Below are 229,635 nucleotides of genomic sequence, written 5' to 3'. Positions count from 1 at the left end.
TCAAAGCCGGCCTCTGCCAGCAGCTTCTTCGCGGCTTCATTACGCTGCGCCTGCGTCCAGGTGAACCAGGCAGGTGGAGTGAGTTTGATACCGGCGGTAAAAGGCGGCGTCAGGCTGTAAGCCGGAATCTGCCCCTGGGCCATGATCTTATTGGCAATCACCTCGCGATCGAGGGTCATCTTCAGTGCGGCACGCACCCGCGCATCGGTAAACGGCGGCTTTTTGTTATTAATCTCGTAGTAGAAGGTGCAGAGCAGCGGGCTGACCTTCACTTCATCGCCCAGCTCTTTGCGCAGCTTGCCAAACATCTCTGGTGGCACCGCACTGTTGGTAATATCTGTGCCGCCACTGCGGTAGCGATTAATATCGCTGTTTTCAGACGCGATCGGCAGGAATGTCCCCTGTTCAATCACGGTGTGCGCATTATCCCAGTAGCGAGGATTACGCTTCACGACAATTTTTTCATTCACTACCCAGTCGCTTAGCGTGTAGGCGCCGTTGCCGATGTAGTGACCCGGGCGGGTCCAGGCTTCGCCCCACTGCTTAATGGCTGGCTCATAAACCGGTTTCATCGCCGTATGCGCTAACATCGCCACCAGGTAAGGAACAGGTTCACTCAGGGTAATTTGCAGCCGATGGGCATCCAGCGCCTTCACGCCCAGCTGATCGGGTGACGCTTTACCGGCAAGGATGGCATCAATATTGGCAAAATGGGCTGCCTGCAGATAGCTGGAGTAAGGCGACGCGGTTGTCGGGTCCACCAGACGGCGCCAGCTGTAGACGAAATCAGTGGCGGTAACCGGCTCACCGTTGCTCCACTTCGCATCCTCCCGCAGATTAAAAATCCAGACGGTGGGTTGCGGGTTTTCCCAGCTTTTAGCGACGCCAGGAACGACCTGCCCGCTGTTATCGGTATTGACCAGGCCGTCCAGCAGGTTGTGAATAATATTGGATTCCGGCACGCCTTCGGTTTTATGCGGATCCAGCGAGGAGACTTCACTGCCGTTATTGATCACAATCTGTTGCTCCGCGGCCAGTGTTGTACCCGGTGCCACCGTGGCGGCATAGGCCGGCGAAAAAGCCATTAACAAAACGACTGCGAGTGTTGACCGCTGCTGCTGCAAGTTCTTCATCCCAATCATGCGAAACGCCAACCTTAAATTAAGTATCCCGACAGGCTTAAGCAAAAAGCGTTCTCACTTTGGGCTTTCGGAGAAAAAATTTTACGTTGGGCCAAAAATTATCAGAAGCCGCGAAGGCGCGCCAAAGCAAAATAGCTAAAATGTTAACTAATTCTCTTTTATCATGAGAAGTCAGGCAGCGGAAGTGTTAATTTTCGTCCTGAAAATATCATATCGATATGAAAAATAGACTATTTAGCTGGAAACCCCTCTTAAGAGCGGAAAGCAGCGACAAACAGCCTCTTTTTTGGCACTTATATTGGATAATGTGGCTTCAGCGTGATGAAATTTAAGATAGCGTGATTATTCTGGCAGTTTGTGAGGCTTACACGAAAATAGAGAGCAGAATATCGTGTGAAAATAGTGACATTATTTTGCAGAAAAAAGTCTGTGAGCCAGCGCGCAGTAATGAAATTTATAATTGCCTGATTCTGTTAAGCACAACGAATAATTGCATCGTAATGGTGCATAAAATGCCCCTACTGCACCATTACGGATCATTATTTCACTTCACTCTCTGAAATAAGTAGGCGTTTAATTGAGTAAGCCGGGAAAAATGGACTTCATGCCGGTGACAACAAATTCGATGCCCAGTGCCATCAGTAACAGACCCATAATACGCGTAATGACGTTGATACCGGTCTGGCCAAGAATACGCACCATTAACGGCGCGGCCCGAAAGAGTAACCAGCAGCAGAATGCAAAAATGGCAATCGCCAGGGTGAACCCCAGCAGATTTATCCAGCTGTGGTAGCGGGTGCTCCAGACAATGGTCGAGCTGATAGCACCCGGCCCCGCCATCAGCGGCAACGCCAGCGGCACAACCCCCACACTTTCACGAATCGCCGTTTCTGACTTCTCCTGCTTATTCTGCTTATCTTCGCCCAGCTTGCCGCTGATCATCGACATCGCAATGGTGACGACCAGGATCCCACCCGCGATGCGGAAGGAGTCAATCGAGATGCCAAACACATGCAGAATCGCATCCCCAAGGAACAGTGACGTCCAGAGGATAATAGCAACCGCCAGATTGGCAGTGAGGTTGGTTTTGTTACGCTCAGCCACCCCCTGATAACGGGTCATGCTGATGAAGACCGGAATAATTCCCACCGGATTGACCAGCGCAAAGAGCCCGACAAAAAATTTTATATAGCCTGATAAATCTAACAGCGCAGGGTTCACGACTTTACTCCGTACCACAGGGGGGAAAACGCGCCTAATGTATGTGAAAACAGGCACGGACGCCAGATGCTGACTCAGCTATTTATACTGTTGAATGACGGACCATCCAGCGCTTTACCCCAGAGATTAAAAAGTGACTGGATTTAGCCGCTACCAGGCTGATGACGTGAAGAGGTAACCAATTTGATAAACAAAGGGCGTAAAGGGGAGCTGAAAGGTGTCAGCTTGCGGTTAAATTGATCTGCATCAAAATTGCCCTACCCCAAACCAGGTAATCTTTTCGCAACGGAAGTATTAGCGGCAGCGAAGAAAACCTCACTGACTGCAACAGAAGACTAGTTCAGTAAACAGTTGAAAATCCGGGCGTTCTGACCCAGTCCAACGCCTTATGGCAACGTGACTATACTCAGGGCGCAGGATTGTTTACTAAAAAAGTTTAACTTCCTTCAGGAGAACACCATGGCCGTAACCAATGTCGCCGAACTTAATGCACTGGTTGAACGTGTAAAAAAAGCCCAGCGTGAATATGCCAACTTTTCTCAACAACAGGTCGACGCCATCTTCCGTGCCGCCGCCCTCGCCGCCGCAGACGCCCGAATCCCGCTTGCCAAGATGGCCGTTGCCGAATCAGGTATGGGCATCGTCGAAGACAAAGTGATCAAAAACCATTTTGCTTCAGAATATATCTACAACGCTTATAAAGATGAAAAAACCTGTGGTGTGTTAGCCACGGATGATACTTTCGGCACCATTACCATCGCCGAACCTATTGGCCTGATTTGCGGTATCGTCCCGACGACCAACCCCACTTCAACCGCCATCTTCAAAGCATTAATCAGCCTTAAAACCCGTAACGGCATCATTTTCTCTCCCCATCCACGCGCCAAAGATGCGACCAACAAAGCTGCAGACATCGTATTGCAGGCGGCGGTGGCTGCCGGTGCGCCAAAAGATATTATCGGCTGGATCGACGCACCTTCCGTTGAGCTGTCAAATCAACTGATGCATCACCCTGACATCAACCTGATTCTCGCCACTGGCGGTCCGGGCATGGTGAAAGCGGCTTACAGCTCCGGTAAACCTGCGATTGGTGTCGGTGCGGGTAATACGCCGGTCGTGATTGATGAAACCGCCGATCTGAAACGTGCGGTTGCGTCGATTCTGATGTCGAAAACCTTTGATAACGGGGTTATCTGCGCCTCTGAACAATCGGTGATTGTGGTTGATTCAGTCTATGACGCGGTGCGTGAACGTTTCGCCAGCCACGGCGGTTATATGCTGCAGGGTGCCGAACTGAGTGCGGTGCAGAATATTATTCTGAAAAACGGCGGCCTGAATGCGGCTATCGTTGGCCAGCCAGCGTTCAAAATTGCGGAGATGGCCGGTATCAGCGTGCCACCGAGCACTAAGATTCTGATTGGCGAAGTGAAGCTGGTGGATGAGTCTGAGCCGTTCGCCCATGAAAAACTCTCACCAACCCTTGCGATGTATCGGGCGAAAGATTTCCAGGATGCGGTCGCGAAAGCAGAAAAACTGGTCGCCATGGGCGGTATCGGCCACACCTCATGTCTCTATACCGATCAGGACAACCAGACCGAACGCGTTCACTACTTCGGCGACAAAATGAAAACCGCGCGTATTCTGATCAACACCCCCGCCTCGCAGGGTGGTATCGGCGACCTCTACAACTTTAAACTGGCGCCGTCTCTGACGCTGGGTTGTGGTTCGTGGGGCGGAAACTCTATTTCAGAGAACGTCGGTCCAAAACATCTGATCAATACCAAAACTGTCGCCAAGCGAGCTGAGAATATGTTGTGGCATAAACTTCCTAAATCCATCTACTTCCGTCGGGGTTCACTGCCAATTGCGCTGGAAGAAGTGGCAACGGATGGCGCGAAACGTGCCTTTATCGTCACTGACCGCTTCCTGTTCAATAACGGCTATGCCGACCAGGTGACCCGTGTGCTGAAATCACACGGCATTGAAACGGAAGTGTTCTTCGAAGTTGAAGCTGACCCGACGCTGAGCATCGTGCGTAAAGGTGCTGAGCAGATGAACAGCTTCAAACCGGATGTCATCATCGCGCTGGGCGGTGGCTCACCGATGGATGCCGCGAAAATCATGTGGGTGATGTACGAACATCCGGAAACTCACTTCGAGGAGCTGGCGTTACGTTTCATGGATATCCGTAAACGTATCTACAAGTTCCCGAAAATGGGTGTCAAAGCGCGCATGATTGCCATCACCACCACATCCGGTACCGGTTCTGAAGTCACGCCGTTTGCTGTAGTGACCGATGATGCGACGGGTCAGAAATATCCGCTCGCTGACTACGCACTGACGCCTGATATGGCGATTGTCGATGCCAACCTGGTGATGGATATGCCGCGTTCACTCTGCGCCTTCGGCGGCCTGGATGCCGTGACGCATGCGCTGGAAGCTTATGTTTCAGTACTGGCGAATGAATACTCTGACGGACAGGCGCTGCAGGCACTGAAACTGCTGAAAGAGAATCTGCCAGCCAGCTATGCCGAAGGCGCCAAAAATCCGGTGGCGCGTGAGCGCGTACACAATGCCGCCACTATCGCCGGTATTGCATTTGCCAACGCCTTCCTCGGGGTTTGTCACTCAATGGCGCATAAGCTGGGTTCAGAGTTCCATATCCCACACGGCCTGGCCAACGCCCTGTTAATCTCTAACGTTATTCGCTACAACGCGAATGACAACCCGACTAAACAGACCGCTTTCAGCCAGTACGATCGCCCTCAGGCGCGCCGTCGCTACGCCGAGATTGCTGACCATCTGGGGCTGAGCGCACCAGGCGACCGCACCGCGCAGAAAATTGAGAAGCTGCTCGCCTGGCTGGATGAGATCAAAACTGAACTTGGTATTCCGACCTCTATCCGTGAGGCGGGTGTGCAGGAAGCGGACTTCCTGGCGAAAGTCGATAAACTGGCCGATGATGCGTTTGATGACCAGTGTACCGGCGCTAACCCACGTTATCCGCTGATTGCTGAACTGAAACAGATTATGCTTGATACCTACTACGGTCGTGAATTTGTCGAACCGTTCTCAAGCGTAGCCGAAGCCATTGCTGAGCAGCCGGTAAAAGGTATTAAGCTTGAGAAGAAAGCCAAAAAAGTCTGATAGTGCCGTTCTGACTGTCTGATAAAAAAACCCGCCTCGGCGGGTTTTTTATTGCCTGAACAATAGGGTTAATTCAGCGGAGTCTGAGCGCCATGGATCGCCTGCAACGATCCCTGCTCTATCGCCTGTTTATAATGCTTACGGCAGACTGAGATATAACGTTCGTTACCGCCAATCACCACCTGCTCACCCTCACTGAAAGGTTTGCCCTCGCTATCCAGTCGCAGAACCATACTGGCCTTGCGCCCACAGTGACAAATAGTTTTGAGTTCAACCAGCTTATCTGCCCACGCCAGCAGATACTGACTGCCAACAAACAGTTCACCGCGAAAATCCGTTCGCAGACCATAACAGAGCACAGGAATATCAAGGTCGTCTACGACATCTGACAGCGCTTTAACCTGCTCACGGGTCAGGAACTGACTCTCATCAACCAGCACGCAATGAACAGGCTGAACGGCATGTTCAGCAGCGATGTCGCTGTAGAGTGATGTCTCTGCGTTGTATAGCAAGGCCGGTGACGATAGTCCGATACGGGAACTCACCTGCCCGGCACCAAAGCGATTATCGATTTCAGCGGTGTAAACCAGTGAACGCATGCCGCGCTCATGATAGTTATATGAGGATTGTAGCAGTGCGGTTGATTTCCCTGCATTCATGGCAGAGTAATAGAAATAGAGTTGAGCCATCGGCGCGTATCTTCATCAGGACTGAATGGAATGGCGCGCATATTACCACAAAGCGGCGGCAATACGTTGCGGTTGATGAGTGAATAAAGTGTAACGGCTGGCCGTTTATTCCTCTGCATGCCGTTTCCAGCGCCTGTTATGTGCAGTGCCGAACGGGATAAGTTTTGCTTATTTTACCCGCAACAAAATCAATGACATTTTTGTTGCTGACCTGAATACATTAAATTTATTTGATATCGGACTAAAGGAAAATATTTTTATTCTGCACAACTGTGCAATTTTCTGGTGAAAATTATTTTTAGTCACCTGGGTAATTAGTGATATACATATTTTTATGATTGCAGTTATTTTATGTCGCCACTACTATTAGCGGGCAACACAACTTTTCCCTTATTCAGAGACCAGGACAATGAGCGAAGCACTAAAAGTTCTTAATAATATCCGTACGCTGCGCGCCCAGGCCAGAGAGTATTCCGTTGAAATACTGGAAGAGATGCTGGAAAAGCTGGACGTAGTAGTAAAAGAGCGCCGTGAAGAAGAGTCTCATTTTCAGGCAGAAAATGAAGAACGCACGCGTAAACTTAATCAGTATCGTGAAATGCTACTGGCTGATGGTATTGACCCGAATGAACTGATTAACACGCTGACCGACACACGGACTGCGGCAAAAGGTAAACGCTCAGTACGTCCGGCTAAATATGGTTACACCGATGAAAAAGGCGAGTCCAGAACCTGGACCGGTCAGGGCCGCACACCGGCCGTGATTAAAAAAGCGCTGGAAGAACAGGGTAAAAAGCTGGACGATTTTTTACTGTAAAAAACCGCAGGGTGACTGCCTTCCTGGCAGCCAGATGCGCAATAAAAAAGGAAGCCGGAGCTTCCTTTTTTTCTTTTAAGCAGATACTCAGACGCGGTAAAAGTCGCGGTACCAGTCCACAAAGTTTTTAACGCCCTCTTCGACCCCGGTCTGCGGTTTGAATCCAATTGCCTTAAACAAGGCTTCGGTATCCGCACTGGTTTCCAGTACATCTCCAGGCTGCATTGGCATCAGATTTTTCTTCGCAGTAATACCCAGGGCTTTTTCAATCGCTTCGATATAGTTCATCAACGTGACAGGCTGACTGTTTCCAATATTATAAACACGATAAGGCGCTGAACTGGTTGCCGGCGATCCGGTTTCAACTGTCCAGTTGTCGTCCTGTTGTGGAATAACATCCTGCAGGCGAACAATGGCTTCAGCAATATCGTCAATATAGGTAAAGTCGCGTTTCATCTGGCCCTGGTTATAAACGTCAATCGCCTCACCGGCAATCATTGCTCGGGTGAATTTGAATAACGCCATATCCGGACGGCCCCACGGGCCATAGACCGTAAAGAAGCGCAATCCAGTGGTCGGCAGCTGATAGAGATGCGAGTAAGTGTGTGACATTAACTCGTTGGCTTTTTTGGTCGCTGCATATAAAGAAACCGGATGATCAACGCTATCTTCGGTTGAGAACGGCATCTTGCGATTCAGACCATAGACTGAACTGGATGAGGCGTAGAGCAGATGTTCAATTTTATGATGACGGCAACCTTCAAGGATATTGAGGTGACCCGTCAGATTGGAGTCTGCGTAGGCATGAGGATTTTCAATGGAATACCGGACACCAGCCTGAGCGCCAAGATGGATAACGCGCTGGAATTTTTGCTGATCGAACAGTGACGCCATTGCGTCACGGTCCGCCAGGTCCATCTCAATAAAAGTAAAACCAGGATCGGCCTTAATTAAATTGAGACGGGCATGCTTGAGATTTACGTCGTAATAATCATTCAGGTTGTCGATACCGACAACCTGGTGACCGGCGGCCAGCAGACGCTGGCTGACATGAAAACCAATAAAACCTGCGGCGCCGGTGACCAGAAAGTTCATAAATCCCTCGTTAATTATGCAGTTTGAATAGACGCTCCGCGGCCGATTGCATAATAAACGAAACCGCGTTTGCTGATACGCTCTGGATCATACAGGTTACGACCATCAAAAATCACGGCTTCTTTCAGTGCATTTTTGATGATGTCGAAGTCAGGCGCACGGAAGTTTTGCCACTCCGTACAGATGACCAGACCGTCAGCGCCCTGCAGTGCGGCTTCTTTGGTACCCATCAGCTTAAGATCGCTGCGGTGACCGTAGATACGCTGTGCTTCATCCATCGCTTCCGGGTCAAACGCCTGAACAGATGCGCCAGCTTCCCAGAGCGTTTCCATCAGCACACGGCTGGAGGCTTCACGCATGTCGTCAGTGTTCGGCTTAAATGACAGGCCCCAGAGCGCAAACGTTTTACCTTTCAGATCGTCACCAAAATGACGTTTGATAAAGGTTGGCAGTTTGTTTTTCTGGTTGTCATTCACATCTTCCACGGCCTGCAACAGACGTGGCTGATAGCCAATTGACTCAGCGGTACGGATTAACGCCTGCACATCTTTCGGGAAGCAGGAGCCGCCGTAACCACAGCCAGGATAGATAAAGTGGTAGCCAATGCGGGGATCGGAACCGATGCCCTGGCGTACTTTTTCAATATCCGCGCCTAAACGTTCAGCCAGGTTAGACATCTCATTCATAAAGCTGATTTTGGTGGCCAGCATGCAGTTTGCTGCATACTTGGTCAGCTCTGCGCTGCGGATATCCATCATGATCATACGATCGTGGTTACGGTTAAACGGCTCATAGAGCTCGCGTAACAGTTCTACCACGTCGTCGTTGTCAGTACCGACAACGATACGTTCTGGACGCATACAGTCATTAACTGCAGCACCTTCTTTGAGGAATTCCGGGTTAGATACCACATCAAAGGTGATGTTGGCGTCACGCGCTTTCAGCGCTTCCGTCATTACCGCACGAACTTTGTCTGCTGTGCCAACCGGAACGGTTGATTTGTCGATAACCACTTTGTGATCGTTCATATGCTGCGCAATGGTGCGCGCTACGGCGGTCACATATTTCAGATCGGCAGAGCCGTCTTCATCTGGTGGAGTACCAACTGCAATAAACTGCATAACACCATGGTTTACGCCCAGCTCAGCATCAGTGCTGAACTTCAGACGACCCGCTTCGTAATTGGACATTACCAGCGGCGTTAAACCTGGTTCGAAAATAGGAATGATGCCTTTTTTCAGATTTTCGACTTTGTTTTCGTCGACATCAATGCAGAGAACGTCATGTCCGACTTCGGCTAACACCGCAGCCTGAACCAGACCGACATAGCCGATACCAAATACAGTGACTTTCATCGAGTTATCCTGTGTTTATGAATTACTTTTTGTTGCCAACTGCGCCATCGAGCCATTCAGAAAAATCTTTGCCCAATACCGGATGACGAACACCGTACTCAACGAAAGCCTGCATGTAGCCCAGTTTGTTACCACAGTCATGGCTGACGCCTTTCAGGTGATATGCTTCAACTGTCTCTTTTTCCATCAGCATTGCAATGGAGTCAGTCAGCTGAACTTCGCCGCCTGCACCTGGAGGCGTTTTAGCCAGCAGTGGCCAGATCTCTGAAGAGAGAACATAACGACCTACAACGGCCAGGTTTGATGGGGATTCTGACGCTTTAGGCTTCTCAACCACACCGACCATTGGTGCGCTGTCGCCTGGGTTCAGTTCTGCGCCCTGGCAATCGACAACACCGTATGCAGTCACATCGGCAACCGGCTCAACCATGATCTGGCTGCGGCCAGACTCTTCATAACGGCTCAGCATCTCTGCCAGGTTATCTTTGGTTGGGTTAGATTCATATTCGTCGATGATGACGTCTGGCAGGATAACCGCAAACGGCTCATCACCGATCAGTGGGTGTGCACACATTACAGCGTGACCCAGACCTTTAGCGATGCCCTGACGAACCTGCATGATGGTGACGTGTGGCGGGCAAATTGACTGGATTTCATCCAGCAGCTGACGCTTAACGCGTTTTTCCAGCATTGATTCCAGTTCGAAGCTGGTATCAAAGTGGTTTTCGATGGCATTTTTTGATGAATGCGTTACCAGCACAATTTCGTTGATGCCAGCAGCGATACACTCGTTAACGACATACTGGATTAACGGCTTATCAACCAGCGGTAACATTTCTTTAGGAATCGCTTTGGTAGCCGGGAGCATACGCGTACCCAAACCCGCTACCGGGATTACCGCTTTTTTTACTTTGGTATTATTGGCAGACATTAAGATACCTCTCTTATAGGCCGTTCAAGTTAATACTTGATATGTCGGTTTAAAATCGGAAATGAGTATATCAGTTAGTATCGAACGGATTTATCCTGGAAGGCACCAAACCGTCGAAATTAAGACTATTACCCAACTGTAAAGCTAAACTCTGGCCCTGTCCTCAGCGCCAGAATTCCTCTGTTTTTACGGCTTATTCTTCCGTCGATAGCATCAGCCGAATGCGCCCGCCCGCGCCCCAGACGTGGCATTGCCAGTTTTCTGCGCGCTGACTGATCTGGTTAAGATGGGTGCTGCCCATAGTGCCAAGGGGGACACCATTGCTGAGCTGAATCTGATGGGCATGAACATGGAGTGTGGCGTTCAATCCGGCCGAAACCAGAATTAAGTTCTTTAATCCGCGATGATAGTACCCAACCAGTAACGGGAACTGGCCGCTCAGGTTCGCCTGGCGCAGTAACAGATTGACCTGTCTGAGCAGCCCATTGAGCTCGGGCAGACGCTGTTTCTGCCCGGTCAGTTGCTCCTGCAGCAGGCCATTGAACAGCGCCCGCAGCAGCAGCGCTGCCAGCACGCCATTATCACCGGCACGGGTCACGTCCAGACAGTAGAACGCCAGATCTTTATCGGAGAGCGCCGCGATATCAAGCACCAGCCCAGGCTGCTCGGCCATCGTCAGCTGACGATAGTTAACCCGGCAGTTGGCAATAGTCTGCTGCACCGGTGGCTGGAGTTGCTTGAGCAGCTTGGCAGCCGCTTTAGGATCACGAACCAGCGCATCCCAGTCCTGGAACAGTTGTTCATCCTCTTCCACTTTCGAAGTGAACATAGAGGGATAGAGACACTCATAGACCGCTTCACGGAAGCGCTCAAAGTTTTTAAGTGGTTTAAGCAGCACATCCTGCACCCCAAGACGCAATACATGCGCAATATCCGACATGTTCTCGGTTGCTGAGATGATTAAAATCGGCACGATGTTGCCGCGGGTACGAATGTGCTCAACGAACTGGATGCCGCTCATGCGGGGCATTTCCAGATCGCAGATAATCAGGTCGACAGTATGCTGTTGTAGTTGTGCAATTGCTTCCAGACCATCTTCCGCTTGTAACGTCACAGCACCCATCGATAACAAAAATTGGTCCAGCAACGAACGGAAAACAGCCTCATCTTCGACAATGAGTATCTTTTTGCCGAGTAGTGGTTTTTCCATTCTTTCCCCCTGCGTACCAGATATTTCAATAGTGGTTCATAAAACGCAGTTGCGCCTTTAAGAATTGGCTGAAGTCACCGCTTTGAATGAACAACCTGATTATCTGCCACGGACCAGTGGTAATAGTTCATCCATTTTCTTCTCTACGGCGGCCTTGCCAGCTTCAATGGCTTCCTCAGCACGATGAAAGTCCAGCGTCGAAATTTGCGGACAGACCGGCTGAATCAAAACATCGGGCGGATCGCCTGCCATGCGATTCCGCTTCAGGCGATTTTCCAGCACCTGGATAGAGGTGGACATAATCTCCATCGCGCCAGGTGACTGAGACGCACGGCGCTGACTGAAATTCACCAGACGCTGACGCAGCTTCCCACCCCAACTCAATGCCGCTGCGGCGGCTTCTTCTTCGCTATTCTGTGGTGTCACGGAAAAGAGATCCTGCTGCATTAAATGCGCGTCATGCTGCAAGTCAACGGCGATAACAATGTCTGCCCCCAGGGCACGGGTAAGTGAAATCGGCACCGGGTTGACTACGGCACCATCCACCAGCCAATACCCATTGTAGCCCACCGGCGGTAATAAACCTGGCATACTGCATGAAGCGCGTACTGCCTGATGCAGATCGCCCTCTGTCAGCCAGAGTTCACGACCGGTACTGAGGTTAGTCGCCACCACGCCAAAGGGTTTATGACAGTGCTCTATCGTGTCATTGGGGATCAGCTGACGAACATGGCTAAAGACCCGCTCACCGCGCAGCAGTCCGCCACGCTGCCAGGAGACATCCATCAGGCGAATAACATCCCAGTAGCGAAATGCACTGACCCATTTTTCCATCAGCGGCAGGCGGTTATTCACATAGGCAGATCCGACTAATGCCCCGACAGAGCAGCCTGCAACGACGTCGATCTCAATACCTGCACGCTCCAGCGCGTTGATCACGCCGATGTGCGCCCATCCTTTGGCCGCTCCAGAACCCAGAGCCAATCCAATTTTTACCTTTCTCATTTCTGTCTGGTCCTGCCGTCAATACGTAGCATCACAACACGGGGTCAGCTAACATAGCGCGCTTGTAAAACCGACCCATCATTCCCGGGAGATAATGTGTCAGAAACCTGCCCATGTTGTAGCGGAGAGCAGTATAGCGTATGTTGCGAGCCCTTTCTTCAGGGTAACCAGATTCCTGTTACAGCTGAACAACTTATGCGATCCCGTTATTGCGCTTATGTTCAGCATAATGCGGACTATCTGGTTGCGACCTGGCATCCTGAGAAGCGTCATCCGGCGCTGTCAGGGCTTTTATCTGAAAGTTTTCCAGGAACCGACTGGCTCAGCCTGAATGTAACCCGTTGTAATCATGGAAGCCATGAGAACGAAGCTTTCGTTACCTTTTTTGCGCGATACCGCGAGAAAACCAACATTCAGGCCATTCATGAATGTTCACGCTTTCTTCGCGAGGATCAACGCTGGTACTATGTTGACGGTACAGCACCGCCCGTGGGGCGTAACGATCGCTGCCCGTGCGGCAGTGAAAAAAAATACAAAAAATGTTGTGGTTAAGCTGACGGCTACCCCAGCGGTTTTACCCCTAATGCTTTGACAGGACTCTGATTGAGATGCAAGCGCAAACCATGCAAAGAAAAGTTTTACGAACCATTTGTCCCGATGCAAAAGGTCTGATCGCCAAAATCACCAATATTTGTTACAAGCACGAACTTAATATCGTGCAGAACAATGAGTTTGTTGATCATCGCACCGGGCGTTTTTTCATGCGTACCGAACTGGAAGGGATCTTCAACGACAATACCCTGCTCGCCGATCTCGACAGCGCCCTGCCCCAGGGTTCAGTCCGGGAACTGCACAGCGCCGGTCGTCGCCGCGTGGTGATTCTTGTCACTAAAGAGGCGCATTGTCTGGGCGATCTGTTAATGAAGAGCGCGTTTGGCGGCCTGGATATGGAAATTGCGGCGGTAGTGGGTAACCACGACACCCTGCGTTCGCTGGTTGAGCGTTTTGACATTCCGTTTGTGCTGGTGAGCCATGAGGGACTGACGCGGGAAGAGCACGATAACCGCATGGTGGAAGAGATTGACCGCTATCAGCCCGATTACGTGGTGCTGGCAAAATATATGCGCGTCCTGACGCCTGCTTTTGTGCAGCGTTATCCGAACCAGATTATCAATATTCACCACTCCTTCCTGCCCGCCTTTATCGGTGCCCGTCCCTATCATCAGGCTTATGAACGTGGCGTGAAGATCATCGGTGCCACCGCGCACTATGTGAACGACAATCTCGATGAAGGCCCAATCATCATGCAGGATGTGATAAACGTTGATCACAGCTACACCGCCGATGAGATGATGCGCGCCGGTCGCGACGTAGAAAAGAATGTCCTGAGCAATGCACTGTATAAAGTGCTGGGGCAACGCGTGTTTGTTTACGGCAACCGCACGATTATTCTTTAATCAGCCAGTGCGCTGAATTGTCTGCAGATTCAGCGCTACGCGTAAAAAGTGGACAAACAGTTGCGGTTTTGCCAGTGGGCGCTTTACACCCTTATCGCATTTGGTATGATGCGCCCCGCTTTAAGAGAGAAAGATTCAGGCCATGGTGGGATTCCCGAGCGGCCAAAGGGAGCAGACTGTAAATCTGCCGTCACAGACTTCGAAGGTTCGAATCCTTCTCCCACCACCATCTGAATCTGAATCATCTTAAGCCACATAACTATCCCAGGTGGGATTCCCGAGCGGCCAAAGGGAGCAGACTGTAAATCTGCCGTCACAGACTTCGAAGGTTCGAATCCTTCTCCCACCACCATCTCGCATGTTGCACATCATCCCCAAAATAATACCTAAGCTTCCTGTTCTGCGGGGAGAGGGATGAGAACCTTCGATTAAGGTTCGGGTCGAGCATCGCGAGACAACGCGCTTCAGCGCGGCCCGCAGGGTGAGGCGCAACGCGCCGAATAATCCTTCTCCCACCACCATCTCGCATGTTGCACACCATCCCAAAAATAATACCTAAGCTTCCTGTTCGCCCCCACACTCCTGCCCGCTTTCACACAATCTCAGCCTGTTCCGCCATGACTTTTTCAGCAAAAATCGCTACCATCTCCGCCTGACATTTCTGAACAACGGTCGATCTCATGAAATTTGTTTCATTTAACATCAATGGGTTGCGTGCCCGCCCGCATCAGCTTCAGGCACTTGTCGAACAGCATCAGCCCGATGTTATCGGTCTGCAGGAAACCAAGGTCCATGACGACATGTTCCCGCTGGAAGAGGTGTCAAAGCTCGGCTATCACGTCTTCTATCATGGACAGAAAGGTCACTACGGTGTTGCCCTGTTAACCAAAGCGGAGCCAGTGTCAGTGAGCCGGGGTTTCCCGGGTGATGACGAAGAATCCCAGCGCCGCCTGATCATCGCGGAACTTCCCAGCCCGATTGGCGACATCACGGTAATTAACGGCTATTTTCCGCAGGGCGAGAGCCGCGACCATCCCACCAAGTTTCCGGCTAAAGAGAAATTCTATCGCGATCTGCAACGTCTGCTGACCGAGGATCTGCCTGCTGATAAGCCGGTTCTGATTATGGGCGACATGAATATCAGCAGCACCGATCGGGATATTGGTATTGGTGAGGAGAGCCGCAAGCGCTGGCTGCGCACCGGCAAATGCTCTTTCCTGCCGGAAGAACGCGAGTGGATGGACCGCCTGCTGGGCTGGGGACTGGTTGATACCTGGCGTGAGCACAATCCGGAGGTGGCGGATCGCTTTTCCTGGTTCGATTACCGTTCGAAAGGGTTTGATGATAATCGCGGGTTACGCATCGATCTGGTGCTGGCGAGCAAAACCCTGGCGTCGCACTGCGTTGAGACCGGCATTGATTATGAGATCCGGGGCATGGAAAAACCATCTGACCACGCGCCCATCTGGTCAACCTTCCGCTTTTAACTGACGGTCGCGTGGCAGAGCGCCACGCGACGGCTATTTCACTATTTTCCAGATCAGGTTATTGGTGCCGATGGAGTGTTCATCACGGGTACATTGCAGCAACACCCCTTCTGATTTCACCACCGCGCCTTCCGTGTAGTTACGGTTTTCAAAGATACAGCAGCGGAGACAGTCTGGCTGACGTCTCTCTGCCTGTGTCCATGCCTCGGGTGGCATATCCACCACGACATCGGTGTTGCCACCGTTGCTGCCCTGCTGTGGCATCGACTGATAACGACTGTTAGCCTGCGCCACGCTGGTCGCCAGCGACAGGGCCACGACCATTAATACTGAATAACGCCTCATTCCGTCTCCTTCACTTTACGCCTGGTTTTGCGCACCGGACGTTTCTGTCCGGTGGACGGTAATCCCCGAAATGCATGCGCCGCAGGCTGCTGTCGCGCCTGCTGGATCAGACCGGTTAAGGTCTGCACCAGCGGCTGCATGAATTCATCATAACGGCAGGCCTTTTCGCTGATACGCGTCAGTGTCGATTCCCACTGCGCCGTCATATCCGGGCGTGCTGCCAGATCGGGCAGGGAGTGAATCAGGGCGCGTCCGGCATCTGTAGAATTGATATAGCGGCCCTTCTTCACCAGGAAGCCACGACGAAACAGTAATTCGATAATGCCGGCGCGTGTGGCTTCCGTTCCTAAACCATCGGTCGCACGCAGTACTTTCTTTAATTCTTTATCCTGAACGAAACGGGCAATGCCGGTCATTGCAGAAAGAATGGTGGCATCGGTAAACGGGCGTGGCGGCTGGGTTTGCTTCGCCAGCACCTCTCCGCGCTCACACAGCAGCTCATCCCCTTTCGCTACCACAGGCAACGGCATGCCGTCGTTCTCTTCATCCCGCTCTTTGTTGCCCAGCAGCGCACGCCAGCCCGCTTCCGCCAGGAAGCGTGCTTTCGCCACGAATTTTCCGCCAGCAATATCAAGATCGATGACACATTTGCGGAATACCGCATCCGGGCAGAACTGCATCAGATACTGGCGCGCCACCAGTTCATAGATATGCTGCTCGTTTTCACTGAGTTTCACCGCGCTGGCACGGGCCGTTGGAATAATGGCGTGGTGGGCATCCACTTTTTTATCATCCCAGCAGCGATTTCTGCGATCGGCATCGAAATCTGCCGGTGGGGTCAGCTGTGACTGATGCGCCTGTATCGCCTTTAACACCGCATGACGACCGGCAAAATGCTCTTCAGGCAGATAGCGGCTGTCCGAACGGGGATAGGTAATCAGTTTATGGGTTTCGTAAAGCCGCTGGCAGGTATCCAGCACCGTCTGCGCACTCAGCCCGTAACGTTTAGCGGCCTCGATCTGCAGGCTGGATAAGGAAAAGGGCAGCGGCGCCACCTCATTTTCGCGTTTGTCGCTGTAAGCGGTGACGATCGCTGGCTGGCCCGTAATACGCGCCACCACATGCTCCGCCAGGGCGCGTTTGAGCAGGCGGCCCTCTTCATCCTGCCACGGTTCACAGGCTTCACTGGGGATCCAGCTGGCGATAAATCGGGCGCCGTCAGGCGTGAGGATGTGCGCTTTCACTTCGAAGTAATCTTTCGGCACGAAGTTCTCGATCTCTTCATCGCGCCGGACCACCAGCCCAAGCACCGGCGTCTGCACCCGGCCCACCGACAGTACGCCATCATAGCCTGCATTGCGTCCCAGCAGCGTCCAGGCGCGGGTCATGTTAATGCCATAGAGCCAGTCCGCCCGGGCGCGGGCCAGCGCCGAGACGCACAACGGAATAAACTCGCGATTTTCACGCAGGCGGTTTACTGCCCGATCCACCGCCTGAGGATTGAGATCGTTAATCAGACAGCGCTGCACCTTGCTGCGTTTTTCAGCCGGCAGGTTCAGGTAGTCGAGCACCTCATCCACCAGCAACTGCCCTTCCCGATCCGGGTCACCGGCATGCACCACTTCATTCGCCTGCGCCAGCAAGCCCTCAACCACTTTCAGTTGCTTAGCGACCGAGGGACGCGGTTTTAGCTGCCATTTTTCCGGAATGATGGGTAAATCCGCCAGCGACCAGCGCGCATAACGGCTGTCATAACTGTCGGGTTGCGCCTGCTCCAGAAGATGGCCTACACACCAGGTGACGATCTGATCGTTGCCGCAGGCAATGAATCCATCACCACGTCGATGCGGTTTCGGCAGCACATCTGCGATAGCACGCCCCAGGCTCGGTTTTTCCGCAATAAACAAACGCATTGAATCAGGTAATCCTTAACATCAGGGGGAACGCAGTGATAACCGGTTGTCCGCTGTCGGTTTGAATACTGGGCTATGTTAGCCTGGCAGGCCCGCTGACGTAAGTGTGATGCGCGGCGTTAGCGATCGTTCGCACAGGAACCGTGCAAAAAGCAGGGCTGAAATGCACCCTGCCGGAACCGGACAAGCATTGTAGTCAGAAGTAACGGACGAAAGGCGCCGTGTCAGGTGGGAGCACCGTAGTGCTGGATTTCAGTTGCGGGGTGCCCAGATAGAGAAAGCCGACGATGGCATCCTGTTCGCGGCAGCCAAACCCCTGGCGTACCTGCTCGTCATCGGTCCAGGGACCACTGCGCCAGATACCGTTGTAACCCTGAGCGACGGCCGCCATCTGCATGGCCATGACTGCACAGCTTGCCGAGGCGATCTGCTCCCAGCGCGGCACTTTGTGGTGCGCTTCACAATGTGCCACCACCGTAATGATCATCGGTGCGCGAAACGGTGACTGGCTCGCTTTGTTAATCGCCTTTTCATCCAGCTGTTTATCGCGTGCTGCCTGCTCCAGCAGCTGGCTCAGCCGGTCGCGACCCTCATTTTCCACAATGATAAAGCGCCAGGGTTGCAGCGTGCCGTGATCCGGGGCGCGCATGCCAGCCCGCAGGATATTTTCCAGTGCGTCACCCGCAGGTGCCGGCTCAGTCAGGCGTGAGGCCGAACGTCGGTTGACCAGTAACTCCAGTGCGTCCATGTTTCTCTCCCGATCTCTGTAATGTTGCAGTTATCCTGGCACAGGCAGATTTTTTGTAACAGTGCGCAGTGATTTCCTGCTGACTTTTAACACGCCGCTCTTTAGGATGAGCTCGTCGGGGAAGTCTGGTCCGCGCGGCGGCCACTTCCTGCTACATATTTATGGAGAGTCTGATGCGCACATTGTGGCGAATAATTGCAGGTCTGTTCCGCTGGAGCTGGCGGGTACTGAATTTTATCAGGGAATTTATTCTGAATATTTTCCTGATTTTGTTGATTGTGGTGGGTGTAGGGATCTGGCTGCAGGTCAGCGGGTCGGGCGGCAGTTCAGCGCCGATTCAGCAAGGCGCACTGAAAGTGGATCTCAGCGGCGTGCTGGTGGATAAACCGTCGGTAAGCAATCGTCTGAGCAAAATTGGCCGCCAGCTGCTGGGTGCCAGCAGTGACCGTTTACAGGAAAATTCGCTGTTTGATGTGGTCGACGCTATTCGTCAGGCAAAAGATGACAGCAACATTAAAGGCATGGTGCTCGATTTACGCGAATTTGCCGGTGGCGATCAGCCTTCACTGCAATATGTGGGTAAAGCGCTGCGCGAATTCCGCGACAGCGGCAAGCCGATTTATGCACTCGGCGACAGCTACAGCCAGGCGCAGTATTACCTTGCCAGCTACGCCACCAAAATCTATCTGTCGCCACAGGGCACCGTAGATCTGCATGGTTTCGCCACCAACGGACTCTATTACAAAACCTTGCTGGAGAAGCTGAAAGTCACCTCACACGTCTTCCGTGTCGGGACTTACAAATCAGCGGTTGAGCCGTTCCTGCGTGACGACATGTCCCCTGCCGCACGGGATGCAGACAGCCGCTGGGTCGGTCAGCTGTGGCAGAACTACCTGAACACCGTGGCAGCGAACCGCCAGATTACGCCGGAGCAACTCTTCCCCGGTGCTGCTGCGATTATTGCCGGATTAAACGCCGTGAAAGGCGATACCGCGCAATATGCGCTGGATAACAAGCTGGTCGATGCCCTGGGTTCACGTGCGGCAGCCGATCAGGAGCTGGTAAAAACCTTTGGTCTGGATAAGCAGAGCAACGATTACCGTAGCGTCAGCATCTATGACTACAGCGTGAAAACCACCTCCACGCAGCAGGATGGCAACATCGCGGTAGTCATGGCCAGCGGTGCCATCATGGATGGTGAAGAGACGCCGGGCAACGTCGGTGGCGACACGACGGCGGCGCAGATCCGCGATGCGCGTCTCGATCCGAAAATCAAAGCGATTATTCTGCGGGTGAACAGCCCGGGTGGCAGCGTCACCGCCTCGGAAGCGATTCGTGAAGAGCTGGCGGCAGCGCAGGCGGCCGGTAAGCCGATTGTGGTCTCGATGGGAGGCATGGCGGCGTCTGGCGGTTACTGGATCTCAACCCCTGCCAGCTACATTGTGGCGAACCCCAGCACGCTGACTGGCTCGATTGGCATCTTCGGCGTGATCAATACGCTGGAGAACAGCCTGGACAGTATTGGCGTGCACACCGACGGTGTTGCGACCTCACCGCTGGCGGATATCTCAACCACCAAAGCGCTGCCAACGGAAGTTCAGCAACTGATGCAGCTGACCATCGAAAATGGCTACCGCAACTTTGTCGGTCTGGTAGCGAAATCACGTCATAAAACACCAGAGCAGATTGATGCCATTGCACAGGGCCACGTCTGGACCGGCAGCGATGCGAAAGCCAATGGTCTGGTTGATGCGCTGGGTGACTTCGATGATGCCGTGAAGAAGGCGGGCGAGCTGGCGAAAGTCAGTAATCCGCAGCTGAGCTGGTATCAGGATGACCCGAGCTTCCTGGATATGATGCTGAGCCAGATGAACGCGTCGGTGCAGGCTGTCCTGCCTGATACGCTGAAAGCCTGGCTGCCAGCACCGATGCTGGATGTGATGAGTGCTATGAAAGCCCAGCCTGGCCTGTTCGACAAGCAGAACGATCCTCAGAACCGTTATGCATTCTGCCTGAACTGCGGCGAAGTGCGATAAACCTCGCAGCCCGACCGCTGGTCGGGCTGCTTTTCCCCGCTATTCCCCTTATACTGCGCGTTTTATGGCGAGTCTGAGTTCTCTAATGCAAAAGAAAAACATCTACGTAGCCTACACTGGCGGGACGATCGGTATGCAGCGTTCGGCGCAGGGTTATATTCCCGTCTCCGGACACCTGCAGCAACAGCTGGCTAACATGCCGGAGTTCCACCGCCCTGAGATGCCTGATTTCACCATTCATGAGTATCAGCCGCTGATCGACTCTTCCGACATGACCCCGCAGGACTGGCACTCTATCGCAGAAGATATCCGTCAGAACTACGATCGCTATGATGGTTTTGTGATCCTGCATGGCACCGACACCATGGCATTTACCGCCTCAGCACTCTCCTTTATGCTGGAAAATCTGGCCAAGCCGGTTATCGTCACGGGCTCGCAGATTCCGTTAGCGGAATTACGTTCAGATGGTCAGCAGAATCTCTTAAATTCGCTCTATGTGGCGGCCAACTATCCGATCAGCGAAGTGTCGCTGTTTTTCAATAACACGCTCTATCGCGGTAACCGGACCACCAAGGCACATGCAGACGGCTTCAACGCCTTTGCTTCGCCCAACCTCTCTGCGCTGCTGGAAGCGGGCATTCATATTCGTCGCCTCAATACACCGCCAGCCCCAGCCGGTCAGGGCGAACTGAAAGTTCACACCATTACGCCTCAGCCCATTGGCGTGGTCACCATCTATCCCGGCATTTCAGCCGACGTTGTACGTAACTTTCTGCGTCAGCCAGTCAAAGCATTGATCCTGCGCTCCTATGGTGTGGGTAATGCACCGCAGAACAAGGAATTTCTGGCAGAATTGCAGCAGGCCAGCGAGCGTGGCATCGTGGTGGTAAATCTCACCCAGTGTATTTCCGGCAAAGTGAATATGGGCGGATACGCTACCGGCAATGCGCTGGAACATGCTGGTGTCATCAGCGGATTTGACCTCACCGTGGAAGCGGCGCTGACAAAGCTACACTTTTTACTCAGCCAGGATCTTTCGGCCGATCAAATCCGAGCCAGAATGCAGCAGAATTTGCGCGGCGAACTGACTGAAGACTGAAACGGAGCGATATGTAATGAAGCGGGCACTCATCATTATTGATATTCAGAACGATTTTTGCCCCGGCGGCCCGATGGCAGTCCATGAGGGCGACCATACGGTCGAGGTGGCGAATCGTTATGCGCGACTGTTCCGTGAAAACGGTGAATGCGTACTGGCGCTGCAGGACTGGCACCCGGCCGATCACGGTAGTTTTGCCTCGGTTTCCGGCGAGCCGGTCTACACGCTGGGCGAGTTAAATGGTCTGGCCCAGATCTGGTGGCCCGATCACGGCATCCAGGGCTCGACTGGCGCTGATTTTCATCCGGATCTCGATCGCTCACTGTTCGATGCGACGTTCCATAAGGGCCAGGATCAGGATGTCGACAGCTACAGCGCCTTTTTTGACAATGGCCATCGCCGTAAGACCGAGCTGGACAGCTGGCTGCGTGAGCGTGGGATCACCCATCTGGTGATGCTGGGACTGGCGACGGATTACTGCGTAAAATATAGCGTGCTGGATGCGCTGGAGCTGGGTTATCACGTTGAGGTGGTTAAAGAGGGCTGCCGGGGCGTCAATCTGAATCCCGAGGACAGCGAAATTGCCTTTGCCCAGATGACCGCTCAGGGCGCGATTCTGATTTAAAATGGAGCTGGCATGACGCCAGCTTTTTTTTAATGCAGATGGATGCGGGTCACATCAGGGTCAATTCCAAACTCTTCTTTGAGCTCTTTTTTCGACTTCATCACCATTTCGCCACCTTTGCCAATGGTCATGTGCTGCGGCGCGTCGTTGTGCCGCGCCTGCCACATCATGACCAGCTGCATGCAATTGTCGCGCTGCTCCTGGGTCAGTGCCACGCCATCCGGCCATTTACCAATCTCAACCGCCGTGGCAAGACGCTGATAGACTTCAGGCGTCATCGATGCAAGCATTGCTTCAAGCTGTTCCTTCATCGCCATTACCCTTTGGTCTGTTCGCCCTGCTCGTCGGTAAAATTCAGCGAGGCGGAGTTAACACAATAGCGTTCGCCGGTCGGCTGCGGGCCGTCAGGGAAGACATGTCCCAGGTGCGCATCGCAACTGCCACAGCGGATCTCAATACGCTGCATGCCGTGTGAATCATCTTCAATATAGCGAATCGCATCATCACTGACCGGCTGGTAGAAACTGGGCCAGCCACAGCCAGAGTCATACTTCGTCTCGGAGAGAAAAAGTGGCGCCTCACAGATCAGACAGTGGTAGATCCCTTCCTGCTTGTTGTGCAGCAGTGCGCCGCTGTAAGGCGGTTCCGTTCCGCGTTGCTGAGTGACGTAGCGTTGCATTTCGGTCAACTGTGCAATTTTTGCTTCGGGTGCGGTGTCTTTAGCCATTTTAGGATTCCGGGCAGTGCCATTCTGAAAAATTCGACTATTATTCTAACAAATGATCAACATAACCCGGGTCTTTTTTTGTGCTCACCCTTTCAGCCTGCTCTCTGCTAAGCGGATTTGTGACATCGATCACCTTTTATCCGGAGCATCCCTATATATTCGGCGATTGATTCAACGAAGCGCGATATCATTGGCGGCGCGCAAGCGGTTGCGCATCGAATAATTCCTTTCAGGCGAATTGATTTGTCGCAACAATTGACACGATTCCGCTTGACGCCTGGTAAGGTTTTTGTAATTTTACAGGCAACCTTTTATTCACTAACCAATAGCTGGTGGAATATATGACTATCAAAGTAGGTATCAACGGTTTCGGCCGTATCGGTCGCATCGTTTTCCGTGCTGCTCAAAAGCGTTCTGACATCGAAATCGTTGCTATCAACGACCTGCTGGACGCGGATTACATGGCGTACATGCTGAAGTATGACTCTACTCACGGTCGTTTCGACGGCACAGTAGAAGTTCAGGATGGCGCACTGGTGGTTAACGGTAAAAAAATCCGTGTTACCGCTGAACGTGATCCGGCCAACCTGAAGTGGGATGAAGTAGGCGTTGACGTTGTTGCTGAAGCAACCGGTATCTTCCTGACCGACGAAACCGCGCGTAAACACATCACCGCAGGTGCTAAGAAAGTCGTTCTGACCGGTCCATCTAAAGATGACACCCCAATGTTTGTTCGTGGTGCAAACTTCGACAAATATGATGGCCAGGATATCGTGTCTAACGCATCCTGTACCACTAACTGCCTGGCACCGCTGGCAAAAGTGATCAACGACAAGTTTGGCATCGTTGAAGGTCTGATGACGACCGTTCACGCCACCACTGCTACCCAGAAAACCGTTGATGGCCCGTCTCATAAAGACTGGCGCGGCGGCCGCGGCGCATCGCAGAACATCATTCCTTCATCAACTGGCGCAGCTAAAGCCGTTGGTAAAGTTCTGCCAGAGCTGAACGGCAAACTGACCGGTATGGCATTCCGCGTACCAACCCCTAACGTTTCCGTTGTTGACCTGACCGTGCGTCTGGAAAAAGCGGCTTCTTACAAAGAAATCTGTGCTGCAATTAAAGCGGCTGCAGAAGGTGAGATGAAAGACGTTCTGGGCTACGTTGAAGATGACGTGGTTTCTACCGACTTCAACGGCGAAATCCTGACTTCAGTGTTTGACGCTAAAGCCGGTATCGCGCTGAACGACAACTTTGTGAAACTGGTTTCCTGGTACGACAACGAAACTGGCTACTCAAACAAAGTTCTCGACCTGATTGCACTGGTTTCTGCTAAATAAGGCAGCCAGACATCATTGAGAATAAGGGCGACTTCGGTCGCCCTTTTTTTGATCCGCACAGGAAGGAATCGAACATGCAAGATAAACTGTTTTCTCTGCCGGTGGTCACGCAGATCTCCCCTTACCTCACCCAGCGCCAGATAGGTGAACTCCCCGCCATTGTTGTGAGTCACCCTAAAGTGCGGGCAGCCATTACGCTTCAGGGCGCGCACCTCATCGCCTGGCAACCCAGCGGCGAAAAGCCGGTACTCTGGCTGAGTGATAAGAGTCTCTTTGCACCGGGTAAGGCGATTCGTGGCGGCGTTCCGATCTGCTGGCCGTGGTTCGGCCCGGCGGGCGAACCGGCACACGGCTTTGCGCGGGTTCAGCCGTGGAAACTCACGGCGCATGATGAAAATGAAGAGGGCGTCATGCTGACGCTGGTGCTGGAGAGCAACCCTCAGACGCTGAAGCTCTGGCCGCATGAATTCACCCTGATTGCCCGCTTCCGGCTGGGCCAGCATTGTGAGATTGAGCTGGAAGCCTATGGTGACTTTGAAGCGACGGCGGCTCTGCACAGCTACTTTACCGTCAGCGACATCAACGGTGTGGAAGTCTCGGGTCTGGGCAATAGCTATATCGACAAAGTGAATAACGGCGAGGTGGCCAGCAGCGACGGCAAACAGCGTTATCCTGGACGCATCGACCGTATCTTTACCGCAGCAGAAGATTGCTCAGTGATTAATGATACTGCGGGCGAGCGGCAGATCGAGGTGTACCACCATCATCACAGTGACGTTGTCACGTGGAATCCGGGTGTGGAACTCTCCTGCAGCATGACGGATATGGCGAATGAGGGCTATAAGACCATGGTCTGTGTGGAGACGGCGCGTATCAGCAAACCGTTACGCAGCGCGGGTGAAAAGCCAGCACGACTGGCCACGACGTTCCGCCTCAAAAAGAAAGCCGCAGCCAGCGATAACGTTAACGGCTAAACAATATCCAGCGGCGACTTATGCTGTGGCGCTGGCCAGGCGCGATCGATGAGCTGCAAATCCTCATCGGTCAGTTCCACCTCCAGCGCCGCCGCATTTTCCTGAACGTGGGCCACGGAACTGGCTTTAGGAATGGCAATCACCCCTGGCTGACGAATCACCCAGGCCAGCAGTAATTGCGCCACGCTGATGCCCTTCTGCTGTGCAATCTGAGTCAGCTGCGGATCGGTAAAGAGTGAGTCACGTAGCCGTCCGGCCTGGGCCAGCGGACAGTAGGCCATGACCGGTACGCCACGCTGCTGACATGCCGGCAGCAGATCAAATTCAATGCCGCGTGAAGCCAGATGATAGAGCACCTGATTGGTCGCGCAGGCCTCGCCCTTCTCTTCATCCCACAGTTCGGCCATATCATCGGTGTCAAAATTCGATACGCCCCAGTGACGAATTTTGCCCTGCTGCTGCAGGCGTTCCATGGCGCGCAGTGTCTCTTCCAGCGGAATATTGCCGCGCCAGTGCAACAGGTAGAGATCGAGATAATCGGTTTGCAGACGGCGCAAGCTGCGCTCACAGGCTGCAATGGCATCCACTTCGCCCGCATTCCACGGATAAACTTTGGAGACCAGCAGCGCCCGGTCGCGACGGCCCAGCAGTGCCTGTCCGACCACCTCTTCAGCTCCGCCATCTGCATACATTTCTGCAGTATCGATAAGCTGTAAGCCGCACTCAAGACCCGCCTGCAATGCAGCGACTTCATCAGCCCGCTGCGCCGGGTTTTCACCCATATACCAGGTGCCCTGACCGATCACCGGCAGATCGCTAAAACCGGCAAAGTTAATCGTGTTACGCATTCTGCTCTCCCGCCCCATTCTGAGGCCCTGTAAAAGAACAGAGGGCATTAAATGCCCTCTTTTGGTGCGTTATCAGAAGGTATAGCTGACACCCGTCCAGATTAACGCCTGCCCGCTTTTATCAATCATCGGGCTGTCTTTGATTTCGCTGTCGAAGCGGACGTAACGTCCCATGACGCTGGCATTCCACTGTGGCGCAATCTGATAGCTGGCGCTCAGTTCCACATAAGGTGACCAGCTGTCATCCGGATTGTAACGGCTGATGCCGGTACGGGCGCTTTCGTGCCCGGATACCCCATAGTAATAACGGTTTTGATTGGCGCTGTTCCACGTGGCCCCGATGCCCGGCGTCAGGCTGAAGTCACCCATCTGGAAGCGATAGAGGTATGTCAGGTCCCAGATCATCCCGTTGCTGTTATTGAGCACATCCCCCAGCAATGAGGTACGGACAATCCCCCAGTCAGCGGTGTGACGATAGGTTGCACCCCCCATCAGCGTCATGCGGCGTTTATCCAGCCCTTTCATGTCGCCCAGGTCGTTGTCGCTGGGTTTGTACTCCTGTGGTGAACCCAGCAGCGTCAGTGACAGCTGGTTCTGAGGATCTTTCCACAGGTAGTAGCCGCCCTGCAGGCTACGGAACCAGAAGTCTTCACCCTCATAATTGATAACCGGAACGGGGATATACCGGTCCTGGCCGCCGCGATAAGGTGATTCGGCATAGATAACCGACGCACCAATGGAAAGCGGTGCGGCATTCGCGTGCGTGGCCAGTAAATAACAGGGCAGAAGTGCAACAAGCGTCTTAAATTTGAATTGGTTCACAATTTATTCATTCCATAAATATAACAATCAAACAGGAAGTCTAACGTTTTTTCACGGCTGGATTAACTTATATCGAAATCCTTTAAGTGACTGATCGATGAAAGTGGCATTAAAGGTTAAAAACACGTTAAGTTAAAGCATCACCCATAAGAACGCATCTCACAACAGACCCGCTGTACAGTTGATCTTCCCCTCATTAACCCAAACCCGTGGAGGAAATTTCCTAGAAGCCATCTACAGTTAGAAGTAACAGCAGACATTTTGTACGAGCAGAGTAACCACAAAAGTTGTGTATCCCGATAAGAAAGATCAGGTTGGCATAAGGGTTGCTGTACTCAACAGAGAATATCTTCCGGGAGCTGCTATAAGCCTCTAATTACGCTCCTTACCTGTGCTAAAAACGAAAGGACGGGCATCGCTATGAATATATTCGATCACTATCGTCAGCGTTATGAAGCTGCCAAGGACGAAGAGTTCACACTGCAGGAATTTCTTGCCATCTGTAAGCAGGATCGCAGTGCATACGCCAACGCTGCAGAGCGACTGTTAATGGCTATCGGAGAGCCAGTAATGGTCGATACTGCTCAGGAGCCACGCCTTTCCAGAATATTCTCCAACCGTGTGATGGGACGCTATCCGGCGTTCGAGGAGTTTTACGGCATGGAGGAAGCGATTGAACAGATCGTCTCCTACCTGAAACATGCCGCTCAGGGACTGGAAGAGAAGAAACAGATCCTCTATTTACTGGGGCCGGTAGGTGGCGGTAAATCCTCACTGGCGGAACGGCTTAAGTCGCTGATGCAGCGGGTGCCCATCTATGTACTGAGCGCCGACGGGGAACGCAGCCCGGTTAATGACCACCCTCTCTGCCTGTTTAATCCGCAGGAAGATGCGCATATTCTCGAAAAAGAGTATGGCGTGCCGCGCCGTTATCTCGGCACGATTATGTCGCCGTGGGCCGCTAAGCGACTTCACGACTTCGGCGGCGATATCTCGCGTTTCAAAGTGGTGAAAGTCTGGCCGTCAATCCTGGAACAGCTGGCGATTGCCAAAACTGAACCGGGTGATGAGAACAACCAGGATATCTCCGCGCTGGTCGGTAAAGTGGATATCCGTAAACTGGAAAACCACGCGCAAAACGATCCTGATGCTTACGGTTACTCCGGCGCACTCTGCCGTGCCAACCAGGGCATCATGGAATTCGTTGAGATGTTCAAAGCGCCTATCAAGGTCCTGCACCCGTTACTGACGGCGACGCAGGAAGGGAACTACAACGGCACCGAGGGGATTTCGGCGCTGCCGTTTAACGGCATTATTCTGGCGCACTCCAACGAATCAGAGTGGGTGACGTTCCGTAATAACAAGAATAATGAGGCGTTCCTTGACCGTGTCTATATCGTCAAGGTGCCCTACTGCCTGCGGGTCTCTGAAGAGATCAAAATCTACGACAAGTTACTTAATCACAGTGAGCTGGCGACCTCGCCCTGTGCACCGGGTACGCTGGAAACGCTGGCACGCTTCTCTATCCTGTCACGTCTCAAGGATCCGGATAACTCCAGCATCTATTCCAAAATGCGGGTCTACGATGGTGAAAGCCTGAAAGATACCGACCCTAAGGCGAAGTCCTGGCAGGAGTATCATGATTACGCCGGTGTGGATGAGGGGATGAACGGCCTTTCAACCCGCTTTGCCTTTAAGATTCTGTCGCGGGTATTTAACTTTGACCACGCCGAAGTGGCGGCCAACCCGGTGCACCTGTTCTATGTACTGGAGCAGCAGATTGAGCGCGAACAGTTCCCACAGGATCAGGCCGAGAAATACCTTGAGCACCTCAAAGGCTATCTGATCCCCAAATATGCTGAGTTTATCGGCAAAGAGATTCAGACCGCCTATCTGGAATCTTACTCTGAATATGGTCAGAACATCTTTGACCGCTATGTGACCTATGCCGACTTCTGGATTCAGGATCAGGAGTATCGCGATCCCGATACCGGACAGCTGTTTGATCGTGAATCGCTCAACGCGGAACTGGAGAAAATCGAGAAACCCGCTGGCATCAGTAACCCGAAAGATTTCCGTAATGAGATCGTCAACTTCGTGCTGCGCGCCAGGGCACACAATAACGGTCGCAACCCGAACTGGACCAGTTACGAGAAATTACGCACCGTGATCGAGAAGAAAATGTTCTCAAATACGGAAGAGTTGCTGCCGGTGATTTCGTTTAATACCAAGACCTCTACCGATGAGCAGAAAAAGCATGATGATTTTGTCGATCGCATGATGGAAAAAGGCTATACCCGCAAACAGGTTCGCCTGCTGTGTGAATGGTATTTGCGTGTGCGTAAATCGTCCTGATAAGAGTCTGTAAGCTTGCCGGTAAGTGATACCGGTCTGACAAGGTCGGGTTCGCCCGGCCTGCTTACAATGTAGTTTGGGGGAATACCATGGCCTATTTCATCGATCGCCGACTCAACGGCAAAAACAAGAGCGCGGTAAACCGCCAGCGCTTCTTGCGCCGTTATAAGTCGCAAATTAAGCAGTCGATCTCCGAGGCCATCAATAAACGCTCGGTGACCGATGTAAGCAGCGGTGAGTCTGTCTCTATCCCGATTGACGACATCAATGAGCCAATTTTCCATCAGGGACGCGGCGGCAACCGCCATCGGGTCCATCCGGGCAACGACCATTTTGTGCAGAATGACCGGGTCGAGCGACCGCAGGGTGGTGGCGGCGGCGGCAGTGGCCAGGGCAATGCCAGTCAGGATGGTGAAGGTCAGGATGAATTTGTCTTTCAGATATCGAAAGATGAGTATCTGGACCTGCTGTTTGAAGATCTCGCCCTGCCTAACCTGCGCCGGAACCAGCATCGTCAGTTGAATGAGTATAAGACCCACCGTGCCGGCTTCACCTCCAACGGTGTGCCTGCCAATATCAGCGTCGTACGTTCGCTGCAGAACTCGCTGGCGCGTCGTACGGCGATGACCGCGGGTAAACGCCGGATGCTGCACGAACTGGAAGAAACGCTGCGGGAGATTGAGAACTCAGAACCGGCTCAGCTTCTTGAAGAGGAGCGGCTGCGTAAAGAGATCGCCGAGTTGCGGGCGCGTATCGAACGGGTGCCTTTTATCGACACTTTCGACCTGCGCTACAAAAACTTTGAGAAACGGCCGGAGCCTTCCAGCCAGGCGGTGATGTTCTGTCTGATGGATGTATCCGGATCGATGGATCAGGCCACCAAGGATATGGCGAAACGCTTCTATATCCTGCTCTACCTGTTCCTGAGCCGCACCTACAAGAATGTCGATGTGGTTTATATTCGTCATCACACGCAGGCCAAAGAGGTGGATGAACAGGAGTTCTTCTACTCCCAGGAGACCGGTGGCACCATCGTTTCCAGTGCGCTGAAACTCATGGATGAGGTGGTGAAAGAGCGCTATGACCCGGCGCAGTGGAACATCTATGCTGCACAGGCGTCGGATGGCGACAACTGGGCCGACGATTCACCGCTCTGTCACGAGATCCTGGCGAAGCATATTCTGCCGGTGGTGCGTTATTACAGTTATATCGAGATTACCCGCCGTGCGCATCAGACGCTGTGGCGCGAGTATGAGCATCTGCAGTCGACGTTCGATAACTTTGCTATCGAACACATTCGTGAGCCGGAAGATATCTACCCGGTGTTCCGATCGCTGTTCCATAAACAGGCAACGGAAGCCTGATGCACTAAGCCGGCTCATCGCCGGCTTTTTTTATCTTCCGAATAACCTGCTAAAACAGTCTGTTTTCTGCCGCTTGCCTGCCAACCCCCTCATTCTTCACATTAATCTGATTCCATATGCTGTTAAGCAATTCGTATAATGATCATTTTCACAATGACAACTCCTTGATAAAACATTATCTTTCAGAGATAGCATGGATATTTGTCACCAGTCGCTGCACCGCACTGTCATATCTCAGGAGATCGGGTTTGAACCACACTATTGTCTACAGTCTGTTTATCATCGGTTCCGTGCTGGTCGCATCGAGCATTCTGCTCAGCTCTTTCTCATCCAGACTGGGTATCCCTATTCTGGTGATCTTCCTCGCTCTCGGCATGCTGACCGGAGTTGATGGTATCGGCGGCATCGCCTTTGATAACTATCCGGCGGCTTACTTAATCTCGAACCTGGCGCTGGCGATTATCCTGCTGGATGGCGGCATGCGGACCAAAGCCAGCTCATTTAAAGTTGCCCTGGGGCCAGCGCTGTCGCTGGCAACCGTCGGGGTCATGATTACCGCAGGCTTAACCGGTGTGGTCGCCGCCTGGTTGTTTAACCTGGATATGATGCAGGGCTTCCTGATTGGCGCGATTATCGGCTCCACGGATGCCGCCGCCGTCTTCTCCCTGTTGGGTGACAAAGGCCTGAATGAGCGCGTCAGCTCCACGCTGGAGATTGAATCGGGCAGTAACGATCCGATGGCGGTGTTCCTGACCATTACGCTGATTGAGATGATCGAACAGGGCCGCAGCGGCCTTGACTGGATGTTCCTGGTGCATCTGGTGCAGCAGTTTGGTCTGGGTATCGTGCTGGGCCTGGGCGGCGGCTGGGCGCTGCAGCAGCTGATTAACCGTATCAGTCTGGCCGGTGGGCTCTATCCGCTGCTGGCGTTGAGTGGCGGCATTCTGGTGTTCGCCCTGACCACGGTATTAGAGGGCAGCGGCATCCTGGCGGTCTATCTGTGCGGCTTTTTACTGGGCAACAGGCCGATTCGCAACCGTCACGGCATTCTGCAGACTTTTGACGGCATGGCGTGGCTGAGTCAGATTGGCATGTTCATCGTGCTGGGACTGCTGGTAACCCCGTCTGATTTGTGGCATATCGCGGTTCCGGCGATGATCCTCTCGCTATGGCTGATTCTGGTGGCGCGCCCACTGTCGGTGTTTATTGGTCTGCTGCCGTTTCGCAGTTTTACTACACGCGAACGCGTCTTTATCAGCTGGGTCGGTTTACGCGGCGCGGTGCCGATTATCCTTGCAGTCTTCCCGATGATGGCCGGATTAGAAAACGCGTCGCTCTATTTTAATATCGCCTTCTTTGTGGTGCTGGTCTCCCTGATGTTGCAGGGCACCTCGCTGGGCTTTGCAGCGAAAAAAGCCAAAGTGGTGGTGCCGCCTACCGCATCGCCTATCAGCCGTATCGGTCTGGATATCCACCCCGAAAATCCGTGGGAGCAGTTTGTCTACCAGCTCAGCGCTGACAAGTGGTGCATCGGTGCCGCACTGCGTGACCTGCAGATGCCGCGTGAGACCCGCATCGCCGCCCTGTTCCGTGACAATGTGCTGATGCATCCGAATGATGGGACGCGGCTCAGGGAGAACGACGTCATCTGCGTGATTGGCCGTGAGCGCGATCTGCCGGCGCTGGGTAAAATGTTCAGCCAGTCACCGCCCGTTTCCCTCGACCAGCGTTTCTTTGGTGACTTTATTCTGGATGCTGAAGCTCGCCTGCGCGATATTGCGCAGATTTACGGACTGGAACTGGATGAGAACACCAACGATCAGCAGTCGCTGGGACAACTGGTGCTGAGTATGCTGGGCGGCGCGCCAGTGGTTGGCGATCAGGTTGAGTGGAATCAGCTAACGTGGACCGTCGCGGAGAAAGAGGATAACCGTATTGTGAAGATTGGTGTCCGTCCGGCTGAAGAGAAGGAATAATCCTAATCATTCAGCCACGTTATTTTCTGTCGATACGCTAAGCTTAAATGTCTATGCCAGCAAAAACGGGAGAAATGAATGGGACACGTGGTTAAAATTGGTCGTTATGAGATTGTTGATGCCGATCTTGACAGTGAGAACCTCGACACCGTCAGCATCCCCTGTCACACCAATCCCGGCTTAATTACCCAACTTGATGGCTGGGATCGCGATACCAGCGTCCCGGCATGGATTGACGGAGAACCGGTGGATCTGCAGATTGGTCATTACGATAAACAGCAGGACCGCTGGATTTTAAAAAAACCTGCCTGAGTCTGTTATCACTACCGCCAGTCGTAAGATTTGGCGGTAATTCCTAAAAAGCGTCTTAAACAGTTTGGTTATAACCAACCCCCGCCTTATTTTATCCAGTAAAAACCAAAACTTAGCCATTTAAAACTTTAATCACTTTTGATGTTTTCAGATTTTTTCCGTATTAACTCTGTCAAATAACTCCTGCATACTCATTCTCAATGCTGCAACATTTCGTGAGTACTATCACGCTTTAGCCGTTATCTTTTTTGCAGCTGCACTGGCTTTACTGACTGCAACAGACTGAAAATTATTTTTTAATTTTTCAGAAGCCCACCCCTGAGCGCGTACATGATTCTGGTCAGGCCATCTTTTACTTGAGAAAGAGAGCAGGTTTTATGGCAAGTACATTGATAATGAATAGCCCGAGCCGCTCGTGGAGCGGCACGCGTAAAAATATCATCGTGAAATTCGCCCTGAGCTTTTCCGATCTGATTGCACTTAACCTCGCACTGTTTTTATCTGCCGCGACGATACAGGGTATTTGGGGCGAGCTGGATACCTTTATTCCACCCCATCAAATTGAATATCGTTTTGTGGCACAGTTTATTATGTCCGTCATGTGTACCGGCTGGTTCTGGGTGCGCCTGCGTCACTACACCTATCGCAAACCCTTCTGGTTTGAGCTGAAAGAGATCATTAAAACATTATTTGTTTTCTCGCTGCTCGACCTTGCGTTGATCGCCTTCTCTAAATGGGATTTCTCCCGCATGGTGTGGGTCTTCAGCTGGACATATGCCCTGCTGCTGCTGCCGCTGATGCGTGCTCTGGTTAAACGCGCCATCCACAAGGCGGGTCAGTGGCAGAAAGAGACCATCATTATTGGCTCCGGCAGAAACGCCACCGAAGCTTACGCGGCGCTGCAGAGTGAAGAGATTCTGGGCTACAACGTACAGGCCTTTATCTCGGTCGATGATGTCCCGGCTCAGCAGAGCGTGAATGGCGTGCCGGTGATCACCTGGAAAGATATCAACTGGCAGACTATTGACCGTGACAACGTGCAGTTTATTGTGGCGATGGAGTACGAGCAGCAGCCGATGCGCGATCGCTGGCTGAAATTCCTGTCCAAGATGAACTGCCGTTCAGTTTCAGTGATCCCGACGCTGCGCGGCGTGCCGCTTTACGGCACCGACATGTCCTTTATCTTCAGCCATGAAGTGATGATTCTGCGTGTCAGCAACAACCTGGCGAAACACTCCTCCCGTTTCATGAAGCGCGCCTTTGATATCGTGGTGGCGTCGATGCTGCTGCTGTTCCTCGGCCCAATCTTCGCCCTGCTCTGTTATATGGTAAAACGTGATGGCGGCAATGCCATTTATGGTCACGAGCGTGTGGGCCAGAATGGCAAAAAATTCAAATGTCTGAAATTCCGTTCCATGGTGACCAATTCCAAAGAGGTGCTGGAGAAATTACTGGCAACCAGCGAAGAGGCACGAATTGAGTGGGACAAAGATTTCAAACTGAAGAATGACCCGCGCGTGACCCGGATTGGTAGTTTCCTGCGTAAAACCAGCCTGGACGAGTTGCCGCAGCTGTGGAACGTGATTCGTGGCGAGATGAGCCTGGTTGGCCCGCGTCCGGTGATTGAAGCTGAGCTGGAGCGTTATGCCGGTGATGTCGACTACTACCTGATGGCCAAGCCGGGTATGACCGGTCTGTGGCAGGTCAGCGGACGTAACGATATCGACTACGACACCCGCGTCTATTTTGACTCCTGGTATGTCAAAAACTGGGCGCTCTGGACCGATATCGCGATCCTGTTCAAAACCGCAGGCGTGGTGTTACGCCGCGACGGCGCTTACTAATCAGACCTCTGCGATGCCTGTTTACAGCAGGCATCGCACTTTCCGCACGACTTCCTCTATCTTTTTTGCCGCTGAATCATTACCCTCTGCGATCGTTTTTAAACAGAACGCTTACCCTCTGGTTGTTATGCAAAAATTTACTCTGCTGTTATTAAGCCTGGTGCTGCTGGCACCCTTAGGCATCGATCTCTATTTGCCCACGCTGCCACAAATCGCAGAAGGGCTGGATACGCCGGTTAATCTGGTGCAGACCACCATTCCCCTGTTTCTGCTGGTCATGGGGCTGGGACAACTGGTGACCGGCCCGCTGGTGGACAACTATGGCCGTAAGCCGATCGCCCTGCTGGGCCTGGCGCTTTACATCACGGGGAGTGCCATCGCCGCCACCGCTACCTCATTCCCGCTGTTCGTCCTTGCCCGCCTGGTGCAGGGCTGTGGCGTCTGCTGCAGCGCGGTCGTGGCCTTTAGCGGCGTGCGTGATCGCCTGAGCGGTGATGATGCCGCCCGTGCATATGGCTTCCTGAATGGCGCATTAAACATCGTCCCGGCCCTGGCTCCGCTGCTGGGCGGTTTGCTGGCCAGCGCCTTTGACTGGCGCGCACCCTTCTGGTTTCTCTGCGCCTACGGCGTGCTGATTACGCTGCTGGTGATTATCTGGCTGCCAGAGACGCGCCCGGCGGATACCCTGCGGGTGAAAGGATTACCGATTAAACAGTATGTCGCGATCCTGCGTCAGCCGCGCTTTCTGGCGTTCGCGTTCGCCAATGCCGGTGCGCTGGGCATGGTGCTGACCTACGTGTCGCTGGCACCACAGGTATTAATGACCGAAGGCGGGCTGACGCCAATCCAGTTCTCTTTTGCTTTTGGCGCCAACGGTTTCTGGATCATGTTTGTCAGCATGTTCGTCAATAAAGCGATTCGCAAAGCGGGTCGCCCTTTCTGCCTGGCGATGGGATTCTTCACTATGCTGCTGGGCGCGGTGCTGCTGGTAGCGGGGATGCAGATCTTCCCGGCGGAGATGCAGACGCACTGGGCGCTTTACATGTTCCCGGTGGCCGTTTCAGTTGCCGGGCTGGCCTTTACGGTGGGACCGGCCACCAGCTATGCGCTGGAGCCCTATCAGCAACAGGCGGGCGTGGCGTCCGCCTTGCAGGGATTCATTCAGATGGCCGGTGGCGCGTCAGGCAGCCTGGTCATTGTGGCGCTGCCGGTGGCGGAGAAGCTGTCGCTGAGTCTGATGATGCTGCTGGGTGCAGCGCTGGCCTTTATCGCCTGGCGCTGCAGCAGAAAGATGCGCGGCAGCCTGACCGCGCTTAAATAACCGTGACCGGAACGCGGGGTGCCAGCGCACACATCAGCTCATACCCTACCGTTCCGGCCGCTTTTGCCACCTGATCGATTTTCACCTGCTCACCCCACAGCTCCACGGCTGAGCCAATACCGGCCTGGGGACAGGGGGTCAAGTCGACGGTGATCATATCCATCGAAACAGCACCAACCACCTGAGTCATCACGCCATCGACACAGACGGGCGTACCCGTCGGGGCATGCCGTGGATAGCCATCCGCGTAGCCACAGGCCACCACGCCAATTCGCTGCGCTGCACTGGCGTGATAGCGGTAGCCGTAACCCACGCCATCGCCCGCCTGTAGCTGCTGGACCGCAATAATCTCACTGCTTAAGGTCATCACCGGCTTCAGGCCACTGCCTGCAATGTCCTGCCAGTCACCGCTGGGCGACGCGCCATACAGAATGATGCCGGGACGGACCCAGTCAAAGTGCGCTTCAGGATGCCACAGGGTGCAGGCGGAGTTGGAGAGCGATCGCGGACAGTTCAGCCCCTCAGCCGCCTGCTCTACGCGCTGCAGTGGCGCAATCAGACCCTGCGAATTTTCCGCATCGGCAAAATGGGCCATCAGCGTCATCTCACCTACCGTACTGAGCGCCCGCAGCTTTTGCCATGCACCGTTGACCTGTTCCGGGCGAAAACCCAGCCGGTTCATCCCGCTGTTCATTTTGAGATAGATATCAACCGGTGCTGCAAGTCTGGCACTGGCCAGCGCGTTGATTTGCCAGTTACTGTGTACGCTGGTGGTGAGACGATAACGGTCAATCAGCTGCAGATCCTCTGGCTGGAAGAAACCTTCCAGCAGCAGAATCGGCTTTTTCCAGCCCTGTTCGCGCAGCTGGATCGCCTCTTCCATATTAAGAAGCGCGAAGCCGTCAGTGGCAGATAACGCCTCGCGCACGCGATCAATGCCATGGCCATAAGCATTAGCTTTCACCACTGACCAGACGCGGGAGGCGGGTGCCGCCTGGCGAACAACAGTCAGGTTATGACGTAACGCCTGCTGGTTGATGGTAGCGACAATCGGACGTGACATCCTCTCTCTCCCTGAATACTTAACGAGTTGCGTTGGCGTTACGCAGCGGCGATGAGGTCGCCGCGAAACCGGGTAAGTAGCGGAACACCGCTAAGTCATCCGCCGCAATGGCCGGCTTTTTACCGGAGATGAGATCGGCCAGCAACTGACCAGAACCACACGCCATCGTCCAGCCCAGCGTACCGTGACCGGTATTGAGCCAGAGATTAGAGATGGGTGTGGCACCCACAATCGGCGTACCGTCTGGCGTCATCGGACGCAGACCGGTCCAGAAACTCGCCTGCGCGAGATGACCGCCTTCAGGATAGAGATCACTGACCACCATCTCCAGCGTTTCCCGCCGCGCTTCGGTGAGTTTGGTGTTAAAACCAACAATTTCCGCCATCCCGCCGACACGAATACGATCGTCAAACCGCGTCACCGCCACTTTGTAGGTCTCATCCAGGATAGTTGAAACCGGTGCGGCGTCAGGATTTTTAATCGGAATAGTGAGTGAATAGCCTTTCAGCGGATAGACCGGAATATCGATGACATTTTTTAACAGCGCGGTCGAGTAGGAACCAAACGCCACCACATAGCTGTCCGCCTTGATGATCTCATCACCGCACTTCACGCCATAGATGCGATTGCCATCGCGCAGCAGGTGGTCGACCGGAGTATTAAAGCGGAAGACCACGCCCGCCTCTTCGGCCATTTTTGCCAGCCGCTGAGTAAAGAGCTGACAGTCGCCGGTTTCATCATTGGGCAGGCGTAATCCGCCGGTGAGTTTATGCTGGGTTGCCGCCAGTGCCGGTTCAACGCGAGACAGTTCATGCGCCTGCAACAGCTCATAGGGCACGCCCGCGTCGCGCAGCACCGCAATATCTTTGCTGGCGCTGTCGAACTGCTGCTGGGTACGGAACAGTTGCAGCGTCCCGCCCTGACGGCCCTCATAGGCGATGCCGGTTTCACTGCGCAACGCTTTCAGACAGTCACGGCTATATTCAGCAATCCGCACCATGCGGCTTTTGTTCTGCTGATAGTGATTGATGTCGCAGTTGCGCAGCATGTGCCACATCCACTCCAGCTGAAAACTACTGCCATCCAGCCGGATAGCCAGCGGCGCGTGGCGCTGAAACATCCACTTCACCGCTTTCAATGGCACGCCGGGCGCTGCCCAGGGTGCGGCATAACCCGGAGAGATCTGACCGGCATTCCCTGCACTGGTCTCCATCGCTGCGGCGGGCTGACGATCAATGACCGTCACCTGATGTCCGGCACGCGCCAGATACCAGGCACTTGCCACCCCGACCACACCACTTCCAAGAATTACAACGTGCATAGCTCCCCCACCCGACCTGTAAAAGCATAATTCACTGTTCAACTGATGATAGTCAGCGGATTTACACAGCAGACACCACCACAGAATTTCACCATCCATTTCACATCTTTTTTACTTTTCAGGTAACTAAAATCTTGTCGCACGGCCAATTTCAGCGCTTTATGCGTCTTAATCCTTAAACACAGAAATAAATGACAACGAAGGCAGTTAAATCTGCCTGTTGCAGGAGATTCATTCAACCCCATACATTCCGCTTATAAACAGCATTAGATACCGGCATTTATAATATAGTCAGAATTAAAGGCTGTTAAATCCCCTGCCGCACGACTCTTAATGATTTTGTGCCAAAGAATTCGTTTGAGTTCGCATTTCGGATAAGCGACAGTGGGCTATCATTGTTGTGTTCGCTCAGTTTTTTTCGGGTTCCCTTTTTCAGGATGAAGCCTTAAATAACCAGAACGGGTTGTCTTTCGGGTCAGCCGGTTTGCAAAAAAGAGGTGCGCTATGACGACAATCTTTGACGAAGCCATCAGAGACAGCAAACGACTCAATGACGGACCAGACTGGACATTCGAACTGCTTGATGTCTACTTAGCCGAGATCGACCGGGTGGCTAAACTCTACCGGCTTGATACCTACCCGCACCAAATCGAAGTGATTACCTCTGAACAGATGATGGATGCCTACTCCAGCGTCGGCATGCCAATCAACTATTCACACTGGTCATTCGGCAAAAAGTTTATCGAGACCGAACAGCGCTATAAGCATGGTCAGCAGGGTCTGGCCTATGAGATTGTCATCAACTCTAATCCCTGCATCGCCTACCTGATGGAAGAGAACACCATGACCATGCAGGCGCTGGTGATGGCGCATGCCTGCTATGGCCACAACTCTTTCTTTAAAAATAACTATCTGTTCCGCAGCTGGACGGATGCCGGGTCGATTGTCGATTACCTGTTGTTCGCCAAAAACTATATCAGTGACTGCGAAGAGCGCTATGGCGTCGAAGAGGTAGAGCGGCTGCTCGACTCCTGCCATGCCTTAATGAATTATGGCGTCGATCGCTATAAACGCCCGCAGAAGATCTCTCTGCAGGAGGAGAAGGCGCGGCAGAAAAGCCGTGAGGAGTATCTGCAAAGTCAGGTGAACACCCTGTGGCGAACGTTGCCACGGCGTGAGAAAGAGGCCGTGACCTTTGAAGCCGCGCGCTATCCCTCTGAGCCGCAGGAAAACCTGCTCTATTTTATGGAGAAAAACGCCCCGCTGCTGGAGTCATGGCAGCGTGAGATCCTGCGCATTGTGCGCAAGGTGAGCCAGTATTTCTATCCGCAGAAACAGACCCAGGTGATGAATGAAGGCTGGGCGACATTCTGGCACTACACCATCCTCAATCACCTCTATGATGAAGGCAAAGTGTCGGAACGCTTTATGATGGAGTTCCTGCACAGCCACACTAACGTTGTGTTTCAGCCGCCCTATAACAGTCAGTGGTATAACGGCATCAACCCCTATGCTTTAGGGTTCGCGATGATGCAGGATATCAAGCGTATCTGTCAGTCGCCGACCGAAGAGGATCGCTACTGGTTCCCGGATATCGCCGGTTCCGACTGGCTGGAAACGCTGCATTTTGCGATGCGCGAGTTCAAGGATGAGAGTTTTATCAGCCAGTTCCTGTCGCCGAAAGTCATGCGCGATTTCCGTCTTTTTACCGTACTGGATGATGACCGCAACAACTATCTCGAAATCGCCGCGATCCACGATGAGGCGGGCTACCGCGCAATTCGCCAGCAGCTCTCCGCGCAGTACAACCTGAGTAATCTCGAACCGAATATTCAGGTCTATAACGTCGATCTGCGCGGTGACCGTTCGCTGACTCTGCGCTATGTGCCGCAGAGCCGCACGCCGCTGGATAAGAGCCGTCGCGAGGTGCTGAAGCATGTGCATCGTCTGTGGGGATTTGATGTGATTCTGGAACAGCAGAACGAGGATGGCAGCGTAGAGTTGCTGGATCGTAATCCACCACGCGGTTCATCACTCTGATGGGTTAAAATAAAAAACCGGACGCGATGTCCGGTTTTTTTTAACGCTTACTGCCGAGATCGTCGGGCAGATTCTTCTGCATACTGTGCCAGATTTCACCGCTGCGGCGGCCGTAGTTGCGCACCACGTCCACAATCTCATCCTGTCCGGGCTCTTTGTCGCACAGTTCCAGCAGTTTGAGATAGAAATCGCGCGCGACCTGACGGGCTTCCGGATTAGAGAAGTAGTGGCGGCCAACGCGGGTATAGAGCCCTTTCAGGCCATTCAGAATCAGACCGTAAATCGGGTTACCTGACGCAAACGCCAGACCACGGAACACCCGGTAGTCAAGCTCGGTATAGGCATCAGCCTGATCGGCAGCCGCGCTGACCGTTTCCAGCACTTCGCGTGCTTTGTCCGGATGATGGCGCAGCGCACGGCTGATAAAGATCGATGAAATGTTGCTGCGTACCGACAGCAGGTTGTCGATCAGCACCGGAACGCTGTCGTGATCGAGACGGGCCAGCGTTTCCAGAATATTCAGGCCGGACGTCTCCCAGAAATCGTTCACCCGCGTCGGTTTACCGTGCTGAATAGTCAGCCAGCCATCGCGCGCCAGGCGCTGCAGCACTTCACGCAAGGTGGTGCGCGTCACCCCAATCAATTCAGAAAGCTCACGCTCAGCAGGAAGAATCGACCCTGGCGGAAAGCGACTGTTCCAGATGCTTTCAATAATATACTCTTCAGCAAATCCCGCTGGACTCTGAGCCTTTATAACCATAGCAATGTGTTCTCGTTGCTTTTCTAATCATGATGGGCACTCATCATACCAGACGCCCTATAGCGGATATAGCCTGCGTAACCATTAAAACCGGGCGCAGGCGCATATTTCAGCATGGCTGACCGCAGTATCAGCGGCTTCAGGATCACGGGCGGGCTGAACGACTTTCTGCGCTGAAATAGCGCGTGCCACAGCACCGCTGAGTGTCAGCGTTCAGCCGCCCTGAAAGCGCAGAACGCTGGCAGCATCTAACCCGCGCCTGCCGTTTCGCCTCCTGACCGCATGCGATCGTCTCTGTCGCCGCTGCGGATCTCCCCGCTCTTCACTGAGCGGCGTTCTGCAGATAAGGTCTGGCTTATCCTCATTTAACCTGCTCTGGATCAGAATCAGGTCATGTTTGCACACGATTTTTCCCTGTCCCTGGCTGGTTTGCAAACGCTTTTGGTTTACACTGCGTGGCATTAACGTTTACAGGGAATGCAATATGTTGCGATATCTGAATCAATGCTCACGTGGTCGCGGAGCCTGGTTACTACTGGCACTGACTGCACTTGCACTGGAATTAACAGCACTCTTTTTTCAGCACGTAATGGGCCTGAAGCCCTGCGTGATGTGTATTTATGAGCGCAATGCGCTGTTTGGTGTGCTGGGCGCGGGTCTGGTTGGTGCGATTGCGCCAAAATCGCCGTTGCGTCTGGCGGCGCTGGCGTTGTGGATCTACAGTGCCTGGGAAGGTCTGCGTCTCTCTTATGAACATACCATGATTCAGCTGCACCCTAACCCCTTCACCACCTGTGATTTTGCTGCTCGCTTCCCCAGCGGCTTACCGCTGGATAAGTGGCTGCCGTCGGTGTTTCTTGCCAGCGGTGACTGTGCAGAACGCAGCTGGACTTTCCTGACGCTCAGCATGCCGCAGTGGATGATTGTGGTGTTCGCCGGTTATCTGCTGGTCGCGGCGCTGGTGCTGATAGCCCAGCCGCTGAAACCTAAACGCCGCGATCTCTTTGGTCGCTGAGATCAAAAAAGGCTGCCACTGGCATAATGTCAGTCAGTTAAGCGACAGGTGATAACGCAGTCTGGTGCCGGGCTGCTCTGAAACTTCAGTGTGAATTGTTAAAAAGGGCACGAGAGTGGAGGCCTGAGCGCCTCTGCTGCTGAAAGGGCTATCCGCAGCGCTGAGGCGTGACGGTGGGCCAGAAGTCCACGCCGGGAAGCGTGGACAGGTCGGGGCCGGCCAGGGAGGGCCGATCCCCGAACGGTTCGTCGGCACGACGTCAAAGCCGAAGGTACCGCGTGAGCGGCGCGAGGACGGCCCGGCAGCAGCAGAGGTGCGCTGGCCCGCACTGCGGCTTGCTCGGCCAGAAAAAAGGCTGCCACGTTTGACCGTGACAGCCTTTACAAATCTAATCTTAACTGACCAGCATTATGCCACTGGCAGCCTTTTTTCTGTTCCGATTGATAGCGCGGCACTCAGCCGTTGCGATCGGGGCGATCAATGATGTGATCTTCCCAGTCCCGCACTTCACTCTCACGCACCGCAATATACCGCACCGAAATACGCTGCGCATGCATCGCTGTTTTCGAACCGGCCCGCAGCGGATGCCATACGGGTAAATCTTTGCCCTCACCCAGCAGCCGGTAGGCGCAGGTGCGCGGCAGCCAGTTGAAGGTCGTCAGATTTTCGCGCGTTAACTTGATGCAATCCTCTTCAAGCTCGAAGCGGCGCTCATAGTTACGGCACTGGCAGGTTTTAATATTGAGCTGATCACAGGCGACATTGGTGAAGTAGATCTCATCGGTGTCGGCGTCCTGCAATTTGTTCAGGCAACACTGTCCACAACCATCACACAAGGATTCCCATTCCTCATCGCTCATTTGTGCCAGGCGTTTTTGTTGCCAGAAAGGGGTGTCAGTCATGATGATTTGTCCGGATTGTGCCTAAACCGCACCTTATAAAGCCTATGCGACGGTGATGCAAGTTTTTAGAGTACGCGCGTGCTGATGCCGTGACCCGCCAGTGAAACTTCCAGCTGATCACCCGAGCGCATCGGGCCTACCCCTTCTGGCGTACCGGTCAGAATCACATCGCCTGCACGCAGGGTAAAGTAGTGGCTCATGTGGGCAATCAGCGGCAGGATTTTATGAATCATGTCTTCGGTATTGCCGTGCTGACGCACTTCACCGTTCACCAGCAATTTAAGCTCGACGTTCTGCGGATCGCCACTGAATTCCGTCACCGGGATAAAACCAGAGACAGGACAGGCGTTATCAAAGCCTTTGGATTTTTCCCATGGCTGGCCCGCTTTTTTCAGCCCGGCCTGCAGGTCACGCAGTGTCAGATCCAGCGCCACGCCATAACCTGCAATCGCCTTAGCCACATGCGCATCGGTCGCCTGCTTCAGTGTCGCGCCGATCAGCACCGCCAGTTCAACTTCATGATGGACCTCGCCAAACGCGTCGGGAATAGAGAGCGGCTGACGCAAATCACACAGCGCCGTTTCCGGCTTGATAAAGATCACCGGTTCGGTTGGGGTTGCGCTGCCCATCTCTTTAATGTGCTTTGCATAATTACTCCCGACGCAAACCACTTTGCTGACCGGAAAATCTAACAGAGCGCCTTGCCAGTTACGATGCTGATACATGCTCATCCCCTGTTCAGGTTAGGTGTGATGCCAGCGCTGCTGGCGGGTTGATGTTTGCTCATGCGTTGATCGAAATGCCAACCTCATAGCGTGATAATAAGATCCTTTTAACGGTCCGGGGTGCGTAATTTGTCAGAAAGCGTAAATGCAGGGGTTGAAGCGCTGAATAATCGTACAAATCGGGAGAAAAAATTGAGCAGGGAATTTAAAAAGGGGTGAAACAGATAAGCTGCACCGTTAATTTTGCGCAGCATCAGGGCAATATTATCCTGCCAGGATCGCACCGACAGGATTTATATTTACAGAAGAATCCGAGTTAAAGTTTTTTATCGGCCTGTAAATGAATGTTGAGGAGACTTTCAATCGGCGGAGGGAGCTGTAAATAATAGCCCTGCTCGCTCAATCCCTGCTTAACTTTATTGATATCCGCATTAGCCAGCCTGTCCCGCCCCGCCAGCTTAAGCACCATCGCCAGCTGCGGCTTGCCAAAGCCTTTCAGCAATTCTTCCGGAACGCGCGAGAAATCGTCCTTTTTTTCAACATAGAGATAAGTCTGGTCACGTAACGGGCTTCTGTAGATCACACAAAACATATTTTTTACTCGAATTAACCGGCGTTGAGGCTTGTCTGAATATAGCTGTAACTATAACATGCTTGCAGAACTTCGAATATTCACCGTTAGCGCTTCCACGATGATTTTATCATCGCCAGGCTTTCGGTAGTGAAAACAGGACTGAGTCGGGACAGATGTCGCAAACGCCAATCGAATTCAAAGGTAGCAGTTTCACCCTGTCTGTCGTCCATTTGCATCACCATGACCCTGCGGTGATTCGCAAGGCACTCCAGGACAAGATTGACCAGGCTCCAGATTTCCTGAAAAACGCGCCGGTGGTACTTAACGTCTCGACATTAAGTGCCGATGTTAACTGGAAACTGTTGCAACAGGCGGTTCTCGCCACCGGTTTACGCATTGTCGGCGTAAGCGGCTGCAAAGACGAAGCGCTGAAACGTATGATCGCCCGTGCCGGCCTGCCCGTGCTGGCAGAAGGTAAAGAGGCCAGACCGCAAGCCGCCGCGCCGCAGCCGATACCAGAACCACTGCCGGCTGTAACCGAAACGGTAGCAACGAAAACCCGCATCGTGAACACCCCGGTGCGCTCGGGCCAGCAGATTTATGCGCGTGACGCCGATTTGATCATCACCAGCAGCGTCAGCGCCGGCGCCGAACTGGTCGCCGATGGCAATATTCACATTTACGGCATGATGCGCGGTCGCGCCCTGGCGGGTGCCAGCGGTGACCACAACTGCCAGATTTTCTGTACCAACCTGGCTGCCGAGCTGGTCTCGATTGCCGGAGAGTACTGGATCATGGATCAGATCCCGCAAGAATTTTTTGGTAAAGCTGCGCGCCTGTGCCTGCAGGATGGCGCGCTGACTATCCAGACACTTAATTAGGCCCCTTTTCTTTTGTTAAGGAAATCAACATTTATGGCACGCATTATTGTAGTTACATCCGGTAAAGGGGGCGTTGGTAAGACCACGTCAAGCGCGGCCATCGCCACCGGTTTAGCGCAGAAAGGCAAAAAGACAGTTGTGATCGATTTTGATATCGGTCTGCGTAACCTGGATTTGATCATGGGCTGTGAGCGCCGTGTGGTCTACGACTTTGTTAATGTAATCCAGGGCGATGCCACACTGAACCAGGCGCTGATTCGCGACAAACGCACGGAGCAGCTCTACATTCTGCCTGCGTCGCAGACCCGTGATAAAGATGCGCTGACCCGTGAGGGTGTTGAAAAAGTTCTGAACGATTTGGCTAAGATGGAGTTCGATTTCATCGTCTGTGACTCACCGGCAGGGATTGAAACGGGCGCACTGATGGCGCTCTACTTTGCCGATGAAGCCATTATTACCACCAACCCGGAAGTCTCTTCTGTCCGCGACTCCGACCGCATCCTCGGCATCATCTCATCCAAATCCCGTCGCGCTGAAAACAGTCAGGACCCGGTGAAGGAGCATCTGCTGCTGACCCGCTATAACCCTGGCCGGGTGAACCGTGGCGATATGCTGAGCATGGAAGATGTGCTGGAGATCCTGCGCATTCCTCTGGTCGGCGTGATCCCTGAAGATCAATCGGTGTTACGTGCCTCTAACCAGGGCGAACCGGTGATTCTTGACGGCGAATCTGATGCTGGCAAAGCCTATGCCGATACCGTTGAACGGTTGCTCGGTGAAGTACGCCCCTTCCGCTTTATCGAAGAAGAGAAGAAGGGTTTCCTGAAACGCCTGTTCGGGGGATAAACCATGGCATTACTTGATTTCTTTTTATCCCGGAAGAAGAACACTGCCAATATAGCCAAGGAAAGGCTGCAGATTATCGTGGCAGAACGGAGAAGGGGCGACAGTGAGCCCCACTATCTTCCGCAACTTAAGCGCGACATTCTGGAAGTGATTTGCAGATATGTGAAGATCGATCCAGAAATGGTAACGGTTCAGCTCGACCAGAAAGGTGATGATATCTCGATTCTGGAGCTGAACGTGACGCTGCCGGAAACGGATGAAGTGACTAAATGACGCTGACCGTTTGCTGAATTTCCCCTGCGCTCTGGCAGGGGAAATTTAACCGGTTAACAACCCGCCAGAATCTCCTCAATGCCGGGTTTCAGCAGTTCGCCCCGCCATCCGGTGAGTAACTCCGGCTGACGTCCCTGTGGCTTCAGGCCCCAGTGCTGACTTAATACCTGATTAATCTGACGTCGTGACGCCAGCAGCTCCTGACTGAATCCACTCTGCTCACTCACCTGCTGCACCAGCGCTTTCATCGCTTTAAACACTGGCTTGTAGTGCGGATGGTCAATCAGATTGCCCAGCGGAGCCGGCAGTTCGCTCTCATCCAGCGCCTCAGCTTCTGCCACCAGCGCCACCAGCGCTTTGCCGTGGAAACGAATTTCGTGGCCTGACAGCCCCAGATGATCCAGCTCGCCCAGCGAGCCGGGCATAAAGCGCGCCACTTTCCACAGGTGCTCTTCGCGCACCACAAAGTTAACGGCCATATCTTTTTCACGCGCCAGCTTCAGACGCCAGGACGCCAGCCGCTGTAACGCCGCCAGCTGACGCGGGCGCAACTGCCAGGCATTGGTAATATCCCGCCAGGCTTCATCCGGCGACAGGCTATCCAGACGACGCTGACACAGGTTATCGCACTCACTGAGTGCCGCCGACATATTGCCGGCCTCTTCCGTATTGATCATCAGCTGACGCGCAATTGGCAACAGATAGTGAACGTCCGCCGCCGCATACTCGCACTGACGCTGGGTCAGAGGGCGCGCCAGCCAGTCCGTGCGTGATTCACTTTTATCGAGTTCGACCTGAGTGAAATGTGCCACCATTGAGGCAAAACCCCAGGAGAGCGGCTGGCCAGAAAAGGCAGCCAGAATCTGGGTATCGATCATGGGCGTCGGCAGCACGCCGAAACGGTGCAGGAAGACTTCCAGATCTTCACCCCCGGCATGCAGGAATTTGGTGACGCTGGTGTCGGTCAGCAAGGCAATAAAGGGTGACCAGTCACGGATATTCAGCGGGTCAATCAGCACCAGTTGCTGATCGTCGAACAGCTGGATCAGGCCAAGCTGAGGGTAGTAAGTGCGGGTGCGGACAAATTCGGTATCCAGGGCCACCGCCGCGTGCTGGCGCGCTTTCTGACACACGTCTGCCAGTTGATCATCCTGGTCGATAAGGGAATAGTTCACGTCTGATTTCCACCGCAGCCAACAACGCGCGGCGCTCCATGTTAAAAACAATAAAAACGCCGGACATGCCGGCGTTCAACCTCAATTTCTGCCCGGATTCAGCTCGCGCCGGGTTTCGCCTCGTCGCGCAGCTCACGCCGCAGGATCTTGCCGACGTTGGTTTTAGGCAACTCATCACGAAACTCAATGATTTTCGGCACCTTGTAACCGGTCAGCTGACGGCGACAGTGATCGAGCACCTCTTCTTTGGTGAGCGATGCATCTTTTTTCACGATGCAGACTTTTACCGCTTCGCCAGAAAGATCGCTGGGCACACCGATAGCCGCGGCTTCACGCACTTTAGGATGCTGCATCAGCACGTCTTCGATTTCATTCGGATAGACATTAAAACCTGATACCAGAATCATATCTTTTTTGCGGTCAACGATGCGAATAAAGCCTTCCTGGTCAACGGTAACAATATCACCGCTGTGGAGCCAGCCATTTTTCAGCACTTCCGCTGTCGCTTCCGGATGCTGCCAGTAGCCCAGCATCACCTGCGGGCCGCTGATGCAAAGTTCGCCCGGTTCACCCGGAGGAACTTCATTGCCGTCGTCATCCAGAATCAGCACATCGGTCGAGGGCACCGGCAGACCGATACTGCCGGTATGACAGCTGATGTCATAGGGATTGACCGACACCAGCGGAGAACACTCTGTCAGGCCATAGCCTTCCAGCAGATAGTGTCCGGTCAGTTTTTCCCAGCGCTCGGCCACCACTTTCTGCACCGCCATTCCGCCACCGGCGGAAAGACGCAGCGTTGAAAAATCGAGTTTATTAAACTGCTCATCGTTGAGTAGCGCGTTAAACAGCGTATTCACGCCAGTAATGGCGGTAAACGGAAATTTCCCCAGCTCTTTAACAAAGCCGGGAATATCGCGCGGATTGGTGATCAACAGATTCTGACCGCCCAGCTCCAGGAACAGCAGGCCATTCACCGTTAAGGCGAAGATGTGATAAAGCGGCAGCGCGGTGACGACACACTCTTTACCGTCACGCAGCACCTTGCCGTAGGTCGCGCGGGTCTGCTCAAGATTCGCCTGCATGTTGCGATGGGTCAGCATCGCCCCTTTGGCCACGCCAGTGGTGCCACCGGTGTATTGCAGGAAGGCGAGATCGTCATTGGAGACCGTCGGGCGTTGATAATTGAGCGTTTCGCCGACTTCCAGTACGTGGCGAAATGAGATTGCCCCCGGCAGATGGTATTTGGGCACCAGCTTCTTCACATACTTAACGACAAAGTTAACCAGCGTCGCTTTTATTGGCGCCAGCTGATCGCCCATCCGGGTCAGGATGACGTGCCGCACAGCGGTTTTCGCCACCACTTTTTCCAGCGTGTGCGCAAAATTCGAGACAATGACAATCGCACTGGCCCCACTGTCATTGAGCTGATGCTGCAGTTCGCGCGGCGTATAGAGCGGATTCACATTGACCACCACCATACCCGCACGCAGCACACCAAACAGGGCCACCGGATACTGCAGTAAATTCGGCATCATCAGCGCCACACGGTCACCCGCTTTCAGGCCCAGCTGTTGCTGAAGATAGGCGGCAAAAGCGCGGCTCTTCTCTTCCAGCTGACGATAACTCATCTTCTGACCCATGTTCAGGAACGCGGGTTGATCGGCGTAGCGTTTTGCGGCCTGCTCAAACAGATCCACCAGCGAGGTGTAACGATCTGCACTTATTTCGGCAGGCACATCTGCCGGGTAGCGTTTCAGCCAAACCTTATTCAAGGATCCACCCCGATAATTATGTTGTATTTCCATCGCTGCCTCAGCCAATCTGGTTTGTTAACAATATTTTAACTGATTGTACCAGTTTGCCTGTTTTGGCATGTTGAGGTTGCGAAGTGCATCACTAAATTTCGTGCTGATAAAACAGGCAAATAAAAAGCCCGGCAGCGAGCACCGCGACCGGGCTGATACTTAAATGTTTTTTGCACTTACTCAGTCAGAATGGTCTGCACCTCTGCCGGCCCACTGTTCATCATTCCCCAGTAGGGATTCGGGCCCCAGTATCCACCGCGATGGCGAGTCGGACCATACCAGATCCAGGGATCCATCGGCTGAGGTGGAGCTGTCACCTGCTGGGTAAGTCGCCAGCGCTGATAACCGCGCACATCGATGACCGCAAATTTGTAATCTGCTTCGCCAATTTTGCCCTGCTCCGTCCCCTTCAGGGTACCCAGCACCGTCACATACTGATTTCTGACATCCACCGGATCAACAAAACCTCGGATATCGGCATAAATCCGACCGACCGAGGCCGCACCCAGACGTGGTCTGGCGCTATCATCCAGCGGCTGTGCAGCAATCTCAAGCCGGGTTTTGCCGTTCAGGTTAGTGACATTCACTACCTTGCCGCCAAAGCGCGATTCCTGCCCGACAAAGAGCGAAGGATTGCTCATGACCCGCAACAGATCCTGCTGCGGCTGAGGTGAGCTGCCCTGCAGCGTGTCAGGAATTGAGACACAGCCGGTTAACGCCAGCACACAGGTCAGCAGCAGACCTGAAAGCCCTTTACCACACATTGACGACATAGACGTTCTCCCGTTAGGTAAAGAGTTAGACTGGACGCATAACAATAAGTTGCGTGCATTTTACCGGCCAGGTAATTTTTTCCAGGCGACTTCATTACGCAGATAAGTGGGCTCCGCTGTTTCCGGCAGCAGCGTCTTCCCCTGCGCCAGCGCAAGGGTTGCCAGCGGCAGCATATCTTCTGCAGCGGGCAGCGTAACGTCACTGGCTTTCAGGGTAAGTTCGTGTCCCTGCAGCAGGGCAGGATAAGCCTGCCAGCCGGTGCCTGCGGTCATCCATTCGCCAGAGAGCGCCTGCATCCGGGCCAGTGCCGCTTCGGGCGACAGCACGCTTTCGCTGGCCTCACCCTGCCAGGCACCCTGTTCATCACGCTGATATTCGGCCCAGTAGACCTCGCCCATCCGCGCATCAATAGCGGTTAATACGCGGGTAGCACCGTGCAGACGCCACGCGCCTTCCGCCAGCGTGGCCAGCGTGGAAACCGCGATCATCGGCAGTGAAGCGCCCAGTGCCAGTCCCTGCGCAATACCAATGCCAATCCGCACGCCGGTAAAACTGCCAGGGCCGCGACCAAAGGCGAGCGCGTCCAGGTCGGTCAGTTCCAGCTGCTGTGCCAGCAGTAGCTCTTCGATCAGCGGTAAAATACGCTGGGTGTGATCGCGCGGGGCAATTTCGAATCGGGCATCAATCTGTTGCTGATTCAGCAAGGCGGCTGAACAGGCTTCTGTCGCCGTATCCAGCGCTAAAATTCGGGCTGACATGACTACCTCAGAAGAAAGAAAACGGCGCGCATCTTAGCATAAAATTACGCGTCTGGTTCGGGTTGCTGGCGGATAAAGGCGATGGCGCGGGCAATGTCCCGGGTGCGCGGCGTCGGTGGCAGGCTATTGAGAAACAGCGCGCCATAAGGACGAGAAACCAGACGCTGATCGCAAATCACCAGTACGCCACGATCGTCGGTATCGCGGATTAAACGTCCCACGCCCTGCTTCAGGGTGATCACCGCATCCGGCAGCTGCACATCCGTAAAGGGATCGCCGCCACGAATCCGGCAATCTTCCATTCTGGCTTTCAGCAGCGGATCTTCCGGTGAGGTGAACGGCAGTTTATCGATGATCACCAGCGACAGCGCATCACCCCGCACATCCACGCCTTCCCAGAAACTGCTGGTCGCCACCAGCAGGGCATTGCCCTTATCGATGAACTGTTTCAGCAACTGACCCTTGCTGGTTTCACCCTGCACCAGCACGGGCAGCGTCATTGAGGCGCGAAATTCTGCGGCCAGCTCACGCATCATCAGGTGCGACGTGCAGAGAAAGAAACAGCGGCCTTTATTGGCATCAATCAGCGGCTTCATCATTGCGGCCAGCTGGCGTGCACCACCCGGACGGTTAGGCTCAGGCAGATTGCGCGGAACGCAGAGCAGCGCCTGCTTCGCAAAATCGAACGGGCTGTTCAGAATCAGGCTTTTTGCTGCATTCACACCCAGCCGTTCGGCGAAGTGTGCCATTTTCTCATCCACCGCCAGGGTGGCTGAGGTGAAGATCCATGCAGCCTTACGATTATCCATTACTTCACGGAAGCGTTCTGCCACCGAGAGCGGCGTCAGCGCCAGGATAAAGTGACGTGAGGTACATTCATACCAGTAGCTGTAGCCCGGCTCGTTAATCGCCCGCAGCCGTTTTAACCGGCCACGGTAGAGCGCGGCCCGCTCGAAGGCGGCATCCAGCAGGGCTGAACGGCCCAGTGAGAGTTTGATAACGTCGTAACAGAGCTCAAGCGCATCATCCAGCAGCGTAAACATCCGCAGGATGTTGTTATCGCTCAGCAGTTCACGCAGGTTACCGCGATAGCCGGGATCGCCTAATGACAGGCGAAAATCCTGCGCGCACTGCGCCAGGCGGTCAGCGGATTTCTGCAGCTGCTGAGCATCACGCACCTCGGTGCGGTAGGCGGTAATAATATCTTTGGCGAGATCGAGTAACTGGCGGCTGGAGAGCTGCTGACCAAAATACTGACTGGCGATATCGGGCAGCTGATGGGCTTCATCGAAGATCATCACATCAGCTTCGGGAATAAGTTCGCCAAAGCCGCCCTCTTTCACCACCAGATCGGCAAGAAAGAGATGGTGGTTCACGACCACCACATCGGCGTCCATAGCGCGCTTACGCGCTTTGACCACAAAGCACTCTTTATAGCGAGGGCAGTCAGTGCCGAGGCAGTTATCGTTGGTGCTGGTGACCAGCGGCCAGACCGGGCTGTCTTCGGTCACGCCCGCACAGCTGCTGATGTCGCCATCTTCCGTCTGCGATGACCAGCTGCGCAGCGTCACCAGATCGGTCAGCCCCTGCGCGGTGAGATCGCCGCCCGCCATCGATTGCTGTTCCATGCGTTCCAGGCAAAGGTAGTTGGAGCGTCCTTTCAGCAAGGCCGTTTTACCTTTAAAATCCAGCGCCTTGATCATCGTAGGCAGATCGCGGCCATAGAGCTGATCCTGCAGCGCCTTGGATCCGGTGGAGACAATGACTTTTTTACCGGCCCGCAGAGCGGGAGCCAGGTAGGCATAAGTTTTTCCGGTGCCGGTACCGGCCTCGACCACCAGTTCACCCTGCTGTTTTACGGCTTCAGATACCGCCTGCGCCATCTCACGCTGTGCTTCACGCGGCTTAAAGCCTGCGATCGCCAGCGCCAGCGCGCCATCCACTGCAAAATCGTCTGCCACATACCCTCACTAAGAACGGCAAAAACACTGTAATTATGTCAGTATTGGATCAACAAAGCAAAATTGATAATTATCAATAACTTATCTATTTCCGGTCGTTGGGGGCGTGGCAGCTAAAGACTCTGGATCGCGTCTGAAAGATGGGGAAAAAGGCGGCACGTGGCCGCCTGATGAGAAGCGCTCGCAGCACCGGGATGCCTGATGGAAAAGTTGCACCGCGAAAGGCAGCAGAAATCGCTGTGACTACTCTACAATCATGCGCCCATTGAGATGCTGCAACGGACGATTATTGGTGGTTTTCAGCGCCTGTTTAAAGGCGTCGAGCTGCGCCTGAGAGAGCGAAACCGGCTGTTTCAGCACCAGCCAGCGAATCCCTTCGCTGCAGGGCGGCGTCGTCAGGGAGCCACTGAAACGATAATAGTGCAGATCTTCCGGGAAGAGATCGCGTAAGTTTACCTGGCGATTAATGGTTACCTGCTGGTTTTCCTGTTTCGGCATAGCGTCGATCAACGGTGCCAGCGCCGGATTCTCTTTACCGACCTTAAACATCACCGCGACCACGGCCAGATCACCATCTTCTTTGCTGTGTACAAAGTGGGCTTCCAGGGGAAAGGTGTGCCCATTAATCTGGTTCTCACTCGGCGTATGGAAGTGATACTGACGCAGCGTGAACTTTTCACTATCCAGTACAAAATCATCTTCTTCATCAACGGTCACCTGAATCGTGTGGCCATTGTTGATCACCTTCTCAGCCGACGTATGGTAGGCCAGATCGAGTGCCTGTAAATGTCCCTCAATCGGATCTTTAATATTGATAGGCGACTGGGACTTACCTTCGTGGCAGATGTGGAAGTCGCTGGTCAGTTCGCTCCAGTGTTCCGGGCCAGCTTTGCCTTCGTACGTCCAGTGCGGTTCCGCCGCACCGGCTACGTTGAGGGTAGAAAGCGCCACAACCAGACTTAACATTTTTGGTAATTTCATTTTTATCCCTGCTTTATAAGCTTATTTGCGGCAGGGATACTATTCCGCTGACTACTGAATCAGCAAGGTGACAAAATGCGTTAAATCAAAATCAGAACGAATAAAGAGTTTATAATTACAATCAATGTTAATTTAATTAACAAACACCACGATGTGACGTTTTTAAGCACTTCAGTAAAGGGTTGATATCAATCTCTCTGAATAAAAGAGTTTCATTTTTCTGTATTTATCATTTTGATCGTCGAAACGAGCCGGGAGGGAAATTTTGCACTAAATTCAGGCGACGTAAGAAACCGCAAAACTGCACGCAGGCGGTTTTGCGGTGCAACGCGATAACGCGTCATAAAAGATTATGCAGGTGACGCTAGACATCCTTTTCTAATGGTTCATCTTCTTCATCTTCTTCCTCATCTTCAGGATAAATCTCAGCGTCATCGGGCAGCGGCTCATCGTAATCAGGGCGTTCAGACATAAATTCCTCCGGTGTCAGATAGCAATTTTGCTATGCCCTTTGAGTGTAGCTTACTCCTGCCATCTGTTTTGCAAGGCTCGCAAAAGATATCAGAAATGCGGGCGCTGCCGCAGACTCTGCTTCGCCACTGCGTGAAACAGCCTTGCGTCACAGCCGGTGCTGATAGCGTACCGGTTAATCGGATGCCCATTCGCCTCCTCCAGCCGCGTTATCATTGACGTCAGTATGATAGCGGGTTTAATAATTCGCCGTTTAAAAACCTCTGTTTTCAAAAAAACCTCTTACTCGTTTAATGAATAAAAGGCCGGAACTTAACTGTTATAATATAGGGACACGAAAAGTTAATGATGCGATTCAAAGCACAATTATGCACAAAGAAAGGTAACATTAAATAAAAACTCAACAGGAGTAGCATTAAACATCGTTATGTTGTTATAAGAAAAAATCCCTGATATAAAAGAGACAGAATTTAAACGTAACCTGTGAGCATTAGCGGATTGAATATTTCCTCTGATGCAGCCAGGCTGACTTAACAGACGATGGAGACGTAATTAAAATTCAGGAATTCTGTTATCTCTCACAGGCAATAAACTCATAGCCAGATGAGTCACATCACAATAGAAACGATGCCCACGGCATCCGTCCTCTTTAAAAGGCCGTTTAAGACTATCTCGCTAAAGATATCCGTTAATGTAAATGAAGTGGGGTTTTATATTATAAGTGAAGTGGGATGTAATCTGGCTGTTGCTGCCCTGTTGCATCCATCTGTCAGTCAGTCAGTCAGTCAGTCAGTCAGTCAGTCAGTCAGTCAGGACACCATTACATCAATAAGGAGAAATATCATTGTTCCCAAAATTACCCCGGTATAGCTTAGTGATTCTGACGCTGAGCGGTTGCGTTACCAACGATGAGGTCAAACTTAACCCAGTTGGTCAACATAGTGAACCTGTCATGCCGCATATAAACCAGGGGATCAGCCCTGCACAGCGGCGCGCGATTATGTCCGGCGAACAACCAGACTGGTCTGACGTTTATCCTCAGCGAATCTATAAAAACTCGTCAGCAGTCAGGAAATGATCTGCACGTCGTAGCGGTTAACGTCGTTACTCCACCACTCACATAGCGTAAAAAACACTGTGGAAAATAATCAACACGTCGATGATGTCTCCCTATGGGATTGGATTGTCACATTAATTTTAACCGGCATACCCGTATTAAATCTTTTCATGCTGCTTTACTGGTCCTTAAACCGAAGGACTAAACGTTCAAAGAAAAACTACGCCAGGGCGAGTTTATTATTGATATTCATCGTACTTATCTTCTATATCATCACCCTGGAAGTTACAACGGGCTATTTTCTTTTTAAACATTACTGATCCTTAAACTGACAGCGTCACACCCTTAAATGGAGTTTTTATGGTGCGTTATTTCACTTTTCTGTTATTGGGCGTCACTTCCGCTTGCTGCATAGCAAAAACGTCAGTGGTGATGAATAACACCCTGAAAGCGCTAGAGATAAAATCGGCAAAAATTGTTTACATTGGCGAGGTTAATGGCACTAAAGTGGCAGAATTGATGGCAGGCATCGATGATATTAATGCAAGTTACCCTGCTGTAAAAGAAATATCGCTTTATATAAACAGCTTTGGCGGCGACATGGAAGCTGGCTATATGGGCGGCCAGGCCGTCAGGGGGTCGAGGATTCCGATAAAAACCATCAATGCCGCAATGACGGGTTCGGCGGCTACCCTGATTTATTGCTCAGGGGCGCAAAGGGAAACATTACCCAGCGCAACGTTTTTAATCCACCCTGCAGCGAGTCAAAACATTCAGAGCAACTATCTGAAAAAAAATGAAGTCATTTTACTCAGCAGAGATATCGATAATGTCAGTAAAATATTCAGGGACACCTATGCAACCTGTTTCAAAGATGACGGGAAAGAGATAGATAAGGCCTTATTCAGTGAAGACAACCGTATTTACCTGCGTTTTCCAGAATCTGTAAAACAGGGTATTGCACAAAAACGTGTTGAAGGAATCGCCCCCGCTGATGTCGCTTATTACATTTTCACTTCAGAGGCCAGCGAATAGCAAAAATAGCGTTATCTATGGCTGCTGGACGAATACTTTTTATCAGATATGCGCCGCCTGGACAGATGGGCGTGCTGGCGGGGAGACATATCGAGCCGTTAGCGGGTAATCCAGAGAAGAACATAACGCAGACGACGTTCAGATGGGGCGCCGCAGGATGTCACCATCAATATCACTGTGAATTTTCGCAGTAAGCGCTACCCTTGTATGGTGAGTTTTTTGAGCAGCTATAGCAGGGTTGATTCAACACTGGCCAGATAAAAAGCGGCAAATAAAGCAGGCCGCTCAGCCAGATACGGCTCATTCTGGTACTGGGCGTTTATCTGTTTCTGGCTGGTGACCTGATATCACGATTATTGGCGACGCTGCTGTTGCGACCTGCTTATAAGCGGACGTACAACGCGCCCGCCAGCATAACGATGAACAGAATAGCGAAGATAATAAAGCCCTGCTTACTGCCACGGGACAATCCAACAAATGCCGAAACCACAATAAACAGCAGCGTCAGTGCGCCGACCATCACCCAAAAAAGATACTGCGTATTCGCCATGCCTGAATCCTCATCCGTAGCGCGATTTATCTGCTGTTTTATAACATTTTTATGCCGCGCGTGCCCTCACTTCTCCCGCTCTTTCGACGCTTCATGCTGCTTTAGCGCACCAGGGCTGCAACAGTGACAACGTCCGCGGCTCATGATCATGATGCAGACAGTGTGATGCAGTTAGCAAATGCAGAGGAACGCAGCGAGTAAACAAACGCGCGGATTATAATGATTAAATCAGCTTACCGTTGGGATGTGGCACCCGTAGGCTGACGTGCTGAGACTGGTTTAACATTGCCGTTCAGGCGGTGTAAAACAGATGGCCTTAACCCGACTGCCTGACTCAGGCGGAGGAATGTATGAACTGTTTCCGCATCGGCTCTCTGGCTGGCGTGCTGCTGCTCTGCGGCTGCCAGGCACCCACGCCTGATCAGGCTCGTCTGCAGCAGCCTGTTTTTCAGGGTCAAAGCACCCGCACCGTCCCTCAGCTCAGCGACTGTATTTATCGCGGCTGGTCCACCACCAGCGTCATTGCCAGAGATAACACCACCCACACCCAGCCCAACGGCAGCGAGATCAGCGTTTTTACCTGGGAAGATTCGATTTTTGCGGATGTGTCGCCCCGCCGAAAAGGGGCTGAGGTGAAATATTTCACGACTTTCCGGATGGCGCCTCAGGTGATGGCGGACAGACAGGCGATTGTTGAGCGCTGCCTGTAAGGCGTAAGGGGTGACAGCGATGTCGGGAGTGTGCCAGGCTAATGCGCAATTAACCAGGGAGAAACCGATGAGTATTACCCGCATTGACCCGGAACACCGTATGTCCGAAGCCGTGATCCACAACGACACGATCTATTACACCAGTGTGCCTGAGAATCTGGATGCCGACGCAGAAGCGCAGACAGCCAATGCGCTGGCAGTGATTGATGCGATTCTGACACGGCTCGGTAGCGATAAAAGCAAAATCCTTGATGCGACGCTGTTTCTGGTGGATAAGGCCGATTTCCCTGCGATGAACCGCGCATGGGACGCATGGGTCTCTCCAGGTAATGCGCCGGTGCGCTGCACGGTACAGGCCGGGCTGTTGAATCCGAAGTACAAAATCGAAATTAAAATTATCGCTGCACGTTAAAACGCCGGGCGTTATTCCTCTTCGTTTTCTTCATCTTCGTCTTCGAATAGCGCCCGAATCCGTTCGCCCTTGAAATTTTGTCGGATCTCCTGCGCCACCTGGGTGATCGCTTCACCGCTCGACAAACCTCCCGCCATCAATTCCTGAATACGTTCGACGGCCTGCTGCTGCTGCTCATGAGAGAGAGCCGGTATTCCTATAAACATGTTTCACTCCTGCGTTGGGGCAGACAGTATCCCACGCGGAACTAACAGGTGCCAGTCAGGAAAAAATATGGCAGTCTGACCGCCTCTTTGCTCTCTGATTTCTCTGCCCGATGATTGTTGAAACCCTCAGTCTTGATTATAACCCGGATGCGCTGACTCAGCGTTTTGCCCCGATTGCCCATCTGCCCTGGGCGATGCTGCTCTCCTCCGCGCAGGCGAACCACAGTGACAACCGCTTTGATATTCTGACCGCCGATCCCCGCGCCACCCTGGTGACCCGCGGTGCGATGACTACGCTCAGCGACCCGACCGGCACGACCGAATCAACCGCCGATCCCCTGCTGCTGGTGCAGCAGCAGTGTGATGCGCTGGGCGTGACGCCGGCTGCCAGCGATGCCCTGCCGTTTCAGGGCGGTGCGCTGGGCCTGTTTGGTTATGATCTGGGCCGCCGGTTTGAGTCCCTGCCTCAGCAGGCCGCAGCCGATCTCACCACGCCTGACATGGCGGTGGGTATCTATGACTGGGCATTGATTGCCGATCATCATCAGCAGACTCTGACGCTGGTGGCGTTAAAGAACGCGGAAGAACGCGCCGCCTGGCTGGCGCAATGGCCGGCGCGCGAGGCCGTGCCCTTTTCACTGACCAGCCGCTGGCGCTCCAACCTGAGCTATGCAGATTACGCTGCGCGTTTTGCGGCGGTTCAGGCCTATATTCAGGCGGGTGACTGTTATCAGGTTAATCTGGCGCAGCGCTTTCAGGCCGGTTACCAGGGTGATGAGTGGCAGGCGTTCAGTATACTCAATGCGGCTAACCGCGCACCGTTCAGCGCTTTTCTGCGTCTGCCGGAGAGCGCGATCCTCAGCCTGTCGCCGGAGCGCTTTCTGTCGCTGAATAATAAGCAGATCGAAACCCGACCGATCAAAGGTACCCGGCCACGCTGTGACGATCCGATTGCTGATGCGCAACAGGCTGAGTCGCTGCGCCATGCAGAAAAAGATCGGGCCGAAAACCTGATGATTGTCGATTTACTGCGCAACGATATTGGCCGGGTGGCGCTACCCGGCTCGGTCACGGTGCCGGAACTGTTTGTGGTTGAACCCTTCCCCGCCGTGCACCACCTGGTGAGCACGGTGCGGGCGCAGTTGCCTGACACCCTGCAGGCCACCGATCTGCTGCGCGCCTGTTTTCCGGGCGGCTCGATTACCGGTGCGCCCAAGATTCGGGCGATGGAGATTATTGATGAACTGGAGCCACAGCGGCGCAATGCCTGGTGCGGCAGCATCGGTTATCTCAGCCTGTGTGGCCGGATGGATACCAGCATCACCATTCGCACGCTGATCGCTGAAGATCAGCAGCTCTACTGTGCGGCGGGCGGCGGGCTTGTTGCAGACAGCGATCCCGAAGCGGAGTATCAGGAAACACTCGACAAAGTCAGCCGGATCTTACCGGCACTGGAACAAACCGGAGGTTCAGTTGGCCCTGACGCTTGATGATTTCCGCAGCCGTTTTCTGTTGCAGCAGCCTGCCCGCAGCACACAATTGCTATCCGGGCGCCATGCGGCGGTGCTGGTGCCGATTGTGGCACGGCATGAACCCGGTCTGTTGCTGACGCAGCGCTCACACGCCCTGCGCAAACATGCCGGACAGGTCGCTTTTCCCGGCGGGATGCAGGATGACACTGACGCATCGCTCATCGCCACAGCACTGCGTGAAGCACAGGAAGAGGTTGGCATTGAGCCGCATCAGGTCGAGGTATTAGGCGCACTGCCCGCCGTGACCAGCAGCACCGGCTTTCAGGTGACGCCGGTACTGGGGATCATTCCGGCCGATCTGCGGTTAACGATTAATCCGGATGAGGTGAGCAGCGCCTTTGAGATGCCGCTGGCCGAGGCTTTGCAGCTCAGCCGCTACAGCGCGCTGGAGGTGCATCGGGCTGGCGTTCGCCACCCGGTCTGGCTGTCGCGCTATCAGGATTATCTGGTGTGGGGCATGACCGCGGGTATTATCCGATCACTGAGTACTCAGATCGCATTCTGAAACCTTTCTCGTTTTTCTCTCTCCAGCCCGTCAGGTTACTGGCGCGCTGCACTATAATTTTTTCTATGAGTTTTGATAAGTTTATTTCATGCGAAAAGCTGCTCTTTCCTGGTGCATGACCATTACTATGGGCGCCATAAACTGCCCCGGCAGACTGAGAATAATTGTGAGGAGTGTCACCTGTGATTAGTGTTTTTGACATGTTCAAAGTGGGCATCGGCCCCTCAAGTTCGCATACTGTCGGCCCGATGAAAGCAGGTAAACAGTTTGTGGATTTGTTGTGCGAACAGGAAAAGCTGCAGGAGGTCACCCGGATCGCCGTGGATGTTTACGGTTCTCTCTCTCTGACCGGCAAAGGCCATCACACTGATATCGCCATTATTATGGGTCTGGCGGGTGAATCGCCGGATACGGTGGATATCGATGCGATCCCCGCCTTTATTAAAGATGTTGAGCAGCGTGAGCGACTGCTGCTGGCGAAAGGCGCACACGAAGTGGATTTCCCGCGTGAAGGCGGCATGGTATTTCGCAGTGAGAACCTCTCGCTGCATGAAAATGGCCTGCGCCTGCTCGCGTTTGCGGGCGACCTGCTGATCCTGTCAAAAACCTATTACTCCGTTGGCGGCGGTTTCATTGTTGATGAAGAGCACTTCGGGCAGTCGGCACTGGATGAAGTCTCTGTGCCCTGGCCGTTCCACTCCGCCAAAGATCTGCTGGCTCACTGTCGTGAAACCGGCATGTCACTCTCAGGTCTGGTGATGAAAAATGAGCTGGCGCTGCACAGCCGCGATGAGATCCATGCCTATTTCACTAACATCTGGCAGACGATGCAGGCCTGTATCGATCGCGGTCTGAATACCGAAGGCGTGTTGCCAGGGCCACTGCGCGTGCCGCGTCGCGCCGCCTCCCTGCGTCGTCTGCTGACCTCCTCTGACAAGCACTCAAGCGATCCGATGATTGTAATCGACTGGATCAATATGTATGCGCTGGCCGTTAACGAAGAGAACGCCGCGGGAGGCCGCGTGGTGACCGCGCCAACTAACGGTGCCTGCGGTATCGTGCCTGCGGTGCTGGCTTACTACGATCACTTCATTGAACCAGTGACACCCGACATTTTCCTGCGCTATTTCCTCGCCTCTGGCGCCATCGGCGTGCTGTACAAAATGAACGCCTCTATTTCAGGCGCGGAAGTGGGCTGTCAGGGTGAAGTGGGTGTCGCCTGTTCTATGGCGGCGGCCGGTCTGGCTGAACTGCTGGGCGGCAGTCCGGAGCAGGTCTGCGTGGCGGCTGAAATCGGCATGGAACATAACCTTGGTCTGACCTGTGACCCGGTAGCCGGTCAGGTTCAGGTGCCCTGCATTGAGCGCAATGCTATCGCCTCGGTTAAAGCGATTAACGCGGCGCGCATGGCACTTAGGCGCACCAGCGAACCCCGCGTCTCGCTGGATAAGGTTATCGAGACAATGTATGAAACCGGCAAAGATATGAACGCCAAATACCGTGAAACTTCGCGTGGCGGTCTGGCGATTAAAGTTCAGTGTGATTAAGCGAAACGATTAACTGACTAAAAAACGTGCAAACGTAATAAAATCCGCATCCTGCGCTATCTCAGCGCAGGTTAAACCGGTAGAGTGATTTCCGCGCAGCCGTCCGGCTTACGCAACTTTCCAGACCCGCTTTTCTGCATTCCGGCCTCAATGTTGATCTGACCGTGCCGATACTCACCCCGTTGTGTTTTGCTTTTTACTGGCTTTTTGGGAAGGTGAATACAGATGTTTATGGCCCAGCAATCTGTTGGAAAATTCAGACGCAAGCGTGTGCTGATAGCGCTTTCTATCGCCACCGTGGTGCTGATATTAACCCTGGCCTTTCGCTATATCGAAGAGAAGTCACGTATCGAGCAGCAGGCGATGGATTTCGCCGATAAAGCGATTATGCGGTTTGACCGGATGTTTTCACCGCTTGAGGTTTCAGCCAATAATACGCTGGGTCTGGTCGGCGTTCCCTGTCAGGATGTTCGCTTTCCACTCATCGAAAAAATCTCTTCCCTGCAGACGGTCCGGGCGATCCTGCTGGTGGATAACGACGTGCTCTACTGCTCCAGTATCTACGGGCCGCGCACCATCCCCTTTAGCCAGACTTACCCTGACTTAGCCTTTAACAGTCAGCGCATGACGCTGGCAACCGATGAGTACCTGCTGAAAGGTTCGCCCATTTTACTGCTGTGGACGCCAAAGAGCCTGGATAACCGCTCCGGGATTTTGCAGGTGATCAACATCGAAATGATGAGCAATTATCTGCTGGAGCCGCAGTTGCCCTGGGTGGAACGCGCTGTCTTTAACGTCAACGGGGAAAGCCTGGAGTATGGCAATCCACTGATCGAGCCCACGGTGCCGGCAGATGATGAAGTGAGCTATGAGCAGGGCTCGCTGCGCTATCCGTTTACGCTGACCCTCTATGGCCCCTCCCCGACCCGTCTTGCGCTGGCGACGCTTCCTTCACAGCTCCCGCTGGCGCTGCTGCTGAGCCTGCTTATGGGTTACATCGTCTGGCTGGCGACCGCAAATCGTATGAGCCTGAGCTGGCAAATCAGTTATGGCATTACGGCCCGTGAGTTTATGGTTTATTGCCAGCCGCTGATCAACACCAAAAGTGGTGAGTGCGACGGTATTGAGTTACTGCTGCGCTGGCATAATCCCCGTCAGGGCTGGATTGCACCGGATGTCTTTATTCCCCTGGCCGAGCGACAGAACCTGATCAAACCGCTGACGCGCTTTGTACTGAATGAGGTGGTGAGTCAGTTACCGCAGTTGCCCGACGATCCCGCGTTCCATATCGCCATTAACGTTGCCGCCAGCCACTTCCGCGACCACGCCATTCTGGAAGATCTGCACAACCTGTGGTGGCCTGCCAATCCGGTGCCAAAACTGGTGGTGGAGCTCACCGAGCGCGATGCCCTGCCGGTCGTGGACCAGTCGGTGATTGCGCAACTGCACGACATCGGTGTCCGGCTGGCGATTGATGATTTTGGTACCGGTCACAGCTCACTCTCCTACCTGAAAGATCTGCAGCCAGATGTGCTGAAAATCGACAAGATTTTCACCGCAGCCATCGGCACTGACGCGATTAATGCCACGGTGACGGATATGGTGATTTCGCTGGCCCAGCGCCTGAATATCAGTCTGGTGGCCGAAGGCGTGGAGACGGCTGAGCAGGCGGCCTATCTGCGCGAACGCGGCGTGGATCATTTGCAGGGCTACTATTTTGCCCGCCCGATGCCGCTGCAGGACTTCCCGGCGTGGCTGGCGCAGCATCAGGCTGATGCCCGCAGGTGACAATCGCCTGAGCCCCGTTTCGCCCTGCCTGATGACCTTACGCCACAGACAAAAAAACAGCCGCGGCAATGAGCCAGCGGCTGTCGGAGAATTCAGCGCGGCCGGTAAACCCGGCAGCGCCGCTGCATCAACGAGAACGATTAGCCCTCTTCATCCTCATCATGCGGTTTATCTTTAGTGACACGCACCAGATCGATACGGTAGTCGGTCGCTTCGATAATCTGGAAGTGCAGCGGAGTAATATCAATCACATCGCCAGGAAGCGGTAACTGCCCTTTCTGCTCAATCAGCAGGCCCGCCAGCGAGGCGTGGTCTTCTGTCGGGTCGACCAGCTCATGGAAGTCGAGCAACTGCTGCAGCGAGTGCAGATCGGTCCCCCCTTTCACTAACCAGCCATCACCATCCGCAATGATATCGGGCGTTTCATCTTCATCCGGGAATTCACCCGCAATCGCTTCCAGCACGTCCAGCGGCGTAATCAGACCCTGAACCACACCAAACTCATTGGTGACAATCACGAAGCTGCCCTTGGCACGACGTAGCACGCCAAGCAGGTTGATCGGATCCAGCGTCTCCGGCACCACGATGGTGGGTGTATTGGCCGCAAAGGTCGCCACATCCACACCGTGCTCCAGCGCCACCAGTAGCTCTTTGGCTCGCACAACGCCGACAATTTCATCCAGTTCACCCCGACAGACCGGGAACAGGCTGTGAGGCGTATCAAGCAGCTGACCGCGAATCTCATCTACCGGCCGATTCGCATCGACCCAGGAGATTTCACCGCGCGGCGTCATGATGCTGCGAATCGAGCGGGAAGCCAGCGTCAGCACGCCATTAATCATATAGCGCTCTTCATCTTTAAACGCTTCCTGCGGCATCGCTTCCGCCAGCGCTGCCTCTTCGCTGCTGCTGGTGTTGCCATTGCTGGCGGTCTGGGCACGGTTGCGGCCCCCCATCAGGCGTAAAATCGCTTCGGCGGTGCGTTCACGCATCGGGCGATTTGACTGATGGCGGATAAAGTTACGACGTGCAACCTGGTTGAACAGCTCAATCAGAATCGAGAAGCCAATCGCCGCATAGAGGTAGCCTTTAGGAATATGGAAACCAAAGCCTTCTGCCACCAGCGACAGACCGATCATCAGCAGGAAGCTCAGGCAGAGCACCACTACAGTCGGATGCGCGTTAACAAAGTTGGTTAACGGCTTAGATGCCAGCAGCATCACACCCATCGCAATCACCACGGCGGTCATCATCACCGGCAGGTGGTTCACCATACCCACGGCGGTAATCACAGCATCCAGCGAGAAGACGGCGTCCAGTACCACAATCTGCGTCACGACAGCCCAGAAACTGGCATATCCCCGATTACCGGATCCGTCGAGCTGCCGGTTCTCCAGCCGCTCGTGCAGCTCCATGGTCGCCTTAAACAACAGGAACAGACCACCCGCCAGCAGAATTAAATCACGACCGGCAAAGCTGAAACCGCCTACGCTAAAAAGAGGCGTCGTCAGCGTCACCATCCAGGAGATCAGCGACAGCAGACCCAGACGCATGACCAGCGCCAGTGACAGGCCAATCAGGCGTGCTTTATCACGCTGCTTCGGCGGCAGTTTGTCGGCCAGGATGGCAATAAACACCAGGTTATCAATGCCGAGTACGATTTCCAGCACCACGAGCGTCAGTAAACCCGCCCAGATTGAGGGGTCGAATAAAAATTCCATTATTTATGACTCCAGAACAGGGAACAGATCGCGGTGCTGCTTATCAGCGCAGCAAAGCGTGACATGCAGGTAGTCGGGAAAGCGGTGAAAACGCCGTGAGGCGAAGGGTGACGCGCCAGCAGGCGCAAAGAACAGATTAAGCGACGTCGGTGACGATCCATAAAGGTGGGCTGAAGCCCGTTACTCCTGAGTAATAAACAGAACGTTAATGTATCAGGTCGGCGAATTGCGTCAAAAAATTTTCTTATTTTTACAATCTGCCTGACGGATGATCAGGCGCATAAAAAGGGTTACTGGTCACTTCACAGGATGAATAGCTGACAGACATCACATAATTTATTTTTTCGATCACTAAAATAAATCGCGACTTTACCGCCTTGACGTAGTTAACCCATGTTTTTTCGACGCTATACCGATAATTCGAATCATCCGGTTAAACAGATCATCAAAGCAATTCAATACAGTTCATTGACTCAGATGAGCATCTCTAGCGAACGGAGGTAGCACGTGACCATTGCGATAGTAATTGGTACACACGGCTGGGCAGCGGAACAACTGCTGAAAACAGCAGAAATGCTGTTGGGCGAGCAGGACAATGTCGGCTGGATAGATTTTGTCCCCGGTGAAAATGCAGAAACGCTGATTGAAAAATATCAGGCACGACTGGCAGAACTTGATACGACGCAGGGAGTCCTGTTTTTAGTTGATACCTGGGGTGGCAGTCCGTTTAATGCGGCCAGTCGCCTCGTGGTCGACAAACCGCAGTATGAGGTCATCGCCGGGGTCAATATCCCGATGCTGGTCGAAACCCTGATGGCGCGCGATGACAATCCCGGTTTTGACGAGCTGGTCGCCGTGGCGGTGGAGACCGGCCGTGAAGGCGTCAAAGCCCTGAAAGCCAAAGAAGAAGCGCCGGCGCCAGCCGCGGTGAAACCGGCCGCTGCGGTGCAACCGGCTAAGCCGATGGCGCCCGGTGACCACATGAAAATCGGGCTGACACGCATTGATGACCGTCTGATTCATGGGCAGGTGGCAACGCGCTGGACCAAAGAGACCAACGTTCAGCGCATTATCGTCGTCAGCGATGAAGTGGCTAACGATCATGTGCGCAAGACTCTGCTGACGCAGGTCGCTCCGCCCGGCGTCACGGCCCATGTGGTGGATGTCGATAAGATGGTGCGGGTGTGGAATAACCCGAAGTATGGTCAGGATCGCGTGATGCTGCTGTTTACCAACCCCACCGATGTACTGCGCGTGGTGGAACAGGGTGTCGATATTAAAACCGTCAACATCGGCGGTATGGCGTTCCGCCAGGGGAAAACTCAGGTCAATAATGCGGTCTCGGTCGATGAAAAAGATATTGCCGCATTCCGCAAACTCAATGAACGCAATATTGAACTGGAAGTGCGTAAAGTTTCCAGTGACCAGAAACTGAAAATGATGGATCTGATCGCGAAAGTTAACGCGTAACAGAAGCACTTATGCGCCTGCGTTTCCGGGCTCCTGGTTATCCTGCTGAGGACAAGAAGTATGATGGAAATAACCTCGCTACAAATTATTTTGATTTTTATTGTCGCCTGTATTGCCGGTATGGGGTCGATTCTGGATGAGTTCCAGTTTCACCGTCCCCTGGTGGCCTGTACCCTGATTGGTATGGTGCTGGGTGATATGAAAACCGGCATTATTATCGGCGGTACGCTGGAGATGATTGCGCTGGGCTGGATGAACATCGGTGCCGCCGTTGCGCCTGATGCCGCCCTCGCCTCCATTATCTCGACCATCCTGGTTATCGCTGGCGGTCAAAGTGTGGGTGCCGGTATTGCGCTGGCGATTCCGCTGGCCGCCGCCGGACAGGTACTGACCATTATCGTGCGTACGCTGACCGTCGCCTTCCAGCATGCGGCTGACAAAGCCGCAGAGAAAGGTAACCTCACGGCCATCTCCTGGATCCACGTCTCTGCCCTGCTGTTACAGGCGATGCGTATCGCTATCCCGGCGCTGATTGTGGCGATTTCGGTCGGCACCAGTGCGGTTCACGCCTTACTCAGCTCTATTCCGGACGTGGTGACCAACGGCCTGAATATCGCCGGTGGCATGATTGTGGTGGTCGGTTATGCGATGGTCATCAACATGATGCGCGCAGGCTACCTGATGCCGTTCTTTTACCTGGGCTTCGTCACCGCCGCCTTCACCAACTTTAACCTGGTGGCGCTGGGCGTCATTGGCGTGGTTATGGCGGTGCTCTACATTCAGCTCAGCCCGAAATACAACCGTGTGGCGGGAGCACCAACAGGTGCTGCGACCGCAAACGATCTTGATAACGAACTCGATTAAGGAACAGGTGAGCACATGGTTGATATTACGAAAGTCGAAAAGAAACTGACACCCGGTGATGTTCGCGCCGTCTTTCTGCGCTCTAATCTGTTCCAGGGTTCATGGAACTTTGAACGCATGCAGGCGCTGGGCTTCTGCTTCTCAATGGTGCCGGTGATCCGCCGTCTCTATCCTGAGAACAATGATGAGCGTAAGCAGGCGATCAAGCGTCATCTGGAGTTCTTTAATACCCATCCTTATGTGGCCGCGCCGGTTCTGGGCGTGACTATGGCGATGGAAGAGCAGCGTGCTAACGGCGCACCGATCGACGATGGCGCGATTAACGGCCTTAAAGTCGGCCTGATGGGACCGCTGGCCGGTGTTGGCGACCCGATCTTCTGGGGTACGGTGCGCCCGGTGTTTGCCGCGCTGGGAGCCGGTATCGCCATGAGTGGCAGTCTGCTGGGTCCGCTGCTCTTCTTTGTGCTGTTTAACCTGGCACGTCTGCTGACCCGCTACTACGGCGTGGCCTATGGCTATCGCAAAGGGATAGATATCGTCAGTGATATGGGCGGCGGTTTCCTGCAGAAACTCACGGAGGGCGCGTCGATACTCGGCCTGTTTGTCATGGGGGCGCTGGTCAACAAGTGGACACACGTTAACATCCCGCTGGTGGTGTCACGTATTACCGACTCGACCGGTAAAACCACCGTCACCACCGTACAGTCGATCCTCGATCAGCTGATGCCGGGCGTGGTGCCGCTGCTGCTGACCTTTGGCTGTATGTGGCTGTTACGCCGTAAAGTGAACGCGCTGTGGATTATCGTTGGCTTCTTTGCTATCGGTATCTTTGGTTACTGGATCGGCCTGCTCGGTCTGTAATTTCACCCGGCCGGGAGCCTGTGCTCCCGGCTTTTAAGCGTGGTGAGCTGAGCCACAACCGGCTGAGCTCACCCTGTTTGAGGTAGATGTGATGTCATTAACCGACGCGCTGATTGCGTGTTGTATTGCCGCCCTGATGGGGTTTGCCATTTATCATGAGGCGATTCTGCCGCGTCGCCACGGCCCGACCCGCTTACGGGTTGCGCTGCGCAGGCAGCATAAGCTGGATAGCCTGATTTTCATCGGCCTGCTGCTGATCCTGCTGTGGAACAACGTCAGCCATCACGGCCCGCAGCTCACCACCTCACTGCTGATGGTGCTGAGTTTTCTGGCGTTCTGGCTATTCTGGCTGCGAAAGCCAACGCTGCTGATGAAAAGTGAGGGGTTGTTTTACGCCGGTGTCTGGATCGATTACCGGCGAATTCAGGGTATGAATCTCTCTGAGGATGGCATTCTGGTGATTCAGCTGGAACAGCGTCGGCTGCTGATCGCGGTGCAGCAACTCGACGATCTGGAGCGCATCTATAACACCCTGGTCGAGGCGCGCTAGTCGCGCTGCCACACAGTCAGGGTAAAGTCTGCGTCGCAGCTGAACTGCTCGCTCTGCTGCAGGGTCTGCCAGACCTCTTCACGCGCCCGCCAGGCGAACGGCGTCATCTGAAGCAGGGTCGTCGCGGCTGCGCCGGTTAATGCCATCGGGTAACGCAGCGCATGCTGCGCCACCTGGCGGAATCCGGGATACGCTTTCTGCTCCGGCACATGCAACTGCACTTCGCGGTAAATCAGCGCCTTGAACTGCTGCAGATGATGCGGGCCCGGTGTCACGGTCAGTACCAGGCCACCCGGCTTCAGCACGCGCGCCAGTTCCGCTTCATTGCAGGGTGCGTAGATTCGGACAACCGCATCCAGGGCGTGATCGGCAAAGGGTAAGCGCTGGCTGGAGGCGACGCAGAAGCGCACCGCCGGATAGCGCTTTGCTGCCAGCCGGATCGCCATTCTGGCGACATCCAGTCCATAGACCTGCCCGGCCTCGCCTGCTGCGTCAGCCAGTGCGGCGGTGTAGTAACCTTCGCCACAGCCGATATCCAGGATTTTGCACTCCGGCTGGCTCAGCGCGGGCGCAAGCAGGCTGACGACCCGATCACGCAGCGGCTGGTAGTAGCCTGCCTCAAGAAATTCGCGTCGTGCCTGCATCATCTCTGCACTGTCACCCGGTTCACGCGACCGTTTATGCTGAACGGGCAGCAGATTGACATACCCTTCTTTCGCCTGATCAAACTGATGGCGATTCTCGCAGCACCAGCTGCGCGCAGTAAAGGCGAGAGGAGAGTGACAAAGAGGGCAAATCAGGGACATAGGGTGCTCCGGCATCAGATAACGCGGCGCAGTGTAACCTTAACGTTTACGCATCGGAAGCATAAAGAAAGCCCCGGCTGAGAAGCCAGGGCTTTGAGATTTCATGTCAGGGTGCAATGCACCGAGGCGGAGTTGAATCAGATAGCCGTAACGTTAACGGCTGCCGGGCCTTTCTGGCCGTCCTGAATTTCGAACTCAACGCTCTGGCCTTCAGCCAGGGTTTTGAAACCATTGCCCTGAATAGCGGAGAAGTGTACGAACACATCTTTGCTACCGTCAGCAGGGGTGATAAAACCAAAACCTTTAGACTCGTTGAACCACTTAACCTGACCTTTAATCTTTGCCATTTTGCAAATTCCTTTAGATGTTTATTTAGCCCGAAGGCTGTCGTACAGAAAAACCAGAGACATTACTGCATGAGGCACTAATTAAGGTTCGGCAAGGAAGCGGTATTCAACGTCAACGTCTTTACTCGTTCTTCTTTACAGACTTCTTTACAGAAGATGCCATGCATAAACAGAACTGTACCTCGTTTAACTCAGGATTTGTTATCACATATCCTAAAAACAATGGCAAGCCATTTTTAAGGGCCTCAGCCAGCCTGCGCACATAATTGCCAGAAGGCTCACATTGCCTGTTCTGTGGCGTTTACAAATGCCGATGCAAATTAAGCCCGCTCTCTGGCCAGACCCCTCTCCGGCCTCTGTTGCCGGGTCTAACCCAATGGATACCATAAGAAATTAATATTTCACAAATATGGCAATAACAGAATGAATAAGCGAAGCGCGAAAAGTTGAAAATATCAATAATCCGGCGTCAATCCTGTACAGCGCCTTTTATTTCGTACAGATAACACTTTTTTTGCACCAAAAGCAGGAGCCAGACAGTCGTCCTGCTCCAAATAAAAGCATTGAGCCCGATTTTACTTATTAAGAATTTAACTTTTGATTTGAAAAATTGATATCAGATAATAAAAACGGGCTTTTGTTTTAACTCTGAGGTTTTAGGATAATTCCTGGGCATCCTTATTCAGCCCGCGGCTTTCGCCTATTCGCCACGGTGCGAAACCGCCCTTTTGCTCGTTTGCCCGCAGTAGCGCATCCGCCAGTTCTTTGGGTGGCGCATCCAGCGACTCATCGGCCAGTTCGAACACGCCCCAGTGGATGGGCAGCGTCAGCGGCCTGCCTGCTGCCTGCCATAGCGCCACCGCCTGATCGGGATTCATATGTTGGCCCGCCATGAACCATTCAGGTGCATAAGCGCCAATCGGCAAAGCCGCCAGGCTGAACGGGCCGAGTCGGGCCGCAATCTCCGGCAGGCTATCGCTGTAGCCGCTGTCGCCCGAGAACCAGAAGCGCACGGAGGCAGAACGCACGACCCAGCCGCACCAGAGCGAACGGTTTCGATCGCGCGGCGTTCGCATACTCCAGTGACGTGCCGGCACCGCATCAAAACAGAGGTCGCCGACAGTAAACTGTTGCCACCAGTCGAGCTGATGGACCTGTTTCACGCCCCGCGCCCTGCACCATTTTTCCAGGCCCAGCGGCACAATGAAGGTCGCCTGCGGAAAACGCCGGACGATTGCTTTAACCGTCGGCCGATCAAGATGATCGTAATGGTTATGTGAAATAAGCACGACATCCAGACGCGGCAGATCAGCGATGCTAAGCGGTGCGGGCGTTTTTCGCTGCGGCCCGGCAAAAGAGAGTGGTGAGGCGCGTGACGAGAGTGCGGGATCGATCAGGATATATTGCTGGTTCAGCCGCAGCAGCACGGCGGCATGACCCAACCACCAGATGCGATCGTCACTGCCGCGGATATCAGCGTGCTGCCACCACTGTTCGGTGAAAGCCCTGTAGCCCTGCTGCGGTGGCAGCGGCAGCCCCTGCGCTTTGCGCTCCCTGCGCCAGCGCTGCAGATCGCCCGGCTTGCGCCGTTCCGGTTCAGGATTGCAGAATCCCTCGGGCGTGTGATGCGCTTTGCTGCTGTCATACCACGGATTTTTCCAGACCATCCCGCCTCTCTGCTGTGATTATCGTTCCGGAATCAACCGGATAAAATCGCGTTTCTCGCGATCGTCATCGGTTTTTTTACTCTCTGCCCCTGGCTGCATCTCAATCAGACGGCGCAGCAGCTGATTCTGTTTCTTCTGCTCTTCCAGCAAGGATTCCAGTAAGCGGATTTGCTCACCGGCGCGCACGCTGGCGCGGTTAACAAAGAACCAGGCGATAAACGCCACAATCAAAATAATGACCAGCAGGCCATAGCTGACCAGTGGGCCCGAATTTGCGGCTAACTCATTCATAACTGCCTCGTAAAACTCAGTGGAAACGCCAGAACATGGCAACCGCCTATTCTACCTGTCGCCATCGCAAAAGATAATGGGGTTAACATCAATGCAGAATTTGCCGTTTCAGTTATCTCTGATCGATCCCACCAGAAAAGCGAGGCATGCTGATATCATCATAACCGGCGGCACCAGGTGGAGCGCTGAGTTATCTTTCACAAGGAGACATAATGAAACTGTTTATTCGTACGGTAGGCTTGCTGGCGGTGATCTGGCTGGCGATGCTGTTTACCGGCTATGGCGTATTAACCGGCAGTACTAAAAATGCCGCCGGCCTTGGCCTGCAGTGCAGCTATCTGACCGCTCGCGGTGTGATCAGTGCGCAGTATCTGCATACTGACAGTGGCGTGGTGGGCGTGACTGATTGTCCGTTGCTGAAGAAAAGCGGAGAAGTGATCGATAATTAACAAAACAGCGGGCCACATGGCCCGCTGTTTTCAGAACGGATAGTCGTGATAGCCCATCTCTGAGGAGAGCGTACGCGCCGCCCGATGCAACATGGCCACGTAATCCTGGCGGGCATCTTCTGAAAAGCGAATGGTGGGAAAAGAGATACTCAGTCCCGCAATCACCACGCCAAAACGGTCAAATACCGGCACAGCGAGGCAGCGTAAACCCTCTTCCTGCTCTTCGTTATCTTCACCATAGCCCTGCGTTCTTACCTGATCCAGCGCCGTAATCAACGCCTCCGCGCTTAACAGCGTATTGGCCGTGCTCCGTTTGAACTCGACGTCCCGCAGGATCTCCTCAACTTCGCTGCGATCGCGCCAGGCGAGCAGAACTTTTCCAATCGCGGTGGTATGCAGCGGATTACGACGGCCAATGCGCGAATACATACGCAGGTTGTAGAGGGAGTCGATTTTGTGGATGTAGACAATACTGTCCTCTTCCAGCGCCCCCAGATGAATGGTCTCTTTGGTCAGACGCGAAAGCTCACGCATCTGCACATCCGCACTGCGGATTAAATCGACGTTCTGCAGCGCTTTAGCGCCCAGTTCAAACAGCTTCAGTGTCAGTGAGTACTTCTCGCTCTCACCTTCCTGCGTGACATAACCCAGCGACTTCATGGTCTGCAGGAAACGGTAAACGGTGCTTTTTGACATCATCACGCGCTGCGCGAGCTCAGTAATACCGTGATCGCGCTCTTCACCCAGCGCCTGCAGAATGCCGAACACTTTAAGTACCGAAGAGACGGAATCGGGCTGTTTATCATTTTCAGCAGAGGACATCGCGCACCTTGTTAAACCTGTTTCAAAAAAAATGGAACGGACTGTCAGTATAGAGTGAGGCATACGAAGGCAGCAATGCTTTAACCATTACGTCATATTTAAAGACAGTTTTTTATCCATCCGATCGCTGCATTTCAGCGTTAATTTCATTAGCATGATGATATTCACCCTCTTTAGTAATTAACTTATGACACTCTCTCCTCCTCAGGATGGATTACCCGCGCGTCAGCGCTATATGGCAATCGTCACCATCGCGCTGGGTCTGACCATGGCGGTGCTGGATGGCGCGATAGCCAATGTCGCCCTGCCCACTATCTCGCGCGAACTGAATGCCAGCCCGGCGCAGTCGATCTGGATAGTGAACGCCTATCAGATTGCGATTATCGTCTCGCTGCTGTCGCTCTCCTTTCTGGGCGACATGCTGGGTTATCGCCGCGTCTATCAGGCGGGCCTGGCGCTGTTTATTGCCACTTCGCTGTTCTGCGCCTTCTCCACCACCCTGACCATGCTGACTTTCGCCCGCGTGCTGCAGGGATTAGGAGGTGCAGCGCTGATGAGTGTGAATACCGCGCTGATACGCATTATCTATCCGCAGCGTCATCTGGGACGCGGCATGGCGATCAACTCGCTGGTCGTGGCGGTTTCAACCGCGGCAGGCCCGACGGTTGCCGCAGCGATTCTTTCAGTGGCAAGCTGGAAGTGGCTGTTTCTGATTAACGTCCCGCTGGGTGCCATTGCGCTCTGGCTGGCGCTGCGCACGCTGCCTGATAATCCGCAGAAAGCGACGGCGCAGAAATTTGATGTTCCCAGCGCGATCATGAACGCCCTGTTCTTTGGTCTGATCATCTCTGCGCTGAGCGGGTTTGCACAGGGACAGAGTCATCTGCTGGTGCTGTCGGAGGTCATTGCTCTGCTGGTTGTGGGCTGGTTCTTTATTCGTCGTCAGTTAAACATGGCGGTGCCGCTGCTGCCGGTTGATCTGCTGCGTATCCCGATTTTCAGCCTGTCGATGGGAACGTCGGTCTGTTCGTTCTGCGCGCAGATGCTGGCGATGGTGTCGCTGCCCTTCTTTCTGCAAAACGTCCTGCAGCGTGATGAGGTGGCAACCGGTTTACTGCTGACGCCCTGGCCGCTGGCAACCATGGTATTTGCGCCGATTGCCGGCCGGCTGATTGAACGGGTGCATGCAGGGTTGCTGGGCGGCATCGGGCTGGCCATTTTCGCCCTGGGGTTGTTTCTGCTCGCCTGGCTGCCGGCCAACCCGGGTGATGGCGATATAATCTGGCGCATGATGCTTTGCGGTGCCGGTTTTGGGCTGTTTCAGTCACCCAACAACCACACCATTGTCACTTCCGCTCCGCGTCATCGCAGCGGCGGCGCCAGCGGCATGCTGGGCACCGCGCGCCTGCTGGGCCAGAGTATGGGTGCTGCACTGGTCGCGCTGATGTTTAATCTGTTTGATGAACGCGGGACGCACGCTTCGCTGCTGCTGGCGGGCAGCTTTGCCGCCGTGGCCGCGCTGGTCAGTGTGTCACGGATGACGCAGACCCGCGCCTGATGGCAGAAACAGAAAAGGCGACCACCTGACAGAGTGTGACCCGATTCGCTGTAAGGCCGAGCCTTCACAGGGAACCCGGTCAGATCGGAAAGACTTCTGTCATCCATGACGGTCGGCCCGCACCATCCATGGCGCGGGACGCTTTCCTCCTCTGCCCGGGTTCCCTGCATGTTGAGCTAAGATATTGCTGTCAGATTCAGTCTGATTATGGTTTCTAAACAGAAAAGGCGACCCAGGGTCGCCTTTTTTGCTCTGCTTAACGCTACTTCAGATACTGACCGCTACGCAGTGCTTCAATACGCTTATCTAACGGCGGATGCGACATAAACAGCTCGCTGAACGATTTGCCTTTACCGTTGATACAGAACGCCATCATGCTGCTCGGCTCCTGCGGTTCGTAGCTGGTTTTCAGGCGCTGTAACGCCGCAATCATCTTCTCACGACCTACCAGCTTCGCTGAACCGGCATCGGCATGGAACTCACGGTGACGCGAGAACCACATGGTGATGATGCTGGCGAGAATACCAAACACCAGTTCCAGCACCATCGACACCGCAAAGTAGACCAGCGGGTTGCCGTTGCTGCTCTCCTCACCATCGCGGTTGCCGGACATAAAGCCTGCCGCGATCTGCGCCAGAATACGTGAAACGAAAATCACAAAGGTGTTCACCACACCCTGGATCAGCGTCATGGTGATCATGTCGCCGTTGGCGATGTGTGACACTTCGTGTGCCAGCACCGCTTCCGCTTCATCACGGCTCATGTTCTGCAGCAGACCGGTTGAGACAGCAACCAGTGAGGCGTTACGCCGTGCGCCAGTCGCAAAGGCGTTGATGTCAGGTGCGTGATAGATCGCCACCTGCGGCATCGCAATACCCGCCTGTTGTGCCTGACGGCCAATTGTATCCACCAGCCAGCGCTCGGTTTCGTTGCGTGGCTGTTCAATCACTTCACCGCCAACCGATCGCAGTGCCATCCACTTCGACATCAGCAGTGAAACAAACGCACCGCCGAAGCCAAACAGGCCTGCCATGATCATCAGGCCCTGAACACTGCTTGACTGGATCCCTGTCAGGCTGAGAATCAGCCCGAATACCAACATCACAGCCAGGTTGGTCATCAGGAAAAGAGCAATACGCATCATTTTTGTTAATCTTCCTCAGTAGTTCACGCGCCTATACGCGGATCCATATCCTATGGGCATTGGGCTGCTTTTCAAGCAACCTTAACGTTTAAGTGCCTAAAAAGACATAACTTTACATTCTGACACGCCTGATGAGGAGCCCAGCCTTCAGGCACCTTCACCAGCGCTAATCATTGCTTACTGGAAACTTTTCTGAGTACAAAAAAAAGCACCGCTGAGCGGTGCTTTTTCTGGCAATAGCGGTTTATTTAGCCGCTGGCGCCTCTGGCTGGGATTTCTCCAGCTGCGCAAGATCGTTAGCGATCTTCACCGTCTCATCAAGATACGGATCCGGCTCTTTATAATCTTTCGGCAACTCATCCAGGTTTTTCAGCGGTTTTTTGCCTTCGGCCTGATAGCGCGCGTTGATCCGCTCCAGACGAGACGCATCATCTTCGTGGTTCTCTTTCTCGCGCTGAGCGAGATTAAGCGACACGATGTTGCGCTTATCTTTCAGGGCATTGTAACGGGCAATGTCCTTCATGATGTACTGGAACTCGCGATCCTGAGCGATGCGGTCAGCATGCTGCTTAGTCAGCTGCACCACCAGCGGTTTCACATCACCGGTTTTGACATAGGTCGCCGCTTTGATGCTGTCCCACGGCAGTGCGTTATCCTCAAATTTCTCACCGGTTTCAGCCGCTTCAACGCCGGTTGGCATCAGCAGATCCGGCGTGACGCCTTTACGCTGTGTACTGCCGCCGTTAATGCGATAGAACTTCTGAATGGTGTAAGAAACGGAGCCTAACGCAGGCCACTCCGGACGCAGCATCTGATCGTAAATGCGGTTCAGAGAGCGATACTGCTGAACGGTGCCTTTACCAAAGGTTGGCTCGCCAACAATCACCGCGCGACCGTAATCCTGCATCGCGGCAGCAAAGATCTCAGAAGCTGAGGCGCTGAAGCGATCGACCAGCACCACCAGCGGTCCTTTGTAGTAGACAACACCGTCGTTATCGCTGTCTTCACGAATCCGACCATTGTTGTCGCGTACCTGAACTACCGGACCACTCGGAATAAACAGACCGGAAAGCGAGACTGCTTCGGTCAGCGCGCCGCCGCCGTTGGTACGCAGATCGATCACCACACTGTCGACGTTCTGTTTCTGCAGTTTCTGCAGCTGTACTTTCACGTCGTCGGTGAGGCCGACATAGAAACCAGGAATATCGAGCACGCCCACTTTCTGCTTGCCGACATTTTTGATGGTCAATTTAACCGCGCGATCTTCCAGACGGATTTTCTCACGTGTCAGCGTCACAGTACGGGTTTTGGTGCCCTTACCGGCTGGCAGAACTTCCAGGCGCACTTTGCTGCCCTTAGGTCCTTTAATTTTTGCCACGACATCATCCAGACGCCAGCCGATCACATCTTCCATCGGCTTGCCTGGCTGACCCACACCGACGATGCGATCGCCAACGGTAATGGCTTTGCTCTTCGCGGCCGGGCCGCCTGCGACCATCGAGTTGATCACCGTATAGTCGTCATCCATCTGCAGAACCGCACCGATGCCTTCCAGTGACAGGCTCATTTCGGTGTTGAACTGCTCGGTGTTACGCGGCGACAGATAGCTGGTGTGCGGATCGATTTCGCGGGCAAAAGCGTTCATCACCAGCTGGAAAACATCTTCACCGTTGCTCTGGGCCAGACGACGGATAGCGAAGTTGTAACGCTTGGTCAGAACGTCGCGGATCTCGTTATCATCTTTGCCCGCCAGCTTCAGACTCAACTGATCATATTTGACCTTGGCATCCCACAGCGCATTCAGTTCAGACTGATCTTTCGGCCAGGGTGCTTTCGCGCGGTCAATGTCGATAGTGTCATTGCCGCTGAAATTCATCGGACGAGCCAGCACCGTCAGCGCATATTGATAGCGCTCAAAACGGCGTTTCTGCGCCAGATTATAAATATCGTAAAAGAGATCCAGCTTGCCACTGCGCAGCTCATCGCCGACGGTGGTTTTTTTGCTGGCAAACTGCGCCACATCTGACGCCAGCAGCACATTGTGGCTGTAGTCGAGCATGTTCAGATAGCGATCAAAAATTTTCGCTGAAAAGTTCTGATCCAGGTCGAACTGGCGATAGTGGGAACGGGTAAAGCGCGAGGTTACGCGCTCACTGACCGTCGGATCCTGCGGATCTTCGTGAAGCTGGGGAATCTGATCGGCGCGGGTAATGTTCTCCGCGCCGAAGGTTGGGCCTGCTAATAGCAGGCCCGCAATAAGTCCAACTTTAAAAAGGGTGTTCATGCCGGGGTTAGCCTCCGTTTCAGAACTGCAAGTGTTCTGCGCGCACAATCATTGCCATGCCGGAAGCGAGCTGGACCCGAACGCCGTCTTTTGATACTTCAAGAACGGTAGCGTCCATCGCACTTTTGCCTGCTTTAACTTTAATACTCTGGCCGGGTTGCAAAGTTGAGGTATCAGTGATGGGTCGGGCTTCCTGCTCCGGACGTGGGGCTGGCTTGCGATGCTGTGAGGCGGTCGCACGCGGTGCAGTGGTCTGCGGACGCGGTTTACGCGCGGCTTCGCCTTCTGCAGGCTTACGTGCCGCGGGCTTGCGTGGACGACGCGGTGCCGCGCCCTCTTCGCTTTCGCCTGCTTCACGACGCGCGGCGCGCTGCTGGTCACGCTGCGCCTGGACGCGTGCTTTCGCTTCTTCCAGCTGCTTACGTGCATGCTCAACGTGTTGCTCATCCAGCACGCCACAGGCATTACCGTCGAGATCGACACGGATAGCACCGGCTTTGATGCCGTACAAATAACGCCAGCTTGACGTATAGAGACGCAGCGCGGAACGCAGCTGTGTTTTGCTCAGACCCATTTCGCCCTGAACACGCTCGACCAGATCCTGAAAGATACCGATTTTGAGCGGACGCGCTTCACCTTCAGCGCTAAAGCAGTGCGGAAAGCGCTCCGCCAGAAAAGTGATGACTTCTTTACTGCTATTCAACTTAGGTTGATTTTCCATGAAATTTCCTGATTACAACGGGTTTGCCGACCAGCGCAGGCATGAACAGGCGACATTATAATGACAACATCGCTAAATGCCATGTGATCCAGTCGATTAGCTGCGCGTCAGCTGCAGATATTTTTCTAAGTCGCTGTTCGCAAGCACTTCACAAAGCCCATCAGTCAGTGTGACCAGCCCCGATTCGTCGTCGCTGTCAAAGCGATTGTACGCCACGCTGTCGATGTCCAGCACCCCAACCACAGTGCCATTCACTTTCAGAGGAATCACAATCTCAGCATTGCTGGCAGCGTCACAAGCGATGTGGCCCGGGAAGGCATGCACATCATCTACGCGTTGCACTTTTTCTTCTGCCAGCGCCGTGCCACACACACCTTTACCAACCGGAATGCGCACACAGGCGATTTTGCCCTGGAACGGGCCCAGCACCAGCGTATCCGCTTCCGTCAGCAGGTAGAAACCAGCCCAGTTCACGCCATCGAGACGTTCGTACAGCAGCGCGCTAAAGTTTCCCATCGCGGCGAGGAACGCCGTTTCTCCCGCCAGTAAGGCGCGCATATCGCGATTCAAATCGGCGTAAAAGGCAGTTTTGTTCATTATTTAACCGTTACCAATGACATCTGAACGGGGCATTAAAGACCGTTCGTTAAAAATAAGTTTTAAATATCCAGAGCCACAAGGTGAATCATAGCGTTAGTTGCTATACCCTTAGCATTCTGTGGATCGAAGCGTGATGCCCGAGACAGGCACACAGACAATGTCTTTATGACCGATATCTGTTACTTCTGAAGAGCGAAGATTGCATCACCCTATGAAAATTCACGCTATCAGCCAGACATTGCCTCACGCACGTTATCAGCGTTGCCCGCAATGCGATACCCTTTTTTCCTTACCGGATGTGAAATCTCATCAGTCGGCACATTGCCCACGCTGTAACGCCGAAATTCTCAGTGGTCGCGACTGGCCGATGACCCGTCTTATGGCGATGGCCGCCACCATGATTGTGTTAATGCCCTTTGCTTTCTCCCTGCCGCTGGTAGATATCCGGCTGCTTGGCATGCGCATCAATGCCAGCGTACTGGAAGGCATCATACAGATGACCCAGCAGGGTGATGTACTGACGGCCTCGATGGTGGCGTTCTGCACCATCGGCGCGCCGGTGACGCTGGTGGCGGGTATCTGTTATCTCGGTATCGGCCACCGGCTCGGCATGAATCTGCGTCCCGTGCTGCTGATGCTTGAGAAGCTGAAAGAGTGGGTGATGCTAGATATCTATCTGATCGGCATCGCCGTGGCGTCAATTAAAGTGCAGGACTATGCTTCGCTGGAGATTGGCTACGGGCTGGCAGCTTACATCGCCCTGACAGTGCTGAGCGTGCTGACACTGATCCATCTGAATATGGAGCAGCTGTGGGAGCATTTCTACCCACAGACGCCTGGCAATATGGCCCGTGACGATATGCAGGTCTGCCTGAACTGTCACAACACCAGCATACCCGATGAACGGGGCCGCTGCCCGCGCTGCCATACGCCGCTCGACTTCCGACGCCGCCATAGCCTGCAGAAATCCTGGGCCGCGCTCATCGCATCGATTGTGCTGTTGATCCCCGCAAATCTGATGCCGATCTCCGTGGTCTACCTTAATGGTTCACGGCGTGAGGACACCATCTTCTCCGGCATCCTGGGGCTGGGCGAAGGCAATATTCCGGTGGCGGCGATTGTTTTTATCGCCAGTATTCTGGTGCCGTTTATCAAGGTGCTGGTGATGCTGACGCTGCTGCTCAGCATTCATTTTCGCTGTGAACAGGGGCTGAGAACCCGCATCCGCTTGCTGCGGTTTGTAACCTGGGTTGGCCGCTGGTCAATGCTCGATCTGTTTGTCATTTCGTTAACCATGTCGCTGGTCAACCGTGATCAGCTGCTGGCTTTTACCATGGGACCGGCGGCGCTATTTTTTGGCGCGGCCGTCATCCTGACCATTATGTCTGTTGAGTGGCTGGACAGCCGCCTGCTCTGGGATGCACATGCAACAGGAAACGCCGACTACACCGACTAACGCAACGCTGCGTAATAAGCGCAAAATTTCGCCCTTCTGGCTGCTGCCGATTATTGCGATGCTGATCGCCTGCTGGCTGCTCTGGACCAATTATCAGGAGCGCGGCACCACCATCACCATCAATTTCCAGACGGCGGATGGTATCGTGCCGGGTCGCACCCCGATCCGCTATCAGGGCGTGGAAGTGGGCACCGTGCAGGGCATTAATCTCAGTGATGATTATCGCAGCATTCAGATTAAAGCCAGCATCAAAAGCGACATGCGCGATGCGCTGCGTGAAGATACGCAGTTCTGGCTGGTGACGCCTAAAGCCTCGCTGGCGGGTGTGTCGGGGCTGGATGCGCTGGTCGGTGGTAACTACATCGGGATGATGCCGGGTAAAGGTAAACCCAGCGAGTCGTTCACCGCGCTGGATACGCAGCCCAAGTATCGGGTGAATACCGGCGAATTGATGATCCATCTGCATGCGCCCGATCTCGGCTCGCTCAACACCGGCTCGCTGGTCTATTACCGCAAAATTCCGGTTGGCCGGGTCTATGACTACAGCATTAACAGCAAATCCGATGGCGTGTCGATTGATGTGCTGATTGACCGTCGCTTTATCAATCTGGTGAAAACCAACAGCCGTTTCTGGAATGTGTCAGGCATGAATGCTGACGTCAGCCTGAGCGGGGCTAAAGTGCAGCTGGAGAGTCTGGCGGCGCTGGTCAATGGTGCGATCGCGTTTGACTCGCCACAGGGTGCGGAAACGGCCAAAGCTGAGCAGAATTACCGGCTCTATCCCGATCTGGCGCATAGTCAGCGCGGCGTGCAGATCACGCTGGATCTGCCTAACGGCAACAATCTCAAGGCGGGCAGCACCCCGCTGATGTATCAGGGACTGGAAGTCGGCACACTGACCAAACTGAACCTGCAGGATGGCGGCAAGGTCACCGGCGAGCTGACCATCGATCCCTCTGTTGTCGGTCTGATGCGCAGCGGCACCCGCATTGAGATGCACAGCCCGAAAATCAGCCTGACGGATACCAGCCTCAGCGCGCTGCTGACCGGCAACACGCTGGAACTGGTGCCGGGCGAAGGCGAGCCGCAGCAGCACTACACCGTGCTGGCGTCCAATGAGACTCTGCTGCAGAAGCCCAATGTACTGACGGTAAAACTCAGCGCGCCAGAGAGCTATGGTATCGATCAGGGCCAGCCGCTGATGCTGCACGGCATGCAGATTGGTCAGGTGATGTCGCGTACGCTGGATGAAAATGGCGTGAATTTCGTGGTGGCGGTCAATCCTGAAAATCGCAATCTGGTGCATGGCGACAGCAAATTTATCGTTAACAGTCGGCTGGATGTGAAGTTCGGTCTTGATGGCATGCAGGTATTAGGTGCCAGCGCCCGTGAATGGGTGGATGGCGGTATCCGGCTGGATCCGGGCAAAAAGGGTGAGCCAAAAAGTGCCTATCCGCTGTTTGCCGATGCTGAAAAAGCGGAAGAAGGCATTACCGGCGATGGCCCTTCTACCACGCTGATGCTGACCGCCAACAGTCTGCCTGACGTGCAGGCCGGCTCTGTCGTGCTTTACCGCAAATTTCAGGTGGGTGAGATCGTCAAAGTCACGCCGCGCGCTGACGCGTTTGATATTGCGGTACATATTCAGCCGGAATATCGCAAGCTGCTGACCAGCGAAAGCGTGTTCTGGGCTGAGGGTGGCGCACGCGTCAGCCTTAACGGCAGCGGCCTGACGGTGCAGGCATCGCCGCTTAACCGCGCACTGAAAGGCGCGATCAGTTTCGACAATATGAGTGGTGCGCAGTCGGCCAAAGGGGCCAAACGCGTCCTCTATCCGTCTGAAACCGCCGCCCGCGCGGTGGGTAGCCAGATTACGCTGCACACCTATGATGCCAGCAAGCTCTCTGCCGGAATGCCGATTCGTTACCTGGGTATTAATGTCGGCCAGGTGGAGTCACTGTCGTTAAGCAAAGATAACAATCAGGTGGTAGCGAAAGCGGTACTCTATCCGGAGTATGTCAACGATTTCGCCCGTCTCGGCAGCCGTTTCTCGGTGGTTTCACCGGAGATTTCCGCTACCGGCGTGAATCATCTGGAAACCCTGTTGCAGCCTTACGTCAACGTGGATCCCGGTAAAGGTGGCGCCGCGCGCACGTTTGAGCTGCAGGAGAGCACCATTACCGACTCCCGCTACCTTAATGGCCTGAACATTTATGTTGATGCCACTGAGGCCGGTTCACTGTCGCTGGGTACGCCGGTGCTGTTCCGTGGTGTGGAAGTGGGTACCGTGACCGGCACCTCACTGGGTAATATGGCGGATCGTGTGCAGATCGCCCTGCGCATCAGTAAGAAGTACCAGCATCTGGTGCGTAATAACTCGGTGTTCTGGCTGGCATCCGGCTATAACCTGGACTTCGGTCTGGTGGGTGGCGTAGTGAAAACCGGGACCTTCCAGCAGTTTATTCGCGGTGGCATTCAGTTTGCGACGCCGCCGACGGTGCCGCTGGCGCCACAGGCGAATCCGGATAAACACTTCCTGCTGCAGGATGAAGCGCCGAAAGATTGGCGTAACTGGGGAACGGCGATCCCGTCTCCGCGCTAAAGGCTATCTCAAACGGGCAGCCTGGCTGCCCTTTTAGGCGTTTAAAGTCAGCACCGGCTCAGGGATCATACGCCTTATTCACTCCCTCAAACGGGCAGCCTGGCTGCCCGTTTCCTTTCCTCATGATACACTGCCGCCTTTGCCTTAACTGGAATGTGCCCGTGTCAGATGCTTCTTCGCTTTTCCCCGCCGATTTTCTCTCGTTAATGCGCCAGAGCCTGCCCGATGAGGCGAGCCTCGCGCAATTTATTGCCTACAGTCAGCAACCCCTGCGCCGCAGTATTCGCGTCAATACCCTGAAGATCAGCGTGGCTGACTTTCTGAGTCAGACCGCGCGTTATGACTGGCAGCTGACGCCGGTGCCGTGGTGCGAAGAGGGATTCTGGATCAGCCGGGAAGATGAGAGCCTGCCGCTGGGCAGCGTGGCTGAGCATCTCAGTGGCCTGTTCTACATTCAGGAGGCCAGCTCCATGCTGCCGGTGACCGCGCTGTTTGACGCCCAGCCAGAGGTCAGCGCCGTGATGGATATGGCGGCGGCACCGGGTTCTAAAACGACCCAGATTGCTGCGCGGATGGGCAATCAGGGCGTTATCCTGGCTAACGAATTCTCCTCCAGCCGGGTTAAAGTATTGCACGCCAATATCAGCCGCTGCGGCGTCAGCAACAGTGCCTTAACGCACTTTGACGCGCGGGTCTTCGGGCCAGCCCTGCCGGAACAATTCGACGCCATCCTGCTCGACGCTCCCTGCTCCGGCGAAGGGGTGATTCGCAAAGATGCTGATGCGCTGAAAAACTGGTCGCTGGCAAGTACGCATGAGATCGCCGCGACCCAGCGCGATCTGCTCGACAGTGCCTTCCACGCCCTCAAACCCGGCGGCACGCTGGTTTACTCCACCTGCACCCTGAATCAGATTGAGAATCAGCAGGTCATTGCCTGGCTGCTGGAGCGCTATCCGGACGCTGTAGAGGTTGTAGCGCTCGATGGGCTGTTTGAGGGTGCCGGACAGGCCGCGACGCCCGAGGGCTATCTGCATGTCTTCCCGCAGATGTTCGACAGCGAAGGCTTTTTCGTTGCGCGGCTGCGTAAAACCGCGTCGGTCGAGCCCTTACCGCTGCCGGGCTACAAAGTGGGTAAATTGCCCTTCTCCCACCTCAGCCGCAAGCTGGAAAGTGAGATAGCCCAGGCCGCCGCCGCTGTCTCTCTTAAATGGGATGCGTCGCTGGAGCTGTGGCAGCGTGATAAAGAGATCTGGCTGTTCCCGAAGGCCGTCACCCCGCTGCTGGGCAAAGTGCGGTTCTCGCGCATCGGCCTGAAGCTGGCAGAAACTTTTGCTAAAGGCTATCGCTGGCAGCATGAAGCGGTGATTGCGCTGGCAAAACCCGATGCGGCGCAGACTTTTGAGCTCACCGCAGCAGAGGCGGAAGAGTGGTATCGCGGCCGGGATATCTACCCGGAAACGGAACCCACCCGTAATGAGATGATTGTCACTTATCAGCAGCAGCCGCTGGGGCTGGCTAAAAAAGTCGGCAGCCGTATCAAGAACAGCTATCCGCGGGAGCTGGTGCGCGACGGACGCCTGTTCCGCTGAGTCACTTTATTTGCACCATCGTCAGATGATTGCCAAACACTGCGCCGGTATCGATGTAGTGCAGATTGGCAATCGTCAGCGACCGTTTCAGCGGCGTGTGTCCGAAGTAAAAGGCGTCTGCGCCACGGATGCCCGCCCGTTCGCCTGACTCCATCGCCTCCAGCCGCTGACGGCTCCAGACCACCTGCTGCCAGTCGAGTGGCTTATTCAACGCATATTCCCGGGCCGGATAATCAGCATGGGCAATCACAATAATTCGCTCATCGAGCTGCAGATGGAGAATCAGCGGCAGCTCACGGCAACGCTGCAACGCGTGACGCGCCGCAATCAACGCTGCACCACGCAGCCGAAAGAACCAGTCGCCACCGTTCATCTGCCAGAGCGCCATTTCCTGCCCCTGTAGTGCTGAAAGCGCCATCTCCTCATGATTCCCCCGCACGCAGCGAAACCAGAGCTCCTCCAGCAGCGCCAGACAACCCAGGCTGTCGGGACCGCGATCGATGATGTCACCCACCGAAATCAGTAAGTCCAGCTGCGGGTCAAACTGATGCTGCTGCAACAGCGCATCCAGTTCGCGGCGGCAGCCATGCAGATCGCCGACCACCCAGATCCGTCGCCACGCTGCGCCATTCAGGGATTGGTAATACATCGCTGCACCCGGCCTTTGTCTGCTGAAAACATCTTCAGAGTATAGTCAGGGCTGACCCTGTACTGGCATGACGCGCTGGAAAGCAGAATGCAAAGGAGGCTGGGTGCAAGGGGTCGGGCCAGGCGATTAAAGAGAGGTGAAAGGAGCGTCCCTCCCGGCGCTTATCTCCGGCACTCAGTAAAGGTGGTAGCTCTGTCAGGGACGAAATACATCATAATGCGATCAGGCGCGCCAGGCTATTCTGCCCCCACCATATCTGTAGTCATTTGGGATCAGCTACGCATTTTAGCCGGATATTTCTGCAGTTTCTCTGCCGGACGCACCGGGCGGCGCACCAGCTCACCGCCGCAGTTAGGGCAAAGATGAGTGAGATGCTCAGCACAGTCAGCGCAGAACGTGCATTCAAACGAGCAGATGCGTGCCGCCAGAGAAGATGGCGGCAGATCAACGTCGCAGCGTTCACAATTGGGGCGAAGTTCCAGCATGGTGTGACTCCTCAAAAAAGCGGTATGCGCCAGCTTCGCGGTTGCTGACCCGAATGTCGAGCCAGCAACCGGACAAGAGTGTGTCAGATCCGGACATCCTGCTTTAATGGTGCAGTCAGCGGTGCTTTGCCGCTGCTATTTGTGCCGCTGATCCTCAGGAAGGTCATCGGGCAAATCCTCTTCGTCAGCTGTGTCATCGAACTCAGCACTCTCCTCTTCCGGCTCCTGACCGCCCATCGACGCATGAATCACCTCCTCTTCCAGCGTCGGGATCAGCGCGGCACCCAATGGCGAGGTCGCCAGACTGTCAGGCATCACCACATGCGGCAACGGTACTTCGGTCGTCGGAAGCGGACCCGGCGCACGCACATAACTCAGTCCGCCAATCACCAGCGCACAGAGCATAAAGAAGAGATAGAGCATATTGCTGCCCAGCGGCTGCATCAGCGCACCGACCACCAGCGGGCCGATACTGGCGCCAATACCAAACGCCATCAGCAGACAGGCAGTTAACGAGACACGACGATCGGCGGCGACCTGATCGTTGGCCAGAGCCACCTGCAATGGATAGAGCGCAAACTGCATCATGCTGGCGGCAAAGGCGATGCCAATCATCCAGTGGAAGGTCAGATGCGGCAGTACCACCAGCGGCACGCAGGCCACGGCAAAGAGCATGGCAATAATGAATAACAGCCGCTGGCGGTCGTAGCGATCAGAGAGCCAGCTTAGCGGAAACTGCGACACCAGCCCGGCAAAAATCGTGAGACTCATAAAATAACCGGTCTGGCTGGTGGTGAAGCCTTTGCTGCTGCCATAAACCGGTGCCAGGCCATAGAACGCGCCAATCGCCATGCCGGTCACCAGGGTGGTGCCGAGCAGTTTGGGAATAGTGCGGATAAAATAGCCCAGCTCCATCGGCGCCGGTGTCATGGGCCGGACGTGAGTGCGGGTGGTCAGTGCAATCGGCACCAGACAGAGCGCGAAACAGAGCGCCACAATCAGCAGCGTGCTCACCCCAAACCCCGATTGCAGGCTCAGTATCACCTGTCCGCCACTGAGTCCAAGGTAGGTGGCGACCATATAGAGGCCGAAAATCATGCCGCGCTGGGAAGATTCCGCCTGATCGTTGAGCCAGCTCTCCAGCACCATGTACTGGCACATCATGCAGAGCCCGATAATCAGACGCAGAAAGACCCACAGCGGAATAAAGTCTGTCAGCCCGTGACCTACAACCGAGGCGGTAATGATCCCGGCACAGGCCACGTAGGCACGGATATGGCCGACGCGGGCAATCAGGTTGTGCCCCACCTTGCCGCCAATCACCAGCCCGATATAGTTGGCCGCAATAATCGCGCCGATCAGCGCACCATTAACCTGTTCACTGGCCAGCCGTAACGAGACGTAGGTAGTCAGTAAACCGGAACCCAGCAGCATCAGAAGCGTAGTGGTATAGAGCGGCAGAAACGTACTGAATATTTTTCCCATATGACTCCCTGTCTACGCTTTTCAGGCATCAGGCCAGCAAAGCCCTAAAGATAGTCGATTTCGGCAGGTGAAGCGGTATTGTTCATGACGACGGTAGCGAAAAAAAAGCCCGCCAGCAATTGCTCACTGACGGGCCCTGATTTAAGCGCTTGGGAAGCTGATGTTGCTGCCCGGCGCTTCACGGTTGAGATGGATGAAGTTCAGGTGTCGCTCATACTGATCCAGTATGTCGATGATCACCTGCTCTTTGCTGTAATCCATTAAGTCGTTACCCTGACTGCCCTCCATCAGGAAGGTTTCCAGCCGGTAGTAGGTCGACTTACCGCTGCGGGCGCGATAGGTAAAGCCCGGAATCGAATATTGCTGCGGCCAGACCTGATAGATAAAGTCCTGCTCCTCGCCCAGATGGACGCGCAGATCCAGATAGCCAATCGGGTTGCTTTCATCCGCCTCAACGCTCTCCAGCGTGACCCGGCCATCCCGCAGCTCCAGCTCTTTCGCCACTTCCTGCATCGCCGGATAGATGGTTTTTTCCATCATCTGCTGGGTATAACGCGAGCCTGGGTAGTTCATCAGGCGCGACAGACGCTTCTTCCAGGTCAGGCGATCGGTCGCATGAGCCAGATAGGGCGCGGTGTCGCGCGTGGCGCTGGCCCGACGGTGATCTTCAATCTTCAGGGATTTAAACAGCCCCGCCATGACAAAGAAGATAACAAAGCTGAACGGCAGCCCCATGATCACCGTAGTGTTCTGCAAGGCAGTGATACCGTTGGTCATCAGCATGCTCAGGGTCAGTACCCCAATCGCCACAGACCAGAAGATACGCAGCCAGTTCGGTGCATCACTGTTGATGTCTTTCAGGCGCGAGGTGAAGTTACCCAGCACCAGTGAGCCGGAATCCGCCGAGGTGACGTAGAACAGCATACCGGTGATCGTCGCGACCGAGGCGCTGAGTTTAAACGCCGGATACTGCGCCAGCAGGCTGTAGAAGCCGCGCTCCGCATGGTTCATCACTTCCTGCGCAAACTCCGTATTGCCGTGAATGATCTGATACAGCGCGGCATTACCGAACACTGACAGCCACAACAGCGTAAAGGTGAACGGAATAATCAGCGTGCCCAGCACGAACTCACGGATGGTACGACCACGCGAAATACGCGCCAGGAACAGGCCGACGAATGGCGACCAGGCCACCCACCACGCCCAGAAGAAGAGCGTCCAGCTGTTCATCCACTGGGTCGGACGATCAAAGGCAAAGGTATTGAGCGTCATGCCCATGAAGCGGTTGATGTAATCCCCGACGTTCAGCACCAGCGCATTCAGCAGGAACTCGGTGTTGCCGAAGAACAGCACAAACAGAATCAGTCCCAGCGCCATCACCACGTTCAGCTCAGAGAGAATACGGATCCCTTTATCGACGCCCGACGTGACAGAAATGGTGGCGATCACGACGGAGAGGACAATCAGCGCGGCCTGCGCGGTCAGGCCTTCCGGGATATCAAACAGCACTTTGAGGCCATAGTTAAGCTGCACGACCCCGATGCCGAGCGTGGTGGCGATACCAAAGATGGTGCCGACCACGGCGGCGATATCTACGGTGTGGCCAATCGGGCCATAGATGCGTTTACCAAAGATGGGATAGAGCGCGGAACGGATGGTCAGCGGCAGGTTATAGCGATAGCTGAAGTAGCCCAGCGCGATGCCCATCAACGCATACATTGACCAGCCGGTGAGTCCGTAGTGGAACAGCGTCCAGACCATCGCCTGGCGGGCCGCTTCCATCGTCTGCCCTGCCCCCTCCGGCGGCTGCATATACTGCGTCACCGGCTCGGCGACCGAGAAGAACATCAGGTCGATGCCGATCCCGGCGGCGAACAGCATGGCGGACCAGCTGAGGACGCTGAACTCGGGTTTGGAGTGCTCAGGCCCGAGCTTGATCGAACCAAAGCGTGAGCAGGCCATATACAACACAAAAACAATATAGAGCGTGGCAGCCAGCATGTAGTACCAGCCGAAGGTGGCGGAAACCCAGTTTACCGCCTTGAGGATCCAGCTCGCGGCCAGTTCACTGTAGAGAATCGTCACAAGTGAAAACGTCAGAATCAATCCGGCAGAGGTATAAAATACAACGGGATTGAGTCTGTCTTTTTCACCGGCAGGTGGATTATTCATCGGTTACCTCTGGTTAATGTCCTGAAAATACGCAATGGATAAGTCTTGCCGTCCACGGCTTTCCGGCCGTGCGGCCCTGTTTCGTTCTGTCACTTCCTGTTAATCGCTCAGGCAAACCAGCCTATTTTAGCACTCATTGCCGTTTCGCTTTCGCTACATTTAAAGAACAGCATCCTAACAAATTTTCTTTTTATATTGAACGTGCAATCAAAAAAAGTTTAAATAGGGGCTCGATTTGAGGGTGGAGCTGGAGCTATGCCAAAGGTAGGGATGCAGCCGATACGTCGTCGGCAACTGATTGATGCGACCCTGAGCACGATTAATGAAGTGGGGATTAATGATGCCACTATCGCCCAGATCGCCCGTCGGGCGGGGGTATCCACCGGCATCATCAGTCACTATTTCAAGGATAAGAACGGCTTACTGGAAGCCACGATGCGTGATGTGACGCGTCAACTGCGGGAGGCGGTACTGTCGCGGCTAGAACCGCTGGCCGGTGCCTCTGCAGAACAGCGGTTGTGTGCCATCGTTGAGGGGAATTTTGATGATACCCAGGTGCACACGGCAGTGATGAAAGCCTGGCTCGACTTCTGGTCGAGCAGCATGCATCAGCCCCAGCTTAATCGCCTGGAGCGGGTCAGCAGCCGACGGCTCTACTCAACGCTGGTGGTCGAATTCCGGCGTGAACTGCCGCTGGAGAAGGCACGTCTGGCCGCACACGGGCTGGCTGCCCTGATAGATGGTCTGTGGCTGCGCGCCGCGCTGAGCGGTAAGCCATTTAACCCGGTCATCGCCCTCACACTGACCACCCAATTCATCCGTCAGCAACTGGCTGGCGAGCACGAATAACGGAAGGAGAAAACATGTCCCGATTCACCGAGCAGAAACTCTACATCGATGGCGCTTATGTTGCCGCAGCGTCTGGCGAAACGTTCCAGACGATTAACCCGGTCAACGGCGAAGTGCTGGCAGAGGTTCATGCCGCCGGCCAGGAAGATGTCAATCGCGCCGTTGCTGCCGCCAGAAAAGGCCAGAAAGTCTGGGCCGCGATGACCGCCATGGAGCGCTCGCGCATCCTGCGTCGCGCCGTCGATATTCTGCGTGAGCGTAATGATGAGCTGGCAGAGCTGGAAATGCTCGATACCGGTAAGCCTTACAGCGAAACCTCAGCGGTCGATATCGTCACCGGCGCAGACGTACTGGAGTATTACGCCGGTCTGGTTCCGGCGCTGGAAGGTCAGCAGATCCCACTGCGCGAAACCTCCTTTGTTTACACCCGCCGCGAACCGCTGGGCGTGGTAGCCGGTATCGGTGCCTGGAACTACCCGATTCAGATCGCCCTGTGGAAATCCGCGCCCGCGCTGGCAGCGGGTAACGCGATGATTTTCAAACCGAGTGAAATGACCCCGCTCACTGCCCTGAAGCTGGCGGAAATTTACACCGAAGCGGGCCTGCCGGATGGCGTGTTCAACGTGCTGCCGGGCATCGGTTCAGTCACCGGTCAGTTGCTCACTGAGCATCCTGGCATCGACAAAGTCTCCTTTACCGGTGGCGTCGTCAGCGGCAAAAAAGTGATGGCCAATGCAGCAGGTTCAACGCTGAAAGAGGTCACCATGGAACTGGGTGGTAAATCACCGCTGATCATCTTTGATGATGCCGATCTCGATCTGGCCGCCGACATCGCCATGATGGCGAACTTCTACAGCTCCGGTCAGGTCTGCACCAACGGCACCCGCGTCTTTATTCCTGCAAAACTGCAGGCCGCATTCGAGGCGAAAATCAGCGAACGCGTTGCCCGCATTCAGGCAGGCGATCTGCGTGACCCGGCGACCAACTTTGGTCCGCTGGTCAGCTTCAGCCATCGCGACAATGTGATGCGTTATATCGAATCCGGCATCGCTGAAGGCGCACGCGTTCTGTGTGGCGGCAAACGTCTGACCGGTGGCGATTTCGACCAGGGTGCCTGGGTTGCACCAACCGTGTTCACCGACTGCCGTGATGAGATGAAGATTGTGCGTGAAGAGATCTTCGGACCGGTCATGTCGATCCTGAGCTACGAAAGTGAAGAAGAAGTGATCCGCCGCGCCAATGACACCGAATTTGGTCTGGCCGCCGGACTGGTGACGCAGGATCTCAATAAGGCGCACCGCGTGATTCATCAGATCGAAGCAGGTATCTGCTGGATTAATACCTGGGGCGAATCAGCCGCAGAGATGCCAGTGGGGGGTTACAAGCACTCCGGCATTGGCCGTGAGAATGGCCTGATGACGCTGCAGAGCTACACCCAGGTGAAGTCCGTGCAGGTTGAGCTGACGCGTTTTCAGTCAGTCTTTTAATCACTTAACCTGAGGAACGATGAATGGAATTTGATTACATTATTATTGGAGCCGGATCCGCAGGAAACGTTCTGGCTACCCGTCTGACTGAAGAGAGCAACGTGAGCGTCCTGTTGCTGGAAGCGGGCGGCCCGGATTACCGCTTTGATTTTCGCACTCAGATGCCTGCGGCCCTCGCCTTCCCGTTACAGGGCAAGCGCTATAACTGGGCTTATGAAACCGAGCCAGAGCCTTACATGAACAATCGCCGCATGGAGTGTGGTCGCGGCAAAGGTCTGGGCGGTTCATCACTGATTAACGGCATGTGTTATATCCGCGGCAACGCGATGGATCTCGATAACTGGGCCAGCGAACCTGGGCTGGAGAACTGGAGCTATCTGGACTGCCTGCCTTACTATCGTAAAGCGGAAACCCGCGATATTGGCCCGAACGATTTCCACGGCGGCGACGGCCCGGTGTGTGTTGCAACGCCTAAAGCGGGCAATAACGTGCTGTTTGAAGCGATGATTGAGGCGGGCGTGCAGGCAGGTTATCCGCGCACTGACGACCTTAATGGCTATCAGCAGGAAGGTTTCGGTCCGATGGATCGTACCGTCACACCAAACGGTCGTCGCTCCAGCACCGCGCGTGGCTATCTCGATATGGCCAAAGGCCGCGCCAACCTGAAGATCATCACGCATGCCACCACCGATCGCATCATCTTCGATGGCAAGCGTGCGGTCGGCGTGGAGTATCTGCAGGGCGACAGCAACACCATCAACAAAGTGACCGCGCGCCGTGAAGTGCTGCTGTGTGCCGGCGCTATCGCCTCGCCGCAGATCCTGCAGCGTTCTGGCGTGGGTTCTCCTGAGCTGCTGAAACAGTTCGACATCCCGCTGGTTCACGACCTGCCGGGCGTGGGTGAAAACCTGCAGGACCATCTGGAGATGTATCTGCAGTATGAGTGTAAAGAACCGGTCTCAATCTATCCGGCTCTGAAGTGGTGGAATCAGCCGAAAATCGGTGCGGAGTGGATGTTTAACGGCACCGGTATTGGCGCCAGCAACCAGTTCGAAGCGGGTGGCTTTATCCGCAGCCGCGAAGAGTTCAGCTGGCCGAACATTCAGTATCACTTCCTGCCGGTGGCGATTAACTACAACGGTTCCAACGCGGTTGATGCCCACGGCTTCCAGTGTCACGTTGGCTCGATGCGTTCTCCAAGCCGCGGTCATGTACGCCTGAAGTCACGCGATCCGCGTCGTCATCCGGCCATTCTGTTTAACTACATGTCGCATGAGCAGGACTGGCATGAGTTCCGCGATGCGATTCGCATCACGCGCCAGATCATCAATCAGCCAGCACTGGATAAGTACCGTGGCCGTGAAATCAGTCCGGGACTGGATTGCCAGACAGATGAGCAGCTGGATGAGTTCGTGCGTAACCACGGCGAAACCGCTTATCACCCGTGCGGCACCTGTAAGATGGGTAACGACCCGATGTCCGTCGTTGATGGCGAAGGTCGTGTGCATGGACTGGAAGGCTTACGCGTAGTGGATGCGTCGATTATGCCGCTGATCATCACCGGTAACCTGAACGCCACCACTATCATGATTGGCGAGAAGATTGCCGATAAGATTCGTGGTCGCGATCCATTGCCGCGCAGCACCGCCGCTTACTATGTTGCGGGTGATGCGCCCGTTCGCACGGTTCCGCAGCGCGCTGAATAATACGTGACACCGTCACTTAATAATCGTCGGGCACTTCTGTTGCCCGGCTATTTTTTTCATTATGGTTTACCACACATCCTTTTCCACACTTCATCATTCTCAAACCATCAAACCTTAACAGACATCAAACAAAGCAGCATCTGCTGTTGATTTGGTGATGTGCAGAATGCTATAAATCCAGCGTCTATTTAACCGGAGGCACTATCCGTCCACTGATGAGAAGCAACAATGTGGATGTGTTGTAAATTTTATGAGCAGAATGTTCATGTCACCCCCCCTGTATTCCCCCTCTTGCCTTTCTGGCTGGAACGCCGCCGATCAGCACTGGCGTAACGCCCTGTAGTCCCCTCACCACTTCGAACTGTTCTGAGTCTGCCCGCACGTTGTGCGTTGTTGCAGGTCGTCATTTATCGTTGCTGGAGAGCACCCATGCGCGCCTGGGTTTTATTATCACTCGCTATTGTTACTGAAATTATTGGTACCCTTTTTATGAAATGGTCCAGCATCAATGGCAGCCATTCCGGCTACCTGATGATGCTGGGCATGATTGCCTGTTCTTATATTCTGCTGAGTTTCGCCATTAAACGTATCGCCCTGGGCGTGGCTTATGCGCTGTGGGAAGGTATCGGCATCATGCTGATTACGTTATTCAGCGTGCAGCTGTTTGGTGAAACGCTGTCAGCGCTGAAAATCTGTGGGCTGGTGACGCTGATCGTCGGAATTGTGTTGATCAAAACCGGCACCCAATCATCAGCGGAGGTTAATCATGCTCATCGCTGATCTTGTTCATGCGTCCTGGCTGGCGCTGGCTATCGTGCTGGAAATTGCCGCCAACATATTCCTTAAATATTCTGATGGGTTTAAGAAACCGCTGTACGGTCTGCTTTCACTTTGCTGTGTCCTGCTCGCATTCAGCGCACTCGCTCAGGCGGTCAAAGGTATCGATCTCTCGATCGCCTATGCGGTCTGGGGCGGTTTTGGGATTATCGCTACTGTCGCGGCCGGATGGGTGTTGTTTGGCCAGCGGCTGAACCGCAAAGGCTGGGCCGGCCTGACCCTGTTGCTGGCCGGTATGATCCTGTTAAAACTGGCCTGATCGGCCCTCTCAATCAGTGATATTGATTAAGGGTGTGCCACTGCACGCCCTTAACTTCCTGTGCTTTCCCGCCCTGTTTCGGTTGATTTTTCACTCCCACCTGTGCTCGGAATCTTCTTACTTTTGTAAAGGCCCGTTTACATATCTGTTGCCTTGAGGCTTAGTGAGCGCCGAAGGTCGGATAAAAACGAGGAATAGTTATGTCTGCAACACGAGGTTGGTCTACGGAGCTGGAGGGATTACGCGGCATCGCTTCTCTCTGGGTATTAGTTGGCCATATCAGCTTACTGGTTCATTGCCACATCACGCTTATTTCATCCCCTGGCATCGGGGTCGATCTGTTTATTCTGTTATCGGGTTATCTGATGGCGAAAAACTACGTCGAGCGTCAGCAGAAAGAGCCGTGGCAGAGCACAGAGACCATCAAGAAGTTCTGGATCCGGCGCTTCTTCCGTATCGCCCCGCTCTACTATCTGCTGTTAATCATCGCCCTGATTTATGGCCCGTGGTTTGGCGAGATGCGTGACACCATTGCTCATTTCTATTCCGGCACCGCCACTGAGTCGTCGCGTTACAACGACCAGTCGCTGGCAAACATCCTGACCCACTTCAGTTTCCTGTTCGGCCTGCTGCCCGAATATGGTTTTAATACTGTGCTGCCTGACTGGAGCATCGGGCTGGAGATGCAGTTCTATCTGCTGTTCCCGTTCATCATGCTGGTGACGCTGCGCTTTGGTTATGCCGCCTCGCTGATTGGCATCATGGCGCTTTGCTGCGCTGGCCGGTATGTGCTGGCAGATTATTATGAGGCGTTTGAGATGCCTTCAATGATCCTGATAAAGCTGAATATGTTCCTGTCGGGGATGCTGCTGGCCGAGGCGATTCGCCGTAAATCCCTGCTCTACGTCGCTTTTGCGCTGCTCGGCCCGGTTGCCAGCGTGGCGATGGGCCTGGGCGCGATTAAGCTGCAGGTGATTATGGAGGCGCTGATGATCGTCGGTATGACGGCGATTCTGTGGCAATACCCGCAGGGCAGCCTGATGGCAACGCTGATTGCTCTGCCGCGTAAGCTGCTGAACAACCGTCTCAGCACCTGGCTGGGCGACGTGTCGTTTTCTGTCTACCTGCTGCATCTGCTGATTGTAATCCCGCTGATCGCACTGCTGCTCAATCACACCGACATCGAGTTTAAGAGCGACATGATGCGTTTCCTGATTGTCTGCGTCTCTGCCATCCCGGTGACCTATGCGCTGGCCTCTTTACTCTATAAGTATGTTGAGAAGCCCGGCATTCAGATTGGTAAGCGCGTGCTGAAGCCGAAGCTGGCCGATCAGACTAGCTGAGTTTTTAAGGCAGGCCCTTCTGTTTTTAAAAGCCCCGACTTCGGGGCTTTTTTTTTGCCAGGAAAAGCGCAATTGGCTGTGATAACGAGCCTGCTCAGGCATTGATTAAGCTCGTCGCCAGCACACCCGCTGAGGTGAACTACACTTTGCCGGTTAGCAATCTGACTCAGAGGAGAGAACATGAGCATTCAGCATCTGCTGCTATCCACCGACGGTGGCGCAGTGATCATTGAAGCAGAACAACTCGAAAGTGAGCTGGTTATCCCGCCCCACCTGCAGACCCTGACCGGCGGTGAAGCTGACAGCGATACCGGCCATCGGGTGGCGGTAACAAAGCACTACTGCAAGGGACGCTACTATGCGGTTGCCCTTGATCGTCATGCGGCCAGCAATGAAATTGACGACGTGATCGACCTGCTGCATCCGGCCCCGCTCGATTAGTCTTTGTCAGACCGAACCCGTACATGTTCCGCTGAACTGCTGGCGGGAAAGCTCAGTATTGCCGGTGCGCGGCATTTACCTATTCAGAAGAGGATAAGCATTATGCAAAAGAAGAAGTGGTTTGTTTCTTACGTGATTAAGCCTGAAGGTGAAAATCATGTCACGACTCACGCCTTTATCGAGGGCGACGATGTCGAGGAGGCGCTGGAAGCCTTTATGTTCGAAACCAAAAAAAGCCTGTCGCTGGAAACCGAAGAGCTGACTCTGCTTTCGGTGAGCCTGGTGTAGACTCTGATTAACCTCGCGATTGCGGGGTTTTTTATGTCCTGTATCAGGATCGGTTATCTATTTATATTATTTATAATTTCCCTGGTGCGGCACTCAATTACTTACTGGGATACGGCCAGGCGTGATCAACGCCAGTTGATGACAGCAGACCGGTAACCGCCAGATACGCCAGTATCAGGACAAACAGCACAATCGCTGCAATTTCAATGGATTTTAGTAAGTGATGCTTAGCCATAAATAACCCTCCTTCAGATGTGTGTAATCAGACTTCACCCCATAAACTATAATGTTACCGGTAAAGTTCAAGTGAAAATCACATCATGAAACATAAAGCCGCGCTTATTAATGCTTTAACCGAATGTGCTCTTACGCATTCAGAGAGAGGGAACTGGCCTTACAGACATAAAAAAGCCCGCACGGCGCGGGCTTCTGCGATTATCAGCACGGATTATTCAGCAGACTGACCGCTAAAGTCGATTACCATCCTGCCGCGGATCTTGCCCTGAATCATCTCATCGAAGATGGCATTGACCTCACCAATCTTCCTTTTGGTCACCTTCGGCACCACCTTCCCTTCTGCCGCAAACTGGAAAGCTTCCGCCAGATCGTTACGCGTCCCGACCAGCGATCCCACTACCTGGATGCCATCGAGCACCAGACGCGGAATATTCAGGCTCATCGCTTCCGGCGGCAGTCCGACAGCCACCACCCGACCACCGGCCCTGACCGCATCGACAGCAGAGTTAAACGCCGCTTTGGCAACCGCCGTTACCACAGCCGCATGCGCCCCACCGGTTTGCTCCTGAATAAAGCGAGCCGCATCTTCGCTGGCCGAGTTTACGACCAGGTCGGCACCCATCTCTTTCGCCAGTGCCAGTTGCCCATCGCTCACATCAACCGCGATCACTTTGGCGTTAAAGACGTTTTTCGCATATTGCAGAGCGAGGTTTCCCAGCCCGCCAAGACCGTAAATCGCCAGCCACTGACCCGGTTTAACCTCGGACACTTTCACCGCTTTATAGGTGGTGACACCGGCGCAGGTGACACTACTGGCGGCGTAAGGATCAAGCCCGTCGGGGACTTTGACCGAATAGTCTGCAACGACGATACACTCTTCAGCCATACCGCCATCGACGGTATAACCGGCATTAACGACCTCTCTGCAGAGCGTTTCGTTACCGGAGTTGCAGTATTGGCAGTGACCGCAGCCCTTAAAGAACCATGCCACGCTGGCACGATCGCCTGGCTTAAGTGAGGTCACATCTGGCGCGACTTCCTCAACAATACCGATACCTTCATGACCCAGCGTCACGCCGGTTTTATCACCGAAATCCCCGTTCTTCACATGCAGATCGGTATGGCATACGCCACAGCATTCCATCCTGAGCCGTGCTTCGCCCGTTTTGAGAGGACGTAGCGTCTTCTCAACCACTTCAACCTTGTGTTCACTGTTAGCAATTGCCGCTTTCATAAACGATGCTCCTTTTGATTGAAGCTTTAAGGATAAGCCAAACCGCGGTGATGACAAGATGACAGGTAAGCTTTGGGTGCGAGGCTGGCAGGGTTGTTTCTGCTGTTGCAGAGTGGAGTGGGTTTTTGGGATGGAGACCGGGCACCTTAAGCTAATAGGGTTATTTTGCGTTCGCTTTTCAACCCAAATTTTAAGCTCACTAATATGTCAGGATTTTATCAACATCATCGGTTAAATTTAATATACACATAAGAAACTACAATAACCCATGCAAAACTAAGAAGTGCTGCATACTGCGGAACAAAGCAGATGAAGATATACACGCCAGCCACAATAACTGCAGCAGGGACTAAATAGAAAAATGAATGAATCAGCCATAAAATAGCACGCTTCATTTATTCAGAATCTCATATAGAGCGTAAGCAATTTTCCCTTCGCTGTTATACATAGGCTTCACCCAATATTTTTTTTATTTTTATCCTCAATTTCAACAACCTATATGAATTAAAGATTTCATAAGTAAACATCCTGTAATTCAGCCATAGAGCACCCCATAACTTATATTTACTTTTTTCACAAATCAACCCATTGGTTTCGCAATAACTAAATATCTGTAATGAGGCGCGTTGACCTTTATATATTGACAGACTCTTTGCTTTTTCTTCTCGCTGGCAAAACCTGCCATAGTAGCAATGATGAGATGAACGTTAGTAAAACTGCATTTAAAGCATGCACCAAGTGATCCACCATTGCGATGATAGCTATTGTGGGCTGAGGGATAAGATGCATAGATCATGCAGCGTTCAACGACCCGAGCGTGGGCATCGTGATCTTTTGATACAGCGGAGCGACAACTATGGATTTGAGAGTCGCAAAATGCATCAGATAGCGCCAGCCAGCATCTGGCAGTGACCGGAATTGATGTGATACAGTTTTGACCATTACAGTACCCATTTAAGGGAATGGTATGGATACAACGGAGCAGTTAAACGGAACTTACTTCTATGGCGGGCTTACTAACCTTTCCGCAGGAGAGCTTTATTTCTGGATAATGATTGATGTGACTGCAGAGCACTTCAGCGGTACAAAGGATATCATCGCTCTGGTTGCGATTTACTCGGGACAAAATACGATTGACGTATCCGGTAAGCTAAACGGAGCATGGAAAGGCACCTCTTATGCTTCGGTCTATTCTCGAAAGCTGTTACGGGATTACCGTCTTCCATTCAGATTACCCACGTGGATACAGAACCCTAAAAACCCTCTTCAAATTAAAATGTTAATGACTCACAAGCTGGGGACGTTCGTCGGTCGTACAATCCCGGTTTTAGGCTGGGTAATTATGGCCGCTGATGTGGCAGAAATTGGCTGGAAATCTACGGCAAAATATAACCTTCTTGCTCATAAGGAAGACAAGATATGGTAAACGAGGATATAGAGAAAGCTGTATTTGCGCTGGTTGAAGATTATAACGGCAGAAGTTTGTTTACGTTCAGACGCTATAAGCTTGAACTGGATACCGATCTGAACAATGACTTTCGCATGGATCCTCTTGACGCGTATGAATTGCTAGAGCGGTATGCTGAAAGATTTGGCATTAATCCAGAAACTATCACGTTTGCCGAATATTTCCCGGAAGATTTCAACGCGCCGCACGATCCGCTGACTATTCGTCTGTTAATTGAGTCTGCACTGGCCGGACGCTGGTTGGGTAAATAATTAACGCCTGCTAATGCAGGCGCCTATCTCTTCTGTTTGTTGCGGCCTCTTCCAGAGGTCAAGGGCGGAAAACGTGCCGTTGATTTGGGTTTTGAATTTAAGGACTCGTTCGCGTCCTCTCGGAGTTTTGTCGATAACTGTACGGAGCCAGCAGGCTCTGAAGCTGCTATCGATTTCTCTAAACCACCTACTCGCGCCGAGCGTGGAAGGATTTTTAAACGCTTAAGAGGAATGTCACCGCTGCAACAGTTGGTGCAGGACAAATATCACTCTTAACTTCCAGTTAAAACTTTTCAATGGAAAAATGTTTAATTCTGCCATTGAATCATTTCATCCAGCCTCTTCAGAATGTCGGGGAAATAGCTTTCATCAAGGCCAAAGCTGCCTTTAACCTGAACGCTGTCGGCATGAGGCTCCGGGCGAAGGATAAAATCAATAGTAACGCTATCAATAGTATTTTCATTTGTCAGTATCATATCAAGCTGATGAATATCGCTCTGATATTTAAACGACTTTAACTTTTTCTGAGCAATTATCGCCTGATGAAAAGCTGAAAATTCTTTCTTCAACATTTTCAACTCTCCAACAGTGAACTTAGTCTTAAACGCCACCTTCAGGCCGCTTACCGAGAATTCTATCCAGGACTGTATCCAATCCCAGTGATGATTAACCGGATCGACTTCGTTATCGACAACCCGTTCAAAAGGCGACACCGCAAAAACGAATTCTTCATCTCTGATATCAAACATATGTACGTTCCTGTCGGTTAATCAAAAATACTTAAAATGAGTTATCGTCCAATCTGATACCCTTACCACAACCTCAAGAGTGTACTTCTTATACTCAGTGATATTTTTCTTATGGTGTAATTTATACATTTCCGTTTCATAACGATACATACCCTCTCCGTTGCGAGGATCGGCCATGCGTCTGCCATAGCGGATAGCTCTTTCCTGAATATGTAACGGAACATAGCGACCCGGCTCATACATGTGCCTCGCCGCTGTTTCGGTCATTTTCAGGTTACACGCCGATAAACCCGTTTTTAACCTGGCACGCAGGAACATTATTGTTGCCTGGCTGAGTCTGGCACTTATAGCAGCTCGTGTACCAGCCTCCAATAATGCGCGGCCAGCGCGGAAAATTCGAAATACACCAAACGCAAGAAGCGCTAGGTCTGTAGGATCAATCAGTGGCGTTTCGAGAGGTGCCTCTTCAAGTCGAACAAAATGCCCCTGCACATCGTATATCTGCCACAGACCGGGAGCCTGAGCCACAGAATAACCAATGCACATGCCGCTGGACTCATCCAGCACCGGCTGTGCGTTTCGTGGCAGCACACGTGGTCTCAATTCAAAAAATACGTTGCCCGATAGTGGTGACTGAAATGTGTAATATCTGCCAGGTTCGGTGATTGCATTCCCTGCATTCATTATCGTTCCCTCATTTTCATGTGACTTAATAGAGTGCCACAGGATAGTAGAGCGGTCATTACCGAGTACTGCAACGCCGTTCACTCAGCAAACTTCTCTCGCACGGGCTGCACAGCCTATACCTGATGCTCCTGGCAGGGCTTCAACCATGAGTAAAACAGGTGGCAGATTATCGCCACGGTGTCCCTTTCATAGAGAGGTAATAAAGCAGGGTTGTAACTTATATGAATAGGAAAAATGGCAATGACATAATGGAATGGCGTCTTGCAGAAGAGTGGAGAAGAACACAACGGAAAAAGACTAAGTTATTGATTGAAAATCATTAACTGATGGGCGGCATCTGACAAAAAAAGACCGAATACGATTCCTATATTCGGTCCAGGGAAATGGCTCTCAAGGAGCCGTGCGCTAAAAGTTGGCATTTATGAAGGCGATGTCGCCTTGCCATTTAACATTAGAACAGCGCGGTGGAATTGCCAGCAAACGGGAGGCGCAGGACCATAAACCGGATCAGTTTGTGATCGCAACGGCAAAAAAGAGGGGTTGGGCGCAGCGCGGTGCTGCACCCGACAGGTTTATTTACCGCACAGCGCCTGGGTGCGCTCAACAATCGGCTGCAGACTCATCATCTGGCCCGGGTGCGCTTTGTCTTCGGCCTGGATCACGCTGATCGGCTGCGCTTTCACCTGTTTGTTTTTGAACAGTGTGTCGGCGATATCGTTCAGGGGGTATGTCATCAGCGTGCTCGGGTTGATGGCAAACATCGCACCATCTTTCTCGCAGGTCAGCATCACCTCTTCACGGTTAAACGGCCACTTCTCTTTACCGATCTCAAAGCGGCTGACGGTAATGATTTGTGCCGCCAGCGCCTGGCCGCATACGGATAACAACAGGATTGAGGGGATCACTTTCTTCAGCAACATAACTACCCTTTTCTCTCTTAAACCACATTCAGACTGGCGACAGCGTGGCAAATACGCTGACCAGCCCAACCACTCCACACGCCAGCAGCAGTTCAAGCTGCGTCATGCGAATAAATTTTTGCTGCGTCCCGCTGCCCGCCAGGCGGAATCGCGGCACCAGCCAGTATCGGTTAATCAGCGCCACCAGCACCATCAGGGCAACCAGCAGCACCTTACACAGCAACAATACAATGTAGCGTGAATCGTGCCACGTCAGCGGCCAGCCCGCGATCATCACGCTGTTTATCAGGCCACTCAGCAGCGTTAACGCCACCGCCAGATGACCATAGCGCGAAAAGCGCATCATGGTACGGATAGCGTCGGTGCGGCGATCGATCTGGCGCGCCTCCCGCATCAACAGCAACAGAGGCAGTAATCCGCCCGTCCAGAACGCCGCGGCAATCAGATGCAGTGCATGATTGAGCTGCTGAAACAATCCCGGCCAGCCATCGCGCATCGCGGCATGACCAATCAGAGCCATGCAGGCCAGTTGCAGAACGCCCGCCAGCAGTAACACCTTCTGACGCAGCCGCCCGGTCAGTAGCAACCCGGCAACGGCCAGCAGGCTAAACAGGATTTCCCACAGCCACACGCCACCGAAGTGCGTGCCAATCACCGCCAGCCAGATATCGACATCGGCCAGATTGGCGCTGTCGCCGCTCATCAACACATTCTGGCAGGCCAGCATCGCCAGTGCACTCAGCAGCGCCAGCCAGGCGCTCCCTTTCACCAGCGGGTTTAATCTTAGCGCCAGCAGGGGTCGATAGCGTCCGGGTGCCAGCAGCGCACTGTAACAGGCGCTGCCGGTCAGCAGCATCACGGCGGCAAAATGCAGCGCGCGTAACAGGATCCAGAGGGTGGTCACCGGAGTTACTTCACGCTAAAGCGATAGCTTCCTGCGGTTTTATGCCCATCCACCGACAGCACATGCCAGTTAACCTGATAGCTGCCCGCTTGCAGCGGCTGAGACAGGCCCACAATCAGACGATTTTTCTGGCCAGATTCAACGCGGGCTTTAGCGGTGGCGACAGGCTTCTGTTCACTATCCAGCAGCGTGACGCCGCTGAATGCCGCTTCAATATCTTCACTGAAGTTCAGCGTCAGCGCATCGGTGGATGTCGTTACCTGCGCTTTGGCCGCCGGGATAGAAGACTGGAGATGCGCATGCGCCGCTGCCAGCGAACTGAATGTCATCAGTCCGGCTGCCGCCAGCGCAATAACCATGCGGGAAATCAGTTTTTTATGCATAAGATCATCCTTTTAACCGCCGCCAGGGCGATAAACGTGGCAAAAGGATACGCTGCTGTATTTGCACTGTCGAGGCCAGCGATGCGATCCTTTATCCTTGATTCAGACCGCCGAAAACATTACTTTTGCCCGCTATCGTCAGGAGAATATTATGAGCCATAACCTTGCCCTGCTGTCCCAGGAAGAGAAAGACAAGATTAATGTCGATTTGGCGGCAGCGGGTGTGGCGTTTAAAGAGCGCTATAACATGCCGATTGTCGCCGAAATGGTGGCGCAGGAGCAGCCCGAAGCACTGCGTGACTGGTTTCGTCAGCGTCTGATGCACTACCGCCAGGCGTCGCTCAGCCTGTCGCGCCTTCCTTATGAACCGAAGATTAAGCAATGATATTTCGCGTTATTGATACCGAAACCTGCGGTCTGCAGGGTGGCGTGGTCGAAGTGGCGTCCGTGGATGTGGTCAACGGCCAGATTGTGAATCCGATGAGCGATCTCACCCTGCCCGACCGCCCTATCAGCCGTCAGGCGATGGCCGTGCATCGCATCACCGAAGCGATGGTCGCCGGTAAGCCGACCATTGAAGAGGCGATCCCTCGCTATCACGGCAGTGCTTTTTACGTGGCGCACAACGCCAGTTTTGATCGCCGGATGCTGCCGGAAATGTACGGAGAGTGGATCTGCACCATGCAGCTGGCGCGTCAGCTCTGGCCGGGCATTAAATATGGCAACCAGGCACTGCGTCATTCGCTGAAGCTGGATGTCACGCCGCCCGCCGACCTGCATGCTCACCGCGCGCTCTATGACTGCTATGTTACGGCAGCACTGCTGATTCGTATTATGGAGACCTCCGGCTGGAGTGCCTCCGAGATGATTGTGCGGTCACAACCGGCGGCCCAGCGCGACGACGTTCTGCCGTTTGGCAAATACCGCGGCCAGGCGATTGCGGTGGTTGCGCGCAAGGATCCGGGCTACCTGAAGTGGATGCTGGATAACGTCAGCGATCTGCGCCCGCCATTGCGGCAGGCGCTGCGTAAGTACCTGACCGAATCTCAGTAATCCTGGGCTGGCGGTAAGGTGCCCTGCGCCAGCCACAACAGGAAGGTGTATTCCATCGCGATCCCTTCATAGGCTTTGTAGCGCCCCGACTTGCCGCCGTGACCCGCATCCATGTCGGTGCAGAGCAGCAGCAGGTTATTGTCGGTTTTCATCGTTCTCAGCTTCGCCACCCACTTGGCTGGTTCCCAGTACTGCACCTGCGAATCATGCAGGCCGGTGGTGACCAGTAGATGAGGATAGGCTTTCGCCTCAATGTTGTCATAAGGGCTGTACTGGCGGATATAGCGATAGTACTCCGGATCGTTGGGGTTGCCCCACTCGTCATACTCGCCAGTGGTCAGCGGAATCGACTCATCCAGCATCGTGGTCACCACATCCACAAACGGCACCTGGGCAACCACGCCGTGGAACCGCTGCGGTGCCAGGTTAATTACTCCGCCCATGAGCAAGCCACCCGCGCTACCGCCCATGGCATAGAGTCGTTCCGGGTGTCCGATGCCACGCGCCACCAGCGCGTTAGTGACATCGATAAAATCGGTGAAGCTGTTCATTTTGTTCAGCAGGCGACCGCCGTCATACCATTGCTGCCCCAGCTCACCGCCGCCGCGCACCTGTATCAGCGCATAGACAAAGCCGCGATCCAGCAGGCTCAGGCGGCTGACGCTGAAATCGGCATCCATACTACTGCCGTAGGCACCGTAGCCATACACCAGCATCGGATTCTGACCGGGCTGATAATGTTTGCGGTGATAGACCAGCGATACCGGCACTTCGGTGCCATCGCTGACTTTGATCCAGTGATGTTCGCTTTTGTAATCTTCCGCGTTAAAGCCTTTCACCGCGCTCTGCTTCAGGATGCGGCGTTCGCCGGTATCCATATCCAGCTCAAACAGCGTGGTCGGCGTGGTCATCGATGAATAGCCGTAGCGCAGTTTGCTGGTGCGCGGCGTCGGATTGTAGGCCAGCCAGGTCACATAGGTCGGATCGTCAAAGGCGATGCCGCTGGTTTCACCGCTGGCCCAGTTGATCTGCCGCAGGCTGGTTAAGCCGCGCTGGCGCTCCTCGACAACCAGCCAGTCCCGAAACAGCTGAAAATCTTCCATCACTACCTGTTCCCGTGCCGGGATCAGGGTTTCCCAGCGTGACTCGTCCAGATAGCGGCTGCGGTAAAGCCCGAAGTTCTCGCCTTCCCGGTTGGATCGAATGAAGAACTGATGATCGTAGTGGTCGATGCTGTACTCATGATCGCGGCGGCGTGGCAAAAACACATGCGGCTGCGCGTCGGGGAAGTTCGCATCAATCAGCTGAATTTCGCTGGTGTTGGTGCTGTAGAGGGCAATCATGATGAACTGCTTGGAGGTGGTCTTATGTACGCTGAGATGATAAGTGTCATCCTGCTCTTCATAGACCAGCTGGTCGTCGAACTGCGGCGTACCCAGCTCGTGTCGCCACACCTGATAAGAAAGCAGCGTCTGCGGGTGTTTTCGCACATAGTAAAGGGTGCGCGAGTCGTTACCCCACGCGAAGCTGGAAGAGGCGTTACTCAGCACTTCAGGGTACCAACTGCCACTTTGCAGGTTACGGAAGCGGATGCCATATTGCCGGCGAGACAGGAAATCTTCAGCCAGCGCCATGACCCGGTTATCCGGACTGATATGCAGCGCGCCCATGGTGTAGAAATCACTGTGCGAGGCGCGCTGGTTGGCATCCAGCAGCAGGCTCCATTCGCCAGACTCATCGCTCGCGGCGGGCTGGCGGTAATAGGCCGGGTATTCGTTACCGCTCTGGTAGCGGCTCTGATAACGGTAGCCATTTTTCACATAGGGCACTGAGTGATCTTCAGGCGGCAGCCGATCGATAATCTCTTTTAATACCCGGTCCTGCAGTGGCTGCTGTGACGACATGATTTTTTTGCCGTAGTTGTTTTCGGCACGCAGGTAATCAAGGACCTCGCTGTTTTCGCGCTTGTCGTCGCGCAGCCAGTAGTAGTCGTCAACGCGCGTCTCGCCGTGCAGCGTCATCTCGTGGGGTATTTTTTTTGCGATGGGTGCTTTCATCCATCCGTCTCCGTGAACGTAATGATCTGTAAGCGTAACACTTCAGCAGCGGGAAGCCAGGTATAGGTTGAGAAGCAGTCGCTGGCGGATCACATCCTGTGACCCGCCAGCGGAATATCAGAGGGATTAACTGGCGGGTAAACGGGCTTTCTCAGCCTCAAGATCCTGCTGGATGCCGTCGCGAACATCCTGGGGGATTTTCAGCGCGTCGCCCAGCGCGGAGAGATAGCTGCGCTCCATGAAGTGATCAACGTCGATGGCGGCACAGCTCAGGAAGTAGAGTTCCAGCGCCTCCTCCTCGTTCTTCACATCGGCGGCCAGCCACTGCGGATCCAGCGGGCGGTTCATCGCTTTCTGGATCAGCTGTTCCGCTTCCTGACCGTAGCCAGACTGATGAATATTCTGCTCAATCGCTGCACGTTCCTGATCGTCAATGTGCCCGTCGCTTTTGGCGGCAAACACCAGCGCCGTCACCAGACGTTCGGCCCGCAGGTTAACCGGCGTTTGCGCCACGCCAAAGTCAGGTTCATTCTGGTGCGCTTCGCTGACCCGCTGCTTGTATTTGTTCCATAACACCGCGCCCGCAGCCGCACCGCCACCGATAATCAGCGCCTTGCCGCCATATTTTGTCAGCAGTTTTCGCGACGATTTACTGGCAATCAGCATACCGGCCAGGCCGCCCAGCGCACCCGGCGCCAGCATGTCGCTTAAGCCGCCGCCCGATTTGCCCTCACCGCCCTTCTTCGTCAGTACCGACTGAATTTGTTGCAACCAGTTATTCATCATCCACTCCTTTTAAGATGTCAGTCCGCTATCCTGACGAAAAGGATGTCAGGAAACGTCAGAGCGGGAAAAGTAAGGCAAAAGGTCGTGTCAGATGGACGAAAGATGAGAACGCAAACGTTTTCGTTTATACTTGCGCGCGAATTTTGACTGCTTAGGTGAATGTATGACGACTCTCGGAACAGCGCTGCGTCCGGCAGCAACGCGTGTGATGCTATTGGGTTCAGGTGAACTGGGTAAAGAGGTGGCGCTGGAGTGTCAGCGTCTGGGTGTGGAAGTGATCGCGGTTGATCGTTACGCCGATGCCCCGGCGATGCACGTCGCCCATCGCAGCCATGTGATTAACATGCTGGATGGCGCGGCACTGGCTGCGCTGATTGCTGAAGAGAAGCCTGATTTTGTCGTACCGGAAATCGAAGCTATCGCCACGGAGACGCTGGTTGAGCTGGAGCAGCAAGGCCAGCGCGTGGTGCCGACTGCCCGTGCCGCCCGGCTGACCATGAACCGCGAAGGCATTCGTCGGCTGGCGGCTGAAGAGCTCTCTCTGCCGACCTCCCGCTATCGCTTTGCCGATAGCAAGGCACGCTTTGATGAAGCGGCTACCGAAATCGGCTTTCCCTGCATTGTGAAGCCGGTGATGAGTTCATCCGGCAAAGGTCAGAGCTTTATCCGCAACGCCAGCCAGCTCGATAACGCCTGGGACTATGCGCAACAGGGTGGCCGCGCGGGTGCCGGACGCGTCATTGTCGAAGGCGTTGTCGACTTCGATTTCGAGATCACCCTGCTCACCATCAGTGCAGTCGATGGCATTCATTTCTGTGCGCCAATTGGTCACCGTCAGGAGGATGGCGATTACCGTGAATCCTGGCAGCCGCAGCAGATGAGTGATGTGGCGCTGCAGCGGGCGCAGGATGTTGCCGCGCAGGTGGTTAAGGCGCTGGGTGGCTATGGCTTGTTTGGCGTTGAGCTGTTTGTCTGCGGTGATGAGGTGGTGTTCAGCGAAGTTTCTCCGCGTCCTCACGACACCGGCATGGTGACGCTGATTTCGCAGGATCTGTCAGAGTTTGCGCTGCACGTGCGGGCGTTTCTCGGTCTGCCGATTGGCGCGATTCGCCAGTATGGTCCGTCAGCGTCCGCCGTTATTCTGCCGCAACTGACCAGCCAGAATGTGCAGTTTGTGAATGTCGAAGCGGCGCTGGGTGCCGGTCTGCAACTGCGCCTGTTCGGCAAGCCGGAAATCAGCGGCCAGCGTCGGCTGGGCGTGGCGCTCGCCAGCGGTGACAGCACCGATCAGGCGATTGCGCGTGCCGTTGCCAGCGCAGCAGCGGTCACGGTTCAGGGATAAACGTGTGCGGTGAGCAGACGCTCACCGCCATAACTTACTTCGCGCCTTCAACAGCTTCGCGTGCCAGGCGGGTGATGCGATCCCAGTCGCCCGCTTCCAGCGCGTCGTTGGGCACCAGCCAGGAACCGCCGATGCACAGCACGCTTTTCAGCGCCAGATAGTCACGGTAGTTCGCCGGAGAGATGCCGCCGGTCGGGCAGAATCGCACCTGCGGGAAGGGTCCGCCAATCGCCTGCAGCGCTTTAACGCCGCCGTTCGCTTCTGCCGGGAAAAACTTGAACTCGCGCAGACCGTAGTCCATACCGGTCATTAGCTCAGAAACGGTGCTGATGCCGGGAATCAACGGTACCGGCCCTTCAACCGCCGCTTTCAGCAGCGACTCGGTGACGCCAGGGCTGATCACAAACTGCGCACCGGCATCGGTCACTTCCTGTAACTGCTGCGGGTTAATCACCGTTCCCGCACCGACGATCGCATCCGGTACTTCTTTAATCATCGCACGTAAGGCATCCATCGCCACTGGCGTGCGCAGCGTCACTTCCAGCACTCTGACACCGCCTGCCACCAGCGCTTTTGCCATCGGCACGGCGTGTTCCAGCTTGTTCACAACGATGACCGGCACCACAGGTCCGGTGGTCAGAATCTGTTCTGCACTCGTTTTCCAGTTTTTCATCAGTTCCCCTTGCTTGATAACACCGGGATTGCGACCCGGTCATGGAGCATCGGCTCCTGCCCTGTAAATTGCGTCACTACCATACATGATCAGCTTCCTGAGCGTCTATCATCCTGCGACCATTTTGAAACGGCAGTTCAATTTTATTCGTGTTGGCTGGCCCGGATTAAGGGCGAAAAAAAAGCCCGCGTTGCGGGCTTCATCATCACTTTCGTTATTCGAACTCGTTCCACGAGCGGCCATCGCGGGTAATCATCGCCACTGAGGCCACCGGGCCCCAGGTGCCCGCCTGATACGGCTTGGAAGAGTCGCCGTCCGCAGCCCAGGCGTCGATAATGGAATCGACATAGGTCCACGCGGCTTCCACTTCATCGCGGCGCACAAACAGCGCCTGGATACCGCGCATGCTCTCCAGCAGCAGACGCTCGTAAGCATCGGCAAGGTGCGACTGGTTAAAGGTCTCGGAGTAGCTCAGATCCAGCTTGGTGGTCTGCAGTTTGTGCTTGTGATCGAGGCCCGGCACTTTGTTCAGGATCTCGATATCCACCCCTTCGTCCGGCTGCAGACGAATCGTCAGCTTGTTCTGCGGCAGCTCTGAGTAGGAGTCTTTAAACAGGTTCATTTCCGGGTTTTTGAAGTAGACCACGACTTCTGAACACTTGGTCGGCAAACGCTTACCGGTGCGCAGGTAGAACGGCACGCCCGCCCAGCGCCAGTTGTCGATATCGACACGTATTGCCACGAAGGTCTCTGTGGCGCTCGACTTATTGGCACCCTCTTCTTCCAGGTAGCCAGGCACTTTTTTGCCCTGCACAAAGCCGGCGGTGTACTGGCCGCGAACGGTTTTCTCACGCACGTTGGTCTGATCGATGCGGCGCAGCGAGCGCAGCACTTTAACTTTTTCGTCACGGATGCTGTCGGCGCTGAGATCGGACGGCGGCGACATGGCGATCATGGTCAGAATCTGCAGCAGGTGGTTCTGGATCATGTCGCGCATCTGGCCCGCTTTATCGAAGTAACCCCAGCGGCCTTCGATACCCACTTCTTCGGCCACGGTAATCTGGACGTGGTCAATGGTGCGGTTATCCCAGTTATTCACGAAGATAGAGTTAGCAAAGCGCAGCGCCAGCAGGTTAAGCACGGTCTCTTTGCCAAGATAGTGGTCAATACGGAACACCTGGCTCTCATCAAAGTACTCACCAACGCTGTCGTTGATCTCCTGCGAGGTTTCCAGTGAGGTGCCCAGCGGCTTCTCCATCACTACGCGCGCCGGTTTAGCATTCAGCTTCGCGGTGCCGAGCCCCTGGCAGATGGCGCCAAAGGTGCTGGGTGGCATGGCGAAGTAGTTGATGGTGGTGCGATTTTTCTGGTCCAGCATCTTGCCCAGTTTCGGGAAGTGCGTGGTGTCGTTGACATCGAGGTTGCAGAAGTCGAGACGATTGCTGAGTTTGTCCCACAGCGCTTCGTCAATCTTCTCCTTCATGAAGGTTTCCAGCGCTTCACGTACCACTTTGGTGTATTCCGCTTTATCCCACTCGGCACGGCCGACACCAATAATGCGGGTTTCCTCGTGGATCTGCCCCGCTTTCTCTAACTGGTACAGTGAAGGCAACAGTTTACGGCGTGCAAGATCGCCTTTGGCACCGAAAATCACCAGATCGCATGCCTGGGCTGTTTGTGTTACCGCCATTTTCCTCTCCTCGTTGCAGGATAGTCCGGTGGTGATGCATCCTCTGCCACCGGGTCCAGGTTATTATTTTCTTTGAGCACAATGTACTTTTTTCCCCGCGCCAGGTAAACCGACTCGCCGGGTCAACCGCATTAACTCTGTACCGGATGTGCTAAGCGCGTGTGATGACACGTGCGGATTGCCGGTTTTTTCTGTGTCTGTTGGTGTCAGGAAAATCAGGCACCGGTCAAAGTATCCCAAAAAAAAGGGCAATCGACTTGTCCGCCGTTGCGCCTGGCAGGTGCTGACACGATATAGTCTCTGTTAATCGACTCTGACGACAGGGATAATTGAAATTGGTAAAAGTGATTATGGTCATCGGCTTATGAATATGCTGGAAAAAATTGAGGCGCAGTTCGCCGCGCTCAGCAATGCGGAACAGAAAGTCGCCCGGCAGATTCTGACTGCGCCTCAGGCGGCGATGCACTCCAGCATTGCGACCCTGGCGCGCGAAGCGTGCGTCAGCGAACCCACGGTGAATCGCTTCTGTCATCGACTGGGCGCACGCGGCTTTCCCGACTTTAAGCTGCAACTGGCGCAGAGCCTGGTGAAAAGCAGCAACTGGGTCAGCCGGGGCGTGGAGGACGATGACAGTGTGGAGAACTACAGCCACAAAATCTTTGACTCGGCGCTGGCAGGGCTGCAGCGGGTGCGGGATCAACTGGATAGCGCCCAACTGCAGCAGGCCGTCACCCTGCTTACTCAGGCTGACAAACTTGCCTTTTTCGGGCTGGGGGCTTCCGCTGTAGTAGCACATGACGCCTTTACCAAATTTCTGCGCTTTAATCTGCCGGTCATCTGGTCAGACGATATTGTGATCCAGCGCATGAGTTGCATAAATAGTCGAGCAGGTGACGTTTTTGTTCTCATTTCGCATACTGGACGCACAAAAAATATGGTAGAACTGGCTCGCCTGGCCCGTGTAAACGGTTCCACCGTTATAGCCATCACCTCTGCCGATTCTCCCCTTGCCCATGAAGCAGCGATAGCTTTAGTGCTTGATGTACCGGAAGATACGGATATCTATTTGCCGATGGTATCGCGCCTGGCGCAGTTGACCGTGATCGATGTGTTGGCGACCGGTTTCACCCTGGAACGGGGTGCGCCCTTCCGGGAAAACCTGAAACGCGTGAAAGAGGCGTTGAAAGCGTCGCGTTACGAAAAGCACACCATTCGGGAAAAGGATGATCAGCAAAAAAATTAACATCACATTTACAATGTGAGTCGTATCACAACCCGTCGATCATATAGAATAGATAACCATGCTGTGTCCACAGACCAGGGCACGCTTAAATGTTTACGGAGTCCTCGATGTCAAGACGTCTCAGAAGAACCAAAATCGTTACAACCCTCGGCCCGGCCACCGATCGTGATAATAATTTAGAAAAAATCATCGCTGCCGGCGCGAACGTTGTACGACTCAACTTCTCTCACGGCACGCCAGAAGATCACCAGCTACGTGCCGATAAAGTGCGCGAGATTGCCGCAAAACTGGGTCGCCACGTGGCCATCCTCGGTGACCTCCAGGGTCCAAAAATTCGTGTTTCAACCTTCAAAGAAGGCAAAGTTTTCCTGAATATCGGCGACCGCTTCCTGCTGGATGCCAATCTGGGTAAAGGCGAAGGCGATAAAGAACGCGTCGGTATCGACTACAAAGGCCTGCCGGCAGATGTGGTGCCGGGCGATATCCTGCTGCTGGATGATGGCCGCGTGCAGCTGAAAGTGCTGGAAGTTCAGGACATGAAAGTGTTCACAGAAGTCACCGTGGGTGGCCCGCTGTCGAACAACAAAGGCATTAACAAACTGGGCGGCGGACTCTCAGCTGAAGCGCTGACCGAAAAAGATAAAGCGGATATCATCACTGCCGCCAAAATCCGCGTCGACTATCTGGCCGTCTCTTTCCCACGCTGTGGCGAAGATATGAATCTGGCACGTCGTCTGGCGCGCGAAGCGGGTTGTGACGCCAAACTGGTCGCAAAAGTGGAACGTGCCGAAGCGGTCGCCAGCCAGGAAGCGATGGATGACATCATTCTGGCCTCTGATGTAGTGATGGTGGCGCGTGGCGATCTGGGCGTTGAGATTGGCGATCCGGAACTGGTCGGCATTCAGAAAGCATTGATTCGTCGTGCCCGCCAGCTTAACCGCACCATCATTACCGCGACGCAGATGATGGAGTCGATGATCACTAACCCGATGCCGACCCGCGCAGAAGTGATGGACGTGGCGAACGCCGTGCTGGATGGCACCGATGCCGTGATGCTCTCTGCGGAAACCGCAGCGGGTCAGTATCCGGCTGAAACTGTCTCCGCGATGGCGAAGGTCTGCCTGGGCGCGGAGAAGATCCCGAGCGTCAACGTCTCCAAGCATCGTCTGGACGTGCAGTTCGACAATGTCGAAGAAGCGATTGCTATGTCATCCATGTACGCCGCGAACCACCTGCAGGGCGTCACCGCGATCATCACCATGACCGAGTCGGGCCGTACCCCGCTGATGACCTCACGTATCACCTCAGGCCTGCCGATTTTTGCCATGTCACGCCATGAACGCACACTGAATCTCACCGCGCTCTATCGCGGCGTAACGCCGGTGTTCTTCGACAGCAATAACGACGGTGTGGCTGCTGCACACGATGCGGTTAACCTGCTGCGCGACAAAGGCTTCCTGGTCTCTGGCGATCTGGTCATTGTGACGCAGGGCGATGTGATGGGCGCCACCGGCACCACCAATACCACACGTGTGCTGCGCGTGGATTAATTGAGCCCGGGTTTACATTGTCGGTGTAGAATAAACGACGCGACTGCCTGGCAGTCGCGTTTTCTTTTCTGACAAGGAGGCCAGATGGCCCGTTTCCACCCCATCAGCCAGCTTACCGGCCGAATTTTACTCTTTCCTCTGGCGTTAGTGCTGTTCGAGTTTGCCACCTATATTGCTCATGACATGATCCAGCCTGGCATGCTGATCGTCACCAGCGAATTTTCCGTCGGCCCTGAATGGGTCTCCACCTCACTGACCGCCTACCTGATTGGCGGCGTGGTGCTGCAATGGCTGCTGGGCCCTCTCTCTGATAAATTTGGCCGGCGACCGGTAATGCTCTTCGGCATCCTGTTTTTTGCCGTCGCCTGCATGCTGATGCACTGGGTCAGCTCGATTGAAGAATTTGTCAGCCTGCGCTTTATTCAGGGCATCAGCCTCTGCTTTATCGGCGCGGTCGGCTATGCCGCAATTCAGGAAGCCTTCGATGAGGCGCTGGCGGTGCGCATGATGGCGCTGATGGCCAACGTGGCGCTGCTGGCTCCGCTGGCGGGTCCGCTTGCCGGTGCAGCCTGGCTCACCATTGGCAGCTGGCGCAGCATGTTCTGGCTGTTTGCCGCCTGCAGCCTGGTCGCCTTTGTGGTGCTGTGGCGTGTGATGCCCGAAACCGCAGGTGACCGCAGTCATTCCATCGCCCTGCCCAATCTGGCACGCAACTATGGCCGGCTGATGAAAGACCGGCTGGTGATGTTTGGTTCCTTCGCTATCGGGCTGGTGTTTATCCCGATCCTCACCTGGGTTGCCCTTTCGCCGGTAATCCTGATGCACGACGAAGGTCTGTCACGCATGCAGTACGCCCTGTTGCAACTGCCGGTATTTCTGGCGATGATCGCCGGTAACCTGACGCTGAGTAAGCTGGCGGGACGCGTGCCGATTGAGCAGCCGGTGAAGTTCGCCGCCTGGCCGATTCTGATTGGTCTGAGCCTGGCGCTGGTGGCGAGCCTGATGAACAGCCACGGTTATCTGCTGATAACCGCTGGCCTGAGTCTCTACGCCTTTGGCGCGGGCATGGTCAATGCCGGACTGTATCGCCTGACGCTCTACGCCAGCAACGAAGGCAAAGGCAGCGTGGCAGCGATGCTGGGAATGATCAGTATTATGACGCTGGCGGTGGGAATTGAGCTGGCGAAAAGTGGCTACTTCAGCGGCGGCACGCTGTGGTTCTGCCTGGTCAACTTTATCAGCGGCGTGCTCTGGTTTGGCCTGGTGATCCTGTTTATGCGCGAGCGCAAACGTCGCAGCAGGCTGGAAGCGTTATAAACAGGCAGCCCAGCCACAGGTTTGCCCTGAGCAGGCCGCTCAGAAGCTCAAAGCGACGGGAGCATAAGCCTGTAGCCAATGATTAAGAGATAAGAAAAGGCCGCTTTCGCGGCCTTTTTGCTATTTGCGCGGATAGAGATCTTTGCGCGAATAGGGCTCGATGTCACCCTCTTTACGGGTCTTCAGCAGCTTGAGGATCCAGGTGTACTGCTCGGGATGCGGGCGGACAAACACTTCCACTTCTGCATTCATCTGGCGAGCCAGCTGGTGATCGTCGGCTTCCAGCAGATCGTCCATCGGCGGACGCACATAAATCTCAAGCTTATGCGTTTTGCTGTTATAAACCGGGAACAGCGGCACCACACGCGCGCGGCAGACTTTCATCAGTCGCCCTACCGCAGGCAGCGTCGCTTTATAGGTAGCAAAGAAATCGACGAACTCACTCTGCTCCGGGCCATGATCCTGATCGGGCAGGTAGTAGCCCCAGTAGCCCTGGCGGATTGAACTGATAAAGGGTTTGATTCCGTCGTTGCGCGCATGCAGCCGTCCGCCATAACCGCGGCGTGCGGTGTTCCACGCATAGTCCATCAGCGGATCGCTCTGGTTATGGAACATCGCCGCCATCTTTTGACCTTCTGACGCCAGCAGCATGGCGGGGATATCCACCGCCCAGCCGTGCGGCACCAGGAAAATCACATTCTGCTGCTCCGCTTTCATCTGGTCGATAATGTCACGACCATGCCACTCTACACGTTCACGGATACGTGCCGGATCGCGCAGCACCAGCTCGGTCATCATTGCCATCGCCTGCGGTGCCGTCGCAAACATCTCATCGACCAGCGTTGCACGCTGCGCCTCGCTGAGTTCCGGCAGACAGTAATAGAGGTTAATCAGCGCACGGCGCCGTGCACCCTTTGCCAGCTTACCGGCGAATTTGCCTAACCGACCCAGCAGAGGATCGCGCACTTTCGGCGGTAGCATCGCCATCGCGGCCAGACCACCAATCGCCAGCCAGCTGCCCCAGTATTTAGGTTTGAGAAAAGAACGTTCAAAAACGGGAATAAATTCAGTGTTATTTTTTTTACGGGTTTCCATGCACTCGCCTCAAGCAATGACCGGCTAATGATAGTGACGACCTGAAAATTTGCAATCATCCTGCGCCATATAGCAAAAAACCGACGGGAAACCCGTCGGTTTTTGCGCGATTTGACGAAATTCGCTTACTTCAGACCCAGCTGAGGCAGCCAGGATTTAACCTGTGCCATGTAATCGCTGCGATCTTTACCGGTCAGGCCTTCCATGCGCGGCAGTTTCGCCGTTAATGGGTTGACCGCCTGATTATTGATCCAGATTTCAAAATGCAGATGCGGCCCGGTGGAACGTCCGGTGTTGCCTGACAGTCCAATACGGTCGCCACGCTTCACTTTCTGACCTGGCTTCACCAGCACTTTCTTCATGTGCATATAGCGCGTCATATACTGACGGCCATGACGAATGGCGACGTAGTTACCCGCGGCACCGCCGTTCTTCGCCACCACTATTTCACCATCACCCACTGCCAGCACCGGCGTACCGATCGGCAGCGCAAAGTCGACGCCTTTATGAGGCGCTATGCGGCCGGTAACCGGGTTGAGACGACGCGGATTAAAGTTAGAGGAGACACGATACTGCTTAACCGTCGGGAAGCGCATAAAGCCGCGTGCCAGACCGGAGCCGCTGCGATCGTAGAACTTGCCATCTTCGGCGCGGAAAGCGTAATAGTCTTTACCCCCGCTGCGCAGGCGCACACCCAGCAACTGGCTTTGCGCACTCTTGCCATCCAGCATTTCGCGTGACATCAGTACGCTGAACTGGTCACCCGCACGCAGCTTACGGAAGTCCATCTGCCACTGCAGCGCTTTGATCACGGCGCTGGCTTCGGCACTGCTCAGTCCGGCACGCTGGGCGCTGGCGGCAAAACTGCCGCGTACTTCGCCCTGCATCACGCTGTTGCGCCATTCGCCCTTCTGCATCTCCGCATCCATCTTAAAGCCACCTTTAGGGGTGCGCTCATAGGTGCGGGTTTCACGGCGGGAAATTTCCCAGCTCAGGGTTTTCAGGCCGCCATCATCATCCAGCGTCCAGCTCAGCTGCTGACCAACCTGCAGATTACGCAGGTCGCGGTCGCTCATCACCAGCGCATTAATGTCACTGATGTCGATGCCATACTGATTCAGGGCACTGCTCAGGGTATCGCCGGATGAAACGGTGTAGTCGTGAACACCGGCCGTTTCGGGCACGTCAGTGTCCACATCGTCCGCAGGCAATTCTTCTTCCGGTTCCGGTGTGCTCTGATCGATAGGCTCACTGGCTTCCGGCAACAGCGTGCGGAACGTGTTCTTATCCAGTTCGATATTTTTGACGATGGGCGTCACATCATCCGAAGGATGATAAACGTAAGGCCGCCAGACAGCGACGGCCAGAGTGACTACAGTTAAAGAACCCAGCATTACGCGGTGGGGGCGCGGCAAATTATTAAATGCGAGGGCGACAGAGCGGGCTATCTGCTGCACTTTTACCTATTCCTCATGCTCCATTCAGGCAGCTTTCATACTGGCTCGACAGTTGTGAGAGGAATTTCACATAGCTGTCTTTGGCTAAGCTGATGTCTGTTCCCAGGGGATCGAGCGTGCCTTTACGCACCTGCGTTCCGCGGGCGACAGCATCGATGACTGCTGGCCTGAATTGTGGCTCAGCAAAGACGCAGACCGCCTTTTGCTCAACCAACTGTGTTCGTATCTGATGTAAACGCTGAGCGCCCGGTTGAATTTCAGGATTGACGGTAAAGTGCCCGGTGGGCGAGAGACCGTATTGTTTTTCAAAGTACGTGTAAGCGTCGTGAAAAACGAAATATCCTTTATTTCTGACCGGAGCGAGTTGTGCGCTAACGCGTTTGTCCGTGTCCGCCAAAGCTACCTCAAACTGCTGGAGGTTGGCGTCAAGTTTGGCTTTATCTTGCGGCATAAGTTCCAATAATTTTCCATGGATTGCAACCGCGGTCTTGCGCGCAATCTCTGGCGACAACCACAGGTGCATATTAAACTCGCCGTGATGATGGTGATGGGCATCGGCCTCCTGTTCTTCGGATTTTTCCGCTGTGTGTTCATCTTCATCTTCACCACCGCTAATCAATAACGGTTTTACCCCGTCGATGTTCACCATCGCGAGGTTTTTTTGGGCCGGAAGTTCAGCCGCAGACTTCGCCATAAAGGCTTCCATTTCAGGCCCGACCCATACAACTAAGTCCGCGTTTTTTAAGCGTTTTGCATCTGAGGGCCGCAGGGAATAGTCGTGTTCAGAGGCACCGTCCGGTAGCAGAACATCAACCGGTGTGACACCATCGGCAATGGCCGCAGCGATAAACCCTACCGGTTTGAGTGAAGCCACGACATTCGCCTGAGCTGGAAGGGTTAACGAAGCTGTAACGGAGAAAGCAGTTAAGGCGAAAATTGCGCCCTTTTTATTATGTAACATATTGCGTCATTCCATCGTGACCATGAGGTGGAATGTGATATTATAACATTCGAAATTCTGTGCAACCTGTAAATACTATGACCTCACTTGTCACACTCGATAATGTTTCGATAAAGTTTAACCAGCGCAATGTGTTATCCGGTGTCAGCCTGGCACTGCAGCCTGGCCGCATCCTCACCCTGCTGGGTCCTAACGGTGCCGGAAAATCAACGCTGGTGCGTGTGGTGCTGGGACTGCTCGCTCCCACCACCGGTAGCGTTCAGCGTGATCCCGGCCTGCGAATTGGCTATGTGCCACAGAAGCTGCACATCGACCCGACCCTGCCGGTGACCGTTGAACGCTTTATGCGTCTGACCCGTGGCAGCAAAAACGCCGAGATCCTGCCGGCACTGAAACGCGTGCAGGCGGGTCACCTGCTCAACGCCCCGCTGCAAAAGCTTTCCGGTGGTGAAACCCAGCGTGTGCTGCTGGCGCGCGCTCTGCTGAATCAGCCTCAATTGCTGGTACTCGATGAGCCTACTCAGGGTGTGGATGTGAATGGTCAGGTGTCACTCTATGACCTTATCAATCAGTTACGTGTTGAACTGAACTGCGGCGTACTCATGGTCTCCCACGATCTGCATCTGGTGATGGCCAAAACCGACGAAGTGCTGTGCCTTAACCATCACATCTGTTGTTCCGGCACCCCGGAAGCGGTATCGCAGCATCCGGAATTTATCGCCATGTTTGGTCCGCGCGGCGCGGAGGAGCTGGCGATTTATCGTCATCATCATAATCACCGTCACGACCTTCAGGGACGTATCGTTTTACGCAAAGGACAGGGTCCATCATGATTGAGTTGTTATTACCGGGCTGGATAGGCGGTGTGATGTTAGCGCTGGCTGCCGGTCCGCTGGGATCGTTTGTTGTCTGGCGCAAGATGTCCTATTTCGGCGATACCCTGGCGCATGCCTCTCTGCTTGGCGTGGCATTTGGCCTGCTGTTTAACGTGAATCCTTACTACGCGGTGATTCTGGTCACGGTCTGCCTGGCGCTGGGACTGGTCTGGCTGGAGCGTCGTCCACATCTGGCTATCGATACCCTGCTGGGGATTATGGCGCACAGCGCGCTGTCGCTGGGCCTGGTGGTGGTCAGCCTGATGAAGAACGTTCGCGTCGATCTGATGGCTTATCTGTTTGGCGATCTGCTGGCGGTGACGCCAGACGATCTCTGGATGATGGGTGGCGGCGTGGTGATCGTGCTGCTGGTGATGGCGTGGCAGTGGCGGTCGCTGCTGTCGATGACCATCAGCCCGGAACTGGCCCAGGTGGACGGCGTCAATATCCAGCGTACCCGTCTGATCCTGATGCTGGTCACGGCACTGACTATCGGAGTGGCAATGAAGTTCGTGGGTGCGCTGATTATCACCTCACTGCTGATTATCCCCGCTGCGACCGCTCGTCGCTTTGTGCGTTCACCGGAAGGCATGGCGGCCGTCGCCGTAGTCATCGGGGTGATTGCCGTCACCGGCGGCCTGACCTTCTCCGCCTTCTACGACACGCCTGCCGGGCCGTCAGTGGTGCTCTGCGCCGCCATCCTGTTTATTTTCAGTATGGTCCGGAAACCAGCAGTCTAGTTACTCTTCGCGCGTGATGCCGAAGTGACGATAAGCGTGCTGCGTGGCCATCCGGCCACGCGGTGTGCGCTGAATGAAGCCCTGCTGAATCAGGAAGGGTTCAATCACATCTTCGATGGTTTCGCGCTCTTCACCAATGGCCGCAGCCAGGTTATCCAGTCCCACCGGCCCACCCATAAATTTGTCGATGATCGCCAGCAGCAGTTTACGGTCCATATAATCGAACCCTTCGCTATCTACGTTAAGCATATCCAGCGCGCTGCAGGAGACTTCACCGCTCAGATCACCGTTAGCCCGCACTTCGGCGAAGTCACGAACGCGGCGCAGCAGGCGGTTGGCGATACGCGGTGTGCCGCGGGCGCGACGGGCGATCTCTAACGCCCCTTCGTCACTCAGCGCCAGACCCAGACAGGCGGCGCTGCGGCCCACGATGTGCTGCAAATCTTTAACCTGGTAGAACTCAAGCCGCTGCACAATGCCAAAACGATCGCGCAGCGGCGAGGTCAGCGAGCCAGCACGCGTAGTGGCGCCAATCAGGGTAAACGGCGGCAGATCGAGCTTGATTGAGCGCGCAGCCGGGCCTTCGCCAATCATGATATCCAGCTGATAATCTTCCATCGCCGGGTAGAGTATCTCTTCCACCACCGGTGAGAGGCGATGGATTTCATCGATAAACAGGACGTCATGCGGTTCAAGGTTGGTCAGCATCGCCGCCAGGTCGCCCGCCTTTTCCAGCACCGGACCTGAAGTAGTGCGAAGATTAACGCCCATCTCGTTGGCCACGATGTTCGCCAGGGTAGTTTTACCCAGTCCCGGCGGACCGAAGATCAGCAGATGATCGAGCGCATCGCCGCGCAGTTGCGCTGCCTTGATGAAAATCTCCATCTGCTCACGCACCTGCGGCTGACCGACATACTCGGTCAGCATCTTCGGGCGAATAGCGCGGTCAATAACCTCTTCTTCGCTGATACTGGCAGCGGAGATCAGGCGGTCGGCTTCTATCATGACTTACCTCAAATGGCGGCGCGTAGCGCTTCGCGGATCAGGGTTTCGCAATCCGCATCCGGTCGACCGACTTTACTGATCATACGGCTCGCTTCCTGCGGTTTATAACCCAGTGATACCAGCGCTGCAACCGCTTCGGATTCCGCATCATTGGTTTCCGGCTCGGCGCTCGGCGTGGTCAGCGTAAAGGCAGAATCGCCGCCAAACAGGTCGCCGTGCATTCCTTTGAAGCGGTCCTTCATTTCGACCACCAGACGCTCAGCGGTCTTTTTGCCCACGCCTGGCAGTTTCACCAGTGACGCGATCTCCTCTTTCTCAACAGCGGTCACAAACTGCTGCGCCGACATGCCGGAGAGGATCGCCAGCGCCAGCTTGGGTCCGACGCCATTCACTTTAATCAGTTCGCGAAACAGCGCGCGCTCCTGCTTGCTGTTAAAACCAAACAGCAGCTGCGCATCTTCACGCACCACGAAGTGGGTAAAAATCACCGCTTCGTGCTGAAGTTCAGGCAACTCATAAAAACAGGTCATGGGCATATAAATTTCATAGCCGACGCCGTGTGCCTCAAGCAGCACCAGTGGCGGCTGCTTTTCCAGAATATTGCCCCGTAAACGACCTATCACCTGAACGCTTCCTTAACTAACGAATGTGGCGGATTTTATAACATAAAAAAGGCTGGATGAATATCCAGCCTGAGAGTGAGACCTGAGCGATGACGGCTAACCTGAGCGTAACCGTCCGCGCGTCAGCACCAGCTTGCTGTCACTCATGCGAGCTGCATTCTGAGCCACATGACAGTGCGTAATGGCAATCGCCAGCGCATCGGCGGCATCCGCCTGCGGGTTCGCCGGCAGCTTCAGCAGGGTTCGCACCATGTGCTGCACCTGACTTTTCTCGGCGCTGCCGATGCCAACCACGGTCTGTTTTACCTGACGGGCGGCATACTCAAACACCGGCAGATCGTGGTTTACTGCGGCAACAATCGCGGCACCGCGCGCCTGGCCCAGCTTCAGTGCGGAGTCTGCATTCTTCGCCATGAACACCTGTTCAATGGCGAAGAAGTCGGGTGAAAACTGCGTAATGATTTCACAGACGCCCGCATAAATCAGCTTCAGTCGGGCGGGCAACTCGGTGGTATTAGTGCGGATACAGCCGCTGCCCAGATAAGTGAGCTGGCGGCCAGTCTGACGAATAACACCATAACCGGTGATGCGTGAGCCGGGATCAATACCCAGGATAATCGACATTACGCCTCTTTGGTTAAAGTGATTACGGTAGACGCCATTACAGCGTTTCCGCTACCTCGTCGGAGATTTCACCGTTGTGATAGACCTCCTGCACATCGTCGCAATCTTCCAGCATGTCGATCAGACGCAGCAGTTTAGGTGCGGTTTCCGCATCCATTTCGGCTTTGGTGGTCGGAATCATGGCCACTTCTGCAGTGTCCGCTTTCAGGCCGAGTGCTTCCAGTGCATCACGCACCGTACCCATCTCTTCCCATGCGGTGAAGACATCAATCGCGCCGTCGTCATAGCTGACCACATCTTCTGCGCCCGCTTCCAGAGCCGCTTCCATCACCGCATCTTCATCCTGACCCGGCGCATAAGAGATCACGCCTTTTTTGTTGAACAGGTAAGCCACGGAGCCGTCGGTGCCGAGATTCCCGCCGGTTTTGGTGAAGGCGTGACGCACTTCGCCCACGGTACGGTTACGGTTGTCACTCAGGCATTCAATCATGATGGCCGAGCCGCCAGGACCGTAGCCTTCATAGATGATGGTTTCCATGTTGGCATTGTCATCGCCGCCCACACCACGCGCGATAGCGCGATCCATGGTGTCACGCGTCATATTGTTCGCCAGCGCTTTATCCATTGCTGCACGCAGACGCGGGTTTGAGCCCGGATCGCCGCCGCCCAGCTTGGCCGCCGTCACCAGCTCACGAATGATTTTGGTGAAGATTTTGCCGCGCTTGGCATCCTGCGCCGCTTTACGGTGTTTGGTGTTTGCCCACTTACTGTGTCCTGCCATTTTAAATTTTCTCCGATCTTTTACAGGGTGCAGGCTATCCTGCTTGCGAGCCTGTTTACCGTCCGTACGCATACAGGTGACTGACAACCTGAATGCCCCGAGGGCGAGCGTCGCGAAGCATCCTCACGTACAACCGTACGCTGACGACGTCGCGCGGGCGGTGAACAACCTCACGGTGCCGATTACGCCTGACTGTTCAATATGTTGGTGAAGTCCTGTTAAAACTCACCAGATTCATAAAATTTAATCTATCCGCCGCCGGAATACCGGGCGATGGCGAGCATTCAGATAAATTCTTCAATTGCCTGGCGGTTACTCCATGATCGGGTTAATGCTGCAGCGTCAGCGGGTGCCAGCCAGCGAAACGCCAGATGCTCGGTGAGCATCACATCGCGCTCCGTCGGCAGTTGCAGGCGAAACCAGTGCTCGTGATTATGGGTGACATCAGGGGCGTAGCGATGGCGGAAATGGGGAAAGATTTCAAAGTCGATCTGACGCTGACAATCCTCCACCTCCAGCCGCTCGGCCAGCACGTCGATGCCGATTTCCTCATTCACTTCACGACACGCGGTCGCCAGCGGTGACTCTCCCGCCTCCAGGCTGCCGGTGACCGACTGCCAGAACGTGGGATCGTCACGCCGCTGCAGCATCAACACCCGGCCAGTATCGCGCGCCGAAATGACGACCAGCACTGAAACCGGGTGTTTATAGCCCATTATTTATTCTCAGGCTTTTCTTTTTTAACGACCTGAATACCGAGCTCCAGCAGGGAAGCCGGATTAGCTTCGCTTGGCGCTTCGGTCATCATGCAGGCGGCCGCCGTGGTTTTCGGGAACGCAATGACGTCACGAATGTTATCGGTGCCGGTCAGCAGCATGGTCAGACGATCCAGACCAAAGGCCAGGCCCGCATGCGGTGGCGTACCGAACTTCAGCGCATCCAGCAGGAAACCAAACTTCTCACGCTGCTCATGCTCTTCGATACCCAGAATGCTGAACACCGTCTGCTGCATTTTGCCGTTGTGGATACGCACTGAACCACCGCCTACTTCATAACCGTTGATCACCATGTCGTAGGCATTCGCCACGGCACGGGTTGGATCGGCGGCCAGCTCTTCTGCGCTCATCTCTTTTGGCGCCGTGAACGGATGGTGCATCGCAGCCAGACCGCCCTCTTCGTCCTCTTCGAACATCGGGAAGTCGATTACCCACAGCGGTGCCCAGGCTTTCTCATCAGTGATGTTCAGCTCGCGGCCCACTTTCAGACGCAGCGCACCCAGTGCATCCGCGACCACTTTGGCGCGATCGGCACCAAAGAAGATAATGTCGCCATCCTGAGCGCCGGTGCGGCTCAGAATGCCTTCCACGATCTCTGCATTCAGGAATTTGGCAACCGGGCTCTGCACGCCTTCCAGGCCGTCAGCACGGACGTTAACCTTCATCCACGCCAGACCTTTGGCGCCGTAAATCTCCACGAACTTGCCATATTCATCAATCTGCTTACGGCTCAGCTGTGCGCCGGTCGGTACGCGCAGCGCGGCAACACGGCCCTTTTCATCATTAGCCGGGCCAGAGAAGACCTGGAACTCCACGTTTTTCAGCAGGTCGCCGACGTCCACCAGCTCCATCGGGTTACGCAGATCCGGTTTATCTGAACCGTAGCGATGCATTGCTTCCGCAAAGGTCATTTGCGGGAACTCACCGAGATCAACGCCCTGCACGTCCTGCCACAGATTGCGGATTAAACGCTCCATGATTTCACGCACCTGTGGCGCGGTCATAAAGGAGGTTTCCACGTCGATCTGGGTAAATTCTGGCTGACGATCGGCGCGTAAATCTTCGTCGCGGAAGCATTTAACGATCTGATAGTAGCGGTCAAAACCGGACATCATCAGCAGCTGTTTGAACAGCTGAGGTGACTGCGGCAGCGCATAGAATTTGCCTTTATGTACCCGGCTTGGCACCAGATAGTCACGCGCGCCTTCCGGCGTCGCTTTGGTCAGCATCGGGGTTTCGATATCCAGGAAACCTGCGTCATCCATAAAGCGACGAACGAAGCTGGTGATTTTTGCGCGGGTTTTCAGACGCGTCACCATCTCAGGGCGGCGCAGATCCAGATAGCGGTACTTCAGGCGCGCTTCTTCGCTGTTGGTCTGATTCGAGTCCAGCGGCAGTGGCTCAGAGCGGTTAATAATGGTCAGTGCTTGGGCAAACACTTCCACTTCACCGGTCGCCATGTCGCTGTTTTTGTTCTTCTCATCACGCGCACGTACGGTACCGGTGATCTGGATACAGAATTCGTTACGCAGTTCAGAAGCCAGCTTAAATGCGTCCTGGCGATCGGGATCAAAAAACACCTGCACGATGCCTTCACGGTCGCGCATATCGATAAAAATCAAACTGCCCAGATCGCGACGGCGGTTTACCCAGCCGCAAAGCGTGACTTGCTGACCCACATGAGACAGATTGAGCTGTCCACAATATTCTGTACGCATAACACTATCCTTTTAACTTCGCCGCTGCATCTGACAGCATCCGGCCGCGTTACCTGTTGCGATGCTGTCGCAAAAATGGCGGTCATTATAATGGAAAAAGCCAGACAGGATAAGCAGATCCGCGCCAAAGCGCCGATTTCCTGTGTGCATTTGCCCCCCAGCCTGACCATAGCGGATAATGGGGTATCTTAATCTGCAGCCAGGAGCGCGCGTGACACTTCGTATTGGCCTGCCCCAGTGGCAGCATTCACACTGGAAACGCTGGGGCATCGAAAGCCTGGCGGACTATGCCCGCTATTTCCATTGTGTAGAGGGAAATACCACGCTCTATGCGCTGCCGAATCCGGAAACGGTGATGCGCTGGCGCGATATGACGCACGATGCGTTTCTCTTCTGCTTTAAGTTTCCCAATACCATCAGCCATCAGGCGGCGCTGCAGCACAGCGACGACCTGCTGACCGATTTCCTGCGCCTGATGGAGCCGCTGGCCGATCGCATCGGTCAGTACTGGCTGCAACTGCCTGCCAGCTTCTCTCCGACGCAGCTCGACGACCTGTGGCGCTTTCTCGACAGTCTGCCGCGCCGTTTTCACTACGGCGTCGAAGTCCGCCATCCCGCTTTCTTCGCTAAAGGGGATGCCGAACGGGCGCTGAATCGCGGCCTGCTGGCGCGCGGCATCAATCGCGTGATGCTCGACAGCCGTCCGGTTCACGCCTCTACCTCGCAAAGTCCGGCCGCGCTGGTGGCCCGCGCGCAAAAACCCCGGGTGCCGCCTCATGCGCTGCGAACCGGCTCACAGCCGATGGTGCGGTTTATCGGCAGCGATAACGTGGAAGAGAGCGTGCCGCTGTTTCAAATCTGGCGTGACAAGCTGACAGAATGGCAGCTACAGGGCGACGCCATGCTGTTTCTGCACACGCCCGATATGGGCCAGGTCTTTCCGCTGGTGCAGGCACTCTGGCCGCAGCTGCAACAGATCGATCCCGGCATAGGTAGCGGACCGGACTGGCCGCAGCAGACGTCACTGTTTTGATTCCTGCCCAGGACAGCGGGCTGCACGCCCGTTAGAATAGAAGCATTATGGACAGTCGCAGGGGTGGCAATGGTTAGCGCGTTATATGTGGTGATGGGTGCATTACTGGTGATGAAATTCACGCTGGACGTGGTCCGCTATCGCCGTTTCTATCGCGTGGCGTATGGTGATGGCGGCTACCACGACCTGAAAATGGCGATTCGCATTCACGGCAACGCCATCGAAACCATTCCGCTGGCGCTGTTTCTGCTGGTAATGATGGAGATGAACGGTGCCGATATCTGGATGGTGCATCTCACGGGTCTGCTGTTCTTTATCAGTCGCCTGCTGCACGCCTGGGGTTTGCGCAGCAGCGCAATGGCAGGACGCAAATATGGCATGCTGCTGACGCTGTTTTCCCTGTGCGGCATGGTGATTTTTAACCTGATCTATATGCCGTGGGAACAGGTGCTGACGCTGCATTAAGCTGGCCTGGGTTAAGGGGTGCAGCCCGCCCCACTTTCTGCGAGAATAGCGCCCTTTCCGTCGTCTCTTCGGATTTTCGATATGTCTGACCGCGATCAACTCTTCTCAGCGCCCATTGCAAAACTGGGCGACTGGACTTTTGACGAGCGTGTAGCTGAAGTCTTTCCTGACATGATTCAGCGCTCGGTGCCGGGCTACTCCAACATCATTTCGATGATTGGCATGCTGGCAGAACGTTTTGTTACCCCGGACAGCAAGGTTTATGACCTGGGCTGCTCGCTGGGCGCGGCCACCCTGTCGGTGCGCCGCAATATTCAGGTGCCGGGTTGCCAGATCATCGCAGTGGATAACTCCCCGGCGATGGTGGAGCGCTGTCGTCGCCATCTTGATGCGTTTCGCGCGGACACACCGGTAACGGTGCTGGAAGCGGATATCCGCGACATTGAGATTGAGAACGCCTCTCTGGTGGTACTCAACTTTACGCTGCAGTTTCTGGAACCGCCCGCGCGTCTGGCGCTGCTGGAAAAGATCTGGCAGGGACTGAAACCGGGCGGTGCGCTGGTACTGTCAGAGAAGTTCAGTTTTGAAGATGCCGAAGTCGGTGAGCTGCTGTTTAACATGCATCACGACTTCAAGCGCGCCAACGGCTACAGCGAACTGGAAATCAGCCAGAAACGCAGCATGCTGGAAAATGTGATGCTGACTGACAGCGTTGAAGCTCATAAAGCCCGTCTGAAACAGGCCGGTTTCTCGCACGCCGAACTCTGGTTCCAGTGCTTTAATTTTGGATCTCTGGTGGCGTTGAAATGATCGACTTTGGCCGTTTTTATCAGCAAATTGCGGTGGGACCGCTGGCGAAGTGGCTGGAAGTGTTACCGGCGCAAATCAGCGAGTGGCAGCGTGAAAACCTGCATGGGCACTTCCGCGACTGGTACAAGTCGCTGGAGTATCTGCCGCTGCTGGAGCCTCAAAAACTTGACCTGTTGCACAGCGTTACTGCCGACCGCGATGACATCAGCGATCGCCATCGTCAGGGTATTGAGAAATTACTGCGCAACCTGATGCCGTGGCGTAAGGGGCCCTATTTCCTTTATGGCACCCACATCAACACCGAATGGCGATCTGACTGGAAGTGGGAGCGCGTGCTACCGCACATCTCTCCGCTGGCCGGCCGCACAGTGCTCGATGTGGGCTGCGGCAGTGGCTATCACATGTGGCGGATGATTGGCGCGGGTGCCCATCTGGTGGTCGGCATCGATCCAATGCAGCTGTTCCTGGTGCAGTTCGAAGCGGTGCGTAAGCTGCTGAACGACGATCGCCGGGCGCATATGCTGCCGCTGGGCATTGAGCAGTTACCGGTGTTGCAGGCGTTCGATACCGTGTTCTCGATGGGCGTGCTCTATCACCGCCGTTCGCCGCTCGATCACCTGTTACAGCTTAAGAATCAGCTGGTCAGCGGTGGTGAACTGGTGCTGGAGACGCTGGTGATTGAGGGCGATGTGAATCAGGTGCTGGTGCCCGGTGAGCGATATGCGCAGATGCGCAATGTCTTCTTCATTCCCTCAGCTGAAGCGCTGAAAAGCTGGCTGGAAAAAAGCGGCTTTGTCGATGTCCGGATTGTCGATTTCGCCCTCACTACCACTGAAGAGCAACGCCGTACTGACTGGATGACCAGCGAGTCTCTGGCTGAATTCCTCGATCCCGATGACCCCAGCAAAACGGTCGAGGGATATCCGGCTCCTCTGCGCGCCGTGCTGGTCGCCACCAAACCGTAATACCCTAGCGGCGAGACAATGCCAGTTTCGCCGCAAATCCTATAAATACGCAGCCGGTCAGACGATCCATCACCTTCAGCACCCGCGGTTTGCGCAAATGACCGGCGAAATAGTGGCTGCCGCCAATCAGTACCGCATTCCAGATCAGTCCCAGCAGCATGTGTGTCAGCGCCATCAGACTACACCAGAGCGCCACCGACGCCCCCGCCGGGATAAACTGTGGCAAAAAACTCACATAGAAGATCCCCACTTTGGGGTTTAGCAGATTGCCAAGCAGCCCGCGGCTGAAACAGGCAAGATAGCCCTGTTGCAGCGCCGGTTGTTGCGAGTCGATTGCTGCCTGGCGGGGTTTCAGCAACAATTTCAGCCCCAGATAAAGTAACCAGGCGGCACCCAGCCACTTAAGCAGGTTATAGGCCATTTCGGAGGCCAGCAGCAGCGCGCCTAAACCGAATCCCACCGCAACACCCCAGACCAGACAGCCGAGCGTGATACCCAGTGCCGTCACGCTGGCGCGCTTTGCGCCCTGAGCGACTGCAGAGCGCAGCACCAGCGCGGTATCAAAGCCCGGCGTCAGCGTCAGTATGGTGATGGCAAACAGAAATGAAAACAGCGTGGTGGTCATGGGGTTCTCCCTGGAGGTAACAGACGGTCAGCAGCGTATGGGTGTCCTGCCAGCGTAACAGGCCCGTCGAATTATCTCACCCTGGACACTCTCCCTGTTCGTCAGCGTGTGCCAGGCTAAGGGCGGTTTAACTTCATATTAAGGAGCTGTGATTATGAGTAAATTTATCTTCTCTTCACCCCGTAAATATGTGCAGGGCGCGGGCGTGCTGGATGAGCTGGGCCCCTACGTGGCCGAACTGGGTGATAACGCTTTCCTGGTCGCGGATGATGTCGTCTGGAAATTGATCGGCGAACGCGCCCAACAGGCGCTGCAAAAGGCGGGCGTTACCTTCAACTGGCACCCGTTCAACGGCGAGGCGTCGAGCAATGAGATCACCCGTCTGAGCCAGCTGGCGAAAAGTCAGGGCTGTAACGTGGTTGTCGGGCTGGGCGGCGGCAAAACGCTGGATACGGTTAAAGCGGTGGCGGATGAGCTGAAGCAGCCGGTAGCCATCGTGCCTACTATCGCCTCCACTGATGCCCCCTGTAGCGCGCTGTCGGTCATCTATTCTGACAGCGGCGTATTTGAGAGCTATCGCTTCTACAGCAAAAATCCTGATTTGGTGCTGGTGGACACCGCAGTCTGCGCCAGTGCACCAGCACGACTCTTTGCCTCCGGCATTGCCGATGGACTGGCGACCTGGGTTGAAGCGCAGGCGGTGGCGCGTTCGCATTCAAAATCGATGGTCAATGGTGATCCGACAATTGCCGGACTGGCGATTGCCCGTGCCTGTGAAGAAACGCTGCTTACCTGGGGTTACAGCGCCTATGTTGCCGTCACCCAAAAACGAGTGACGCCCGCCGTGGAAGCGGTGGTTGAGGCGAATACGCTGCTATCAGGGCTGGGTTTTGAAAACGGAGGGCTGGCAGCTGCGCACGCTATTCATAATGGGTTCACCGCGATTGATGGTGATATCCACCATCTGACCCATGGCGAGAAAGTCGCCTACGGCACACTGACGCAGATGGTGCTTGAGAATCGTCCGGATGAGGACATTGCGCGCTATATCCGCTTCTATCGCTCGATCAACATGCCGACCACGCTCCGGGAGCTGCATCTGGAAAATGAGAGCTGGGAGAATCTGGTCAAAGTGGGTGCACTGGCGAACAGTGAGGGCGACACGCTGAAAAACCTTAATCCAAACCTTTCACCGGAAGATATTGCAAACGCACTGCTGGCGCTGGATGCCTTTAGTCAGACGGTTAAATAACCACCCGACAGGCGATCATCCGATCGCCTTTTACTCCGCCGCCGCTGGCTGGTCCCAGTACTCATATTTGTAGGCGGAACTGAGATGGCGCTCAATAGTGCCACGCGTGAAGATTTCGGTCTCGTGCAGATAGCTCAGGGTACAGTTACCCACCTGATCCCAGGACTGACACTCATCTACTGACCGGATGGTGCTCAGCGGTGTGGTCGCCGTGCCGTTGAGCCGCACTTCACGCCATTGGGGATCGTAGGTATAACTGTCGGTGCTGCGGGCCGATGTGGTGCGGGTCACCAGACCCTGCGGATTCCAGTGGTAATGATTTTCACCGTTGGTCAGGGGATCGCTGCCGCGTGCCACGCTCTTCTCCAGCCTGAACTGCCGATCATAACGGTAAGTCGTGTCGGTAAAGCCGCTTTTACCCATGCTGGTAAACCTGTCGGAGGCGCTGGTAATGTTGCCATGCTGACCTTTCTGCCAGTTAATCGTCCCCTGTCGGTTATCGACCACCACCTCTTTGCCCTCTTTCAGCACTTTTACCAGATACGCATATTCCGCCACCCAGCCGCCCTGCACCCGGGCAATGTGTTGCTCCATACTGAGAATAACGTTGCGCTCACTTTTGTCATAGCTGACGTCGGCAACCGTCAGATCGCCACAGGCGTCAAACTGCCCCAGTACGCGCTTTTGCGAGTTCACATCTTTGCCAAACTCACCCGCAACCACCTGCTTCACCGCGCCTTTCGCATTCCCGCCCAGCAAAATCAGGTTATTGCTGTTAGCCACAGCAGCGTTGTTCGGGCTGCATGCGCTGGCCGCAGCGCTGCCACTGCAGAGAGCAGTCAGGATCAGAGTCAGGACAGCAATCGGATTGGGTTTCATAGGATACTTTTCCAGGCGACGTTGCTTTCAGTGTAAACGCTGCGGTGATGAACAGCGGCAATCTGTGAAGATTTCAGCCTGCATCGCCTTTTAAGGTTTTAAGGACCGGAGAGGCGACACGGTTTCAGCATAACGAATAAAGCGGGTGATTACGTTGCTGCCGGGCCTGAAAGTCCTGGATGACATGTAATGATTAATAAGGAGCAGGTGATTTTTATCGAGCCAGGCGAAAGAGTGATAACTTCGCTGCAGCCAGATTTCAGATCCCTCTGACATCAATAACATGCCAGAGAAGCGCAAAACAATTTAACCGGGATGGAGTGTGTTTTACACAAAAAGAACCCCAGCAAGGATACTGGGGTTTGGTACTTGCAAACACCACGTCAATGATCGGCGTGCTGCGCGGCAAAATCTGTTGTGGTTCAGGCGACCCGAACGGTGCTCATCTGCATCACGCTTTTCATCGCCTCAACCACATCGCCGTCTACACAGTAGCGGCTGAACTCGTCAGTCTCGGCTTCTGAACACATGGAGACCCCCGCTTTGCGGTAGCGCATCGGCGACGCAACAAGGCGGCTGGCCGAGCTGTGAACTTCATCAATCCCCATGTCGAGAAACTTTTGCAGGTTGCTGAGACGTACCCCGGCACCCGCCATAATAATAGGACCGGTGCTGGCCTCATTTAGTTCCCTGAGTAATGCAATTCCGTTTTCAGCGCTCTGCTGCTGACCGGATGTCAGAATACGCGCCACACCCAAATCCGTAAGTTCTTCCAGCGCACGCTTTGGGCTGTGACAGAGATCGAAGGCGCGATGAAAGGTTACGGCCAGGCCGTCACACAGCGCCATAATCTGCCGCATCTGACCATGATGAATGTGAGCATCTTCATCCAGCATCCCAATCACCAGACCAGGAAAACCAAGTTCACGGATTAACGCCACATCCGATTTCATCGCTTCAAATTCGCGTGCGGTGTAACAAAAATCGCCACCACGTGGCCGGACAATAGGATGAACCGGAATCGAAACTTCTTGCCGGGCGGCATTCAGCATCCCCGCCGACGGGGTCAGGCCGCCTTCACGCGGTGCGGCACAAAGTTCAACCCGATCGGCGCCCGCCTGTTGTGCGGTCACAGCGCAATCCACGCCATAGCAGCAAATTTCCAGTGTGGTCATTCTCTTCTCCTTTACATGACTCTGGTTCAAGGCAGATTCATCAGTTAGTCTGGCTGCTGGAATGAGTTTACCGGGAAAGTTAACTATGGCATTCAATTTCGACCAACGGATAGACCGTCGTCACAGCGATAGCCTTAAATGGAACAAATATGCGGACCAGGACATTCTGCCGTTGTGGGTGGCAGACACCGATTTCCGATCGCCTGACTGCGTCATCGATGCGATTAAAACCCGTGCCGAACATGGGATTTTCGGCTATGGCGACACGCCAGTTGAATTTATCGATAGCGCGATAGCCTGGCTCGCCTCACGCTATCAGTGGCACGTTAATCCGGAATGGATTGTGGTTTTGCCGGGTGTCGTAAGCGGTCTGAATCTGGCAGTGCGCGCTTTCACCTCGCCTGACGAGCTGACGATTGCGCCAACACCCATCTATCCGCCGTTTCGCGGTGCAGCAAAACTGGCAGAGCGCGGTCAGATCACGCTGCCACTGACGCTGCAAGAGGGACGCTGGCTGCTGGATCTGGATGCGCCGGAAGGTCAGCTGGACGATAAAGCGCGGCTGTTAATGCTGTGCAACCCGCAGAATCCGGGCGGCACCGTCTATCGCCGCGAGGAACTGCAGGCGCAGCTGGAATTTGCGCAGAAGCACGATTTGATTGTCTGTTCCGACGAGATCCACAGCGATCTGCTGCTGGAACCCGGCGTTAAGCACATACCCTTTGCTTCACTGAGCGAAGATGCAGCCCAGCGTAGCGTGACGCTGATGTCACCCTCAAAGTCCTTTAATATTGCTGGTCTGGGGGCTTCCATCGCCATCATCCCCAACGCCGGGCTGCGCGCGCGCTTTAACCGGGTACGACGCGGCATTGTGCCGGATGTTGATATTCTGGCACTCACGGCAGCAGCAGCGGCATGGCGCGAGGGTGAGCCCTGGCTGAATGCGCAGAATGCCTATCTGCGCAGTAACCGTGACTGGCTGGTGTCGCAGGTCAATAAGATGACCGGCCTGTCACTCGCCTCACCGGAAGCGACCTACCTGGCCTGGATCGACGCCAGCGCGCTGGGTGTGGCCAGTCCGGCGCTCTATTTTGAAAAGCACGGGCTGGGCTTAACCGCCGGACGTGAGTTTGGCAATGACCAGTTTGTCCGGCTCAATTTCGGCTGTACCCGCGCGCTGCTCGACGAAGCCGTTGCGCGCCTGAAGCGTGCGTTAGCCGCCCGCCTTTAGTCCTGTTCGCTGGCGACAATCTCCTCCAGTCGCCACGGATGGAACTTGATTGTCGTCTGCCCATCCGTAACCGCCAGGGTCGGATTGGGCAGGCGCTCATTCTCGCCCTGCGGTGAACTGGTTTTAAATGAAATACCCGGCTGCGTCAGCGCCTCATCTGACAGCAAGGCCATCGCGCGCACGCCCAGCGTCTGATGGTCGCCCCGTAACACCACCTCAATATGCTCCCAGCCTTCATGGCGATAACGCTTTTCACCCGGCCATGGCAGTTCAACCACATCAATCTGCCTGCCTGCGACAATCAGCGGGTCATGGAGTTTAAACAGGCAAATCTGCCTGCCGTTGATCATCGCCGCCGAAAACTGCGTGCCAATCTGCTGCAAACCTTGCTGCCAGCGTATCGCCGTCGTGTCCAGATGGCAACGCACTGCGATATGGTCCACCTCCAGATCGGTAAGACGCAAACCGAGCCGCTGCGCAAAACTTTGCAACGATTCTTCAAAACGTCCTAAATCTGTCTTTAAATCATCCAATTCTGCCGGAAAAGTTCTCGTCACAACCCCAGTTCCTCTCAATTTGTTTAGCATTTATAACCCGCCTGGCTTTTGGCGCGCCGCGTGCTGAGCATCACATAATGATAAGATTCATCTTATTTGGCCCGAAATTTAACGCTAATCCTTATAATAACATCTTTCATTTCGGATTTATCTCCTGTTTAGGACCATGAGTTCCTTGATGAAAGCATGTTAAATATATGATTATTATCATCTTCTTTAATACAATAAGATAACTCTCATTTACCTGGCAAACAATTGCAGCCCACCCCGCCTTCCTATAAATTTGACCTAACACAACCAAAAGGAATGGCTCTATGTCTATGCTCATCGTTGTCGCTGTCCTGATCGCACTGATGGGATTTGCAATCTCCCGCCATTGGAAGGTGCGTGAAGATAAAAGCGTAAAGAACCCACGCCGTCATCTGCGACGTCGTTAATGCCTCAGGGAAACATCTTATTCAGCTCTGTTTCCCCGCTTCATCCAACTGCTGACGCCCACTGACATTTCACGTATACTTTTCCCCTCATTTTTTTCCGTTTTGTCTGCCCCATCCGTTTCTGCCTCTCCGTGACGCGATGCGCTCAGGCAAGATGATGACAGCCCGGCTTTCTGGTCCGGGCGTTGCTCAGCACATGAAGGTAACTCGGTGAATATTCAGGCACTTCTTTCCGCAAAAGTCAGTCAGGCAATGGTTTTAGCCGGCGCACCCGCCGATTGCGAACCCCAGGTTCGTCAATCCGCCCGGGTTCAGTTTGGAGACTATCAGGCCAACGGCATTATGGCCGTGGCGAAAAAGCTGGGACAGGCACCGCGACAATTAGCGGAAACGGTGATTCAGCACCTCGACCTGACCGGCATCGCCAGCAAAGTCGAAATTGCCGGGCCGGGCTTCATCAATATCTTCCTTGACCACAACTGGCTGGCCAGTCATGCCCGGGAAGCGCTGCGTCTGCCGCGCCTTGGCGTGCAACTGGCCGAGCCCCAGACTATCGTCGTCGACTACTCTGCGCCTAACGTTGCGAAAGAGATGCATGTGGGCCACGTCCGCTCCACCATCATTGGTGACGCGGCGGTGCGTACGCTGGAGTTTCTCGGACATAAAGTGATCCGAGCGAACCACGTTGGCGACTGGGGAACGCAGTTCGGTATGCTGATCGCGTTCCTGGAAAAGCAGCAGAATGAAGATCATGCAGAGATGGCGCTGGCCGATCTCGAAGGCTTCTACCGTGAAGCCAAGCGCACTTATGATGAAGATCCTGAGTTTGCCGAGCGCGCGCGCAGTTATGTAGTGAAATTACAGGGCGGCGATGACTATTGCCGCCAGATGTGGAAGAAGCTGGTCGACATCACCATGAGTCAGAACCAGAAAATCTATGACCGCATGAACGTCACACTGACGCGCAACGATGTTATGGGTGAAAGTCTCTATAACGATATGCTGCCTGGTATCGTCTCCGATCTGAAACAGAAAGGCTTAGCGGTAGAGAGTGAAGGTGCGACCGTGGTGTTCCTGGATGAATTCCAGAACAAAGAGGGTGAACCGATGGGCGTCATCATCCAGAAAAAGGATGGCGGCTACCTCTACACCACCACCGATATCGCCTGTGCGAAATATCGTTACGAAACGCTGAAAGCCGATCGTGTACTCTATTACATCGACTCACGTCAGCATCAGCATCTGGTTCAGGCCTGGACTATCGTCCGTAAAGCGGGTTATGTGCCGGAATCAGTGCCGCTGGAGCACCATGCATTCGGAATGATGCTGGGCAAAGATGGCCGTCCGTTCAAAACCCGCAGCGGCGGCACCATCAAGCTCTCCGATCTGCTGGATGAAGCCTATCAGCGTGCCTACACGCTGGTGCGTGAGAAGAACCCGGAGATGAGCGAAGCGGAAGTGAAAACGCTGGCGGAAGTGGTTGGCATCAGCGCGGTGAAATACGCCGATCTGTCAAAAAGCCGTACCACCGATTACATTTTCGACTGGGACAACATGCTGGCGTTCGAAGGCAATACCGCGCCTTACATGCAGTATGCCTATACCCGCGTACTCTCCGTGTTCCGCAAGGCGGGCATTGATGCCAATTCGCTGGATGCGGAGATTGTGATCAGCGAAGAGCGTGAAGCGCAGCTGGCCACCCGTCTGCTGCAGTTCGAAGAGGTCATTACGCAGGTCGCTCGTGACGGCACGCCACACGTGATGTGTGCCTATCTCTACGATCTGGCCGGTCTGTTCTCCGGATTCTACGAGCACTGCCCGATTCTCACCGCAGAATCAGACACAACCCGCCTGAGCCGACTGCAGCTGGCCGCGCTGACCGCGAAGACGCTGAAGCAGGGTCTGGATACGCTGGGCATCGACACCGTCGAGCGCATGTAACCTCTGAAACGGAGAGGGGTTTCCCTCTCCGTTGCTGAATTCGTATATCCGCTCTGATCCCCCAAATCTTCGCAGCAGGATGGTGTTATGTCTGTAGCCGCGCACCTCATCAGCAGCCACCTTCCCTCCATAAAACAGTTGCAGTGCTTTCTGGCTGTTGCGCACGAGCTGAATTTTCGCCGGGCCGCAGAACGTCTCAGCATGACGCAACCTCCGCTTACCCGTCAGATTCAGAGTCTGGAAGATCTGCTGGGCCACTCGCTGTTCAGCCGCACGACCCATGAGGTAACGCTCACCGATTCTGGCCGTGCGCTGGTCGCGAGGGCGGAAGCGATCCTGACTGCGCTGAATGCCCTGAAGCAGGATGCGCAGCCCGCCGCGGCACGACTACGCATCGGGCTGACCCGCACGCTGAACTTTGAACTGATTTCGCCACTTAACCGGCTGCTCGCCGCTTTTCATGCCAGCGAAGAGATGGAGATGCCCCGCCTGACCTCCCCTCAGCTTTTGCAAAGCCTGGCCAAAAACAGTCTGGATTTAATACTCACCGGAGAAAAGGGGTCGGATACGGAAGAGACCGTTCAGTACGCCTGGGTTTACCGTGAGCCGCTGCTGATAGCCATACCGTCGGCGCATCCTGCCAGTGTGGCGGAGCAGGTCTCGCTGGAAGCGCTGGCCGATCTGCCGCTGTTCTGGTTTGCCCGCAGCGCCAATCCGCTGTTTTTCGATAAATGCGAGCGCTACTTCGCCACGCTCAGCGTCACGCTGAAACGGGTGAGAGAGCCGGACGATTCCCTGCTGATGCTGTCACACATCGCCAGAGGAAAAGGATTCGCCCTGATGCCGCAGTCAAAATGCACCTTTAATCAGACAGGGCTCTGTTACCGCCCGCTGACAGAGGATGCGGCGCAGCAGCTGGCGATTGATGTTTACGCGGCGATTCGCGCCGATGAAAAAAATGAGGCGGTTCTTAATGCGCTGAGAGAACTCTCTCATCCCGGGAATGCGATAAAGTCCGCATGATGCCGTGCCGCTGAAACAGAGCGAAGCACCACCACACTCTTCTTCCTTCTTAATCCCCGCTCAACCTGTTGCTGAGAGCTTACTGTGTCGACATGCCGGATGTATATCTGAAGCCCTTTCATTTGCCTGATACCTTTTTTGCATGACGGAAAGAGCAATTCATTGCTTTCACGCGGAGTGAAACAATCGCGTCTCACATACGAGGAGCGACAATGAAAAAGCGAACGTTAACTCAGGGTCTGGACGTCAGCGCAATCGGCTATGGCGCGATGGGGCTCAGCGAATTTTATGGTCAGACCGATGACTGTCATTCCCTGCAACTGCTCAATAAGCTGCGCGATCTGGATATCACCTTTATCGATACCGCCGATCTTTACGGTCGCGGTCACAACGAGCAGTTGATAGGTCAGTTTCTTGCCGGGCTCAATCGGGCCGAACGGCTGAAGTTCACCGTGGCCACCAAATGTGGCATTGAACGTCCTGCTGACGAGGCCTATGCCCGCACCATCAACAACCAGCCGGACTACATTACCCGCTGCTGCCATGCATCACTGAAACGGCTGGGCGTTGAGCGTATCGATCTCTTTTATCTGCACCGGATCAGTCCGGCGACACCGATTGAGGAGAGCATGCAGTGTCTCAGCCGTCTGGTGCAGGAGGGAAAGATTGCCCGGATCGGGCTGTGTGAAGCGTCGGCTTCAACACTGAATCGGGCGCAGGCGATCCATCCGCTGGCCGCGCTGCAAACGGAGTATTCACTCTGGACGCGTGACATCGAAGAGGAGATTCTCCCTATGGTGAAAAAGCTCGGTATCGGACTGGTGCCCTATTCGCCGCTGGGCAGAGGATTCCTGACGGGTAAATACCGTAAAAACAGCGATTTTGCCGAGGGTGATTTCCGCAAAAATAATGACCGTTTCCGGCAGGAAAATATCGATCACAATCTCCAGCTTCTTAACGCGGTGACGCCACTGGCTGAGAAATATCACGCCACCACCGGGCAGATTGCGCTGGCCTGGCTACTGGCCCAGTATGACAAAATTGTGCCGATACCGGGCACCAAACAGATCGCTTACCTTACTGAAAACGCGCAGGCCGCAGATATCGAGCTGGAAGAGGAAGATATCGCGATGCTGAACGCTGTTCATCAGCAGATTGAAGTTAAAGGCGGTCGCTACTCTGAGGAGGGAATGAAGGGGGTGAACGCCTGAATACAAACTACGCACTTGCGCACTGTGCGTCGGTGCGTTAAATTGTTTTCAGTGTGATACAGGGAGGTAATGAGGTGGCGACGTTAAGGAATATTGAAAGTTTCAGGGATGACTGGCTTAAGGATTATTTTTTAATTGGCAAATTTTCCAAAAGAATACCGTCAAACCTCTCATCAGCGCTGGCGCGAAAGCTCGACATCATCAATGCGGCGATTAGCTATAAGGATTTAAAGTCGCCGCCAGGCAATCGTTATGAGGAACTAAACCCGCCTCTCAAGGGATATGCTTCAATCAGGGTCAATGAGCAATATCGGCTGATCTTTAAATGGATAGAAGGTAAGGCCGTTGACCTTTATCTGGATGCTCATAGTTATAAAACGCACAAGCGATGAAAACTGAGCCTGGCTGCATCAGGCGCTGTAAGACAGCATGTAACACATCAACCTCTGTCAGTAATAAAGAGAGCAAGACTATGAACCAGGCGACCCGCAAACCGACCACTGTCGGTGATGTATTACTTTACGAATATCTGGAGCCAACCGGCCTGAAGATTCTCGACTTAGCGGAGATGCTCAAAGTGCACCGCAACACCGTCAGCGCTCTGGTCAACAATAACCGGAAGCTGACGCCGGATATGGCTTTCAGGCTGGCTGCAGCTTTCGAAACCAGCGTTGAGTTCTGGCTTAATCTGCAAAACAGTGTCGATATCTGGGAAGTGATGCATGATGCCAGGGCACAGGAGGAGATCAGTCGCGTAACACCGTTGAAGGATTTTCTGGCGCAGAAAGAGAATCAGCTGGCTTGAAAAGCTTTATAACGCACTGGTCATGACGGGATTTGAAACGGGTCAATTATCTGTCAGCCGCTGGGTCAGGGTTAGCATCGGTTTACAGCCAGGGTCATCACATAACAAGGGAGCCAGGAGGCGATCTCCGGCTCGCCTTCAGTCAATTCAGCAACGATATCCTTACTCGTAATTGACCATTACTTCACTGCTCACCACCCGTAATCCGGGTGGTAGCGCCCCGCTTCCGGCGAAACCAAACACCATATGCAGGGTCTCACCGGCGCTCAGATGTGCCAGCCCGCGCGTGGTGCCGCTTGCCCCCTCCAGGGAAGTGCAGCGCTGTTCGCCGCACAAGCGCACCTGCAGGCCGGACGGGGCCGGTCTGCTCAGCTGATAACGCCAGTTAATAACGCTGACCTCCCCGCCAATGTCGGCGGGCGGCGTCAGCGGCTGCGCCCGTTGCCAGCTGCCGCGGTTCGCCAGCAGCGGCCCATTCGCCGTGGCACTCCAGGCACCACCGGCCGCCTGCGCCATCAGTGGCAGCATCACGAATGCCATCACCAGCCAGCGCATTATTTACCTCCGATGGTGGCAGTCATACGGATCTGACGGTTGTCGCTCAGCTCCAGATTAGAGAGCACCACCAGCTGTGGCAGATTGCGGCGCAGGAAACGCGCCAGCAGCGCACGCAGCGGATGATTGACCAACAGCACCGGTGGCGCACCCAGCATCTCCTGACGCTGCAATGCCGCCTGTGCCTGACTTAACAGCCGATCGGCCAGACCCGGCTCCAGTCCGCCACCGCCCTGCAACGCCTGTAACAGCAGGCGCTCCAGCGTGGAATCGAGCCCGATAACCTGCACTTCGTCATTACCCGGGAACCACTGCTGAGTAATCGCACGGCCCAGCGCCACACGCACCACGCTGGTCAGCTCCTGCGGATCGCTCTGCACCGGCGCATGTTCCGCCAGCGTTTCGATAATGGTGCGCATATCGCGAATCGACACCCGCTCCACCAGCAGGTTCTGCAGCACCTTGTGCAGGGTGGTCAGCGAGATCACTCCCGGCACCAGATCTTCGGTCAGCTTCGGCATCTCCTGAGTCACACGATCCAGCAACTGCTGCGCTTCCTGACGGCCAAACAGCTCGCTGGCGAACTGGCCAATCAGATGGTTAAGGTGGGTTGCCACCACGGTACTGGCTTCAACCACGGTAAAGCCCTGAATCTGTGCCTGCTCTTTCAGCGCGCTATCAATCCAGACCGCCGCCAGTCCAAAGGCGGGATCAACGGTCGCTTCGCCTGGCAGACTTCCGGCAGCCGTGCCCGGGTTAATCGCCATCCAGCGGCCAGGATAGGCATCACCGCTGCCAATCTCCACCCCTTTCATCAGGATGCGATAGCGTGCCGGTGGCAGCTCCATGTTGTCGCGGATATGCACTACCGGCGGCAGGAAACCGACATCCTGAGCGACTTTCTTACGGATACTGCGGATACGTCCCAGCAGCTCACCGTTTTGCTGATGATCGACCATCGGAATCAGGCGATAGCCCACTTCCATGCCCAGCGTATCTTCCAGCTGCACATCGGTCCACGACGCTTCGGTGGCGGCTGGCGTATCCGCCGTTTTGGCGATGCCGCCCGTGACTTCCACTTTCTTCTTCGGCTGCATTTCGCGGCCGCGCAGCCACCAGGCCAGACCCAGTAAGGCGGCGGTGAACAGCAGGAAGACGAAGTTCGGCATGCCCGGCACCAGACCGAGCAGACCAATCACGCCGGCGCTCAGCATCAGCACGCGCGGATCTTTGAACAGCTGGGTGACCATCTGTTCGCCGACATCCTGATCGGTGGCAACGCGCGTCACGATAACACCGGCTGCGGTAGAGATAACCAGCGCCGGGATCTGCGCGACCAGACCATCACCGATGGTCAGCAGCGTATAGGTCTCTGCGGCATGACCCACATCCATACCGTGCTGCACCACGCCCACCAGCAGGCCGCCGATGACGTTGATCACCATGATCATAATACCGGCGACGGCATCACCACGAACGAACTTACTGGCACCGTCCATCGAACCGTAGAAGTCCGCTTCCTGGGTCACTTCGGCACGGCGGCGTTTGGCGTCATCTTCACCGATCAGACCGGCGTTGAGGTCGGCATCGATCGCCATCTGCTTACCGGGCATCCCGTCCAGCACAAAGCGCGCGCCCACTTCGGCGATACGGCCAGCACCTTTGGTGATAACCATAAAGTTGATGATGACGAGGATGATAAACACCACGATACCGATGGCGAAGTTACCGCCCACCAGGAAGTGACCGAACGCTTCAACCACCTGTCCTGCCGCGGCGGCACCCGTATGCCCTTCCATCAGGATGATACGGGTTGAAGCCACGTTCAGCGCCAGACGCAGCAAGGTAGAGAACAGCAGAATGGTCGGGAACGCCGCAAACTCCAGGGTCCGCTGGGTGAACATCGCCACCAGCAGGATCATGATCGACAGCGCAATGTTAAAGGTGAACAGCAGATCGAGGATGAACGGCGGTAATGGCAGAACCATCATCGACAGGATCATCAGGATCAGTACCGGCCCGGCCAGCACCTGCCACTGCATATCTTTAAAGTTGCCCGGTAAACGTAGTTTTGCGGCCAGGTTATTAGCCATCGTTTTTGCTCTCTCCTGCAAAGTCCATCTCTGCCGGAACCGGCAGGTTTTTTGGTTTGGTTGGGATCAGGCCGCCTTCGCGCTTCCAGCGACGCGACTGCCAGACCCACGCCAGCACCTCGGCCACGGCGGCATAGAGCGCGCCGGGAATGTGCTGACCAATTTCAGTATGTCGGTATAACGCACGCGCCAGCGGCGGTGCTTCCAGAACCGGGATGCGGTGTTCGGCAGCCAGTTCACGAATTCTCAGGGCGATCTCACCTGCGCCTTTCGCCACCACTTTCGGCGCACTCATCTTCTTCTCGTTGTACTGCAGTGCCACCGAGTAGTGCGTCGGGTTGGTGACGATGACATCGGCTTTCGGCACATCCGCCATCATTCGGCGTCGCGCTGCGGCGCGCATCTGCTGCCGGATGCGCCCTTTAACGTGCGGGTCACCTTCCTGCTGCTTATGCTCGTCGCGGATCTCCTGCATCGACATTTTCAGCTTTTTAAAGTGGCTGTGCAGCTGCCAGAAGACGTCATACCCGACCATCGGGATCAGCCCCAGCATCACCAGCGAACAGCAGACTGCGATCATCTCCATGCCGTGAATCAGCGCGGTGACGGGCGCTTCGCTGATCAACCGCAGCATCTCGGGCCAGTGGCTCCAGATGTACCACCAGCCCACCGAGCCAACCAGAATAGTCTTGAGGATGCCTTTAAACAGTTCGGTCCAGGCCTGCGCCGCAAACATTCGCTTGAACCCAGCCATCGGGCTCATCTTCTTCAGGTCGAACTTGATCGATTTACCGCTGAAAACGATACCGCCCAGCAGCATGGGCGCGGCGATTGCCACCAGCACCAGACCGCCCATCAATGGCAGCAGCGCCATCAGTGCCTGCGTGATCAGGCTGCCGATGTGGCTGACGATAATTTTGTCATCTCTGACCATGCCGTGATCAAAACGGAGTCCGGTGGCGACCATCGCCGCCAGCCGGTGCGCCATCATGTTGCCGCCCATCCACAGGATCATGATGCCGGCCAGCAGCATCAGTACGGATGTGAGTTCGCGCGAACGCGGAATCTGGCCCTCTTCACGCGCTTTCTCAAGTCGGTGGGCCGTGGGCGATTCTGTTTTGTCTTCGTCGCTATCTTCAGCCACGACAAACCTCGGTTGGCAGGAATTCTGAGCATAGGATGCCAAATCTGGCTTAAGTTAAAGCGGAGATAAGATGAAGAAAACAGGCGTTCTTTCGGGGATGGGTCTGACAATGCGGAACGGGGCCACCCGAAGGTGACCCTGTTTATTATAACCTGCAGCTGTTTTGCCCGCCCGCAGGCGGACGAAACCTAGAACCCTAAGCTGTCCAGCAGGTCATCAACCTGATCCTGGTTCGCCACCACGCCCGGTGCATCGGCGTGAATCTGCGGACCGTTCAGCAGGCTGGTGCCTTCCTGACGCTTCTCAGCGCTGACTTCTGGCATATTCTCCAGCAGCACCATTAACAGCTGGCGCTCAATTTCCTGGATCACATCCATCATGCGCTTGATCACCTGACCGGTCAGGTCCTGGAAATCCTGCGCCATCATGATTTCAAGCAGCTGCTTGTTGGTAAAGGCGGTATGCTCTGGCACGGCGGTGAGGAATGCGCGCGTATCCGTCACCAACTCCCGCGCATCACCCAGTTCAATCGGGTTCTCAAACCACTCATCCCAACGCCCTTTCAGCTGGGTTGCCCCGGCTTCCATCTTATCCTGATGGGGTTGTGCTGCTTCAACACAGTTCAACGCACGGTCAGCGGCCTGCGCCGTCATCTGCACAACATAATCCAGACGGTCGCGGGCATCAGGAATGGCTTCAGCCGCATCGGCTATGGCTTTATCCAGCCCCAGCTCGCGCAGGCTGTCGCGCAGCATGCGCGTCAGAGAGCCAATACGTGAAATGATGTCGTGTGCCGCGGCATCCTCAGTTGGTTTCGGAAAGTCGCTCATCACATCCCCTTACATGCCCAGTTTTTCGAAAATTTTACCCAGCTTTTCTTCCAGGGTTGCCGCAGTGAATGGCTTCACGACATATCCGCTGGCACCGGCCTGGGCGGCGGCGATAATGTTCTCTTTCTTCGCTTCCGCGGTCACCATCAACACCGGCAGCGAACTCATTGCCGCGTCGGCACGAATGGTCTGCAGCAGCTGCAGGCCATCCATGTTTGGCATGTTCCAGTCGGAAATCACGAAGTCGAAACCACCCGCTTTCAGTTTGCCGAGGGCGTCCACACCATCTTCCGCTTCTTCTACGTTATTGAAGCCCAGCTCTTTCAGCAGGTTACGCACAATACGACGCATCGTATTGAAGTCGTCTACTACCAAAAAGCGCATGTTTTTATCAGCCATATCTACTCCTGAGTTGTCTCGCCCGGCGGGACGGGCCTGTTAAATACGCAATGCCTGTCCGGCGCTAATTTTCGCCAGCATGTGCTGGCTGATGTTGCTTAAATCCACGACTTCGCTCACGCCGCCTGTGGCAATGGCCTCACGCGGCATGCCAAATACCACACAGCTGGCTTCGTTCTGGGCGATAGTCCAGGCGCCTGCCCGATGCATTTCCAGCATCCCGGCGGCACCGTCGTTGCCCATGCCGGTGAGGATGACCCCCACCGCATTTCGTCCGGCGTAAGTTGCCACCGATTTAAACAGCACGTCCACAGAGGGTTTGTGCCGGTTAACCGGTGGTCCTTCATTCAGTTTCACCACATAGTTGGCGCCACTTCGGGCCAGCTCCATGTGCATTGCGCCTGGCGCGATGTAGGCATGGCCTGGCAGAATACGCTCACCATCTTCAGCTTCTTTCACCGTGATCTGACACAACTTGTTCAGACGCTCGGCAAAAGAGCGGGTAAAGCCTGGCGGCATATGCTGGGTAATCAGCAGTGCCGGGCTGGTCGCCGGTAACGGCTGCAGCACATGGCGAATCGCCTCGGTACCCCCAGTGGAGGAGCCAATCGCAATCAGCTTCTCACTACTCAGCAGCGGGCCCGCTTTCAGCGTCGCCGGCACCGGCATCGCTGCACGGTTGTGCAGTCGGGCACGGGAGGCTGCACGAATTTTGTCGCCAATCATCTGACTGTAAGACAGCATCCCTTCGCGGATACCGAGCTGTGGCTTGGTGACGAAATCCACCGCTCCCAGCTCCAGCGCGCGCAGGGTAATTTCAGAGCCTTTCCCGGTCAGCGATGAAACCATCACCACCGGCATTGGCCGTAACCGCATCAGTTTTTCCAGGAAATCGAGGCCATCCATGCGCGGCATTTCCACATCCAGCGTCAGCACCTGCGGATTGAACTGCTTAATCAAATCGCGGGCGACCAGCGGATCGGGCGCCGTAGCGACCATCTCCATATCCGGATGGCTGTTGATGATTTCAGTCATCAACTGCCGCATCAGCGCAGAGTCATCTACGCACATCACGGTGATTTTGCTCATCATCTTTCCTTCGTCAGTCCATAGACGGTTTGCCCGCGCAGCCAGAACTCTTTACTGATCTGACTGAAGTTTTCTGAATGACCGGCGAACAGAATGCCGCCCGGCTTCAGGAGCGGGACAAACCGACGCAGAATCTTCTCCTGCGTCTCTTTATCGAAATAGATCATCACGTTGCGACAGAAAATAGCGTCGAACTGACCCGGCAGCGCCCAGTCATTGGCCAGCAGGTTAAGCTGCGCGTAAGTGACCATATTGGTCAGCTCGGGACGCGCCCGCACCATACCGGCATGAGGACCGGTGCCGCGCAGGAAGTAGCGCTGCATTTGCGCGGGTGACAGCGTACGCAGCTCCTCCTGGCGATAAACACCCGCCACCGCTTTTTCCAGCACCTGGGTGTCGATATCGCTGGCATGAACCTGGAACTTGCCCGGTCCGGTGCCCAGCGCTTCCGCCAGCGTCATGGCGATGGAGTAAGGCTCTTCGCCGGTTGACGCTGCGGTACTCCAGACGCTGAAGTTGCCCTGTCGCTTACGTGCATGCTCCGCCAGAATCGGGAAGTGATGCGCTTCGCGGAAGAACGCGGTCAGGTTGGTGGTCAGGGCATTGATAAACGCCTGCCACTCGGCACTGTTCGGATCGGACTCCAGCAGCGCCAGGTAGCGACCGAAATCATCGATATTCAGCGTACGCAGGCGACGAACCAGACGGTTGTAAACCATCTCACGCTTGTGATCGGCCAGTACGATACCGGCACGCTGATAGATCAGCTGGCTGATACGACGAAAATGCGTATCGGAGAGCGGTAAACGCTGCACCATTTGCGACAGCAGCGTTGTCGTCTCATTTTGATCTAAAATTGTCGATTTTTTCATCTCTGCACCTGGCCCGAACTCAATACATTATTTGTCTGCTGCGATGCCCGGCGGCTCAATAGCGGCCGGGCCACGGGCGTTTAAAAGGTTTCCCAGTTGTCGTCGCTGCGGGTAGCAGGCGAACGACCAACGGCTAACGGTGCATCTGACTGGAGAGTTTTCATCGCCGTTGTCTTGTTAACGGCCTGAGCGACAAATTCTTTACCAATATTGAACACTGATACCGCTTGTTTTAAGTGACTTGCCTGATCTTCGAGCGCTGCAGCCGCTGCCGCTGACTCTTCGACCAGTGAGGCGTTCTGCTGGGTGACGCGATCCATCTCGGTCACGGCAAGCCCCACCTGGTCAATGCCACGGCTCTGCTCGTCTGACGCTGAGGCGATCTCACCCATGATGTCGGTGACGCGGGTGACCGCGCTGACGATGTTGCTCATGGTGTCACCGGCGCTCTCTACCAGCACCGAGCCGGTATTAACGCGGCTAACCGAATCTTCAATCAGACCTTTAATCTCTTTGGCGGCCTGGGCGCTGCGCTGCGCCAGGCTGCGCACTTCACCGGCAACGACCGCAAAACCGCGACCCTGTTCACCGGCACGTGCCGCTTCAACCGCCGCATTCAGCGCCAGGATGTTGGTCTGGAAGGCGATGCCATCAATCACACTGGTGATATCGGCAATCTTTTTGGAACTGCCGGCAATTTCTTTCATGGTGGTGACCACGCCATCCACCACTTTGCCGCCCTGCTGCGCGGTTTCAGAGGCAGTCAGCGCCAGCTTGGACGCCTGACGGGCGTTTTCGGCATTCTGCTTCACGGTCGCGGTGAGCTGCTCCATGCTGGCAGCGGTCTGCTCCAGCGAAGCGGCCTGCTGTTCGGTACGTGAAGAGAGATCGTTATTGCCGATGGAGATTTCACTGGCACCGGTATAGATGGCATCAGAGCCGTCTCGTACGGTACGCACGGTGCGGACCAGCTCCTGCTGCATGTGCTGCAGCGAAGTGAGTAACTCACCGATTTCGTTACGCACACTAATCTCAACCGGCTGGGTCAGATCGCCCCGTGCGATGTGCTGGATATGCTCAATACTCTGACGCAGCGGACGGATCAGCACCGAGCGCATCACGTTCCACACCAGGATAATCATCAGCAAGGTCACTGCCAGCGTGGCGATGACAATAGTGATGGAGCGGTTATACGCGTGCTGGTTGGCTTCCACACCCTGCTGAGACAGCGCTTTATTGTGCTCAAGCCACTCGCTGTAATCTTTCTGGAACTTGTCCTGGTAGCTCTGGGTCGGCTGATCCACAAAACCTTTGAAATTGCCGGCGGTGAAGAAGACCATCAGCTCCGCCAGCGCATCGTGATAGGCCTTGTAGTTCGCCTGTAACGCCCGGACGTTTTCGGCCGTTTTACCTTCTTCTGACAGGTTATCGTTGAATATCTGATAGCTGACTTCAGCCTGCTTCAGCTCCTCACCCGCCAGGGCGACCAGCTCTTTCACGCTGGCACCCGAGCCCGACATCTGTGCATCCTGCAGAAAACGGATACCGGCGCGGTTAAGGGTGTTGCGCGCCTGAACCAGCGAAACCCATGAGGTGCCCATCGCCTGTTGCAGAGTATTCAGGCGTTGGTTGTAGGCAAAATTCTCTTTATCTGAACTGACAGTTTTGAAAAACATTCCGCCGGAAAACAGCTGCAGCAGCGCAAACAGCGCCAGCACACACAGCAGGCCGGAGACGACTCGTACTCGACTAAACATAAACACCTCATTGGTTGGCGATTCGTGTGTATTTATCGGCGGAGACGGGGGGAACTTTATGCATGGCGACGGCTTTACGCCGCCGCCATGTTGAAAGAGGAAAAAATCAGGCGCGGGAAATTTTGAAAACGGAGACGGCCTGGGTCAGGACGCTGGCCTGCTGCTCCAGTGCGGCCGCAGCGGCGGCAGACTCCTCAACCAGCGAGGCGTTCTGCTGGGTGACGCGATCCATTTCGGTAACGGCCAGACCGACCTGCTCGATACCGCGGCTCTGCTCATCGGAAGCCGAGGCGATCTCACCCATGATGTCGGTAACGCGGGTCACGGCACCCACAATCTCATTCATGGTGCTGCCGGCGCTTTCAACCTGCAGTGAACCGCTGTTGACGCGTGACACCGAGTCTTCAATCAGGCCTTTAATCTCTTTCGCAGCCTGGGCGCTGCGCTGGGCCAGACTGCGCACTTCACCGGCCACCACCGCAAAACCGCGACCCTGTTCACCGGCACGTGCCGCTTCAACCGCCGCATTCAGCGCCAGGATATTAGTCTGGAAGGCAATGCCGTCGATCACGCTGATAATGTCCGCGATTTTCTTCGAGCTGCCGGCGATCTCTTTCATGGTTGTGACCACGCCATTCACCACTTTACCGCCCTGCTGCGCGGTTTCGGAGGCGGTCAGCGCCAGCTGGGATGCCTGACGGGCGTTGTCAGCATTCTGCTTCACCGTGGCAGTGAGCTGCTCCATGCTGGCAGCGGTCTGCTCCAGCGAAGCGGCCTGCTCTTCGGTGCGGGCCGACAGGTCGTTGTTACCGGCGGCGATTTCGCTGGCACCGGTAAAGATGGCATCAGAGCCGTCACGCACATTCCCCACCGTCATCACCAGCGACTGCTGCATCTCATGGATGCCTGCTGCCAGCTGGCTCATCTCATTACGCCCCTCAACCACAATCGGCTGGGTCAAATCGCCGGAGGCAATAGCGCGAATCTGTGCCAGCAGCTGTTGCAGCGGCTGAATCAGCACCTGACGCAGGCCAAACCAGCAGGTAATAATCACCGCAAGCACCGCAACACCAATCGCGGCCAGCAGCCACATCATCTGTTTAAAGGCTTTCTGGTTCTGCGCCATGCCCTGATCGGAAAGCTCAGTCTGACGCGCACGCCATTTGTTGTAGCTCTCCTGCATCGCGACCTGTTTCTGCTCAATGTTCTGTTTAAACATCCCTTCCAGGTCACGCGCCTGCAGACTTTTTACCATCGCCTTCAGGCCGTTTTCGTAGTTAGCGTAATCCGCTTCAAGCGTGTCGCCCATGGTTTCGTCAAGACCTGACGTGGTTGGCAGATGGTAATAGATTTTAAAGTGGCGATCGGCTTCCGCTAACTGGGTATTGGCTTTGTTGATCAGCTCATCAAGCTGACCGCCGTTCATCTGCGAGGCCATGCTGGTCTGTAAGCGCAGCATGCCGCGGTTCAGCGTGGTACGGCTGTTGTTCAGTGAAATATAGGCGTCAGTCATCTCGGTGACATTGCGATTAGAGACCTGCGACAGCGCAAAGGACTCTTTGTCTTTATTGAGGGCTGACCAGAAAAGGCTGCCAGCGACTAACTGGAGCGCGCCAAAGATGACCAGGACTGCGATTAAACTGGTTACCACTTTTATTTTTTTTAACATCTTGTTCCCCTGCAGGTTAATTTAGGTGCAGCGGCTATATCGGCGATGTAACAGGATTAATTAACGCTATTCAGCGCTTTCAGGAGAGAAGTGGCTTTTGTAATTATTTTTATCAGCATGAGCTGCTGAGTTTGGCTTTACGCAGAGGAATCGCGAGGGGTTGCTGCGCATCCTGCAGGATGCGCAGCGTGACATCAGAAGGTTTCCCAGTGAGTATCACTGACCGGCGCCGTCAGGGCTTTGCGTGGTGCCAGCGCCGCCGTAGCGGGTGCGGCAATCGGCAGATGCTTTGTCAGCGTCTGCTGCAACGCGCCGCGTTTAATTTTGAAGACCGACACTGACTGACTTAACCGGCTGGCCTGATCTTCCAGCGAGGCGGCTGCCGCAGCGGACTCTTCCACCAGCGAGGCGTTCTGCTGGGTAACGCGATCCATCTCAGTGACCGCCTGCCCGACCTGATCGATACCGCGACTCTGCTCGTCCGACGCCGAGGCGATTTCACCCATGATGTCGGTGACGCGCTTAACCGCACTGACGATATCGCTCATGGTTTCCCCGGCGGTGCCGACCAGTTGCGAACCGACATTGACCCGGTTCACTGAGTCGTCGATCAACCCTTTGATCTCTTTTGCCGCCTGGGCGCTGCGCTGCGCCAGATTACGCACTTCGCCCGCGACCACGGCAAAACCGCGACCCTGCTCGCCGGCACGCGCCGCTTCAACGGCGGCGTTAAGCGCCAGAATATTAGTCTGGAAAGCAATGCCATCAATCACGCTGGTGATATCGGCAATCTTCTTCGAGCTGCCGGCGATTTCGCTCATGGTTTTCACGACACCCGCCACCACGTTGCCGCCTTTTTCTGCGGTTTCTGAGGCGCTGAGTGCCAGCTGTGATGCCTGGCGGGCGTTTTCGGCGTTCTGTTTCACCGTGGCAGTGAGCTGCTCCATGCTGGCCGCCGTCTGCTCCAGTGACGCCGCCTGCTGTTCTGTGCGGGCAGAAAGATCATTGTTTCCGGCAGAGATCTCGCTGGCACCGGTGAAAATCGCATCCGAGCCGTCACGCACATTGGTCACCGTGCGCACCAGTGACTGCTGCATGTCATGCAGACTGGCCGCGAGCTGAGTCATCTCATTGCGCCCTTCCACCACAATCGGCTGGGTTAAATCGCCCTGGGCGATATGCTGGATGTGATTAATGCTGCTGTTGAGGGGTGTCATCACGATTTTGCGCAATCCAAACCAGCAGAGCACGATCACGGCGACCACGACGGCCATGATGGTGGAGAGGATCCACATCATACGGCTGTAAGCAGAACTGTTCTCTTCAACACCAAGCGTAGTCAGGCGATTCTGATCGGCTCGCCATTCACGGTAAACCGTCAGAAACGCACTCTGGCTTGGCGCCACCGGGGCTTTACCGGCCGCAATCAGATCGTTTGCCTGTAGCGCCGTCTGCAACTGATCCAGCGCAGCGCCATAGTCGCTGTAGCGCTGCTCCAGCTGGTTGTTTAACTCACTATTCTGTCCCGGCGTATCGGGTGTCTCTTTAAAGACTTTGAAAAAACCGGCGGCCGCCTGCTGAAAGTTTTTGCTGTCGTCAAACAGCGTGGCGACATCGGCCGTTTTGCCTTCCAGCTTACTGGTGGCGAAACGCAGCTGAATACGGGTCAGCAGCACCCGGCTCTGGTTAAGACTCATATAGGCGTCGTTGAGCGACTGCGTATTTTGCATCGCCAGCTGCGACACGGCGAAGCTTTGCTTGTCGTGGCTTAATGCGGAGTAGAAAACAGAACCGGAGAAGGCCTGTAACAGCCCAAACACCAGCAACACCAGTAACAGGCTGGTGACAACACGGATTTTCGTTAACATGAGTAACCCTGAAGAAAGTAGGTAATTAAAGTGACTGAGGGATTATCGGCAGGTGACAGCGGGAAATTAGAGTGCAATGCGGCTTTATTCTATGAATAGAAAGGAATTATCGCTCAGTGAAACTATCACGGGCCAGCCATAACCGGCCCGTGATGATTCAATTACGCGCTACGCAGGTTATCCACCAGCGCCATCTCGTCGCTGCTCAGCAGCTTCTCAATGTCGACCAGAATCAGCATGCGATCGCCCAGCGCACCCAGACCGGTCAGGTACTCGGTGGACATGGTCACAGCGAACTCTGGTGAAGGACGGATCTGATCCTGGGTCAGCGACAGCACATCAGAGACGCCGTCAACCACGATACCGACCACGCGATTTTCCAGATTCAGCACGATAACCACGGTGTTTTCATTGTACTCAACATCGGGCTGCGCAAACTTCACGCGCAGATCGATAATCGGCACGATTACGCCGCGCAGGTTAGTGACGCCGCGGATAAATTCAGGGGTATTTGCGATACGCGTTACCTGATCGTAACCGCGAATTTCCTGAACTTTGAGGATATCGATGCCGTACTCTTCGTCGCCCAGCGTGAAGACCAGAAACTCCTGACCCACAGTTTCGCCAGCGATTTTTGTCACGGTTGCCATTCCATTCATGTTATTTACCCTTTCGTTATCAATCAGGCGGCAGCGCCAGCCACACGTTTTTCACGGTTAAGTGATTGCAGTGCTGAAACATCAACAATCAGCGCCACGCTACCATCGCCAAGAATGGTGGCGGCAGAGATGCCCGGCACTTTGCGATAGTTACTTTCCAGGTTCTTCACCACCACCTGATGCTGGCCAATCAGCTGATCGACCAGTAGCGCGTAACGTTTGCCCGCGCTTTGCAGGATTACCACGATGCCCTGAGTGGCCTCGGTTTTGGCATCCTGCACATCAAAGACGTTCCACAGCTCGACCAGTGGCAGATATTCGCCACGCACTTCCAGCACGCACTCGCCACCGGCCAGCGGTTTCAGCTCTTCGGCGCGCGGTTGCAGCGACTCCATCACCGCATTCAGCGGCAGAATAAAGACTTCATCGGCCACACGAACGGACATCCCATCAAGGATGGCCAGGGTCAGCGGCAGCAGGATACGAATGGTGGTGCCTTTGCCCTGCTTCGAGGCGATTTCGACGTGACCGCCCATCTCCTGAATATTTCGTTTCACCACGTCCATACCGACGCCGCGTCCTGAAACATCCGTCACCTGCTCTGCGGTGGAGAAGCCCGGTGCGAAGATCAGCATGCCGACCTCTTCGTCGCTCATGTTCTCGTGAACCGGCAGGCCCGATGAGAGGGCTTTAGCCAGAATACGTTCACGGTTCAGACCTGCACCATCATCAGACACTTCAATGCAGATGTTGCCGCCCTGATGTTCCGCTGAAAGCGTCAGGTTACCGGTTGCCACTTTACCGGCCACCAGACGTTTCTCTGGCGTTTCGATACCGTGGTCAAGGCTGTTACGCACCAGGTGCGTTAATGGATCGATGATGCGCTCAATCAGGCTCTTATCGAGTTCGGTTGAGCTGCCCAGCAGCGTCAGTTCGACCTCTTTGCCGAGTTTGCTGGCCAGGTCACGCACCAGACGCGGGAAGCGGCTGAAGACATATTCCATTGGCATCATACGAATCGACATCACCGATTCCTGCAGATCGCGGGCGTTACGCTCCAGCTGACCCATGCTGTTCAGCAGGTCACCGTGCGCGACCGGATCGAGTTCGCCGGAACGCTGAGCGAGCATTGACTGGGTAATCACCAGTTCGCCCACCAGGTTGATCAGCTGATCGACTTTCTCCACCGCAACACGGATGCTGGTGGATTCGCTCGATTTGGCAGGTGCCGCGACGCGCTTACTTTCACGCTTCACTGCGGCCACCGGCAGTTCGGTGACGGTGGCAGTGTGAACGTCTTCCACCACCGGTTCGGCCTCGGCAGCAACAGCAACTGGCGCGGCAACGGCTTCGTCTGCTGCCGGGAAGCGGATCTGTGCTTCGTCGATGACGAAGCAGAGCACCGCCACGATGTCATCTTTACCGACGCCATCAATGCAGACATCCAGCGTGGTGCTGCCTTTCTGTACGTTGGTCAGGGTGCCGAGATTACTCATCTCTTCCAGCATCAGATCGACCTCTTTCTCTTTGAGATCGATCAGCTGTACACGCAGGCCGCTGGTGCTGGCCGGTTCTGCGCTGGCAGTGGCAACACTGGCCGGAACATCAACCGGCAGACCTTTGGCCTCTAGCGCCAGCTGGCGCAGCGCTTCACAGATATATTTGAAGCTCTCCGCGTTAGGCTCCTGCGCGGTTTTATAAGCATCGAGCTGTTCCTGCATAATATCTTTGGTTTCCAAAAACAGGTTGATGATGTCGGTGCTGAGCTGCATCTCGCCGCGACGAGCACCATCCAGAATGTTTTCCAGGATATGAGTCGTTTCCTGTAATACCGTAAAACCAAAGGTTCCGGCCCCACCCTTAATGGAGTGAGCGGCACGGAAGATGGCGTTAAGCTGTTCCGAATCTGGCTCCTGCGGGTCTAAGCCCAACAGGTGTTGTTCCATATCCGCTAATAGCTCATCGGCTTCATCAAAAAACGTCTGGTAAAAATCGCTGATGTCCATACTCACGGGAATCACCTCGGCTGTGAGGGGGCTGCTGTATTCACCGCGCCGCCTGGTGTTGCAGGTGCGGTAATCTGTTCAATGGCCGCCGGATCGCTGATCTGGACGGCATCACTTTCTGCGTTCTCTTTTTCTATTGCCGCTTCGGTGTCGTGGTTCAACACCAGCAGGCTGATGCGGCGGTTAACGGCGTCATTACCGCCACGATTTTTCAGGCGCATGGTGTCGGCCATACCCAACACCCGTAAAATTTTTCCGCTGTCTAAGCCGCCCATCACCAGTTCACGGCGTGAGGCGTTAGCACGGTCTGTCGACAGTTCCCAGTTGCTGTAGCCTTTGTCACCGCTGGCATACTGAAAATCATCGGTATGTCCGGCCAGGCTGATGCGGTTCGGAATGTCGTTAAGGACTGGCGCTATCGCACGCAGAATATCGCGCATATAGGGCTCAACCTCGGCCCGACCGGTCTTAAACATCGGGCGATTCTGGCTGTCGATAATCTGAATACGCAGCCCCTCTTCCACCATGTTGATGATCAGATGCGGGCGCAGCGCTTTCAGACGTGGATCCGCTTCAATCAGCTGGTCGAGCTTTTCACGCAGCCGGTTAAGGCGAATCTCATCCAGCTTGCGTTTCTGGGCGTCCATATCGACGACTTTGTTCACTTCGCCAATCTTTTTAGTCGGATCATCACCGCCGCCGGGGATCGGGCTCTCGCTGTCGCTGCTGCGCGCCCCGCCGGTAATCGCTACCTTCAGCGGTGTTTTGAAGTAGTCTGCTATCTGCACCAGCTCCTGCGGGTTGGCGATTGAGAGCAGCCACATCACCATAAAAAAGGCCATCATCGCCGTCATAAAGTCGGCGTAGGCAATCTTCCACGATCCGTGGCTGCCTTCATGGCCTTTATGTTTGCGCTTTTTGATCAGCACAATTGGGCGATTGCCGTGTTTCATGAAGCCTCGTCTGAAGTCTGTTTAGCCGGGTTCTTGGCGTTACGTACGTGCTCTTCCAGTTCGCTGAACGACGGGCGCTCGGCGGAATAGAGCGTCTTACGACCAAATTCCACCGCAATCTGCGGCGCGTATCCGTTCAGGCTCGACAGCAATGTCACCTTAATGCACTGCATCATCTTGGTGGTTTCCGCACACTTCTGACGCAGCACTGACGAGAGTGGAGAGACAAACCCGTACGCCAGCAAGATGCCCAGGAAGGTGCCCACCATCGCATGCGCGACCAGCGCACCGAGTTCAGCGGCTGGACGATCGGCCGAAGCCAGTGCATGGACCACGCCCATTACCGCGGCGACGATACCGAATGCCGGAAGACCATCACCCACTGCAGCAATACTTTGCGCTGGTACGTCACACTCGTGTTCGTAGGTCTCAATCTCTTCATCCATCAACGCTTCGATTTCAAAAGCGTTCATGTTGCCGCTCACCATCAGGCGCAAATAGTCAGTAATAAAATCCACTAACTGTTTATCGGCAAGAATGCGGGGATAATTAGCAAAAATTTCACTCTGGCTGGGATCTTCAATATCGCGTTCCAGCGATAACATACCCTGCTGACGCGACTTCGCCATCAGGCGATAAAGCAGCGCCATCAAATCCATGTAAACCGCTTTGTTGTACTTGGAGCCGCGAAATAACTTAGGCAGCGCCTTCAGCGTTTTTTTAATCGACTTACCGTTGTTGCCGACTAAAAAAGCACCGGCACCGGCACCGCCGATCATTAATAATTCGGCTGGCTGATAAAGCGCGCCCAGATGGCCACCTACCAGCGCATATCCGCCCAACACGGAGCCTAAAACAATCAGGTAACCTATAATTATCAGCACAAAAAAATCCTTACGTCCGTAACGTGTTGGTGGAAGTTAAGCCAGAGAGCCGCAGATGTTATTCCTGAACCGCAAGCAAAAAAAAAGCAGCGGTATTAACCGCTGCTGGATGGCTTCCACAGTGCGAACAAACTTAAACGGCGTGTTTAACCTGTTCATCCAGCAGTTGTGGAAACATATCGGCAGGTTCTGCAGAAAGTTTACGTCTTTTTACTGCCCGTGACGGTGGCTGGCACAGGCTGCAGGTAAAGCTGCCAACCGGCTGATGCGCATGATTAATAAAGCTGCCGTTGCAGCTTTTACAATCTGCCAGTTCCAGCATACCGCTATCAACGAATCGGACCAGGGTCCAGGCACGAGTCAGCGCCAACAGCGGGCCCTCGTCCGATTGAGGACACTGTTCAAGATACAGGCGGTAAGCTTTAATCACGGCATCGACGCCGCTGCACAACCCGGTTTTCAGCAAAAACTTCCAGGCGTTACAGAACATAGAAGCATGAATGTTCTGCTCCCACGTCATAAACCAGTCCGTAGAGAACGGCAGCATACCTTTCGGTGGCGGACTGCCACGTAATTCTTTATAGAGCTTAATGAGACGACCGCGGCTCAGTTGGGTTTCGCTCTCAAGCATCTGTAAGCGGGCACCTAATGTAATGAGCTCCATCGCGAGATGAATATCACGTGCTTCCTGAACAATACTTTTCTCACTCATGACATTGCTCTCTTTTTAGCAGGTGCATCATCTTTATCTTTAGACGCATTACGCAGTAAACGGCTCGATAATAAAATGCCGGTGTGGATTTGTTGTAAATCATCCACGCGTGATTCCTGCGTCAGGCGATTAATGGTGCTGCTATCGGTAAAACGAAACTGGCAAACCAGTTGATTGGTTTCCGCCATTTTTACCATCTCAGGCAATGTTAATTCAGATAATGCATTCGCCATTTTCTCGTCAATTCCGAGGCGAAACATTGCAGAAGCTTTATCCTGGTTAATTAAACGCTGCGCAAGCAGTAAATAAGACAAGTTGAGATCGTAAATATGTTTCAGTACTTCAGAGGTGCCCATTATTTTTCCATCCTGAGAGATGCGACGTAACTGTATCGCAGAATAAATCTGCGGTTCTAGCTGCTGTTTGTTAAATCAAAAGATGGCAAAAAAAACTTCACGTAACGTTAATGTCACCGTTTTCGCCTTCCATTTTTGTGTGGGTTTCAGACCCACCGAAGGTCGAAAATCCATGCCATTTTATTTTCGATTTCTGGACATCTTCCGTGACGTCTTCTTACATTTTTTAGGACTATTCCGAAAACAACGCAAATCTATATCGTCTGATTTCGACATACAACGACAGTGATGTGAAATTTTAGATAAAGTGTGACGCAGGTCACACTTTTAACGCAAATTTCTTCAGCAACCCTTTACCATTACTTACCGACTGGTCATTTTTTGAGCAAAAAAGCCCGATTTTAAGTCCAATTGGTCCTGAGAAAGGTTTAATAGGGGGTAAAAGCATCGCTATTCGACGCTTTGCGCAGTCCGGAATGAATATCGGGTGTTAATCGTTTTAACACCCTATTTAGAACCACCCAAAGAAAGGTTATCAGCATATTATGCTGCTGTGACGTGCGGTTATTTGCTTTTAAATTAGTTACTTAAGGGGAGTATCGCAGAGGGTGAGTAATGAAATCGTTAAGGTTTATACGGCAGCAGGTCAGATTTCTGGCAACCTGACGTTAACAGTGGTGGTGGGGTGTACAGACTCTGATTCCCACTGTAACAAGGGGTTATATAAGAAAGTCGAATGAATTAACGAAGGGTTATGCGTTGGCACTATCACTATCGGCAGCCTGAAGAGAAACTTGAGTAAAGAAGGTAAAGAAAGCGGCAGGGGCTGACAGGACGGGGGTTTGCGGGCTTACCTGCATTTATCGGGCCACTCCGGGCAGCCACTGACGTTATCAGCGTAGAATCGTAGCAAACGGTCATTAACAGATAGCAGGCAAGTTTTCTGTGACCTGGGCCGAAAAAAAACAGCGACGCCGTAGAGGCGCCGCTGCTTTCATAACCTGAGTCAGAAGAGATATCAGGCGAGTTTTGGGAAGGTCGCGACCTTGTTAACCGTGTTGTGGTCAACGCTGCGCGGTTCAATGCGCTCCAGGTCTTTCAGGAAGCCTTCACGCCAGGCGGTAATATCATTTTTACGCAATACCGCCATCATGTCGTTGTAGCGTGAAATCCTTTCGGTACGCGGCATAGTAATCGCCCTATCCAGCGCGGCTGCCACTTCATCACGGTCATACGGATTTACAATCAGCGCGGAGGTGAGCTCGTTAGCCGCACCCGCAAAGCGCGACAGCACCAGTACACCGGGATCATCCGGGTCCTGCGCAGCCACGTACTCTTTCGCCACCAGGTTCATACCGTCACGCAGCGGCGTAACCAGACCGACATCGGTCAGACGGAAGATTTTCATCAGCAGGCGACGGTCAAAATGCTGGTTAAGGTAGTAGAGCGGGGTCCAGCCCAGCGTACCGTATTTACCGTTGATGCGCCCTGCTTCGGTTTCCAGCTGATGACGGATATCCTGATACGCCTGCACATCGCCGCGCGAGGTCGGCGCAATCTGCGAGTAGCGAATTTTGCCGCGATGCTGCGGGAAGTTCTCCAGCAGCGCTTCATAGGCAAGAAAACGCTCAGGCAGACCTTTGGAATAATCAAGACGTTCGCAGGCAATAATATTGCGTGCATCGCCCAGCTCTTTCTTCATGGCGGCCATTTTCGGTGGCAGCGGCCCTTCGGCCATCTCTTTAATACTGTCTGGCTCAATCCCGATGGGATAAACCTCAGTCATAAAGGTGTTGCCAAAGGCGCGATGTTTTTTGTCGCCCTTATTCTGCAGCTGAGTGAGCTGGCTGACGCTGTCGAGGAAGGCCACCCGATCCGATTCGGTCTGGAAACCCAGCAGGTCATATTCGCACAACATTTCCAGAAGCTCTTTGTGCGGCGGCAGCGCATTAAATATTTCAGGCGTCGGGAAAGGAATATGCAGGAAGAAGCCGATGCGGTTATTAATGCCCGCCCGACGCAACGCGGCTGCAAACGGTAAAAAGTGATAATCGTGGATCCAGACAATATCATCCGGCTTAATCAGCGGTTTTAAACGCTGTGCCACCGCATCGTTAACGTCGCAATACCCTTCCCAGGCTTCCCGCTGGAACTGAACCAGGTCAAGGCGATAATGGAATGCGGGCCAGATGACAGTGTTTGAGAACTGGCAATAGTAGAGATCGTAATCGTTCTGGCTCAGCGGGAACGAGGCATACTCAATACCTTCATGTTCCTGAACCGTGACTTCTTCTACCTCTTCGCCTGTGTACTCGCTGATTTCACCGTTCCAGCCAAACCACAGTCCACCGGTGCTTTTCAGTGCATCGAGAATACCGACGGCCAAACCGCCAGCGCTGGTTTTTGACCCATCGGGCATGGCGACACGGTTAGATACAACCACTAAACGACTCATAACCTAAACTCCTTACCGACGTTGTCTTGATCTGATAGTAATAATGTTCTTTCCAGCCAGCCGTAAACCGCATCGACATCATGAAGCCGATAATGGGCCTGGGTGGAACCTTCTCCGACTTTGATCGAGACGCCCTGCCGTGCGTTCACGGCCAGAAAGCCCTTCTCATCCGTCAGATCGTCGCCAATAAAGACCGGCGTACGTCCGGCAAAAGGGGGCTGCTGCATAAAGTCGCTGATTGCGGCGCCTTTATCGATACCTGCCGGTTTAATCTCAACCACACATTTCCCCGGCTGAAGCGCCAGTCCGGGAAAACGTTTCACTGACTGTTCAGCCAGTCGCATCACATCCTGCTCATGCTGCATCGCCTGGCGGTAGTGAAGTGCGAAAGCCATGCCTTTTACCTCCAGCTGGGTGCCAGGCCAGGATGCCATGGCATCCTGCAATTCCGCCCTGAGCGATTGCTCCACCTCGACCGGCAGGCTGATGCGTTGCAGATTACCCTCTGCATCACGGCGCTCAGCACCATGTACGCCCGCAGCCGGGCCGTACCAGGGAGCGGCCAGCGCATCGAGTTGTTCTATAGGTCTGCCGGAGACCAGCGCCAGCGCGCCCTGCGAGAGTGCAGAGAGCTGCTGCAGTTGCGCGATGACCTGCTCAGGAATAAATACCGCTTCGGGACGGGACTGAATCGCTGCCAGCGTGCCGTCGACATCAAAAAAGAAGGCGTACTGCCCGCCGCTTAATGTCGGGTACCTGGCATGGGTGTCTGCCGCTTGGGTCACGTTACTTCTCCTGAAAATCGAATTTTAATAAAACATTGAGTTAAAACAAGAATGTCCTGACGCAGTCAGGTCAGCAAGCGGGAAATTCTGATAAAGCGGTGATTGAGGGATAAAACGCGGTAACGGGATAGGTCACTCTCCTCAAACTTGCAAGCGCATTGCTGACAATACTGGCTAACTGAGAACATCTTCACAGTAAGTGTAGTCATTAACAGGGGTTATGCCAGAAAGATGCAGGTTTCATGCCAGCCGCTGCGGTTAAGTCAGCATAAAAGCACCATTCAATTCTGCTTCGCTTCCGATGATCAGGCCAGACACGATCCGCTGCTGACTGGAGTCACGCACGTATCGCACCCGGCAGAGTCGGCTCCCCGAAAGCTTAAGGCTCTTAAGGTATTCCTAATATTGAAAGCGCATTCTCGTGACACTTTTATTACTCTGGTTCCTGCTCACATGGCGTTTACCCTGAAGAGGCCGCTGATTAGCCGCCTTACGTTGCTGATTCTGGCTGCGGTTTACATCGCGGTTTTACTTAACGTTGCCTATTACCGTCAGGTGCTGGCGGTGATGCCGCTGAACGACCTGCACACCACGCTGGTCTTTTTATCGATGCCGCTGGTCGCCTTTAGCGTGATCAATATCGTGATTACGCTGGCCTCATTTATCTGGCTGGATCGGCTGCTGGCCGCGCTGTTTATTCTGCTCTCCGCCTCGGCACAGTTCTTTATTCACACCTATAACATCGTGGTCGATCGCTCGATGATCACCAACATGATGGATACCACCGCCTCGGAATCTTTTGCGCTGATTACGCCACAGCTGCTTGTAACCCTGCTCACCTCGGGCGTGCTGATGACGTTGCTGCTGTTCTGGCCGCGAATCAAAAAACAGCAGTGGCGTGGCGTGCTGTCGCGACTGCTAAGCGTATTGCTGTCAGCGGCGCTGATTGTGCTGATCGCCCTGCTCTTCTATAAAGATTACGCTTCGCTGTTCCGTAACAACCGCGAGCTGGTAAAAGCGCTGAGCCCCTCTAACAGCATCGCGGCGACGCTCTCCTGGTATAAGCATGAGCAGTTACAGAACGCGCCGCTGATGCGTATCGGTGAAGATGCGCACCTGCAGCCCAGCCGCAGCAGTGGCAAACCGAATCTGACGATTCTGGTGCTGGGCGAAACCTCGCGTGCGCAAAATTTCTCGCTGGGCGGTTACGGTCGTCTGACCAATCCCTTGCTGGCGAAAGATGATGTGATCTATTTCCCGCACACCACCTCGTGCGGAACGGCGACGGCGGTTTCCGTGCCCTGCATGTTCTCCAACATGCCGCGCGCCCACTATGATGATGTGCTGGCCGCCCATCAGGAGGGATTGCTGGATATTATTCAGCGCGCCGGGATCAGCGTGTTGTGGAATGAGAACGATGGGGGCTGTAAAGGGGCCTGCGATCGCGTTCCGCATCAGGACATGACCAGCCTGAACCTGCCCGGCATGTGTATTGATGGTGAGTGTTACGACGACGTGCTTTTCCACGGTCTGGATGAGTACATCGGTCAGTTAAAAGGCAACGCGGTGATTGTGCTGCACACCATTGGCAGTCATGGCCCGACTTACAGCCATCGCTATCCGCCACAGTTTCGTCAGTTTGAACCGACCTGCGACACCAACCAGATTCAGGACTGTTCGCAACAACAGTTGATCAACACCTATGACAATACGCTGGTCAATGTGGATCACATCGTCGATAAAGCCATTAACGTACTGCGTGCACATCAGGACCGCTTCACCACCAGCCTGGTCTATCTGTCTGACCACGGCGAATCCCTGGGTGAAAATGGTGCTTACCTGCATGGCCTGCCCTATGCTATCGCGCCGGACACCCAGAAACATGTGCCGTTGCTGATCTGGCTCTCCGATGATTATCAGAAACGTTATGCGGTTAATCGCGGCTGTCTGAATAAACTGGCGGCGACAGACGATTTTTCACAGGATAATCTGTTTTCAACCATGCTGGGATTAACCGGCACCGCGACCCACGAATATGTGCCTGCGGATGATATTTTGACGTCGTGTCGGAGCCAACCTTAATGAAGATACTGATTGTTGAAGATGATGCCCTGCTGCTGCAGGGTCTGATGCTGGCGCTGGAAGGGGAAGGCTATGTCTGTGATGGCGTTACGCGGGTGCGGGATGCTGAAGCGCATTTCGCCAGCGGCCTGTATAGCCTGGTGGTGCTGGATCTTGGCCTGCCGGATGAAGATGGACTGCATTTTCTGATACGACTGCGGCGGCAGAAGAAGATGACGCCGGTGCTGATCCTGACCGCACGCGACACCATCAGCGAACGCATTGCCGGACTCGACGCAGGCGCGGACGACTATCTGATCAAACCGTTCTCGCTTGATGAGTTGCTGGCGCGGATCCGCGCCCTGATCCGCCGCCACGTCAATCAGGGCGACAGTCATGTCAGAGTGGGTGCGCTGGCGCTGGATATGACCCATCGCCAGATTACGCTCAGCGACGTACTGCTGGATCTGACACCCAAAGAGTTTGCGATTCTGTCACGGCTGATGCTCAAGGCCGGGAATCCGGTTCACCGTGAGATTCTCTACCAGGATATCTATAACTGGGAGACCGAGCCTTCTACTAATACCCTGGAAGTGCATATCCATAATCTGCGCGACAAAATCGGCAAAAGCGCTATCCGCACCGTGCGCGGTTTTGGCTATGCGCTGGTGACGCAGGATGGCGTTCGTGAGGCAACATGATAAGACGTTTCGATCATCGCAGTATGCGCTTTCGTCTCATCCTGACCATCGGTCTGATCCTGCTGGTTTTCCAGGTGATCAGCGTGGTCTGGCTATGGCATGAGAGCAAAGAGCAGATTCAGTTTCTGGTGGAAGCGCAGCTGCAGAAGCGCAACATGGACAGTCACGTTAAGCGTGAAGTGCATGAAGCGGTAGCCAGCCTGGCGGTGCCAAGTCTGGTGATGATTACCCTGACGCTGCTGCTCTGCTATCAGGCGGTGAAGTGGATTACCCGGCCGCTTTATCAGCTGCAGCGTGAACTGGAGAGTCGCAGCGAAGAGAATCTTGATCCCGTCGCCTGCCACAGTCAGGTTCAGGAGATCGATGCGGTGACGCAGGCGATAAACCAGCTGGTCGCGCGTCTGAACAGCAGTCTGGAGCGCGAACGGCTGTTCACCGCCGACGTGGCACATGAGCTGCGCACGCCGCTGGCGGGATTGCGGCTGCATCTGGAGTTAATCGAACGTAACAGCGATGTCAAAGTTCAGCCGCTGGTGCAGCGCCTGGATCAGATGACGCACAGCGTGTCGCAGCTGCTGAATCTGGCGCGCGCCGGACAGTCCTTTACCTCTGGCACCTATCAGAACGTGGGGCTGATTGAAGATGTGATCCTGCCAATGGAGGCAGAGCTGAGTATTATGCTGGAGGCGCATCAGCAGACGCTGGTGCTCGATCTGCCGCAGGAGCAGTTTGTGCGTGGTGATGCCACGCTGCTGAAGATGTTGCTGCGTAACCTGGTCGAGAACGCCCATCGCTACAGCCCGGATAACAGCACCATCAGTGTGCAGCTGGTGTTAACTCCTCAGCCGATGCTGGTGGTGGAAGATCAGGGCCCGGGAATTGATGAGAGTAAAAGTGGCGAGCTGAGTAAAGCGTTTATCCGGATGGACAGTCGCTACGGCGGTATCGGACTCGGGCTGAGCATCGTCAGCCGCATCGTCCAGTTACACCGGTTTCAGTTTTTCTTAGAGAACCGCCGCGACCGAAGCGGTTGTCGTGCCGTGGTGAAGTTTTAAGCGCTGAACCAGGCGGAGAGGAACAGAACGACCGTAGCTGCGGCAATCAGCAGTGCAGCATATTCACTCATCGGACGCGGAGCAGTCACAGACAGGGCAACAGGAGCAGTTTTCATAGCATCATCCTCAGTTAAAGCAGGCAGTATCGCGATTGCATATTAAGGAAACCTTAAGCTCGCGACACTGCCGCTAAAAATGTCTGCGCTGCCAGACGCCGCCATCAACCTCGCATTTCTGCCCGCTGACACGCCTGCTGCATCCGCCCGGTGCTCTACACTTAATGGCTACGTTCCGTTTCAGGAGTTACGCCATGAGCCAACGCATGCACAAATATGCTTTTCCGGTCAGCAAAGCCCGCAAATACCTTGAGCCCGGACCGGTGCTGCTGCTCAGTTCGCAGTACAAAGATCAACATGACATCATGACGCTCGGCTGGCACACGGTGCTGGAGTTTTCTCCGTCACTGGTCGGCTGCATGATTGCCGGTATGAACCACAGCCATGAGCTGATCCGCAACAGCGGTCAGTGCGTGCTGAACATTCCTTCTGCCTCGCTGATTGATGAAGTTGTGGCAATCGGCAACAGCCACGGTGACAGCATTGATAAGTTTGAGGCATTTGGCCTGACGCCGGAACCCGCTCAGGTGGTTGGCGCGCCCATGATTGCCGAATGTTTTGCCAGCTTTGAGTGTCAGCTTTATGACGATTCGATGGTCGCTAACTACAACCTGTTTATTTTTGAGATTGTTAAAGCGCACGTTGCCGAGCAGCCGGAATACCCCACTACCCTGCACTACACTGGCGAAGGCCGGTTCAGCGTGATGAGCGACAAAATACTGGATAAGAGCGGCGATTTTAAACCGGAGATGCTGATCTAGTTGAAAGCGCTCTTCCGCGCCCCCATTCACCTCTTTCGACCTGACAGGAGTAAATTATTATGGCAATCGAATACGCAGTTATCGCTGGCGGCTGTTTCTGGTGTACCGAAGCGGTATTTAAGGATGTGATCGGCGTAGAGTCGGTAGAAAGCGGTTATACCGGCGGTGCCCGGCCGAATCCGACTTATGAGCAGGTCTGCAGCGGTGCGACCGGTCATGCGGAAGCGATCCGCATTGGCTTCGACCCGGATAAAGTCAGCTTTGGCGATCTGCTGGATATCAGCTTTGTGACGCATGATCCGACCCAGCTTAACCGTCAGGGTAATGATATTGGCACCCAGTATCGTTCCGCCATTTTCCCGGCCAATGCAGAGCAGGAAGCGGAGGCACGCGCCGCCATTGCCCGCGCTCAGGCTGACCATGATGTGCCGGTGGTGACCACCATTGAGCCGCTGAAAGAGTGGTATCCCGCTGAAGCTTATCATCAGGATTACTGGGAAGGCGCGGGCCAGCGCAACGGCTACTGCATGGCGGTCATTCCACCGAAATTGCAGAAGCTGCGTAAAAGTTTCGCTAACAAAGTAAAGAGCTGATTCCGGCATCAGTCGGGGCAGCGTCTGACCAGTAACGAGGGTGAGAACGCCGCCCCGGTTTATTTGCTGCCATAAAACTCACCTGACCGGGCTCATCAGGATGGCGGGATGTGGCCGGTAAAACGGCGGGTTTTATGCCGCAGTAAATCGATTCGTTCAGAGCTTAAGCGAATAGATCAAAAGAGAAAAATAGTGCTTGACCGTTTTCAACCGACTCCCTATAGTACCGCCCCGTTGACCCATCGCGGTCAGCGAAGTAAATCTGGTGAGGTGTCCGAGTGGCTGAAGGAGCACGCCTGGAAAGTGTGTATACGGCAACGTATCGAGGGTTCGAACCCCTCTCTCACCGCCATCTTCAAAGAAGAGCCTGAACTTTTGTTCAGGCTCTTTTTTTTGCATATTTCACTCTGAGAGAGCGTGATAACTCCCGCCGGGGAACGACCACGTGCGCAGCCCCTGCCCCACAATAAGAAAACCCGGCCGGAGCCGGGTTTGGGCGCTACACTTCTACTCAATCAAACGCTAGCTATACGCGTGCAGGGTGCGCTGACACAACGCAGAACGCACACAATCTTCTTTGCCGAAGCGTACAATGCCAACCATCTCGTCCTCTTCGAAACGCGCCAGCGCGTCTGCGAGACCGGAAGGCACCCCAGCGGGCAAGTCGCACTGGGTAATATCGCCGTTAACAATGACCGTGACGTTTTCGCCCAGTCGGGTCAGGAACATTTTCATCTGCGCGGCGGTGACGTTCTGCGCCTCGTCCAGAATTACCACAGCATTTTCGAAAGTGCGACCACGCATATAGGCGAACGGTGCAATCTCTACCTTGGCAATTTCCGGACGCAGACAATATTGCATAAAGGATGCGCCAAGACGTTTAACCAGAATGTCATAAACCGGGCGGAAATAAGGCGCGAATTTCTCAGAAATATCGCCGGGAAGGAATCCCAGATCCTCATCTGCCTGCAGTACCGGGCGCGTAACGATAATCCTGTCGATATCCTTATTAATCAGGGCCTCAGCCGCTTTTGCGGCACTGATCCAGGTTTTACCGCACCCGGCTTCACCGGTTGCGAAGATCAGCTGTTTTCTCTCTATGGCGTTAAGATAGTGCGCCTGAGCTTCATTACGGGCTTCAATCGGCAACCGGTCACGCGTATCGCGCGCCATGCCAATGGCATCCAGTCCACTCATATGCACCAGCGAAGTGACCGACTCTTCTTCACGCTGACGATGACTTCTTGAGTCACTACGAAGCACTCTTCTTGCTTCACGACGCGCTTTGATCACTGCTTTCTGTCTTCCCATAGTGGCACCTTTCAGTTGGTTTCATTTCCTGCGTCAGGCCGGTGGCCCGTTGCGATAACGTGAACGCTTTAGAGGTTTCAGTTGGCTTCCTTTTGAGCCATGACAGGACAGGATAGTGGGTATGCAGCAGCGCAATAGCGTAGCTGAACACCGGATAAAACAGGATGCGATAAGACAAAAGAGATGGTTGAAGGAAGGAAGAAATAACGAGGCAGAATTGCCCTCGCGGTCAGGCGCAATCTATTTACTGACAGTGACTTTCCATTAAAGACTCGACCCATGCGCGAACTCCAGTGTGATACATCAACACATCCGATTACGCCTGTTTAATAAAGTGCACCATTTTGTTGGGCCTTTGCAATAGTAATTTTACCTGCTGGCAAAAGAATTGCTAATCACGTGTATGTATTTCTTTTAAGGCAAAATGTAAAATCTTTTAATTACAGTGTATTAGCTTATTTTATATATGCCAGACAACCGCTAAAACTCAGTTTAACCTCAGTCAGCAAAGCACGAAAACCGTAAAACGTGGGCGACCAGAACAGGTACGCCCACAGTGGTTGAATTTTAATCAGGCTTCCAGCAACGACTGCGCTAAATAATGGCTGGCGTCTGGTACACCGGGCAAAACAAAAAAGTAACCGCCACCAAAAGGCCGGATATATTCTTCCAGCGCTTCGCCGTTCAGGCGCCGCTGCACCGTGAGAAAGCCGCGTTCCAGATCGTGCTGATAGCAGACGAATAGTAACCCCATCTCCAGCTGTCCCGATGCAGAGATACCTGCGGAGTAACTGTAGCCGCGCCGCAGCATCAGGCTGCTTGCCGTCTCTGGCGTGCGGGGATTGGCAAGACGAATGTGCGCATCCAGCGCAATCACTTCGCCGTCCGGATCACGGGCGTAATCCGGAACGTCGCGCTCATGCTGCATCCCCAGCGGCGCGCCACTTAATTTCTCGCGACCAAAGATAGTCTGTTGCTCGCCCAGCGGCGTGCGATCCCACATTTCGACGTGAAAGCGGATTAACCGTACAGCCTGATAGCTGCCATTGCGCGCCCAGACCGGTTCGTCCTGATCGTCGGTCACCCACAGCAGCTGATTCATCAGAGCAGGGTTGTGGGTATCCGGATTGGCGGTGCCATCTTTGAAACCCAGCAGATTGATCGGGGTCTCCTGCCCCTGACTGCGCGCGGCGTGATCGGAGATAAAGCCTTCGCGCCGCCAGCGTACGCCAAGCAGGTCAGGCGTATGCTTGATGATATCCCGCAGGGCATGAATCACCGTATCCTGAGTGTTGGCACAGAGCTGCAACAGCAGATCGCCATGACACTGACTGGCATCCAGCGAATCATTGGGAAAGCGAGTCATCGGCTGCAATTTTTTCGGTTTGTGCGGCGCCAGACCAAAGCGTTCATCAAACAGTGAATTGCCGACCGACACGGTAATCGTCAGATTATCAGGCGCGATAGTCGCCCCAAGAATGCCGGAATCCATTGGCGGCAACCGCGGATTGGTGACTACCGGTGCCGGACCGCCCGTGGTCAGAAAGGCAATACGCTGGGTCAGCAACCGGAACAGACGCACCAGCTCCGTTCTATCGCTGCTGAGCAGATCAAACGCCACCAGCATCATCGATGCCTGCTGTGGCGTCGTGATACCTGCCTGATGCTGACCATAAAACGGCTGCATCTGCTGTCGGGCCTGCGGCGTAACCGTCCCCGGCGAAAAGCTGTCGGCGGCGGCTGCATGGAACGGACAGCCGCCGCCCAGCGCTGCCGCGCCACCCAGCAGCCCCAGCCCTTTTAGTAACCGACGACGCGCAGGCTGCGCGTCATCTTCCTTGCGACTCATGATTAATCCAGACCCAGGGTGCCACGAAGTAATGAAAGATCTTCCGCCAGTGCGGTGATCGGTCCTTTCAGCGCGTTACGGTCGGCGCTGGTCAGTTTCTCATAGGATTCAAAACCGGTTTGGGTGCGGTACTTACTCAGGATCGCATCCACTTTTTTGAAGTTGGCGTCAACCTTGGCCAGCAACTGCGGATTGGCTTTGCTTACCATTGGTCGCAGCAGATCGACAATTTTCTGCGCGCCATCAATATTCGCCTGGAAGTCCCACAGGTCAGTCCGGCTGTAGCGATCTTCTTCACCGGAAATTTTGTTGGAAGCGACCTCTTCAATCAGGCCGGCTGCGCCGCCGACCACTTTGGCTGGCGGGAAGGCCAGTTCGCTGATGCGCACCTGCAAATCTTTCACATCTTTATTCAGCTGCTCAGCGTAGTCCGCCATGCCTTTCGTGCTGTTATCAGCAAACAGCGCTTTCTCCAGACGGTGGAAACCGGTGAACTTAGGATCGGCCGCTTTTTTCTCATAGTCATCTTCACGGGCGTCAATGCTGCCGTCGAGATCGGAGAAGAGCTCAGCAATCGGCTCAATGCGCTCATAATACTGACGGGTCGGAGCAAACAGCGCTTTGGCTTTTTCAACATCACCCGCTTTAACGGCGTCAGTAAAGGCCTGGGTGTTGCTCACCAGCTGGTTCACCTGGTCGGTCACATAGGCTTTGTATTCGGTGATCGGGCCTTCCAGCTGCATACGTGCTGAGGTGCCACTTTTCGCCGCGCCCTCACCGGCCTGCACGATCAGCTTGCCTTTTGGATTGCTCAGCAGCCCACAGGTCATCTCATATTCGCCCGCCTCCAGATTGGCGGTCAGTTTCTGACTGAAGCCCGGCGCGATATTCTCACGCTCTTCAACCACCATCACGCCTTTGAGGATCTCCCACTCCAGCGCTTTCTGGCTGTTGTTTTTAATCAGGAACTGGGTCTTACCGGCCTTGACCGTTAAGTTCATCGGCTCGCACTGCTTGTCGGTGACGCTTACGGTAACCTGAGGAACCGCCGCGGCCGCCGTTGCGGAGATCGCCAGCAGAGGAAGCAGCAGTGCCTTGCGGCGGAAACGCATTGTCATCTCTCTTTCCCTATCATGTTGCAGGCGTAAGATGCGCCCGTTAAATGTCAAATTACACAGTGGCCGACGCAGCAGAACGCGCAGGCATAAAGAACAGGATCAGCGCCGGGATCAGGTAGGCGAAGTAAACGGTCACTTCACTGACGCTTGGGGTCTCCTGATAACCCAGCACCCCTTCCAGCAGGGTGCCGAACAGCGAATGGGTCGATAAGGTATTGCTGAGATCGAAGGCGACATCCTGAAAGCGATTCCATAAACCCGCTTCGTGGAAGGCGCGGATGGCGCCCGCTGCCAGACCCGCGGCGACAAACAGGATGAATACGCTGGTCCAGCGGAAGAAATGGGCCATGTTAAGACGGATACCGCCCCAGTAGAGCAGCATGCCCAGCACGACCGCGGTTGCCAGACCCAGCACCGCGCCAATCGGCGGCGCATAACCGACATCCTGGGTAAACGCCGCCAGCAGGAAGAACACCGACTCCAGCCCTTCGCGCGCCACGGCAAGAAACACCATCAGCACCAGCGCCAGACCGCCACGACCTGAGCGTTGCAGCGCCTGATCGACCGCCTGTTCAAGCTCGACCCTGATGTTGCGGGCGACTTTGCGCATCCAGAAAACCATTGAGGTGAGGATCACCACCGCAATCAGCGCCACGATGCCTTCAAACAGCTCCTGCTCTTTCTGCGGAAACTCACCGGTGGTGGCATTGATGAAAATACCCAGGCCCAGACAGAGCCCGGCGGCAATAAACACGCCAGCCCACATCGCGGGAAACCATTGGGTGCGCTGGGTGCGTTTGAGATAGCTGGCTATCAGGCTGACTATCAGCGCGGCTTCAAGCCCTTCGCGCAGCATGATGAGAAAAGGAACAAACATCGCCAACCTCTTGAATGTTAAGCAGCGTCAATAAACAGTAAAATAAGGTAAAGTGTAAACGATACCGATTATCATTATCGCTGAGAAAAAAACAAGTTGCCGGTGGAGATAATTTCATCTTTGAGTGGTTTATCTTTGTAACAAAAAAGCCCGCCCCTTTCGGGACGGGCCAGGCGATTAACGCCTCGCTTATTTTGTCTGGAACTCCGCCTCTGCAGCGGCAAAGCGCTGCTGCGCTTCTGCTGATGGCTCACGGCCCATCAGCGTGAACACTACAATGGCGATGCTGGCGAAAATGAAGCCCGGGATGATTTCATACAGTCCCAGCCAGCCATACTGTTTCCACACCAGCACGGTCAGCGCACCGACGATCATGCCCGCCAGCGCACCGTTGCGGTTCATCCGCTTCCAGCAGACACCAAACAGTACTACCGGACCAAACGCCGCACCGAAGCCCGCCCAGGCGTAGCTCACCAGGCCCAGCACGCGGTTTTCCGGGTTAGCCGCCAGCGCGATCGCAATCAGCGCCACCAGCAGCACCATCAGACGCCCTACCCATACCAGCTCTTTCTGGCTGGCATTTTTACGCAGTAAGCCTTTGTAGAGATCTTCGGTCAGGGCGCTGGAGCAGACCAGCAGCTGACAGCTCAGCGTTGACATCACGGCTGCCAGGATCGCTGACAGCAGAATACCGGCAATCCACGGGTTGAACAGGATACGCGCCAGCTCGATAAAGACCCGCTCCGCATTGGCGTTAACGCCAACCGCCAGCGTCGGGTTGTTCTGGAAGTAGGCAATACCGAAGAAGCCCACCGCCACGGCACCGGCCAGACAGAGCACCATCCAGGTCATACCGATACGGCGAGCGGTACGGATTGAACGATGCGAATCCGCCGCCATAAAGCGCGCCAGAATATGGGGCTGCCCGAAGTAGCCCAGGCCCCAGCCGAGCAGGGAGATCACCGCGACGAAGTTCAGTCCCTTCAGCATGTCGAGGTTTTCCAGGCTCTTCGCTTCAATCACCGCCAGCGAATCAGACCAGCCGCCGACCGCGATAATCACAAACACCGGCGTCAGGATCAGCGCAAAAATCATCAGGCTCGCCTGAACGGTATCAGTCCAGCTCACCGCCAGGAAACCGCCCACCAGCGTATAGAGAATGGTCGCCGCTGCACCCGCCCACAGAGCGGTCTGGTAACTCATACCAAAGGTGCTTTCAAACAGACGCGCACCGGCTACCACGCCTGAGGCGCAATAGATGGTGAAGAACACCAGGATCACAATGGCGGAGATCACGCGCAGGATTTTACTGTGGTCCTCAAAGCGGCTGGTAAAGAAGTCCGGCAGCGTCAGGGCGTTGTTGTGATGTTCAGTCTGAACCCGCAGGCGACCGGCCACGATTTTCCAGTTCAGCCAGGCACCGATCGTCAGGCCAATCGCAATCCAGCTTTCAGAGATACCGGAGATGAAGATCGCACCCGGTAAGCCCATCAGCAGCCAGCCGCTCATATCGGATGCACCGGCAGAGAGTGCCGTGACCACGCTACCCAGACTGCGGCCACCGAGGATGTAATCATCAAAGTTTTTGGTTGAGCGATAAGCCACAAACCCGATTAATACCATCCCAAGAATATAAACCAAAAAGGTCACCAGCATTGGTGTACTTACACTCATCTGTCTCTCCACTTATTATTTGATATCCCAGAGAAATCGCCAGCTACCCGTCTGCCGGAACGGGGCAAAGCGGGCCGATTTTCTTCGTCAGGGCGTCACTCATTTCCCAGCGGCGCGGTATCCTGCCGGAAAGGCGTTGTGCGCACAATGGATTTAACACAGGCGTTACAGTGATTTCACTAACCGTTTGTGAAAACGTGCTCATAGGTTGCACTCGCTCACAGTTATCCGGTTGCACCGTCGTATTACCTGTCTGAAACCCGCTTTTCATCGGGTCTGCCAGCCTGGCGAGGATCTTGCAGCAATATCCGTGCCGCATTGCGGGATTTAACAATCGTCGACGTTAAAAGGGTGTTAACTGGCTCACATTTAACACGGTTGCACAAAGTTGCAACTTAAGTGATAGTGCAGCCAACGCCGTATCGAACCATTATCAAGGAGCTCTGGAGTCATGGCTACAACCACCATGGGTGTAAAACTGGATGACGCGACACGCGAGCGCATCAAACTGGCTGCGCAGCGCATCGATCGCACGCCACACTGGCTGATTAAACAAGCGATCTTTAACTACCTGGGCCAGCTGGAAACCGGCGATACCGTGCCGGAGATCCCGCTTTCTGCTCAGGCGGCCGCAGAGTCCGACGACACCCAGCCAGAGGAGACGCACCAGCCGTTCCTTGATTTCGCAGAGCAGATTTTACCTCAGTCAGTGACCCGTTCAGCGGTGACCGCCGCATGGCGTCGTCCGGAGACTGATGCGGTGCCAATGATGCTGGAACAGGCACGTTTACCGGCGGCGCTGGCAGAGAAAACCCATCAGCTGGCTTACCAGCTTGCCGACAAGCTGCGGCACCAGAAAGGGGCAACCGGACGCGCGGGCATGGTGCAGAGCCTGCTGCAGGAGTTCTCACTCTCCTCCCATGAAGGTGTGGCGCTGATGTGTCTGGCTGAAGCGCTACTGCGTATTCCCGACAAGCCAACGCGCGATGCGCTGATCCGCGACAAGATCAGCAACGGCAACTGGCAGTCACATCTGGGACGCAGCCCGTCACTGTTTGTCAACGCGGCGACCTGGGGCCTGCTGTTCACCGGCCGCCTGGTCTCGACCCACAACGAGTCGAATCTCTCAAGCTCGCTTAACCGCATTATCGGTAAGGGTGGCGAACCGCTGATCCGCAAAGGCGTGGATATGGCGATGCGTCTGATGGGCGAGCAGTTCGTCACCGGTGAAACCATTGCCGAAGCGCTGGCTAACGCCCGCAAGCTGGAAGAGAAAGGCTTCCGCTACTCCTATGACATGCTGGGCGAAGCGGCCCTGACGGCAGGCGATGCCAAAGCCTATCTGCTCTCTTATCAGCAGGCGATCCATGCCATTGGTAAAGCGTCGAATGGTCGTGGCATCTATGAAGGTCCCGGCATCTCTATCAAGCTCTCAGCACTGCATCCCCGCTACAGCCGCGCGCAGTATGAGCGCGTGATGGAAGAGCTCTACCCTATTCTGAAATCGCTGACGCTGCTGGCCCGCTCCTATGACATCGGCATCAACATCGATGCAGAAGAGGCGGACCGGCTGGAACTGTCGCTGGATATGCTGGAGAAACTCTGTTTCGAGCCAGAGCTGGAAGGCTGGAACGGCATCGGTTTTGTGATTCAGGCCTACATGAAACGCTGTCCGTTTGTGATTGATGAGCTGATCGATCTGGCGCAGCGCAGCCGCCGTCGCCTGATGATTCGTCTGGTGAAAGGCGCGTACTGGGACAGCGAAATCAAACGCGCCCAGATGGAAGGCCTTGAAGGCTATCCTGTCTACACCCGCAAGGTTTACACCGATATCTCTTATCTGGCCTGTGCCCGCAAACTGCTGGCCGTGCCAAGCCTGATCTATCCGCAATTCGCTACCCATAATGCCCACACCCTGGCGGCGATTTATCAGCTGGCGGGCAACAACTACTATCCCGGTCAGTATGAGTTCCAGTGCCTGCACGGCATGGGCGAACCGCTGTATGAGCAGGTGGTCGGCAAAGTGGCGGACGGCAAACTTAACCGCCCCTGCCGTATCTATGCGCCGGTCGGTACCCATGAAACCCTGCTGGCCTATCTGGTGCGCCGCCTGTTAGAAAACGGGGCCAACACCTCCTTTGTTAACCGCATTGCTGACACCTCGCTGCCGATTGATGAACTGGTGGCCGATCCGGTGAGCGCGGTGGAGAAGCTGGGTGCCAGCGAAGGTGCCATTGGTCTGCCGCATCCGAAAATCCCCCTGCCGCGCGATCTGTATGGCGATAACCGCGTCAACTCTGCGGGTCTGGATATGGCCAACGAACACCGTCTTGCCTCACTCTCCAGCGCCCTGCTGAGCAGCGCCGCACAGCCCTGCCTTGCCGAGCCGATGATCGACGGTGAAGCGGGTGCCGGCGAGTTGCGCGACATTCTGAACCCGGCAGCGCCTGGCGACCGTGTAGGTCAGGTCCGTGAAGCCACAGAGCAGGAAGTTTCTGTGGCGCTGGATGCCGCGGTGAACAGCGGGCCAATCTGGTTTGCCACACCACCGCAGGAGCGTGCCGCCATTCTGGAACGCGCCGCACAGATCATGGAAGGCCAGATGCAGCAGCTGCTTGGCATCCTGGTGCGTGAAGCGGGCAAAACCTACAACAACGCCATCGCGGAAGTGCGCGAAGCGGTTGATTTCCTCTATTACTACGCCGGAATGGTGCGTGACGATTTCGACAACGAAACCCATCGTCCGCTGGGCCCGGTGGTCTGCATCAGTCCATGGAACTTCCCGCTGGCGATCTTTACCGGTCAGATTGCGGCTGCACTGGCAGCGGGCAACAGCGTGCTGGCCAAACCGGCCGAGCAGACACCGCTGATTGCCGCACAGGCGGTTCAGATCCTGCTGGATGCGGGTGTGCCGCCAGGCGTGCTGCAACTGCTGCCTGGCCAGGGTGAAACCGTTGGTGCACAGTTGACCGGTGACGTTCGGGTACGTGGCGTGATGTTTACCGGTTCAACTGCGGTGGCGACACTGCTGCAGCGTAATCTGGCGGGTCGCCTTGACCAGCACGGTCGTCCTGTGCCGTTGATTGCTGAGACCGGCGGGATGAATGCGATGATCGTCGACTCTTCCGCGCTGACTGAGCAGGTGGTGATCGATATCGTCGCCTCTGCCTTCGACAGTGCCGGACAGCGCTGTTCTGCCCTGCGTCTGCTCTGCATTCAGGAAGATGTCGCCGACCATACCCTGAAGATGCTGCGCGGCGCGATGGCCGAGTGCCGCATGGGCAATCCGGAACGCTTTTCGACCGACATCGGCCCGGTCATTGATGCCGAAGCGAAAGCCAATATCGATCGCCATATTCAGGCGATGCGTAATAAAGGCTTCACGGTCTATCAGGCGGTGCAGGATAACCCGCAGGACAGTAAAGAGTGGAATAGCGGTACCTTTGTTAAACCGACACTGATTGAGCTGGGTCAGGTCAGCGATCTCGATAAAGAGATTTTTGGCCCGGTGCTGCACGTGGTGCGTTTCACCCGTAATAACCTGCCGCAGCTGGTTGAGCAGATCAATGCATCCGGCTATGGCCTGACGCTGGGCGTACATACCCGCATCGACGAAACGATTGCACAGGTCACGGCGAACGCCCGAGTGGGCAATCTCTACGTCAACCGCAATATGGTGGGCGCGGTGGTCGGCGTACAGCCGTTTGGTGGCGAGGGCTTATCCGGTACCGGTCCGAAAGCGGGCGGTCCGCTCTATCTTTACCGCTTGCTGGCGCATCGTCCGGATAGTGCGCTGCGTCTGACTTTTGATCGTCAGGATGCAGAACGCCCGGCGGACAGCTCGCTGCGTCAGTCACTGCTGGCACCGCATCTGGCGCTCAGCAACTGGGCTAAGGATAAGCCTGAACTGGCTGAACTCTGCCAGCACTATGGCGATCTGGCCCAGGCGGGCGTGGTCCGTCTGCTGCCTGGCCCGACAGGCGAGCGCAATACCTTCTCACTGTTGCCGCGTGATCAGGTGCTCTGTCTGGCTGATAACGAGCAGGATGCGTTAATCCAGCTGGCCGCGGTGACCAGCGTCGGCAGTAAAGCATTGTGGCAGGATGATGAGCTGCATCGCGCCCTGCTGGCCTCGCTGCCGGACGCAGTGAAAGCGCGCATCACGCTGGCGCGTGACCCGTTAGCGGCAGAGTTTGATGCGGTGATCTATCACGGCGATGCCGATCAGTTGCGTACCCTGTGTGAACAGATTGCCGCACGTGAAGGTGCGATTGTGTCGGTGCAGGGCTTTGCCCGCGGCGAGACCAATCTGCTGCTGGAGCGTCTGCTGATTGAGCGTTCGCTGAGTGTGAATACCGCTGCGGCAGGCGGTAATGCGAGCCTGATGACCATAGGGTAAGGGGCGTTCGCGAGATTGTTCGCTGCGCGAACGGGCTGAGGTGCGGTGCTGAAGCTGGGATGGTTCGCTGCGCGAACGGGCTATGAGAAGTTTTCGTTCGCCTGGTAAGCCAGGCAGTTTCAGATTCGCCTCTGCAGGCGACCGACAAGGGGGCGCCAGTCGCCGCGCCCCCTTGACCCCGGGCTCCGGCCTGCTTCACCGCCGCTTCGCGGTTCCTTCGCTACTTCAGGATTTCTCACGGACCAGCGGGACGCGCCATCCATGGCGCGAACCCGCCTCTTCGCGACATCCCTGTCGCTCGTCCTGAAATCCCTCATCCGCTCAGCGGTTCTGACGGCCTCCCCACCCCCTCGCTGTTATCTTTTCTTTTTATGTTGGGTTCGCTGTCGCTGTGAGTTTGGGATTGCCTCTAACTTTCGGCTCAGCACACAGAATGGCATTCCACCCACCCGCTGTTATCTCTGCTTTTTATGTTGAGTGCTTTATCGCTGTAATTTTTTGGGATTTCCTCTGAATTTTTGCTCAGCAGACCGAATGTTATTCAACCCACCCGCTGTTATCTCTGCTTTTTATGTTGAGTGCTTTTTCGCTGTGGTTTTTTGGGATTGCCTCTGACTTTCAGCTCAGCACATAGAATGGCATTCAACCCTACCCGCTGTTATCTCATTTTCAGGTCACTAAGAGTGTTGCGGTAAGCTTCCGGAATTGAGACTGGCTTTCGGATCACCAGACAACTCTGCACTGAAGAAAACACAAAGAAATCACCGGCAGGGGTTTGCCAGAGGCGTCCGCAGCGCTGAGGAACAACCGGAGGCCAGGATGAGCCGACAGGACGTCGGCGAAAGGACGGCACGAGTCAGGGATGGCGAGTCCGGACGGTCCGTCGGCCGCAGGGCGTGACGAAGGCACCCCGCACAGCGGGGCGCGCAGGCAGCCGGACGCCGGGATTGTTAAGGGGCGGGCGTCCGCCCCTTGACGCATCCGCCTGCACAGGCAATCTGAAACTCCCATACGCCTGGCGGGCGAAACCCGCTCAGTGCTAACCTGCGGTTAAGTGGCCTGAAACTCCCGAACCCCTGCCGAGTGTAACCCGCTCAGTGCAAGCCCGCTGCAAAGCGTAACTTCCCCGCTGCTAAGCGTAACTTACCCACCGCTCGCGCCGCCAGGCGCCCTTTTCATTAACGTCGGGAACACAAACAGCGACTGCCCGACTCCGCGATTGGTCAGCGACCAGATTGCCACTGAACAGAGCGAGCAGAGACCCACGATGGCCACCGGATAGAAACAGGCCCAGAGAAACGAAAACCACGCCTGCTCGAACAGATGATGCCGCTGCGCGAACAGAATCGCAGACATACCAAAGAACTCGATAAAAATACGGTGGATGACGTAAATCTGCAGCGTATTGCGGCCAACCCAGTTGAGATAGCGCATGCTGAAGTGCTGATTCAGCCAGCGACAGGCCGCGATACTGAATAACACCGCCAGTACACACAGGAACAGACTCTTATCCAGACCGAATAGAACATGAATCCCGGCGGCTGCCGCCAGTAGCGCCCAGGGCATCAGATTCTCACGCCGCCATTCACTCAGGCGCAGCATCGTCTGGCTCCAGAATGCCCCTAACAGGAAGAACACAAAATATTGGGCCAGGCTCTGTGGTCCCCAGAACGGGATCACTTTTTCTGCCGCCAGATAATTCAGCAGGATCGCCACCGCCACCAGGGCCAGCTTATATTGACGGAAAACTTTGGCACAGAGGAAATAGAGTCCCAGCCCATACAGATACCACGAGGTACTCATGGCCATAAAGGTCAGCTTGAGAAACTCGAATAGCGAACCCGCATAGGCGGCATTAAGATTCTGCGAAATACGCTGGCCGGTAATTTCAGTAGAGATACCGATAATTGACCACCACTGAATAAACCCCCACAGAATATAGAGATAAAAAAGATTGGTGATGCGACTGGTAAATACCTGCTTCCATGGCCGGTTCAGAATGCCATTGGTCGCCAGCAATCCCGAGACGAAGAAAAAGGCGGGCATACGCAGCGGCGACAGTACCGTATTAAACTGTATCCATATTTCGGCGGGGATCCATCCGGCAGAGAGATATTTCATCGTCCCTTCAAAGCCGGGTAAAACTGTGTGGTACAGGACCACCAGTAATATGCAGGCGCCCTTCAGGGTATCTACCCACAATATCTGATCTGACTTAGTCTGGTTCATTCAATGACTCCTGCTGTGTAGGTCAGAATGCTGGAAAGTAAAAGCGAGGAAATCAGTATTGCTTTTATGATTATCCGGCAATTATTCGCCATTGAACCGGTGATGAATGTAGCGAAACTCTTAAAAGCCGCTGAGTGGCCCTGTTACCACAGTTATTTACTCATCAGAACGTTTCCTTACACTTATTAATATCGACGCAACACACTAATTAGCAGTGCCGCAGCCTGTTTAAAGGATAATATTGCTTCATAATCCAGAAAATATAATTAAGAGAAAGTGGCAACGGGAAAAGCCAATATATTCCCGATGAAAAGAAAAGATTTGTCAGATGTGCCAAAAGGTTTAACAGCGGCAGAGTTATTTATGATACTGCGCCTGCTAATAGCGTGACCTTAGCCATTTGCAGCTAAAAAAATGAGGGTTTTAAACGGGTTAAAACTGCCTTCCGGGGAAGGCAGTTTGGATTACTGATTCAGAAATTTATCAAGGAACTGACGGGTGCGCGGCTGCTGAGGGTTACTGAACAACGCTTTCGCTTCGCCCTGCTCCACAATCCGCCCCTGATCCATAAAAATGGCGCGGTCAGCCACATCGCGGGCAAAGCTCATCTCATGCGTGACGATGACCATGGTGCGTTTCTCTTCGGCCAGCGCGCGAATAGTGCTGAGCACCTCGCCAACCAGCTCCGGATCCAGCGCCGAGGTCGGTTCATCAAACAGGATCACTTCCGGCCGCATCGCCAGCGCACGCGCAATCGCCACGCGCTGTTGCTGCCCGCCCGACAGACGGCGCGGATAGCTCTCTTCTTTGCCGTGCAGCCCGACCTTCTCCAGCAGCGTGCGGGCGCGGGCTACCGCATCCGCTTTCGCTTCGCCTTTGACGATAACCGGCCCTTCAATAATGTTCTCCATCACTGAACGATGCGGAAACAGATTGAAGTTCTGGAAGACAAATCCGACCTGCTGGCGCAGACGACGCACCTGCTCTTTCTGCTTACTCTGTGCCAGCGCCGCATCAACGGTAATCTCTCCGACCCGGATGGTGCCGCTATCCGGCACTTCCAGCAGATTGATACTGCGCAGCAGCGTGGTTTTACCTGATCCGCTGGGGCCGATAATGGCCACCACTTCACCGGCGGCCACATCAAGGTCGATGTCGTGCAGCACCGTCTGGCCGTTAAAAGACTTCACCAGCTTTCTGACTTCGATGGCGCTCATTTCGACTCCGAATCCTGACGATTAACATGCTGTTCCAGCCGGTTCTGCAACGCAGATAACACCGTTGCCATCACCCAGTAGATCAGCGAGGCTGCCAGATACATGGTAAAGACTTCCAGCGTGCGTGAGGTGATCAACTGCGCCTGACGGAACAGCTCCGGCACCTGAATGGTCGCCGCCAGCGAGGTATCTTTCACCAGGCTGATAAAGCTGTTGCCCAGCGGGGGCAGCGCGGTGCGGGCTGCCTGTGGCAGGATCACCCGGCGCAGGGTTTGCCAGCGCGTCATGCCGATACTTGCCGCCGCTTCCCACTGCCCGCGCTCAATCGATGAAATCGCGCCACGCAGTGACTCTGAGGCATAGGCTGCGGTATTCAGGGAAAGACCAATCATCGCGGAGGGGATCGGATCCAGTTCAATGCCAAACTGCGGCAGGCCGTAATAGATCATAAACAGCTGGGCGATCAGCGGCGTGCCACGAAAGATCGAGACATAGATCCGCGCCAGCCAGCGAACCGGCCAGAAGCGCGAAAGACGCATCAGCGCCAGAATAAAGCCCAGCAGCAGGCCAAAGAACATGCCGCCGATGCTGAGCTGCAGCGTAAACAGCGCGCCTTTTAATAAAAAAGGTGCTGAATCCAGCACCAGTTGAAGACTTTCCTGCATTATTTCGTCACGTCCGCGCCAAACCATTTCTGAGACAGCTTGCTCAGCGAGCCATCTTTCTGCATGTCAGCAATGGCCTGGTCGATCGCTTTCAGCAGGTCGTCGTTGCCTTTACGTACCGCCACGCCCGATTCCTGACGAGAGAACGCATCGCCCGCGACCGCCATGGTATCGCCCGTTTTCTTCACCAGATCCAGCGCGGCCAGACGGTCAACCAGAATGGCATTCAGACGGCCAGAGCGCAGATCCTGATATTTCGTCGGGTCATCATCATAGGTACGGATGTCCACGCCCTTCACATTCTCACGCAGCCACTGCTCGTAGTTGGTGCCCAGACCGACGCCCACTTTTTTACCGGCCAGATCAGCAGGTTTGGTGATGGTGTTTGCATTGGCTTTCATGGTCAGCGCCTGAATGCCGGAGACCGTGTATGGCGTGGAGAAGTCATACTTCTTCTTACGCTCATCAGAGATGGTGACCTGGTTGATGACCACATCGATGCGCTTCGCGTCGAGTGAGGCCAGCATGCCGTCCCATTTGGTCGGTTTCAGGCTCGCCTTGACGCCCATGTGCTGTGCCAGCTGTTCCGCGAATTCCACTTCAAAGCCGGTCAGCTTGCCCTTTTCATCCTGGAAGCTGAATGGCGGATAGGTGCCTTCCAGACCCACCAGCAGCGTGCCGCGCTCTTTAATTTTGTTCAGCAGATTTTCCGCTGCAAAGGTTTTAACGTTGACGCCAGCAATCAGCGCCACGGCCATGACGCCCATCATCATCTGACGACCTGCACGAGAAAAGGACATATTCACCCCATTATTGACAGTATTGTGTGTGTGTTCTTATAAGGGCAGCACGGCTTGTCGCTGCCAGTCCAGTAGGATAACCCACGGAGTATAAACTGTTTTATTCGCTTGTCTCAGACCGAAGGATGATAAGCAAATAACGCCGGTGCGCCGCCCGTATGAATAAACAGCAGCGGACCTTCACGGCGGAAACGATTCTGGCTCACGCCATCCAGCAGTCCGGCCATTGCCTTGCCGGTGTAGACCGGGTCCAGCAGGATCCCTTCCAGCCGCGCCAGCAGTTTCACCGCAGCCATGCCTTCATCATTGGGTTCGCCGTAGCGTGGCGCAAAGTAGTCATCCCACAGGGTAATCGGTGCCTTAGCCTGCACTTCCAGCGTTTCCGCCAGCGACTGACGCAGCCGCTCCACCAGCGGCAACTGCGCCTCAACCTGGCGTGAAACGGTAACGCCCACCAGCTCGGTCTCCGGCAGCAGATGCTCCAGACCCACCGCCAGTCCGGCATGGGTACCAGCACTGCCCGAGGCCACGACCACGGCGGCGAAATCGACCACACCCTCGCTCTGATGAGCAATCTCCTGCGCGCACTCTACATAGCCTAGTGCACCCAGCGCATTTGAGCCGCCGACCGGCACGATGTAAGGACGATAACCCTGGGCTTCCAGACGCGTGGCCTGTTCAGCCAGCTGTTCCGCAGGGTTATTCAGCGCATCCACCATGACCACTTCAGCGTCCATCAGATCCAGTAACAGACGGTTGCCGTTGCTCAGGTAATTTTCAGCGTGGGTGCCAATCGGGTTTTCCAGCAATGCCACGCACTTCAGGCCAAGCCGGGCCGCGACTGCCGCCGTCTGACGCACATGATTGGACTGGATTGCGCCCGCGGTCAGCAGCACATCGGCGCCTTCACGCAGCGCGTCCGCCGCCAGAAATTCCAGCTTGCGCAGCTTATTGCCGCCCATCGCCAACGGCGTGAAATCATCGCGTTTAATAAAAATATCGCGACCCAGGTAGTCAGAGAGCCGTGGCAGATGTTCTAACGGCGTGGGTGCGCCCAGCAGTTCAAGACGTGGGAATTGGTGTAACAGATGTAAAGACAATGCTGCCTCCGTTCGGGCATTCAATTTATCCTTACAGTGTTGCAGAAGATGCGAAAAGGATCACCCTGATTCAGGTGTCAGCAGATGCGGTGAGGCAGATGCGCAGTAAAAGTTGCAGGAGAAAGAAGCGCCGTGCTCCCCCTTCCCTTTTACCCGGCTGGCGGGCAAAAGGGGAACGTGCCGCAGGCACGCGGGGGAGCAATCGGTGCAGATCAGGGTTAACCCTGCTGCCAGCCTAAGAACTGATCGTACTTGCGCAGCGCGATGCGGTAATTGTTATTACCGGCATCGGGCAGATCGCTTTCCAGACACTGATGCCAGCTATTTCCCTGAAGCCTGTCGGCCGGGAAATTTCTGGCTTTCAGCATCTCATCCAGACGACGCAGCCGCACCACATATTCACGAATCGTGCTGGGGCTCATCTCTGTCTGTTCAAACAAATACTGTTTAAACGCCATTATGTCGAAGTAATTAGGATGGGTATTACAAAAAATATCACTGCAAAAACGACAAAGCGCGGTCAGTTCGGGCTGAAGTTTCAGCCACAGCTGCTCATCAATCATCTGGTCCATCCGAGCGATGGCCTCTTTATTGATGATCTGGCCACGAAAAACGAGCGCCATTCGATCTAATACCTTGCCACAGTGTGAACAGTTGCTCTGGCTGTGTTTATAGTCTTTAAGATAACGACTTAACGGTCTGGCCTTGGTCTTGGCTCCCATTACTGAGTCCCCGGTTTTTTATAATTTTGAATCGCCAGGAACTGATACTGCTAGCGCGCTCCCGCAAGTCGGGCACGCAGGCGTTTAATCGCCTGACTGTGCAGCTGGCTGACACGGGATTCCCCCACATCAAGCACCGCCCCAATCTCTTTCAGGTTCAGTTCTTCCTGGTAGTACAGTGTCAGCACCATCTTTTCACGATCGGGTAACGCTTCGATCGCTTCAATGACGCGCTCACGCAGACTCCCTTCAAGCAACTGATGAAGCGGATTAGCCTCTTCATGGCCTTCCGTCACCAGCTCCGCGCTGTCGCCGTGCTCTTCCCGATACTCGTCGTAGGAGAAAAGTTGACTGTTGTTGGTGTCCAGCAGGATCTGCCGGTACTCCTCCATGGAAACATTCAGCTGCTGCGCCACTTCCTGCTCAGAGGCAGAACGCCCCAGCGACTGTTCCACTCTGTGCATTGCTCCGGCCACCTCGCGTGCATTACGACGCACACTGCGCGGTGCCCAGTCCCGACTACGAAGCTCGTCGAGCATGGCGCCACGAATACGCTGCACGGCATAGGTGGTAAAGGCTGTACCCTGGAGCGCGTCATAACGCTCTACGGCATTTAACAGCCCTATCCCACCCGCCTGCAGCAAGTCGTCAAGCTCAACACTGGCCGGCAGGCGAACCTGCAGACGCAACGCTTCATGGCGCACCAGCGGCACGTAGCGCTGCCAGAGCGAATGCTTGTCCATCACGCCTTCGGCGGTATAGAAATCGTTCACGTTGACTACCCTGCGTTAATGAAGTTATCGGCATGATTATCCAATTCTGTAGCGTTTTCGATTGGCTGAATAGGCGGGGTAAAACGAGGCTATTTCATTTTTGTTACCTCAGAGTGCAGATCCTTCTGCACTCTTCAGTGAAGATTAACGACGGGCACGCAGCCGTTGCCGGGTGGCGGGCGGCACTGCCGCCCACAGGCTGCAGACGCGACCTTCCAGTTCCTGATACCAGGGCGCAAGATGCTGCTGTGCCTCCTCGCCAGGATGCACCAGAATCTCGCCCGATTCACCATCAATGCTAATCAGTCGGTTAATAAACAGCCGCTGCAAATCACTGCGTAAAAACAGGCCGTTATCGATGCTGTTATCTGCCAGTACACCGTCATCCCCTTCCTGCGTGTCTATATGGCAGGCTTCCACCCATGGCCAGTTATGCCGTTCGGTCAGCTCGGTGCCGGTCATCACACAGGCGCCGTAGCGGGCTTTGACACCGGCGCTGAATTCCGCCTGGCTGGCGCGCTGCAGCACCCGGGCTTTAACACGACGCCCGACCTCAGTTCCCGGCATCACCGCCGCCGGAACTTTGTGCTGCGGCGTACTCAGCACCACGATGAACTGAATGCGCTGCGACTGCGGAAAACAGGGATCCGCCTGTGGATTGAAGAGCTGCCAGTAAGCGTCTTCATCATCCTGATGCATCAGCACCAGTTTGTAGCCGCGACTGTTCAGCAGATTCTGTGCCGTGGCGGATTGGGGATCGATCATCGCGAAGACCTGGCTGCTGCCCATCACTTTCCACAGGTTGTCGCGCTTCTCGCTATCGCTGCGACGGAAATAGAGGAAGGAGAGATTCTGCTTAAGGTAGTGCTCAAAGCGACGCAGGTAATTTTTACGTTCGTTGTCATGGGAGATGAACAGCAGATCCTCCAGCGGGCTGTTGCTCTCTTCCTGCGCGAACACCGCGCGGATTTTCAGCGTGCGCAGCCCGGTTGACGGACTCAGCAAGGCGCGCGCCGTCAGCTCTTTATCATCAGGGTATTGCAGAGCATAACGCCGGGCGATCTCTTCAAAGGTCAGCCGCTCACCCGGTAACAGGTCATAATTGAAGCGCATAGACACTCCACAAAGTTAAAATCAAAAATGATGTTGTTCTGTGAGGAGTTATCGGCAGTCTGGGGGGGAACTGTAACGGGCTGGGGGGATTGCCTGGGATTGAGAGACAGGCAGCCTGCAAGGTTGTGGTCAGGAAACCGGTTTGAAGGAAGCGGGTGTTAAATTGCGTTGCATTGCCTGGAGCTGCTGGCATAAAAATAAGCCAGCACACCAGCCGCAATTCTTTTAGCGATTAGCTAATGCCCGCCCGTAGTTATCAGGAACAAATGGGCGATGCCGATGATGCGAAGCTACATCGCCTCAGATCATTTAAGCAGATAAATCAGCGACAAATCGTCATTGACCTTGACCTTATCAATCTCGGCCAGAAACGCCATCACCGATTGTGGCGTATGTTTTGTTATTGAGTGGTAGCTGTAGATGATATTAATAATATCCTCTTCACTGACGGTTCCGACCAACTCAACATTGGCCGCAATCAGTGATTTAAGCAGGAACCATTCTGCCGTCAGAAGATATAAGCTCAGTAACGGGCTGCGATTTTCGTTATTAGGGAAGAAATCATCATAAATGCGGTACTGAATATAGTTATTCATTATCCATGGCCGTTCAGCAAGCCAGGGCATAACCTGCTTCTGCCAGACGTTGTCCAGCCGGATCATTGGCTGACTGACGTCATCGGTTTTGGCCCCTTCGGCCTGAATGTAAATCAGCTTATTAACGTAGTGATTCAGGGTAGGAAAGGCGCGCTTATCGGCCATGGTGCTGAACCAGCTTTGCAATCTCAACAGTAAAGACCATTGCAGGTTATAGTCAGGTTTAACCTGGTCAAGCTGCAGCCTGATTTCACCCTGTGTCAGGTTGTTGAGTACATCAGAAAAATGATGCTCCATCTGGACCAGCCAGTCTTCTTCAGGGCTTACTCTTTCTGCGCCCAGCAGAAAGCTGGCCAGCGCGTAAAACCCTTCATCAAGATGAATGCCGCTGAATTTAATGATGTTAAGACACATCAGATTCAGCAATTTCTTTTGCTGATCGAGATCTTTAGCTTTATTGCCATAAGGTTGTTGCCTGATGCTCTCCCCGAACAGCATCGCGTCAGGTGAGGCTAATAATTGCCGGGTCGCCTCCGGACAGGAGAGCGCCAACGTTTTTTGCTGTTCATATTTAAAGGTGTTCGCCGCTCGGGGATAGGTCGCACAGGTGTTGCTCAGTGCGGCAGCACCCAGCCGGGAATGCACTTTGCACAGGCGATTTTCATCCATAAATGCACAGTTGCCAGAAGCATTAAGCTTCATAGTTCCCCAACTGGCAAAGCTTTTGCGGGTGGTGGTGATGTTTTCAACTGCCAGCGTTTTGATTTCAATCAGCGAGGATTTTAAATAGCGATTGACCGTGGGCTTATCCAGATGGATATCCCAGCCCTTACAGCAGTGATCGCGACACTCACTGCCAATACATTTGAAGGCGCTGACAAAGAGCGGTTCCACGACAGTAATATTTTTCATTATTTACCTGCTCAACAAAGGCATTTAAAAAAGAGTCTTACTGTGAGGATAAAGTAACGCGGGGAGATTGATTGGCAGAGAAACAGGGCAAAAACAGGCTAATCGCAGGCATAAAAAAAACCCCGCCGAAGCGGGGTTTGTCTTTTATAAGTTGGGTGATTAGCCCTGCAGCAGAGACAGAACCTGCTGTGGAACCTGGTTAGCTTTAGCCAACACTGAGTTACCAGCCTGCTGTACGATCTGCGCTTTAGACATGTTTGAAACTTCAGTTGCGTAGTCAGCATCCTGAATACGAGACTGTGCTGCAGACAGGTTAGTGGTGGTGTTGTTCAGGTTAGTCACGGCTGAGTTCAGACGGTTCTGAATCGCACCCAGTGAAGAACGGAACTTATCAACGCTGGCAATCGCTTCGTCCAGCTTTTTCAGTGGATCAGAAGTTGAACCCGAGGTCACGTTAGACAGGCTCATGTTAGCCGTATCCAGTGTGAACGCAGCGGTATCGCCACCAGCAGTCGTTACTGCAGCCTTCGCATCAACTGCAACGTAGAAGTCCTGGTTTGCACCGTTAGCAATGTCAAAACCGTTCGCTTTCAGGCTGTTGGTCTCTGCATCGCTGGCTGATTTCACGTTAACTTTAGCGAACAGGTTGCCGTTGTCATCTTTATACACTTTGTCTGCAGTAACAGTGACGTTTGCGTTAGCAACACCCAGACGAGTCGCCAGGCTGTTAGCAGTACCTTCTGCAACAGTGGCTTTAGATACGTTACTGGTAGAACCGTAAACGCTCTGGAAGTCAGCAGCTGCAGCAGCAGTAGGTGTACCCTGTGGACCATTCACGTTGAAAGTGTTCAGTTTCAGCGTAGAAGAGTCAATTTTCTTCAGGTCGATGGTGATAGTTTCGCCATCGTTAGCGCCAACCTGAATTTTCATTGAGCCATCTTTAGCCAGCACGTTCACGCCGTTGAACTGAGTCTGACCAGATACGCGGTCGATTTCGCTCAGACGGGATTTGATTTCGTCCTGGATTGAAGATTTGTCAGAAGCTGAGTTGGTACCGCTTGAAGCCTGTACAGTCAGTTCACGAACACGCTGTAAGTTGTTGTTGATTTCTGACAGTGCGCCTTCAGTAGTCTGCGCAGCAGAGATACCGTCGTTAGCGTTACGAGCAGCCTGAGTCAGGCCCTTGATGTTAGAGGTGAAACGGTTGGCAATTGCCTGACCAGCAGCGTCATCTTTCGCGCTGTTGATACGTAAACCAGAAGACAGACGCTCCATTGAAGTAGACAGAGCTGACTGGTTCTTGTTGATGTTGTTCTGAGTGATCAGCGAGAGGCTGTTGGTATTAATGACTTGGGCCATGATGAATTTTCCTGTTAATCAAGTCTTTCGGTTAAGGTGTGGGCTTCAACCCGCCGGCTTCAGCGCCGTCAAAGTTGTTATCGTCTGCCGTTTAACAACCTTTAGAATTTTTTTAGTACCAGGCGAATTTTTCTGCTTCAACCTGTCACGTTTTAAGTTATCGCCACCCGCCCGAACTTCTTTAGGCTTAATTCATTAATTTTCTAGCCGCTGAATTACCCTTCTCTATAGTGCTTATTTACCTCATTACCCTAAGGCAAATAACCTTAAACTTTCCTTATTCAAGGCCGATAACCCAGGTATCAATTTTCTGTCGACCTTATAAAGGAATTAATATGGCTAGTATAAGCAACCTCGGTGTGGGTTCCGGCCTGCCACTCAGTACCATGCTTGACAGTTTGACCACCGCTGAAAAAGCTTCACTCAAACCTATTTCTACTCAGCAGACAGCTTATACGGCCAAGCTCAGTGCTTACGCCACCCTGAAAAGTTCACTGACAACTTTCCAGGCTGCTAATACCAAGCTGAACAGTGCTGACCTGTTTACCGCTACGACTGCGGCCAGTAGCTCCACAGCGTTCAGCGCGACCACTTCTGGCAGCACCGTGGCCGGTAAATATGCCATTAACGTCACGCAGCTGGCACAGGCGCAGGTACTGACCTCAGGAGTACAGAGTAGCAACACCGCCGCGCTGGGCGACAGCTCCGTGGCCAGCCGCAGCATCGCGATTACCTTAAAAGATGGCACCAGCAAAAGCGTAACGCTCTCCAGCGATCAGACTTCGCTGACCGGCATGCGTGACGCCATCAACGGCGCCAATGCCGGCGTCACCGCCAGCATCATTAAGGTATCAGACGGCAGCTTCCGCCTCTCAATGAGCGCCAATAAAACCGGCAGCGACAATGCGGTGGCAACCATCGCCGTCACTGGTGACAGCACGCTACAGGGGATTGTGGGCTTTGACGCCAGCGCCAGCAGCAACGTGATGACCCAGAGCGTCGCTGCGCAGAATGCCAAACTGACGGTCAACAATGTTGCGATTGAAAACAGCAGCAATCAGATTAGCGATGCGCTGGAAGGGATTACTTTAAATCTGACCGCGCAGACGGTTGGCGATCAGACGCTGACGATTACCAAAGACACCTCAAAATCCTCCAGCGCCATCAGTGCCTGGGTGGATGCCTACAATACGTTGCTGGATCAGTTCAATACCCTGACCAAATTCACCAAAGTGGATACCAACAGCGATGCACAGGACTCCAGTAATGGTGCCCTGCTGGGTGACAGTACGTTACGGACGATTGAGACGCAGCTGAAAAGCATGCTCACTAATTCGCAGAGCACATCTACCTTTAAATCACTGAGTCAGATTGGTGTCACCACCGATCCCACCACCGGTTCATTAAAACTGGATTCGACCAAGCTGAGCAGCGCACTGGATAAAGATGCTGCGGGCGTGAAAGCGATGATCGTAGGTGACGGTAAAACCGGTATCGCCGCTAAAATCGACAGCAAGCTGACTGACTGGCTGGCTACTAAAGGGATTATTCAGTCCGCCACCGATGGCGTGAGTAAAACACTGAATAGGTTAACCACCCTCTATAACACCACCAGCGATCGTATTGATGCCGATATCGCACGCTATAAAACGCAATTTACTCAGCTGGATATGGCCATCAGTAAACTCAACTCGACCAGCACCTATCTGACGCAGCAGTTCGACACGTCCGATTCGTCTAAAAAATAACAGGAGTGACCATGTACAGCGCTACAGGCACCAAAGCCTATGCAAAAATTGGCGTAGAAAGCGCCGTGATGAGCGCCAGCCAGCAGCAGCTGGTTGTGATGCTGTTCGACGGTGCACTGAGCGCGTTAATCCGCGCTCGTCTGTTTATGCAGGATGGCAATATTGAAGGCAAAGGCAACTCCATCTCCAAAGCGATCAATATTATCGAAGCCGGCCTGAAAGAGGGCCTGACTGAAAACCGTGGTGATGAGCTGGCCGATAATCTGCTGGATCTTTACAACTACATGACGCGTCGCCTGTTGCATGCCAACCTGAACAATGATGTTACAGCGGTCGAGGAGGTCGAAGGCCTGCTGCGCAACATTGCTGACGCGTGGAAAGAAGTGGTTCAACCTAACCTGATTCAGGACGCCGTTTAATGACTACTGCACCGCATCTGATTACCGTTTACCAACAGTTACTCGATCTCAGCCAGGGAATGCTGCGTCATGCAGCACAAGGCGAATGGGATGAATTGATCAGCAGGGAGATGGAGTATGTTAGTGCGGTGCAGAATTTAGCCCAATCGACAGAAGCCGTGTCGCCGTCGGCACAGACTCAGGAGCAGTTACGTCCGGTGCTGCGCCGTATTCTCGATAACGAATGTGAAGTGAAACGTCTGCTGCAGGCGCGGATGGATGAGCTGGCCTCACTGGTGGGTCAGAACAGCAGGCAGAAATCGGTGATGTCCGCTTATAGCAATCAAGGCGGCGTAGTTATGGTGCCGCACGAAACCCTCTCCTGATCCCCTGCTCTGTCACGCCGCCAGATTTATTTTTCTGCGCGGCGTCTCTTTTTTGCCGCTTACTCCATACTTGATTTTCATCATCCCATGGAGTGTGGTACATGCAAAACCCAACGTTATTACAGTTTTTCCATTGGTATTACCCGGATGGCAGCAAACTGTGGCCGGAAGTGGCCGATCGTGCGGCCTGGCTCAGCGAAATCGGTATCACTATGGCGTGGTTGCCACCGTGCTACAAAGGGGATTCGGGTGGCTATTCTGTTGGTTACGACAGCTACGATCTGTTTGACCTGGGTGAATTTGATCAGAAAGGCGGTGTTGCCACCAAATATGGCGACAAACAGCAATTACTGGCGGCGACAGAAGCCCTGCGCAGCCACAACGTTGGGGTACTGCTGGATGTGGTGCTGAACCACAAAATGGGTGCCGACGAGAAAGAGGCGATCAGCGTTAACCGCGTCAATCCCGATAACCGCGATGAAATCTACGACGAAGTGGTCGGGTGCGAGGCCTGGACGAAATTTACGTTTCCGGCACGCGCCGGGGAGTTTTCGAAATTTGTCTGGGACCACAAATGCTTTAGCGGCGTAGACCACATCGAAAATCCGGACGAAAACGGCGTATTCAAAATCATCAATGACTACACCGCCGAAGGCTGGAATGACCAGGTTGATAACGAACTGGGTAATTTCGACTATCTGATGGGCGCCAACATCGATTTCCGCAACAACGCGGTCAGGGAAGAGCTGAAATACTGGGCGCGCTGGGTGATGGAACAGGTGCCCTGCACCGGCTTTCGTCTGGATGCGGTAAAACATATCCCGGCCTGGTTCTACAAAGAGTGGATTGACCATATTCAGGAGGTTGCTGAGGAGCCGATGTTTATCGTCGCGGAATACTGGTCGTTTGAAACGGAGAAGCTGCAGGAGTATGTGCATCAGGTGGAAGGCAAAACCATGCTGTTTGATGCGCCACTGCACATGAACTTCCACCAGGCCTCAACCGCGGGCAGCGCCTACGACATGAGCCAGATTTTTGCTAACTCGCTGGTGGTTGCTGATCCGTGGCATGCCGTGACGATCGTGGCTAACCACGACACCCAGCCGCTGCAGTCGCTGGAAGCGCCGGTAGAAGCCTGGTTTAAACCGCTGGCCTATGCGCTGATCCTGTTGCGTGAGCAGGGTGTGCCTACCATCTTCTATCCCGATCTGTTCGGGGCGACCTATGAAGATGAAGGCGGCGACGGCGAGAAGCACAAAATTGACATGCCGGTGATCCCTGAACTGGAAGGATTGATCCGGGCGCGCCAGCAGTATGGCTGGGGCGTGCAGACCGACTATTTTGATCACCCAAACTGCGTGGCCTTCAGCCGCAGCGGCACCGAAACACAGCCAGGCTGTGTGGTGATCATGTCGAACGGCGATGCCGGTGAGAAAAGCGTGCCGATGGGTGAAGGTTTTGCCGGTAAGGTCTGGCGCGATCATCTGGGGAATCGGGAAGAGACCATTACTGCCGACGAGCACGGCACGGCGGTCTTTGTCTGTAACGGTGGCAGTGTCAGCGTCTGGGTGGTTGCAGAATAAGCTCGTTGCCGAAGAAATGACTCAAAACTAAAACCGCCCCGGCAGACAGAAGCGTGAAGTGCGCTCTGCCCGTCGGGGCGGTTTTGTTATGGTCCGGCTGTTATGACTTCGCGTTGTTTTCTGTAATCGGTGTGCGCAGCAGTTGCGGTTCGATGTTCTGAATCACGGCGGCTTTCGGCTGTTTCGCCACTTCTTCCAGCGCCTGCTGACACTCAACGGTCGGACGCGCCACTTTACGCAGAGTCATCCTGTCATAGCTCAGCTCGCCATTCTCCACGACCAGCGGCATCACCCGCACCTGACGCGTTACGTTGACATAATCGCCGCTTAACCGGGTCAGTTTGCCCGGCTTCGCAATCACCCGCATCCACTGACGGCAGTCCAGCGTGCTGCCATCCGCATTGATGATCACACTGGCTATCGCCTTATCGCTGATCAGGCTGCTCTGTGGACCGACGGTTTGCCAGGTTCCCTGCAGATCAGCGGGCGCCGGCGTTTGCACCGCATTTTCATAATCGTTGATTTGTGCACAGCCACTCAGTGCCAGCGCGGCAATCAGCATCCACTTTTTCATGTTTAATCCCTAAGATCCCATCAATGGCGGCTACGTTATAATTTTTCCACCGCGTTGCGCAAGGTATCTGGGTGTTCAAACACCACGCAGACCCTGATTGCGCCAGAATTTAACCCGCAGCGAGGCTCACGGTCAGGTTTTTGACCGGAAGTTCAGAGGCTGAACTGATGCAAAGCCCCGCCTTTGTCACGCCTGACAAGCGGAAGACAACCCGCTACACTGACGCGCTGCAACAGACTTTCAGGAATATGAATATGAAAACGCCAGAAGCCTACTATGCCCAGGCGCGCGAGATGTTTTTTACCGCGCATCCCGACTTTCAGTCTGCACTTGATGAATTAACAGAGAGCGACGCCCGTGCAGCTAACCTGTCACTGCGACAGCTGCGCGAATGGCATGCCGAGCGCATCTATGCGGCCTTTTTGCGGCAGAAAAATCTGGATGGAATGATCTTTTCTATTCAGCTCGCTGAGCCGGATAAAGCGGTGGCGGCTGAGGCTATCGAGACTTATCTCAAATCTCATGCTGAGTCACTGGGGATGAGCTGGGAAGAGTTTTGCATCAAAAACGAGCTCTAATCAGGGCCGCGTTGAAGTTGCATTTTTCAAACACCTCCAACCAGTTCCGGCACTGCAGATAAAGTTGTACTAACCGGGGGAAAGTGTATAACTTCGGCGTGCGACTCAGGTCGTGATTGTCCTTTAACGAATAGTGCTGATGCACTGCCTCTGCAGGTGTTGTCTAAATTCCACCTCCAGAGGCGAATTTTTTTATCCGCCCCTACCCTTCACCTTCCGTCGCTTTACCCTTTACTTCAACATAACTCGCTACCGCCAGCAGACGATTAATATGCGTCAGCAGCAGATCCACATCAGACTGCAGAAACTCGGTCGAAGATTGCGAAGCGGTAACAATGGCATCCTGCACCGTTTCTGAAATAGTCAGCGAGTTGTCCTGTTTCGCCTGCACCAGCAGCGCCGCAACCAGCAGGGACTGCGCTTCAAGCTGCGCCGTCAACTCTTTTGCATCGACGTCCATCTTTGCCAGTTTTAGCAGAATATCAATTACCAGTTGTCGCATCGCGGACCTCCTAAAAGTAAGCCGCCATTATGTCGCGATGCGTGCGCATTTTGCTAGTCGAAGATTGAGGTTTATGCGAGATAAAAATTTACACGAAATCAGGCGCGCTGCCTTGCTACTGTTTTTATTTACAGTATTATATGTCAGCGATTTTGCCCTGAATGGATTGCCATCATGTTTGTTGAGTTGATTTATGACAAGCGCAACGTTGCCGGTTTACCGGGTGCTCGCGAGATGATTCGTGAGGAGCTGGAAAAGCGGGTGCATCGGGTGTTTCCTGACATTGAAGTTAAGGTCAAGCCCATGGAACGTAACGCGATTGATACTGATTTGAGTAAAAACGATAAAGCGACGGTTGCGCGGATTGTTGAAGAGATGTTCGACGAAGCGGAAATGTGGCTGGTGGCCGATTAATCCCTTAACGGCCACCACATCAGTTAGCGGGAGATGACTTAGCTCTCCTGCTCGCTGTGATTAACTTCAATCTCGATGTCCTGAATCGCGGCATCCAGATCTTCCAGCAGTTTACCCTGCTTATTCAGCAACGCATCGATTCGGTCGGCGTTGGTCTTGTCTTTATACTCACCCGCATCAAACGCTAACCATTGGCTGGAAAGGGTTTCGGTGTTGGTCTGAGCATAGTGACGCATCTCTTTTAGCTGAGAAGTCACGTCACGCAGATATTCAGTTTTGGTCTTGGTTTCTGTTGAATCGCTCATGCTAAATTTCCTTCTGGTCATCTATCCAAAGTGAGTAGGCTTAGCGGTTCATCAACCGGCCAATCAGCGGGCCTGCATTCAGGTACAAAATGTTGCCCGGATATTTAAAACTAGTCGATAATAGCGAAGCCGCATTAAGAATAATCGGAAGTTATGGTTTATGACCGGATTTCACGGCTGGCACCTCACTCTCAGTGACGACCTCTTTGACTTTTATGACCGTTTTGTCGGCTATGCGATCCGGTATTGCATCCAGCTTGTGCTGTATTGCTGCAACCTGATCGGTCAGCAGCTCCACTCTGTCATCACGCCGCGCCGCAATTAAGCGGTAATCCGCCCGAATCTCCTCGACCCGCTTGTTTGCGGTGTTACTGACGTAGAGAAAAATGATCGTCATCAGGATGCAAATCATCGAACAGCTCAGCAATACGCAGCCGAGGATAACTTTGCGCCGGTAAGACATAGGTGCCTTAGTGCTATTAATCGTGGCCATCACTGCGATCCTCCAGAGTTGAGATAAGCCGATCAATCTCATTACGAAATTTATCGTTCTGATCGGTTTCGGTCATTGCCAGTAAAATCCCTACCGCATTCTTGATTAACCGAAGATCGGTTTCGAGTGTCGAGATACGCCGCAGATTCCTGTCGTGCCGTTCGCGTAATTCATCGTTCTCCTCCCGTATCAGCAGGTTGCTCTCTTTCAGCAACACCACCTGCTCTTTGTAGCTGGTAATAATTTCGCCGCCGGCTCGATTACTGGTTACGATTGACGCAATTCCCGCCAATAACGGTTTCCAGAACAGTGCTGCTGCCCCCCCACCCAGAACTAACGCACCCATACTGGTAATCAGACTACTTTCCATGCCACACCCCTTTGTACGGTAAGGTCTCTGGAACTTACTGCGTGCTGCTTAGCCACGTCCCCCGCATGAAATTTAAGATTGCTTAAATACCAGGCTTAAGTATACTTAAGTCACTCTCAACCAAAAAGTCAAGCTTATGAAAAACGAAACGCTGGGTGACCGCATCCGACTCCGACGTAAATCGCTGCAGTTAACGCAGAAGCAATTGGCGCAACAGGTAAAAGTGTCCCATGTGGCGATTTCGCAATGGGAAAAAGAGGAGACGCTGCCGCGCGGTGAGAACCTGCTGCGGCTCGCTGAAGCGCTGGGCTGCGCACCGGCTTTTCTGATAGATGGGGATGGTCCTGTTTTCAGCGAAAGCGCCTGGAGTGGTCTGCACCAGATCCCACTGCTTGCACAGCGCGACGTGCCGCGATGGCTGAGCGAGGCCGGTTCCGTCCGGCATGAACTGCTGATGCACAACGACATGGCGCTTTCACAGCAGAGCTTTGCCTTCCGGGTGGAAGAACAGGCGATGACGCCCGCGATTCTGCGGAATGATGTGGTGATCATCGATCCCACGCAGTCACCTCAGCCCGGCGACTGCGTGCTGGCATTGCAGCAACAGGTCGTGCTGCTACGCACCTGGCGTCAGCGCGGCAGTGATAATGGCGTCATGCAGTTTGAACTGGCACCGGTCAATATCAACTTCCCTGAGCTGCAATCCAGCCGGGACAGCCTGAAGCTGATTGGTACGCTGGTGGAACTGCGACGCTACCGCCAGCCATAAAAAAACCCGCCGTGCGCGGGTTCACTTTTCATCGTACAACAGTGGCTGAGTTTATAACCGGACAGTTACAGGGCATCGGTCAGTTGATCTACTACCACTTTGCCCTGCAGATCGGTCTGCATAATGCGATAATTGACGGGCCATGAGCGGCGGGTACTGAGTTTATCGAACAGGGTTACGCCGCCTTTTTTAACTCCCTGGCTATTTACAATAATCCATTCGGTGACCTCTTCCTGACCACGATTTTTCAGGCTCAGCGAGCGTTGTTCGATTAACTGATCTTCAGCTTCAATCTTTAAATAGTCTCTTAACATAATTTCTATCTCCTGGTAACGCAGGACACTATATGCCTTTTGCTAATCCGTTCAATCGAATTTATTTATCGATCTGTTTATCGACGGGAATGTGACCTGCCGCAAGCGACATGACAGGTTTGTCCATTACTGCATCAGGGATTCCCGGTTAGCATGAACCTGCTGTACACACCCAAACATCGAAAAATGACGTGTTCAGTATGAGAGAAACTCCGATTAGCCCGCCGCTGGCGGGCTTTTTTTTCTTCTTTAATCCGCTGCGCATGCGGGATGTCAGTGCTGGTCTAAACTTAAGAGACTGGAATAAAAGGAGAGAGTTATGTTTAAACACAATACGAATGAAGAACGTAAGAAAGAAGGTGATGTCAGCAAAAGCCTGCCCGAAGCCGCGCCAAACGCTGGTAATGCTTACGAGGAAGATGATCATCCCGCCACTGATGCACCGAAAGATCATGGCGAAGTGCCGCGCAAAAATGATGACAGCCAGGATGACAAAAAAGATCCTTACAAAGCAAGCTGATGTGCGAGAGGCGCGCCCGCTGGGCGCGCTGGTCAGCGTTAAGATTTAATGAGATCGGCAAGCTGGTGCTGATTTTCAACCAGCCAGGCTGGAAAATGTTCGGATGTCACCGGCACTATCTCCATCCTTCGCGGACGGTTCCAGATATCAATATTGTTCTCAACGCAGCGCCGTATATGATCCGGATTGTTAAATTCGGGGCAGTTACGTTCGGTATGAGAAATCGAAGACATTTTTTCACTGATGCGCTCATCGCTCATTACCCAGGAAAAATGCCACCCTGCATTCTTAACGGTTTTTGTCCGGAAATTCAGCCACTTCCAGTGCCACCAGTTCTCGCGTATCGGTGTACCACGACGCTTAACATTGCGAAGCAATTCCGGTCGCCCCATAAAAAAGTCTCGCAGCGTTTTACAGGTCACCATTTTCGCCAGTGTGGCACAGCGCGGTGTGCCGTCGTCATTTAAAACCCGGACATTAAATTTAAAATTGAAATATTGCTGATGCAGCGTCGTGCAAAGATGTTGATGACTGAATGCTTTTATCGCCTCGGGTCGGGGAATTTCATCGACGTCTGACACAATAACAATATCATCATCCTGCGCGCCGGCCAGCCCCTGCATAATCTGATTACGTGCAGTGGCTTCATTTTCCCAGGGATCTGTCTCACCCGCATTAACCACAGAACTATTCGATTTAAAGGCTTCCTGATAAAATCTGGGCGCAATATCGTTAACAATATAAATAATTTTATCGCGGAAACGATCGAACTTCTCAATATCAAAATGAAGCTTTTCCCGGCGTATTCCGGTAAAGGTATAGCGCGATTCCACAATGACAAACCGATCAACAACATGCTCAAGCGTGTTCAGACGCATCTCAAGCAAGATATCTTCATCGTAGTACAAAAAACAGTCATAAATCATAATATTCAGAGGTACTTAAGTAGTAAGGATTTTTATCAGGACACCTCAACATGCGTAACACAACAGAGGTATAACGCCTTTTATTGGGCCGGTTTTTAGTGAACCTGATGTGTGTGTAATGTACTGCGTAAAACTTTCCGTGTTTATAATAAGTTGGCTAACAAAGGCTGCAGGCAATGATTTTCGGGCATCCACCTCAAAGCAGACTAACGATATGATGAGCAACCATTCAGAGTGATATTTAACTGACATTCACCTGACAACGGTTAACACCAGCAGGCAGCGTGAATCATCTGATGCAGGCTACCTTTTGTTTATGCTCATTGCTTACATCATAATGCGTTGCGCAGAATGTTACATTTAGTCCGTAACGCTAGCAATATTTAGCGCAGATTTTCGATTAAAATGAGCGATACGATCAATATCCGGATATTATTGGTCAACAAAATAACTATGATGGTTTCGTTCATGAAGAAGATCATTATTGCCCTGAGCATAAGTCTATTGGGCGGATGCGTAGATATGGGACGGGTCGGATTACATCCGACAACAAAAACCGCTTATTTCGACGGTCATCCTTTTCAGGTTGAATCCTGCCTTAACGTAGCGGCACAGGATCAAAAACTCTATCTGGAGCAGGATGACCCCCTGCCGGATGGCACGAAGCGATATAACCTTGAACAGGATGATGAAACCGTGGCTTGGGTTGAAATTGCAAAGTTCAGCCATCATCAGACCAGTGCGACATTTTACTATGATCCAAAAGCATCAGATATCAGCACAGCAGTTTCAGGGATGATCGCGCGGTGCAAAACATTGAGTTAGAGGCATCGTCGCCATGTGCGTGATGCAGGATGCCGGATGGATGATCAGGAGATGACATAAGTTGTCAGGCCAGCCAGAACGCAAGCGCTTGCCTGACAATCTTTCGCACTCTTATACTCAAAGGCTTTTATCACGCCCGCTTCAGGGCTATGCCATGTTCAGGAGTGGGCAGTCGAAGGTCAGCCTATTTAGCCGGTTCGCAATCATAAGCACCTCGTATGCGGATCTGACTCTGGCTGGTGCGGACGATTTCAGCTCTTAACAGCCCTTTGCCCTGACGGTTCGTCAGTTCCATATCCACCATCCCCGGCGCTTTGCTGTTTTTCACCAGCAGTTTGACGGTCGCGTTATCGTAATCGCCCTTCTCTTTCGCAAAGGTGACTTTCTGCGTTTTTGCGCGTTCTCCATTCACCGAGAACCAGCCGCTCTTGTCAGGTTTAAGATAGAACGGCCCGCACTGCGTGGCAGCAAAGGCTGGAGCCGATAAGCTGATTAACGATGCGATAAGGATAAGTTTTTTTAGCATTGGGCTTGCGTCCTGCTGATAGCTGATGAGGGGTCGGGTCAGAGAGTTAACGCACCTTCTGGCTTAATGACGAGGAGTATAGCTAATGGCCATGGCATGATCACCTGTATGCTAAGGACAGGGCGGTTCAGGATACTTAGCGCAAAACACCCTTTTAAAAAATATGTCGAACAAAATTGACTGTATGATCTTTAATCTCCCTGAACGTGCTATAGCACAGCCTTCGACTGCCGTAAGCGCATCAGGGTTGATACTGTGTAATGGGACAATATAAATTCTTATATTGACATTGCCTTTATGGCGCTATCACTCTTTAGGTCTGAGCCCAATGCTGGCCAGAACTAGAATCATCACTACACCCACTTCCAGGCAGTAGATTCCCTGATGGAAATCTAGTGGCATGTGATCTATCGCTCTGTTAACTAGATGAGATGAAAGCAAGCGGAAACCCTCTGCCCTGTGCGTCGCTTAGCTGGAAGCCAAATATGGTTGTGCAGAGTTGAATGGAAGAGATCTTTTGAACAAATCGGCACAGTGTACAAACACATCCATTTCTTGTCTCTATGCTTGTAAGCATTTTATTAAATGGTAAGATCCAGAAAATTTTTATAAAGGAAATCTTTGTGTCAACAACATCGACCAGAGGTCAGGCAACGCGGTATGCCTTAGTAGGGCTGACAAATACAGGTATAACAGGCTTAGTAATATTTTTCCTTATGCACTGGGGCTTGGGAGTATATGCATCCAATGCTGCAGGGTATACAGCTGGCATTTTTTTCAGCTTTGTTGCTAACTCACTGTTTACTTTTTCTGCTGAAATCTCACTGCCAAGACTTGCACGTTTTCTTGTTTCAAGCTTTTTTTGCTGGATATTAAACATTATTGCTATTAAATTATTCCTGATTTTCATGCCCTCTTACGCTTATGTAGCACAGTTTATAGGCATGGTGATCTATACAGTTACTGGATTTCTGATTAATAAGTTATGGGTAATGAAATAATGAATATTGCCACGTTAGATATAATTGTCCCTTGTTATAACGAGGAAGATGTTTTTTTACATTGCCTTTCAGAACTTCAGATGATTCTGACAAGTTTAATTGATCGTCGCATAATATCTCACCACAGCTCAATAACTTTTATTGATGATGGCAGTAAGGATATGACATGGAGTTTAATTAGTCAGGCTTCGCTTCAGTCATCATTAATAAAAGGTATAAAGCTTTCTTGTAATCGCGGTCACCAGATTGCTCTTCTGGCAGGATTAAACGAGTCAGACGCTGACATAACTATAAGTATAGATGCTGACTTGCAGGATGATACTGCCGTAATCGAAAAGATGGTAAGTGGTTACATGGAAGGATACGATATTGTCTACGGCGTCAGAAATGACAGAAAAACTGACTCAGGATTTAAAAGACTGACCGCTGAATTCTTCTATAAAATAATGAGCTGGATGGGGGTCAAACAAATCCCTAACCATGCCGACTATAGGCTTCTTAGCCGAAGGGCGCTAGATGCACTTCTGGAGTACAAAGAGCAAAACCTGTATATCAGGGGGCTTGTTCCGCTAGTTGGATTTAAATCTAAAAAAGTGTTTTATGCACGGGCAGCACGATTAGCGGGTGAGTCAAAGTATCCTTTGAAAAAAATGCTTGGGCTTGCCATTGAAGGGATAACTTCATTAACAGTAACTCCGCTTCGCACCATTGCTGCTCTTGGGTTTTCTATTAGCTTTATCTCAGTTTTTGCTGCACTTTACGCTTTGTTTGAGAAGTTTTCAGGAAATACCGTAGAGGGCTGGACTTCAGTAATGATAGCAATATTCTTCCTTGGTGGCGTTCAAATGCTTTCTTTAGGTATTATTGGTGAATATGTTGGTAAAATTTACATGGAAACCAAAGAACGACCCAAGTATTTTATTGAGGAAAAGGTTGCATTATGTGAGCAGCCAAATCAAGAACAACAAAGTTAATTTTGGTTATGGCATATTATTAAATTTTCTTGCTATGTTATTGTGTAATAAAGAGCATTTGCAAAAACTGATAATATGCCTGCGCCAATGATTGCTAAAGCAACTTCCTCCCAGGATTGGATAGAACCTTCCGCCAGTAATGTCGATTGGTTTCTCTTCATCCTTACCATTTTGCCTGCCCACTACAAATTTAGCCGAATTCAGGTAATTAAGCGATAGATATGAAAAGCACTCGGTAGAGCCTGCCGCCTGTCCTTAATCGTTTATCGGGTTAAAACAATATTGCTGAGCATGTACTTATTCAGGCATTCCTTTTTCATTGTGCGTTAATACGCTCAATAAATCCGTCTGCATCGGCTTGCCCGGTTGGATAAGCCTAAGTTCAAGCAATGCTCAAAGGTCCATTGACTCAGTGCGCAACCCGTGGTTAGAGCGTCCATGATGAAATGCACTTACCAGGTAAGGTTCAGCGCATCCGGGCGAAGATGCGGAAACCGTCCGGCCGCCAGCATTTAAGACGGCGTTTATGTTTCACGCTCAGGACCTTAAGGGGCTAAATGTGGTATACCCGTTAGTAAAGGATTTAAAAGGCCTTTCGACGCAGCTATGCGTCGGATGCGCCTGTAATGAAAGCTTCCGCGATCAGGTGCCAATTCAGTGATTTGCCCTGATCAATATGCATACTTAGTCGGATCCTGAGACTAATAGTGGAAAGTCGACAGGGACAAACCTGCGAGCCTGCATGAACAACGTTGCAACAGATGAGTGCACACATTTACACCACAGCTTCCCGCTTCGGGTCTGTAATCAGTAGTTACGGACAAGTGCCACCAGAATTGCCTCCTTATTCAGCATGTCTTCGTCAAACAACTTCCTGAGCCGGGCGTTCTCTTCTTCAATCACTAAAGTTGCTCATTCCAGGTCCTTCCCTGCAGCAAGATTTCCTTCGTCAGGTATAGAAGGTGGCGTATGAAACAAAATGTCTGCGGCAGCTTTCCCGGGCAGAATCCTGTCTTATGCCTCGCGAAGAATACGAATGCTTAGTTCATTGAAGAAACGCTTATTAATGGGATATCCTCATGTTGCTGATGAAAACATTACTTATATCGAGGTGTATTAATCAACGGGCAGCAGCTCACCAACCCTTTAGCCTGCCGAAGCGAGTACAAAAAATATCGCATCGTCGTCGGGTGTTTTTTTCACAATCATGTTAAGATTATGATAATGTATGCAAGCTAAGATTAAAATTTTCAGAAAAATATAAACATTAGGGTGCGCAGTGGGATACTATAGACTTTTACTGGCGGTGATGGTTCTCTTTTCTCATTGCGGCTTGAAACTGCCAGGTTACAACCAGGGTGTGACTGCCGTAGTTTCATTCCTGATTATAAGCGGCTACGTAATCACAAAATTAATTTCTGCTAAATTTCCTTTTAAAAACGATATCAAATCATTTTATCTTGATCGCTCACTGAGGCTTTTTCCGCAATTCATATTTTATATGATAGTTACTACTTGCCTGTATATATTTTTTGACGGTACAACTAAGGTTGATGCAACTCAATTAATAGTAAATTCTACAATGCTTCCTCTGAATTTCTTCACTGTCTATTTTAACGATTACATCATAGTTCCTCAATCCTGGTCTCTTGGGCTGGAGATGCAGTTTTACATACTCATACCTTTAATTTTGCTGAGCAAAAGAAAAGTGTTATCAGCTTCAATTTCTTTTGCCCTTTTCATTCCTGCATATATTGGTCTGATCAACACGGACTATTTTGGATACAGGATGATTACAGGTACGCTATTCATTTTCCTGCTAGGTAGTATGATGGCGAGCAATGAGGTTAAATCTTTAGCATTTTTTTATTCTATTTCAACTATTATGCTTTTATTCTCTCTTAATAACAAATCTTTATCTCATGATTTCAATAAAGAGGTTCTTTCGGGAATAACAATTGGAGTCCCTGTTGTATGGATGCTATTTAAAGCTAACTTGAGAAACTTCCTCGATCGTCTTGCAGGGGATCTCAGCTATGGCGTCTATCTGAATCATTTGATGTTCTTTTATTTGTATAACAAAATGGGTTTCAATGTTATTAGCGTAGGTGGTACGCTACTTATTCTTGGCTCATCATTAATCATGTCTTATGCTTCCCTACGGTTAATTGAGCAGCCTTTCTACAGGCTAAGGCACAAAAAAATAAGGAAGGAGACAGATCTCAATAAAACGTTTTGATTGCATTATTAATATTAATTTTTCTTTCCTATCATTTTATCTTGATCAAATTAATGGTAAAATTCTGCCATGATTTTATATGTAAATTATTATGTTAAAATTTTTTGTTTATAGGATGTAAAATGAGCGTAATAAAAAGATTATTCCCACTCGTTTATTTATTGTTTAGTTTTTTTTTCTATACATGGCTATCTTATCAGTTCGGTTCCAATAGCGATAACATGTCTTCTCTTCTTATAGCAAGAGACTTAGCCAACGGAAATACATCTTTATCCGGATGGCATCTTTCAACTCAATCGTACCTTTTTTCAGATATAGTATGGACAGCGCTAGCTATAAAATTATTTGGTTTTACACCTGCGTTATCTCATGTGATGCCTGCAATTTTTTATTCATTCCTTTCCTATTTATCGATTAGAATAGTTTTACTAAAAAACAATAGCGGCCTATATTTAGTAGCCCCTGTTATTTTGATACCAACTTATTTCAGCATTGCTAATGCAATAGAACTTAACATCCATGGTGGGATATATCTATTATCAGTTGCATGTCTATATCTACTTTCTAATGAGTCCCTGAAGTCACCAATATCAAAGCTACTGATAGCATCTTTATTATGTGGCATTTTTGCTGAATCAGATAAATTAATAGTATTCATTTTTATAATACCTTGCTTTATTTCATCATTAATACGTTTTGTCCTTCTAAGAAAAAACAAAGATCTCATCATTGCTCTGGCATGTTGCTTATCAATTCTCATTTATAAAGTTGCATCATTGATATTACCTTTGTATTTCAAATACGATGTACCCGGTATAGGTGGTCAATCCATCGCATCCATACCCGTAATGATTACTAATGCCATCCTTGCATATCAGGGGGTGCTGTATTATTTTTCAATAAATTTCAACGGAGATTCAATAAGCACTGTCGTTTCTACGATAAAATCTTTATTTTTAATTATTTATATCGTGCTTTTTATTAGGTCGGCTATCAAGAGCTTTGGAAAATCCCTGGTTGATACGCTTCTAATTTTTTCTGTATTAGTTCCGTTTGGTGCGTTCATCTTAAGCACCGTTGCTATTGATATTACATCTACCCGATTTCTGTTCTTCTCTGTATTAAGTGTAGCGTTACTCATTTCCAGAAATATAGCGATAAATAAGACTGCTTATAAAATAGCATTAATATTAATTACAGTAAGTAATCTTGCCTGGATTTATAAATCACAGGAAACGGAAGAGAAATATTACTCAAAATTGGGAGATTTCTTGCAATCACAAAACCTTTTAAATGGATACGGCGAGTTCTGGAAAGCTTCAATACTAACTTCTGTTAGTAAAGTTAACATCTATCCTGTCTTTACAGATGGAACGATCAGACCGCGATATTGGCTTTCTCGCGATGATTGGTATGAAAGAAACGGAAACTTCATGATTTCCCGTGACCAATCTGAGATTGATGCAGCAATTAATCAATTCGGTGAGCCGAAAAAAATTATTGATTTTCATGGGATGAAAATCCTTGTCTGGGATAAAATGCCTCTTCCACCTAATGGAGTTTCTTTCAAAAAAATCAAACCTGATTCATTACCGTTACGTAATTATAGGATTGATGTTGATGGTGGGATAAGGAGTAACGGAAATCAGGGATTTATGATTTCAGGTCCTTATGCCAGACTTAAAAAGGGAGACTATCAGATAGTCATGACTGGTCAGGTATATAGCGGCAATCCAGAAGCTGAAATATTTTCTTCAAAATCAGGGGTTTCTATTAAAATCCCGATGACAAACAGCGGCGATGATAGTGTTATAAAATCATCTTTCCATCTCGATAATGATGTAGATGATTTTGAATTAAGAATAAACGTTAGAGAAAAAGAAGAAATTAAAATTTACGGATATTCAATATTCAAATAAAAAAACGGCCCCCAAGGGGGCTTTTTTTATAGATTAATAAGAATAATCATTCGGTTATATGAAATTCAGTTGCGGCCTCAGTTTAGATCTTAAAGAAGGCTGTATTGCTATCGATAACATCCAGGGCTGGTGTGACTATAAGTTAATACTTTCCAACTCTTATATTGCTAGTTGCATAAGATTTGATATTAAAATCAGATAAAAAAAGATGTATAAGTCGCCACCGAATATCCAGACATATTATCTATATTGATAATAATATTTTCTATATTCCATCGGTGGTATCGGAATGCCCGGACCATGCCTACACCTACAGTTATCAATATTTCCATTTAATCAAAAATATCGCTATGAGCTTCCTCCCGCTTTTCTAGATCATTTTTTAATCAATTCGCGTTTCAGTAGCTGACAAAATTTTATAACCGTTTATCGTGGCGTTTATCGCGACAACTCATGCAGCATTGCTGACTGCGCGATTGCAGAAAAGGGAGCCTCTCATGCTTTGTATACTGACTTCCCTGATCTCAGTAACCAGCAGGACCCCGCCGCCACATCGCCATTACATGTGTATTCAGGACAAGGAATTTATCATGAGGTGTGCATTATTGCAGCCAATAACATTCCGTGATTACAGATCAACTACAATCAGATACAACTAGCCTCCTGTATCCGTATAAAAGTGATCTCCTTGACCCAGCGCTCATCCAGGCGTCTGGATCAAACTGTCGCCGGAGCCTGGCAGGTGGCACGATACTGGATTAACATTTGCGTGCATGTCCCTTTTCAGTCAGCTTGAGTGCCCCTGATGTGGAAGCCAGACTCGTGGCGATTTAGCAAGCTTACATAAAACAATGACTAGAATAGTATCTTCGTTTTTAATCCTACCATACACCCCAACAATAATAATGAGAGTAGGAAACACAATTCATTTTCATCAATGCAGCAGGCATGTCGGGTAAAATTAAGAGAAGCCAGGCTGACCTGCCAGAAGTCCTATCTGTTCCAACATACTATATGTGTGCTGGTCACTTTCGGCTAGCGTAAATCCAAACTTCATCGCTAATCATATGGGGGATGTAAATGCTCAGAGGGTTTATCAGGTACGCGGATACTGCTTGAAGGAAAATGATGAGGCACTAAGGAGCATTCTGAAGGAAAAAATTCAACGAACTTGTCCTACAGATACTACACACCAAGTCGACCTCATCTAACTACCGATCAGATTCAATAAACCAGACTCACTAAACCTGCATATTCATAATTTCGCTATACGCCGACACCAGCTTGTTCCTGACCTGAATACCCATCTGCATTGAGATCGACGATTTCTGCAGATCGACCATCACATCATTAAGCGCGATACCGGGTTTACCCATCTCAAAATCCTGCGCCTGGGTGCGGGCGGTGGTCTGCGTCTCGCTGATCTTATCCAGCGCCGCTTTCATAGTTGCACCGAAATCGATCTGATTAGGGGCTTCACTGCTGCGGTTGCTGGCCTGCAGTGAGGTCGCCTGAAGCTGCTGCAGTACGCCGTCAATTGCCTGAATGGACATGAACGATACCTTATAAAGGAGGATGATATTTTTTCTGTGGGGAAAAGTTAGCACGTTGTCAATGAGACAAAGCCGCTAAATGACATCAAAAACCCTACCTTATCCAGCCATCGAATTTTCCTTATCACCTAATAATGCCTGGCATTGAAGTGGAAATTTTATCTACGCAGGTCAGGGAGTCTGTTTTGCCATCTCAACTTACCCGGTCAATTACGTCAGGCAGGAATCGGTCATGAATGCGAGTACAGCCGCCACAACAGAACAAGAAAAGAAAGGCTTCGGTGACCTGCTCGCTCGCCTGCGCGCAAATCCGCGTATTCCTTTAATCGTCGCTGCCGCCGCCGTTGTGGCGATAGTGATCGCGATGGTGCTCTGGGCGAAGCAGCCCAGCTATAGCGTCCTTTATAACAACCTTACAGATGAAGATGGCGGTGCCATCGTCACGCAGCTGACGCAGATGAACATCCCTTATCGCTTCGCCGAAAATGGCGGCGCGCTGATGGTGCCGGAAGCGAACGTGCATGAGCTGCGTCTGCGTCTGGCTCAGCAGGGTCTGCCGAAAGGCGGCTCGGTGGGTTTTGAGCTGCTCGATAAAGAGAAGTTCGGTATCAGCCAGTTCAGTGAGCAGGTTAACTACCAGCGCGCGCTGGAAGGCGAACTGGCTCGTACCATCGAATCACTCGGCCCGGTTAAAAGCGCCCGTGTTCATCTGGCGATGCCAAAACCCACCTTATTTGTGCGTGAGCAGAAAGCGCCATCTGCCTCTGTCACCTTAACCCTGCAGCCTGGCCGTGCGCTGGATGAAGGCCAGATTCAGGCCATCGCCCACATGGTCTCAAGCAGCGTCGCCGGTTTACCGCCGGGCAACGTCACCGTGGTCGATCAGACCGGTCGCCTGCTGACCCGCTCTGATTCCGCCGGTCGCGACCTGAATGATGCACAGCTCAAGTATGCCTCTGAAGTTGAAGCACGCTACCAGCAACGTATCGAAGCGATCCTGAATCCGATTCTCGGTCAGGGCAATGTGCATGCGCAGGTTACCGCGCAGATTAACTTCGACACCGCCGAGCAGACCGACGAGAAATATCAGCCTAACGCTAACCCGTCGAACTCAGCGATTCGTTCGCGTCAGACCAGCACCAGCGACCAGTCAGGCAGCCCTTATCCGGGCGGCGTGCCGGGCGCGCTCTCTAACCAGCCTGCGCCAGCAAACACTGCGCCGGTGACGACGCCGAACAATAATGCCGCCAATGGCCAGAACGCCAATGGTCAGAATGCTAACGGTCAGAACAACGCGGCGAATAACGCTAACCAGACCACCAGCACCGCAGCGGCCAGTGCCGGACCGACCAACTCGCGTCGTGACGACACGGTGAACTACGAGCTGGATCGCACCATTCGTCATACCAAGGTCAACGTTGGCGACGTACAGCGCCTGTCGGTGGCGGTCGTGGTGAACTTCCGTGCAGATGATAAAGGCAAAGCGGTTGCGCTGAACGAACAGCAGCTGAAGCAGATTGAAGATCTGACCCGCGAAGCGATGGGCTACTCCCAGAACCGTGGCGACAGCATCAACGTGGTGAACTCGCAGTTCAACACCACTGAACCAGTGACCACCGATCTGCCCTTCTGGCAACAGCAGTCGTTCTTTGATCAGCTGATGAACGCCGGTAAGTGGCTGTTGATTGCCCTGGTCGCTTTCATCCTCTACCGCAAACTGGTTCGTCCGCACCTGGTTCGCAAGCAGGCCGCAGAGAAAGCCGCCGCGGAAGCCGTTGCCGCTCGTGCGACTGAGCAACCGGAAGAAGAAGCCTTTAATGTGCAGCTCAGCAAAGATGAGCTGGATCAGGAACGTAAGTCTAACAACCGCATGAGCGCAGAAGTGATGAGTCAACGCATCCGCGACATGTCAGAAAACGATCCGCGCGTTGTAGCGCTGGTAATTCGCGAATGGATGAGTAAAGAGCTATGAGTCTGACCGGAACCGAAAAAAGCGCCATCCTGATGATGACCATTGGCGAAGAGCGCGCCGCGGAAGTTTTCAAACACCTGAACCAGCGTGAGGTCCAGCACCTGAGCGGCGCGATGGCCAACATGCGTCAGGTGTCGCATAAACAGCTGACTGAAGTGTTGCGTGAGTTCGAAGCGGATGCTGAGCAGTTCGCGGCGCTGAGCCTGAACTCCAACGAATACCTGCGTTCGGTGCTGACCCGGGCACTGGGCGAAGAGCGCGCCTCCAGCCTGCTGGAGGACATTCTCGAAACGCGCGACACCACCAGCGGCATGGAAACGCTCAACTTTATGGAGCCGCAGGCTGCTGCCGACCTTATTCGCGACGAGCATCCACAGATCATCGCCACCATCCTGGTCCACCTCAAGCGTGCCCAGGCCGCCGATATTGTGGCGCTGTTCGACGAACGTCTGCGTCACGACGTGATGCTGCGTATCGCCACTTTCGGTGGTGTCCAGCCAGCCGCGCTGGCCGAACTGACAGAAGTACTGAACGGCCTGCTGGATGGCACCAACCTCAAGCGTGCGAAGATGGGCGGCGTGAGAACCGCAGCCGAGATCATCAACCTGATGAAAACGCAGCAGGAAGAGGCGGTTATCGAAGCCGTACGCGACTTCGATGGCGAACTGGCGCAGAAAATTATCGACGAGATGTTCCTGTTCGAAAACCTGGTGGCAGTGGACGACCGCAGCATCCAGCGTCTGTTGCAGGAAGTGGAGTCCGAACAGCTGCTGGTTGCACTGAAAGGTGCCGAACAGCCACTGCGCGAGAAGTTCCTCAAAAACATGTCAGCCCGTGCGGCGGATATCCTGCGCGACGATCTGGCCAACCGTGGCCCGGTGCGTATGTCCGCAGTGGAAAACGAACAGAAAGCGATCCTGCTGGTGGTACGCCGCCTGGCCGAATCAGGCGAGATGGTGATTGGTGGTGGCGAGGAAACTTATGTCTGATGCATTTTCTGCGCGCCCCTGGCAGCTGTGGCAGCCCACGGATTTAGGCCGTTTCGATGAGCCTGCTGAACCGGAGCTGCAGCCAGAAATTTACGAAGCTGAAGATGGCGTTGATGAGCAGCAACAGCAGCTCGAACGCCTGCAGCAGCAGATGCGCAAAGAGGCACAGGGCCAGGGTTACAACGAAGGCTATCAGCAGGGTGTGACCGAAGGCCAGAAAGCCGGCTACGACGCCGGTTTTCAGCAGGGTCTGGCCGATGCCCAGCAGCAGCAGGCGCCCCTTCAGGCGCGTATGCAGCAGCTGGTAACCGAGTTCCAGAACACGCTGGAATCGCTGGACAGCGTGATTGCGGCGCGTCTGATGCAGCTGGCGCTGGAAGCGGCACGTTCGGTGATTGGTCAGGCGACCACGGTGGATGGCACCGCCCTGCTGCGCCAGATTCAGGGGTTACTGCAGCAGGAACCGATGTTCAGCGGCAAACCGCAACTGCGCGTTCACCCGGATGACTTACAACGCATTGAGCAGACCCTGGGGCCGACGCTGGATCTGCACGGCTGGCGGCTGATCGCTGACAGCACCCTGCATCCTGGCGGCTGCAAACTCAGCGCAGAAGATGGCGATCTGGATGCCAGCGTCGCGACGCGCTGGCAGGAACTCTGCCGCCTTGCCGCACCGGGAGAACTGTAATGACCACTCGTCTGAATCGCTGGCTCGGCTCGCTCGATGCCTTTGAGAAACGCATCGCCCAGGTGCAGCCGGTGCGCCGTTATGGCCGCCTGACCCGCGCCACCGGCCTGGTGCTGGAAGCAACCGGCTTACAGTTGCCGCTGGGTGCGACCTGCGTAATCGAACGCAACGATGGCAAAACCATCAGTGAAATCGAAAGCGAAGTGGTGGGATTCAACGGTCAGAAGTTGCTGATGATGCCACTGGAAGAAGTGGACGGCATTTTACCGGGTGCGCGGGTCTATGCGCGCCAGAACGGAGAGAACCCGCAGGCGGGCAAACAGATGATGCTGGGCCCGGAACTGCTGGGCCGCGTACTCGATGGCAGCGGGCGACCGCTGGACGGCCTGCCGTCTCCGGATACCGGCTATCGCGCGCCGCTGAACACCCCGCCGTTTAACCCGCTGCAGCGTACGCCGATCACCGACGTGCTGGATACCGGCGTGCGAGCGATCAACGCCCTGCTGACGGTCGGTCGCGGACAGCGTATGGGCCTGTTCGCCGGTTCGGGCGTGGGTAAAAGCGTGCTGCTTGGCATGATGGCGCGTTACACCAAAGCGGACGTCATCGTAGTCGGTCTGATTGGCGAACGTGGCCGCGAAGTCAAAGATTTTATCGAGAACATTCTCGGCGCTGAAGGCCGCGCCCGTTCGGTGGTGATCGCCGCCCCGGCCGATGTTTCGCCGCTGCTGCGTATGCAGGGTGCCGCTTACGCCACGCGTATCGCAGAAGACTTTCGCGACCGCGGCCAGCATGTGTTGCTGATTATGGATTCCCTGACCCGCTACGCTATGGCGCAGCGTGAGATCGCGCTGGCGATTGGTGAGCCGCCGGCCACCAAAGGCTATCCGCCTTCCGTATTCGCCAAACTGCCTGCCCTGGTTGAGCGTGCCGGTAACGGCATCGACGGCGGCGGCTCGATCACCGCCTTCTATACCGTCCTGACCGAAGGCGACGATCAGCAGGACCCGATCGCCGACTCCGCGCGCGCCATTCTCGACGGCCACATTGTGCTGTCGCGTCGGCTGGGCGAAGCGGGTCACTATCCGGCCATTGATATAGAAGCCTCGATCAGCCGTGCGATGACCTCGCTGATCGATGAGAACCACTATGCGCGAGTGCGCCAGTTTAAGCAGTTGCTCTCCAGCTTCCAGCGTAACCGCGATCTGGTCAGCGTCGGTGCTTATGCCGCGGGCAGTGATCCGATGCTTGATAAAGCGATCACGCTCTATCCGCAGATGGAAGCCTTCCTGCAACAGGGCATCTTTGAGCGCAGTGATTACGACGACGCCAGCCTGCATCTGCATGCGCTGTTTGGCTAGTCACACGAATTAACGCGAGGTAACGGCAATGAAAACTGCAAATGCCATCGATACGCTGCGCGACTTAGCGGAGCAGGATCTCGAACGCGCTGCCATCTATTTAGGCGATATGCGTCGCGGCCAGCACGCCGCGAACGAGCAGCTGACGATGCTGCTCGACTATCAGGACGAATATCGCAACAAGCTCAACGATGACATGTCGTCGGGCATTGCCAGCACCCGCTGGACCAACTACCACCAGTTTATTCAGACGCTGGAAAAAGCGATTGAGCAGCACCGCAACCAGCTTAATAACTGGAATCAGCGGCTGGAACAGGCGCTGATCAACTGGCGTGACAAACAGCAACGGCTGAACGCCTATCAGACGCTGATTACGCGCGCAGCGGAAAATGCATTACGACAGGAAAACCGTCTCGATCAGAAACGGATGGACGAATTTGCCCAACGGGCCGCATCGAGGAGAGGTGAATGATTACGCTGCCAAACATTGCTATGAAAGCGACGGTAAAAACCGACGCAGAACCCTCAGTCTCAACTGACCTTGCTGCGGGTGCCGATGCCCTGCCGCAGGACTTTCTGACCGCACTGGGAAACCAGTTGCTCGGCCTGGCTAAACAGCAGGGAAAAGCGGCGCAATCCGCTGACGTTAAAGCAGAAACTGCCGATGACGCCCGCCCGAAGGCCCCGCTGAATGCCCTGATGGCAGCACTGGAAAATCCTGCTGCGCTGACCGCTCTGTTTAAGCCGGAAAATATTAAAGGTGGGTCAAAATCAGCCGATGATAAAGACAAGCCGGACGTTGCACCCTTAAGCGTCAGCGATATGCAGAATATGCAGGCACTGTTCGCCATGTTACCGGGTGTAGCGGCTGTTACAGCCACCACGTCGACCCCGGTCAGCAGTGAAGCGGGCGAGATGATCGCCCAGACCGATACCGGCCGGAAAAGCCAGAGCTCGCTGACGCAACTGCTGAACAGCGCGCAGCAGAGCCACACACCGGGTGAAGATGAGAAGTCTGATGCCAGAAGCGACGTACAGAGCAAACCTGCCGTCACCACTGCCGCCAGCCAGAGTAACAACGCGGCGCAGGGTGCGACCAGCAGCGGCCTGACGCTCGACAGCAGTTTCCAGCAGGCGCTGAGCAATATGGTTAAGCAGGATGATCAGGCTGCGATTAAAGCCAGCATCAGCGATAACGCGATAAATGCTACGCCAATCGCCACTGCCAGCAGCCTGCCTGCGCCGGTGACCGCCTCCGCGACCACCAGCACACCGTCAACGCCGATGCTGAACTCACAGCTGGGCAGCGACGAGTGGCAGCAGGCGCTGAGTCAGCAGATTGTGATGTTCAGTCGCAATGGCCAGCAGAACGCGGAGTTGCGTTTACATCCGGAAGACCTTGGCGCTATCCAGATCAGCCTGAAACTGGATAACGACCAGGCACAAATTAATCTGGTTTCCAGCCATAGCCACGTCAGAGCAGCACTGGAAGCCGCGATACCGCAGCTGCGCAGCGCGCTGGCAGAGAGCGGTATCAACCTGGGCGAGAGTCAGGTGAGCAGTGACAGTTCCGCGCAGGGCCAGCAATTCCAGCAGCAGCAGGAGGCGCGCCGCGATGGACAGCATGGCCGCTTCTCCCTCACCCAGGACAGTGACACCGACATTACGCCGATCGCCGTTCCCGCCGCCCTTCAGGCTCGCGTTAACGGCAACAGCGCCGTCGACACTTTCGCCTGACAGCGGCAAACGCTGAAGGTAAGCGTAAAACCCGCGTCTTTTCTACCCATTGGTTTGACTTAAGACGCGGATAATCTGTCTCGTGAGCCGAGAGGCTTGCCCATAATTCACAGGAAGTAACTGCACCATGTCTGATAACGCGAAAGCAAAAAAAGGCAGCAAACGTAAACTCTTAATACCAGTGCTGCTCATTTTGACGCTGGCCGCTTGCAGCGTGGCAGGCTATGCAGTCTGGCGAATGATGAATAAACATGAGGGCGATAAGCCTGAGGTGGCGAAAGTTGAACCGCCTCCCGCTCCGGTCTTTTTTGCACTTGATACATTTACGGTTAACCTGGTCAATCCCGACAACGATCCCGACCGCGTGCTTTACGTAGGCTTTACCCTGCGTCTGGCCGATGAGGATACCCGGCGTCGGATGAACGACTATCTGCCTGAGGTGCGCAGCCGTTTGCTGCTGCTGCTCTCGCGTCAGAGCGCTGCGGCGCTGGCGACAGAGCAAGGAAAGCAGGCGCTTGTTGAACAAGTCAAACAGGCGCTGACACCCCCGCTGGTAAAAGGTCAACCTCCGCAGGCTGTAAACGATGTGCTGTTTACTGCCTTCATTTTGAGGTGAATCAATGGGCGATAGCATTCTCTCCCAGGCTGAAATTGACGCCCTTTTAAACGGCGACAGCGGCAGTGCGGAAGAAGAAAAGAAACAAAACGGACCGGAAGGCGATATTCGTCCTTACGATCCGAACACCCAGCGCCGTGTGGTTCGCGAGCGTTTGCAGGCGCTGGAGATTATTAATGAGCGTTTTGCCCGTAGTTTCCGTATGGCGCTGTTTAACCTGCTGCGCCGTAGCCCGGATATCAGCGTCGGGGCGATCAAGATTCAGCCGTACCACGAGTTTGCCCGCAATCTGCCGGTGCCAACCAACCTGAACCTGATCCACCTGAAGCCGCTGCGCGGCACCGCGCTGGTGGTGTTCTCACCGAGCCTGGTGTTTATTGCTGTCGACAACCTGTTTGGTGGCGACGGACGTTTTCCGACCAAAGTCGAAGGCCGTGAGTTTACCCATACCGAGCAGCGCGTTATTCGCCGCATGCTGAAGCTGGCGCTGGATGGTTACAGCGACGCATGGAAGGCCATTTATCCACTGGACGTCGAGTATGTACGTTCAGAGATGCAGGTAAAGTTCACCAACATCACCACTTCACCGAACGACATCGTGGTTAACACGCCGTTCCAGGTGGAGATTGGTAACCTGGTGGGTGAGTTTAATATCTGTATCCCGTTTTCAATGATTGAACCGCTGCGCGAGCTGCTGGTGAATCCACCGCTCGAAAACTCACGTCAGGAAGATAACCACTGGCGCGACAACCTGGTCAAACAGGTGCAGCACTCTGAGCTGGAACTGATCGCGCACTTTGCCGAAACCTCACTGCGTCTGTCACGGATTTTGCAGCTGAAACCCGGTGATGTGCTGCCGATTGAGAAGCCGGAACGCATTATCGCCCATGTCGATAGCGTCCCGGTCTTAACCAGCCAATATGGCACGATGAATGGTCAGTACGCGCTCCGTGTCGAACACCTGATTAACCCGATTTTGAATTCGCTGAACGAGGAACAGCCCCATGACTGACAGTAATAAACCGTCTGACGATATCTCTGCGGACGATCTGTGGGCTGAAGCGATGAATGAGCAGGTCGGCAGCGCCAGTGCGCCGCAGACCGACGAAGTCTTTAAATCATTCGACAGCGGCAACGTCGCTGGATCGCTGCAGGATATCGATCTGATTATGGATATCCCGGTGAAACTCACCGTGGAACTGGGTCGCACCAAAATGACCATCAAAGAGCTGCTGCGTCTGGCGCAGGGTTCAGTGGTGGCTCTGGATGGCCTGGCGGGTGAGCCGCTGGATATCCTGATCAACGGTTACCTGATTGCTCAGGGTGAAGTGGTAGTGGTGAACGACAAATATGGCGTGCGCATCACTGACATCATCACCCCATCTGAACGTATGCGTCGTCTGAGTCGCTAAAGAGTCACATTATGAATAGCCAGAATCAAACGCTGCAACCGGCTGCACCGCACGCTCAGGCGATCTCGACCGGCTCCATGCTGGCCCAGGTCAGCAGCGTGTTAGCCGTGATTATCTTATTGATTCTGGCCTGCGCCTGGCTGGCACGCCGTGTCGGCTTCGCGCCGAAAAAGGTCAGCGGCCAGGAGCTTAAACTTACAGCCAGCGTCTCAGTGGGCCAGCGCGAGCGGGTGGTGATTGTCGATACCGCTGATGCGCGTCTGGTGCTGGGCGTAACCGCACAGCAGATTACCCATCTGCATACTTTGCCGCCGGGTGAACCGGTCTCTGTGACGCCGGTTAACAGTGCGCCACAGGATTTTCGTCAGCTGTTACAGAACCTGGTTAAACGTCCCGGAAAACCACAATGATGCGTCGACTGCTTCCTTTATTGCCACTGTTGTTACTGGCACCGGTTGCCCATGCCCAGCTGCCGGGTCTGGTGAGTCACTCGCTGCCGAATGGCGGTCAGAGCTGGTCACTGCCGGTACAGACGCTGGTCTTTATCACTGCGCTGACCTTTATTCCGGCCGTGCTGCTGATGATGACCAGCTTCACCCGTATCATCATTGTGTTTGGTTTACTGCGTAACGCCCTGGGCACGCCCTCTGCGCCGCCTAACCAGGTGCTGCTCGGACTGTCGCTGTTTCTGACCTTCTTTATTATGGCGCCGACCTTCGACAAGATTTATCAGGATGCCTATCTGCCGTTCAGCCAGGACAAGATCAGCATGGAAGTGGCGATTGATAAAGGTGCCCAGCCGCTGCGCGAGTTTATGCTGCGTCAGACCCGTGAAGCGGATTTAGCCCTGTTTGCCCGTCTGGCGAATACCGCCCCGATTGCCGGTCCTGAAGCGGTGCCAATGCGTATTCTGCTGCCCGCCTATGTTACCAGCGAGCTGAAGACGGCTTTCCAGATTGGCTTTACCGTCTTTATCCCGTTCCTGATCATCGACCTGGTGGTTGCCAGCGTGCTGATGGCGCTGGGGATGATGATGGTCCCGCCAGCGTCCATCGCGCTGCCGTTTAAACTGATGCTGTTTGTTCTGGTCGATGGCTGGCAACTGCTGGTCGGTTCACTGGCGCAAAGCTTCTACTCCTGATCCCCCTTTTCTTACCGGAGCAACACATGACACCCGAATCAGTAATGGTAATGGGACAGGAAGCGATGCGCGTTGCCCTGATGCTGGCCGCCCCGCTGCTGCTGGCCGCACTGGTCAGCGGTTTGCTGATCAGCCTGATCCAGGCCGCGACCCAGGTCAACGAACAGACCTTATCCTTTATTCCTAAGATTCTGGCGGTTGCCACCACCGGTATCATTGCCGGCCCGTGGATGCTGAATCTGCTGCTGGACTATATCCGCACCGTCTTTACCAACCTGCCTTACATCATCGGCTGATGATTACTCTCGACAGCAGCCAGCTGGTTCAATGGGTCAGCCAGTTCTTCTGGCCTCTGGTGCGCATCATGGCGCTATTCGCCACCGCACCGATCCTCAATGAACGATCCGTCAGCAAACGTGTCAAAATCGGTCTGGCGGTAATGATCACCTGGCTGCTGATGCCGCTGTTACCTGCGGTCAATGTCACCCTGTTTTCCCCTGAGGGCTTCCTGCTACTGATTCAGCAGATGCTGATTGGTATTGCACTCGGCTTCACCATGCAGTTCGCTTTTGCTGCCGTGCGCCTTGCCGGGGAAGTGATTGGTTTACAGATGGGCATCTCGTTCGCCACCTTTTTCGATCCTGGCAGCCGTCTTAACATGCCGGTGCTGGCCCGTTTTCTCGACATGCTGGCGATGTTGCTGTTCCTGACCTTTAACGGACACCTGTGGCTGATCTCGCTGCTGGCGGACAGTTTTCATACGCTGCCGATTGGCGGTCAGCCGCTAAATGCCAATGCGTTTATGGCGCTGGTGAAATCTGGCGGATTAATTTTCCTTAATGGCATGATGTTAGCGCTGCCCTTAATCGTTTTGTTACTCATGGTAAATCTGGTACTGGGTTTGTTAAACCGTGTTTCACCACAGTTATCAATCTTCGCAATTGGCTTCCCGATTACCTTATCAGTCGGAATTTTAACCATCAGCTTGCTGATGCCTCTGCTAGCCCCGTTCTGTGAGCATTTGTTCGGTGAACTATTTGATTTACTCGCCGTGTTCCTGACAGAACTATCCCGTCCCTGAACATTAAGTTTCTAACTATCTTTGCATAACGATACTTAAGTATCGCAAAACCATCCGTGCATTTTCCGAACCATGTTTTCCAGAATGCAACTAAGGAAATTCTGATAAACGTGCGGAGAGTCTGAAAATAATTCTTATTAAACCGGGCTTCGCGTATTTTAGTGGGGTGGTTCACAGGAGCGGTCAGACTGTGAATGTGCAGGCAAAATCGACAAGACACTGAATTTACAAGAAAAAAATCTTTAAGTGATTTTTCTTGTTAAAAAATGTTTTTTCCGGCATTGTCAACGCACGCTGAGACATCACACTTTCGTAAAACAAATGTTTTTGAGAATTGTCCTATCAGAAAACTCCTCGTTTTCAAGGATAGTGACCTGGCTCCCAAAAAAATGAGTCTTACTTAACCTCCGACATTTCACTGGCACTCCCCGCCATGGCCGGAGAATATGTGACGTCATGGCAGCACAAATTTTTTGCAGAACGGGTCAGGGATGAAGACTTTTACGGGCGTTTGCCTGTTGCCAAACTGCACGAGCAGAATAAAAAAGTACCTAAGAAATCTCTCTCGTACCGCAACGCGTATTCATCGTTGATTTAAACGGATAACAAATTGGTGAGGGTCGCTATTATGCCAACTATTATTATGGATTCCTGCAACTACACACGCCTGGGATTATCAGACTACATGTCTTTAAAAGGAGTTAAGAAGAAGAATATCTCTTCTGTCTCCGATATTGAGCAACTACAGCAAAAATGTGAGCAATTAAACCCTGGTGTCGTCTTTATTAATGAAGATTGCTTCATTCATGAATCCGATTCCAGTGAACGTATCCGCAGCATTATTACGCAGCATCCTGATACGCTGTTCTTTATATTCATGGCGATTAGCAATATCCATTTTGAGGAATATCTCTACGTTCGTAAGAACCTGATTATTACATCAAAATCGATGAAGACATCGACCCTGGATTCCTTACTCAGCACCTATTTGCAGAAGAAGCTTAACCAGTCTGCGCGTATCTCTTCGGGCATGGATGTACATCCATTAACGCTGAGCCAGACTGAGTCAAACATGCTGAAGATGTGGATGTCAGGTCATGATACCATCCAGATCTCAGATAAAATGCAAATTAAGGCCAAAACGGTATCGTCACACAAAGGTAATATTAAACGCAAAATCAAAACCCATAATAAGCAGGTTATTTATCATGTGGTGCGTTTAACGGATAATGTGACTTCAGGTATTTACGTTAATATCCGCTGATCATAACATCTGAAGAACCGGCCTCTCTGGCCGGTTTTTTTTTGCCCGGAATTGCGATCCAGATCTCACTCTTACCGCTAAGCCTTTACGCTCTTTTGCCGATGTTATGCCTTATAACAACAGCCTCAAGAGAGCAAGGATATGAACACTGCACGAGATAATAATGGACAAAAAAGCGCAGGCATCTGGCAGAATCTCCGCCTGGTGCCGCTGTTTAGCCTGATCTTCGGCGGCATTTTGCTGCTGTTCGCACTCTGTATTGGTGTCGCCAGTTACTTTCTGATTTCCGGCAATCACTCCCTCGATGATGCCACGGACGAAATTCAGGTTCGTATGGGCCTCTCTAACAGTTCAAACCACCTGCGTACTGCGCGCCTGACCATTATTCAGGCCGGTGCCGCCGCGCGTATTGGTGAAATGGACGAGTTTCGCGCCAATATTGCCGCCGCCGAAAAACGGATCCAGCAGGCAAAAGCTGGCTTCGCGATTTATCAGGCACGTGAAGTTAAGACGCCCGCGGATATGGAACTGGATGCCACGCTGCAGGCTCGCTTCAACGATTACATTACCAAAGGCCTGATACCGATGATTGAATCCGGTAAACAGGGCAGCTTTGAGGGCATCATCGCTCAGGAGACCGATGTAACCCGCAAGCTGGATGACGACTATAACGCGGTGTTGCTGAAGGCGATCAAGATCCGAACTGATCGCGCCAATGCCATTACCGCCCAGGCCGATCAACAGTCGCGCATCGGCTTTATCTCCATGGCCGTGGCATTCAGTGCCGCCCTGGTGCTGGTGCTGTTGACCTTCGTCTTCCTGCGCCGCGTGGTGATTAGTCCGCTGCGTCAGTCGGTGCTGCGTATCGAACGCATTGCGCAGGGTGATCTGACCTCCGCTCCCCTGCCCCATGGCCGCAGCGAGATTGGTACGCTCATCCATAACCTGCAACTGATGCAGCAGGCGCTGGTAACCACCGTTGGTACGGTGCGTGAAGGCGCTGTCGCGATTTATCAGGGCTCCAGCGAAATTTCAGCCGGCAACACCGATCTCTCTTCACGCACCGAGCAGCAGGCTGCGGCACTGGAGCAGACCGCAGCCAGCATGGAACAGCTTACCGCTACGGTGAAGCAGAACGCCGAGAATGCGCATCACGCCAGCCAGCTGGCCGCGGATGCCTCGGGCAAAGCGCGCAGCGGTGGCGAGCTGGTGAGCAGCGTCGTGAAAACCATGACCAATATTTCCGGCAGCTCGAAAAAAATCGCTGAGATCACCAACGTCATTAACAGTATTGCGTTTCAGACCAACATCCTGGCGCTGAATGCGGCGGTAGAAGCGGCGCGTGCCGGTGAGCAGGGTCGTGGCTTTGCGGTGGTGGCCAGCGAAGTGCGTAATCTGGCCCAGCGCAGTGCGCAGGCAGCGAAAGAGATTGAATCGCTGATTGCTGAGTCCGTCACGCTGATCAATGACGGTTCGCATCAGGTTGGCGCAGCCGGTAGCACCATGGGTGAGATTGTCGAAGCCGTACGACGCGTTACCGATATTATGTCGGAGATCGCGGCGGCGTCAGACGAGCAGAGCCGTGGTATTCAGCAGGTGAGCCAGGCGGTCACTGAAATGGATAACGTCACCCAGCAGAACGCCTCGCTGGTGGAAGAAGCCTCCGCCGCAGCGGCCTCGCTGGAAGATCAGGCGGGTAAACTGACGCAGGCGGTCGCGGCATTCCGCCTGCAGGATGCCCCTGCAACCACAGGTGTGGCTGCACGTGTCTCTTCACCATTAAAGACACCGGCTCTGGCACCCCGTCCGGCGCTGGCAGGCGGCAGCGATAACTGGGAAACCTTCTGAAGTCATACCGGTAAACGTCAGCGGCTGATGTCAGCCGCGTAATCTCCGACAGCTAAAAGCCGCCTTTCCGGCAAACGGAAAGGCGGCTTTTTATTGCGCGTCAGGCTCAGGCTTCCTGGTAAGGCTCGACGAAAATGCCATCCGGCTGGTGCGTCTCGTTAAAAAACCAGATGCCCAGCGGATAATCTTCCAGCGCCACCAGGAACATGGTGCCTTCATTAAACGGCTCCATAGCCAGAATGGTGCCAACACGACGCGGGCCGCCATCGGTTTTGACGCTGACGCGGTCATTTACCTTCATTTCGGTTCTCCAGATTATTGACTGAGTACAGTCTAAACGAAGAACCGTGGCGATGCAGCGCGTTAGCGGCGGGCAATGACCCAGACGGCATGGATGATACCGGGGATATAACCACAGAGTGTCAGCAGGATATTCAGCCAGAAGGCGCCGCCAAAACCAACCTGCATAAACACGCCCAGTGGTGGCAGCAGAATAGCGATAATAATTCGTAAGATGTCCATAACCATTCCTTTAGGTATTGATAAAAATCAGCTTTATCGTTAACTATAGCTGAATCTGCTCTGTTTAGTCGAAAAGTCAGGTAAATCTGAGTAAGGAGAAACTTTTGCAATTCCTTAACATTTCACCGCAAGACTTCTTACGCGTCAGGCCTTTAAACTCTTCTCACTGCGCCACCCCATAGGTGCAGCCAACCTGAAAGTAACAAGGATTTTGCCCGCGCAGCGCGGGCTTTTTTTTTGCCTGCGATCTCTTCGCTCCCGCCTTTCTGCCCTGCGTTCTATACTGATTACTCTGTTTGCTCTCAGGAGTCAGAAAATGACAGACGAAAAACAGCACGGCGATGCTCAGCCATCCGATCTGCAGATTGATGTCGAAGGTTTACTGGCGGCGATTCAGGCCAGAACGTCGGGAGAGGTACGGGAGTATATGGAGCAGGATCAGACGCCACGGCTGGAAGTAGAAGGCCGGGTTTTCCACTCCTATAGCGAACTGGCGGAGGCGTTTGAAATTGATATTTGTGATTATCGCGCCTATGAAGCGAACCGCTGAAATCGATTTCAAAAAAAACCCGGCGGGAAGGCCGGGTAAAAATTCAATTCGTTACACCAGGGAATTCTTAACACCTCTGCAGATTACCCTTTCCCGACTCCGAAACAAGCATCAGATATGCACGTTTCTGCAACCGATCGGGTAATTATGGAGCGGCTGTTACCAAAAACACCGCGCCCGCCAGTCACTTAGCCCTGCACACTTCTTGCATACTCACTTTTACTGCGGTTTCGTTTTAAGAATTATCCTGGATTTCCAGCCAGCGTGGCAGGAAAAAAAGTGTGAGCCATATTCAACTATAATATTGAAAAATCGCCGCTTTAGCCGCGAATGTGATGAAAGGAGCCTGTAAATGCCCGATCTCCACCAGCCGTTAATGATAATTACCGATCTGGATGGTTCGTTACTCGACCATCATACCTATCGCTGGGATGCGGCCACCGAATGGCTCACCACGTTAAAGCAGTACGCCGTTCCGCTGGTGATCTGTTCCAGTAAAACGGCAGCCGAGATTATTCCGCTGCAAAAAAGGCTTGGCATCAGTGGTTCACCGTTTATTGCTGAAAACGGTGCCGTGGTGCAAACGCACGATCAGCAGCGTATCCGCCTGCCCGATAACACCCTGACCTATGACGCTATCTGCCAGCGGCTGGCTGCCTTGAAAACAGCGTACCGTTTTACCGGCTTTCATGACTTCTCTGATCCGGAAGTGGCCGCAATGACCGGCCTGAGTGAGGCGGATGCAGAACTGTCGCGTCAGCGCGATGCGTCAGAAGTGATTGTCTGGCGCGACAGTGACGAGGCGTTTGAGCAGTTCCATGATGCGTTGCGTGCAGAGGGCCTGGCGCTGACCCAGGGCGGGCGTTTCTGGCATGTGATGCCTGCGGGCAGCGGCAAAGGCGAAGCCCTGCGCTGGCTGCTGGCGCATTCACCCGGTGAGGCACGCGTGACCATCGGACTGGGTGACGGCCCTAACGATGCGCCGATGCTGGATGCGGTTGATTATGCGGTCGTAATTAAGGGCTACAGTAAAACACCGGTGACACTCAGCCGATCCGATCAGCAGCAGATCTATCACACAGCTCACCATGGCCCTGAGGGCTGGCGTGAAGGGCTGGACTATTTTTTGACTCAACCTCAATGAGCTGCCCACGGGCATTAAAAGGATGATGCGATGAGTGACTTTTATCAGAATGGCGTAATCACCAACTTTCATAACCTCACCCACCGTAGCGTGGAGTCGCTGGAAAAAGAGATGGTACGCTTTGCCCGCAAACGCAAAATGGGGCTGATCCTGCCATCGCTGTTTTCCGAACTTGAAGGCCCGGCGCTGACGAAAATCGTCGATGAGCTGGCTAAAGTGCCCTATCTGGATGAAATTGTGATTGGTCTGGATCGTGCTGACCGTGACCAGTTCCTGTTTGCCCGCGAGTTTTTCTCCCGTCTGCCGCAACGGCATCGCATTCTGTGGAACGATGGTCCGCGTCTGAAGGCGATTGATGCCGAGCTGGATAAAGAGGGTCTGTCACCCACTAATCCCGGCAAAGGACGCAACGTCTGGTTCTGCACCGGCTATACGCTGGCGTCAGACCGTACCAGCTGTGTCGCGCTGCATGACTGCGATATCGTCACCTATGAGCGCGGAATGCTGGCACGCCTGCTCTACCCGGTGGCGAACCCGGCGTTTCAGTATGAGTTCTGTAAGGGATTCTACGCGCGCGTCGCGGATGGCAAGCTAAACGGCCGCGTGGGACGTCTGCTGGTCGGGCCGCTGCTACGATCGCTGCAGAAAGTTTATGGCCATTCAGAATACCTGGAGTATCTGTCGAGCTTCCGCTATCCGCTCTCCGGGGAGTTCGCCATGCGGACGCATGTGCTGAACGGAATTAAAATCCCCGGCGACTGGGGGCTGGAGATTGGCGTGCTGTCGGAGATTTACCGTAACTACACCACCCGCCAGTCGTGTCAGGTTGAGATCGCTGATAACTACGATCACAAGCATCAGCCGCTGGCTGAAGATGACGGCACCGGCGGCCTGAAGCGCATGAGCAGCGATATCGTCCAGTCACTGCTGCGTAAGCTCGCCACCATGGGTGTGCCCCTGACCAGCGACTCGTTCCGGGTGCTGAAGGCAACCTATTATCGTAATGCGCTGGATATGATGGAGACCTATAACCATGAGGCGGCGATGAACGGGCTGAAGTTTGATCAGCATGTGGAAGAGGCAGCGGTAGAGATGTTTACCCAGTCGATTCTGGAAGCGGGTCAGGCGTTTATTGAGCGCCCTAACGATAAGCCATTTATACCGAGCTGGAGTCGCGTCCAGTCAGCCTTCCCGGATGTGCTGCAGCGGATCTATCAGGCGGTTGAAGAGGATAACGACGGTAACGTCTGAAAACAGGGCGGCACAGGGAGTGTGCCGGGCCACAGAAAAGCAAAAACCGGGCCTGGCGGGTCGCAGAACCCACAGGCCTGATGCTGTCAGCCCGCCAGTTGCTGCGCGGGATTCAAAGCGCAGAGTTCATCGCTGCGAAAGGCTTCGCTGCGCACGGCATAGCCATCATACCAGCGGCACTCCACCATGCCACTCGCGTAGCCGGTCACCACCATCGTCTGCCCCTCTTCCTTATGCTGTACTTCTTCACTGATTGCGAAAACCATGATGCGCTCCTTTTATTAACCTGAGTGTTATTAACCTGAGTGATTATTTTCTTTATAGCAGGCAAAGCCGCCCCTTGCCTGTTAAGGCACGCAAAAAAAGGGCAAATTCGGAATTAATCAGCTGGATATGCGGAAAATAAAAAAAGCGGATAAAAAAACTTATCCGCTTTGATGAAGTATTGACGCTGACGTCAGATTTTACAGCCTTCGCAATCGGCTTCGTCGCCGAGATCATCCGGCACTTCGCTGGCTTTTTTCTCTGCTTTCGCTTCAGCCTGCTCCAGTTGTGCGTCGATATCAAATTCAAACATGTCGTCGTTCATCGTCATTCTCCTGACCGTAAATCACAGTGCGCTTTATACCGATTTTCCGCGCACTCTGGCAATAAGGTTGACCACTAACAGCACGATCGACCCAATGATAAAGCCGAGCACCAGGTTGGCGCCGTTGCTGAGCAGCATGGCGATCCAGCCGCTGAAGCCACTGCTGACTTCCTCGATCAGATGATGCAGCGGTGCGATGCCGTGCACCACAATCCCGCCGCCGACCAGGAACATGGCGATGGTGCCGACCACCGAGAGGATCTTCATCAGCCAGGGTGCGGCAGCCAACAGCACGCTACCCAACCCCTGCGCAAGGCGAGACGGTTTCTCACGCAGCCAGAATCCGAAGTCATCAATTTTGACGATGGCCGCCACGATGCCGTAAACGCCTACCGTAACCAGAATTGCGATGCCCGCCAGGATAATCACCTGGTTGAGCAGCGGCGATTCCGACACGATGCCTAAGGTAATCGCGACAATTTCGGCTGACAGAATAAAATCGGTGCGCACCGCGCCTTTGATCTTCTTCTTCTCAAACTCTGCCGCATTCTGATTCGCCAGCGAATCGAGTCGCTGCTGACGCGCTTCCGGTGATTTGCTCTGCTTGTCATGCTGCAGAGTGTGCATCACCTTCTCCACGCCTTCGTAGCAGAGATAGGCACCGCCAATCATCAGCAGCGGCGTAATCAGCCAGGGCGCAAACGCGGAGATAATCAGCGCCAGTGGCACCAGGATCAGTTTGTTAAGAAACGATCCTTTGGCAACGCCCCATACTACCGGCAGCTCACGATTGGCTTTCACGCCGCTGACCTGCTGAGCATTCAGCGACAGATCGTCGCCCAGTACGCCAGCGGTTTTTTTCGCCGCCACTTTCCCCATGACGGAAATATCGTCCAGAAGTGTTGCAATATCATCAAGTAAAGTCAGTAAACTGGTTCCCGCCAAAATCTTATCCTTAGTCTGGTTCGTTATGTTGACAACATGGGCAGCGCTCAATTTCCGTAACGGTCATCTCGGCGATGCCCTCACAATCCCACTCTACCCGCACCGTCTCGCCTGCTGCTCCTTCAGCATGCAGATATTTGCTGACCGGGCTTTCGGTCATGCCGGTGATCTCCTCCGTGGCGACAAGCCTGTCGCCGCAGTAAACCCGCGCGGTCGCTTTGGTATTCACCATCCGCTCGTCACGAATCTGGTAAAGGCGTTTTACCGTCAGTTTTATGCTGCTCATTTCAGGCTCCTGGCCACGGAGAAAGCGCAGATCTAACCAATTATGTCTGTGATTAGCAATCGGCGTTGTAATGATGAATGCCCTGATGGTCGACTTCGGCACTCTCCGGCATCGCCAGCAGCCACTCCTCCAGCCGCTCCAGCAGGTCCTGATCCGTCAGGCGCAGTTTGCCACGTAGCGCACACTCCCAGATGATCAGCACTTTCCAGCCGCTCTCCTGCAGCTGGCGCACATAACGCCGGTCACGTTCAACGTTGCTGTTGATTTTTCCGGTCCAGAATTCTGTGCGTGTCGCTGGCAGTTTAAAACAGATAGCAGTGATGACGATGCCAGAAGCAGCCATGAACAAAAATAATTGCCTGATGTTCTGTCAGAACGAAATCGGGCCGTCCCGGCAGGTTTTTATCCTGCACGCGAAAGCTGAACCCCCGATCTTTCAGCAGCAGCGCAATACGTTGCTCAATGGCCGTATCCTGAGCGCGAATGGCACGCATATTTTTGCTGCGTATTTCGCTGGAGTGAACATCAGCCATAACCTCTCCTTTTTTGCTGGTACTTCAACTTTAGCCTGCGCCACGAAAAGTGAAAGCCGCCGCCCGACGACTTCACACAGTGCGCCGCAAAAACAGAACATTCCGGGGGGCTGACACAGGGCACATCCAGGCAATTTCCTCACAGCGTCTGGAGTGATAGCATAGGCACCTTACTGTTAAGGAAAAACGCATGCATCCCGCCGCCCTCGCTGAACCACTCTCTGCTGCACTTTCATCTGCTGATGCGTCTGAACTCTTTCAGCAGGTGCTGGCAATCTATTCGGTTCGTGATCTCACGGCCCGCCTGCAGCAGGCAGGATTTTCCTGCTGGACGCCGGCACTCCTGAACCGGATTCGTCAGGGTAAAACCACCCTGCCACCGTTGTGTGAAGCCGAACTGTCGCTGTTACAGGGGC

Annotated in this window: 220 protein-coding genes, 3 tRNA genes, 1 other RNA gene and 2 pseudogenes (2 of these 226 running past the window's edge); 109 read left to right on the top strand and 117 right to left on the bottom strand. The window is 53.9% G+C overall.

Annotated elements, in window-relative coordinates; translation table 11 throughout:
- A protein-coding gene (locus ACX8ZY_RS09330) for an ABC transporter substrate-binding protein (protein WP_421665367.1) crosses the window boundary here: on the bottom strand, positions 1–1,133 show its 5' portion. The gene continues 493 nt to the left of window position 1, outside the view; only the first 1,133 of its 1,626 coding nucleotides appear in the window; the start codon lies at positions 1,131–1,133; its stop codon lies beyond the left edge, outside the window.
- Positions 1,134–1,715: 582 nt separating this feature from the next.
- Positions 1,716–2,363: a YchE family NAAT transporter gene (locus ACX8ZY_RS09325; RefSeq protein WP_010244367.1), complete on the bottom strand. Its 648-nt coding sequence runs from the start codon at positions 2,361–2,363 to the stop codon at positions 1,716–1,718.
- A gap of 459 nt (positions 2,364–2,822) precedes the next feature.
- Here ACX8ZY_RS09325 and adhE point away from each other — a divergent pair, with 459 nt between their 5' ends.
- Positions 2,823–5,510, top strand: coding sequence for a bifunctional acetaldehyde-CoA/alcohol dehydrogenase (gene adhE, locus ACX8ZY_RS09320; RefSeq protein ID WP_010244364.1), 2,688 nt, complete (start codon positions 2,823–2,825; stop codon positions 5,508–5,510).
- 68 nt (positions 5,511–5,578) lie between these two features.
- On the opposite strand, the gene tdk is transcribed toward adhE, so the two are convergent.
- Positions 5,579–6,199 carry a thymidine kinase gene (tdk, locus tag ACX8ZY_RS09315; protein ID WP_010244362.1) on the bottom strand — a complete coding sequence of 207 codons (621 nt, stop codon included), beginning with the start codon at positions 6,197–6,199 and terminating at the stop codon, positions 5,579–5,581.
- Between the two features lie 409 nt (positions 6,200–6,608).
- Between tdk and hns the strand changes: the two genes are divergently transcribed.
- Complete coding sequence (gene hns, locus ACX8ZY_RS09310) at positions 6,609–7,016, top strand: histone-like nucleoid-structuring protein H-NS (protein ID WP_010244359.1); 408 nt, start codon at positions 6,609–6,611, stop codon at positions 7,014–7,016.
- Positions 7,017–7,103: 87 nt separating this feature from the next.
- Here the strand turns inward: hns and ACX8ZY_RS09305 are convergent, their stop codons facing one another.
- From ACX8ZY_RS09305 to rssA, 5 genes are all read right to left on the bottom strand, one after another.
- Positions 7,104–8,111: an NAD-dependent epimerase gene (locus ACX8ZY_RS09305; RefSeq protein ID WP_010244357.1), complete on the bottom strand. Its 1,008-nt coding sequence runs from the start codon at positions 8,109–8,111 to the stop codon at positions 7,104–7,106.
- A 14-nt stretch (positions 8,112–8,125) separates the two neighbouring features.
- Complete coding sequence (locus tag ACX8ZY_RS09300; RefSeq protein ID WP_003852248.1) at positions 8,126–9,466, bottom strand: UDP-glucose dehydrogenase family protein; 1,341 nt, start codon at positions 9,464–9,466, stop codon at positions 8,126–8,128.
- Between the two features lie 22 nt (positions 9,467–9,488).
- Complete coding sequence (gene galU, locus ACX8ZY_RS09295) at positions 9,489–10,397, bottom strand: UTP--glucose-1-phosphate uridylyltransferase GalU (protein WP_008925296.1); 909 nt, start codon at positions 10,395–10,397, stop codon at positions 9,489–9,491.
- Between the two features lie 193 nt (positions 10,398–10,590).
- Positions 10,591–11,607: a two-component system response regulator RssB gene (gene rssB, locus ACX8ZY_RS09290; RefSeq protein ID WP_010244345.1), complete on the bottom strand. Its 1,017-nt coding sequence runs from the start codon at positions 11,605–11,607 to the stop codon at positions 10,591–10,593.
- A 99-nt stretch (positions 11,608–11,706) separates the two neighbouring features.
- Positions 11,707–12,612 carry a patatin-like phospholipase RssA gene (rssA, locus tag ACX8ZY_RS09285; RefSeq protein ID WP_010244341.1) on the bottom strand — a complete coding sequence of 302 codons (906 nt, stop codon included), beginning with the start codon at positions 12,610–12,612 and terminating at the stop codon, positions 11,707–11,709.
- A gap of 96 nt (positions 12,613–12,708) precedes the next feature.
- On the opposite strand from rssA, the gene ACX8ZY_RS09280 reads away from it, so the two are divergent.
- The 6 genes from ACX8ZY_RS09280 (at position 12,709) to xthA (ending at position 15,556) form a co-directional block, all read left to right on the top strand.
- Positions 12,709–13,164, top strand: a complete 456-nt coding sequence (locus tag ACX8ZY_RS09280) for a YchJ family protein (RefSeq protein ID WP_029519106.1) — start codon at positions 12,709–12,711, stop codon at positions 13,162–13,164.
- A 56-nt stretch (positions 13,165–13,220) separates the two neighbouring features.
- Complete coding sequence (gene purU / locus ACX8ZY_RS09275; protein WP_003852258.1) at positions 13,221–14,069, top strand: formyltetrahydrofolate deformylase; 849 nt, start codon at positions 13,221–13,223, stop codon at positions 14,067–14,069.
- A gap of 144 nt (positions 14,070–14,213) precedes the next feature.
- Positions 14,214–14,298 (top strand) — tRNA-Tyr (locus ACX8ZY_RS09270).
- A 38-nt stretch (positions 14,299–14,336) separates the two neighbouring features.
- Positions 14,337–14,421 (top strand) — tRNA-Tyr (locus ACX8ZY_RS09265).
- 41 nt (positions 14,422–14,462) lie between these two features.
- Positions 14,463–14,590, top strand: a non-coding RNA gene (locus ACX8ZY_RS09260) — RtT sRNA.
- 159 nt (positions 14,591–14,749) lie between these two features.
- Positions 14,750–15,556: an exodeoxyribonuclease III gene (xthA, locus tag ACX8ZY_RS09255; protein WP_010260640.1), complete on the top strand. Its 807-nt coding sequence runs from the start codon at positions 14,750–14,752 to the stop codon at positions 15,554–15,556.
- A 33-nt stretch (positions 15,557–15,589) separates the two neighbouring features.
- Here the strand turns inward: xthA and ACX8ZY_RS09250 are convergent, their stop codons facing one another.
- From ACX8ZY_RS09250 to ACX8ZY_RS09240, 3 genes are all read right to left on the bottom strand, one after another.
- Entirely contained in the window at positions 15,590–15,901 is a 312-nt protein-coding gene (locus ACX8ZY_RS09250) for a DUF1496 domain-containing protein (protein ID WP_061703883.1), read from the bottom strand.
- A complete protein-coding gene (locus ACX8ZY_RS09245; protein WP_010260636.1) occupies positions 15,898–17,814 on the bottom strand; it encodes a DNA topoisomerase III in 1,917 nt (638 codons plus the stop codon). Before ACX8ZY_RS09245 ends, ACX8ZY_RS09250 begins: the two co-directional genes overlap by 4 nt.
- A gap of 196 nt (positions 17,815–18,010) precedes the next feature.
- Positions 18,011–18,562: an NAD(P)H nitroreductase gene (locus ACX8ZY_RS09240; RefSeq protein ID WP_010260634.1), complete on the bottom strand. Its 552-nt coding sequence runs from the start codon at positions 18,560–18,562 to the stop codon at positions 18,011–18,013.
- 173 nt (positions 18,563–18,735) lie between these two features.
- Here ACX8ZY_RS09240 and sppA point away from each other — a divergent pair, with 173 nt between their 5' ends.
- The 3 genes from sppA (at position 18,736) to pncA (ending at position 22,322) form a co-directional block, all read left to right on the top strand.
- Entirely contained in the window at positions 18,736–20,598 is a 1,863-nt protein-coding gene (gene sppA, locus ACX8ZY_RS09235) for a signal peptide peptidase SppA (protein ID WP_010260631.1), read from the top strand.
- Positions 20,599–20,683: 85 nt separating this feature from the next.
- Complete coding sequence (gene ansA / locus ACX8ZY_RS09230) at positions 20,684–21,697, top strand: asparaginase (RefSeq protein WP_033787679.1); 1,014 nt, start codon at positions 20,684–20,686, stop codon at positions 21,695–21,697.
- Between the two features lie 16 nt (positions 21,698–21,713).
- Complete coding sequence (pncA, locus tag ACX8ZY_RS09225) at positions 21,714–22,322, top strand: bifunctional nicotinamidase/pyrazinamidase (RefSeq protein WP_158131650.1); 609 nt, start codon at positions 21,714–21,716, stop codon at positions 22,320–22,322.
- A 29-nt stretch (positions 22,323–22,351) separates the two neighbouring features.
- On the opposite strand, the gene ACX8ZY_RS09220 is transcribed toward pncA, so the two are convergent.
- Together ACX8ZY_RS09220 and msrB are read right to left on the bottom strand one after the other, a co-directional pair.
- Positions 22,352–22,633: a YeaC family protein gene (locus ACX8ZY_RS09220; protein ID WP_031592762.1), complete on the bottom strand. Its 282-nt coding sequence runs from the start codon at positions 22,631–22,633 to the stop codon at positions 22,352–22,354.
- Between the two features lie 5 nt (positions 22,634–22,638).
- A complete protein-coding gene (gene msrB, locus ACX8ZY_RS09215; RefSeq protein ID WP_010670269.1) occupies positions 22,639–23,049 on the bottom strand; it encodes a peptide-methionine (R)-S-oxide reductase MsrB in 411 nt (136 codons plus the stop codon).
- 341 nt (positions 23,050–23,390) lie between these two features.
- Here msrB and gapA point away from each other — a divergent pair, with 341 nt between their 5' ends.
- Positions 23,391–24,389 carry a glyceraldehyde-3-phosphate dehydrogenase gene (gene gapA, locus ACX8ZY_RS09210; protein WP_003852747.1) on the top strand — a complete coding sequence of 333 codons (999 nt, stop codon included), beginning with the start codon at positions 23,391–23,393 and terminating at the stop codon, positions 24,387–24,389.
- A gap of 74 nt (positions 24,390–24,463) precedes the next feature.
- The gene (locus tag ACX8ZY_RS09205; RefSeq protein WP_062757780.1) at positions 24,464–25,363 is read left to right on the top strand and encodes a D-hexose-6-phosphate mutarotase; all 900 of its coding nucleotides are present in this window, start codon (positions 24,464–24,466) and stop codon (positions 25,361–25,363) included.
- Here the strand turns inward: ACX8ZY_RS09205 and ACX8ZY_RS09200 are convergent.
- Positions 25,360–26,211, bottom strand: a complete 852-nt coding sequence (locus tag ACX8ZY_RS09200) for an aldo/keto reductase (RefSeq protein ID WP_033757866.1) — start codon at positions 26,209–26,211, stop codon at positions 25,360–25,362. The genes ACX8ZY_RS09205 and ACX8ZY_RS09200 overlap by 4 nt on opposite strands.
- A 72-nt stretch (positions 26,212–26,283) precedes the next feature.
- Positions 26,284–27,033 carry a MipA/OmpV family protein gene (locus tag ACX8ZY_RS09195; protein ID WP_033771947.1) on the bottom strand — a complete coding sequence of 250 codons (750 nt, stop codon included), beginning with the start codon at positions 27,031–27,033 and terminating at the stop codon, positions 26,284–26,286.
- Positions 27,034–27,453: 420 nt separating this feature from the next.
- Here ACX8ZY_RS09195 and yeaG point away from each other — a divergent pair, with 420 nt between their 5' ends.
- The 6 genes from yeaG to ACX8ZY_RS09165 all read left to right on the top strand — a co-directional run bounded on the left by yeaG (position 27,454) and on the right by ACX8ZY_RS09165 (position 36,205).
- The gene (gene yeaG, locus ACX8ZY_RS09190) at positions 27,454–29,388 is read left to right on the top strand and encodes a protein kinase YeaG (RefSeq protein WP_010260606.1); all 1,935 of its coding nucleotides are present in this window, start codon (positions 27,454–27,456) and stop codon (positions 29,386–29,388) included.
- Positions 29,389–29,477: 89 nt separating this feature from the next.
- Entirely contained in the window at positions 29,478–30,752 is a 1,275-nt protein-coding gene (locus tag ACX8ZY_RS09185) for a YeaH/YhbH family protein (RefSeq protein ID WP_158131649.1), read from the top strand.
- Between the two features lie 248 nt (positions 30,753–31,000).
- Positions 31,001–32,728 (top strand): potassium/proton antiporter, encoded by a 1,728-nt coding sequence (locus ACX8ZY_RS09180; RefSeq protein WP_010670274.1) that lies wholly within the window; start codon positions 31,001–31,003, stop codon positions 32,726–32,728.
- 78 nt (positions 32,729–32,806) lie between these two features.
- Entirely contained in the window at positions 32,807–33,040 is a 234-nt protein-coding gene (locus ACX8ZY_RS09175) for a DUF1480 family protein (protein ID WP_010260598.1), read from the top strand.
- Positions 33,041–33,417: 377 nt separating this feature from the next.
- Entirely contained in the window at positions 33,418–34,884 is a 1,467-nt protein-coding gene (wbaP, locus tag ACX8ZY_RS09170) for an undecaprenyl-phosphate galactose phosphotransferase WbaP (protein WP_029519111.1), read from the top strand.
- A 127-nt stretch (positions 34,885–35,011) separates the two neighbouring features.
- Positions 35,012–36,205: a multidrug effflux MFS transporter gene (locus ACX8ZY_RS09165; RefSeq protein ID WP_033757871.1), complete on the top strand. Its 1,194-nt coding sequence runs from the start codon at positions 35,012–35,014 to the stop codon at positions 36,203–36,205.
- Here the strand turns inward: ACX8ZY_RS09165 and dadX are convergent.
- Together dadX and ACX8ZY_RS09155 are read right to left on the bottom strand one after the other, a co-directional pair.
- On the bottom strand, positions 36,198–37,268 hold the full coding sequence (dadX, locus tag ACX8ZY_RS09160; RefSeq protein ID WP_158131647.1) for a catabolic alanine racemase DadX: 1,071 nt from the start codon (positions 37,266–37,268) through the stop codon (positions 36,198–36,200). The two genes, ACX8ZY_RS09165 and dadX, sit on opposite strands and share 8 nt — an antisense overlap.
- Positions 37,269–37,287: 19 nt before the next feature.
- Positions 37,288–38,589 carry a D-amino acid dehydrogenase gene (locus ACX8ZY_RS09155; protein WP_010260588.1) on the bottom strand — a complete coding sequence of 434 codons (1,302 nt, stop codon included), beginning with the start codon at positions 38,587–38,589 and terminating at the stop codon, positions 37,288–37,290.
- Positions 38,590–39,093: 504 nt separating this feature from the next.
- Here ACX8ZY_RS09155 and ACX8ZY_RS09150 point away from each other — a divergent pair.
- The gene (locus tag ACX8ZY_RS09150) at positions 39,094–40,629 is read left to right on the top strand and encodes a SpoVR family protein (protein ID WP_022625556.1); all 1,536 of its coding nucleotides are present in this window, start codon (positions 39,094–39,096) and stop codon (positions 40,627–40,629) included.
- Positions 40,630–40,669: 40 nt separating this feature from the next.
- Here the strand turns inward: ACX8ZY_RS09150 and fadR are convergent, their stop codons facing one another.
- The gene (fadR, locus tag ACX8ZY_RS09145) at positions 40,670–41,389 is read right to left on the bottom strand and encodes a fatty acid metabolism transcriptional regulator FadR (protein WP_010670276.1); all 720 of its coding nucleotides are present in this window, start codon (positions 41,387–41,389) and stop codon (positions 40,670–40,672) included.
- 484 nt (positions 41,390–41,873) lie between these two features.
- On the opposite strand from fadR, the gene dsbB reads away from it, so the two are divergent.
- Positions 41,874–42,404: a disulfide bond formation protein DsbB gene (gene dsbB, locus ACX8ZY_RS09140; RefSeq protein ID WP_010260580.1), complete on the top strand. Its 531-nt coding sequence runs from the start codon at positions 41,874–41,876 to the stop codon at positions 42,402–42,404.
- 455 nt (positions 42,405–42,859) lie between these two features.
- Here the strand turns inward: dsbB and ACX8ZY_RS09135 are convergent, their stop codons facing one another.
- The 3 genes from ACX8ZY_RS09135 to ACX8ZY_RS09125 form a co-directional block, all read right to left on the bottom strand.
- Positions 42,860–43,306: a YcgN family cysteine cluster protein gene (locus ACX8ZY_RS09135; protein WP_010260578.1), complete on the bottom strand. Its 447-nt coding sequence runs from the start codon at positions 43,304–43,306 to the stop codon at positions 42,860–42,862.
- Between the two features lie 65 nt (positions 43,307–43,371).
- Positions 43,372–44,031: a fumarylacetoacetate hydrolase family protein gene (locus ACX8ZY_RS09130; protein WP_010260576.1), complete on the bottom strand. Its 660-nt coding sequence runs from the start codon at positions 44,029–44,031 to the stop codon at positions 43,372–43,374.
- 316 nt (positions 44,032–44,347) lie between these two features.
- The gene (locus ACX8ZY_RS09125; protein ID WP_010260572.1) at positions 44,348–44,623 is read right to left on the bottom strand and encodes a YcgL domain-containing protein; all 276 of its coding nucleotides are present in this window, start codon (positions 44,621–44,623) and stop codon (positions 44,348–44,350) included.
- Positions 44,624–44,778: 155 nt separating this feature from the next.
- Between ACX8ZY_RS09125 and minC the strand changes: the two genes are divergently transcribed.
- The 3 genes from minC to minE are packed head-to-tail and all read left to right on the top strand — an operon-like array spanning position 44,779 to position 46,605.
- On the top strand, positions 44,779–45,486 hold the full coding sequence (gene minC, locus ACX8ZY_RS09120; protein ID WP_045139913.1) for a septum site-determining protein MinC: 708 nt from the start codon (positions 44,779–44,781) through the stop codon (positions 45,484–45,486).
- A gap of 33 nt (positions 45,487–45,519) precedes the next feature.
- Positions 45,520–46,332 (top strand): septum site-determining protein MinD, encoded by an 813-nt coding sequence (minD, locus tag ACX8ZY_RS09115; RefSeq protein WP_010260569.1) that lies wholly within the window; start codon positions 45,520–45,522, stop codon positions 46,330–46,332.
- 3 nt (positions 46,333–46,335) lie between these two features.
- A complete protein-coding gene (gene minE / locus ACX8ZY_RS09110; protein WP_008925314.1) occupies positions 46,336–46,605 on the top strand; it encodes a cell division topological specificity factor MinE in 270 nt (89 codons plus the stop codon).
- A gap of 53 nt (positions 46,606–46,658) precedes the next feature.
- On the opposite strand, the gene rnd is transcribed toward minE, so the two are convergent.
- The 6 genes from rnd to ACX8ZY_RS09080 form a co-directional block, all read right to left on the bottom strand.
- Positions 46,659–47,780: a ribonuclease D gene (rnd, locus tag ACX8ZY_RS09105; RefSeq protein ID WP_060680348.1), complete on the bottom strand. Its 1,122-nt coding sequence runs from the start codon at positions 47,778–47,780 to the stop codon at positions 46,659–46,661.
- Between the two features lie 98 nt (positions 47,781–47,878).
- A complete protein-coding gene (fadD, locus tag ACX8ZY_RS09100; RefSeq protein WP_010260565.1) occupies positions 47,879–49,555 on the bottom strand; it encodes a long-chain-fatty-acid--CoA ligase FadD in 1,677 nt (558 codons plus the stop codon).
- 209 nt (positions 49,556–49,764) lie between these two features.
- Positions 49,765–50,361 carry a Slp family lipoprotein gene (locus tag ACX8ZY_RS09095; RefSeq protein WP_010260563.1) on the bottom strand — a complete coding sequence of 199 codons (597 nt, stop codon included), beginning with the start codon at positions 50,359–50,361 and terminating at the stop codon, positions 49,765–49,767.
- Positions 50,362–50,421: 60 nt separating this feature from the next.
- The gene (gene tsaB, locus ACX8ZY_RS09090; RefSeq protein ID WP_158131645.1) at positions 50,422–51,120 is read right to left on the bottom strand and encodes a tRNA (adenosine(37)-N6)-threonylcarbamoyltransferase complex dimerization subunit type 1 TsaB; all 699 of its coding nucleotides are present in this window, start codon (positions 51,118–51,120) and stop codon (positions 50,422–50,424) included.
- A 44-nt stretch (positions 51,121–51,164) separates the two neighbouring features.
- Positions 51,165–53,081 carry an ATP-dependent DNA helicase gene (locus ACX8ZY_RS09085; protein WP_010260556.1) on the bottom strand — a complete coding sequence of 639 codons (1,917 nt, stop codon included), beginning with the start codon at positions 53,079–53,081 and terminating at the stop codon, positions 51,165–51,167.
- 243 nt (positions 53,082–53,324) lie between these two features.
- A complete protein-coding gene (locus tag ACX8ZY_RS09080; protein WP_052270524.1) occupies positions 53,325–54,062 on the bottom strand; it encodes a carbonic anhydrase in 738 nt (245 codons plus the stop codon).
- Positions 54,063–55,950: 1,888 nt separating this feature from the next.
- On the opposite strand from ACX8ZY_RS09080, the gene ACX8ZY_RS09075 reads away from it, so the two are divergent.
- Positions 55,951–56,625 carry an ATP-dependent Clp protease proteolytic subunit gene (locus tag ACX8ZY_RS09075; protein WP_421665365.1) on the top strand — a complete coding sequence of 225 codons (675 nt, stop codon included), beginning with the start codon at positions 55,951–55,953 and terminating at the stop codon, positions 56,623–56,625.
- Positions 56,626–57,007: 382 nt separating this feature from the next.
- Here ACX8ZY_RS09075 and ACX8ZY_RS09070 read toward each other — a convergent pair whose 3' ends face one another.
- Entirely contained in the window at positions 57,008–57,175 is a 168-nt protein-coding gene (locus ACX8ZY_RS09070) for a hypothetical protein (protein WP_459261026.1), read from the bottom strand.
- 350 nt (positions 57,176–57,525) lie between these two features.
- Between ACX8ZY_RS09070 and ACX8ZY_RS09065 the strand changes: the two genes are divergently transcribed.
- Together ACX8ZY_RS09065 and ACX8ZY_RS09060 are read left to right on the top strand one after the other, a co-directional pair.
- The gene (locus ACX8ZY_RS09065) at positions 57,526–57,885 is read left to right on the top strand and encodes a hypothetical protein (RefSeq protein ID WP_010260549.1); all 360 of its coding nucleotides are present in this window, start codon (positions 57,526–57,528) and stop codon (positions 57,883–57,885) included.
- Positions 57,886–57,952: 67 nt separating this feature from the next.
- A complete protein-coding gene (locus ACX8ZY_RS09060; protein WP_003852699.1) occupies positions 57,953–58,297 on the top strand; it encodes a RidA family protein in 345 nt (114 codons plus the stop codon).
- 11 nt (positions 58,298–58,308) lie between these two features.
- On the opposite strand, the gene ACX8ZY_RS09055 is transcribed toward ACX8ZY_RS09060, so the two are convergent.
- Complete coding sequence (locus tag ACX8ZY_RS09055) at positions 58,309–58,503, bottom strand: YoaH family protein (protein ID WP_010260545.1); 195 nt, start codon at positions 58,501–58,503, stop codon at positions 58,309–58,311.
- 110 nt (positions 58,504–58,613) lie between these two features.
- On the opposite strand from ACX8ZY_RS09055, the gene pabB reads away from it, so the two are divergent.
- The 4 genes from pabB to ACX8ZY_RS09035 all read left to right on the top strand — a co-directional run bounded on the left by pabB (position 58,614) and on the right by ACX8ZY_RS09035 (position 63,875).
- Entirely contained in the window at positions 58,614–59,993 is a 1,380-nt protein-coding gene (pabB, locus tag ACX8ZY_RS09050) for an aminodeoxychorismate synthase component 1 (RefSeq protein WP_158131643.1), read from the top strand.
- Complete coding sequence (locus tag ACX8ZY_RS09045) at positions 59,977–60,540, top strand: CoA pyrophosphatase (protein ID WP_158131642.1); 564 nt, start codon at positions 59,977–59,979, stop codon at positions 60,538–60,540. The genes pabB and ACX8ZY_RS09045 overlap by 17 nt, the downstream gene beginning before the upstream one ends.
- 182 nt (positions 60,541–60,722) lie before the next feature.
- The gene (locus ACX8ZY_RS09040) at positions 60,723–62,087 is read left to right on the top strand and encodes an L-serine ammonia-lyase (protein WP_158131641.1); all 1,365 of its coding nucleotides are present in this window, start codon (positions 60,723–60,725) and stop codon (positions 62,085–62,087) included.
- A gap of 225 nt (positions 62,088–62,312) precedes the next feature.
- The gene (locus ACX8ZY_RS09035) at positions 62,313–63,875 is read left to right on the top strand and encodes an EAL domain-containing protein (RefSeq protein WP_158131640.1); all 1,563 of its coding nucleotides are present in this window, start codon (positions 62,313–62,315) and stop codon (positions 63,873–63,875) included.
- Between the two features lie 140 nt (positions 63,876–64,015).
- On the opposite strand, the gene ACX8ZY_RS09030 is transcribed toward ACX8ZY_RS09035, so the two are convergent.
- A complete protein-coding gene (locus ACX8ZY_RS09030; RefSeq protein WP_010260533.1) occupies positions 64,016–65,596 on the bottom strand; it encodes a TerC family protein in 1,581 nt (526 codons plus the stop codon).
- Positions 65,597–66,103: 507 nt separating this feature from the next.
- Between ACX8ZY_RS09030 and manX the strand changes: the two genes are divergently transcribed.
- The 4 genes from manX to ACX8ZY_RS09010 all read left to right on the top strand — a co-directional run bounded on the left by manX (position 66,104) and on the right by ACX8ZY_RS09010 (position 69,341).
- Entirely contained in the window at positions 66,104–67,066 is a 963-nt protein-coding gene (manX, locus tag ACX8ZY_RS09025) for a PTS mannose transporter subunit IIAB (RefSeq protein WP_158131639.1), read from the top strand.
- Between the two features lie 63 nt (positions 67,067–67,129).
- Positions 67,130–67,930, top strand: a complete 801-nt coding sequence (locus ACX8ZY_RS09020; RefSeq protein ID WP_010670765.1) for a PTS mannose/fructose/sorbose transporter subunit IIC — start codon at positions 67,130–67,132, stop codon at positions 67,928–67,930.
- Positions 67,931–67,945: 15 nt separating this feature from the next.
- Complete coding sequence (locus ACX8ZY_RS09015) at positions 67,946–68,791, top strand: PTS mannose transporter subunit IID (RefSeq protein ID WP_031591381.1); 846 nt, start codon at positions 67,946–67,948, stop codon at positions 68,789–68,791.
- Between the two features lie 91 nt (positions 68,792–68,882).
- Complete coding sequence (locus tag ACX8ZY_RS09010; protein WP_022625541.1) at positions 68,883–69,341, top strand: DUF986 family protein; 459 nt, start codon at positions 68,883–68,885, stop codon at positions 69,339–69,341.
- Here the strand turns inward: ACX8ZY_RS09010 and rlmA are convergent.
- The 4 genes from rlmA to ACX8ZY_RS08990 form a co-directional block, all read right to left on the bottom strand.
- On the bottom strand, positions 69,338–70,147 hold the full coding sequence (gene rlmA / locus ACX8ZY_RS09005) for a 23S rRNA (guanine(745)-N(1))-methyltransferase (RefSeq protein ID WP_031591383.1): 810 nt from the start codon (positions 70,145–70,147) through the stop codon (positions 69,338–69,340). The two genes, ACX8ZY_RS09010 and rlmA, sit on opposite strands and share 4 nt — an antisense overlap.
- Positions 70,148–70,284: 137 nt before the next feature.
- Positions 70,285–70,494: a transcription antiterminator/RNA stability regulator CspE gene (gene cspE, locus ACX8ZY_RS09000; protein WP_003852684.1), complete on the bottom strand. Its 210-nt coding sequence runs from the start codon at positions 70,492–70,494 to the stop codon at positions 70,285–70,287.
- 656 nt (positions 70,495–71,150) lie between these two features.
- Positions 71,151–72,161, bottom strand: a complete 1,011-nt coding sequence (locus ACX8ZY_RS08995; protein ID WP_421665364.1) for an MBL fold metallo-hydrolase — start codon at positions 72,159–72,161, stop codon at positions 71,151–71,153.
- Positions 72,162–72,179: 18 nt separating this feature from the next.
- Positions 72,180–72,452 (bottom strand): YebO family protein, encoded by a 273-nt coding sequence (locus tag ACX8ZY_RS08990; protein ID WP_010258793.1) that lies wholly within the window; start codon positions 72,450–72,452, stop codon positions 72,180–72,182.
- Positions 72,453–72,664: 212 nt separating this feature from the next.
- Here ACX8ZY_RS08990 and ACX8ZY_RS08985 point away from each other — a divergent pair, with 212 nt between their 5' ends.
- The gene (locus ACX8ZY_RS08985) at positions 72,665–72,901 is read left to right on the top strand and encodes a YobH family protein (protein WP_010258788.1); all 237 of its coding nucleotides are present in this window, start codon (positions 72,665–72,667) and stop codon (positions 72,899–72,901) included.
- Between the two features lie 30 nt (positions 72,902–72,931).
- Here ACX8ZY_RS08985 and kdgR read toward each other — a convergent pair whose 3' ends face one another.
- Positions 72,932–73,723, bottom strand: a complete 792-nt coding sequence (gene kdgR, locus ACX8ZY_RS08980; protein WP_010670769.1) for a DNA-binding transcriptional regulator KdgR — start codon at positions 73,721–73,723, stop codon at positions 72,932–72,934.
- Between the two features lie 187 nt (positions 73,724–73,910).
- Between kdgR and ACX8ZY_RS08975 the strand changes: the two genes are divergently transcribed.
- Positions 73,911–75,281: an MFS transporter gene (locus ACX8ZY_RS08975; RefSeq protein ID WP_061901379.1), complete on the top strand. Its 1,371-nt coding sequence runs from the start codon at positions 73,911–73,913 to the stop codon at positions 75,279–75,281.
- 262 nt (positions 75,282–75,543) lie between these two features.
- Here the strand turns inward: ACX8ZY_RS08975 and htpX are convergent, their stop codons facing one another.
- The 4 genes from htpX to ACX8ZY_RS08955 all read right to left on the bottom strand — a co-directional run bounded on the left by htpX (position 75,544) and on the right by ACX8ZY_RS08955 (position 80,027).
- Complete coding sequence (gene htpX, locus ACX8ZY_RS08970; RefSeq protein ID WP_003852678.1) at positions 75,544–76,425, bottom strand: protease HtpX; 882 nt, start codon at positions 76,423–76,425, stop codon at positions 75,544–75,546.
- 244 nt (positions 76,426–76,669) lie between these two features.
- Positions 76,670–78,709 (bottom strand): carboxy terminal-processing peptidase, encoded by a 2,040-nt coding sequence (gene prc, locus ACX8ZY_RS08965; RefSeq protein ID WP_031591391.1) that lies wholly within the window; start codon positions 78,707–78,709, stop codon positions 76,670–76,672.
- 19 nt (positions 78,710–78,728) lie between these two features.
- Positions 78,729–79,430 carry an RNA chaperone ProQ gene (proQ, locus tag ACX8ZY_RS08960; protein WP_010258776.1) on the bottom strand — a complete coding sequence of 234 codons (702 nt, stop codon included), beginning with the start codon at positions 79,428–79,430 and terminating at the stop codon, positions 78,729–78,731.
- A 96-nt stretch (positions 79,431–79,526) separates the two neighbouring features.
- A complete protein-coding gene (locus ACX8ZY_RS08955) occupies positions 79,527–80,027 on the bottom strand; it encodes a GAF domain-containing protein (RefSeq protein ID WP_010258773.1) in 501 nt (166 codons plus the stop codon).
- Positions 80,028–80,241: 214 nt separating this feature from the next.
- Here ACX8ZY_RS08955 and yebS point away from each other — a divergent pair, with 214 nt between their 5' ends.
- The 3 genes from yebS to rsmF all read left to right on the top strand — a co-directional run bounded on the left by yebS (position 80,242) and on the right by rsmF (position 85,677).
- On the top strand, positions 80,242–81,486 hold the full coding sequence (gene yebS / locus ACX8ZY_RS08950; protein ID WP_022625536.1) for a membrane integrity lipid transport subunit YebS: 1,245 nt from the start codon (positions 80,242–80,244) through the stop codon (positions 81,484–81,486).
- Positions 81,455–84,088 (top strand): PqiB family protein, encoded by a 2,634-nt coding sequence (locus tag ACX8ZY_RS08945; RefSeq protein WP_010258767.1) that lies wholly within the window; start codon positions 81,455–81,457, stop codon positions 84,086–84,088. The genes yebS and ACX8ZY_RS08945 overlap by 32 nt, the downstream gene beginning before the upstream one ends.
- A 161-nt stretch (positions 84,089–84,249) precedes the next feature.
- A complete protein-coding gene (gene rsmF / locus ACX8ZY_RS08940) occupies positions 84,250–85,677 on the top strand; it encodes a 16S rRNA (cytosine(1407)-C(5))-methyltransferase RsmF (RefSeq protein WP_199252812.1) in 1,428 nt (475 codons plus the stop codon).
- A 1-nt stretch (position 85,678) separates the two neighbouring features.
- On the opposite strand, the gene ACX8ZY_RS08935 is transcribed toward rsmF, so the two are convergent.
- The 4 genes from ACX8ZY_RS08935 to ACX8ZY_RS08920 all read right to left on the bottom strand — a co-directional run bounded on the left by ACX8ZY_RS08935 (position 85,679) and on the right by ACX8ZY_RS08920 (position 90,468).
- Positions 85,679–86,326 (bottom strand): metallophosphoesterase, encoded by a 648-nt coding sequence (locus ACX8ZY_RS08935; RefSeq protein WP_158131635.1) that lies wholly within the window; start codon positions 86,324–86,326, stop codon positions 85,679–85,681.
- Between the two features lie 272 nt (positions 86,327–86,598).
- On the bottom strand, positions 86,599–86,811 hold the full coding sequence (locus ACX8ZY_RS08930; RefSeq protein WP_010258758.1) for a DUF1272 domain-containing protein: 213 nt from the start codon (positions 86,809–86,811) through the stop codon (positions 86,599–86,601).
- A gap of 135 nt (positions 86,812–86,946) precedes the next feature.
- Positions 86,947–88,296, bottom strand: coding sequence for an MFS transporter (locus ACX8ZY_RS08925; protein WP_010258755.1), 1,350 nt, complete (start codon positions 88,294–88,296; stop codon positions 86,947–86,949).
- Between the two features lie 141 nt (positions 88,297–88,437).
- Positions 88,438–90,468, bottom strand: coding sequence for a choline transporter (locus tag ACX8ZY_RS08920; RefSeq protein WP_010258753.1), 2,031 nt, complete (start codon positions 90,466–90,468; stop codon positions 88,438–88,440).
- Positions 90,469–90,723: 255 nt separating this feature from the next.
- Here ACX8ZY_RS08920 and betI point away from each other — a divergent pair, with 255 nt between their 5' ends.
- The 8 genes from betI (at position 90,724) to ACX8ZY_RS08880 (ending at position 97,678) form a co-directional block, all read left to right on the top strand.
- A complete protein-coding gene (gene betI / locus ACX8ZY_RS08915; RefSeq protein ID WP_010258750.1) occupies positions 90,724–91,317 on the top strand; it encodes a transcriptional regulator BetI in 594 nt (197 codons plus the stop codon).
- A 14-nt stretch (positions 91,318–91,331) separates the two neighbouring features.
- The gene (gene betB / locus ACX8ZY_RS08910) at positions 91,332–92,804 is read left to right on the top strand and encodes a betaine-aldehyde dehydrogenase (protein ID WP_010670776.1); all 1,473 of its coding nucleotides are present in this window, start codon (positions 91,332–91,334) and stop codon (positions 92,802–92,804) included.
- 23 nt (positions 92,805–92,827) lie between these two features.
- Positions 92,828–94,510, top strand: a complete 1,683-nt coding sequence (gene betA, locus ACX8ZY_RS08905; RefSeq protein WP_010258743.1) for a choline dehydrogenase — start codon at positions 92,828–92,830, stop codon at positions 94,508–94,510.
- Positions 94,511–94,939: 429 nt separating this feature from the next.
- Positions 94,940–95,290, top strand: coding sequence for a multidrug/spermidine efflux SMR transporter subunit MdtJ (mdtJ, locus tag ACX8ZY_RS08900; RefSeq protein ID WP_158131633.1), 351 nt, complete (start codon positions 94,940–94,942; stop codon positions 95,288–95,290).
- Positions 95,277–95,606, top strand: a complete 330-nt coding sequence (gene mdtI, locus ACX8ZY_RS08895) for a multidrug/spermidine efflux SMR transporter subunit MdtI (RefSeq protein ID WP_010258739.1) — start codon at positions 95,277–95,279, stop codon at positions 95,604–95,606. Before mdtJ ends, mdtI begins: the two co-directional genes overlap by 14 nt.
- Before the next feature lie 200 nt (positions 95,607–95,806).
- On the top strand, positions 95,807–96,949 hold the full coding sequence (locus ACX8ZY_RS08890) for an acyltransferase family protein (protein WP_010258734.1): 1,143 nt from the start codon (positions 95,807–95,809) through the stop codon (positions 96,947–96,949).
- A gap of 180 nt (positions 96,950–97,129) precedes the next feature.
- Positions 97,130–97,390 (top strand): hypothetical protein, encoded by a 261-nt coding sequence (locus tag ACX8ZY_RS08885; RefSeq protein WP_010258727.1) that lies wholly within the window; start codon positions 97,130–97,132, stop codon positions 97,388–97,390.
- A 102-nt stretch (positions 97,391–97,492) separates the two neighbouring features.
- Positions 97,493–97,678, top strand: coding sequence for a hypothetical protein (locus tag ACX8ZY_RS08880; protein ID WP_062757819.1), 186 nt, complete (start codon positions 97,493–97,495; stop codon positions 97,676–97,678).
- A gap of 97 nt (positions 97,679–97,775) precedes the next feature.
- Here the strand turns inward: ACX8ZY_RS08880 and ACX8ZY_RS08875 are convergent, their stop codons facing one another.
- Both ACX8ZY_RS08875 and adhP read right to left on the bottom strand, forming a co-directional pair.
- Entirely contained in the window at positions 97,776–97,913 is a 138-nt protein-coding gene (locus ACX8ZY_RS08875; protein WP_010258717.1) for a hypothetical protein, read from the bottom strand.
- 213 nt (positions 97,914–98,126) lie between these two features.
- Positions 98,127–99,149: an alcohol dehydrogenase AdhP gene (gene adhP / locus ACX8ZY_RS08870; protein ID WP_010258714.1), complete on the bottom strand. Its 1,023-nt coding sequence runs from the start codon at positions 99,147–99,149 to the stop codon at positions 98,127–98,129.
- Positions 99,150–100,116: 967 nt separating this feature from the next.
- Here adhP and ACX8ZY_RS08865 point away from each other — a divergent pair.
- Both ACX8ZY_RS08865 and ACX8ZY_RS08860 read left to right on the top strand, forming a co-directional pair.
- A complete protein-coding gene (locus ACX8ZY_RS08865; protein WP_022625527.1) occupies positions 100,117–100,575 on the top strand; it encodes an STM2901 family protein in 459 nt (152 codons plus the stop codon).
- Positions 100,569–100,868, top strand: coding sequence for a DUF1493 family protein (locus ACX8ZY_RS08860; protein ID WP_158131631.1), 300 nt, complete (start codon positions 100,569–100,571; stop codon positions 100,866–100,868). The genes ACX8ZY_RS08865 and ACX8ZY_RS08860 overlap by 7 nt, the downstream gene beginning before the upstream one ends.
- A 308-nt stretch (positions 100,869–101,176) precedes the next feature.
- On the opposite strand, the gene ACX8ZY_RS08855 is transcribed toward ACX8ZY_RS08860, so the two are convergent.
- From ACX8ZY_RS08855 to copC, 5 genes are all read right to left on the bottom strand, one after another.
- Positions 101,177–101,617, bottom strand: coding sequence for a WapI family immunity protein (locus ACX8ZY_RS08855; RefSeq protein WP_060680375.1), 441 nt, complete (start codon positions 101,615–101,617; stop codon positions 101,177–101,179).
- 21 nt (positions 101,618–101,638) lie between these two features.
- Complete coding sequence (locus ACX8ZY_RS08850; RefSeq protein WP_233267938.1) at positions 101,639–102,301, bottom strand: hypothetical protein; 663 nt, start codon at positions 102,299–102,301, stop codon at positions 101,639–101,641.
- Between the two features lie 575 nt (positions 102,302–102,876).
- A complete protein-coding gene (locus ACX8ZY_RS08845) occupies positions 102,877–103,224 on the bottom strand; it encodes a YebY family protein (RefSeq protein ID WP_124890037.1) in 348 nt (115 codons plus the stop codon).
- Between the two features lie 28 nt (positions 103,225–103,252).
- Complete coding sequence (gene copD / locus ACX8ZY_RS08840; RefSeq protein WP_421665363.1) at positions 103,253–104,128, bottom strand: copper homeostasis membrane protein CopD; 876 nt, start codon at positions 104,126–104,128, stop codon at positions 103,253–103,255.
- A 5-nt stretch (positions 104,129–104,133) separates the two neighbouring features.
- Positions 104,134–104,511 carry a copper homeostasis periplasmic binding protein CopC gene (copC, locus tag ACX8ZY_RS08835; protein ID WP_033769230.1) on the bottom strand — a complete coding sequence of 126 codons (378 nt, stop codon included), beginning with the start codon at positions 104,509–104,511 and terminating at the stop codon, positions 104,134–104,136.
- Positions 104,512–104,662: 151 nt separating this feature from the next.
- Between copC and ACX8ZY_RS08830 the strand changes: the two genes are divergently transcribed.
- On the top strand, positions 104,663–104,896 hold the full coding sequence (locus ACX8ZY_RS08830) for a DNA polymerase III subunit theta (protein ID WP_158149251.1): 234 nt from the start codon (positions 104,663–104,665) through the stop codon (positions 104,894–104,896).
- Positions 104,893–105,564, top strand: coding sequence for an exodeoxyribonuclease X (exoX, locus tag ACX8ZY_RS08825; protein WP_022625523.1), 672 nt, complete (start codon positions 104,893–104,895; stop codon positions 105,562–105,564). Before ACX8ZY_RS08830 ends, exoX begins: the two co-directional genes overlap by 4 nt.
- Here exoX and ACX8ZY_RS08820 read toward each other — a convergent pair.
- Both ACX8ZY_RS08820 and ACX8ZY_RS08815 read right to left on the bottom strand, forming a co-directional pair.
- Positions 105,558–107,621: a prolyl oligopeptidase family serine peptidase gene (locus tag ACX8ZY_RS08820; protein ID WP_158149250.1), complete on the bottom strand. Its 2,064-nt coding sequence runs from the start codon at positions 107,619–107,621 to the stop codon at positions 105,558–105,560. The two genes, exoX and ACX8ZY_RS08820, sit on opposite strands and share 7 nt — an antisense overlap.
- Before the next feature lie 126 nt (positions 107,622–107,747).
- On the bottom strand, positions 107,748–108,404 hold the full coding sequence (locus ACX8ZY_RS08815; protein WP_010258682.1) for a tellurite resistance TerB family protein: 657 nt from the start codon (positions 108,402–108,404) through the stop codon (positions 107,748–107,750).
- A gap of 166 nt (positions 108,405–108,570) precedes the next feature.
- Between ACX8ZY_RS08815 and purT the strand changes: the two genes are divergently transcribed.
- A complete protein-coding gene (purT, locus tag ACX8ZY_RS08810; protein ID WP_158131629.1) occupies positions 108,571–109,749 on the top strand; it encodes a formate-dependent phosphoribosylglycinamide formyltransferase in 1,179 nt (392 codons plus the stop codon).
- A gap of 34 nt (positions 109,750–109,783) precedes the next feature.
- Here purT and ACX8ZY_RS08805 read toward each other — a convergent pair whose 3' ends face one another.
- Positions 109,784–110,422: a bifunctional 4-hydroxy-2-oxoglutarate aldolase/2-dehydro-3-deoxy-phosphogluconate aldolase gene (locus ACX8ZY_RS08805; protein ID WP_010258674.1), complete on the bottom strand. Its 639-nt coding sequence runs from the start codon at positions 110,420–110,422 to the stop codon at positions 109,784–109,786.
- Positions 110,423–110,636: 214 nt separating this feature from the next.
- Positions 110,637–112,112 carry a glucose-6-phosphate dehydrogenase gene (gene zwf, locus ACX8ZY_RS08800; RefSeq protein ID WP_010258671.1) on the bottom strand — a complete coding sequence of 492 codons (1,476 nt, stop codon included), beginning with the start codon at positions 112,110–112,112 and terminating at the stop codon, positions 110,637–110,639.
- Between the two features lie 364 nt (positions 112,113–112,476).
- On the opposite strand from zwf, the gene ACX8ZY_RS08795 reads away from it, so the two are divergent.
- The 3 genes from ACX8ZY_RS08795 (at position 112,477) to ACX8ZY_RS08785 (ending at position 116,222) form a co-directional block, all read left to right on the top strand.
- Positions 112,477–113,355: a MurR/RpiR family transcriptional regulator gene (locus ACX8ZY_RS08795; RefSeq protein ID WP_010670799.1), complete on the top strand. Its 879-nt coding sequence runs from the start codon at positions 112,477–112,479 to the stop codon at positions 113,353–113,355.
- 107 nt (positions 113,356–113,462) lie between these two features.
- Positions 113,463–114,905, top strand: a complete 1,443-nt coding sequence (gene pyk / locus ACX8ZY_RS08790; RefSeq protein ID WP_010258665.1) for a pyruvate kinase — start codon at positions 113,463–113,465, stop codon at positions 114,903–114,905.
- 84 nt (positions 114,906–114,989) lie between these two features.
- Positions 114,990–116,222, top strand: coding sequence for an MFS transporter (locus ACX8ZY_RS08785; RefSeq protein ID WP_022625519.1), 1,233 nt, complete (start codon positions 114,990–114,992; stop codon positions 116,220–116,222).
- Positions 116,223–116,342: 120 nt separating this feature from the next.
- On the opposite strand, the gene lpxM is transcribed toward ACX8ZY_RS08785, so the two are convergent.
- From lpxM to znuA, 3 genes are all read right to left on the bottom strand, one after another.
- On the bottom strand, positions 116,343–117,317 hold the full coding sequence (lpxM, locus tag ACX8ZY_RS08780) for a lauroyl-Kdo(2)-lipid IV(A) myristoyltransferase (RefSeq protein ID WP_158131628.1): 975 nt from the start codon (positions 117,315–117,317) through the stop codon (positions 116,343–116,345).
- Positions 117,318–117,442: 125 nt separating this feature from the next.
- Positions 117,443–118,774: a murein DD-endopeptidase MepM gene (mepM, locus tag ACX8ZY_RS08775; RefSeq protein WP_010258653.1), complete on the bottom strand. Its 1,332-nt coding sequence runs from the start codon at positions 118,772–118,774 to the stop codon at positions 117,443–117,445.
- Positions 118,775–118,787: 13 nt separating this feature from the next.
- Positions 118,788–119,735, bottom strand: a complete 948-nt coding sequence (gene znuA / locus ACX8ZY_RS08770; protein ID WP_033757918.1) for a zinc ABC transporter substrate-binding protein ZnuA — start codon at positions 119,733–119,735, stop codon at positions 118,788–118,790.
- A 77-nt stretch (positions 119,736–119,812) separates the two neighbouring features.
- Between znuA and znuC the strand changes: the two genes are divergently transcribed.
- On the top strand, positions 119,813–120,568 hold the full coding sequence (gene znuC / locus ACX8ZY_RS08765) for a zinc ABC transporter ATP-binding protein ZnuC (RefSeq protein ID WP_010258646.1): 756 nt from the start codon (positions 119,813–119,815) through the stop codon (positions 120,566–120,568).
- Positions 120,565–121,350, top strand: coding sequence for a zinc ABC transporter permease subunit ZnuB (znuB, locus tag ACX8ZY_RS08760; protein ID WP_010258643.1), 786 nt, complete (start codon positions 120,565–120,567; stop codon positions 121,348–121,350). Before znuC ends, znuB begins: the two co-directional genes overlap by 4 nt.
- On the opposite strand, the gene ruvB is transcribed toward znuB, so the two are convergent.
- From ruvB to aspS, 6 genes are all read right to left on the bottom strand, one after another.
- On the bottom strand, positions 121,351–122,355 hold the full coding sequence (gene ruvB / locus ACX8ZY_RS08755) for a Holliday junction branch migration DNA helicase RuvB (protein WP_010258640.1): 1,005 nt from the start codon (positions 122,353–122,355) through the stop codon (positions 121,351–121,353). It abuts the gene before it with no gap.
- A gap of 8 nt (positions 122,356–122,363) precedes the next feature.
- A complete protein-coding gene (ruvA, locus tag ACX8ZY_RS08750) occupies positions 122,364–122,978 on the bottom strand; it encodes a Holliday junction branch migration protein RuvA (RefSeq protein WP_003849207.1) in 615 nt (204 codons plus the stop codon).
- A 96-nt stretch (positions 122,979–123,074) separates the two neighbouring features.
- Complete coding sequence (gene ruvC / locus ACX8ZY_RS08745) at positions 123,075–123,602, bottom strand: crossover junction endodeoxyribonuclease RuvC (protein WP_003849205.1); 528 nt, start codon at positions 123,600–123,602, stop codon at positions 123,075–123,077.
- A 37-nt stretch (positions 123,603–123,639) separates the two neighbouring features.
- Entirely contained in the window at positions 123,640–124,383 is a 744-nt protein-coding gene (locus tag ACX8ZY_RS08740) for a YebC/PmpR family DNA-binding transcriptional regulator (RefSeq protein ID WP_010258633.1), read from the bottom strand.
- 284 nt (positions 124,384–124,667) lie between these two features.
- Positions 124,668–125,099, bottom strand: coding sequence for a dihydroneopterin triphosphate diphosphatase (nudB, locus tag ACX8ZY_RS08735; protein WP_010258628.1), 432 nt, complete (start codon positions 125,097–125,099; stop codon positions 124,668–124,670).
- Positions 125,099–126,877: an aspartate--tRNA ligase gene (gene aspS / locus ACX8ZY_RS08730; protein WP_010670804.1), complete on the bottom strand. Its 1,779-nt coding sequence runs from the start codon at positions 126,875–126,877 to the stop codon at positions 125,099–125,101. Before aspS ends, nudB begins: the two co-directional genes overlap by 1 nt.
- A 211-nt stretch (positions 126,878–127,088) precedes the next feature.
- On the opposite strand from aspS, the gene ACX8ZY_RS08725 reads away from it, so the two are divergent.
- The 4 genes from ACX8ZY_RS08725 (at position 127,089) to cmoB (ending at position 130,150) form a co-directional block, all read left to right on the top strand.
- The gene (locus tag ACX8ZY_RS08725) at positions 127,089–127,910 is read left to right on the top strand and encodes a DUF72 domain-containing protein (RefSeq protein WP_421665362.1); all 822 of its coding nucleotides are present in this window, start codon (positions 127,089–127,091) and stop codon (positions 127,908–127,910) included.
- A gap of 69 nt (positions 127,911–127,979) precedes the next feature.
- Complete coding sequence (locus tag ACX8ZY_RS08720) at positions 127,980–128,375, top strand: MAPEG family protein (protein WP_158131627.1); 396 nt, start codon at positions 127,980–127,982, stop codon at positions 128,373–128,375.
- A gap of 81 nt (positions 128,376–128,456) precedes the next feature.
- The gene (cmoA, locus tag ACX8ZY_RS08715) at positions 128,457–129,185 is read left to right on the top strand and encodes a carboxy-S-adenosyl-L-methionine synthase CmoA (protein WP_010258614.1); all 729 of its coding nucleotides are present in this window, start codon (positions 128,457–128,459) and stop codon (positions 129,183–129,185) included.
- Complete coding sequence (gene cmoB / locus ACX8ZY_RS08710) at positions 129,182–130,150, top strand: tRNA 5-methoxyuridine(34)/uridine 5-oxyacetic acid(34) synthase CmoB (RefSeq protein ID WP_010258611.1); 969 nt, start codon at positions 129,182–129,184, stop codon at positions 130,148–130,150. Before cmoA ends, cmoB begins: the two co-directional genes overlap by 4 nt.
- Positions 130,151–130,154: 4 nt before the next feature.
- On the opposite strand, the gene ACX8ZY_RS08705 is transcribed toward cmoB, so the two are convergent.
- Positions 130,155–130,775, bottom strand: coding sequence for a LysE family translocator (locus tag ACX8ZY_RS08705; RefSeq protein ID WP_045139888.1), 621 nt, complete (start codon positions 130,773–130,775; stop codon positions 130,155–130,157).
- Positions 130,776–130,929: 154 nt separating this feature from the next.
- On the opposite strand from ACX8ZY_RS08705, the gene ACX8ZY_RS08700 reads away from it, so the two are divergent.
- Positions 130,930–132,027 carry a glycerol dehydrogenase gene (locus ACX8ZY_RS08700; protein ID WP_421665361.1) on the top strand — a complete coding sequence of 366 codons (1,098 nt, stop codon included), beginning with the start codon at positions 130,930–130,932 and terminating at the stop codon, positions 132,025–132,027.
- 30 nt (positions 132,028–132,057) lie between these two features.
- Here the strand turns inward: ACX8ZY_RS08700 and ACX8ZY_RS08695 are convergent, their stop codons facing one another.
- Positions 132,058–132,906, bottom strand: a complete 849-nt coding sequence (locus ACX8ZY_RS08695; RefSeq protein WP_010258604.1) for a hypothetical protein — start codon at positions 132,904–132,906, stop codon at positions 132,058–132,060.
- Positions 132,907–133,328: 422 nt separating this feature from the next.
- Positions 133,329–134,081, bottom strand: a complete 753-nt coding sequence (cutC, locus tag ACX8ZY_RS08690) for a copper homeostasis protein CutC (protein ID WP_010258601.1) — start codon at positions 134,079–134,081, stop codon at positions 133,329–133,331.
- An 85-nt stretch (positions 134,082–134,166) separates the two neighbouring features.
- Here cutC and ACX8ZY_RS08685 point away from each other — a divergent pair, with 85 nt between their 5' ends.
- The gene (locus ACX8ZY_RS08685; protein ID WP_421665360.1) at positions 134,167–135,312 is read left to right on the top strand and encodes a MalY/PatB family protein; all 1,146 of its coding nucleotides are present in this window, start codon (positions 134,167–134,169) and stop codon (positions 135,310–135,312) included.
- Here ACX8ZY_RS08685 and ACX8ZY_RS08680 read toward each other — a convergent pair.
- A complete protein-coding gene (locus ACX8ZY_RS08680) occupies positions 135,309–135,869 on the bottom strand; it encodes a VOC family protein (protein WP_421665359.1) in 561 nt (186 codons plus the stop codon). The genes ACX8ZY_RS08685 and ACX8ZY_RS08680 overlap by 4 nt on opposite strands.
- A 314-nt stretch (positions 135,870–136,183) precedes the next feature.
- On the opposite strand from ACX8ZY_RS08680, the gene ACX8ZY_RS08675 reads away from it, so the two are divergent.
- The 6 genes from ACX8ZY_RS08675 (at position 136,184) to ACX8ZY_RS08650 (ending at position 141,286) form a co-directional block, all read left to right on the top strand.
- The gene (locus tag ACX8ZY_RS08675) at positions 136,184–136,306 is read left to right on the top strand and encodes a hypothetical protein (protein ID WP_009089698.1); all 123 of its coding nucleotides are present in this window, start codon (positions 136,184–136,186) and stop codon (positions 136,304–136,306) included.
- 210 nt (positions 136,307–136,516) lie between these two features.
- Positions 136,517–138,247, top strand: coding sequence for an arginine--tRNA ligase (gene argS, locus ACX8ZY_RS08670; protein WP_158149247.1), 1,731 nt, complete (start codon positions 136,517–136,519; stop codon positions 138,245–138,247).
- Positions 138,248–138,334: 87 nt separating this feature from the next.
- Positions 138,335–139,270, top strand: a complete 936-nt coding sequence (locus ACX8ZY_RS08665) for a LysR family transcriptional regulator (protein WP_158149246.1) — start codon at positions 138,335–138,337, stop codon at positions 139,268–139,270.
- A gap of 212 nt (positions 139,271–139,482) precedes the next feature.
- Complete coding sequence (locus ACX8ZY_RS08660; protein WP_158149245.1) at positions 139,483–140,481, top strand: aldo/keto reductase; 999 nt, start codon at positions 139,483–139,485, stop codon at positions 140,479–140,481.
- Positions 140,482–140,555: 74 nt separating this feature from the next.
- Positions 140,556–140,873: a type II toxin-antitoxin system RelE/ParE family toxin gene (locus tag ACX8ZY_RS08655; protein WP_158149244.1), complete on the top strand. Its 318-nt coding sequence runs from the start codon at positions 140,556–140,558 to the stop codon at positions 140,871–140,873.
- 80 nt (positions 140,874–140,953) lie between these two features.
- Positions 140,954–141,286: a HigA family addiction module antitoxin gene (locus ACX8ZY_RS08650; RefSeq protein ID WP_039391120.1), complete on the top strand. Its 333-nt coding sequence runs from the start codon at positions 140,954–140,956 to the stop codon at positions 141,284–141,286.
- Between the two features lie 162 nt (positions 141,287–141,448).
- On the opposite strand, the gene flhE is transcribed toward ACX8ZY_RS08650, so the two are convergent.
- The 18 genes from flhE to otsB form a co-directional block, all read right to left on the bottom strand.
- Positions 141,449–141,841, bottom strand: coding sequence for a flagellar protein FlhE (gene flhE, locus ACX8ZY_RS08645; protein ID WP_050679619.1), 393 nt, complete (start codon positions 141,839–141,841; stop codon positions 141,449–141,451).
- Entirely contained in the window at positions 141,841–143,934 is a 2,094-nt protein-coding gene (flhA, locus tag ACX8ZY_RS08640; protein ID WP_010258569.1) for a flagellar biosynthesis protein FlhA, read from the bottom strand. Before flhA ends, flhE begins: the two co-directional genes overlap by 1 nt.
- Positions 143,927–145,078, bottom strand: coding sequence for a flagellar biosynthesis protein FlhB (gene flhB, locus ACX8ZY_RS08635; protein ID WP_010258565.1), 1,152 nt, complete (start codon positions 145,076–145,078; stop codon positions 143,927–143,929). The genes flhA and flhB overlap by 8 nt, the downstream gene beginning before the upstream one ends.
- Positions 145,079–145,266: 188 nt before the next feature.
- Positions 145,267–145,908, bottom strand: coding sequence for a protein phosphatase CheZ (gene cheZ, locus ACX8ZY_RS08630; protein WP_003849160.1), 642 nt, complete (start codon positions 145,906–145,908; stop codon positions 145,267–145,269).
- A 9-nt stretch (positions 145,909–145,917) separates the two neighbouring features.
- Positions 145,918–146,307: a chemotaxis response regulator CheY gene (gene cheY, locus ACX8ZY_RS08625; protein WP_010258559.1), complete on the bottom strand. Its 390-nt coding sequence runs from the start codon at positions 146,305–146,307 to the stop codon at positions 145,918–145,920.
- Between the two features lie 39 nt (positions 146,308–146,346).
- The gene (locus ACX8ZY_RS08620; protein WP_010258555.1) at positions 146,347–147,396 is read right to left on the bottom strand and encodes a protein-glutamate methylesterase/protein-glutamine glutaminase; all 1,050 of its coding nucleotides are present in this window, start codon (positions 147,394–147,396) and stop codon (positions 146,347–146,349) included.
- The gene (cheR, locus tag ACX8ZY_RS08615) at positions 147,396–148,268 is read right to left on the bottom strand and encodes a protein-glutamate O-methyltransferase CheR (RefSeq protein ID WP_010258551.1); all 873 of its coding nucleotides are present in this window, start codon (positions 148,266–148,268) and stop codon (positions 147,396–147,398) included. The genes ACX8ZY_RS08620 and cheR overlap by 1 nt, the downstream gene beginning before the upstream one ends.
- 80 nt (positions 148,269–148,348) lie before the next feature.
- Positions 148,349–150,025, bottom strand: coding sequence for a methyl-accepting chemotaxis protein (locus tag ACX8ZY_RS08610; protein ID WP_033778982.1), 1,677 nt, complete (start codon positions 150,023–150,025; stop codon positions 148,349–148,351).
- A gap of 106 nt (positions 150,026–150,131) precedes the next feature.
- Positions 150,132–151,694 (bottom strand): methyl-accepting chemotaxis protein, encoded by a 1,563-nt coding sequence (locus ACX8ZY_RS08605; RefSeq protein WP_022625501.1) that lies wholly within the window; start codon positions 151,692–151,694, stop codon positions 150,132–150,134.
- A 194-nt stretch (positions 151,695–151,888) separates the two neighbouring features.
- Complete coding sequence (locus ACX8ZY_RS08600; protein WP_425020958.1) at positions 151,889–153,562, bottom strand: methyl-accepting chemotaxis protein; 1,674 nt, start codon at positions 153,560–153,562, stop codon at positions 151,889–151,891.
- 161 nt (positions 153,563–153,723) lie between these two features.
- The gene (cheW, locus tag ACX8ZY_RS08595; RefSeq protein WP_010258541.1) at positions 153,724–154,221 is read right to left on the bottom strand and encodes a chemotaxis protein CheW; all 498 of its coding nucleotides are present in this window, start codon (positions 154,219–154,221) and stop codon (positions 153,724–153,726) included.
- A 23-nt stretch (positions 154,222–154,244) separates the two neighbouring features.
- The gene (cheA, locus tag ACX8ZY_RS08590; protein ID WP_181955347.1) at positions 154,245–156,227 is read right to left on the bottom strand and encodes a chemotaxis protein CheA; all 1,983 of its coding nucleotides are present in this window, start codon (positions 156,225–156,227) and stop codon (positions 154,245–154,247) included.
- A gap of 11 nt (positions 156,228–156,238) precedes the next feature.
- On the bottom strand, positions 156,239–157,180 hold the full coding sequence (gene motB, locus ACX8ZY_RS08585) for a flagellar motor protein MotB (RefSeq protein ID WP_010258536.1): 942 nt from the start codon (positions 157,178–157,180) through the stop codon (positions 156,239–156,241).
- Complete coding sequence (gene motA / locus ACX8ZY_RS08580; RefSeq protein ID WP_003849139.1) at positions 157,177–158,064, bottom strand: flagellar motor stator protein MotA; 888 nt, start codon at positions 158,062–158,064, stop codon at positions 157,177–157,179. The genes motB and motA overlap by 4 nt, the downstream gene beginning before the upstream one ends.
- Positions 158,065–158,197: 133 nt before the next feature.
- Complete coding sequence (gene flhC, locus ACX8ZY_RS08575; protein WP_010258532.1) at positions 158,198–158,776, bottom strand: flagellar transcriptional regulator FlhC; 579 nt, start codon at positions 158,774–158,776, stop codon at positions 158,198–158,200.
- Positions 158,773–159,132, bottom strand: a complete 360-nt coding sequence (gene flhD, locus ACX8ZY_RS08570; RefSeq protein ID WP_060680403.1) for a flagellar transcriptional regulator FlhD — start codon at positions 159,130–159,132, stop codon at positions 158,773–158,775. The genes flhC and flhD overlap by 4 nt, the downstream gene beginning before the upstream one ends.
- A gap of 1,018 nt (positions 159,133–160,150) precedes the next feature.
- Complete coding sequence (gene otsA, locus ACX8ZY_RS08565) at positions 160,151–161,587, bottom strand: alpha,alpha-trehalose-phosphate synthase (protein WP_060680405.1); 1,437 nt, start codon at positions 161,585–161,587, stop codon at positions 160,151–160,153.
- Positions 161,584–162,372 carry a trehalose-phosphatase gene (gene otsB, locus ACX8ZY_RS08560; RefSeq protein ID WP_022625498.1) on the bottom strand — a complete coding sequence of 263 codons (789 nt, stop codon included), beginning with the start codon at positions 162,370–162,372 and terminating at the stop codon, positions 161,584–161,586. Before otsB ends, otsA begins: the two co-directional genes overlap by 4 nt.
- A gap of 453 nt (positions 162,373–162,825) precedes the next feature.
- On the opposite strand from otsB, the gene eptA reads away from it, so the two are divergent.
- The 6 genes from eptA to ACX8ZY_RS08530 all read left to right on the top strand — a co-directional run bounded on the left by eptA (position 162,826) and on the right by ACX8ZY_RS08530 (position 168,011).
- Positions 162,826–164,454 carry a phosphoethanolamine transferase EptA gene (eptA, locus tag ACX8ZY_RS08555; RefSeq protein ID WP_425020983.1) on the top strand — a complete coding sequence of 543 codons (1,629 nt, stop codon included), beginning with the start codon at positions 162,826–162,828 and terminating at the stop codon, positions 164,452–164,454.
- Positions 164,454–165,134, top strand: a complete 681-nt coding sequence (gene pmrA / locus ACX8ZY_RS08550; protein WP_010670822.1) for a two-component system response regulator PmrA — start codon at positions 164,454–164,456, stop codon at positions 165,132–165,134. Before eptA ends, pmrA begins: the two co-directional genes overlap by 1 nt.
- The gene (pmrB, locus tag ACX8ZY_RS08545) at positions 165,131–166,189 is read left to right on the top strand and encodes a two-component system sensor histidine kinase PmrB (protein WP_045139876.1); all 1,059 of its coding nucleotides are present in this window, start codon (positions 165,131–165,133) and stop codon (positions 166,187–166,189) included. Before pmrA ends, pmrB begins: the two co-directional genes overlap by 4 nt.
- A 310-nt stretch (positions 166,190–166,499) precedes the next feature.
- Positions 166,500–167,066 (top strand): flavin reductase family protein, encoded by a 567-nt coding sequence (locus ACX8ZY_RS08540; protein ID WP_022625495.1) that lies wholly within the window; start codon positions 166,500–166,502, stop codon positions 167,064–167,066.
- Between the two features lie 59 nt (positions 167,067–167,125).
- Positions 167,126–167,659, top strand: coding sequence for a peptide-methionine (S)-S-oxide reductase MsrA (msrA, locus tag ACX8ZY_RS08535; protein WP_459260988.1), 534 nt, complete (start codon positions 167,126–167,128; stop codon positions 167,657–167,659).
- A gap of 264 nt (positions 167,660–167,923) precedes the next feature.
- Positions 167,924–168,011, top strand: a tRNA-Ser gene (locus ACX8ZY_RS08530).
- 170 nt (positions 168,012–168,181) lie between these two features.
- Here ACX8ZY_RS08530 and phoH read toward each other — a convergent pair.
- The 5 genes from phoH to putP form a co-directional block, all read right to left on the bottom strand.
- Positions 168,182–168,970, bottom strand: coding sequence for a phosphate starvation-inducible protein PhoH (gene phoH, locus ACX8ZY_RS08525; RefSeq protein WP_010258505.1), 789 nt, complete (start codon positions 168,968–168,970; stop codon positions 168,182–168,184).
- A 571-nt stretch (positions 168,971–169,541) separates the two neighbouring features.
- A complete protein-coding gene (gene efeB / locus ACX8ZY_RS08520) occupies positions 169,542–170,819 on the bottom strand; it encodes an iron uptake transporter deferrochelatase/peroxidase subunit (RefSeq protein WP_010670824.1) in 1,278 nt (425 codons plus the stop codon).
- Positions 170,820–170,821: 2 nt separating this feature from the next.
- Entirely contained in the window at positions 170,822–171,937 is a 1,116-nt protein-coding gene (gene efeO, locus ACX8ZY_RS08515) for an iron uptake system protein EfeO (protein WP_425020959.1), read from the bottom strand.
- 52 nt (positions 171,938–171,989) lie between these two features.
- A complete protein-coding gene (efeU, locus tag ACX8ZY_RS08510; protein WP_191916968.1) occupies positions 171,990–172,814 on the bottom strand; it encodes an iron uptake transporter permease EfeU in 825 nt (274 codons plus the stop codon).
- 189 nt (positions 172,815–173,003) lie between these two features.
- The gene (gene putP, locus ACX8ZY_RS08505; protein WP_033787606.1) at positions 173,004–174,488 is read right to left on the bottom strand and encodes a sodium/proline symporter PutP; all 1,485 of its coding nucleotides are present in this window, start codon (positions 174,486–174,488) and stop codon (positions 173,004–173,006) included.
- Between the two features lie 451 nt (positions 174,489–174,939).
- On the opposite strand from putP, the gene putA reads away from it, so the two are divergent.
- Positions 174,940–178,887, top strand: a complete 3,948-nt coding sequence (gene putA, locus ACX8ZY_RS08500; RefSeq protein WP_425020960.1) for a trifunctional transcriptional regulator/proline dehydrogenase/L-glutamate gamma-semialdehyde dehydrogenase — start codon at positions 174,940–174,942, stop codon at positions 178,885–178,887.
- A 1,143-nt stretch (positions 178,888–180,030) separates the two neighbouring features.
- Here the strand turns inward: putA and ACX8ZY_RS08495 are convergent.
- The 10 genes from ACX8ZY_RS08495 to ACX8ZY_RS08450 form a co-directional block, all read right to left on the bottom strand.
- Positions 180,031–181,116 carry an acyltransferase family protein gene (locus tag ACX8ZY_RS08495; RefSeq protein ID WP_010247569.1) on the bottom strand — a complete coding sequence of 362 codons (1,086 nt, stop codon included), beginning with the start codon at positions 181,114–181,116 and terminating at the stop codon, positions 180,031–180,033.
- Between the two features lie 464 nt (positions 181,117–181,580).
- On the bottom strand, positions 181,581–182,333 hold the full coding sequence (tcyN, locus tag ACX8ZY_RS08490; protein WP_010247571.1) for an L-cystine ABC transporter ATP-binding protein TcyN: 753 nt from the start codon (positions 182,331–182,333) through the stop codon (positions 181,581–181,583).
- The gene (gene tcyL / locus ACX8ZY_RS08485; protein ID WP_003854540.1) at positions 182,330–182,998 is read right to left on the bottom strand and encodes a cystine ABC transporter permease; all 669 of its coding nucleotides are present in this window, start codon (positions 182,996–182,998) and stop codon (positions 182,330–182,332) included. Before tcyL ends, tcyN begins: the two co-directional genes overlap by 4 nt.
- A complete protein-coding gene (gene tcyJ, locus ACX8ZY_RS08480) occupies positions 182,998–183,798 on the bottom strand; it encodes a cystine ABC transporter substrate-binding protein (RefSeq protein ID WP_010247584.1) in 801 nt (266 codons plus the stop codon). The genes tcyL and tcyJ overlap by 1 nt, the downstream gene beginning before the upstream one ends.
- Positions 183,799–183,911: 113 nt before the next feature.
- Positions 183,912–184,898, bottom strand: a complete 987-nt coding sequence (locus tag ACX8ZY_RS08475; protein WP_346541909.1) for a D-cysteine desulfhydrase — start codon at positions 184,896–184,898, stop codon at positions 183,912–183,914.
- Between the two features lie 218 nt (positions 184,899–185,116).
- Positions 185,117–185,620, bottom strand: a complete 504-nt coding sequence (gene fliZ, locus ACX8ZY_RS08470; RefSeq protein WP_010247591.1) for a flagella biosynthesis regulatory protein FliZ — start codon at positions 185,618–185,620, stop codon at positions 185,117–185,119.
- A 50-nt stretch (positions 185,621–185,670) separates the two neighbouring features.
- The gene (locus ACX8ZY_RS08465) at positions 185,671–186,393 is read right to left on the bottom strand and encodes an RNA polymerase sigma factor FliA (protein ID WP_003854529.1); all 723 of its coding nucleotides are present in this window, start codon (positions 186,391–186,393) and stop codon (positions 185,671–185,673) included.
- A gap of 144 nt (positions 186,394–186,537) precedes the next feature.
- Positions 186,538–187,506: an HNH endonuclease signature motif containing protein gene (locus tag ACX8ZY_RS08460; RefSeq protein ID WP_010247595.1), complete on the bottom strand. Its 969-nt coding sequence runs from the start codon at positions 187,504–187,506 to the stop codon at positions 186,538–186,540.
- Between the two features lie 305 nt (positions 187,507–187,811).
- A complete protein-coding gene (gene fliB, locus ACX8ZY_RS08455) occupies positions 187,812–189,014 on the bottom strand; it encodes a flagellin lysine-N-methylase (RefSeq protein ID WP_022625487.1) in 1,203 nt (400 codons plus the stop codon).
- 159 nt (positions 189,015–189,173) lie between these two features.
- Positions 189,174–190,373, bottom strand: a complete 1,200-nt coding sequence (locus ACX8ZY_RS08450; protein WP_137227759.1) for a FliC/FljB family flagellin — start codon at positions 190,371–190,373, stop codon at positions 189,174–189,176.
- A 335-nt stretch (positions 190,374–190,708) separates the two neighbouring features.
- Between ACX8ZY_RS08450 and fliD the strand changes: the two genes are divergently transcribed.
- The 4 genes from fliD (at position 190,709) to amyA (ending at position 194,488) form a co-directional block, all read left to right on the top strand.
- Positions 190,709–192,121 (top strand): flagellar filament capping protein FliD, encoded by a 1,413-nt coding sequence (gene fliD / locus ACX8ZY_RS08445; RefSeq protein ID WP_421665356.1) that lies wholly within the window; start codon positions 190,709–190,711, stop codon positions 192,119–192,121.
- 11 nt (positions 192,122–192,132) lie between these two features.
- Positions 192,133–192,540 (top strand): flagellar export chaperone FliS, encoded by a 408-nt coding sequence (gene fliS / locus ACX8ZY_RS08440; RefSeq protein ID WP_033787599.1) that lies wholly within the window; start codon positions 192,133–192,135, stop codon positions 192,538–192,540.
- Positions 192,540–192,905 (top strand): flagella biosynthesis regulatory protein FliT, encoded by a 366-nt coding sequence (fliT, locus tag ACX8ZY_RS08435; protein WP_010247612.1) that lies wholly within the window; start codon positions 192,540–192,542, stop codon positions 192,903–192,905. The genes fliS and fliT overlap by 1 nt, the downstream gene beginning before the upstream one ends.
- 101 nt (positions 192,906–193,006) lie before the next feature.
- Positions 193,007–194,488 (top strand): alpha-amylase, encoded by a 1,482-nt coding sequence (amyA, locus tag ACX8ZY_RS08430; RefSeq protein WP_421665355.1) that lies wholly within the window; start codon positions 193,007–193,009, stop codon positions 194,486–194,488.
- Between the two features lie 100 nt (positions 194,489–194,588).
- On the opposite strand, the gene yedD is transcribed toward amyA, so the two are convergent.
- Positions 194,589–195,062 (bottom strand): lipoprotein YedD, encoded by a 474-nt coding sequence (yedD, locus tag ACX8ZY_RS08425; protein ID WP_010247616.1) that lies wholly within the window; start codon positions 195,060–195,062, stop codon positions 194,589–194,591.
- A gap of 254 nt (positions 195,063–195,316) precedes the next feature.
- On the opposite strand from yedD, the gene ACX8ZY_RS08420 reads away from it, so the two are divergent.
- Entirely contained in the window at positions 195,317–195,640 is a 324-nt protein-coding gene (locus tag ACX8ZY_RS08420; protein ID WP_008926858.1) for a DUF6388 family protein, read from the top strand.
- Between the two features lie 202 nt (positions 195,641–195,842).
- Here the strand turns inward: ACX8ZY_RS08420 and iraP are convergent, their stop codons facing one another.
- A complete protein-coding gene (gene iraP, locus ACX8ZY_RS08415; protein ID WP_010247621.1) occupies positions 195,843–196,142 on the bottom strand; it encodes an anti-adapter protein IraP in 300 nt (99 codons plus the stop codon).
- 174 nt (positions 196,143–196,316) lie between these two features.
- On the opposite strand from iraP, the gene ACX8ZY_RS08410 reads away from it, so the two are divergent.
- Positions 196,317–196,556, top strand: a complete 240-nt coding sequence (locus ACX8ZY_RS08410; protein WP_003854508.1) for a DinI-like family protein — start codon at positions 196,317–196,319, stop codon at positions 196,554–196,556.
- A 38-nt stretch (positions 196,557–196,594) separates the two neighbouring features.
- Here ACX8ZY_RS08410 and ACX8ZY_RS08405 read toward each other — a convergent pair whose 3' ends face one another.
- The 3 genes from ACX8ZY_RS08405 to ACX8ZY_RS08395 form a co-directional block, all read right to left on the bottom strand.
- A complete protein-coding gene (locus ACX8ZY_RS08405) occupies positions 196,595–196,861 on the bottom strand; it encodes a hypothetical protein (RefSeq protein ID WP_010670837.1) in 267 nt (88 codons plus the stop codon).
- Positions 196,862–197,012: 151 nt separating this feature from the next.
- Positions 197,013–197,354 carry a hypothetical protein gene (locus ACX8ZY_RS08400; RefSeq protein ID WP_010670838.1) on the bottom strand — a complete coding sequence of 114 codons (342 nt, stop codon included), beginning with the start codon at positions 197,352–197,354 and terminating at the stop codon, positions 197,013–197,015.
- Positions 197,341–197,724: a hypothetical protein gene (locus ACX8ZY_RS08395; protein WP_010247627.1), complete on the bottom strand. Its 384-nt coding sequence runs from the start codon at positions 197,722–197,724 to the stop codon at positions 197,341–197,343. Before ACX8ZY_RS08395 ends, ACX8ZY_RS08400 begins: the two co-directional genes overlap by 14 nt.
- A 136-nt stretch (positions 197,725–197,860) precedes the next feature.
- Here ACX8ZY_RS08395 and ACX8ZY_RS08390 point away from each other — a divergent pair, with 136 nt between their 5' ends.
- Positions 197,861–198,493, top strand: a complete 633-nt coding sequence (locus ACX8ZY_RS08390; protein WP_010670839.1) for a helix-turn-helix domain-containing protein — start codon at positions 197,861–197,863, stop codon at positions 198,491–198,493.
- Positions 198,494–198,558: 65 nt separating this feature from the next.
- Here ACX8ZY_RS08390 and ACX8ZY_RS08385 read toward each other — a convergent pair whose 3' ends face one another.
- Entirely contained in the window at positions 198,559–198,807 is a 249-nt protein-coding gene (locus ACX8ZY_RS08385) for a hypothetical protein (protein ID WP_010247633.1), read from the bottom strand.
- Between the two features lie 319 nt (positions 198,808–199,126).
- Here ACX8ZY_RS08385 and ACX8ZY_RS08380 point away from each other — a divergent pair, with 319 nt between their 5' ends.
- Entirely contained in the window at positions 199,127–199,327 is a 201-nt protein-coding gene (locus ACX8ZY_RS08380) for a hypothetical protein (protein WP_010247636.1), read from the top strand.
- 38 nt (positions 199,328–199,365) lie between these two features.
- Here the strand turns inward: ACX8ZY_RS08380 and ACX8ZY_RS08375 are convergent, their stop codons facing one another.
- Positions 199,366–200,253, bottom strand: coding sequence for a glycosyltransferase family 17 protein (locus ACX8ZY_RS08375; protein ID WP_421665354.1), 888 nt, complete (start codon positions 200,251–200,253; stop codon positions 199,366–199,368).
- Positions 200,254–200,721: 468 nt separating this feature from the next.
- Between ACX8ZY_RS08375 and ACX8ZY_RS08370 the strand changes: the two genes are divergently transcribed.
- Positions 200,722–201,078, top strand: coding sequence for a hypothetical protein (locus ACX8ZY_RS08370; protein ID WP_060680529.1), 357 nt, complete (start codon positions 200,722–200,724; stop codon positions 201,076–201,078).
- Positions 201,079–201,262: 184 nt separating this feature from the next.
- Here the strand turns inward: ACX8ZY_RS08370 and ACX8ZY_RS08365 are convergent, their stop codons facing one another.
- Positions 201,263–201,604: a hypothetical protein gene (locus ACX8ZY_RS08365; RefSeq protein ID WP_033787594.1), complete on the bottom strand. Its 342-nt coding sequence runs from the start codon at positions 201,602–201,604 to the stop codon at positions 201,263–201,265.
- 623 nt (positions 201,605–202,227) lie between these two features.
- Here ACX8ZY_RS08365 and ACX8ZY_RS08360 point away from each other — a divergent pair.
- Together ACX8ZY_RS08360 and ACX8ZY_RS08355 are read left to right on the top strand one after the other, a co-directional pair.
- Positions 202,228–202,605 carry a GtrA family protein gene (locus ACX8ZY_RS08360; RefSeq protein WP_072171259.1) on the top strand — a complete coding sequence of 126 codons (378 nt, stop codon included), beginning with the start codon at positions 202,228–202,230 and terminating at the stop codon, positions 202,603–202,605.
- A complete protein-coding gene (locus tag ACX8ZY_RS08355; protein ID WP_033778957.1) occupies positions 202,605–203,579 on the top strand; it encodes a glycosyltransferase family 2 protein in 975 nt (324 codons plus the stop codon). The genes ACX8ZY_RS08360 and ACX8ZY_RS08355 overlap by 1 nt, the downstream gene beginning before the upstream one ends.
- Before the next feature lie 186 nt (positions 203,580–203,765).
- On the opposite strand, the pseudogene ACX8ZY_RS08350 reads toward ACX8ZY_RS08355, so the two are convergent.
- Positions 203,766–204,647: pseudogene (locus ACX8ZY_RS08350) on the bottom strand (integrase core domain-containing protein); the annotation flags it as partial.
- 211 nt (positions 204,648–204,858) lie between these two features.
- Here ACX8ZY_RS08350 and ACX8ZY_RS08345 point away from each other — a divergent pair.
- Together ACX8ZY_RS08345 and ACX8ZY_RS08340 are read left to right on the top strand one after the other, a co-directional pair.
- On the top strand, positions 204,859–205,818 hold the full coding sequence (locus ACX8ZY_RS08345; RefSeq protein WP_152931558.1) for an acyltransferase family protein: 960 nt from the start codon (positions 204,859–204,861) through the stop codon (positions 205,816–205,818).
- Between the two features lie 122 nt (positions 205,819–205,940).
- Positions 205,941–207,737 (top strand): hypothetical protein, encoded by a 1,797-nt coding sequence (locus tag ACX8ZY_RS08340; RefSeq protein WP_152931559.1) that lies wholly within the window; start codon positions 205,941–205,943, stop codon positions 207,735–207,737.
- A gap of 1,241 nt (positions 207,738–208,978) precedes the next feature.
- Here ACX8ZY_RS08340 and fliE read toward each other — a convergent pair.
- On the bottom strand, positions 208,979–209,290 hold the full coding sequence (fliE, locus tag ACX8ZY_RS08335; RefSeq protein WP_003854485.1) for a flagellar hook-basal body complex protein FliE: 312 nt from the start codon (positions 209,288–209,290) through the stop codon (positions 208,979–208,981).
- Between the two features lie 232 nt (positions 209,291–209,522).
- On the opposite strand from fliE, the gene fliF reads away from it, so the two are divergent.
- The 15 genes from fliF to ACX8ZY_RS08260 all read left to right on the top strand — a co-directional run bounded on the left by fliF (position 209,523) and on the right by ACX8ZY_RS08260 (position 223,399).
- Complete coding sequence (fliF, locus tag ACX8ZY_RS08330; RefSeq protein ID WP_010247649.1) at positions 209,523–211,262, top strand: flagellar basal-body MS-ring/collar protein FliF; 1,740 nt, start codon at positions 209,523–209,525, stop codon at positions 211,260–211,262.
- Positions 211,259–212,251 (top strand): flagellar motor switch protein FliG, encoded by a 993-nt coding sequence (gene fliG, locus ACX8ZY_RS08325; protein WP_010670853.1) that lies wholly within the window; start codon positions 211,259–211,261, stop codon positions 212,249–212,251. Before fliF ends, fliG begins: the two co-directional genes overlap by 4 nt.
- Positions 212,244–212,939 carry a flagellar assembly protein FliH gene (gene fliH, locus ACX8ZY_RS08320; RefSeq protein ID WP_010247652.1) on the top strand — a complete coding sequence of 232 codons (696 nt, stop codon included), beginning with the start codon at positions 212,244–212,246 and terminating at the stop codon, positions 212,937–212,939. Before fliG ends, fliH begins: the two co-directional genes overlap by 8 nt.
- Entirely contained in the window at positions 212,939–214,300 is a 1,362-nt protein-coding gene (fliI, locus tag ACX8ZY_RS08315) for a flagellar protein export ATPase FliI (protein ID WP_010247655.1), read from the top strand. Before fliH ends, fliI begins: the two co-directional genes overlap by 1 nt.
- 28 nt (positions 214,301–214,328) lie before the next feature.
- Entirely contained in the window at positions 214,329–214,772 is a 444-nt protein-coding gene (gene fliJ / locus ACX8ZY_RS08310) for a flagellar export protein FliJ (RefSeq protein ID WP_003854478.1), read from the top strand.
- Positions 214,769–216,037, top strand: coding sequence for a flagellar hook-length control protein FliK (locus ACX8ZY_RS08305; protein WP_421665352.1), 1,269 nt, complete (start codon positions 214,769–214,771; stop codon positions 216,035–216,037). The genes fliJ and ACX8ZY_RS08305 overlap by 4 nt, the downstream gene beginning before the upstream one ends.
- 127 nt (positions 216,038–216,164) lie before the next feature.
- On the top strand, positions 216,165–216,653 hold the full coding sequence (gene fliL, locus ACX8ZY_RS08300; RefSeq protein ID WP_033778945.1) for a flagellar basal body-associated protein FliL: 489 nt from the start codon (positions 216,165–216,167) through the stop codon (positions 216,651–216,653).
- 4 nt (positions 216,654–216,657) lie between these two features.
- Positions 216,658–217,665, top strand: coding sequence for a flagellar motor switch protein FliM (gene fliM, locus ACX8ZY_RS08295; protein WP_003854473.1), 1,008 nt, complete (start codon positions 216,658–216,660; stop codon positions 217,663–217,665).
- On the top strand, positions 217,658–218,065 hold the full coding sequence (gene fliN, locus ACX8ZY_RS08290; protein WP_033788434.1) for a flagellar motor switch protein FliN: 408 nt from the start codon (positions 217,658–217,660) through the stop codon (positions 218,063–218,065). Before fliM ends, fliN begins: the two co-directional genes overlap by 8 nt.
- Before the next feature lie 11 nt (positions 218,066–218,076).
- The gene (gene fliO / locus ACX8ZY_RS08285; RefSeq protein ID WP_010247672.1) at positions 218,077–218,475 is read left to right on the top strand and encodes a flagellar biosynthetic protein FliO; all 399 of its coding nucleotides are present in this window, start codon (positions 218,077–218,079) and stop codon (positions 218,473–218,475) included.
- On the top strand, positions 218,475–219,206 hold the full coding sequence (fliP, locus tag ACX8ZY_RS08280; protein WP_010247675.1) for a flagellar type III secretion system pore protein FliP: 732 nt from the start codon (positions 218,475–218,477) through the stop codon (positions 219,204–219,206). Before fliO ends, fliP begins: the two co-directional genes overlap by 1 nt.
- A gap of 26 nt (positions 219,207–219,232) precedes the next feature.
- A complete protein-coding gene (gene fliQ, locus ACX8ZY_RS08275; RefSeq protein ID WP_003854466.1) occupies positions 219,233–219,502 on the top strand; it encodes a flagellar biosynthesis protein FliQ in 270 nt (89 codons plus the stop codon).
- Positions 219,502–220,287 (top strand): flagellar biosynthetic protein FliR, encoded by a 786-nt coding sequence (fliR, locus tag ACX8ZY_RS08270; protein WP_421665351.1) that lies wholly within the window; start codon positions 219,502–219,504, stop codon positions 220,285–220,287. The genes fliQ and fliR overlap by 1 nt, the downstream gene beginning before the upstream one ends.
- A 628-nt stretch (positions 220,288–220,915) precedes the next feature.
- Positions 220,916–221,551: a transcriptional regulator RcsA gene (rcsA, locus tag ACX8ZY_RS08265; RefSeq protein ID WP_010247685.1), complete on the top strand. Its 636-nt coding sequence runs from the start codon at positions 220,916–220,918 to the stop codon at positions 221,549–221,551.
- A 141-nt stretch (positions 221,552–221,692) separates the two neighbouring features.
- Positions 221,693–223,399, top strand: coding sequence for a methyl-accepting chemotaxis protein (locus ACX8ZY_RS08260; protein WP_010247687.1), 1,707 nt, complete (start codon positions 221,693–221,695; stop codon positions 223,397–223,399).
- Positions 223,400–223,505: 106 nt separating this feature from the next.
- Here ACX8ZY_RS08260 and dsrB read toward each other — a convergent pair whose 3' ends face one another.
- Both dsrB and ACX8ZY_RS08250 read right to left on the bottom strand, forming a co-directional pair.
- A complete protein-coding gene (gene dsrB / locus ACX8ZY_RS08255) occupies positions 223,506–223,700 on the bottom strand; it encodes a protein DsrB (RefSeq protein ID WP_010247689.1) in 195 nt (64 codons plus the stop codon).
- A gap of 62 nt (positions 223,701–223,762) precedes the next feature.
- Positions 223,763–223,921: a YqaE/Pmp3 family membrane protein gene (locus tag ACX8ZY_RS08250; RefSeq protein WP_010247691.1), complete on the bottom strand. Its 159-nt coding sequence runs from the start codon at positions 223,919–223,921 to the stop codon at positions 223,763–223,765.
- A gap of 316 nt (positions 223,922–224,237) precedes the next feature.
- Between ACX8ZY_RS08250 and ACX8ZY_RS08245 the strand changes: the two genes are divergently transcribed.
- The 3 genes from ACX8ZY_RS08245 (at position 224,238) to ACX8ZY_RS08235 (ending at position 226,866) form a co-directional block, all read left to right on the top strand.
- Entirely contained in the window at positions 224,238–224,471 is a 234-nt protein-coding gene (locus ACX8ZY_RS08245; protein ID WP_010247694.1) for a DUF2525 domain-containing protein, read from the top strand.
- A gap of 352 nt (positions 224,472–224,823) precedes the next feature.
- On the top strand, positions 224,824–225,615 hold the full coding sequence (locus ACX8ZY_RS08240) for a mannosyl-3-phosphoglycerate phosphatase-related protein (RefSeq protein ID WP_336999365.1): 792 nt from the start codon (positions 224,824–224,826) through the stop codon (positions 225,613–225,615).
- 30 nt (positions 225,616–225,645) lie between these two features.
- The gene (locus tag ACX8ZY_RS08235; protein WP_010247700.1) at positions 225,646–226,866 is read left to right on the top strand and encodes a glycosyltransferase family protein; all 1,221 of its coding nucleotides are present in this window, start codon (positions 225,646–225,648) and stop codon (positions 226,864–226,866) included.
- An 86-nt stretch (positions 226,867–226,952) separates the two neighbouring features.
- Here ACX8ZY_RS08235 and ACX8ZY_RS08230 read toward each other — a convergent pair whose 3' ends face one another.
- From ACX8ZY_RS08230 to ACX8ZY_RS08210, 5 genes and pseudogenes are all read right to left on the bottom strand, one after another.
- Positions 226,953–227,132, bottom strand: coding sequence for a YodC family protein (locus tag ACX8ZY_RS08230; protein WP_010247703.1), 180 nt, complete (start codon positions 227,130–227,132; stop codon positions 226,953–226,955).
- A gap of 191 nt (positions 227,133–227,323) precedes the next feature.
- Entirely contained in the window at positions 227,324–227,455 is a 132-nt protein-coding gene (locus ACX8ZY_RS08225; protein ID WP_003854444.1) for a hypothetical protein, read from the bottom strand.
- 33 nt (positions 227,456–227,488) lie between these two features.
- Entirely contained in the window at positions 227,489–228,400 is a 912-nt protein-coding gene (locus ACX8ZY_RS08220) for a DUF808 domain-containing protein (protein ID WP_158131609.1), read from the bottom strand.
- 10 nt (positions 228,401–228,410) lie between these two features.
- Positions 228,411–228,686 (bottom strand): hypothetical protein, encoded by a 276-nt coding sequence (locus tag ACX8ZY_RS08215; protein ID WP_010247711.1) that lies wholly within the window; start codon positions 228,684–228,686, stop codon positions 228,411–228,413.
- Between the two features lie 52 nt (positions 228,687–228,738).
- Positions 228,739–229,219, bottom strand: a pseudogene (locus ACX8ZY_RS08210) (very short patch repair endonuclease).
- 190 nt (positions 229,220–229,409) lie between these two features.
- Between ACX8ZY_RS08210 and dcm the strand changes: the two are divergent.
- Positions 229,410–229,635: the start of a DNA (cytosine-5-)-methyltransferase gene (gene dcm / locus ACX8ZY_RS08205; RefSeq protein ID WP_158131608.1), read on the top strand. It continues 1,151 nt past the right edge of the window; only the first 226 of its 1,377 coding nucleotides appear in the window; its start codon is at positions 229,410–229,412; its stop codon lies off the right edge, out of view.

Source organism: Pantoea sp. XAF26B01_ASV70 (assembly GCF_054512635.1).
Note: the sequence above shows the minus strand (reverse complement) of the source record. Positions and strands in the feature narration are given on the sequence as shown.

Excerpts from the sequence above, each read along its gene's own strand:
- adhE (WP_010244364.1), top strand. The coding sequence starts at position 2,823 with ATGGCCGTAACCAATGTCGCCGAACTTAATGCACTGGTTGAACGTGTA.
- tdk (WP_010244362.1), bottom strand. The coding sequence starts at position 6,199 with ATGGCTCAACTCTATTTCTATTACTCTGCCATGAATGCAGGGAAATCA.
- hns (WP_010244359.1), top strand. The coding sequence starts at position 6,609 with ATGAGCGAAGCACTAAAAGTTCTTAATAATATCCGTACGCTGCGCGCC.
- ACX8ZY_RS09305 (WP_010244357.1), bottom strand. The coding sequence starts at position 8,111 with ATGAACTTTCTGGTCACCGGCGCCGCAGGTTTTATTGGTTTTCATGTC.
- ACX8ZY_RS09300 (WP_003852248.1), bottom strand. The coding sequence starts at position 9,466 with ATGAAAGTCACTGTATTTGGTATCGGCTATGTCGGTCTGGTTCAGGCT.
- galU (WP_008925296.1), bottom strand. The coding sequence starts at position 10,397 with ATGTCTGCCAATAATACCAAAGTAAAAAAAGCGGTAATCCCGGTAGCG.
- rssB (WP_010244345.1), bottom strand. The coding sequence starts at position 11,607 with ATGGAAAAACCACTACTCGGCAAAAAGATACTCATTGTCGAAGATGAG.
- rssA (WP_010244341.1), bottom strand. The coding sequence starts at position 12,612 with ATGAGAAAGGTAAAAATTGGATTGGCTCTGGGTTCTGGAGCGGCCAAA.
- purU (WP_003852258.1), top strand. The coding sequence starts at position 13,221 with ATGCAAGCGCAAACCATGCAAAGAAAAGTTTTACGAACCATTTGTCCC.
- xthA (WP_010260640.1), top strand. The coding sequence starts at position 14,750 with ATGAAATTTGTTTCATTTAACATCAATGGGTTGCGTGCCCGCCCGCAT.
- ACX8ZY_RS09250 (WP_061703883.1), bottom strand. The coding sequence starts at position 15,901 with ATGAGGCGTTATTCAGTATTAATGGTCGTGGCCCTGTCGCTGGCGACC.
- ACX8ZY_RS09245 (WP_010260636.1), bottom strand. The coding sequence starts at position 17,814 with ATGCGTTTGTTTATTGCGGAAAAACCGAGCCTGGGGCGTGCTATCGCA.
- ACX8ZY_RS09240 (WP_010260634.1), bottom strand. The coding sequence starts at position 18,562 with ATGGACGCACTGGAGTTACTGGTCAACCGACGTTCGGCCTCACGCCTG.
- sppA (WP_010260631.1), top strand. The coding sequence starts at position 18,736 with ATGCGCACATTGTGGCGAATAATTGCAGGTCTGTTCCGCTGGAGCTGG.
- ansA (WP_033787679.1), top strand. The coding sequence starts at position 20,684 with ATGCAAAAGAAAAACATCTACGTAGCCTACACTGGCGGGACGATCGGT.
- pncA (WP_158131650.1), top strand. The coding sequence starts at position 21,714 with ATGAAGCGGGCACTCATCATTATTGATATTCAGAACGATTTTTGCCCC.
- ACX8ZY_RS09220 (WP_031592762.1), bottom strand. The coding sequence starts at position 22,633 with ATGAAGGAACAGCTTGAAGCAATGCTTGCATCGATGACGCCTGAAGTC.
- msrB (WP_010670269.1), bottom strand. The coding sequence starts at position 23,049 with ATGGCTAAAGACACCGCACCCGAAGCAAAAATTGCACAGTTGACCGAA.
- gapA (WP_003852747.1), top strand. The coding sequence starts at position 23,391 with ATGACTATCAAAGTAGGTATCAACGGTTTCGGCCGTATCGGTCGCATC.
- ACX8ZY_RS09205 (WP_062757780.1), top strand. The coding sequence starts at position 24,464 with ATGCAAGATAAACTGTTTTCTCTGCCGGTGGTCACGCAGATCTCCCCT.
- ACX8ZY_RS09200 (WP_033757866.1), bottom strand. The coding sequence starts at position 26,211 with ATGCGTAACACGATTAACTTTGCCGGTTTTAGCGATCTGCCGGTGATC.
- yeaG (WP_010260606.1), top strand. The coding sequence starts at position 27,454 with ATGAATATATTCGATCACTATCGTCAGCGTTATGAAGCTGCCAAGGAC.
- ACX8ZY_RS09185 (WP_158131649.1), top strand. The coding sequence starts at position 29,478 with ATGGCCTATTTCATCGATCGCCGACTCAACGGCAAAAACAAGAGCGCG.
- ACX8ZY_RS09175 (WP_010260598.1), top strand. The coding sequence starts at position 32,807 with ATGGGACACGTGGTTAAAATTGGTCGTTATGAGATTGTTGATGCCGAT.
- wbaP (WP_029519111.1), top strand. The coding sequence starts at position 33,418 with ATGGCAAGTACATTGATAATGAATAGCCCGAGCCGCTCGTGGAGCGGC.
- ACX8ZY_RS09165 (WP_033757871.1), top strand. The coding sequence starts at position 35,012 with ATGCAAAAATTTACTCTGCTGTTATTAAGCCTGGTGCTGCTGGCACCC.
- dadX (WP_158131647.1), bottom strand. The coding sequence starts at position 37,268 with ATGTCACGTCCGATTGTCGCTACCATCAACCAGCAGGCGTTACGTCAT.
- ACX8ZY_RS09155 (WP_010260588.1), bottom strand. The coding sequence starts at position 38,589 with ATGCACGTTGTAATTCTTGGAAGTGGTGTGGTCGGGGTGGCAAGTGCC.
- ACX8ZY_RS09150 (WP_022625556.1), top strand. The coding sequence starts at position 39,094 with ATGACGACAATCTTTGACGAAGCCATCAGAGACAGCAAACGACTCAAT.
- fadR (WP_010670276.1), bottom strand. The coding sequence starts at position 41,389 with ATGGTTATAAAGGCTCAGAGTCCAGCGGGATTTGCTGAAGAGTATATT.
- dsbB (WP_010260580.1), top strand. The coding sequence starts at position 41,874 with ATGTTGCGATATCTGAATCAATGCTCACGTGGTCGCGGAGCCTGGTTA.
- ACX8ZY_RS09135 (WP_010260578.1), bottom strand. The coding sequence starts at position 43,306 with ATGACTGACACCCCTTTCTGGCAACAAAAACGCCTGGCACAAATGAGC.
- ACX8ZY_RS09130 (WP_010260576.1), bottom strand. The coding sequence starts at position 44,031 with ATGTATCAGCATCGTAACTGGCAAGGCGCTCTGTTAGATTTTCCGGTC.
- ACX8ZY_RS09125 (WP_010260572.1), bottom strand. The coding sequence starts at position 44,623 with ATGTTTTGTGTGATCTACAGAAGCCCGTTACGTGACCAGACTTATCTC.
- minC (WP_045139913.1), top strand. The coding sequence starts at position 44,779 with ATGTCGCAAACGCCAATCGAATTCAAAGGTAGCAGTTTCACCCTGTCT.
- minD (WP_010260569.1), top strand. The coding sequence starts at position 45,520 with ATGGCACGCATTATTGTAGTTACATCCGGTAAAGGGGGCGTTGGTAAG.
- minE (WP_008925314.1), top strand. The coding sequence starts at position 46,336 with ATGGCATTACTTGATTTCTTTTTATCCCGGAAGAAGAACACTGCCAAT.
- ACX8ZY_RS09095 (WP_010260563.1), bottom strand. The coding sequence starts at position 50,361 with ATGTCGTCAATGTGTGGTAAAGGGCTTTCAGGTCTGCTGCTGACCTGT.
- tsaB (WP_158131645.1), bottom strand. The coding sequence starts at position 51,120 with ATGTCAGCCCGAATTTTAGCGCTGGATACGGCGACAGAAGCCTGTTCA.
- ACX8ZY_RS09080 (WP_052270524.1), bottom strand. The coding sequence starts at position 54,062 with ATGAAATTACCAAAAATGTTAAGTCTGGTTGTGGCGCTTTCTACCCTC.
- ACX8ZY_RS09075 (WP_421665365.1), top strand. The coding sequence starts at position 55,951 with ATGGTGCGTTATTTCACTTTTCTGTTATTGGGCGTCACTTCCGCTTGC.
- ACX8ZY_RS09070 (WP_459261026.1), bottom strand. The coding sequence starts at position 57,175 with ATGGCGAATACGCAGTATCTTTTTTGGGTGATGGTCGGCGCACTGACG.
- ACX8ZY_RS09065 (WP_010260549.1), top strand. The coding sequence starts at position 57,526 with ATGAACTGTTTCCGCATCGGCTCTCTGGCTGGCGTGCTGCTGCTCTGC.
- ACX8ZY_RS09060 (WP_003852699.1), top strand. The coding sequence starts at position 57,953 with ATGAGTATTACCCGCATTGACCCGGAACACCGTATGTCCGAAGCCGTG.
- ACX8ZY_RS09055 (WP_010260545.1), bottom strand. The coding sequence starts at position 58,503 with ATGTTTATAGGAATACCGGCTCTCTCTCATGAGCAGCAGCAGCAGGCC.
- pabB (WP_158131643.1), top strand. The coding sequence starts at position 58,614 with ATGATTGTTGAAACCCTCAGTCTTGATTATAACCCGGATGCGCTGACT.
- ACX8ZY_RS09035 (WP_158131640.1), top strand. The coding sequence starts at position 62,313 with ATGTTTATGGCCCAGCAATCTGTTGGAAAATTCAGACGCAAGCGTGTG.
- ACX8ZY_RS09030 (WP_010260533.1), bottom strand. The coding sequence starts at position 65,596 with ATGGAATTTTTATTCGACCCCTCAATCTGGGCGGGTTTACTGACGCTC.
- ACX8ZY_RS09020 (WP_010670765.1), top strand. The coding sequence starts at position 67,130 with ATGGAAATAACCTCGCTACAAATTATTTTGATTTTTATTGTCGCCTGT.
- ACX8ZY_RS09015 (WP_031591381.1), top strand. The coding sequence starts at position 67,946 with ATGGTTGATATTACGAAAGTCGAAAAGAAACTGACACCCGGTGATGTT.
- ACX8ZY_RS09010 (WP_022625541.1), top strand. The coding sequence starts at position 68,883 with ATGTCATTAACCGACGCGCTGATTGCGTGTTGTATTGCCGCCCTGATG.
- rlmA (WP_031591383.1), bottom strand. The coding sequence starts at position 70,147 with ATGTCCCTGATTTGCCCTCTTTGTCACTCTCCTCTCGCCTTTACTGCG.
- cspE (WP_003852684.1), bottom strand. The coding sequence starts at position 70,494 with ATGGCAAAGATTAAAGGTCAGGTTAAGTGGTTCAACGAGTCTAAAGGT.
- ACX8ZY_RS08995 (WP_421665364.1), bottom strand. The coding sequence starts at position 72,161 with ATGGTCTGGAAAAATCCGTGGTATGACAGCAGCAAAGCGCATCACACG.
- ACX8ZY_RS08990 (WP_010258793.1), bottom strand. The coding sequence starts at position 72,452 with ATGAATGAGTTAGCCGCAAATTCGGGCCCACTGGTCAGCTATGGCCTG.
- ACX8ZY_RS08985 (WP_010258788.1), top strand. The coding sequence starts at position 72,665 with ATGAAACTGTTTATTCGTACGGTAGGCTTGCTGGCGGTGATCTGGCTG.
- kdgR (WP_010670769.1), bottom strand. The coding sequence starts at position 73,723 with ATGTCCTCTGCTGAAAATGATAAACAGCCCGATTCCGTCTCTTCGGTA.
- ACX8ZY_RS08975 (WP_061901379.1), top strand. The coding sequence starts at position 73,911 with ATGACACTCTCTCCTCCTCAGGATGGATTACCCGCGCGTCAGCGCTAT.
- htpX (WP_003852678.1), bottom strand. The coding sequence starts at position 76,425 with ATGATGCGTATTGCTCTTTTCCTGATGACCAACCTGGCTGTGATGTTG.
- prc (WP_031591391.1), bottom strand. The coding sequence starts at position 78,709 with ATGAACACCCTTTTTAAAGTTGGACTTATTGCGGGCCTGCTATTAGCA.
- proQ (WP_010258776.1), bottom strand. The coding sequence starts at position 79,430 with ATGGAAAATCAACCTAAGTTGAATAGCAGTAAAGAAGTCATCACTTTT.
- ACX8ZY_RS08955 (WP_010258773.1), bottom strand. The coding sequence starts at position 80,027 with ATGAACAAAACTGCCTTTTACGCCGATTTGAATCGCGATATGCGCGCC.
- yebS (WP_022625536.1), top strand. The coding sequence starts at position 80,242 with ATGAAAATTCACGCTATCAGCCAGACATTGCCTCACGCACGTTATCAG.
- ACX8ZY_RS08945 (WP_010258767.1), top strand. The coding sequence starts at position 81,455 with ATGCAACAGGAAACGCCGACTACACCGACTAACGCAACGCTGCGTAAT.
- ACX8ZY_RS08935 (WP_158131635.1), bottom strand. The coding sequence starts at position 86,326 with ATGTATTACCAATCCCTGAATGGCGCAGCGTGGCGACGGATCTGGGTG.
- ACX8ZY_RS08930 (WP_010258758.1), bottom strand. The coding sequence starts at position 86,811 with ATGCTGGAACTTCGCCCCAATTGTGAACGCTGCGACGTTGATCTGCCG.
- ACX8ZY_RS08925 (WP_010258755.1), bottom strand. The coding sequence starts at position 88,296 with ATGGGAAAAATATTCAGTACGTTTCTGCCGCTCTATACCACTACGCTT.
- ACX8ZY_RS08920 (WP_010258753.1), bottom strand. The coding sequence starts at position 90,468 with ATGAATAATCCACCTGCCGGTGAAAAAGACAGACTCAATCCCGTTGTA.
- betI (WP_010258750.1), top strand. The coding sequence starts at position 90,724 with ATGCCAAAGGTAGGGATGCAGCCGATACGTCGTCGGCAACTGATTGAT.
- betB (WP_010670776.1), top strand. The coding sequence starts at position 91,332 with ATGTCCCGATTCACCGAGCAGAAACTCTACATCGATGGCGCTTATGTT.
- betA (WP_010258743.1), top strand. The coding sequence starts at position 92,828 with ATGGAATTTGATTACATTATTATTGGAGCCGGATCCGCAGGAAACGTT.
- mdtJ (WP_158131633.1), top strand. The coding sequence starts at position 94,940 with ATGCGCGCCTGGGTTTTATTATCACTCGCTATTGTTACTGAAATTATT.
- mdtI (WP_010258739.1), top strand. The coding sequence starts at position 95,277 with ATGCTCATCGCTGATCTTGTTCATGCGTCCTGGCTGGCGCTGGCTATC.
- ACX8ZY_RS08890 (WP_010258734.1), top strand. The coding sequence starts at position 95,807 with ATGTCTGCAACACGAGGTTGGTCTACGGAGCTGGAGGGATTACGCGGC.
- ACX8ZY_RS08885 (WP_010258727.1), top strand. The coding sequence starts at position 97,130 with ATGAGCATTCAGCATCTGCTGCTATCCACCGACGGTGGCGCAGTGATC.
- ACX8ZY_RS08880 (WP_062757819.1), top strand. The coding sequence starts at position 97,493 with ATGCAAAAGAAGAAGTGGTTTGTTTCTTACGTGATTAAGCCTGAAGGT.
- ACX8ZY_RS08875 (WP_010258717.1), bottom strand. The coding sequence starts at position 97,913 with ATGGCTAAGCATCACTTACTAAAATCCATTGAAATTGCAGCGATTGTG.
- adhP (WP_010258714.1), bottom strand. The coding sequence starts at position 99,149 with ATGAAAGCGGCAATTGCTAACAGTGAACACAAGGTTGAAGTGGTTGAG.
- ACX8ZY_RS08865 (WP_022625527.1), top strand. The coding sequence starts at position 100,117 with ATGGATACAACGGAGCAGTTAAACGGAACTTACTTCTATGGCGGGCTT.
- ACX8ZY_RS08860 (WP_158131631.1), top strand. The coding sequence starts at position 100,569 with ATGGTAAACGAGGATATAGAGAAAGCTGTATTTGCGCTGGTTGAAGAT.
- ACX8ZY_RS08855 (WP_060680375.1), bottom strand. The coding sequence starts at position 101,617 with ATGTTTGATATCAGAGATGAAGAATTCGTTTTTGCGGTGTCGCCTTTT.
- ACX8ZY_RS08850 (WP_233267938.1), bottom strand. The coding sequence starts at position 102,301 with ATGAATGCAGGGAATGCAATCACCGAACCTGGCAGATATTACACATTT.
- ACX8ZY_RS08845 (WP_124890037.1), bottom strand. The coding sequence starts at position 103,224 with ATGTTGCTGAAGAAAGTGATCCCCTCAATCCTGTTGTTATCCGTATGC.
- copC (WP_033769230.1), bottom strand. The coding sequence starts at position 104,511 with ATGCATAAAAAACTGATTTCCCGCATGGTTATTGCGCTGGCGGCAGCC.
- ACX8ZY_RS08830 (WP_158149251.1), top strand. The coding sequence starts at position 104,663 with ATGAGCCATAACCTTGCCCTGCTGTCCCAGGAAGAGAAAGACAAGATT.
- exoX (WP_022625523.1), top strand. The coding sequence starts at position 104,893 with ATGATATTTCGCGTTATTGATACCGAAACCTGCGGTCTGCAGGGTGGC.
- ACX8ZY_RS08820 (WP_158149250.1), bottom strand. The coding sequence starts at position 107,621 with ATGAAAGCACCCATCGCAAAAAAAATACCCCACGAGATGACGCTGCAC.
- ACX8ZY_RS08815 (WP_010258682.1), bottom strand. The coding sequence starts at position 108,404 with ATGAATAACTGGTTGCAACAAATTCAGTCGGTACTGACGAAGAAGGGC.
- purT (WP_158131629.1), top strand. The coding sequence starts at position 108,571 with ATGACGACTCTCGGAACAGCGCTGCGTCCGGCAGCAACGCGTGTGATG.
- ACX8ZY_RS08805 (WP_010258674.1), bottom strand. The coding sequence starts at position 110,422 with ATGAAAAACTGGAAAACGAGTGCAGAACAGATTCTGACCACCGGACCT.
- zwf (WP_010258671.1), bottom strand. The coding sequence starts at position 112,112 with ATGGCGGTAACACAAACAGCCCAGGCATGCGATCTGGTGATTTTCGGT.
- ACX8ZY_RS08795 (WP_010670799.1), top strand. The coding sequence starts at position 112,477 with ATGAATATGCTGGAAAAAATTGAGGCGCAGTTCGCCGCGCTCAGCAAT.
- pyk (WP_010258665.1), top strand. The coding sequence starts at position 113,463 with ATGTCAAGACGTCTCAGAAGAACCAAAATCGTTACAACCCTCGGCCCG.
- ACX8ZY_RS08785 (WP_022625519.1), top strand. The coding sequence starts at position 114,990 with ATGGCCCGTTTCCACCCCATCAGCCAGCTTACCGGCCGAATTTTACTC.
- lpxM (WP_158131628.1), bottom strand. The coding sequence starts at position 117,317 with ATGGAAACCCGTAAAAAAAATAACACTGAATTTATTCCCGTTTTTGAA.
- znuA (WP_033757918.1), bottom strand. The coding sequence starts at position 119,735 with ATGTTACATAATAAAAAGGGCGCAATTTTCGCCTTAACTGCTTTCTCC.
- znuC (WP_010258646.1), top strand. The coding sequence starts at position 119,813 with ATGACCTCACTTGTCACACTCGATAATGTTTCGATAAAGTTTAACCAG.
- znuB (WP_010258643.1), top strand. The coding sequence starts at position 120,565 with ATGATTGAGTTGTTATTACCGGGCTGGATAGGCGGTGTGATGTTAGCG.
- ruvB (WP_010258640.1), bottom strand. The coding sequence starts at position 122,355 with ATGATAGAAGCCGACCGCCTGATCTCCGCTGCCAGTATCAGCGAAGAA.
- ruvC (WP_003849205.1), bottom strand. The coding sequence starts at position 123,602 with ATGTCGATTATCCTGGGTATTGATCCCGGCTCACGCATCACCGGTTAT.
- ACX8ZY_RS08740 (WP_010258633.1), bottom strand. The coding sequence starts at position 124,383 with ATGGCAGGACACAGTAAGTGGGCAAACACCAAACACCGTAAAGCGGCG.
- nudB (WP_010258628.1), bottom strand. The coding sequence starts at position 125,099 with ATGGGCTATAAACACCCGGTTTCAGTGCTGGTCGTCATTTCGGCGCGC.
- aspS (WP_010670804.1), bottom strand. The coding sequence starts at position 126,877 with ATGCGTACAGAATATTGTGGACAGCTCAATCTGTCTCATGTGGGTCAG.
- ACX8ZY_RS08720 (WP_158131627.1), top strand. The coding sequence starts at position 127,980 with ATGGTTAGCGCGTTATATGTGGTGATGGGTGCATTACTGGTGATGAAA.
- cmoA (WP_010258614.1), top strand. The coding sequence starts at position 128,457 with ATGTCTGACCGCGATCAACTCTTCTCAGCGCCCATTGCAAAACTGGGC.
- cmoB (WP_010258611.1), top strand. The coding sequence starts at position 129,182 with ATGATCGACTTTGGCCGTTTTTATCAGCAAATTGCGGTGGGACCGCTG.
- ACX8ZY_RS08705 (WP_045139888.1), bottom strand. The coding sequence starts at position 130,775 with ATGACCACCACGCTGTTTTCATTTCTGTTTGCCATCACCATACTGACG.
- ACX8ZY_RS08700 (WP_421665361.1), top strand. The coding sequence starts at position 130,930 with ATGAGTAAATTTATCTTCTCTTCACCCCGTAAATATGTGCAGGGCGCG.
- ACX8ZY_RS08695 (WP_010258604.1), bottom strand. The coding sequence starts at position 132,906 with ATGAAACCCAATCCGATTGCTGTCCTGACTCTGATCCTGACTGCTCTC.
- cutC (WP_010258601.1), bottom strand. The coding sequence starts at position 134,081 with ATGACCACACTGGAAATTTGCTGCTATGGCGTGGATTGCGCTGTGACC.
- ACX8ZY_RS08685 (WP_421665360.1), top strand. The coding sequence starts at position 134,167 with ATGGCATTCAATTTCGACCAACGGATAGACCGTCGTCACAGCGATAGC.
- ACX8ZY_RS08675 (WP_009089698.1), top strand. The coding sequence starts at position 136,184 with ATGTCTATGCTCATCGTTGTCGCTGTCCTGATCGCACTGATGGGATTT.
- ACX8ZY_RS08665 (WP_158149246.1), top strand. The coding sequence starts at position 138,335 with ATGTCTGTAGCCGCGCACCTCATCAGCAGCCACCTTCCCTCCATAAAA.
- ACX8ZY_RS08660 (WP_158149245.1), top strand. The coding sequence starts at position 139,483 with ATGAAAAAGCGAACGTTAACTCAGGGTCTGGACGTCAGCGCAATCGGC.
- ACX8ZY_RS08650 (WP_039391120.1), top strand. The coding sequence starts at position 140,954 with ATGAACCAGGCGACCCGCAAACCGACCACTGTCGGTGATGTATTACTT.
- flhE (WP_050679619.1), bottom strand. The coding sequence starts at position 141,841 with ATGCGCTGGCTGGTGATGGCATTCGTGATGCTGCCACTGATGGCGCAG.
- flhA (WP_010258569.1), bottom strand. The coding sequence starts at position 143,934 with ATGGCTAATAACCTGGCCGCAAAACTACGTTTACCGGGCAACTTTAAA.
- cheZ (WP_003849160.1), bottom strand. The coding sequence starts at position 145,908 with ATGAGCGACTTTCCGAAACCAACTGAGGATGCCGCGGCACACGACATC.
- cheY (WP_010258559.1), bottom strand. The coding sequence starts at position 146,307 with ATGGCTGATAAAAACATGCGCTTTTTGGTAGTAGACGACTTCAATACG.
- ACX8ZY_RS08620 (WP_010258555.1), bottom strand. The coding sequence starts at position 147,396 with ATGAGCAAAATCACCGTGATGTGCGTAGATGACTCTGCGCTGATGCGG.
- cheR (WP_010258551.1), bottom strand. The coding sequence starts at position 148,268 with ATGAAAAAATCGACAATTTTAGATCAAAATGAGACGACAACGCTGCTG.
- ACX8ZY_RS08610 (WP_033778982.1), bottom strand. The coding sequence starts at position 150,025 with ATGTTTAGTCGAGTACGAGTCGTCTCCGGCCTGCTGTGTGTGCTGGCG.
- ACX8ZY_RS08605 (WP_022625501.1), bottom strand. The coding sequence starts at position 151,694 with ATGTTAAAAAAAATAAAAGTGGTAACCAGTTTAATCGCAGTCCTGGTC.
- ACX8ZY_RS08600 (WP_425020958.1), bottom strand. The coding sequence starts at position 153,562 with ATGTTAACGAAAATCCGTGTTGTCACCAGCCTGTTACTGGTGTTGCTG.
- cheW (WP_010258541.1), bottom strand. The coding sequence starts at position 154,221 with ATGAATGGAATGGCAACCGTGACAAAAATCGCTGGCGAAACTGTGGGT.
- cheA (WP_181955347.1), bottom strand. The coding sequence starts at position 156,227 with ATGGACATCAGCGATTTTTACCAGACGTTTTTTGATGAAGCCGATGAG.
- motB (WP_010258536.1), bottom strand. The coding sequence starts at position 157,180 with ATGAAACACGGCAATCGCCCAATTGTGCTGATCAAAAAGCGCAAACAT.
- flhC (WP_010258532.1), bottom strand. The coding sequence starts at position 158,776 with ATGAGTGAGAAAAGTATTGTTCAGGAAGCACGTGATATTCATCTCGCG.
- flhD (WP_060680403.1), bottom strand. The coding sequence starts at position 159,132 with ATGGGCACCTCTGAAGTACTGAAACATATTTACGATCTCAACTTGTCT.
- otsA (WP_060680405.1), bottom strand. The coding sequence starts at position 161,587 with ATGAGTCGTTTAGTGGTTGTATCTAACCGTGTCGCCATGCCCGATGGG.
- eptA (WP_425020983.1), top strand. The coding sequence starts at position 162,826 with ATGGCGTTTACCCTGAAGAGGCCGCTGATTAGCCGCCTTACGTTGCTG.
- pmrA (WP_010670822.1), top strand. The coding sequence starts at position 164,454 with ATGAAGATACTGATTGTTGAAGATGATGCCCTGCTGCTGCAGGGTCTG.
- pmrB (WP_045139876.1), top strand. The coding sequence starts at position 165,131 with ATGATAAGACGTTTCGATCATCGCAGTATGCGCTTTCGTCTCATCCTG.
- ACX8ZY_RS08540 (WP_022625495.1), top strand. The coding sequence starts at position 166,500 with ATGAGCCAACGCATGCACAAATATGCTTTTCCGGTCAGCAAAGCCCGC.
- msrA (WP_459260988.1), top strand. The coding sequence starts at position 167,126 with ATGGCAATCGAATACGCAGTTATCGCTGGCGGCTGTTTCTGGTGTACC.
- phoH (WP_010258505.1), bottom strand. The coding sequence starts at position 168,970 with ATGGGAAGACAGAAAGCAGTGATCAAAGCGCGTCGTGAAGCAAGAAGA.
- efeB (WP_010670824.1), bottom strand. The coding sequence starts at position 170,819 with ATGAGTCGCAAGGAAGATGACGCGCAGCCTGCGCGTCGTCGGTTACTA.
- efeO (WP_425020959.1), bottom strand. The coding sequence starts at position 171,937 with ATGACAATGCGTTTCCGCCGCAAGGCACTGCTGCTTCCTCTGCTGGCG.
- efeU (WP_191916968.1), bottom strand. The coding sequence starts at position 172,814 with ATGTTTGTTCCTTTTCTCATCATGCTGCGCGAAGGGCTTGAAGCCGCG.
- putP (WP_033787606.1), bottom strand. The coding sequence starts at position 174,488 with ATGAGTGTAAGTACACCAATGCTGGTGACCTTTTTGGTTTATATTCTT.
- putA (WP_425020960.1), top strand. The coding sequence starts at position 174,940 with ATGGCTACAACCACCATGGGTGTAAAACTGGATGACGCGACACGCGAG.
- ACX8ZY_RS08495 (WP_010247569.1), bottom strand. The coding sequence starts at position 181,116 with ATGAACCAGACTAAGTCAGATCAGATATTGTGGGTAGATACCCTGAAG.
- tcyN (WP_010247571.1), bottom strand. The coding sequence starts at position 182,333 with ATGAGCGCCATCGAAGTCAGAAAGCTGGTGAAGTCTTTTAACGGCCAG.
- tcyL (WP_003854540.1), bottom strand. The coding sequence starts at position 182,998 with ATGCAGGAAAGTCTTCAACTGGTGCTGGATTCAGCACCTTTTTTATTA.
- tcyJ (WP_010247584.1), bottom strand. The coding sequence starts at position 183,798 with ATGTCCTTTTCTCGTGCAGGTCGTCAGATGATGATGGGCGTCATGGCC.
- fliZ (WP_010247591.1), bottom strand. The coding sequence starts at position 185,620 with ATGGGAGCCAAGACCAAGGCCAGACCGTTAAGTCGTTATCTTAAAGAC.
- ACX8ZY_RS08460 (WP_010247595.1), bottom strand. The coding sequence starts at position 187,506 with ATGCGCTTCAATTATGACCTGTTACCGGGTGAGCGGCTGACCTTTGAA.
- fliB (WP_022625487.1), bottom strand. The coding sequence starts at position 189,014 with ATGAAAAATATTACTGTCGTGGAACCGCTCTTTGTCAGCGCCTTCAAA.
- ACX8ZY_RS08450 (WP_137227759.1), bottom strand. The coding sequence starts at position 190,373 with ATGGCCCAAGTCATTAATACCAACAGCCTCTCGCTGATCACTCAGAAC.
- fliD (WP_421665356.1), top strand. The coding sequence starts at position 190,709 with ATGGCTAGTATAAGCAACCTCGGTGTGGGTTCCGGCCTGCCACTCAGT.
- fliS (WP_033787599.1), top strand. The coding sequence starts at position 192,133 with ATGTACAGCGCTACAGGCACCAAAGCCTATGCAAAAATTGGCGTAGAA.
- fliT (WP_010247612.1), top strand. The coding sequence starts at position 192,540 with ATGACTACTGCACCGCATCTGATTACCGTTTACCAACAGTTACTCGAT.
- amyA (WP_421665355.1), top strand. The coding sequence starts at position 193,007 with ATGCAAAACCCAACGTTATTACAGTTTTTCCATTGGTATTACCCGGAT.
- yedD (WP_010247616.1), bottom strand. The coding sequence starts at position 195,062 with ATGAAAAAGTGGATGCTGATTGCCGCGCTGGCACTGAGTGGCTGTGCA.
- ACX8ZY_RS08420 (WP_008926858.1), top strand. The coding sequence starts at position 195,317 with ATGAAAACGCCAGAAGCCTACTATGCCCAGGCGCGCGAGATGTTTTTT.
- iraP (WP_010247621.1), bottom strand. The coding sequence starts at position 196,142 with ATGCGACAACTGGTAATTGATATTCTGCTAAAACTGGCAAAGATGGAC.
- ACX8ZY_RS08410 (WP_003854508.1), top strand. The coding sequence starts at position 196,317 with ATGTTTGTTGAGTTGATTTATGACAAGCGCAACGTTGCCGGTTTACCG.
- ACX8ZY_RS08405 (WP_010670837.1), bottom strand. The coding sequence starts at position 196,861 with ATGAGCGATTCAACAGAAACCAAGACCAAAACTGAATATCTGCGTGAC.
- ACX8ZY_RS08400 (WP_010670838.1), bottom strand. The coding sequence starts at position 197,354 with ATGGCCACGATTAATAGCACTAAGGCACCTATGTCTTACCGGCGCAAA.
- ACX8ZY_RS08395 (WP_010247627.1), bottom strand. The coding sequence starts at position 197,724 with ATGGAAAGTAGTCTGATTACCAGTATGGGTGCGTTAGTTCTGGGTGGG.
- ACX8ZY_RS08390 (WP_010670839.1), top strand. The coding sequence starts at position 197,861 with ATGAAAAACGAAACGCTGGGTGACCGCATCCGACTCCGACGTAAATCG.
- ACX8ZY_RS08385 (WP_010247633.1), bottom strand. The coding sequence starts at position 198,807 with ATGTTAAGAGACTATTTAAAGATTGAAGCTGAAGATCAGTTAATCGAA.
- ACX8ZY_RS08380 (WP_010247636.1), top strand. The coding sequence starts at position 199,127 with ATGTTTAAACACAATACGAATGAAGAACGTAAGAAAGAAGGTGATGTC.
- ACX8ZY_RS08375 (WP_421665354.1), bottom strand. The coding sequence starts at position 200,253 with ATGATTTATGACTGTTTTTTGTACTACGATGAAGATATCTTGCTTGAG.
- ACX8ZY_RS08370 (WP_060680529.1), top strand. The coding sequence starts at position 200,722 with ATGAAGAAGATCATTATTGCCCTGAGCATAAGTCTATTGGGCGGATGC.
- ACX8ZY_RS08365 (WP_033787594.1), bottom strand. The coding sequence starts at position 201,604 with ATGCTAAAAAAACTTATCCTTATCGCATCGTTAATCAGCTTATCGGCT.
- ACX8ZY_RS08355 (WP_033778957.1), top strand. The coding sequence starts at position 202,605 with ATGAATATTGCCACGTTAGATATAATTGTCCCTTGTTATAACGAGGAA.
- ACX8ZY_RS08340 (WP_152931559.1), top strand. The coding sequence starts at position 205,941 with ATGAGCGTAATAAAAAGATTATTCCCACTCGTTTATTTATTGTTTAGT.
- fliE (WP_003854485.1), bottom strand. The coding sequence starts at position 209,290 with ATGTCCATTCAGGCAATTGACGGCGTACTGCAGCAGCTTCAGGCGACC.
- fliF (WP_010247649.1), top strand. The coding sequence starts at position 209,523 with ATGAATGCGAGTACAGCCGCCACAACAGAACAAGAAAAGAAAGGCTTC.
- fliG (WP_010670853.1), top strand. The coding sequence starts at position 211,259 with ATGAGTCTGACCGGAACCGAAAAAAGCGCCATCCTGATGATGACCATT.
- fliH (WP_010247652.1), top strand. The coding sequence starts at position 212,244 with ATGTCTGATGCATTTTCTGCGCGCCCCTGGCAGCTGTGGCAGCCCACG.
- fliI (WP_010247655.1), top strand. The coding sequence starts at position 212,939 with ATGACCACTCGTCTGAATCGCTGGCTCGGCTCGCTCGATGCCTTTGAG.
- fliJ (WP_003854478.1), top strand. The coding sequence starts at position 214,329 with ATGAAAACTGCAAATGCCATCGATACGCTGCGCGACTTAGCGGAGCAG.
- ACX8ZY_RS08305 (WP_421665352.1), top strand. The coding sequence starts at position 214,769 with ATGATTACGCTGCCAAACATTGCTATGAAAGCGACGGTAAAAACCGAC.
- fliL (WP_033778945.1), top strand. The coding sequence starts at position 216,165 with ATGTCTGATAACGCGAAAGCAAAAAAAGGCAGCAAACGTAAACTCTTA.
- fliM (WP_003854473.1), top strand. The coding sequence starts at position 216,658 with ATGGGCGATAGCATTCTCTCCCAGGCTGAAATTGACGCCCTTTTAAAC.
- fliN (WP_033788434.1), top strand. The coding sequence starts at position 217,658 with ATGACTGACAGTAATAAACCGTCTGACGATATCTCTGCGGACGATCTG.
- fliO (WP_010247672.1), top strand. The coding sequence starts at position 218,077 with ATGAATAGCCAGAATCAAACGCTGCAACCGGCTGCACCGCACGCTCAG.
- fliP (WP_010247675.1), top strand. The coding sequence starts at position 218,475 with ATGCGTCGACTGCTTCCTTTATTGCCACTGTTGTTACTGGCACCGGTT.
- fliQ (WP_003854466.1), top strand. The coding sequence starts at position 219,233 with ATGACACCCGAATCAGTAATGGTAATGGGACAGGAAGCGATGCGCGTT.
- fliR (WP_421665351.1), top strand. The coding sequence starts at position 219,502 with ATGATTACTCTCGACAGCAGCCAGCTGGTTCAATGGGTCAGCCAGTTC.
- rcsA (WP_010247685.1), top strand. The coding sequence starts at position 220,916 with ATGCCAACTATTATTATGGATTCCTGCAACTACACACGCCTGGGATTA.
- ACX8ZY_RS08260 (WP_010247687.1), top strand. The coding sequence starts at position 221,693 with ATGAACACTGCACGAGATAATAATGGACAAAAAAGCGCAGGCATCTGG.
- dsrB (WP_010247689.1), bottom strand. The coding sequence starts at position 223,700 with ATGAAGGTAAATGACCGCGTCAGCGTCAAAACCGATGGCGGCCCGCGT.
- ACX8ZY_RS08250 (WP_010247691.1), bottom strand. The coding sequence starts at position 223,921 with ATGGACATCTTACGAATTATTATCGCTATTCTGCTGCCACCACTGGGC.
- ACX8ZY_RS08245 (WP_010247694.1), top strand. The coding sequence starts at position 224,238 with ATGACAGACGAAAAACAGCACGGCGATGCTCAGCCATCCGATCTGCAG.
- ACX8ZY_RS08240 (WP_336999365.1), top strand. The coding sequence starts at position 224,824 with ATGCCCGATCTCCACCAGCCGTTAATGATAATTACCGATCTGGATGGT.
- ACX8ZY_RS08235 (WP_010247700.1), top strand. The coding sequence starts at position 225,646 with ATGAGTGACTTTTATCAGAATGGCGTAATCACCAACTTTCATAACCTC.
- ACX8ZY_RS08230 (WP_010247703.1), bottom strand. The coding sequence starts at position 227,132 with ATGGTTTTCGCAATCAGTGAAGAAGTACAGCATAAGGAAGAGGGGCAG.
- ACX8ZY_RS08225 (WP_003854444.1), bottom strand. The coding sequence starts at position 227,455 with ATGAACGACGACATGTTTGAATTTGATATCGACGCACAACTGGAGCAG.
- ACX8ZY_RS08215 (WP_010247711.1), bottom strand. The coding sequence starts at position 228,686 with ATGAGCAGCATAAAACTGACGGTAAAACGCCTTTACCAGATTCGTGAC.